Origin of the sequence: Schaalia naturae (assembly GCF_042665795.1) — a bacterium.
In the GTDB taxonomy this organism is placed as follows: Bacteria; Actinomycetota; Actinomycetes; order Actinomycetales; family Actinomycetaceae; genus Pauljensenia; species Pauljensenia naturae.
In genome coordinates this window covers 803,513-1,033,090 of sequence record NZ_JBHTEF010000001.1, presented here as the reverse complement: position 1 = coordinate 1,033,090, position 229,578 = coordinate 803,513, and the positions used below count along the sequence as shown (strand labels likewise).

Genomic DNA, 229,578 nt, shown 5'->3' with positions numbered 1-229,578 from the left:
CGTTCATGGCGTCGTCGCGCAGGAACCCGGAGGCCACCAGGATGCCCTGCTCGTGCAGGCCCCGCAGGAACGTGCGGTGCGCCGGACGGTGGTCGCGGATGAGGGAGATCAGCGTCGGGTCGTAGGTGTACTCGATGACGTAGAGGGCCATGCCTCAATTATGGTCGGTGGACGCCCCGCAGGGGAAGGTTCCCCGTGCGTGGCGGGAGAAGGCGGCGGTCTGAGGGCGCCGGGCGCCCGGACGGCACGTGGGATGGAACACCTGTACGAACCGGGTGTGCGCAACGTAGGATCGACGGGTGAATGACTCGCTGATCATCAGGGGAGCCCGCCAGCACAATCTCAAGGGCGTCGACCTGGAACTGCCGCGCGAGAAGATGATCGTCTTCACGGGCCTGTCGGGGTCGGGCAAGTCCTCACTGGCCTTCGACACGATCTTCGCGGAGGGCCAGCGCCGCTATGTCGAGTCCCTGTCCTCCTACGCGCGCCAGTTCCTCGGGCAGATGGACAAGCCGGACGTCGACTTCATCGAGGGACTGTCCCCGGCGGTGTCGATCGACCAGAAGTCGACCTCCCGAAACCCCCGCTCGACGGTGGGCACGATCACCGAGATCCACGACTACCTGCGCCTGCTCTACGCGCGTGCCGGCATCGCCTACTGCCCGGTGTGCGGGGCCCGCATCCAGTCCCAGACCCCCCAGCAGATCGTCGACCGCGTCCTCGCCCTCCCCGAGGGCACACGTTTCCAGGTGCTCTCGCCCGTGGTGCGCGGACGCAAGGGCGAGTACCAGGACCTCATGGACGATCTGCGCGGCCAGGGCTTCGCCCGCGCGATCGTCGACGGGGAGCAGATCCGGCTGGAGAATCCGCCGACCCTGGAGAAGAAGCTCAAGCACGACATCGAGGTCGTCGTCGACCGCCTGGTCGTGCGCGAGGGCATGCGCCAGCGGCTGACGGACTCGGTGGAGACCGCGCTGGGCCTGTCCGACGGGCTCCTCGTCATCGACCAGGTCGACCGCGATCCGGAGGACCCGGACCGCCGCAGGCGCTTCTCGGAGAAACGATCCTGTCCGAACGACCACCCGTTGACGCTGGAGGAGATCGAGCCGCGCACCTTCAGCTTCAACGCGCCCTACGGGGCCTGCCCGGAGTGCATGGGCCTGGGTTCCCGGCTGGAGGTCGACCCGGACTTGGTGGTCCCCGACCAGGGGCTCAGCCTGGCCAAGGGAGCGGTGGCGCCCTGGAACTCGAACCTCAAGTACCACCTGCAGCTGCTGCGCTCGCTGGGCAAGGAGATGGGCTTCACCGTCGACACCCCGTGGTCCGACCTGCCGCAGGAGGCGCGCGACGCGATCCTCTTCGGGCAGGACTACGAAGTCAAGGTCAAGTTCCGCAACCGGTGGGGGCGGGAGCGCTCCTACACCACCGGGTTCGAGGGCGCGGTCAACTTCATCGAGCGCAAGCGCGAGGAGACCGAGTCCCAGTGGACCCTGGACCGGATGGACGCCTACATGCGCGAGGTGCCCTGCCCCGCCTGCCACGGCGCCCGACTGCGTCCGGAGGTCCTGGCGGTGCGCGTGGGTGCGCTCAACATCGCCGAGCTCTCCGACCTGCCGATCTCCGAGGCGCGCGGCTACCTGGACGAGGTCGAGCTGGAGGACCGGGCGCGCACGATCGCCATGCCGATCCTCCATGAGATCCGGGCCCGCTTGGATTTCCTCGTCGACGTCGGGCTGTCCTACCTCACCCTCTCGCGCGGAGCCGGCACGCTGTCCGGTGGCGAGGCGCAGCGCATCCGCCTGGCCACGCAGATCGGATCCGGCCTGGTCGGCGTGCTCTACGTCCTCGACGAGCCCTCGATCGGCCTGCACCAGCGCGACAACCGCCGCCTCATCGAGACGCTGCAGCGTCTGCGCGACCTGGGCAACACCCTCATCATCGTCGAGCACGACGAGGAGACCATCGAGTCGGCGGACTGGGTCGTCGACATCGGGCCGGGAGCGGGGGAGCAGGGCGGCTGGGTCGTCCACTCGGGGACCGTCGAGGACCTCATGCGCAACCGGCGCTCGCTGACGGGGGACTACCTCTCCGGGCGCCGCCGCATCGAGACGCCCGAGGCTCGGCGCCCGATCGACCCGGGGCGGCGGATCGTCGTGCACGGCGCCCGCGAGCACAATCTCCGCGACATCACGGTCGGATTCCCGCTGGGCTGTCTCGTCGCGGTGACGGGCGTGTCCGGATCCGGCAAGTCCACGCTGGTCAACCAGATCCTCTATCGGTCGCTGGCCTCCCGGCTCAACGGCGCCAGGCTGGTTCCCGGGCGCCACACGTCGGTGACGGGGACGGACGGCCTGGACAAGGTCGTCCACGTCGACCAGTCGCCGATCGGTCGGACGCCGCGCTCGAACCCGGCCACCTACACCGGCGTCTGGGACCTCATCCGCAAGCTCTTCGCCGAGACCACGGAGGCGAAGGTCCGCGGCTACGGTCCGGGGCGCTTCTCCTTCAACGTCAAGGGCGGGCGCTGCGAGGCGTGCAAGGGCGACGGGACGATCCGCATCGAGATGAACTTCCTCCCCGACGTCTACGTCCCCTGCGAGGTCTGCCACGGGGCCCGCTACAACCGTGAGACCCTCGAGGTCCACTACAAGGGCAAGACCGTGGCGGACATCCTGGCCATGCCGATCGTGGAGGCCGCGGAGTTCTTCGGCTCGATCCCCCGCATCGCGCGCCACCTCAACACCCTCGTCGAGGTCGGGCTGGGTTACGTGCGGCTGGGGCAGGCGGCGACCACGCTGTCGGGCGGCGAGGCTCAACGCGTGAAGCTGGCTTCCGAGCTGCAACGCCGCTCTTCCGGGCGCACCGTCTACGTCTTGGACGAGCCGACGACGGGGCTGCACACGGAAGACATCCGCAAGCTCCTCCTCGTGCTGCAGTCCCTGGTCGACAAGGGCAACACCGTCATCGTCATCGAGCACAACCTCGATGTCATCAAGTCCGCGGACTGGGTGATCGACATGGGTCCCGAAGGGGGATCCGGCGGAGGACAGGTCATCGCGGAGGGCACTCCCGAGGAGGTGGCCGAGTCCCCCGAGTCCTTCACCGGCGAATACCTGCGGACGGTGTTCGAACGCGACCGGAGGCGGCGCTCCGCCTGAGACGCGGTCAGCGCAGGGCGAGCACCGGGCGGACGGTGAGCTCCTCCACGGAGGTCGAGGGCGGCAGGTCGACGGCGAGGCGCACGGCCGCGGCGACGTCTCGGGCGTCCATATGCTCGGCGGGATCGTAGGCCCGGCCGTCCGACGCCTGGAGCGCGGCCTGCATGTCGGTGTCGATGCGCCCGGGGTGGATGGAGGTGACGCGCACCCGCCCGCGTTCCTCCTCCCGCAGACACTCGGTGAGGCCCCTCAGCGCGAACTTCGCCGAGCAGTAGGCGGCATCCCCCGGATGGCCCCTCAGGCCGGACCCCGAGTTGATGACGACGACGAGCCCGCCCGCCGCACGCAGGAGGGGCAGCGCCAGCCGGGTGAGGTCGGCGACGGCCACGACATCGACCTCGAGCATGCGCCGCCACTGCTCGCGCGGAGTCGAGGCGACGGTGCCGCGCCCGGCGATGCCGGCGTTGTGGACCAGGACGTCGAGGCGCCCCTGGGGCGCCACCTGCTCGGCGACGGCGCGCTCGAGCGACGCCGGATCGGCGAGGTCGGCGATGAAGGGACGGGCGTCGGGCAGCTTGGCGGCGACGGCCTCCACGGAGGCGGCATCGCGTCCGCCCACGAGAAGGCGGTGGTCGGGCGCCAAGACGTCGGCGATGGCCCGGCCCAGGCCCCGCGTCGCCCCGGTGACGAGCGCCACCGGACGGGACGTCGACGTCACCGTTGCTCCCCGTGACCGTCGGCGGTGAGTCGTCCGGCGGCTTTTTCGGCTTCTCCTTGGGCGTACATGGTGTCGATCTCGGGGGCGAGGTCGCGTAGGACGGCGTTGCGTTTGAGTTTGAGGCTGGGGGTGAGGTAGCCGTTCTCGACGGTGAAGACGGCGTCGACGATGCGGAAGCGTCGGATGGACTCGGCGCGGGAGACCTGTTTGTTGGCGCGGGCGATGGCGCGGTCGAGGGACTCGCGGACCTCGGGCATGTCGGCAGCCTGTGCGGCGTCGACGACGGGGAGGTGGTGGGCGGTGAGCCAGACGGGGAGCATCTCGGTGTCGAGGGTGATGAGGGCGGCGATGTAGGGGCGGGCGTCGCCGACGACGATGACGTGGCTGATGAGGGGGTGGGTCTGGAGGGCGTCCTCGAGGATCTCGGGGGAGACGTTCTTGCCTCCGGCGGTGACGATGAGCTCCTTCTTGCGCCCCGTGATCCGCAGATGACCGGTGTCGTCGATGCTGGCGAGGTCCCCGGTGCGGAACCAGCCGTCGGCGAAGGCGTCCGCTGTGGCCTCGGGCAGGTTGTGGTATCCGGAGGTGACCGAGACGCCCTGAAGCAGCAGCTCGCCGTCCTCGGCGATCCTCATCCGGTTCCCAGGCCAGACGAAACCGACGGAGTCGGGCGGAAAGTCGGAGGGCAGCTCGACGGCGATGGGGCCGGTGGTCTCCGACAGCCCGTAGCCCTGCAGCAGCGTGATCCCGATCCCGCGGTAGAAGTTGGCCAGATCGATGGCCAGGGGAGCGCCTCCGCTGATGATCGTCGTGAGATTGGGCCCCAGGACCTCGCGGACCCTGTGGAGCACCAGGGCGTCGGCGACCTCATGGCGCACGCGCAGCCCGAAAGGCACACCGGGGGCGTCCTCGTCCTCGCCCATGTCCCCGGAGGCGGTGGCCTGGGAGAGGGCGCGCGCCTGGTGGGCCGCCCAGGAGAACATGAGCCGCGACATGCGGCCCGACGCCTTGGAGGACGCCAGGTTGTAGACGGTCTCGAGGACGCGGGGCACGACCAGGAGCATCGTGGGCTTGAACGAGCGGATGTCGGAGACCAGGTTGTGGGTGTTCGGGGAGAAGGCCACGCGCCCCTGGCCGGTGAGCAAGGCGTACATGACGAAGCGGGCCAGGACGTGGGCGACGGGCAGGAACAGCAGGGACCGCGAGGACGGGTCGTCGATGAGCTGAGGGAGGAAGTCGTAAGCCTGGACGAAGCTCTCGATGAAGTTGCCGTGGGTGAGCTCCACGCCCTTGGGCACCCCGGTGGTGCCCGACGTGTAGATGATCGTGGCCGCATCGCGGATGCCCACGGCGTTCGTGCGGGTCTCGACCTCGACGGGGGCGACGGAGCGCGAGGCGCGCAGGATCTCGCGCTCGGCGCCGCGGTCCAGGGAGAAGATGCGGCGCACGGAGCCGGTGCGCACGGACTCGACCAGGTCGGCCTGCTGGGAGGTCGCCGTGACCACCATGACGACACCGGCGTCGGCGAGGATGTGGTGGATCTGGGCGGCGGAGTCCGTCTCGTAGATGGGCACCGTCACGGCGCCGCAGGACAGGGCCGCGGCGTCGAGCAGCGCCCACTCGTAGGAGGTGGGCGCGAGGATCGCGAAGGACTCCCCGGCCTGGAGCCCCAGGCCGATGAGCCCCCGGGCGGTGTCCTCGATCGTGCGCACCATCTCATCGATGGTGACGCGCCGCCAGGCGCCGACGGCGGTACGGCGCTCGACGGCGACCTGACCGGGGTGGTCCGCGGCCCGCTTCGCCAGCATCCGGGGAATGTTCATCGCCGGGTCGACATCGTAGAGGGCCGGGTTCTCCCAGCTCCCGTCGCTCAGCCGGCGCACGGGCATGGCGTTCCGCCTTCCTGCCGCACACGCGCGGCCCCATGATTGGTCCAGACCACTGTACCCGCGCTCACGAGGGGTTCCGGTCCCCGGAGCCTTCGCGGCGCGGGGTGCGGGAGCGGCGCCTGGCGGTGAGTCGTCCGGCGGCTTTTTCGGCTTCTCCTTGGGCGTACATGGTGTCGATCTCGGGGGCGAGGTCGCGTAGGACGGCGTTGCGTTTGAGTTTGAGGCTGGGGGTGAGGTAGCCGTTCTCGACGGTGAAGACGGCGTCGACGATGCGGAAGCGTCGGATGGACTCGGCGCGGGAGACCTGTTTGTTGGCGCGGGCGATGGCGCGGTCGAGGGACTCGCGGACCTCGGGCATGTCGGCAGCCTGTGCGGCGTCGACGACGGGGAGGTGGTGGGCGGTGAGCCAGACGGGGAGCATCTCGGTGTCGAGGGTGATGAGGGCGGCGATGTAGGGGCGGGCGTCGCCGACGACGATGACGTGGCTGATGAGGGGGTGGGTCTGGAGGGCGTCCTCGAGGATCTCGGGGGAGACGTTCTTGCCTCCGGCGGTGACGATGAGCTCCTTCTTGCGCCCCGTGATCCGCAGATGACCGCGACGGTCGACGCCTCCCAGGTCGCCCGTGTGGAACCAGCCGTCCTCCAGGACCTGGGCGGTGGCCTCGGGCAGACGGTGATAGCCGCGCATGACGGACACGCCGGAGAGCAGGATCTCCCCGTCCTCCCCGACCCTCACGGCGTTCCCGGGCAGGATCTGCCCGACCGTGCCCACCGGATTGGCCCCGAGGCGCTGGACGGCGATGGGGCCGGTGGTCTCCGACAGCCCGTAGCCCTGCAGCAGCGTGATCCCGATCCCGGAGAAGAATCCGCCCAGGTCATCCGCCAGCGGCGCGCCGCCGGAGACGACGACCCGCAGGCGGGGCCCCAGGACCTCGCGGACCCTACGGAGCACCAGGCGGTCCGCGATGCGGTGCCGCACGCGCTGGGCCAGCGACGGGCCGAGGAGCGTGTCCCGGGCGGCGGCCTGGCGGCGCGCCTGGCGGGCCGACCAGGAGAAGACCCGTCGCCGGATCCCGGTGCCGGCGCGGGCAGACGCGGCGTTGAGCACCTTCTCCAGGACGCGGGGCACGACGATGAGGACGGTGGGTTGGAAGGCCTGAAGATCCGGGAGGAGTGTGGAGACATCCGAGGAGAAGCCGAGCCGCCCCCGTCCCGAGAGCACCGCGTGCATGACGAAGCGGGCGAGGACATGCGCGAGTGGCAGGAACAGGAGGAGACGGGTGCCGGGGGAGTCGACGACCTCGCCGAGGACCTGGCGGACGGCCTCGGTGGTGCCGACGAAGTTGCGGTGGGTGAGCTCCACGCCCTTGGGCACCCCGGTGGTGCCCGACGTGTAGATGATCGTCGCGAGGTCGTCCGCGCCCGCAGCGGAGAAGCGGGCCTCCAGATCGGCGTCGGAGACCTCCTGCGCGGCGCCGGTGAGGGCCCGCAGCGCCCCGCGGTCCAGGGAGACGATGGTGCGCAGGCGCCGGGCGCGCACCGAGCGGACGAGGTCGGCCTGCTGGGAGGTCGCCGTGACCGCCATGACGACATCGGCGTCGGTGAGGATGTGGCGGATCTGGGCGGCGGAGTCGGACTCGTAGATCGGTACCGTCACAGCGCCGGCGGTGAGGATCGCCAGGTCCAGGACCATCCACTCATAGGACGTCGAGGACAGGACGGCGACCGAGTCGCCGGGCCGCACGCCCAGGGCGATGAGCCCACGCGCGGCGTCGTCGACCTGGGCCCGAAGCTCCGCGGCCGTGACGGGGCGGCTGGCGCCCACACCGCTGCGGCGTTCGGCGACGACGTCTCCGGGACGGGCCTGGGCGCGCCGCCGGAGCATCCCGGGGATCGTCGCGTCGTCGGAGACGGTGTAGCGGGCCTTCTCGGTGTATGACCCGTCGCGGCGCTTCCTCATCTGTCCTCCGTGGCTGGAGCGGAATTCTCAATATTTGTACCACTCTACCGTCCGGGCGGTGCCGCGGCGGCACCCGGGCCGAGCGCGGGGCGCGCGCCGTCCTCCGACGGGACAGACGAGGGCGTCCCCGCGCGGACACGGCTGCCCGGCGGGGACGCCCTCGTGGAAGGACCCGGAAGAGGACTCAGATGTTGTAGTACAGCTGGAACTCGTAGGGGTGCGGGTAGGCGCGCATGGGCGCGACCTCGTTGGTCTCCTTGTAATCCAGCCAGGTGTCGATGAGGTCCTGGGTGAACACGTCGCCCTCGGTGAGGAACTCGTGGTCGCCGCGCAGGGCCTCCAGGGCGGCCTCCAGAGAGCTGGGGAGCTTGGCGATGTCCTCGTACTCGGCGGGCGGCAGCTCGTAGAGGTCCTTGTCGATGGGCGCGGCCGGCTCGATGCGGTTGCGGATGCCGTCGAGGCCCGCCATCAGGCAGGCGGAGAAGGACAGGTACGGGTTGGCCGAGGGGTCGGGGACGCGGTACTCGATGCGCTTGGCCTTCGGCGAGGTGCCGGACACGGGGATGCGGATGCACGCCGAGCGGTTGCGGGCCGAGTAGACCAGGTTGACCGGGGCCTCGAAGCCGGGAACCAGGCGGCGGTAGGAGTTGACCGAGGGGTTCGTGAAGGCCAGCAGCGCCGGAGCGTGGCGCAGGAGGCCGCCGATGTACCACCGGGCCGTGTCCGACAGGGAGCCGTAGCCGCGCTCGTCGTAGAACAGCGGCTCGCCGCCCTTCCACAGGGACTGGTGGGTGTGCATGCCCGATCCGTTGTCTCCGAAGATCGGCTTGGGCATGAAGGTCGCCGTCCTGCCGAACTCCCAGGCCGTGTTCTTCACGATGTACTTGAACTTCATCATGTCGTCCGCGGCCTGCTTGAGCGTGGCGAAGCGGTAGTTGATCTCGTGCTGCCCGGCGGAGCCGACCTCGTGGTGGGCGCGCTCGATGTCCAGGCCGGCGGCGATGAGGTTCGTCACCATCTGGTCCCGCAGGTCGACGAAGTGGTCGTTGGGCGAAACAGGGAAGTAGCCGCCCTTCGTGGCGAGCTTGTACCCGAGGTTGCCGCCCTCCTCCTTGCGTCCCGTGTTCCAGGCGGCCTCCTCGGAGTCCACGGAGTAGAACGTGGATCCCGGGCCGACCTGGTAGCGCACGTCGTCGAAGAGATAGAACTCGGCCTCGGCGCCGATGAAGCACTGGTCCGCGACGCCCGTGGAGGCGAGGTAGGCCTCGGCCTTGGCGGCCACCTGGCGGGGGTCGCGCGAGAAGGGCTCGTCGGTGAAGGGGTCGACGATGGAGAAGTTGACGATGAGGGTCTTCGCGGAGCGGAAGGGGTCGACGAAGGCTGAGGTGGGGTCCGGGATGAGCTTCATGTCGGACTCGTGGATGGCGGTGAATCCGCGCACCGATGAGCCGTCGAACATCAGTCCGTCCTCCAGGGCGGAGCCGGTGAACTGGGCCGCGGGGATCGTGAAGTGCTGCTGGACGCCCGGAAGGTCGCAGAAGCGGACGTCGACGTACTGAACGCCTTCGCGGTCGATGAAGTCCACGACCTCGTCGGAGTTGGTGAACATGAAAGGTCCTTCCCGTGTGGCAGAACGGTGACAGTGAGGATGACGTCCGCACCCCGCAGGAATGCGGACCCGTCAAGATTACGTAAACCACTGACAAAGTCCAGTGTACCGGCCGCGCTGGGCGGGTCCGGACGGCTCGTCCGCATGCTGGTCGCCCTCGCGCGGGGTGTCACCCGTGGCGGCATCCTTGATATCCGCCGACACACCGTTGACGGCGCTTTGAATGGGGGATGACCTTGTTCGTCCGCCCCGCAGCGTGCATCATCCCCTGTCCGCGCGTTCCTTGAGGGGGACCTATGAACGATCCAATTGGTGGTCGCATCCAGCCGGACGGCCGTCTGGGCCTGTACGACCCGGCCAACGAGCACGACGCCTGCGGCATCGCCTTCGTGGCCACGCTGACGGGACCCCCGACGCACACGATCGTGGAGCAGGGCCTGCACGCCCTCGAGAAGCTCGACCACCGGGGGGCCGTGGGCGCGGAGGAGAACTCCGGGGACGGCGCGGGCATCCTCATCCAGATCCCCGACGGCTTCTTCCGGGAGGTCATCCGGCCCGATCTGCCTCGGCCCGGCGCCTACGCGGCGGGGCTCGTGTTCCTGCCCGGTGCCCACGAGGGGCGCGTCGAGCTCTCCCGCGCGGTCGCGGCGGTGGAGAGGATCGTCCGGGAGGAGGGGCTGCGCGTGCTGGCTTGGCGCGACGTCCCGGTCAACGACGCGCCGGTCGGCCCCACGGCGCGCGGCTCGATGCCGACGTTCCGCCAGCTGCTCGTCACCGACCAGCAGGGTGGACGGAGCGGGCGCGCGCTCGACATCGCCGCCTACCGGGTGCGCCGGCGGGCCGAGCACGAGGCCGGCGTCTACATGACGGGTCTGAGCACGAGCACCTTCATCTACAAGGGCATGCTCACCACGATGCAGCTCCCGGCCTTCTTCGAAGACCTGGGCCATCCGGCGCTCACCTCCCACCTGGCGCTGGTCCACTCCCGCTTCTCGACCAACACATTCCCCTCGTGGCGGCTGGCGCAGCCCTTCCGCATGGTCGCCCACAACGGGGAGATCAACACCGTGCGCGGCAACCGCAACTGGATGAGCGCCCGCGAGGGCCAGCTGTCCAGCCCCGTCCTGGGCGACATCGCCCCGCTGCTGCCGGTGACCACCGACGCGGTGTCCGACTCGGCCTCCCTCGACGAGGTCCTCGAGCTCCTGGTGCTCGCGGGGCGCTCGCTGCCGGAGGCCATCGCGATGATGGTCCCCGAGGCGTGGGAGAACGACGCGCGCATGGACCCGTCTCTGCGCGCCTTCTACCAGTACGCCTCCACGATCATGGAGCCGTGGGACGGGCCGGCGGCCGTCACCTTCACGGACGGCACGCTCATCGGCGCGGTCATGGACCGCAACGGCCTGCGTCCGGGGCGGTGGATGGTCACCGAGGACGGCCTAGTCGTCCTCGCCTCCGAGACCGGCGTGCTGGACGTCCCCGAGTCCCAGGTCCGCGCGAAGGGCCGCCTCGAGCCCGGCACGATGTTCCTCGTCGACCTCGGCTCCGGGCGGATCGTCCCGAACGCGGAGATCAAGCAGGGGCTCGCCTCCCTGCGCCCCTGGCAGGAGTGGCTGGACGAGGGCCTGGTGCGACTGACCGACCTCCCGGTTCGCGAGCACACCGACCACTCGCGGTCCTCGGTGCTGCGCAGACTCCAGGAGTTCGGCTACACGCAGGAGGACCTCGACGTCGTCCTCACGCCGATGGCCGTGGGCGGCGCGGAGGCGCTGGGCTCGATGGGGTCGGACACGCCGGCGGCCGTGCTGTCCTCGCGCCCGCGGCTCCTCTTCGACTACTTCACCGAGCTCTTCGCCCAGGTGACGAACCCGCCGCTCGATGCGATCCGAGAGGAGCTGGTGACCGCCCTGGGGACGACGGCCGGCCCGAAGCCCAATCTCCTGGAGGACGGTCCGGAGCACGCCCGTAAGATCGTCATCGACGCGCCGGTCGTCGACTCCGACCAGCTCGCCCAGCTGGTCCACATCGGCTCCGCCCGCGCCGGCAAGGGCTTCACCTCCCGCGTGCTGCGCTGCCTGTACCGCGTCTCCGGCGGGGGAGAGGCGCTCGAGGCCGCCCTCGAGGACCTTTTCGCCCAGGCCGACCAGGCGATCGAGGAGGGCGTGTCATTCCTCGTCCTCTCCGACCGGGAGTCGAACGCCGAGATGGCTCCGATCCCCTCGCTCCTGGCCACCTCGGCCCTGCACCACCACCTGCTGCGCCGCCAGACCCGCACCCGCGTCGGCCTCGCCGTCGAGGCCGGCGACGTCCGCGAGGTCCACCACGTCGCGCTGCTCATCGGGTACGGCGCCTCCGCCGTCAATCCCTACCTCGCGATGGAGGCCGTGGAGTCCCTCGCGCGCCAGGGGATGCTCGACGCCACGACGCCCGCCCAGGCCGTCCAGCACCTGCTCAAGGCGTTCAGCAAGGGCGTCCTGAAGGTCATGTCGAAGATGGGCATCTCCACGGTCTCGTCCTACTGCGGGGCCCAGGTGTTCCAGGCGATCGGCTTGGACCAGGGCCTGGTCGACCGCTACTTCACCGGGACGTCGAGCCCGCTGGGCGGGATCGGCCTCGACGTGATCGCCGCGGAGGTGGCCTCCCGCCATGAGGTCGCCTATCCGCCCTCCGGCATCTCCCCGGCCCACCGCACCCTCGGGGTGGGCGGCGAGTACAAGTGGCGTCGGGAGGGTGAGGCGCACCTGTTCAACCCCGAGACGATCGCCCGCCTCCAGACGGCGACGCGCACCCAGTCCCACCAGGTGTTCCGCGCCTACACGGACGGGGTCGACGACCAGTCGAGGCAGCTCATGACGCTGCGGGGGCTCATGCGGCTGCGCACGGAGGACGTCGAGCCGGTGCCGCTGGAGGAGGTGGAGCCCGTCTCCTCCATCGTCCGCAGGTTCGCGACTGGCGCGATGTCCTTCGGGTCGATCTCGCCGGAGGCGCACGAGACGATGGCGATCGCGATGAACACCCTGGGTGGGCGCTCGAACACGGGCGAAGGCGGGGAGTCCGCCGAACGGCTGCGCGACCCTCTGCGCAATTCCGCGATCAAGCAGGTGGCCTCCGGTCGTTTCGGGGTGACGGCCGACTACCTGACCCATGCCACGGACATCCAGATCAAGATGGCCCAGGGCGCCAAGCCGGGCGAGGGCGGCCAGCTGCCGGCCCGGAAGGTCTACCCGTGGGTGGCGGAGGTGCGTCACTCGACGCCGGGCGTCGGGCTGATCTCGCCGCCGCCCCACCACGACATCTATTCGATCGAGGACCTCAAGCAGCTGATCTCCGATCTCAAGAATGCGAATCCCGAGGCGCGGATCCACGTCAAGCTCGTCTCCGAGGTCGGGGTGGGCACCGTCGCGGCCGGCGTGTCGAAGGCCCGGGCCGACGTCGTCCTCATCTCCGGGGCGGACGGCGGAACGGGGGCGGCCCCCCTGACCTCCCTCAAGCACGCGGGCGCCCCCTGGGAGATCGGCCTGGCCGAGACCCAGCAGACGCTGGTCCTCAACGACCTGCGAGACCGCATCGTCGTCCAGGCCGACGGGCAGCTGAAGACGGGGCGCGACGTCGTCGTCGCCGCGTTGCTGGGGGCGGAGGAGTTCGGCTTCGCCACCGCTCCGCTGGTGACGGCCGGATGCGTGATGATGAGGGTCTGCCAGAAGGACACGTGCCCGGTCGGAGTCGCCACGCAGAACCCGGAGCTGCGCGCCCGGTTCACCGGCAAACCCGAGTACGTCATCAACTTCTTCACCTTCATCGCCGAGCAGGTCCGCGAGCTGCTGGCCTCCCTGGGGCTGCGGTCCGTGGAGGAGGCCGTGGGCCGTTCCGACCTGTTGGACGTCTCCGACGCGATCAGGCACTGGAAGGCGAAGGGCCTGGACCTCACCCCGGTCTTCCAACGCATCGAGCCGCGGCCCGGATCCTCCCTGCACCAGGTGCGCCCCCAGGACCACCAGCTCGACTCCGTCCTCGACCGCCGGCTCATCACGCTGGCGGCTCCGGCGCTAGAGAGGGGCGAGCCCGTGGCCATCGAGTCGGAGATCCACAACACGGACCGCACCATCGGCGCGATGCTCGGCCACGAGATCGCGCGGCGCTACGGCGACCACGGGCTCGCCGCGGACACGATCTCGATCCGCCTGACGGGGTCGGCCGGGCAGTCGCTGGGCGCGTTCCTGCCGCAGGGCGTCTCGATCACGGTCGAGGGCGACGCCAACGACTATGTCGGCAAGTCCCTGTGCGGTGGGACGGTGGCGGTGCGTCCCGCGCGCACCGCGAAGTTCGCCGCGGCGGAGAACACGGTGGCCGGCAACGTCCTGGGCTACGGCGCGACCTCAGGGGAGCTGTTCGTCTCCGGCCGGGTGGGCGAGCGTTTCGGGGTCCGCAACTCCGGGGCGACGCTGGTGGCTGAGGGGACCGGCGACCACGCCCTGGAGTACATGACGGGCGGGGAGGCGCTGATCCTGGGATCCACCGGACGCAACGTCGCCGCCGGCATGTCGGGCGGGATCGCCTATCTGCTGGACTTCGACCGCGACCTGCTCAATCCGCAGGCGGCGGAGGAACTCGACGTCTCAGGCCTGGGCGACGCCGATGGGGAGCACGTCACCGAGCTGCTGCGACGCCACGTCGAGCTCACAGGCTCAGCGGTCGCCCAGGGGCTCCTCGACGACCTGCCCGCCTCGCTCGCCCGCTTCACCCGGCTGGAGCCCCTCCAGTTCGCGAGGGTGACGACCGTCCTCGCCCAGGCCGAAGCCGAGGGCGTCGACGCGGGCGACGCGTCCGTGTGGAACAAGATCCTGGAGGTGTCCCGTGGCTGATCCACAGGGTTTCCTGAAGATCCGGGAGCGCGAGCTGCCGGCACATCGTCCGATCCCGGTTCGCATCCGGGACTTCCACGAGGTGTTCGAGGGCCAGGATATCGGCGTCGTCGAACGCCAGGCCGGACGCTGCATGGACTGCGGGACCCCCTTCTGCCACGCAGCCTGCCCTCTGGGCAATCTGATCCCCGAGTGGAACACGCTGGCCTGGCGCGACGACTGGCGCGACGCCGTCGAGCGGCTCCACGCGACGAACAACTTCCCGGACTTCACCGGCAGGCTGTGCCCCGCCCCCTGTGAGGCAGCCTGCGTGCTGGCGATCAGCCAGCCCGCCGTGACGATCAAGAATGTCGAGCACACGGCCGTCGACCACGCCTGGGACCAGGGCTGGATCACCCCGCAGATCCCGCAGCGCCTCACGGGGCTCACCGTCGCGGTGGTCGGCTCGGGGCCGGCGGGCCTGGCCGCCGCCCAGCAGCTCACCCGAGCGGGCCACACGGTCGCCGTGTTCGAGCGCGCGGACGCCGCCGGAGGGCTCCTGCGCTACGGCATCCCGGAGTTCAAGATGGAGAAGGCGGTGCTCGACCGGCGCCTGGAGCAGATGCGGGCCGAGGGAACGCGCTTCCATGTGGGCGTCGACGTGGGCTCCGAGCTCACGGGGGAAGACCTGCTCGAGCGTTTCGACGCGGTGGTCCTGACGACGGGCTCGACGGTGCCGCGCGACCTGCCGATCCCCGGACGGGATCTGGCGGGGATCGAGCAGGCGGTGGACTACCTCACCCGCTCGACGAAGCACGTGCACGGCGTGGACGCCGCGGGCCCGTCGCAGTGGATCAGCGCGGAGGGCAAGGACGTCGTCATCATCGGCGGCGGCGACACGGGCGCGGACTGCCTGGGCACCGCCATCCGGCAGGGCGCGGCGTCGGTGACCAGCCTGGAGATCATGCCCCAGCCGCCGAACGAGCGCTCCTCCGCGGACCCGTGGCCGACCTATCCGCGTCTGTTCCGCGTGGCGAGCGCCCACGAGGAGGGCGGTGAGCGCCTCTACGCGGTGTCCACCGTCGAGTTCCTCGGCGACGGGGACGGCCACGTCGCCCAGCTCCGGCTGGTGGATGTGGAGATGGAGGGCGGGCGCCCCACACCCGTGGAGGGAACGGAGCGGCTCATCCCCGCGCAGCTTGTGCTCCTGGCGATGGGCTTCACCGGGGTGGAGCGGCAGGGACTGGTCGAGCAGCTGGGGCTGGAGGTCGACGGGCGCGGGCGCATCGTCCGCGACGAGCGTTTCACGACGTCGCATCCGGGCGTCTTCGCGGCCGGGGACGCCGGGCGCGGGCAGTCCCTCATCGTGTGGGCGATCGCCGAAGGCCGCTCCGCAGCGGCCGCCGTGGACGAGTACCTGCGCGGGCGCACGGAGCTTCCCGCTCCGATCCGCCCCGCGGACGCCCCCTACCGTCCCTGAGCCTGGCCTCCCGTCGCCCCGGCCGACAGCCGGATGGCCCAGCGGGCCAGGCCGACGACCTCCTGCTGGGCGGCGGCCAGAGCGTCGACGTCGGTCGACCGGGTGAGGACGGCGACGCGCGCGCCGGCGACCGCCGGTGCCGCCACCGCCCCTGGGGCCAGGGCGGAGAGGGCGGCGCGACGGGTGGGCACGGGGAGCTCCTTCATCGGGGGCGGATCGCGCGGTCACGGTATCAGCGGAGGCGCGCCGTGCGCGGCTACTCTGTCCTGCGTGGCAGACCCCAGCACCTACCGGCCCCGGACGGGCGACATCCCGACAGATCCGGGCGTGTACCGCTTCCGCGACGCGGAGGGGCGGGTCATCTACGTCGGCAAGGCGAAGAACCTGCGCAACCGCCTGACCAACTACTTCCAGGATCCCGCGAACCTCCATCCGCGCACCCAGCAGATGGTCTTCACGGCGGCGAGCGTCCAGTGGACCGTCGTGGCGACGGAGGTCGAGGCCCTGACCCTCGAGTTCACGTGGATCAAGGAGTTCGACCCGCGCTTCAACGTCATGTACCGCGACGACAAGTCGTACCCGTACCTGGCAGTGACGATGGGGGAGCAGCACCCCCGGGTCCACATCACCCGGGAGGCCCGCCGCAAGGACAGTCGATACTTCGGGCCCTACACGCAGGTGTGGGCCATCCGCGAGACCATCGACCTGCTTCTGCGCGTCTTCCCCGTGCGCACCTGCTCGGCGGGCGTCTTCCGCCGGGCGGAGGCACAGGGCCGGCCCTGCCTCCTCGGCTACATCGACAAGTGCTCGGCCCCGTGCGTGGGCCGGATCTCCGAGGCCGACCACCGGAGCCTGGCCGAGGACCTCTGCGAGTTCATGGAGGGACGCACCCGGCCCGTCATGCGCCGGCTCGAGGAGGAGATGAGAGAGGCGTCGGCGGCGCTGGACTTCGAACGGGCGGCGCGCCGCAGGGACGACCTCGCGGCCCTGGAGAAGGTCCTCCAACGTAATGCGATGGTGCTGGACGACGGGACGGACGCCGACGTCTTCGCCCTGGTCACCGACGAGCTGGATGCCGCCGTCCACGTCTTCCACGTGCGTGGGGGGCGCATCCGGGGCACACGCGGATGGGTGGTGGACCGCGCCGACGACACGCCGCCCGACGCTCTGATGGCACGGCTGCTCCAGCAGGTCTACGGAGACATGCCGAAGGCGCCGCGTCCGCTGCGCGGCCGGCCGACCGGCCAGGCGGACGCGACCTCGGTCGACGACGTGGCCCATACGCCGACCCAGGCGATCCCCCGGGACGTCCTCGTCTCCGTCATGCCGGAGGACGGCCCGGTCATCGAGGAATGGCTCTCCGGCCTGCGCGGCGCCCGCGTCCGCCTGCGCGTCCCGCGCCGCGGGCCCAAGGCGCAGCTCATGGGCACGGTGCGCGAGAACGCGGCCCAGGCGCTCCAGCTCCACCGCACGAGGAGGGCGGGCGACCTCACGCAGCGCTCCCGCGCGCTGGAGGAGCTCGCGGAGGACCTCGACCTGCCCGCCGCCCCCCTGCGCATCGAGTGCTACGACATCTCCCACACCCAGGGGCAGGACCAGGTCGGCTCCATGGTGGTCTTCGAGGACGGAGTCCCCCGCAAGGACGCCTACCGCACCTTCAATCTGCGCGGTCCGGACGGGAACGGCGTCCCCGACGACACGGCGGCGATGGACGAGGTCCTCCACCGCCGCTTCGCGCGTCTGCTCGCCGAGGAGTCGGGCCTCGAGGGTGAGGACGAGGACGGCGTGGCTTTCCAGTCGGGCCCGGTCGACGCCGGGACGGGACGGCCCCGACGGTTCTCCTACCGCCCCGACCTCGTGGTCGTCGACGGCGGCCTGCCGCAGGTCAACGCCGCGCGCGCGACTCTGGACGGGATGGGGGTGGACATCGCGGTCATCGGTCTGGCGAAGCGCCTGGAGGAGGTGTGGGTGCCCGGCGACGAGTTCCCACTCATCCTCCCGAGGTCCTCGGCAGCCCTGTACCTCCTGCAGCATCTGCGTGACGAGTCGCACCGATTCGCGATCACGAAGCACCGCAGGCGCCGGGGCGCCCGGCAGACGCGGTCCGTGCTCGACGACATCCCCGGGCTCGGCCCCGCGCGACAGAAGGCGCTGCTGCGCCATTTCGGCTCCGTCAAGCGGGTGCGGGCGGCGACGGAGGAGCAGATCGCCGAGGTGCCCGGGATCGGGCCGCAGCTGGCGGCCTTGATCCGGGCGCGGCTGGGGGACGCCCGCACGTGACGGGCCGATCAATGGCATCCTTGGGGGCATGACGAACGAGGACCCGCAGACCGTGCCGAACGGGATCCCGCTGCTGGACTCACTGCCCGGGGCGGCCACGTCGCCGACGAATGAGGTGCTCATCATCACCGGCCGATCGGGGGCCGGGCGGTCCCAGGCCGCGCGGGCGCTGGAGGACCTCGACTGGTACGTCGTCGACAACCTGCCCCCCTCGATGCTGCCGGCGCTGGTGGGGATGATGTCCCCCGGCGGGGAGGCGGGCGTCCACCGGCTGGCGGTGGTCGTCGACGTGCGCTCCCGCGCCTTCTTCATGGACCTCTCGGCCACGCTGGACGCGCTCCGGGCCCAGGGGGTCCTCTATCGGATCATCTACCTGGAGGCCGACGAGGCGACGCTGGTGCGCCGGTACGAGTCGAACCGGCGCCCCCATCCTCTCCAGGGCGACGGCACGGTCCTGGACGGCATCCACGCCGAGGACGTCCTGCTGGCGCCCCTCCGCCGCCGCGCCGACGAGGTCATCGACACGACGCGGATGTCGGTCCACGACCTGTCCCGCCACATCCGCGACGTCATCGCGGGAGAGGGGGAGCGCCCCCTCCAGCTCACCGTCGAGTCCTTCGGCTTCAAATACGGCCTGCCGCTGGACGCCGACGACGTCCTCGATGTGCGTTTCCTCAAGAACCCCTACTGGATCGACGAGCTGCGACACCTCACCGGACGCGACAAGGCGGTCGCGGACTACGTGCTCGACCAGCCCGGGGCACGCGACTTCGCCTGCGGCTACGCGGACCTGCTGGCGCCCATGCTCGACGGCTACCTCACCGAGCTCAAGCCCTTCGTCACGATCGCGGTCGGCTGCACGGGCGGCAAGCACCGCTCGGTGGCGGTCGCGGAACTCATCGCCGAGCGGTTGCGCGAACGCGGGTTCCCTGTGAGGGTCCTCCATCGCGACCTGGGGAGGGAATGATGTCCTACCTGGACGCGGAGGGATGGGCTCAGCGCGGCGAGACGGGCCAGGAGGTCGTCGCCCTGGGAGGGGGGCACGGGCTCTCGGCGACCCTGCGGGCGCTGCGCCACATCACCCATGTCCTCACCGCCGTCGTCACGGTCGCGGATGACGGCGGGTCCTCCGGCCGCCTCCGTTCCGAGATGGACATCCTGCCCCCGGGTGACCTTCGGATGGCTCTGGCGAGCCTGTGTGAGGAGACCGAGTGGGGGTTGACCTGGCGGGACGTCCTCCAGACTCGCCTGCGCACCTCGGGCGCGCTGGACGGCCACGCCCTGGGGAACCTGCTCATCGCCGGCCTATGGCAGCTGCTCGGCGATCCCGTCGAAGGGCTGGACTGGGTGGCGAGGCTGCTGCGCGCCCAGGGCCGGGTCCTCCCCATGGCCTCCGTGCCGTTGGACATCGAGGCGGAGCTGGAGGACGAGGGGCGCGTCTACACGGTTCGCGGACAGGCCGAGGTGGCGGTCGCCCGCGGGACGGTGCGCCACGTGCGGCTCATCCCCGAGAACCCGCCCGTGCCTGCGGCCGTGCTGGAGGCGATCGGGCGGGCCGACTGGGTGGTGCTCGGGCCGGGCTCCTGGTACACGTCGGTCATCCCCCACCTGCTGGTCGCCGATCTGCACCGCGCGCTGGTCACCACGGACGCCCACCGCGCGCTGGTGCTCAACCTCGCCCGGCAGCGCGGGGAGACGGACGCCATGACGACGGCGGACCACGTCCGCGTCCTGCGCGAGCACGCCCCCGACCTCAAACTCGATGTCGTCGTGGCGGATCCCACGGCCACCGACGACATCGACGACCTCATCGACGCCGCCCAGCAGGTGGGCGCGCGCGTGCTCCTGCGGCAGGTCCGGACGGGGGACGGCCAGCCTCACCACGATCCCCTGCGCCTGGCGGCCGCCCTGCGCGACGCCTTCGACGGGTTCCTCGGCGAGGTCGGCCGTCCCGAGCCCTGGCTGGCCTGACCCGTGCGAGGTGGGAGGATGACGCCATGTCCCTGACGACCGACATGAAGGACGAACTGGCGCGGCAGCGCGCGGGCTCCGCGGGCGTGGTGGCCTCCGAGGTCGCGGCGATGCTGCGGTTCGCGGGCGGGCTCCACCTGGTGTCCGGGCGCGTGATCGTCGAGGCGGAGCTGGACTCCGCGGTCACGGCCGCCCGCCTGCGCGCCTTCATCGCCCACCTGTACGGGGCGGAGTCCTCCGTGGTGGTCGTCACCGGGGGCGCGCTGCGCCGGGGCGACCGCTACGTCGTGCGCGTGGTCAGGGACGCGGACAACCTGGCGCGGATGACCGGTCTCATCGACCAGCTGGGGCGGCCCGTGCGGGGACTGCCCGCGCAGATCGTCGCGTCGGGCCCCGGCGAGGCCGCCGCCGCGTGGCGGGGCGCCTTCCTGGCGCGCGGATCGCTGATGGAGCCGGGGCGGTCGTCCTCCCTGGAGATCACCTGCCCCGGCCCCGAGGCGGCGCTGGCCCTGGTGGGATGCGCCCGGCGCCTCGGCGCGGCGGCGCGGTCCAAGGAGGTCCGCGGCGCGGACCGGGTGACGGTGCGGGACTCCGAGGCCATCGGGGTGCTCATCGCCTCGATGGGGGCCGCGCGCACCCACGAGGTGTGGCAGTCCCGGCGCGAGCGCCGGGAGGCGCGGGGGAGTGCGAACCGCCTGGCGAACTTCGATGACGCGAACCTCAGGCGCTCCGCCCGGGCGGCCGTGGCGGCCGGGGCGCGGGTCGAACGTGCCTTCGAGATCCTCGGCGAGGACATCCCGGCGCATCTGCGCGAGGCGGGCGACCTGCGCCTTCAGTTCCGCCAGGCGTCCCTGGAGGAGCTCGGCAAGCGCACGGACCCGCCCCTGACGAAGGACGCCGTGGCCGGGCGCATCCGGCGGCTGCTGGCGATGGCCGACAAGGCTGCCCACGAGCGCGGCATCCCGGACACGGAGGCCGTGCTCACACTGGACATGCTCGAGGACGACTGAGCCCTTGGGCCCTGCCCGAGGGCGTCCCAGGGTGTAGATTTGAGAAGCTGGAACCGCAGGAACCTGCGGGCCGGGACCGTAATCCTTCGGACCCGGTTGCACTGATGAACGTGCCCCCTGCACGGGGCACAAGCAGGAGGACAATAGTGACCACCCGCGTTGGCATCAACGGCTTCGGCCGCATCGGCCGCAACTTCTACCGCGCCGCCCTCGCCCAGGGCGCCGACCTGGAGATCATCGCCGTCAATGACCTGACCGACACCAAGACCCTCGCCCACCTCCTCAAGTTCGACTCCATCACGGGGCGTCTGAACGCCGAGGTGACCTACGACGACGAGTCCATCACCGTGGACGGCCACCGCATCGCCGTCCTGGCCCAGCGCGATCCGGCCAACCTGCCGTGGGGCAAGCTCGGGGTGGACGTCGTGGTCGAGTCCACCGGCTTCTTCACCGATGGCACCAAGGCGAAGGCCCACATCGACGCCGGCGCCAAGAAGGTCGTCATCTCCGCCCCCGGCAAGAACGTCGACGGCACGTACGTGATCGGCGTGAACGACGCGGAGTACAACCCCGAGACGGACAACATCATCTCGAACGCCTCGTGCACGACGAACTGCCTGGCCCCGCTGGCCAAGGTCCTCGACGAGGCCTTCGGCATCGAGAAGGGCCTCATGGTCACCGTGCACGCCTACACCGGCGACCAGCGCCTGCACGACGCGCCGCACAAGGACCTGCGTCGCGCGCGCGCCGCGGCCCTCAACATCGTCCCGACCTCCACCGGCGCGGCGAAGGCGGTCGCCCTGGTGCTGCCCCAGCTCAAGGGCAAGCTCGACGGTTACGCCATGCGCGTGCCGGTCCCGACGGGCTCCGTCGTCGACCTCACCTTCGAGCCCAAGAAGGCGGGCGTCACCGCCGAGGAGGTCAACGCCGCGTGCAAGGCGGCCTCGACCGGCGATTTCGCCCATGTCTTCAAGTACTCGGAGGACGACCTCGTCTCCACCGACATCGTCGGCGACTCCCACTCCTCGATCTTCGACTCCAAGCTGACGAAGGTCATTGAGAACCAGGTCAAGGTCGTCTCCTGGTACGACAACGAGTGGGGCTACTCGAACCGCCTCGTCGAGCTGACGGCCCTGGTCGGCTCCAAGCTCTGATCCACACGGTCTGGTGAGGATGGGCGCCCGCGCACGCGATCTGCGTGCGCGGGCGCTTCTCGTCCGCCCACCGTTCCACCCCTCGTCGAAGGAAGACTCAATGAGGACCATCGATACCCTGGGCGACCTGCGCGGCAAGCGCGTCCTGGTCCGCTCCGACTTCAACGTGCCGCTCAAGGACGGCGTCATCACCGATGACGGCCGGATCCGCGCGGCTCTGCCCACGCTGGCGAAGCTCGTCGACGCCGGCGCGAAGGTCGTCATCATGGCGCACCTGGGGCGCCCGAAGGGGGCCGCCGACCCGGCGTTCTCCCTGGCGCCCGTCGCCGCCCGGCTGGGCGAGCTGATCTCCGCCCCCGTCGCCCTGGCGGCGGACACCACGGGGCCCTCGGCCCGCGAGACCGTCCGGGGCCTGGAGGACGGCCAGATCGCGCTCCTGGAGAACGTCCGCTTCGATCCGCGGGAGACCTCGAAGGCCGACGCGGAGCGCGAGGCGCTGGCGCGCGAGTACGCGGAGCTGGGGGACGCGTTCGTCTCCGACGGCTTCGGCGTGGTCCACCGCAAGCAGGCCTCCGTCTACGACATCGCGAAGCTGCTGCCCTCGGCGGCCGGCCTGCTGGTGCTCAAGGAGATCGAGTCCCTGCGCCGGGCGACGGAGAACCCGGAGCGGCCCTACGCGGTCGTGCTGGGGGGCTCGAAGGTCTCCGACAAGCTCGGGGTGATCGCGAACCTCCTCGCCAAGGCCGACATCCTGCTGATCGGCGGCGGCATGGCGTTCACGTTCCTGGCCGCGAAGGGCTACGGCGTGGGCACGTCGCTGCTCGAGGAGGACCAGATCGACACCGTCAAGGGCTACATCTCGGAGGCCGCCCGCCGGGGCGTCGACCTGGTGCTGCCCGTGGACGTCGTGGTGGCTCCGGCCTTTGCGGCTGACGCCGCGCCGACGAACGTCGCCGCGGACCAGATCCCCTCCGACCAGATGGGGCTCGACATCGGCGCGGCCTCCCAGAAGCTCTTCGCGGAGAAGCTCTCGCGCGCGAAGACGGTCGCGTGGAACGGCCCGATGGGCGTCTTCGAGTTCCCGGCCTTCGCCGCCGGCACCCGGGCCGTCGCCGAGGCGCTGTCGGAGGGCTCGATGTTCTCCGTGATCGGAGGCGGCGACTCGGCCGCCGCCGTGCGCACCCTGGGCTTCGACGAGTCCACCTTCTCCCACATCTCCACCGGAGGCGGCGCCTCCCTCGAGCTCCTCGAGGGCAAGGAACTGCCCGGTATCGCAGTCTTGGAGGACTGATCACATGACACGCACTCCGCTCATGGCGGGCAACTGGAAGATGAACCTCGACCACCTCGAGGCGATCCACCTCGTGCAGGGACTCGCGATGGCCCTGGACGACGCCGGCTTCGACTACACGTCGGCCGACGTCGTCGTCATCCCGCCGTTCACGGACATCCGCTCCGTGCAGACCGTCGTCGAGGGCGACGCCCTGAAGATCGCCTACGGCGCCCAGGACGTCTCGACCCACGCGTCGGGCGCCTACACGGGCGAGGTCTCCGCCGCGATGCTGCAGAAGCTCGGCGTCTCCTACGTGGTCGTCGGGCACTCCGAGCGTCGCCAGTACCACGGCGAGTCCGACGCCCTGGTGGGGGAGAAGGCCCGGGTGACGCTCGAGGCGGGAATGACCCCGATCATCTGCTGCGGCGAGGGCCTCGACATCCGCAAGGCGGGCAAGCAGGTCAGCCACGTGCTCACGCAGATCGACGGCGCGCTGGAGGGCATGACCGCGGAGCAGGCCGCGAAGGTCGTCATCGCCTACGAGCCCATCTGGGCCATCGGCACCGGCGAGGTGGCCACCCCGGCGGACGCGCAGGAGGTCTGCGGGGCGATCCGCACGCGCCTGGGGGAGCTGTACTCCCCGGAGCTGGCCGGCGGCGTGCGGATCCTCTACGGCGGCTCCGTGAAGTCCTCGAACGTCAAGGACATCATGGCGCAGCCCGATGTCGACGGCGGACTGGTCGGCGGCGCCTCGCTCAAGGCCGAGGAGTTCGCGAAGATCGCGATGTTCCAGGCGCTGTGACACGGTGAGGGGCGGCGGCGGGGCCGGTGAGTTGGCTCCCGCCGCCGCCTCCCCGTTAGACTGGGCGGCATGACATCCCCGTCGGGCGGCGCGCCCGGCATCCCGACTACCCCGAACGGACTCCTCACGTGACCGTGCTCAAGATCGTGCTGTTGGTGCTCATCGTGGTGACGAGCCTCCTGCTCACCCTGACCATCCTCATGCACAAGGGACGCGGCGGCGGTCTGTCCGACATGTTCGGCGGCGGGATCTCCTCCTCGGTCGGGTCCTCGGGCGTGGCCGAACGCAATCTCAACCGCATCACGCTGGGCGTCATGCTGGTGTGGGTCGTGTGCGTGGTGGGCTACGGCCTCATCATGAAGTTCGCGATCGTCTGAGGCGTCGCGAGGCCTCGCGGTCCAGCCACCAGGTGGTGCGCGGTCCGCGCAGGGCCGCAGCCGGGACCTCATGGGGATCCGCCCCGCCGAGGGCGCGCTGGAGCGCCCCCGCCTTGGCGGCTCCTGCCGCGACGACCCAGATGCGCCGCGCCGAGACGAGGACGCCGCGCGACAGCGTGATCCGAAGCGGCGGCGGCTTCGGCGAGTCCTCCTCGGCGAGCACCTCGTCGACGGCGTCGAGCTGCCCATGGCCGGGGAATAGGCTGGCGAAATGGCCGTCGGGTCCCATGCCCAGGATCGCGAGATCCAGGTGGCGGCCCGTCATCTGGGCCCGCCACTGGCCCAGGTAGGCGGCGGCGGCCTCGTGGAGCGGCCGGTCGCCGTCCGAGGAGGGCATGCGGCGCAGGTCGACCCCGTCGGTCCGGGAGAACAGGCGCCGCCAGGCGTCGGCGTCGTTGCGGTCCGGATCGCCGGCCGGCACATAGCGCTCGTCAGCCCACCACACGCGGACGCGTCGCCAGTCGGGAGCGGCGTGCCCGTCCTCGGCGTCGACGAGGGCGAGGACGCCGGAGGACACGAATCCGCCGGCCACGGCGATGTCCACGGGCCCGCTGCCGTCCGGGCGGGCTCGCGTGAGACCGGCGAGCAGGTCGGTCAGCGCGGCGGCGGCCTCGCGGGAGAGCGCCTCCGCGTCCGGCAGGACGCGGATGTCGTCGGGCTGGCCGCAGCGGGCCGTCACGCGGCGCCGCCCTCGCCGGCGATCTGCACCCCGGGCACCTCGGGCTCTGACGGGCCGCAGAAACCGGACTGCCGGCCCAGGCGGGGGATGTCCTCCTGCAGCAGGCGCCCGTAGAACTCGTCGGGGTCGAGGCGGCGGAGCTCCTCCATCAGGCAGTCCTGGACGGAGCGGCGCGCCAGGTTGACCTCGGCGGGTTCCAGCCCGCTGCGCGTCACATGGGCCACAGAGGAGCCGGCGCGCCTGGAGAGGGCGACGTCGGTCCCGTCCTCGAAGGTGAAATGCACGCCCGTGATCGTGATGGCCTCGCGCTCGGTCTCCCGCCGGGTCGGGACGTGGAGGGCCCGCCCGAGCCAGGCCGCGACCAGGAAGGAGGAGGGGTGGGTCGCGTTCCCGGTGACGAGGACGCTTGCGGGGGCCTCGCGGAACTGCTCGATGATCGTGGACAGCACGGCGCGCCACTGAGTGACGGAGGCCCAGGCCAGATCCGTGTCCCCCGGCGCGTAGACGCGGGAGAGGTGGACGAGGGTGCGCACCGGGCAGTCGGTGTTCCGCGAGTCCGTGATGCGGCGCACCGCGATGCGGCCCAGCGGATGCTCGGATGGATTCTCGGGCGGCTGGTTGGGCCAGTAGGTGACGACCGGGGTGTCCGAGAGGAGCAACGGCATCACCAGGGTGTCGAGGTCCGTGCCGGCCTCCCCGCGGGGCTCGAGGATGATGACCTCGGAGGCCCCGGCATCCCCGCCCACGCGGATCTGGGCGTTGAGGCGGGCGGGCGCCGGCACCTGCCCGGACTCGACGACGGCGATGACGCGGCACGGGTGCTCGCGGGAGGCGGCGTCGGAGATCTCGATGGCGCGGTCCACGTCGATCATGTCGGAGACCACGACGATGAGGGTGAGCACGCGGCCGAGGGCCCCGGAGCCGCGCGACTCGCGCAGCTCGTTGAGGCGGGAGGCCACCTGCGAGGCCGTGGTGTCCTTGAGGGTGATGATCACGGGATCCTCCAACTGCGTCCGTCCAGGGCGAGCATCTCGTGGGCCGAGGCGGGGCCCCAGGACCCGGGCCGGTACTGCTCGGGGGCTCCGGAGGCGGCCCAGTGGGCGAGCACCGGATCCAGGATCCGCCAGGACAGCTCGACCTCGCGCTGGTGGGGGAACAGGGGAGCGGAGCCGACCAGGGCGTCGAGGATGAGGCGCTCGTACGCCTCCGGGGAGTCCTCGGTGAAGGCGTGGCCGTATCCGAAGTCCATCGTCACGTCGCGGACCTGCATCTCGGTGCCCGGAACCTTCGCGCCGAAGCGGATCGTCATCCCCTCGTCAGGCTGGACGCGGACGACCAGCACGTTCTGACCGGTCTCGCCCATCTCCGAGTTCTCGAAGGGCACGTGGGCGGCCCGCCTGAAGACGACGGCGATCTCGGTGACCCGCTTGCCCAGCCGCTTCCCGGTGCGCAGGTAGAAGGGGACGCCCGCCCACCTGCGGGTGTCGACGAAGAGCTTGAGGGCCGCGAAGGTCTCGGTGTGGGACTCGGCGGGGATGGAGTCCTCCTCGAGGAATCCCCGCACCTTCGCGCCCCCCTGCCATCCGGCGGCGTACTGGCCGCGCGCCGTGGAGGCGTCGAGGTCCCCGGGGAGGCGGACGGCGGAGAGCACCTTCTCCTTCTCCACGCGCAGAGCCTCCGGGGTGAACCGCACAGGCTCCTCCATGGCGGTGAGCGCGAGGAGCTGGAGCAGGTGGTTCTGGATGACGTCGCGGGCCGCGCCGATGCCGTCGTAGTAGCCGGCTCGGGTGCCGATGCCGATCTCCTCCGACATCGAGATCTGGACGTGGTCGACGTAGTTCGCGTTCCACAGGGGCTCGAACATCGTGTTCGCGAAGCGCATCGCGAGGATGTTCTGCACGGTCTCCTTGCCGAGGTAGTGGTCGATGCGGAACACGTCGCGCTCGTCGAAGACGCGGCTCACCGCCTCGGAGAGGTCTTGGGCGGAGGCCAGGTCGTGCCCGAAGGGCTTCTCGATGATGATCCGGCGCCACTCGTGGTCCGAGCGCACGGAGTTCAGCCCGGTGTCGGCGAGGTGCTGGCAGACGACGGGGAACCATGCGGGCGGGATCGAGAGGTAGAACGCGTGGTTGCCGCCGGTGCCGCGGGTGCGGTCCAGGTCGGCCACGGTCTCGGCGAGCTTGCGGTAGCCGTCCTGGTCGTCGAAGGAGCCGGGGACGAAGCGCAGGCCGTCGGCCAGCTGGCGCCACGTCCGCTCGTTGAAGCCCGTGCGGGCGTGGCGCTCGATGCTCGCCCGCACGAAGTCCTCGAAGTCGCCGCCGCTCCAGTCGCGCCGCGCGAAGCCGGTGAGGGCGAAGGCGGGGTTGAGCAGGCCGCGGTTGGCGAGATCGTAGATGGCCGGCAGCAGCTTGGTGCGCGCGAGGTCGCCGGTGATGCCGAAGATGACCAGTCCGCACGGCGGCGCGATGCGCGGGAGGCGGCGGTCGTCGGGATCGCGCAGGTCGAACAGCGGGGAATCCACGGGATCAGCCTTGCACGTCCCGAAGGGTCTCGCGCGCCGCGGCGACGACATGGGCCGTGTCGATGCCGTACTCGGTGAACAGGGCCGCTCCCGGTCCCGAGGCGCCGAAGCCCTCGATCGACACGGAGCGCCCGGCGTCACCGACCCATCCGCGCCACGGCATCGCGATCCCGGCCTCGACGGACACGCGGGCGCGGATCGCGCGGGGCAGGACGGACTCGCGGTATCCCGCGTCCTGGGCGTCGAACCACTCCATGCAGGGCACGGACACGACGCGGGCGCGGACGCCCTCGGCGGCCAGGGTCCCGCGGGCGTCGAGGGCGAGGGCGATCTCGGATCCGGAGGCCATGAGGATGACATCGGGAACGGCGGGGCGCCCGTCGACGTCGACGGCGTCGGCCAGGACATAGGCGCCGCGGGCGACGCCCCGGGCGGGGGCCAGGCCCGTGTCGCCGCCGCGGGCCGGGTTGGGCAGGCCCTGGCGCGAGAGGACGAGGGCCGCCGGGTGGCGCTGCTCGAGGATCGCGCGCCAGGCCTCAGCGGTCTCGGCGGCGTCGGCGGGGCGCACGACCGCGAGGTTCGGGATGGCGCGGCACGCGGCCAGATGCTCGACGGGCTGATGGGTGGGTCCGTCCTCGCCCACGCCGATCGAATCGTGGGTCCACACGTAGACGACGGGCAGGTCCATCAGCGCGGCGAGCCGGACCGCTCCGCGCATGAAGTCGGAGAAGACGAAGAAGGTCCCCCCGTAGACGCGGCTGAGCCCGTCCGCGGCGATGCCGTTCATGATCGCGCCCATGCCGAACTCGCGAACCCCGAAGTGGAGGTTGCGTCCGAAGGGGTCGCCGGGGAAAGCGGCGGAGGAGCGCTCCACGGGCAGGAACGACGGCCAGCCCTTCATGGCGGTGTTGTTCGACCCGGCGAGATCCGCGGAGCCGCCCCACAGCTCGGGGACGGTGGCGGCGATGGCGCCGAGGACCTGGCCGGAGGCGGCCCGGGTGGCGAGCGGCTTGCCCTCCTCGAAGGCCGGAAGGGACTCCTCCCACCCCTGCGGCATGCGGCCCGCCAGCACGCGGTCGAGCGTGGCGGCGCGGCTCGGGTGGGCGTCGCGCCAGGCCGCATAGCGCGCGTCCCAGTCGGCGTGCGCCTCGCGGGCGCGGTCGGCGGCGCCCGCGCGGGCGTGGTCGACGGCCTCCTGGTCGACGGCGAAGGAGGCGTCCGGATCGGCGCCGAGGGCCTCCTTGAGGCCGCGCAGGGCGTCGGAGCCGAGCTTCGACCCATGGATGCCGCCGGTGTTCTGCTTGCCGGGGGTCGGCCAGCCGATGATCGTGCGAAGCGCGATGATCGAGGGGCGCGCGGCCTCCCGCTCGGCGGCGCCGATCGCCTCGTCGAGGGCGGAGACGTCCTCGACGTAGGAACCGTCGTCGGCCAGCCAGTCCACCCGCTGGACGTGCCACCCGTAGGCCTCGTAGCGGGCCAGGACGTCCTCGGTGAAGGCGATGTTCGTGTCGTCCTCGATCGAGATGTGGTTGTCGTCGTAGAGGACCACGAGGTTGCCGAGCTGCTGGGTCCCGGCCAGCGACGCGGCCTCGGAGGCCACGCCTTCCTGCATGCAGCCGTCGCCCGCGATGACGTAGACGCGGTGGTCGAACACGGACTCGCCCAGCGGGGTCTCCGGGTCGAAGAGGCCGTGGCTGCGCCGGGCGGACATCGCGAAACCGACGGCCGCGGCGAGCCCGGTCCCCAGGGGGCCGGTGGTGAGCTCGATGCCCCTGGTGTGGCGGAACTCGGGGTGCCCCGGGGTGAGGGATCCCAGCGTGCGGAGCCGCTCGATGTCCCCGAGCTCCAGCCCGGCTCCCGCGAGGTAGAGCTGGATGTACTGCAGCAGGGAGGCATGCCCGGCCGACAGGACGAAACGGTCGCGCCCCAGCCAGCGGTCGTCGGAGGGGTCCATGCGCAGATGGCGCTGGTAGAGCAGATAGGCGGCGGGGGCCAGTGAGATCGGGGTGCCGGGATGCCCGTTGCCCGTCTTCTCCACGGCGTCGGCGGCGAGGATCTTCGCGGTGGTGACCGCCCGGTCGTCCAGCTCGTCCCACTTCAGTGTCACGTCGGCCTCCCACGGCTTCGGCCCCGCGCGCGGGGCAAGATGCGTACGTTCACATCCCATGCTAGCCGCCCGGTAGCATGCGTTCGTGGGGGAGGGCGACGGGATGGACGAGGCCGCCCGCGACTGGCTGGACCAGCTGCGGGTGGAGCGCGGGGCGTCCGTCCACACGGTGTCCGGCTACCGGCGCGACATCGAGCGCTACCTCGCCGATCTGCGCGGTCGCGGCGTCACCGATCTCGACGCGGTCACCCCCGCCGACGTCGAACGCCATCTGGAGGATCTGCGCTCGGGGGCCTGCACCGGCCGCCCGCTGGCGCCGAGCTCGGTGACGCGGGCTCTCGCCGCGATCAGGGGCCTGCACCTCTTCGCCGTGCGCGAGGGCGCGGCCCGCGGGGATCCAGCGGCCCGCCTGTCGGCGCCGAGGACCGGGGAGCGCCTGCCGAAGGCGCTCTCGGTCGACGAGGTCACGCGCCTGCTCGACGCCGCGCATGGAGGCGACGATCCGATATCGCTGCGTGACGCCGCGCTGCTGGAGGTCCTCTACGGCACGGGCGCCCGGATCTCCGAGGCCGTGGGTCTCGCCGTGGACGACATCGACCTCGATGAGGAGTACCCGGTCGTGCGCCTCTTCGGAAAGGGGAGGAAGGAGCGGATCGTGCCCCTGGGAGCCTTCGCCCGCGACGCGCTGTCCGCCTACCTGGTGCGGTCCCGCCCGGCCCTGTCGGCGCGGGGGCGGGGCACGCCGGCGCTCTTCCTCAACACGCGGGGGCGCCCGCTGTCGCGCCAGTCCGCCTGGGAGGCGTTGCAGAGGGCGGCTCGGGCCGCCCACCTGGAGGCCCACATCTCGCCCCACACCCTGCGCCATTCCTTCGCCACGCACCTGCTGGAGGGCGGCGCCTCGATCCGCGACGTGCAGGAGCTGCTGGGCCACGCCTCGGTCCAGACCACCCAGATCTACACGAAGCTGTCGGCGACGACCCTGCGCGAGGTCTACCGCGGCGCCCATCCGAGGGCCACGGAACCCGCGGCCCGCCGCGCACGGCCCCCGGGTGGCGCGGGGCCGATGAACTAGGCTGGGGCCGTGAGCCATGACGAACAACCCGCGCTGGTGGCGGACCTGGGCGCGGTCGACGATTTCCCGGTCCCGGCTCCCCTTGCCGGGCACGGGCCCGCCCGGGTCATCGCCATGTGCAACCAGAAAGGCGGAGTCGGCAAGACCACCACGACGATCAACCTCGGAGCGGCGCTGGCCGAGTACGGACGGCGCGTCCTGATCGTCGACTTCGACCCGCAGGGCGCGGCCTCCGTGGGCCTGGGCGTCAACGCCCTGGAGATGGACCAGACGATCTACTCGCTGATCACCAGCCGGCATCCCGATGTGCTCGGAGCGATCGTGCGCACCCGGGTCCCCGACCTCGACATCGTTCCGGCCAACATCGACCTGTCGGCCGCCGAGGTCCAGCTGGTCAGCGAGGTGGGCCGCGAGTCCGTGCTCAAACGGGTCCTGCGCCCCGCGCTGGACGACTACGACGTCGTGCTCATCGACTGTCAGCCGTCGCTCGGCCTGCTCACGGTCAACGCCCTCACGGCGGCTCACGGGGTCATCGTGCCGGTGGAGGCCGAGTTCTTCGCGCTGCGCGGCGTGGCCCTGCTGGTGGAGACCATCGAGACCGTGCGCGACCGCATCAACCCCCAGCTCACGGTCGACGGGATCGTCGCAACGATGGTCGACCCCCGCACGCTGCACGCGCGCGAGGTCCTGGAACGCCTGGACGAGGCCTTCGGGGACCTCGTGTTCTCCACGCGCATCCACCGCACCGTCAAGTTCCCCGATGCCTCCGTCGCGACGGAGCCCATCACGACGTACGCGCCGACCCACCCGGGCGCCCAGGCCTACCGCCGGCTCGCGCGCGAGGTGATCGCACGTGGTGACGTCGCGTGACCAGGTCGTCGACCTCGACCCCGGGCAGGGGCGGATCGACCAGTTCCAGGTCAGCCTGGAGGTCTTCCAGGGGCCGTTCGACCTGCTCCTCCAGCTGATCTCCCGCAAGCGCCTGGACATCACCCAGGTGGCGCTGGCCGAGGTCACGGACGAGTTCATCGCCCACATGGCGGCCTTCCCGGACCTGTCGCGGACCACGGAGTTCCTCGTGGTGGCGGCGACCCTCCTGGACATGAAGGCGGCGCGGCTGCTGCCCCAGGAGGAGACCGACGAGGACGCGGGCCTGGAGGATCTCGAGGCCCGGGACCTCCTGTTCTCCCGGCTGCTGCAGTACCGCGCGTTCAAGGAGGCGGCCGCTGAGATCGCGCGCCGCATGGAGGCCTTCCGGGGGACCTGCCCGCGCGACGTCGAACTCGAACCCCATTTCGCGGCGCTCCTGCCCGAGCTCGTGTGGACGACGACGCCCGAGCAACTCGCGCGCTTGGCCGCTGAGGTCCTGTCCCAGGCGCAGCCGACCGTTCAGACGGCGCACCTGCTGGACCCGGCGGTGCCGGTCGCGGGGCAGGCCCGGCTGCTGGCCGCCCGCCTGCGCCAGCGGGGGAGCGCCACGTTCCACGAGCTGACGGCCGACGCGGGGACGACTGCCGTGGTCGTCTCCCGATTTCTGGCCCTTCTCGAGCTGTTCCGCCGCGGCCTCGTCGAGTTCTCCCAAGAGGAGGCGCTGGGCGAGCTGGCCGTCCAGTGGGTGGGAGGCGACGCGGAGGGGGATATCGAGGTCGACGAGTACGAGGGCGGTCCCGCCGGTGAGGAGTCGCAGGGATGAGCACGGAGGAACTGGAGGGCCTGTTCGCCCCGCTGGAGGCGGTCCTCATGGTCACCGACCGTCCGGTGCCCGCCCGGGAGCTGGCCGAGGCGCTGGGCGTCGACACGGAGCTCGTGGAGGAGGCGCTCGGAGCGCTGACCCGCGAGTACCGGGGGGAGCCCTCCGGCAGGGCCCGCGGCTTCGAGCTGCGTTCGGTGGCCGGCGGATGGCGCCTGTACTCGGCGCCTGCGTGGGCGGACGTCGTGGGGCGCTTCGTCGTCGGGTCCGACTCCTCGCGCCTGTCGCAGGCAGCGCTGGAGACCCTGGCCGTCGTCGCCTACCGCCAGCCCGTGACGAGGTCGCGTATCTCGCATGTGCGCGGGGTGAACGTCGACGCGGTGGTGCGTACCCTAGTCAACAGGGGGCTGATCGAGGAGGTCGGGGAGACCGAATCGGGCGCGCGCCTGTACGGGACCACCGTGGCGTTCCTCGAGCGCATGGGGTTCGACAGCCTGGACGACCTCGTGCCCCTGGCGCCGTACCTGCCCGCGAGCGATCAGCTTGACGACCTGGCCCACGACCTGGAGGAGACACTGTGAGGAACGACCCGTACGTGAGCGGCGGCATCCGGCTGCAGAAGGTGCTGTCGCAGGCGGGCATCGCCTCGCGCCGCGCCGCCGAGCAGATGATCCAGGACGGGCGGGTCGCCGTCGACGGGCAGGTCGTCACCGTTCTGGGGATGAGGGTCGACCCGGAGCGCCAGGCGATCCACGTCGACGGCGAGCGCGTCATCCTCGACGAGACGAAGCACGTGGTCCTGGCCGTCAACAAGCCCGTCGGCGTGGTGTCGACGATGAGCGACCCCGAGGGGCGCGAGTCCCTGACGGACCTCATCGGGGACTACCCCGAGCGCCTGTACCACGTCGGCCGCCTGGATATCGACACCTCGGGCCTGCTGCTGCTGACGAACGACGGGGAGCTGGCCAACCGGCTCACGCATCCGTCGTATGAGATCCCGAAGACCTATGTCGCTCGCGTCCACGGGGAGGTCAAGGGCGGGGTCCGCCGCCAGATGCTCTCCGGACTCGAGCTGGAGGACGGGCCCATCGCGGCGGACGCGTTCCGGGTGGTCGACACCTTCGGAGACATCACGACGGTGGAGATCACGGTCCACGAGGGCCGCAACCGGATCGTGCGCCGCATGATGGACGCCGTGGGCTTCCCGGTCCGGGAGCTCGTGCGCACCCAGTTCGGCCCGATCCACCTCGACCATCTCCAGCCCGGGACCACGCGCCGCGTCAAGGGCAACGCGCTGACGGCCCTGTACGGCGCCGTCGGGCTGTGAGCGCGAGCGTGCCCGCGCAGCCGCCCGGTCCCCGGGGCGGGCGTCCCGTCGCCACATCCGGTCCCGTTCTCATCATCGGCACGGGACTCCTCGGGACCTCCCTGGGGCTGGCCCTGAGCGGCGCGGGCGTCGACGTGTGGCTGTCCGACATCTCTCCGACGAGCCTCCAGCTCGCCGTCGACATGGGGGCCGGGCGGGCGTGCCCGGCGCCTTCCTCCCCCCGACGCGCGAGGGCGTCCCCGGCGGCCGTGAGGGCGCCGGCCCCAGCCTGGTCGTCGTGGCGACGCCGCCGGATGTGGCGGGGACCTGCGCCGCCGAGGCGCTGGCCGCCCACCCGGGGGCGGTGGTCACCGATGTCTCCTCGGTCAAGGAGGCGGTCGCCCGCGACGTCCTCGATGCGGCAGAGCGCTCGCACGATCCGTCGATGGCGGGCCGCTACGTCGGTTCCCACCCGATGGCGGGCCGCGAGCGGTCGGGCGCGGGCTCGGCGGACGCGGACCTGTTCTTCGGGCGACCCTGGGTCGTGGTGGCGCACCGCGGGTCGGACGCGCGCGCCGTCCTCGCCGTGCGCACCCTGGCCACGGACGTCGGCGCCGTCCCCCTGGACCTGGACGCCCGGGCCCACGACCAGTCGGTCGCGCTGGTCAGCCATGTGCCCCAGCTGGTGTCGAGCCTGCTGGCCGCCCGGCTGGCCGAGGCGCCGTCGGCGGCGCTGGCGCTGGCCGGGCAGGGGCTGCGCGACATGACGCGGATCGCCGCCTCGGATCCGCGCCTCTGGACCGCGATCATCGGGGGGAACGCCGGGCCGGTGTCCGACGTGCTCCACGCGCTGCGCGCCGACCTGGACGGGTTGGTCGCCGCCCTCGACCGCGCCCGCGAGCAGGGACCCCTGCTCGGCGGGTCCGCGGGGGCAGTCAACCATGTGATGGCGGAGGGCAACCGCGGGGTGGCGCGGATCCCGGGCAAGCACGGTGGCGCACCGCAGCGCTTCGCCGAGGTCGAGGTCCTGGTGCCCGACCGGGCGGGCGAGCTCGGCCGGCTCTTCGGAGAGCTCGGCGAGATCGGCGTGAACATCGAGGACCTCATCCTGGACCACTCGGCGGGCCAGCGCGTGGGCGTCGCCCGTGTGATGGTGGATCCGCTGCGCGCCCGGGACGCGGAGATCGAGCTGGAACGGCGCGGATGGCGGATCATCGCCCACGCCACCCGGGAGGAGGGGCAGTGATGGGCGGGACGGATCGGCGGACGCGTATCGGCCGGGTCGGCGTGACGATCGCCATCGACGGGCCGGCCGGGTCGGGGAAGTCGACGGTGTCGCGGAGGATCGCCACGGAGCTCGGCATCGGCTATCTGGACACCGGGGCGATGTACCGGGCGCTGACCTGGTACGCCCTGGATCGGGGGATCGACCTCGCGGATCAGGCGGCTGTCGTGGCCGCTGCGGGGCGGATGCCCCTGACGATGGACTCCGATCCGCAGGACCCCCACTACTTCGTCGGGGACACGGAGGTCACGGGCGCCATCCGGGAACCCCGCATCACCGAATCGGTTGCGGCCGTGTCCACGAACCTCGGCGTGCGCCGGTGGATGGCGGGGGAGCAGCGCCGGAGAATGCTGGAGGCCCGGGACCGAGGCTCGGGCATGGTGGCCGAGGGCCGGGACATCACGACCGTCGTGTGTCCCGACGCGGACGTGCGGATTCTGCTGGTCGCGGACTCGGAGGCGCGCCTCGCGCGACGCGCCCTGGAACTGTACGGGGACACGGCTCCCGAGCATCTGGAGGCCACCCGGCGCCAGGTCCAGGGGCGTGACGCCGCGGACTCGACGGTCTCGGAGTTCCTCACGCCCGCTCCCGGCGTGTCGGTGGTGGACTCCTCCGGCCTGTCCGTCGAGCAGGTCGTCGACGCGGTGCTCGCACTGGTCGACGATGATCTGGCGCGCAGGGGCGCCCTCGTCGATGAACGGTGAGCGGGACCCGGGCGACGCCTTCGTCGAGGGGCCGGACGGGCAGCGCTACTGGGGACGTTTCGGCGCCGCCGGGCTGCTCGCATGGGATCCCGCGCGGGGCGTGCTCATGCAGCACCGAGCGGTGTGGAGCCACTTCGGGGGGACCTGGGGCCTGCCCGGGGGCGCGCGCCATGAGGGCGAGTCCGCGGTGGACGCCGCGCTGCGCGAGGCGGGCGAGGAGGCGGGGGTGCCCGAGGGCGCGGTGCGTCCCCGATGGGTGAGCGTCCTGGACCGGGGCGTGTGGACCTACACGACCGTCGTGGCCGATGTCGTCGTCCCCTTCGAACCGGTGATCAGCGACGAGGAGAGCCTGGAGCTGAGGTGGGTCCCGGCGGGGGACGTCGCCGGGCTCCCGCTCCATCCCGGGTTCGCGCAGTCATGGCCGGAACTGCGCGCGCGGCTGTGAGGCTCCCGGACCGGGCGGCTCCCAGGAGGCTCCGCCGGGGCGGGTCCGCGGCCAGAGGGTGTAGCTGAGGGTCCACAGGGTGTCGGCCCCGAGGATGATCGCGAGGACGCGGAAGGAGCCGGTGAGCGTGGCGACCTGGTCGGGGTCGGGCGCGATCGAGATCAGCGCCCACAGCAGACCCGCCGCGATCGCGACGGCGAGGAAGGTCAGAGGGAGCCCCTTCCAACACTCGATCGCGTACTCCCGTCCATAGAGCCGCCTGGGCGCCGGCCCTCCGGCGAAGCGGTGGGCGAAGCGCGCATCGGCCCAGGCGACCATCCGCCGGCCGTAGGCGACGGAGAACCCGAGATAGACGGCGGCCAGGGAGTGCGCCGTGCCGGCCTGGCCGCCCGAGCGCAGGTCGAGGGCCGTGGCGACGAGCAGGACGAGGTCCACCACGGGGGTGAGCGCCAGGAGCGCGGTCCCCAGGCGCCTGCGGCCCAGAGGATAGCGGGCGATCAGGCCTGCCGCGATGAGGATCCAGAACGCCGCCTCGCAGCCGGCAATGAGGGCGTAGACCATGGATGGGTATCCTCCCGATGAGACGGAACGGACTAATACGATCGTATTAGACTGTGGAGGAGACGATCATGCCACACCGTGACGGCGCCGGGCAACGACGTGCGCGGCTCGCGCGCGCCGTGTGGTCCGTGATGTCCGAACGGGGGCTGAGCGCCGTGTCCATGCGCAGCGTCGCCGCCGCGGCGGGCGTCTCCGTCGGGTCCCTCCAGCACACGTTCCCCACCCGTGAGGACCTGCTGGTCTACTCGGCCGATCTCATGGTCCAACGCGTGCGGGCGCGCATCGCGGACGAGAGCCTGGACGGGGAACCGGTCGAGGTCGCGCTTCGGCTTCTGGCGCACCTGCTTCCGTTGACGCCCGACAGCCGGGTGGAGATGGACGTGAACGTGGCCCTCGTCGCGGAGAGCCGGGCGTTGCCGCGCCTGGCCGCCATCCGCGACGAGGCCCATCGCTCGATCGCCCAGGGATGCCGGAGGATCGTCGCCCTGCTCGCGCCGGAGCTCGGGGAGGAGGAGGCCGGTCGGCGGGCGGCGCGCCTTCACGCCCTCGTCGACGGGATCGCGCTGCACCTGCTCCACGCCCCGCCCGAGAGCGATCACGCGTGGGCTCGTGAGATGCTGGGGCAGGAGCTGGCCGACCTGGCGTCCTCCCGGCCGGCGGAGTGAGTGGCCGGCGGCGCGATGTGATCGGCGCGACCAGCGGCGATTCGCGTCGGCAGCCGACCGTGGTCTACCATGGTCAGGTCGCGGTGAGGCGGCATCGGGCTGTGGCGCAGTTTGGTAGCGCACTTGACTGGGGGTCAAGGGGTCGTGGGTTCAAATCCCGCCAGCCCGACCATTGTGATGTCTCAGGACATCCCGGACAGCCGGACCTACGAATTCGTAGGTCCGGCTTTCTGTTTTCCGGGTGTGGGGCCGGGTGGGCGTCCGGTGCCTTGGTAGTCCTTGGTGGGGTCGAGGACGAGTTCGCGCAGGAGTTCGCCGGTGGTAGCGTCGATAATGCGGATGTCGAGGTCCTGGACGAGCAGCAGGACGTAGGTTCCGGCGTAGGTTCTGCCGACTCCGATGTGGTGCAGGCGTCCGTCGTGTCGCAGGGTGACGGTGCCGGCTTTGTCGATGCGGTCTTGGCGTACTCGTTCGTGGCTCGTGGGGCTAGAGCCGGGGGTGACTTTCGGGCGGGCGGTGTAGATCGTGGCCGGGGTCGCCCGGTGTGGCAGGGACCGGTGCGGGCGGCGGTGGTTGTACTCCTCGACGAAGGCGTCGAGCTGCGCTTGCAGCTGGGTGATCGTGGTCGGCTGGACGGGCTGAGCGGTCAGCCACTTCTTCATCGTGGCCTGGAAGCGTTCGACCTTGCCCTGGGTGGTGGGGTGGTGGGGTTTGCCGTTCTTCTGGGTGATGCCGCGGCGGGCGAGCTCCTTCTCCAGGGCGGTCTTGCCGCCTTGGCGGCCGATGCCGGCCAGGCGGACGGTGTAGACCATGCCGTTGTCGGTGAGCGTGGATGCGGGGTATCCGTGCTGGTCGGCGGCCTGTAGGAACGTCTTGTGGACGATGGTGGCGGTGATCCGGTGGTGAGCGCTGATGCGCAGGGCGTAGCGGGAGTGGTCTCGAGCCAGGTGATGATCTCGGTGTCGGGGCCGGGGCGTGCATCGGGGCGGGTCAGGCGGTAGTGGGTGAAGTCGGACTGCCAGCACTCGTTCGGCATGGACGCTTCGAACCGGGTGTAGGAGGACTTGGGTCGTTTCTTCGGCTCGGGGACCACGGCGCCGTGGCGAGACAGGATGCGGTGGATCGTCGCGCGTGACAGGCGGGTCTGGTGGTGGTGTTCCACGTGCCAGGCGATGGTCTCGGCGCCGGCGTCCAGGCCGGCGTCGGACAGCTGTTTGCGCAGGGTCAGGACCTGCTCGACGACCGCGGCCGGAATCGCGGCCGGGCGCCTGTGAGGGGCGCGGGAGCGAGGCTCGAACGCCGCCTGGCCCTCGGTCTTGTAGCGGGCGAGGAGCTCGTAGACCCAGGAGCGGGCCATCCCGTACTCGGCGGCGACCTGAACCACAGGACGATGTTCGACGACGACGGTGATGACCAGGCGGGCCTTGGACGATCGCATGGCCGCACCCCACCACCGCACCCGTTATCCGGGATGACCCAAGACAGCGTGTCCGGGATGTCGTGAGACACCTGTCCGGGATGTGCTGAGACTGGACACCGCCAGCCCGACCAATACCGTCTTATTCAAACCTTTGGACTGAGTAAGACGATTTTGGGAGTGAGAACAGCTCCCCGCACCACCGCGGGGAGCCGTTCTTTTTGTTGGTACATCGCCGGTGCTGGCGAGACGGTGGTGTGTCTGCCACTCGTGGAAGACTTCGTTGATCTCCGTGCGCTCGCTCGTGAGGCGAAGGCCGTCCTCGGTAACGAGGACGTTGAGCTTCTTGAAGAACGCGCCGAGAAGGTTGCGTCGGGTGCTGTCGGGCAGGCAGTTTACGCGGCTTCTCAAGCAGGTCGACTGAGGCGTAGACGCGGTCGACGCCGCGCTGGATGCGGGCGCCGGTGCGTGCGAGTTTCTCGGCTACGGCGCCCTTCTGCAGGGTGACGGCTTCGAGGCGTTCGCGGAGCTTGTTGCTGGGGAGCTTGCCATCGGCGGCGAGATCGGTGGGGTCTGCTGCAGGTTTGGTTGACTCTGAGATTGCATGGCTTTCGGGCCGTGCGGGAGGGTGTTGATCTGGCCTGGAAGGTTCAGTGATGAGTTCAAGGCCGATGCGGTGGGTCTGGTGGAGTCGGGGATCGCTCAGAAGCAGGTGTGCGAGGATTTGGGGATCTCGAAGTCTGCTCTTCAGGCCTGGATCCGCAAGGCCCGTTCTGCCGCTGTGGGTCTGCCGACGTCAGGGGATGCGGAAACGATGAAAGCGTCTGCGCAGGCGTTGAAACGGATCCGTGAGTTGGAGATGGAAAACGAGGTACTGCGTCGCGCGGCAGCGTATCTATCGCAGGCGAATCTGCGTCTCCCAAAATGATGGACCCGCTCGTCCACGAGCTGGCTGAGGCTGGTGCCCGCTTGCGGGTGCCGGTCGCGGTGGAGTGCCGGGTGCTGGGCATCACGAAGCAGGGCTACTACCAGTGGCTGTCCGCGGGTGTCTGCCAGAGGGACTGGGATGACGCTCACTTAGCTAACGCTGCGTTTGATGTGCATGCGGATGATCCGGAGTTCGGGTACCGGCTGATCGCCGACGAACTCGAACACGACGGCTACCGCGCCTCGGAGCGGCGGATCTGGCGAGTCTGCAGTGCCAACGGGATCCGCTCGGTCATCGCCGGCAAAGGCAAGCGAAAGGGATCGTGGGGGCCACCGACCGCCACCGACAAAGTCCGGCGTGATTTCACCGCTGACGAGGCGAACCAGCTCTGGTTGACCGATATTACTGAGCATTGGACCAATTGAGGGCAAGATCTACCTGTGTGCGGTCAAGGACAGGGCCCCTGCGCAACGATTCTTGCGGAGGGCGTCTCCAACCGGATCGTGGGCTACTCCATCGACTCCAGGATGAAAGCCAGACTGGCCGTCCAGGCCCTCGAAGACGCGATCAACCGGCGAGCCCCGCAGCCCGGTCTGGTTGTCCATAGCGACCGGGGCAGTCAGTTCCGAGCACGAAAGTTCCGTCGAGTTCTCGCCGCTCACGGGCTGGTGCAGTCGATGGGAGCGGTCGGCACCTGCGCGGACAACGCCGCCATGGAGTCCTTCTTCAACCTGGTTCACACCAACGTCCTCGACCGCAAGAAATGGGTCACCAGGCAGGAACTGCGCCTCGCGCTCGTCCGCTGGATCAACGGCACCTACAACAGGCGCCGACGGCAAAGAGCCCTCGGCAAGCTCACCCACTCGAATACGCGATAACCTACCAACCAGCAGTACAAGCAGCATTCAGTGTTGCGAGGAATTGAAACTCGACCAGTCAATGGGCAGGGCCGGTGTGTGTTGGGATAATGCGATGATCGAGTCCCAGTGGTCGATCCTGAAAGCCGAGTTCTACGACCGCCACGAGTGGCACACGACGGCGGAGGCGATCCGCGGGGCCGAGGAATGGATCTACGGATTCTCTCCCGCACGCGGGAGGTACCCCCAATGTGAAGCGGTTGAACTCCTCGATCGGCTACCAGACACCCGTCGAGTTCGAAGCCCAACAAGACGCCGCAGCCCTCCAAGCCGCGGCAGCCTGAACAAACCCAACCGTCCGAAACACCTGGGCAACCTCAGCTCGTCGTCGGTCAGCACCAGTTCCGCCTTCGGCCGTCCTGTCTTCGCCACACACAACAGTGTACTTATCCTGCGAATTTACGGCGCGGGACACTAGCCAGGCTTTTAATCGTCGAGTCGCTGGTATTCCTATTCCTGCAAATTGCGGATTATGAGAGAATGGAAGGTAGATCGCAGCGTCCCGGTCGAGCCGTCCGGCTCCCGCCTGCGACAGCCATACCCGCCCGAGCGGCGCGGCACCCTAGCAGTGTCGGAGGCCGCCGGTACCGTAGGACACGGTACTACGAGCACAACTTAAGACGCGCCCTCGGCGCGGAGGAGAACAACCCGATGAAGCGACACAGAGAGCCAACGCACCCGGCACACGACGTGCCATCGAGGACGGTGAGGTGGTAGTGGCCCTCAAGAAGTCAGACCTGTACAGCTCCCTCTGGAGCAGTGCTGACGAGCTTCGCGGCTCGATGGACGCCAGCCAGTACAAGGACTACGTCCTGACGTTGCTCTTCGTGAAGTACGTCTCGGACAAAGCTAAGGCTGACCCCTACGCCCTGATCGAGGTGCCCGAGGATGGCTCCTTCGACTACTTGATCACGCTCAAGGGCAAGCCGGACGTTGGTGAGAAGGTTAACGTCGCCATCCGCAAACTGGCGGAGGCAAACAGCCTGCAAGGCGTCATCAACAACGCCGACTTCGATGACCCGACCAAACTTGGGTCTGGTAAGGATCTCCAGGACCGCGTCTCGAACCTGATTGGTATCTTCCAAGACATCGACTTCACTGGTTCGCGGGCCGAGGGCGATGACCTGCTCGGGGACGCCTACGAGTACCTGATGCGGCACTTCGCCACGCAGTCAGGCAAGAGCAAGGGGCAGTTCTACACGCCTGCCGAGGTTTCTCGCGTGATGGCTCAACTGCTGCAGATCCCGGCTGGCACACCGAAATCGACGACCGTTTACGACCCGACCTGCGGCTCGGGCTCGCTGCTCATCAAGGTAGCCGATGCGGCACCGAACGGCCTGACCATCTACGGACAGGAGAACGATAACGCCACTTGGGCTCTGGCCCGTATGAACATGATCCTTCACGGCAATGAGACCCACGAAATTGTGCAGGGCAACACGCTGGCCGATCCGAAGTTCCGCGAAGGTGACAAGCTTGCCACCTTCGACTATCTGGTCGCTAACCCGCCGTTCTCGCACAAGACGTGGAAGAATGGTTTTGAGAAGGACTATGGTCGCTTCGACGGCTTCGCGACACCACCGGACAAGAATGGTGACTATGCGTTCCTGCTCCACATGGTCAAGTCGCTCAAGTCGACCGGACGTGGCGCGGTCATCATGCCGCACGGTGTGCTTTTCCGTGGAAATTCTGAGGCGCAGATCCGCAAAGAGCTGATCAGGCGCGGCTACATCAAGGCCATCATCGGGCTGCCGGCGAACCTCTTCTATGGCACCGGTATCCCGGCCTGCATCCTGGTTCTCGACAAGAAGGACGCCGCCAACCGCGCGGGCATCTTCATGATCGACGCATCCAAAGGGTTCGAGAAGGATGGCCCGAAGAATCGCCTCCGCCCGCGCGATATGCGAAAGATCATCGATGCCTTCACTCACCAGGCCGACATCGACGGCTTCTCTCGCTTCGTACCGAACAGCGAAATCGAGGACACGAAGAACGACTACAACCTCAACATTCCCCGCTATATCGATTCGTCTGAGCCGGAAGACATCCAGGATCTACGAGCCCACCTGCAGGGCGGCATCACGAACCGAGACCTCGATGACCTGCAGCTCTACTGGGACGCTTTCCCTGGCCTGCGCGAGGAGTTGTTCTCGCCTCTGCGCGATGGATACTCGGAGCTGAAGATCAGCAAGGCTGACATCGAGTCGACAGTGCTCGGCTTCAGCCAGTACGTAGTGATCAGTTCTGAAACAACGGATCTCGTCAAGTCGTGGTGGCAAGCGAATCGCGCGGCACTTGAAGGGATCGAGGGATCGACCCGGCCGAACGACCTGTCATCTGATCTTGGCGAGTCGCTCCTGGAGAGCTTCCGCCCGCATCGGTTACTCGACGAGTACGCCATCTACGAGCAGCTGATGAGTTACTGGAACTCCTCAATGCACGACGATGTCGCCCTGATCGTCGGCGAAGGCTGGGATGCCGCGGCCAAGCCTCGTGCTGCCCGCACCTGGAAAGACAAGAACAACAAGACCAAGTACGAAGACGCTCATCTCACCTTCGGCACCGGAGCCAAGGCCAAGCGCTGGGTCATGGACCTTATTCCGCCGACCTACATCATCGGGCGGTTCTTCGCCGATGAGCAAGCTCAACTTGACCAATTGGCCATCGAACTCGAAGCAGCGACGCAGGCGATCGAGGAGTACACGGAGGAGCACGCTGTCGAGGAGGGGCTGCTCTGGGAGGCTGTCGAGGACGACAAGATCACCGCGACCACGGTCAAGAAGCGGCTCCGTGCCGCGAAGGCCGAGGGGGTCGACCCCGACGAGGCTGAAGCGCTGAATCACATCATGAGTCTGTTCGCGGCAGAAAGTGTTGCGAAGAAAGCGGTCAAGGAAGCGAAAACCCATCTCGAGGAGCAGGTGCTGGCTCAATACGGAAAGCTCACCACCGACGACATCAAGGAGCTCGTCATTGACGACAAGTGGGGCGCCACAATCGAGGCGGGCATCGAGAGCGAACTGGTGACAGCGGTGCAGAAGTTCACTGCGCGCTTGCGTGTGCTCGCCGAACGATACGAAACCACGGTCGGGCAACTCGAAGCCGAGATCGAGGCGTTGAGCGCGAAGGTTGAGGGGCACCTTGCCGCGATGGGGGTTTCGGTATGACCAGCTGGCCAATCGTCACTGTTGCAGACATTGCAGCGCGATCAAAAAACGCAATGGCCACGGGGCCGTTCGGATCCTCGATTGCCTCGCGCTTCTTTCGGCCTTTTGGCGTGCCGATCGTGAGAGGTAGCAACCTCAGCACTGACCCAGAGATTCGCTTTAGAGATGCGGATCTGGTCTTCTTGGATGCAGAGAAAGCTATAGAGTTTTCCCGGTCCATAGCGAAGCAAGGCGATTTAATCTTCAGCTGTTGGGGAACGATTAACCAAGTTGGGCTGCTAGACGGAACTTCGGCGTACCGCGAGTACGTCATATCCAACAAGCAGATGAAGTTGACTCCTGACCGGAACATCGTTCTTCCGGAGTTTTTGTACTACCTGTTCTCAGGCCCAGAAATGCAACGCGAGATTCTCGGAGGCGCGGTCGGGACGGGAGTGCCGGGTTTTAACCTTACGCGTCTGAAGTCTCTAAAGCTCCGTTTGCCGCCTATGGATGAACAGCGTGATATTGCAGACGCTCTCTCATCGGGGGATCGGCTTGTCGCAGGTCTCGTGAATTTGATTTCCAAAAAGCGGAAGATCAAGCAAGGCTTGATGCAGGAATTGCTGACTGGCCGCATGCGGTTGCCTGGCTTCTCCCGACAGTGGCAAACCGCGACGTTTGGTGACGTGGTACGTATCCAGCGTGGTTCTATGCTCACGCGTGCTGAGGCAGGGGTCGGAAGAGTTCCGGTAATTGCAGGCGGAAAAACTCCCGCAGGGTATACAGATCGCCCAAATCGCATTGGACGAACGATCACCATCAGCGCTTCAGGTGCCTCGGCCGGGTACGTAGCTATACATGATGGCCCTATCTTTGCATCCGATTGCTCTACCATTAGCGGCTCGAGGGCGTTTGATCTCGACTTTATCTACTACAGCCTCCTACTTCGGCAGGACGTTATTTACCAAGCTCAGACCGGTGGGGCCCAACCGCATATCCACGCGAGAGACATCTATCCAATTGAAGTTAGGATGCCGGCGACCGTTGATGAACAGAAGGCCATCTCTCGAGTGCTTCGCGACGCCGACGAAGAGATCACCGCCCTGGAGCGTCGCCTTGAGTCTGCTCGGGCTATCAAGCAGGGCATGATGCAGGAGCTGCTGACTGGGCGCACGCGTCTCACCGAGGAGGTCGCAGCATGAGCACGGTAGGTCAGCTTGAACGTAAGACGCAGAACCGTGTCGTGGCTCTCTTCCGTGACCGGCTCGGGTACGACTACGGCGGTAACCGCGAGGACCTTGATAACCGCAATATCGATGAAGCTTTACTGGTCCAGAACCTGAGGGCTCGCGGCTACGACGAGCTGATCCGTCGCACAGTTTCGCAGCTCCTGACCGCCGCCTCTCTGGCGGACGGACAGAAGCTTTACGACTCGAACCGTAAGTTCTATGAGTTGCTTCGCTACGGCGTCAAGGTGAAGCGCGACGTCGGCGAGACCACCGAGACGGTATGGCCGATAAACTGGCAGAATCCGCAGGCGAATCATTTCGTGGTGGCCGAGGAGGTCACCATCAGGGGCGAACACACCAAGCGCCCGGATATCGTGCTCTACGTCAACGGCATTGCGCTGGGCGTGATCGAGCTGAAGCGTTCGTGGGTCAGTGTCAGCGAGGGCATCCGCCAGAACATCGGCAACCAGAAGCAGCACTTTGTGCGGCCGTTCTTTACGACTGTCCAGTTGCTGTTTGCTGGCAATGACGTCGAGGGCTTGCGCTATGGCGTGATCGATACGCCCGAAAAGTACTGGCTCGAGTGGAAGGAGTCCGGCGAGGAGCCGAACCCGCTCGACCGTTCTCTGCTTCAGATGTGCTCCAAAGACCGGTTCCTGGAGATCATCCACGATTTCATCGTCTTCGACTCGGGTGTCAAGAAGACGGCCCGACACAACCAGTTCTTCGGGGTCAAGGCGGCTCAAGAGCGAGTCCGCAGCCGCGAGGGCGGCATCATCTGGCACACGCAGGGCTCAGGCAAGAGCCTGACGATGGTCTGGCTGGCGAAGTGGATTCGTGAACACCAGACCGATGCCCGCGTGCTGATCGTTACCGACCGCACCGAACTCGATGAGCAGATCGAGAAGGTCTTCGGCGGTGTCAACGAGTCGATCTATCGTACGACTTCGGGAGCCGATCTGGTCGGCATACTCAACCAGAGCCAACCGTGGCTGCTCTGTTCACTCGTCCACAAGTTCCGCTCCGGCGACCACGCCGACGACACGGACGACACCGACAGCGACGAGTTCATCAAGGAGCTGGGCTCCCGCATCCCGGCCGGCTTCAAGGCCAAGGGAAATCTGTTCGTCTTCGTCGACGAGGCGCACCGGACCCAGAGCGGCAAACTGCACAAGGCCATGACTGCCCTGCTGCCAGACGCGATGTTCATCGGCTTCACCGGCACGCCGCTGCTCAAGGCAGACAAGTTGACGAGCATCGAGACTTTCGGCTCATTCATCCACACTTACAAGTTCGATGAAGCTGTGCGTGACGGCGTGGTGCTCGACCTGCGCTACACGGCTCGCAACATCGACCAGGCCTTGATCGGCCCGGAGCAGGTTGACAAGTGGTTCGACATCAAGACAAAGGGACTGACTGACCTCAGCAAGGCACGCCTCAAGAAAAAGTGGGGCACCATGCAAAAGGTCGTGTCGGCTCGATCACGCGCCGCCATGATCGTGCAAGACATCCTGATGGACTTCGAGCGTGAGCCTCGCCTGCTGTCCGGACGCGGCAACGCGATGCTGGTGAGCGAGAGCGTCTACCAGGCCTGCAAGTTCTACGAGATGTTCGTCCAGGCGGGCTTCAAGGACAAGGTCGCCATCGTGTCGAGCTACGTCCCGACCGCTACCTCGATCTCGAAAGAGGATGCGGGTGCGGGCGACAATGAAGAGCTGATCAAGTACGACATCTACCGCCAGATGCTGGCGGACTACTTCCACGAGTCGGCAGACCAGGCGGTACAGCGAATCGAGGAGTTCGAGAAGGACGTCAAGCGTCGCTTCATCGAAGAACCCGGCCAGATGCGGCTGCTGATCGTGGTCGACAAGCTTCTGACCGGCTTCGACGCCCCGAGCGCCACCTACCTCTACATCGACAAGAAGATGAGGGATCACGGCCTGTTCCAGGCCATCTGCCGCGTCAACCGTCTCGATGGTGACGACAAGACCTACGGCTACGTCATCGACTACCGCGACTTATTCAAGTCGCTGGATCAAGCCATCTCGGACTACACCTCGGGTGCCCTCGACGGCTACGCCAAGGAAGACATCGAAGGGCTTCTCAAGGATCGCACCGAGCAGGATCGGCAGGATCTGGACGAGGCACTGGAGCGAGTTCGCGCCCTCTGCGAACCCGTGGCCCCACCGAAGGGAACGCTGGAGTACCAGCACTACTTCGTCTCGCCCGAGCCGGGCGATGCGGAGCAGATCAAACTCAACGAACCGAAGCGTGTCGAGCTGTACAAGTCGGTCGCTTCGCTGGTTCGAGCCTACGGCACCCTGGCCAACGACATGGAGTCGGCTGGATACACGGCTACCGAAGCGGCCTCCATCAAGAGCGAGGTCGCCCACTACGTTGCCGTCCGCAATGAGGTCGAGCGTGGCGCTGGCGAGAACATCGACATGAAACAGTTCGAGGCAGGCATGCGTTCGCTGCTCGATACCTACATCCTGGCCGAGCCATCCGAGACGGTAGCAACTCTGGATCAGGGCTTGGTGCAGTTGATCGTCGAACGCGGTGCCGGTGCCATCGACACCCTGCCGGAGGGCATCCGCAAGAATCCCGAGGCGGTGGCTGAAACCATCATCAACAACGTCCGTAAGACCATCGTCGACGAGCGGGCGCTGAACCCGAAGTACTACGACCGGATGTCTTCACTGCTCGACACCATCATCGAGCGTCGTCGTGAGGAAGCCGAGGCCTACGCCGACTTCCTCAACGACCTCCTCTCCCTGACCGCTCAAGTCGGAAAGAAGGAGGCAGATGCTGCCTACCCTGCTTGGGCATCAACTCCAGCTCGTCGGGCACTGGTCGACTTCGTCTGGCCGAGCGACGTCGTCATCGATCTTGAGTACCTGAGCGACGTCATCCAGAACAACAAAGAACACGGGTGGGCAGGTAACCCGATAAAGGAGCGTGCCCTGGCTCGCACGCTTCGCCGCGAACTGCCGGACGGCTTCGACGCGGAACGGTTGGAGGCACTCGTCAAGCTTCTGAAGGAGCACGATGAGTACCGCTAGCGCCTACCTCACCGTCGCCGGCCTCGGGATTGATGTCGTCTACAAGGACATCAAGAACCTGCACATCTCAGTCTATCCGCCCGTCGGACGAGTTCGTGTGGCGGCACCCGCCACGACTGACGAGGACACTATCAGGCTGGCAATCGTGCAGAGATTGCCGTGGATTAAGCGGCAGCGTGAGCAACTGCAGAAGGCAGATCGCCAAACCAAGCGCGAGATGCAATCCGGCGAAACTCACTACGTCTGGGGTCAGCGATATCGGCTCGACGTTTCGCGCACTTCCGGCAACTTCCGTGTGGAGACCAAGGGGCAGACGCTCTGGGTTGTGACACCTGCCGATGCGGACGGTGACGCGAAGCGAGCCGCCCTAGACCGTTGGTACCGCCGAGAGATCAAGGCCGCCTTGCCTCCTCTGCTCGCCAAGTGGCAACCGGTCGTGGGAGTCGAAGCCGACAAGATCGTTGTGAGACGGATGAAGACCAAGTGGGGCACCTGTGTGCCCCACTCTCGCACGATCTGGATCAATCCGGAGTTAGCCAAGAAGAACCCCCGCTGCCTGGAGTACATCGTCGTGCACGAGCTAACGCATCTGCACGAACGCAGCCACAACCGGCGCTTCACCGATCTGATGGATCAGTTCCTGCCGGACTGGCGTGCGCGCCGCGATGAGCTGAACGGGGCTCCGCTTGCTGACGAGGACTGGGGTGCGGAGGATACGGCATGAGCCGCGGCGCCCAACCTTCGGACGCTGGAAGTCCATGGAGCCTCATCCCACTCACCCCTGAGTATCTCGAGGCTGAGCACAGTGGCTACGTCTTGGCGCTTGAGGCTGCGCTTGAAGACGATGAGATCCGTAACATCGCGTTGTCCGGCAACTACGGCGTTGGCAAGAGCAGCATTCTGCGTGAACTCGGGAGGCGACTCGATGGGCGTGTTGTCGAGCTTTCGCTGTCGACTCTCGCCCCGATTGAAGCGTCCAAGCTAGACGAGTCGGTGCCGCTGCAGGCAACGACTCCGACGAACCGTATCCAGCAGGAGATCGTCAAGCAGCTGCTTTACCGGGAGGATCCGAGCAAGACGCCTGCGTCCAGATTTCGTCGAATCGAGCGCTTCCGGTGGCTGAGAGAGTTCGGCACGGCTGCACTGCTCGGTCTGGCCGTTGCCGTCATCTTCTTGCTGACTGGCTGGACTGCGCAGATTGCCGCGACCTTCACGGCGCTGAACGACCTCGGAGTCTGGACGCACCTGATCGTTTGGGTCGTGGCGGCTGCCGCAGTATTGCTGGTGCGGTGGTTGTTCTACGGGAAGATCCGCATCAAGCAGCTGTCCGCCGGCGCAGCGACTGTCACCCTCGATGACAACTCTGTGTCGTACTTCGACCAGTACCTCGACGAGATCGTCTACTTCTTCGACGTGTCGGATCGTGACGTCGTGATATTCGAGGACATCGACCGCTTTAACGACTCACACATCTTCGAGACGCTTCGCGCGCTCAATACACTGCTCAACGCCTCGCCTCAGATCGAGCAACCGATCCGCTTCATCTACGCGATCAAGGACAGCATCTTCGACCGAATCGGGCTGGAGGCGGAAGGCCGCAAGCTCGAGACAGGCGTACTGGCAATCGAGGATCCGGCGCAAGCCGAGGCGGTCCGCGCGAACCGCACCAAGTTCTTTGATCTCGTGATTCCGGTGGTGCCGTTCATCACACACCGCAGTGCACGGAACCTGGCGACTCGTTTGCTGGGCGAGATCAAGCACAAGGTAGAGCTGGAACTGCTCGATCTGGCTGCGCAGTACGTCCCTGATATGCGGCTGCTGAAGAACGTCCGCAACGAGTTCATCGTCTTTCGCGATCGAATCTTCTCAGGCGACGGTGAGCAACTCGACCTGAGCGAGACTGACCTGTTCGCGATGATGCTCTACAAAAGCACGCACCTCACGGACTTCGAGGCGATCCGACTCGGCAAGAGCAATCTGGACACGCTCTACAAGCTCAGTCGCGAGCTGGTAACCGAGAACATCAAGCGGATCGAGGGCGAGCGGCGTGCGCTGCGTCAGCGGCTTGCGCGTAAGAGCGGTGCAGAGTCGCGCAGCTCTCACCTTGGGGGCTTGCTGGCAGCGCACATTGAACGGACGGCAGCCTCGGCAGCAGTGCTAGGAAGCCGACGTCGGAACGGTTTAACGTCCTCGGTTGATGGCTCCGCGAAGTCGGACGCGGATCTCCGAAGTGTGGAGTTCTGGGCCGCTTTCGTTGCGGCGGATGGTGACCCAGAACTCCGTCAGCAGATGTCGTCTGGCAACGTACTAACGTTCTCGCGATCCAGCCTTGTCGGCGCGCTTGGTGATCCATTGGATGCTGACAGCTGGAGCGATGCAGATCGGGATCCGCTGAATGAACAACTCAACGAGAAGTTCGAGGACATCAAGTTCCTGCGCGGTGCGGACATGGGAGATCTGATCAAGCGCCCAGAGTTTCTTGTCATGTTCAAGGAACTCGACACGCCTGCGAGCGAAGGTACGCTCGCGACCTACAAGGAGACGGCGCAGTCGCTTGAGTACGTCGCCAAGGCACTGCTCAAGCCCGGCTTGGCCTACCAGCTCGTTCGGGCCGGACACATCAACCGCAACTTCACGCTGTATACCTCGACGTTCCACGGTGACCGGGTCAGTCCTGCAGCGACGAACTTCATCATCCACCACGTCGAGCGAGACCTGATGGATACGCACTTTGAACTTGGCCCGAAGGACGTCGATGCCGTCGTCCGGGAGCGTGGCAAGAGCGCGCTGAAAGAGCCCGCGCTCTACAACATCGCGATCCTCGACCGTCTCCTTGTAACCGACGTTGATGCAGCCGACATCATGATTCGCTCGCTGGTTGTCCTGGGAGAGAGCCAGACGCAGTTCCTGCAGGCGTACCTGACAGCCGGTGAGCAACGCGCACAACTCGTCCAGCGGTTTGTGACGATGTCGCCGAGAACGCTTATCTACCTCGTGAACCAAGCGGAGCTGGACGAAGCTTCGCAGCTAGAACTAGTGGACGTTGCACTGGGGAGTCTGGCGTCGCCAGCGCAACGCACGGACGCACGGGTCATCGACTATCTGCGAACGCACTACGCGGAGTTTTCCGTCCTCACGAACGACGGGACGTCCGCCCGGGCCGAGCAAGTTGGAGCGCTCTTCGCCGAGGCGAGCATCATATTGCCTAGCCTGACGCCGCTCTCGGCAAGCGCCCGTCCGTCGTTCATCTCGCGCAGTTTGTACGACATCACGCATGAGAACTTGACCCTCGCTATTGGCAATGAGGGGACCGTGGCGCTCGACGTCATTCGAGCCGCGGACAAGACAGTCTATGACTACGTGATCGAACATGTGGGCGCGTATCTGGATGCGGTTGAGGGCTCCTCGGCGACGGTCGACACGCGTAAGCAGTTCGTCGCTGTGCTTGAGGATCTACTCGAGCAAGGAGCGCCTCGTTTGGGCGACGTGGTTGAGCGTGCTGCGCCAGGATGTCAGGTCGTCGATCTTGGTGCCATCTCCGAGGGAGCGTGGCCGGCATTGGCTTTGCATCAGCGATTCCCCGCAACGCTGAACAATGTGAGCCGATACGTTGCCGCTCTTGGGATCGATGCGCAGCTTGCTCCGCTGTTGGCTGAAGCAGGCACGATCACCGAGGTAGCGGCGGCCGAAGAGGACGAGAAGACCACGTTGGCGATCACGATTCTTGCGGCACGGGAGCAACTGCCAGCCGCAACACTGCGCGCGGACCTTGTTGCGAGCTTGGAGCTGAGTAGCTACCTCGATGTTGAGGAGATTGCTGCCGAGACGGGCGACCTGTTCGCGTTGCTGCTCAAGCACGACATCATCTCCGATGCTGCCGAGTCATACGAGCACCTTGCTGCGACTGATTGGCCAACGCGCAGGGCGTTCATCCTCGAGTCAAAAAAGTTCGGAAGCTACATGACGCCGGAGCTGGTGCAGCCGGATCTGGCGGTGCTCCTTGCCGACAATGAGATCGATGACGCGATTAAGCGGGTGGTCGTCGAGCAATCGGCTGCATACGCCGAGGTCGCTGGACAACGAGGGCTGAATGAGCTGGCGCGCCTCGCTGTGCAGTATGGCCACACCATCCCATCTGCTGTCGTGCAGAAGATGGCGCGCGGCGGTGCTTCTGCGCAGTACGTAGTGCCTCTCCTCACACCTCATCTTGACACCCTCCCGCGCGCAGACCTCTTCGCGATCCTGCAGGCTCTAGGTGGCGACTATTCGAAGCTGACCACCGTGGGACGCACCGCCCTACACGTCGCGAACACCCCTGCAGACCGAGCGCTCCTTGAGAGCTTGAAACAGCATGGGACTGTCAGCTCGTATGACATGAGCGTGTCGGCCATAAAGGTGAACAGGAGGCACAAGTGAAGGAAGAGATGCGCTTCGGGAGAGCGGAGACGAGAGTCGCGAACGCCGGGAACATACGCACACTGTGTTTTGCAGTCTTAGCTACCCGACTCGTTCACTTTACGTCTCGATCGGCAAGAACCGAGCTGCATAGGAGGCTGTCAGATGGCGTCAATTGAGCAAGACATCCTCGATTGGGTGAAGAGGCGGCCTATCTGGCAGCGCAACCTTCTCAAGCGGATCGCCCGCGGGGAGGCTATCGATGACGCCTACATCGCCTCGGTCGCGCAGGCGATCGTCGATAAGAAGGTCACGCCGGAGGCGCCGGAGCTCGCCGCTGCCGATCTGCCGACTGGCACTGCGGGAGGTAACACCGTGCAGCTGGAGAGCATCGGCGAACTGAAGTTCGTCAATGCGCTTCTCGACGATCAAACGCTAACGTTCGGAGCAACAGGCGTCACCGTCATCTACGGTGACAACGGCAGTGGAAAGTCGGGCTATGCTCGGCTCGTCAAGAACGTAGTCGGCGCTCGGCATCATGAGGAGATCTTGCCGGATGCCTTCGCATCGTCGACTGGAACGCAATCGGCGCAGATCACCTACTCGCTCGGTGGCACCGCGACGACTGAGGCATGGCCGAGCCTCCTGGAACCCGCACTCAACCAAGCGCACTTCTATGACGAAGCGTGCGGCAACGACTACCTTGACCGCGACACCGAGCTTGCTTACCGGCCTTCCGTCCTGACCTTGCTCGATGAGCTGATCGTCCACGTGGACGCCGTCCGTGCTGCGATCGACGCCATGATTCGGACGAACGAGGCCGAGGCGCTCGTGCCGCCGACTGTTCAGCCCGGAACGCGGGCCGAGGCCTTCCTGAAGTCTCTTTCGGCGACCACGACCAAGCAGGAGATTGACCAGGCGCTTGTCCTTCCCGCCGTCCCCAAGGTAGTGCAGGCAGAGCTGGTGAAGGAGGAAGCTCGCCTCAAGACGACTGATCCTGCGAAGGAGAAGCAACGTTTGCTCTCCGCCGCCACACGGATCGAAGCCTTGGCCGATCACCTCGAGACCCTCGGCACGAAACTGTCGTCGGCCCGTGGTGATGAGATGCTCGCCATGCAGACCGCAGCGACGACGCTTCGTGCCGCTGCGACCGAGGCGTCCAAGACCTCGTTTGCGGACGAGCCACTCGCCGGTGTGGGCAGCGGCACATGGCGTGCGCTTTGGCAGGCCGCGGAGAACTACTCTGTGGCCGAGGCGTACCCAGACCATGACTTCCCGGCGACGGGGGATGGGCATGTCTGCGTGCTCTGCCAGCAACCGCTCCAGACCGATGCAGCGGAGCGCTTGCGACGCTTCCACCAATTCGTCCACAATGACGTAGCGAAGCGTGCCAAGGCTGCGGAGGATGCATTCAAAGGCGCGATCGAAGATCTGAAAGCACTTGAGGTCACCAGCGAGGAGACCACAGAGGCAATCGGCTTCCTTGCGACCGAAGACAAGGTGTTCGCCGATTCGTTGACCGCCGCGCTCGAAACGGCAAAGCGGGCCAAGACTCGCATTGGCGAGCGCCTGCGTGGTGAGTCTGAGGAGGGGTGGATCGAGCTGGTTGCTGTCGATCTCAACGACCTTCGCCTGCGCGCGACCGATCTCAAGACCAAGGCCAGCGCCATTGATGAGGTCGCCTTTGCCCGCACCCTCGCGGACTGCAGAGCGAAACTTGCTGAGTTGGAGAGCCTGATGGCGATTGCAGCGGTGCGGTCTGGAATTGAGAAGGAGGTCGAACGACTCATAGCTCACGCCGCGCTCAAGAAGATCCAGCCCACTATCACGACACAACCGATCTCGGTGGAGAGCGGTAAGCTGGCGCGCGCCTACGTCACTGACCGGGTGAAGGATCACTTCGTCCGAGAATCGGAGCGGCTCAAGCTCGAGCATGTGGTGCTCGGCGATCAAGGTTCACCGAAGGGCAAGCTCCGCCACAAGCCTGCGCTCCTCGGCACCTCGAGCAGTTCCCCGAAGGCAGTTCTCAGCGAAGGAGAGCAGACCGCCGCGGGCCTCGCGGGCTTCTTCACCGAGGTCGAGTTCGATGACACAAAGTCGGCAGTGATATTGGATGACCCGATGTCCTCGCTCGACCACGAGCGACGCGAGAAGGCGGCGCGGCGCATCGTCGAGATCGCGAACGACCGGCAGGTCATCGTCTTCACCCACGACCTGATGTTCCTCGGCGAGATCGTGAAAGCCAGCGATGAACTTGGCGTGACACTCACCGAGCGAGCGATTGAGCGCAACGGTGCGCGCAAGCCGGGGCGAGTCATTGATGGTTACCCGTGGAAGGCGAAGGACGCCAAGCAGCGTATTGGCGATCTTCAGGTAGAGCTGGATCGAGTCAAGAAGAACCAGACTGATATGACTGCCGACGAGTACGAGCGCGCCACCTCGGAATGGGCAGGCAAGCTCTCTGAGACTTGGGAACGCATCGTGCGCAGTGAGGTCGCCTTCAAGCTCGTCGATCGCGGCACGACTAATGTTCGGCCGAAAATGTTCCGCATCGCCGCGAAGATCACGGATGCGGACAACACCGACTTCCAGTCTGGTTACGGGGCAACCTCCAAGTGGGCCCGGCGCCACGACAAGAGCGAAGAGACCAATTACGTGCCTCCGACCGCGGACGAGATGCAGGCCGAGCTGGATCGGATCAAGGCCTGGCGGGAACGCGTCAGCAAGTATGGGTCCGGTGCGTAGTGGAGGTTCTTACCCTCGCTATTGCTGCGCTCGGCCTGCTCATCGCGTGCCTGAGTTTTGGCTGGCAGATCGCGAGTTGGCTTCTCGACGGGCGCCGGGTCAAGCTCGTCCTCAAGCATGGTGCGATGGGCCGTGGGGGCGTCGCGCTTGGGGAAATCAAGCGCGACGGGCGTCCTCGTGATCTATCGCAGGTACGAGGCGAAGGTTCCACCGGAACGGATGTCCTGGCCGTGACGGTTATCAACATCGGCCGTGCCCCAGTCGTCATTGAGCGCTACTCGGTGGTGCTCGAAGGGGCCGGCCTCAGCTTTACGCCGATGGGCGACGCGATCGGCGCTTCCCTCCCTCACGAACTGCAGCCGGGCAGATCCGAGACCTGGTGCGCCGAGATGGAGTCGGTGCGTGCACTGGTCAGCTCGGCGGCGGCGATCGATGTGCACGGGCACGCGATCTCGATGACCGTCGAACTCGGCACCGGCCATACGAAGAAGACGCCTACGAAGCTTCGCGTTCGGTAGACGAGCATCAGGTGCCTAGCAGGCACCGGTCGCTGGACGGATCTCGACCCCTGCTTTCATGATCGCCACCCGCATGGTTTCCTGGTTCACGTCGAGCGTCGTGGCAACCTGTGACAGGGAGAGTCCGGATTCGTACAGGCGGGCGGCCTCGCCCACCTGTTGTACCGTCATCGGCTGGCGACGGATGACGATGTTGTTGGCGCGGAGGATGCCGATGATCGTGGACTTGGCGACGTCGTAGTCTTTCGCCAAGGCTGTCGTCGTCTCACCCGCCGAGTACCGTGCGACCACCTGCGCGCGGGCTTCGTCGTTCAGGCGCTTCCACTTGCGACGAGGAACCGCGACAGCGCGAGAGGTTTGAGCGTCGTCCGGCAAGGTGTCCGCACTTGTCGTTCGAGCGCTGTCGTGAGAACCCCTGATCCGGCGCAGATTCTCGGTCTCTAGCCCTGTTGGATATTTACTGGAACAGAGGTCAATAAGGGCGACCAGATGGTCGTCGTTCAAAGGAGCGACGAATGAAGTGTGAGTTCGTAAGCGTGGCGGCCCCTATGGGCGATGTCGTGGAGCTGGTCGAACTCGCTGATGACCAGTTCGCGCCGTGCGACGGCGGTGGGCTCAGGTACCACGATGGTGCGCAACTGGGCGACGCCGGGCAGGCCGTTGGAGCCGCCTGCGGGAGTGCGGACGGCAGAGCGCGTCCCCAGCCAGGTGCACACCCACGCCCCATGCATGAAGACAGCCCGCCCTCCCAGAAGGAGGACGGGCAGCACGCAAGAAAGAGACGGCGGGGTTGAGCTGGTCGGCGGGCTCGGAACCTGCGGAGCGGTCCTCGATTCGGTTGCCCGAGAAATGCGTGAGCAGTCCGGCGACCGATCTGGGATCGGCCCGCGTTGTGGACGCAGACGAACAGCACGGTCGGGGCGGATGCGGTGGTCATGGGTTGCTCTTGGTGAGGAGGCGGGCTTGGTGGCGCGGATGATCGCGGAGTGCATGCCGTCGGCGGCTTCGTGGATGAACTCCACGGTGGCGTCGGTGAATCCGGCGGCGGCGAGCCCGTCGAGGTATTCGCTCTTGGAGAGGGCTCCGGCGATGCAGCCGACGTAGGAGCCGCGCTCAGCTCGCTGCTCGGGGGTGAGGTGGTCTTCGGCGACGACATCGGAGATGCCGATGCGACCGCCCGGTGACAGGACGCGAAACATCTCGGCCAGGACCGCGGGCTTGTCGGTAGAGAGGTTGATGACGCAGTTAGAGATCACCACGTCCACCGACTCGTCGGGCAGCGGCACGTCCTCGATGATGCCCTTCAAGAACTCCACGTTCGCGGCTTCGACCTTGGCTGCGTTCTCGCGGGCCAGCTCCAGCATCTCGTCGGTCATGTCCACGCCGTAGGCGAACCCGGTGGATCCGACGCGCTTGGCCGAGAGCAGCACGTCGATGCCGCCGCCCGAACCCAGGTCGAGCACCCGTTCGCCCTCGTACAGGTCGGCGACCGCGGTCGGGTTTCCGCAGCCCAGGCTGGCCTCGACTGCCTCGATGGGCAGGTCGGCGGTGGTGGTGGCGTCGTAGAGGCCCGCGCCGAAACTCCGCTCGACTGTGGTGCCGCAACACGAGGACGCGGCCGGACCGCAGCAGGAGTCCTCGACCAGCGGGATCGCGTTGCGGGTGCCGGCCTTGACGGCGGTCGCGGCTCCGGCGTAACGGGCGCGGACCTGCTCGCGCAGCCCGGCGCTCTCAGCGGCGTTCTCGGTGTTCTCGGCCATGGTGTGCTCCGTTCGTGCGCGGATGGATCACGTCATATCGATAATGGTCAATACATCGACAGATGTCAATGCGTTAAGTAGAGTGAAGGACATGACGACCTCGCTTCCGCTGCTGACCACCGATGCTGCCAGGTGTTGTGCGCCGGTGGCCGCGGGCGTGATGAAGGCAGACGACGCGAAGCGGTTGGCGCGGATGTTCAAGGCGCTGGGCGACCCCACGCGCGTGCGGCTGTTGTCGATGATCGCCGCGCAGTCCGGCGCCGAGGCGTGCGTGTGTGATCTGACCGAGCCGGTCGGTCTGTCCCAGCCCACGGTGTCGCATCACATGAAGCAGCTCGTCGGAGCCGGGCTGGTGACCCGCGAACAGCGCGGCAAATGGGCCTACTACGCGATCGTCCCCGAGACCCTGGCGACACTCAGCAACGTGCTCGACCCACAGTCGTTGCGGACCGGAGTCGGCTCGTCCCGCTGACCCGGGTCAGGGCGTTGCCGATGCCAACCCCGATCCGTTCGGCGAACACTTCCGGTGGTGCGGTCGAGCCCAGGTGGAGCATGGCCGTGCCGCGGCTTGGCGACGGGCTGAGCGTCGAGCAGGATCAGGCGGGCCGACCGTTGAGGCCTACGTCGCCGGGCCCTCCGCTGCTGTGCGCGAAGGCGTACAAGATCCACGACCGGCTCGACCCGATCGAGCTGCGCCGCAACGCGGACCGGTTGCGCACTCACCAAGCGACCTGGCATGCCCGTCGACCTCGTTCCTTCGTCTGTTGCCGAGCCCGTCGGTACCTGTGGGACGAACGGACGTCCCGCGCCCCGCAGATTCCTTCCCTGCCACCTCGTGACCTCCGCCACTAAGATGGGAGGCGTCCCGGATCCCGCGCCGCGGGACCGGTTGGAGTGAGGGGGATGGCATGGGCCGTCGCGTGGTGTTCGACCATTTCGGGGACATCGACCAGCTTCATGTGATCGAGGAGGCGCCGCCCGCCGCGAGTGAGGGCGAGATCCGGGTCCGTGTGGCGTTCGCGGGGCTGAACCCCGTCGACTGGAAGATCCTATCGGGGGGATCGGGGCCGATGGCGCCCGACCTGCCCTCCGGCAACGGCAACGACTTCTCCGGCGTCGTCGACCAGGTCGGGCCGGGGGTCCGTGGCTTCAGCGCGGGCGACCTGGTGCTGGGCGGCGCCCGCTTCCTCGCCCAAGCGGACCACCTCGTCGTCGACGCGAGCCAGGTGAGCCACCTGCCTGCGGGGCTGGGGCTGGACACGGCCGGAGGCCTGCAGATCACCGCCCGCACGGCGGTGGCGGGGATCCGGGCGATCCGCCCGGCGCCGACCGACACGGTGTTCGTCAGCGGCGCGGCGGGAGGCGTGGGGATGCTGGCGGCCCAACTGGCCCGGGCGGCCGGAGCCTACGTCATCGGCAGCGCCAGCCGTGAGAACCACGGGTTCCTCCGCGGCCTCGGGATCGTCCCCGTGGACTACGGGGAGGGGATGTGGGACCGTCTGCGGGAGCTCGCGCCGACCGGCGTGTCCGCCGCCCTCTCGACGCGCGACCTCGACGAGGTCCGCGGGCTCGTCCAGTTCGGCGTGCCGGCCGCCAGGATCGATGCGATCGCCGCCGGGCCCGGCGCGCACGACCTCGGCGCCCAGACCGTCGGGGGAGCGGGCGCGCTCCCGGGGGATCTGGGCAGGGTGGCCGAGGCGTTGGCGCGCGGTTCGCTGGTCTACCCGATCGACTCCGTCTTCGATCTGACGGATGTGCGGCGCGCCTACGCCCGCCTGAAGAAGGGCCATCTGCGCGGCAAGATCCTGCTGCGCACGCACGCCGTGACGGAGGCCGCGGACGTGCTCAGGGGTTGACGCGCGCTCCTCAGCGCCGACGGCGCTCCCTCACGCGCACCGAGATCTGGATGGGGGAGCCCTCGAACCCGAACTCCTCGCGCATGCGCCGTTCGATGAAGCGCCGATAGCCGGGGTCGAGGAACCCGGTGGTGAACAGCACGAAGCGCGGAGGGCGCGTCGAGACCTGCGTGCCGAAGAGGATGCGCGGCTGCTTCCCCCTCGCAGGGGATGGGGATGGGCGGCGACCAGTTGGCCGAGGAACGCGTTGAGGCGTCCCGTCGGGATGCGGGTCGTCCACCCCGCGATGGCGGTGTCCAGGGCGCGGGCGATCCGGTTCGTGTGCCACGCCGTCCGAGCCGACAGGTTGATCCGGGGCGCCCACTGAACCTGGACCAGATCGCGCTCCTGCTCGGCGCGCAGACGAGGCTGGCGGTCCTCGTCGACGAGGTCCCACTTGTTGTTGACGATGACCACGGCGCGCCCGGCGTCGACCGCCTGCTGGACGACTCGGACATCCTGCTCGGTGAGCGGCTCGGAGGCGTCGAGGAGCACCATCGCGACCTCGGCCTTCTCCAAGGCCGCCTGCGTGCGGATCGAGGCATAGTAGTCGGCGCCCGTCGTCCGGTGCATCTTGCGGCGGATGCCCGCCGTGTCGACGAACCACCACGGACGCCCATCCAGCTCGATGAGCTCGTCGACTGGGTCGCGCGTGGTCCCCGCCGTCTCATCGACGACGACCCGGTCCGACCCTGCCAGCGCGTTGAGCAGGGACGACTTGCCGACGTTGGGCCGGCCGACCAGCGCGACGCGGCGTGGCCCCCCCTCCGGGGCCGCCGGAGCGACCGCCGACTCCTCCGGGAGTGCGTCGACCAACGCGTCAAGCAGGTCCCCGGTGCCCCGTCCATGGAGGGCGGAGATCGGGTGGGGCTCACCCAGCCCCAGCGACCACAGGGCCGTGGCGTCGGCCTCCTGCAGGGGCGAGTCGACCTTGTTGGCCGCCAGCACGACGGGCCGGCCGGAGGCGCGCAGGACGCGCACGATCCTCTCGTCGGTGGCCGTGACCCCGACCGTGGCGTCGACGACGAGGCAGACGGCGTCTGCCAGGCCGATGGCGGCCTCCGCCTGGTCGGCGACGGAACGGTCGAGGCCCTTGACGTCGACCTCCCACCCGCCCGTGTCGACGACCGTGAAGTCCCGGCCCGCCCACTCGGCCGCATAGGCGACGCGATCGCGGGTGACGCCGGGGGTGTCCTGGACGACAGCCTCGCGTCGGCCGAGGATCCGGTTGACCAGGGTCGACTTGCCGACATTGGGCCTGCCGACGACGGCGAGCACCGGCAGCCCGGCGGCCGGCCTCGACTCGTCCGGCGAGCCGTCGCCGGCCTCGAGCAGCGCGCGGTCCTCCTCGTCGAGCTCGTACTGCTCGAGGGAGGAGAGCATGGATCGGGCGCGCAGGTCGTCCTGGTCCGCGGGGGAGGCCCCGGTCTGGTCGTCGGTCACGGGGCAATCCTAGACGAGGGCGTCCCGGCGGGACGGGGCGGAGTCCTTGCTCACACGCGGGCGCGCGGGTCCTGGCCGAGCACCTCGCGGGAGACTGGCACGTCGTTGTAGGCGTGCTTGATGCCGTCGATGTCCTGGTACCACTCCGCGCCCTTGCCGGTGATGAGCACCGTGTCCCGGGGGCCGGCCGCCAGGATCGCCCGCCGCACGGCGTCGCGCCGGCATGTCGCCACCTCGGTGACGCGGGCCAGGTCCGGCCGGACGGACGCGATCCCGTGGAGCAGCTGGGCGCGGATGGACGCAGCGTCCTCGGTGCGCGGGTTCTCGTCGGTGACCCAGAGGTCGTCGGCGCGGCGGGCGGCGATGGCGGCGAGCGGTTCGCGTTTGGTGGGGTCGCGGTCCCCGTCGGTGCCGAAGACGAGGACGATCCGCCCGCGCGTGAACTCCCGCGTCGACGCCAGCGTCCACTCCAGCCCCTCGGGCGTGTGCGCGTAGTCGACGACGACGAGGGGCTGGCGGGGATCGGGGACAGGGTTGACCTTCTCCATGCGCCCGGGCACCTGCTCGGCGCGCTCCACGGCGGCGATCACCGCGTCCACGTCCAGGCCCAGCCGCACGGCGCTGACGATGGCGAGGGCGGCGTTCTGGACGTTGACGTCGCCAAGGACGGGGGTGGCCACCGCATGGCCCGCGCCATCGGGGGAGACGAGGGTGAACACCGTGCGCGAGGTGTCCGCGTCGACATGCGCGTCCCGGACCGTCCATTGGGCGGGCTCGTCGGTGAGAGCAGAAACGGTGGTGACCGGCACCTCGGCCTCCCGCGCGAGCCGGCGCCCCCACTCGTCGTCCACGCAGATGACGCCCTGGCGCGAATGCGCCGGGGTGAACAGGGAGCGTTTCGCCGCGAAGTAGTGCTCCATGTCGTGGTAGTAGTCGAGATGGTCGTGCTGGAGATTCGTGAAGGCCGCGACGTCGAAGACGATGCCGTCGACGCGGTTGAGGCTCAAGGCGTGCGCGGAGGTCTCGACGACCGCGGCGCCCAGCCCCTTCTGCCCGGCGAGGGCGAGGATGCGCTCGACGACGGGCGCCTCGCCGGTCGTGTGGTCGGACAGGATGCGCAGATCGCCGACTCGGGTCTCGACGGTCCCGCACAGGGCGGCATCCTCGTGGGCCGCGCCCAGGGCCGCGCGCATGAGGTACGAGGTCGTCGTCTTGCCGTTCGTCCCGGTGACCGCCATGGTCCGCAGCCTGCGGGCCGGATGCCCGTAGACCGTGGCCGCGACCGCGGCGGACGCCGCACGCGGATCCCCAACGACGGCCACCGGCAGTCCCAGCCCCTCCTCGGCGGCGTCTCGCGCGCCGACCGGATCCGTGAGGATCGCGGCGGCGCCCTCCTGCGCCGCGCGGTGCGCGAAACGGATCCCGTGCTGGGTGAGGCCGGGGATCGCGACGAACAGCCAGCCGGGGTCCACGTCGAGGGTCGACACCGTCACGCCGCTGACCTTGGCCCCGCGGGCCGGGGCTCCGGGCGCGTCCACCCATTCGAGCACGTCGACGCCGGCGAGCGCCTGGGGCAGGGGGAGCGGTTCCACAAGGGGTCGGATGTCGCGCACGGAGGTCATGGCGGCCACTCTAGATGAGCCGGCCGCCGCCGGCCTTCCCCGGCGGGCAGGTCCTAGACTCGGGGTATGGTCGCCACCCCTGTGCCCCGCAACGCCTCCGCCGCGCCGGGATCCGGGATGAACCGGCAGGCGGCGCCGTCCCCGTCGGAGGACCCCGCGCGCCGGGACGGGGAGCCCCCGCGCGACCCCGCGGCGTCGATGTCGCTGCTCACCCAGCTGCTCAACAACCCCTTGGACGCCGGATACCACGCCTACTCCGCGGAGGAGCGGGCCCGGCGCCAGCCGTTGTGGCGCAGAGCCCTGATCCTGCTGCTCGCCATCGCCCTGGGCGCCGGCTCCGCTATCGCGGTGCGCAACCTGCGGGCGCCGGCGGCCGGCGAGGTCGGGGAGACCCTGCTCGACCAGGCTCGCTCCCAGCTCTCCACCGTCCAGTCCCTGGACGCCGATGTCGCGTCGCTGTCCTCCCAGGTCGGAGCCGCTGCCGGAGCGAGTTCGGGGACCGGAGCCGACATCGGCGACGCGGTGGCCGTGGCGGCGGCGGTCGCCCCCGTGGAAGGGCCCGGCCTCGTCGTCACCCTGGACGACCGGCCCGACTCGGCGCTGGACACCACGGGTGTCGAGGGAGCCGTCACCGACCAGGACCTGCGCGTCGTGGTCAACGCGCTGTGGAGCGGGGGAGCGGAGGCGATCACCGTCAACGGCCTGCGCATCGGGCCCGGCACCTTCGTCCGCCGCGCCGGAGCCGTCATCCTCGTCGACATCACGACCGTCCAGGCGCCCTACGAGGTCGCTGCCATCGGCGATGCAAACGCCTTGGCGGTGGCCCTCGTCAGGGGCGACGCCGGCGATCATCTCTCGGCCGCCCAGTCCGTCCGCGGGATCACGATGGACACGCGCTCGGAGTCCTCTCTGGAGATGGACGCCCTGGACTCGCCCGCCACGACCACCGGCACCGGAACAGGCGCCGACACCGACAGCTCAGGAGACTGATGTGATCGCCGTCCTCGGACTCGCCCTGGGGATCCTCGTCGGGTTCCTCGTGGATCCCACCGTTCCCGTGTGGCTGCAGAGCTTCCTCCCGGTCGCCGTCGTCGCGGGGCTCGACGCCCTGTTCGGTGCGGCGCGGGCCTGGCTGGAGGGGACCTTCTCCGACCGGGTCTTCATCCTGTCGTTCTTCTGGAACGTCGTCGTCGCCTGCCTGCTGGTCTTCCTGGGGGCGCAGCTGGGGGTTGGCTCCGCGATGACGACGGCCGTGGTCGTCGTCCTGGGGATCCGGATCTTCTCCAACACGGCCTCCATCCGTCGGCTGATCTTCAAAGCGTGAACGCCATGGACGACGCCTCTCCCGCTCCGCGCCGGCCCGCGATGTGGCGCCGGGTGCGCCGGGCGCTCTTCGCCCGCCCCCGCCCCCTCCACGTGGTCCTCCTCGTCATCTGCTTCGTCCTGGGAGCGGCGATGGTCACCCAGGTCCGCGCCCAGCAGACGGACCCGCTGGAGACGATGAACCAGCAGGACCTCGTCGCCCTGCTCGACGAGCTCTCCACCCGGGAGGAGACGCTGCGATCGGAGAAGTCAGATCTGCAGTCGCAGCTCGCCGAGCTTCAGAACGCGGCCTCAGAGCAGCAGGCGGCCCGTTCGGCCGCCGAGCGGGCCGCGACGCAGGCCGCCGTCAACGCCGGAACGGTCGCCGTCCACGGCCCAGGGCTCGTGATGACGGTGACCGACGGCGGCGGCGCCCTGGACTCCTCGCAGTTCGTCATGGCGCTGGGCGAGCTGCGCAACGCCGGCGCGGAGGCGGTCGCCCTCAACGGGGTCAGGCTCACCCCGCGGTCCTGGTTCACCAGCGATTCCACGGGTGTCGTGGTGGACGGGACGCGGATCTCCTCGCCGTACACGTGGCAGATCCTCGGGGACGCCACCACCCTGGAGCCGGCGCTGGAGATCCAGGCCGGATCCGCCCAGCAGATGCGGGCTCGCGGGGCCGGTGTGGACATCGCGGCCTCTGACGACCTCCAGATCACGGCCGTCGCTCCGGCTCCGAAGCCTCAGTGGGCGACGGTGAAGTGAGTCCTCGGGGCGCCCAGCACACTACACTGGCGATAACGTGTCGCCGATCGACTCAAGGAGGGAAGAGTGGAGACCAACAAGGATTTCGATCCCACGGCCACCTCGCTGTTCGGACTGCCCTCGGAGGATGAGGCGCTCAGCGGCCCGGTCCCGCTCTCGGCGCGCGATCGCGATGCCGTCGACGCGCTGCCGGCGGGATCCGCCCTGCTCATCGTCCAGCGCGGTCCGAACTCGGGAGCCCGTTTCCTCCTGGACCCGGAGGTGACGAACGCGGGGCGCTCCCCGAAGTCGGACATCTTCCTCGACGACGTCACCGTGTCGCGTCGTCACTGTCAGTTCCTCGCCCGCGACGGCGGCTACTATGTGCGCGACTCTGGCTCGCTCAACGGGACCTATGTCAACCGGGAGCGGGTCGAGGAGGCCGAGCTGCACGCCGGTGACGAGGTGCAGATCGGCAAGTACCGGCTGACCTACCACCCGTCCCCGCGCCAGGCATGAGCGCGGCAGCCCCTGCTCCCGCCCCCGATGCGCGGGACGCCCCCGAGCCGTGGCCGCGAGGCGTCTCGCGGGACCCTGCGCTGTCCATCGGGCAGGTGGTCGGCCTGCTGCGCGCGGAGTTCCCGGCAGTCACGGTCTCGAAGATCCGCTTCCTGGAGGACCAGGGGCTGGTGCGTCCCGTCCGCTCCGGGGCGGGATACCGCAAGTACTCCCGCGCCGACGTCGAGCGTCTGCGGTTCGTGCTCACCCAGCAGCGCGACTCCTACGCGCCGCTTCGCGTCATCGGGGACCGGCTGCGCGCCCTCGACGCGGGTCACGATGTCGAGCCCGCTCCGACGGCGCGGGTCGTGACCTCGGAGGGGCATGTCGTCGTGCCCTCCAACCGGCCGTCCCTCCCCGCGCGGGAGCTCTCCGACCTCACGGGGGCGAGCATCGAGACCCTGGAGCGTTACACCGGGCTCGGGCTCATCACGCCGGACCTCGCCGGGTACTTCCCCTCCCGGTCGATCCAGGTCGTCACGCTGTTGCTCGCTTTGGAGGGCGAGGGCGTCGACGCGCGCGTCCTGAGGTCGGTGCGCACCGGCGCCGAGCGGAGCGCGGACCTCATCGACCAGGCCGTGTCCTCCCAGCGCTCGAGGAGCCGGGCCAGTGATTTGGAGCGGGCGGGATCGCGGTCCATGGAGCTCGGCGAGCTCATGGCCGATCTCCATCGCGAGATGCTGCGTGTCTCACTGTCCCGTCTCAACGGGCTGTCGCAGGCCGGCCGCGGCGAACGCGGACCCTCACGTTGAGGTCGAGGGTGAGGCGCGCCGGGAGGGTCGTTGACCCGGCCCCTCCCACTGCCTAGCGTTGTCCCCATCAACGATCTGTCCCTCGAAGGAGCCGCCGTGAGCGCCCAGCCTCAGGATCCCCGGGTCACCGCCCGGCAGGGGATGCTCTTCGGCGACCCCTTGGAGGGCCTCGATGAGGAACAGACCGGCTACCGCGGCCCCGTCGCCTGCGCCGTCACCGGCATCACCTACCGCCAGCTTGACTACTGGGCCCGCACGGGCCTGCTCGAGCCGTCGGTGCGGGCGGCCCGCGGATCGGGTTCGCAACGGCTCTACTCGTTCAAGGACCTCCTGGTGCTGCGCGTCGTGAAGAAGCTGCTCGACGCCGGCGTGTCCCTGCAGCAGGTGCGCACCGCCGTTCGGCAGCTCCAGGACCGCGGCGTCGACGACCTGGCGTCGATCACGTTGATGAGCGACGGCGCCTCCGTCTACGAGTGCACCTCCACCGATGAGGTCATCGATCTGCTCCAGGGGGGGCAGGGGGTCTTCGGCATCGCGGTGGGGCGCGTGTGGCGCGAGATCGAGGGATCGCTGGCCGAGCTGCCGATCGAGCAGGCCGAGACCGCGCCGATGGTCGACGAGCTGGCCGAGAGGCGCCGCCGCAAGCGCTCCGCGTCCTGAGGCGCCGCGGGAGGTTCAGTCGGCGGCCAGGGACTGCCGGAGGGTGAAACCGGTGTCGCAGTCGCGGATCTGGACCTCGACAATGCCGTTCGGATCCACCGAGTAACGTTCTTCGACAAGTGGTCCGTACTCGGTGCGCACGACCTCCTGGCCCGCAAGATCGACCTCTCCTCGACGGGATCCCTCCTGCAGCAGGGGATCGAAGGGCATGGCGATCCGGCCGCGCGGCATGACGTCGCCGCGCGGGACGCCCTCGTCATCGGCGGAGGCGTACTCGACGAAGCGGAACCATCCGATGTTGTGGGCGGCGCGGTAGGTCCGGGTGACGGCCACGGTGTCCGACGCCGACACCCGGAGATCGGGTTCCAACAGCGGATCGAAGGACACGCGCCGTCCCGACTCGGACTCCCGGAAGACGCCGAGCCCCCGTGAGAGCCGTTCGGAGAGCGTGTATCCGGCGTCCGGGTCGGCGGCGATCGCGAGCCCGATGGCGGTGGAGGCGGCGGCGTGAGGGGAGCGGTGGACGCGCCGTCCGAACCGGGAGCGCAGCAGGCGCGAGACGATGGGCAGCTCCGACCCGCCCCCGACGACGTAGAGGCCGGCCACATCGTCGGGCAGGGCGGGGGAACCGTCCCGGTCGGGGACGGTCAGCGGCTCCATCGTCGCCAGCGCCGAGCGGACGAGGGGAGCGGCGTCCTCGTAGAACTCGCCGACCGGGACGGTAACGGCGCGCCCCGCGACCTCGATCGCGATGAGGCGCGACTGGGAGGACAGGGACTCCTTGGCGGTGCGGGCCTCATCGAGAAGGCCTGCCCACCCGGACTCGCCCAACTCGGCGGAGGAGATCCCGGCGGCCCGCAGCGCGCACCGAGCGAGGACCTCGTCGAAGTCGTCCCCGCCCAGATGGTTGTCGCCGCACGAGCCGAGGACCTCGTGGGCGGTTCCGTGGACCGCGACCAGCGAGGCGTCGAAGGTCCCGCCGCCGAGATCGAAGACGAGGACCCGGCCGCGCCGAGAGTTCACCGTGCCCGCATGGCGGTGCGTGTACTCGAACCCGGCGGCGGAGGGTTCGTTGACCATCGCCCTCACGGTGAACCCGGCCGCCCGGCAGGCCTCGAGCGTGAGGAGGCGCTGGGCCGAATGGGCATGGGCGGGAATGCCGACGACGACGTCGAGCGGAGCGTCCGTCAGGTCCTCGGCGACCGAGGACGAGGTGCGCAGGCAGCCGGCCACCTCGCGGAGGAGCCCTGCGACGAGGTCGAGCACGCGGAGATCGCGCCCGCCCAGGCGCACCGTCGCGGCGGCCGTTACGCGGGGATCCGAGAGAATGCGCTTGACGGAACGCAGATGCGGGGCGCCGGCCCGGGCCGCCTCCTCGGCGCGGAAGCCGAACACGGGACGGCCGTCCTCGAGGGCGATGAGGGAGGGGACGAACTCGCGGGCGTCCCCGCGCGGGTCCTCGAAGGAGACGACCGGGTAGTTGCCCCGGTCCGCGCCCGCGACGATCGTGCGGGTCGTGCCGAAGTCCACGCCGAGTCTCATGCCCCCAGTCTAGGTCGGTGCGCCAGGGGCCCGGCGGGACAGGACTACGATAGATCCCCGCGCGACGGCGCGGAAGCAGGGCCGGCCGGGGGAGAGGGGACATCGTGTCCGTGTACGAGGTCATGGGATGGGCGGGCTCCGTGCTCGTGGTCGTCTCCCTCATGCTCCCGAGCGTGCGCCGCTTCCGGTGGCTGAATCTCACCGGGTCCGCGCTGGCGACGATCTACAACGTGATCTTCGGGATCTGGCCGTTCGCCGCGATGAACCTGGCGATCATGCTCATCGACGCCTGGTGGATCGTGCGGATCGAGCGCGACGCCCGGCGCGGCCGCTCCTACACGCTGCTCCCGATCGGGGCGGGCGAGGCCTACCTGGCCCACATGATCGGCTCCCTCGCCGAGGCGGCGGAGCGGTGGTACCCCCGGTTCCGCGCGATTCCGGAGGGCCCGGATCGGAGGGCGTTCCTGGTGTTGCACGGCGACGAGACGATCGGCGTCATCGTCGCCGAGGTCCACGCGCAGTGGGCGGAGATCGTCCTGGACTTGGTCACGCCGCGGTTCCGCGACCTCAGTCCGGGGCGCTTCGTGTACTCGCAGGCCCGGCTGGCGGACGTGCTGGGCGTATCGTCGCTGCGCGTGGCGGCGGGCACGACGACCGATCCCGGCTACTTCCGGCGGGTGGGCTTCGTGGACGAGGGGGAGGATCTGGTCCTCGCGGTCCGATCGTCAATCTGACATAATGTACATTATCGGATCGTTGGGGAAGGTCGGGATGAGGGTCCGCGAGAGGCGTCCGTCCGACCTCGGAGTCATCGTCGGCTGGGTGTCGAATCCGACCGAGGTCCGGCGTTGGGCCGGCGACTCGCTCACGTTCCCGACCGACGCCGCGCAATTGCGGGCGCACGCCAAGGCCCTCGGCCATTGCGCGTGGGTGATCGAGCGCGACGAACGGACGAGCCGCCCCGTCGGCCGGTTCGAGCTGAGCGGATCGGGCGGACGGGCGCGCCTGATGCGCGTGATCGTCGATCCGGAACAGCGCGGGCAGGGCTTGGGACGCGCCCTTCTGGAGGCGGCCGTTTGACGAGGAGGCGGCGTTCGTCCCCGGACGCGTGTCACCCCGCCGCGTGGTCGGCGAGCGCGCGGATCGCGGGCGCGAGCGCCGAGGCCGACCACCAGGTGGGCCACGCGATCAGGACCAGCATGACGAGATGCCAGATCCACCGGGGCGCACGTGTCAGAGAGGCCAGCGCCCCGGGGTCATCGGCGCGGCCTCCGTGGACGACCACGGACACGAGCTGCCGCCACGCCCCGACCAGCAGCACGACGCCCGCCGCGCAGACCGCGGCCGACGTCAACTCGATGCTCCCCCGCCACCAGGCGGCTCCTGTGGCCGCAAGAAGCGTCGCCAGGGCCAGCGCCGTGTAGAGCGATCTGGCGCGGACCAGTGCGGCGATCATCAGGCCTCCGGCGGTCACGAGGATGAGCGGGGCCCGCCCGCCCATGGCGGCAGCGATCATGACGGCGCCGACGGCCGCCGGCATCGGGTATCCGGCCACCGTCGTGAGCACCAGACCGATCCCGCGCGGCCGGCCCGCCGTGACCGTGTGGCCCGACATGTCGGGATTGACGACGAAACCCGTGAACCGGCGTCCGCACAAGACTCCCACCACCGCGTGGCCGAGCTCGTGGACGACGGTGACCAGCGGGCGGACGACGGCCCACAGGGGCGTCGCCACGCACAGCGCGGCCAGCGCCGCCGCGGCGGCCGTCCATGCGCCGATGGAGACCTCCTGCGCCACGAGACTCGCACCGAGGCGCTCCAGCACAGAGCGCCAGACCTCATGCCATCCCATGGGAGAAGTCTGGCCCATGCGCCTGATCGTTTCCCTTCGTCGATCCGTTGGATGGAATATCCGGTAGAATCTCGTCGTTTGGGACTGCGCAGGCCAACATTTGAGGAGACGACATGGCGGATCGGGCGCTTCGGGGAATGCAGATCGGCGCGAAGTCGATGGAGTCCGAGGAGGGAGTCGTCTTCGCCGAGCGGTTCACCGCGAAGTACCTGTGCCCCAACGGACACGAGTTCGAGGTGACCTTCGCCGCCGAGGCGACCCCGCCGGCGACCTGGGAATGCGCCTGCGGGGCGGTCGCGGAGGTCGTCGGCGACGTCCCCGAGGACGAGGACCAGAAGCCGGCGAAGCCCGTGCGCACCCACTGGGACATGCTGCGCGAGCGCCGTTCCATCGAGGAGCTCGAGAAGGTCCTCGAGGAGCAGCTCACCCTGCTGCGTGAGGGGCGCCTGCGTCCGGAGGGCTCCTACCGCAAGCCGTGACCCGCGGAGCCGAGCAGTCGCCGAATCCCCCATTGAGTCACCATTAATAGTTCTTCAGTAAATATATCTCCTGAGAGTTTCGAGGCGCCGAACCGCCGTTCGTCGAAGGCGATGGGCACCTCGGCGACCGCCGCCCCGCGCCGGGTTGCCGCCCAGGTCATCTCGACCTGGAAACCGTAGCCCCGCGCGCCGGCCTCGTCGAGGGCCCCTGAGCGCTCGAGCCATGCCGCTCGATAGACCCGGAACCCCGCGGTCGCGTCCGCGACGTCCATCCCGAGCATGGCGCGGATGTAGAGGTTCCCGGCGCGCGAGAGCGCGCGGCGCGGCAGCGGCCACCCGTGCACGGATCCGCCGGGCACCCAGCGCGATCCGATGACGAGGTCCGGATCGTCGGGCGCCCGGAACCGCGCGAGGAGGCGGACCAGTTCCTCGGGACGATGGGAGCCGTCGGCGTCCATCTCCGCGAGATATCCGAAGCCATGGTCCAGGCCCCACCGGAACCCTTGGACGTAGGCGCTGCCCAGTCCCGACCTGGGCGGCCGGTGGAGCACATTGACCCGTCGGTCGTGGGCGCCCAGGTCCTCGGCCCACTCCCCCGTTCCGTCCGGGGAGGAGTCGTCGACGACGAGGACACGGACGCCCGGCATCGCCTCGAGAAGGCGTCGGAGCACGCCGGGCAGGGACTCGATCTCGTCGAAGGTCGGGACGACGACCAGGGTCTCGTCCTCGATCGCGGCGCTCACGCGGACCTCCTGCCCAGGGCGATCGACGCCCCTCCCGAACCGACGGCCAGCGCGACGGTCAGGACGATGACCAGCCAGTCCGGGAAGTCCCCCATCCGGGCGGCGGGGGTCAGGGAGGTGCGCAACGGGACCTCGCCGGTGAGGAACGCGGCGACCTGCTTGCCGCTCTCGGCGATCACGGATCCATCGGGCCGCACGATGAGCGAGGTGCCGTTCGTGGACGCCTGGATGGCGGACCGCGAGAATTCCATCGCCCGGAACCGCAGCATCTGGGCCTGTTGATCCGACTCCGCCGAATACTGGAAGTGGTAGTTGTTCGTCGGGATGACGATGATCTGGCCGCCCGCGCGCACCCCCTCGGACAGCAGCGGCTCATAGGCGACCTCGAAGCAGATGCCGACGGTCATCGGGATGCTCCGCCCGTCGGCGGAGGGCACCTCCAGCAGCGAGGGGTTGTCCACCGCCACCATGTCGACGTTGACCCGGGCGGCCTCGGTCGCCAGGTGGGAGACGAAGGAGCGCCACGGGATGTACTCCCCGAAGGGGACGGGGTGCTGTTTGCCGTAGAACCCCTCTCTCAGTCCGCTGCCCGGCTCCCACACGCCGATCCAATTCTCGCGGGTCGTCTGGTGGATCTCCTGCCAGCCCACGATCGTCGGCACGCCCACCGCCTCCACGGCGTCCGCGACCAGTTGGCTCGTCAGCGCGTTCGTGCGGGGATCCTTGTCGACGGAGTCCTCCCCCCACACGACCAGGTCGACCGCCCGCCCGGACTCCGCGAGCTCGCGGGTCACCCGGGCGTTGTTGCCCGTCACCTTCCCCACGGTCTGGTAGGTCTGGTCGCCGGGGATCTCGACATCGCCCTGGACGACGCCGACGCGCAGGGATCCCGCCTCCTGCTGTGTCGGCAGATCGATCGCCAGCGGCGCCGCCAGAAGGGCGAGGGCGACGGCGAGTCCGGCCGGGCGAGCCCACCACTGCGGCGCGTCATGCGCCGGGGACAGGGAGAAGGCCCGTCTCAGCAGCACCGCGCACACCATGACCAGGAAGGACACGAGCGCTTCTCCGCCCCACGGGGCCAGGCGTCCCAGGGGGGCGTCGACCTGCGTGTAAGCGATGTTCGCCCAGGGGAAACCCCCGAAGGGGACACGGGAGCGCAGCTGCTCGAACCCCGTCCACGTCAGGGCGAAGAGGACGGCCTGACCCCAGGCGGGGCGTGTCCAGCGCCACACGCGGGCCACGGACACGGTCCACGACCACGCCGCCACGGGCAGGACCTGCGTGGCGGCCAGGGCGACCCAGGGCAGCCATCCGCCCGTCGCGACGCGCACCCATTCGATGTGCCCCAGCCAGAACCCCGATGCGACCAGAGCCGCGTACCAGCTGGCACGGCCCGCGCCCACGCGGTCGACGAGGGCGACGAGGACCGCCAGGGAGGGAACCGCCAGCCACCACCAGTCGGTCCCGGGGAACGAGGCCCACAGTCCGGCCGCGGCCACGGCGACGCACAAGTAGTCGCGCGACCTCCGCAGGGGCGGTCTTCCGCCCGAGACGACGCCCCCACCGGGATTCATGCCCCTCCTTCTCAGACCACGGACCATGCGACGACCCCGCGCACGAGGAGGTCGCGGGCCGCGCGCGCCCGCGCGGCGAGCCCTGGCCGGTCGATGTGGCGCAGCTGGTCCAGCAGATCCATGATCTGGCGGATCCGTCGGACGAAGTCACCGCCCTGCAGATCGGCGGCATCCAGGGCCGTCGACAGCGACGCGCCCGAGGCCCACGCGTGCACGGCCGCCATGAGGCCCGGCTCCACCTCAGGCGTGGGCGAGGCGCCTGCGCGAGCCTCGGCGTCGCTGACCCGTCCCTGGGCGGCGAGCGTCCCCGCCCATGCCCGGGCCAGGCCCCCCCGGGGGCCTCCGGGCAGCGCCGGCTCCAGGTCCCGGTCGCGGTCGGAGCGCGCCTCGAAGATGACGGTGGACGCGATGGCCGCCAGCTCCGGGCCCGAGAGGCCATCCCAGGCTCCGGAGCGGATCGCCTCGACGACGACCAGGTCCCGTTCCCCGAACACGCGGCGCAGCTGCTGGCCCGCCTCCGTCACCTCCCCGCCGTCGAGGAACCCCAGGAGGTCCAGGACCTCGCAGACCCGGTCGAACTCCTTGGCCACGGAGTTCGTGCGGCCCTCGACCGAGCGGGCGAGCCTCTCGTACTCGTGCCGCGCCCGCATCCAGGCATGGCCCGCGACGGCGTGGGTCTCGCGCTCGGGGCACTGGTGGACCGGATGGGAGCGGATGCGGCGCTCCAGCTCGAGGAGATGGGGGTCCTGCCCTCCCTCGGCCCGACCGGGCGCCTCCTCGAGCGATCCGGAGCGCACGAGCCGGCGCAGCTCATCGGCGAGCTCCGAGCGGTCCCGCGCGCGGCGGACCCGACGCAGGTCGGTGCCCGGAGCCAGGCGGCCGACGACGGCCACTCCCCCGCCCGCGTCCTCGGGCCCCAGCCGGCGCAGGCGGCCGTCGGTGCCGAGGACCTGGACGAGCGGCGCGTCGGACGTGCCCTGGGCCGGGGTCAGCGCCACGGCGTGGTTCCCGTGCCGGCCTCGGCGATACGCCAGGACGTCCCCGGGACGCACCTCCGCGAGGGCGAGGGCGGCGGCCCGGCGGCCTTCGCCGACCCGGCGCCGGGCGCGGGTCTTCTGGGCCGCTGCCAGCTCGTCGCGCAGGGCGAAGTACTCGCGGGCGTCTCCCAGCTCGCATGCCACCTGGGACTCGAGCTCGATCATCTCCCGTTCGCGCTCCCTGGCCTGGCGGGCGAGTCCGACGACGGCCCCGTCGGCCTGGAACTGCGCGAACGAGGTCTCCAGGACATCGCGGGTCGCGGCTCGCGAGGAGTGCGTCAGCAGGTTGACGACCATGTTGTACGTGGGGTGGAAGGCGCTGACCAGCGGGTAGGTGCGTCTGGAGGCGAGGGCCGCCACCTCCTCCGGGGCGACCCGCCCGCGGTGCAGGACGACGGCGTGCCCCTCCGAGTCGATGCCTCTGCGTCCGGCCCGGCCCGAGAGCTGGGTGTACTCCCCGGCGCTCAGCTGGACATGGGCGGCGCCGTTCCACTTCGTCAGCGACTCGATGACCACGGTGCGGGCGGGCATGTTGATGCCCAGTGCCAGGGTCTCCGTGGCGTAGACGACCTTGACCAGCCCGCGGGTGAACAGCTTCTCGACGGTCTCCTTCATGATGGGGAGCAGGCCCGCGTGGTGTGCGGCGATCCCCCGTTCGAGCCCCGCGGCCCACCGCGAGACGCCGAGCACCGCGTGGTCCTCCGGCGGGATCGTCGCGACGGCCTCCTCGACGACGGAGCGGATCCGGTCGGCCTCGCCGCGCGACGTCAGGACGATGCCCGAGGCCAGCACGGCCGAGACGGCGTCGTCGCATCCGGCGCGGGAGAAGATGAAGACGATGGCAGGCAGCAGCCGCGCCCGATCCAGGGTGATGAGCGCCTGGGGCCGCGACTCCCGCCGCCCGCGGGGGCGGGCGGGGGCGCCCTCGTCGGGGGACCAGCGCCCGCCCCCGCGCGGGCGGGGGCGCCGGGGCGCCTGGGTCGCGGCCACCAGCTCGGGGTTGAGCCGTCCGGACCCGTTGGACGAGGGCGCGTAGAGGTCGAAGAGGACGGAGCCCACCATCATGTGCTGGTAGAGCGGGACCGGGCGCCGTTCGGAGACGACGATCCGGCAGGATCCGCGGACCTCGCGCATCCACGCCCCGAACTCCTCCGCATTGGAGACGGTCGCCGACAGGGCGACGACGCGGACGTGGGAGGGCAGGTGGATGATGACTTCCTCCCAGACGGGACCGCGGAAGCGGTCCGCCAGGTAGTGGACCTCGTCGAGGACGACATGGGAGAGGTCGGAGAGGTCCGTGCCCGCGTAGATCATGTTGCGCAGGACCTCGGTGGTCATCACGACCACCGGGGCGCCCGGGTTGACGGAGACGTCGCCGGTGAGCAGGCCGACGTTGGCCTCGCCGAAGCGGGCTTGGAGGTCGACGTACTTCTGATTCGACAGCGCCTTGATCGGCGTCGTGTAGAAGGCCCGCTGGCCGCGCGACACCGCCAGGTCGCAGGCGAACTCGCCGACCACCGTCTTGCCCGCGCCCGTGGGGGCCGCGACCAGCACCGAGTCCCCGTCCTCGACGCCCTCCATCGCGTCGAGCTGGAAGGGATCCAGCTCGAAGCCCAGCGTGGCGGCGTAGTCGTGGCGGTGCGAGGCTTCGAAGGCCTGGTGCCGGCGGAAGACCTCGAAGCGCTCGGCGGCGCTCATGGACTCCCGGATCTGCGCCGGGCCCCGGCTGACGGGCGTCTCCGGCTGGCCGGCGGGCCCTCCGTGACGGCGTCTGACGCGACGGCGAGGGGGTGTCATCGCTCCTCCCAGACGTCGAGGGCGCGACGTGCCCTCTGCGCCATCGTCTGCGCCACGTCCGGCGGATCGACGTCGAGCAGATGCGGGGCCACGTCGATGAGCAGCGCCTCCACCCAGTCCCGGTCCCACACCTCGATCTCCGCGACGAAGCGGCCGGAGCCCTGCTCCGTCACGCGGCACGGGACCTCCTCAGCGACCCACCGGGCCGCGTCCGTGAGCGTGAGGCGGACGCGGGGGGCGTCCGGGCGGTCCTCGGCGGTTTTCCGGGGATGGTCCGCCAGGCTGTCGAGGACCGTCACGGCATCCATCCGCTCCAGCCGGAAGCTCCGCTCGCCGTCGGCCGCGTGGCACCAGCCGCGCAGCGTCCATCCCTCCGCGCTGCGGTGCAGATCCCAGGGGTCGACCTCGCGGCGGCCCCGGCGCCCATCGAGGCTCGTGTACTCGAAACCGACCTGGCGGCCGACCCGCATCGCCTCGTTGAGGATGTCCAGGCGCGCATCGTGACGCGGGGCGCCGGACACGACGACCTCGTCGGACACGCCGTCGGAACCGGGCGAGAGGGCGGCGACCGCCATCGCGGTGCGCGGCAGGCGCGCCCTCAGGTCGTCGTCGAGGACGGGGGCGATCGCGCGCAGGCCGATGAGGACCGCCGACGCCTCCGCCGGGGTGAGGCGGGGCGGCAGATCGACGCCCATCGTCGTGCGGATGCGCAGGCGCTCCTCCCGGGCGAGGAGCTCCCAGTCGACCTCGAACGAGCTGCCGGGTAGCGAGTCGTGGACGTCGCCCAGCAGATTCACGTCGCGGACCATCTGGTCTCGCGACCTCCCGAAGTGGCGGGCCGCGCGGTCCAGCTCGGCGCCCGGATGCTCCCCGATCCAACTCACCAGCGACAGCAGGCGCGCCATCTGGACCTCCGTGCGCTCAGGCATGACGCCCCCTTCGCGTCTGCGGCTCCCATTGGGCCGCGGCCCTCAGCCGGTCGAGGATCTTCCGGCGCAGATCCTCAGGCTCGACGACGACGACGTCCGGCGCCTCTCTCAGGATGCGCGAGACCCAGCTGCCGATCTCGTCGGGAAGGCCCCTGACCGTCTCCCACCCGGCGCCCTCCGCGCTCCGGTCCGCAGGGGCGCCCCCGTCGGAGGTGCCCCCGTCCCCGGAGGCGACCGTGTGGAGCCGGACCCGTGGGGCTCCCCCCGGGCGCACCCGCAGCACGGGGGAGACGGTGAGAGCCTCGAAGGGATCGCCGGGATCCTCCGCGGGGGGCGGGGCGTCGCCCGGCTCGCCCAGGCGCTCGACCTCCCCGCGGATGCGGGACAGGCGGAACATCCTCGGCGCCTCACGGTCCAGGTCCAATCCCTGGAGATACAGGCCGCTGCCGCGCAGCACCAGGCGCCACGGCTCGACCGAGCGCTCGCCGGTGCCCGACGACGCGGCGTAGGTGAACGAGATGGGCTGCCGGGCGCGGATCGCGTCCAGCACGTCGACCAGCCGCTGGGACCCGGCGAGGCCCAGCACGACGGGGACGAGCGCCCCGTCGGGACCGCGTTCCGCGCGCGAGGCCAGCTTCGAGCGGAGCATCTGCGCGCCCGCGGCGGGAACCGAGGACCACGCGGAGACCGCGAGGTCGACCAGGGCCAGATCGACGGCGCTCAGGTGGGCGCCCTCCTCCGGGAACGACTCGGCGGCCACCCTGTAGCGCTCCTGGGCCGGACCGGGGACCAATTCGAGGACGATGCCGGCCTCCCGCAGGGCGTCCTTGTCACGCTGGAAGGCGGACTCGAAGGCGGAGGGGCTGAGATCCTCATACCCCGGAGAGCGCCTCACCTGGTCTTTGGTGCGTCCACGCTCGGACGTCAGCAGGTCGAAGAACAGGCTGAGGACGCGCAGACTCGTCGGGACCTCGGGACTCACGCCCCCAGCGTACGGCCCCGCGGGCCCTTCCCGCTCCTCACAGCCGGGAGGCGGTCAACTGGGTGACGATCACGCCTCGCGCGCCGGCGTCATGCAGCCGGTCCATGACGGGATTGACCTCGTCGGCGTGGACCATCGCGCGCACCGCCACCCACTCGGAGTCGACCAGGGGGCTCAACGTCGGCGAGTCGAATCCCGGCGTGATGCGGATCGCTTCCTCGAGGTCCCGCTGGCGCACGTTGTAGTCCAGGAGGACATAGGACCGCGCGACCCTCACCCCTTCGAGCCGCCGGTCGAGCGTGCCCAGACGCGGATCGTCGCGGAACTCCTCGCGGGTGATGAGAACCGCCTCGGACTCCAGCAGCGGCGGACCGAAGACGCTCAGCCCGGCGCTGGCCAGCGTCGCGCCGGTCTCCACGACGTCCGCGATGAGATCGGCCACGCCCAGCCGGACGGAGGACTCGACGGCGCCCTCCAGGTGGACGACCTCCGCCTCGATCCCCTGCGCGGCCAGGTAGTCGCTGACCAGCCGGTCGTAGGAGGTGGCGACGCGCTTGCCGCGGACCCCCCCGAGATCCGTGATCGTGCCGGTGGGGGCCGCGAAGCGGAAGGTCGACCGGGCGAAGCCCAGCGCGCGGTACTCCACGGCGGCGGTCCCCGAATCCAGCAGCAGGTCGCGTCCGGTGATGCCGACCTGGATCTGCCCGCGCCCGACGTACACGGCGATGTCGCGCGGACGCAGGAAGAAAAGCTCGACCTCGTTGGCGGCGTCCGTGAGGACCAGCTCCCGCCCGCGGCGGGAGCTGCGGTAGCCGGCCTCGGCCAGCAGGGAGACGGCGGGCTCGGACAGGGATCCCTTGTTGGGCACGGCGATGCGCAGCATGGTGGTCCTCACAGGTGGGCGTAGACGTCGTCGAGGGTGAGGCCCTTGGCGATCATCATGACCTGGGCGTGGTACAGCAGCTGCGAGATCTCCATCGCGCAGTCGTCGAGGCTCTCGTACTCGGCGGCCATCCAGACCTCGGCGGCCTCCTCCACGATCTTCTTGCCGATGGCATGGACGCCGCGGTCCAGCTCGGCCACGGTCCCCGAGCCCTCCGGGCGTGTCCGGGACTTCTCAGTGAGCTCGGTGAACAGCGCGTCAAAAGTCGTCACCCCGTCAGGGTACCTGCACGTAGTCGTTCGTGACGGCGGCGTCCATGTCGGGAGCAGAGGACAGCATGCCCGGAATGCCGGTGAGGAAGGAGCCCATCGCCTTCCACCGGTCGAGGTCCTGCTCCCCGGTGACCGCGCCGTCCGCGTCCGTGAACAGGGGGGTCGTCGCCGCCAGGACGGCGCGCGCCCCATTCAGGGCCTCGGCGCCGCTGAGCGTGTCGTCGTAGGCCTCTGTGGCCTCCACGGCGTGGTCCGGATCGTCGACGACCCGCTGGATGCCGGCGACCGTGCCGGCCACGACGGCCCGCGCCTCGTCCGGGTGGGCGTCGAGCCAGGAGCGCGTGGAGATGAGCGAGGCTCCCACCAGCGGGGTCGTGTCGGGGTCCAGGTCGATCGTGCGGACCGCCATGCCGGCCTGCTGGAACTGGACGAGGTCGTTGTTGGTGAAACCGACCACGGCGTCCACCTCTCCCCCTGCCAGGGCCGCCTGCTGGGTGTAACCGATCGAGACGACGGTGACGTCCTGGTCGGTCAGGGACGCCGCGTCGAGGGCGGCGAGCAGCCCCAGCCACGTCGACCCGTACTCGCCGGGCACCCCGATCCGCCGGCCCTCGAGATCTCCCGTCGAGGTGATCGGCGAGTCCTCGGGGACGATGATGGTCACGGGATAGGACTGGTAGTAGGCGCTGATCGAGACCAGGTCCAGTCCCTGGTCCCGGGCCTGGAGGACCTCGTCGCCCGAAGCCAGGACGACATCCTCCTCCCCCGCCGCCAGCGCTGTGAACAGGCCCTCGTCGGTGCCATGGTGGCGGATCGTCGTGTCGATCCCCTCCGAGGCGTAGATCCCGTCCTCCTGCGCGACGTAGACGGGCGAGAACTGGACGTTCGGGATGTAGGTGAGCCCGATCGTCACGTCGTCGGCGCCGCCCCCCGACTGCGCGCCGCCGGACGAGGGTGTTCCCGACTGCTCCGCCGACTGCTGGTCCTGGCCCGCGCATCCGGCCGACCCCAGCGCGAGCGCGAGCGGCACGGCCGTCAGCGCGATCAGATGTCTCCTCATGAGTCCTCCTTCAGGACAGCTCGCCGGCGCGGCGCCGGCCCTTCTCGATGCGGTAGATGGCGCCGTAGGCGCTCATCGCCAGCAGGCACAGGATCCCGATGGTGACGAACATGCCCGCGGTGTCCAGGTTCTGGCGCTGCTGGCCCAGCACGCCGCCCAGGCCACTGCCGCCCATCACCATCTCCCCCACGACCGCGCCCGTGACAGAGAGCGTGAACCCGTTGCGCAGCCCGGCGAGGATCGAGGGCGCTGCCAGGGGCAGCTCGATGAAACGGGCCATGACCCAGCCCGACGCCCCGTCGAGCTCCGCGGCCGCGAGGATGTCGCGGTCCAGGTGGCGCAGGCCCAGAACGCTGGAGACGAGGATCGGGAAGAACACCATGAGGGCGCACAACGCCACGATGGGCGCCAGCCCGTATCCGACCCACAGGACGAGCAACGGGGCCAGGGCGATCGCGGGAATCGCCTGGGTGGCCCCGAGGAAGGGCTCGACGGCCGCCTGGAACAGCCGGAAACGGTAGATGGCGTAGCTCGTCGGCAGCGCCACGACGGCCCCGGCGAGGGACCCCATCAGAGCCTCGAACGCGGTGACGCCCATGCGCCGCCAGGTCGAGGGCTGGGCGAGCAACTCCGCCCCGCGCCGTGCGACGGCGCCGGGCCCGGGCAGGCGCCACGCCTCGATGCCCGTGAGGGCGGTGCCCGCCCACCACAGGAGCAGCAGAGCCGCCAGCAGGACCGCGGGCGCGATCACCGCGACCGCTCCGGAAGGCTGTGACCCGCGTCTCACGACCGCCCTCTCCGCACACCGGGGCGACCATGAGCCAACGCGACGCCACGGGCGTCACGCCGTTGCTCCTCCCATCCGGACTTTCACCGTCGGCGCCGGAATTCCACCGGCTCAGCCGTCCCATCAGGAACGGGTCGCGGACTGTCACCGCCGGTTCGGGTTTTCACCGACCCCGGAGCATGGGGCCATTGTGCCACGTCGCAGCGCTCAGTGGCAGTGCCTGCCGGCTAGCGCCCGGAGCGCGTCGACCTCCGCGGCGGCGTCCTCGGCCCGGAACACCGCGGAACCGGCCACGAAATTGTCGGCCCCGGCCTCGGCGGCGCGTTCGATCGTCTCCCGCGACACACCGCCGTCGACCTGGACGGAGATCTGCAGCCCGGAGGCGCTGATCGCCGCGCGGGTGCGTCGGACCTTCTCGAGCATCGGCTCCAGGAAACGCTGGCCGCCGAATCCCGGTTCGACGGTCATGACGAGGATCATGTCGAACTCTCCGAGCAGGCCCGCATAGGGGGCGATGTCCGTGGCGGGGCGCAGCCCCAGGCCGGCGCGCGCCCCGAGGCGGCGGATCTCGCGGGCCAGGCGGATGGGGGCGGCGGCGGCCTCGGCGTGGAAGGTCACCGAGGCGCATCCGGCCTCCGCATAGGCCGGCGCCCACCGATCGGGATCCTCGATCATCAGATGCGCGTCGACGGGGAGGACGTCGGCCCTCACGCAGGCCTCGACGACGGGCAGGCCCCACGTGAGATTCGGCACGAAATGGTTGTCCATGACGTCGACATGGGCGACGTCCGCGCCGCTGATCAGCCGGAGCTGGCCGCGGAGGTCCCCGATGTCGGAATTCAGGATCGACGGCGAGATCGTGGGTTTCATGCGCCCAGCGTATCGGCTGCCGTACGCCGCATGACCGCGATGAACATCAGGTCGGTCCCGCTGCGGTGCCCCCACAGCTGGAGGGTGCGCCCGGGGACGGCGCGGCCGCGGCGGTCCGCCACCAGGCCCGCGCCGTCCGGGACGCCGAGCGGCCCCGCTGCCAGCCCGTCGGCGACCGCGACCGTGTCGAGCAGCTCCACGCCGCCGCCGGCGAGGAGGCGCTCGACCTGGTCGCGGGTCTCCGCCCGGTGCGGCGAGCAGGTGACGTAGGCCAGGACCCCACCGGGGCGCAGGAGCCGCACCGCCCGATCGAGCAGGGCGGACTGCAGGGCCGTGAGGTCCGCCAGATCGGACTCCTTCCGGCGCCAGCGGGATTCCGGGCGCCGCCGCAGCGACCCCATGCCCGTGCAGGGGGCGTCGACGAGGATCCGGTCGAAGGAGCCGTCCGGCCAGGGAGTGCGGGGACCGCCGAAGGAACGGCCGTCGCTGGAGACGACCTCGACGGTCCCCTCCGGCAGGGCGCGCACCGTGCGCTCCACGAGGCGCGCGCGATGGGGATGGACCTCGTTGGCGACCACGTGGGCCCCCCGGCGGGCGGCGAGGGCGCCGAGCAGCGCGGCCTTTCCGCCGGGTCCGGCGCACAGGTCCAGCCACAGGCCGTCTGGGCCGTCCCCTCCGGACCGCTCGGGAGCGACGGGCGCCGCGGCGGCTGTGAGCGCCGCCAGCTGCGAGCCCTCGTCCTGAGCCCCCGCCCGGCTGCTGCGCACCGACGGCAGGGCCGCGGGATCCCCGGACTCCAGCAGGACGGCGAGGTCGCAGACGTCGCCGGGGGCGACCCGCGTGTCGAGGATCTCCTCGGCCTCGTCGGCGAGCTCCGCCGGGGTGATGAGGCCGGGACGGGCGACCAGCGCGACCACGGGCGCTTCGTTGTCGGCTGCGAGGAGGTCCTCGAGCTCGCTGGCCGGTGCACCGTGGGCGGACAGGGCGTCGCGGAAGGCGCTGACCATCCACTCGGGGTGGGAGTGGAGCACGGCGAGGCGGCGGTCCGGGTCAGCGATGGCCTCGATGTCCGCCCGGATGCCCTCGGCTCCCTCGCGGGTGAGCGACCGCAGGACCGCGTTGACCATGCCGACCGGTCCGGCCGTCGACACCTCGCGGGTCAGGTCGACGGTGGCGGCGACGGCCGCATGGTCTGGCACCCGCATGTCGAGGATCTGATGGGCCCCCAGGCGCAGCAGATCCACGACCTCCGGGTCGAGGGTGTCCAGGGGGCGCGTGAGATGGCGGGCGAGCACCCAGTCCAGACGGCCCCGTGTGCGCAGCGTCCCGTAGACGAGTTCGGAGGCGAAGGCGGCGTCGCGGGAGGTGAAGCGCGGCACGTCGGTGCGGGCCCGGCGCAGGGCGCGCGGCAGCGCGAGGTTCGCGTAGGCGCCGGCGTCGACCTCCCGCAGGACCTCGTAGGCGACGCGGCGGGCGGGGTCGGCTCCCTTCGCCGGGCGATATCCCTCGCGGTACCGGTGGACGCCCATCAGCGGGACCCCGCCCGGTCCGGGGAGCCGGGCCTCGGTTCCTGAGACGGCGTGGCTCCCAGCCGCGCGCCGTCCTCCAGGCGGGCGCCGCGGGACCACGCCGCGGCGTCCATCCACCCGCGTCCGGCGGGGGCGACCTGGCCCAGGCGGACCGCTCCCCGCGCACAGGCCACCTCGACCCGCTGACGCGACAGGACGAGCCGGCCCGCTCCTCGCGCCAGCGTCGGCGAGTGCGGCACGGGCTCAACCGGGCCGAGCGCCAGCCTGCGCCCGTCCGGCAGAGTGGTCCAGGCCCCCGGGTTCGGCGTGACGGCGCGGATGCGGCGGTCGACCTCCTCAGCCGGGGAGGAGAAGTCGACGAAGCCGTCGCCGTGGGTGAGCCTGCGCGCGCGCGTGATCCGCTCGCCGTGATCGCCGATGTTCTGGGGGGCGGGGCGCGCCGTGCCCGCCTCGAGGGCGTCGACGGCCTCGACGACCTGGCGGGACCCGAGGTCGGCCATGCGGGCGAGCAGCTCGCCGGCGGTCTCCCGGCCGATGGCGACGGGGAGGCGGGACAGGACGGCTCCCGTGTCGAGCCCGGCCTCCAGCTGGAAGACCGAGGACGCGGTGCGGGCGTCCCCCGCCAGGAGCGCCCATTGCACGGGCGCGGCCCCCCGCCACCGGGGCAGGTCAGAGAAGTGGAGGTTGATCCAGCCCAGGGGCGGGATGTCGAGGACCTCCTGGGGGATCAGGGCTCCGTAGGCGACGACGACCCCCAGGTCGGCGCGGGCCCCCCGCACGGCTGCGCGAGCGGCGCTGCCCGCGGCCCCGTCCTCTCTGAGCGTCGACGCCTCGACGACCGGGATCCCCCGGTCGTGTGCGACCTCGGCGACCGGGGACGGCCGCAGGGCCCTGCCGCGTCCGGAGCGCGCCGGGGGGCGCGTGAGGACCGCCGCCACCTCATGGGCGGAGGCCAGCAGGGCGAGGAGCGTGGGGACGGCCGCATCCGGCGTCCCGGCGAAGATGATGCGCACCGGCCCAGTCTAGGCGAGGCCCGTCCGCATCCTCACTGGGCGCGGTCTCCGGGAGGGGCTCCCATGAGGCCACGGTGGCGCAGGGCCTGGCGCAGCGCCTCCGATCCGGTGAAGAGGATCGCGTCGATCCCCAGCGCCGCCGCCCCCTCGATATTGTCCGCCGAGTCGTCGACGAAGACCGTGTCCTCCGGACGAGTCCCGAAACGCTCGAGCATCAGGCGGTAGATCCGGGCCTCCGGCTTGCGCATGCCCTCGAACCCGGAGACGACGACGTCCTCGAGTCGCGAGACCACCGGGACCAGGTCCACCGCATGGTGGAAGAGCTCCCCGGGCCAGTTCGACAGTCCGCCGATCCGCACGCCGCCATCGAGCAGGTCGGCGACCAAGCGGTCCATTCCCGCCACGGTCCCCCGGATGGAGGCCGGATAATTCGCCACGTACCGGTCGAGGAAGTCGACGTCCCCGGGGTAACGCTCCGCGAACCACTGCCGGGCGCGGCCCAGGGGGAGGCCTGCGTCGAGCCGCTGGTTGAAGGCCCAGAAGTCGGTGCGCGCGACGAACGCCTTCCACTCTCCCGCGTCGGCCACCGGCTCCTGGGTCGCCTCGGGATGCCAGTCCACGAGGACCTGGCCGAGGTCGAAGACGACGATGCCGGGGGTATGGATGGTCATGGGAGCCCTCTCAGAAGAGTTCGGGTGGGTTGACGGTGATCCGGACCATGGGAAGGCGGTGGGCCGCGCGGTGCTGCTGGATCCGGGCGAGGGCGCCGAGGAGCCCGGGCGCGTCCCCGTGCGCCACGCGGACGAGGGCGCGCACCTCGGGCGTCGCCTCCTCCTTCCCCTCCCCCGTCGCGCCTCCGGGCTGCGGCCCGCTCCTCGGCACGATCCCCATGAGTTCCCCTCCTGAGCCGGCCGCGATCTCCTCGACATCGGGGGCGGGGCCGTCCAGCGCGACGATCGTGGTCGCCGGGAAGAACCCGAGGGCCTCCCGCTCGTCGAGGAGGCGGTCGGCCAGGCCGGCGGGGTCCCATCGCACGAGGGCCTGGGAGAGCACCGGATCGAGGCCCCCCAGGACCAGGGCGGGCGCGCCGGCGCGCACCAGCGAGAGCGCGTTGAGCCAGCGCCGCAGCGCCTCCTCCGGCGCCCAGAGCTCCGGCCTGCCGGCGATGGCCGGCGCGTCGAGGATGAGGGCCGCGGCGTAGCCGTCCTCGGCCCGCGGCTCGGCCCCGGGCGTGGCGACGACGAGACGCGGCTCGGCCCCGATGGACCGGGTGATCTCCCGTGTCGAGGAGGAGACTGTGAGGGGGACGCCGGGGAAGGCGCGGCCGAGCTCCTCGCCGGTGCGCTCCGACCCCACTCTGACGGCCCGGAGCCGCGTGCCCGCGCACTGGGGGCACCGCCATTCCTGGGTGCCGCGCCCGCACCACGCGCAGCGCACCGTCCGGTCGGGCCCCAGCGACAGCGTCCCCCCGCAGTGGGCGCACCGGGCGACCCGCCGGCATCGGTCGCAGGAGACCACGGGCACGTACCCCGCCGAGGGCACCTGGATGAGCACCGGCCCGTGACCGAGTTCGCGGCGCAGCGCCTGCTGGGCGCGCGGAGGCAGCCTGGAGGCGCCGGCGGGCCCCTCGCGCTCGCGGTCCAGCTCGTCGGGGACCGCGACCCGCGGGGTCGAGGCGCGCAGGGCGGGGCGCTCGGGCGCCAGAGAGGCCGCCCAGCCCGAGCGGACCAGGGCCTGGGCCTTCACGGATCGGGAGAAGGCCCCGGCGATGAGCCCCGCCCCCTCGAGGTGCGCGCGGGCGACGGCCACGTCGAGGGCGGAGACCCGCGGGGCGCGCTGCTCCTGGAGGCGGTCGTCGCCGTCGTCCCAGACGACGACCAGGCCGAGGTCGCGCACGGGGGCCCAGACGGCCGACCGGGTGCCCACCACGAGGCGGGCGCGTCCCGACAGGGCCTCCAGGTGGACGCGATAGCGCTGGGCAGCGGGCAGGTCGGCGGCGGTGACGGACACGGCGGACTCGCCCAGCACGCCGGCGAGCATGTCGGCGACGGCCCCGGCCTGGGCGGACGTCGGGGCGGTGACGACGACCGAACGCCCGGACGACAGCGCGGCCGCCACGGCGTCCGCCAGCTGGGCGTCGCGCGTGGGGGCCAGGGCCGTCCAGACGGCGCGGGGCGACTCCCCGGCGGCGAGGCGCCTGAGCAGGGCGCCGCCCCCCGGATGGGAGTCCCAGGATGTGCCCGCCGGGGCTTCGGGCCGCGTCAGGGCGGGGTCGGGCTCGGCCAGGACCTTCCGTTCGGTGGCGGCGTGGCGGTCGGGGACGGCCAGGCTCAACACTTGTGAGGCGGTGGAGACCGTGCGGTCGGCGATGTAGCGGGCCAGGCGCAGCAGCTCGGGCGAGACCACCTCCGTGTCCGAGGCGACGGAGAGGAGGGGCTGCAGGCGGCCCGGGTGCTCGCTCGAGTCGGCGCGCGCCACGATCCATCCGAGATGCTTCGCCCCGCCCAGGCGCACCCGGACGAGGCGGCCGGGTCCGGCCGTGTCGGCCAGCTCCGCGGGCACCGCATAGTCGAGCGGGTGGTCGAGGTGGGGGAGGTCGACGTCGACGAGGACGCGGGCGACGGCCTGCGGGGCCGCTGGGCCCCCCAGGTCGATGAGCGTGCCCTGTGCGTCCTCCATGCCTCCATTGGACCACGACGCGCCCCCGTCTGGGGCCGAGGAGCTCAGCCGAGCAGCGCCGTCCCGTAGCGGAGGGCCACCATGGCCAGGAGGACGACCAGGACCAGTCCGGTCAGCGTCCAGTCGGTGCCGGCCTGGATGAAGCGCCGCCACGAGGCGGGGGCCGGCAGAGCGCTGTCCCTGATGTTGATCCGCGTCAGGCCCGCCCACACCAGCGTCGTCGTCAGCGTGACGAGCAGGCACCACGGGCACAGCACGTGGATGACGAAGTAGGACTGCATGAACAGCCACAGGGCGAATGCCAGGGCGACCGTGTAGAGCGCCTCCACGCAGCGCATGTACCAGCGGGGGAAGCGCACGCCGGCGAGCATCCCGACCGAGACCGCCAGAACGACCGACTCGAAGGCGATGCCGAGGAAGGCGTTGGGAAAGCCGAGGACGCGGGCCTGCGGGGTCATCGCCACGGCGGAGCAGGACAGGACCTCGGAGATGTCGCAGGCGAACGTCGTCTGCGAGTCCGCGGCCAACCGCCAGGCCTCGATCGACAGCGTGAACGAGGCATAGAGGCCCAAGCAGCCGGAGACGATCATCTCGATCGCGGTGCGCGCCCGCCAGGACTGTGGCGCGGGGCGCCGCAACTCCAGATCGACGTCGAGGCCGTCGGGGTCGGTGTCCGCGTCTGCTGCTACCGCCTGCTCCATGCATCCTCCTGAGGGTGTCGGAGACACGATACCCCACGGGGGTACCGGGTGGCGACGTCCGGCCGGCTCCGCTCAGGCGCCGACGGCGCTGCGGAGCGCCTCGACGCGGGAGGTCTCCTCCCAAGAGAAACCCGGCCGGCCGAAGTGCCCGTAGCACGAGGTCCGGGCGTAGATCGGACGCAGCAGGTCGAGGTCCTCGATCATGCCGCGCGGCCTGAGGTCGAAGACCTCACGGACCGCGTCGGCGATCGCCGCGTCGGAGGCCTCCCCCGTGCCGAAGGTGTCGACGTAGAGCCCGACGGGGCGGGCGCGTCCGATGGCGTAGGCCGCCTGGATCTCGCACCGGCGCGCCAAGCCCGCGGCGACGACGTTCTTCGCGACCCAGCGCAGGGCGTAGGCGGCCGAGCGGTCCACCTTCGAGGGGTCCTTCCCGGAGAAGGCGCCGCCCCCGTGGCGCGCCATGCCGCCGTAGGTGTCGACGATGATCTTGCGGCCCGTGAGCCCGGCGTCCCCCGCCGGCCCCCCGATGACGAAGCGGCCCGAAGGGTTGACCAGCACGTCCATGCGGGAGCGATCGAGGTCGAGGCCGGCCTCCTCGAGGACCGGGCCGATGACGTGGACGCGCATCGCGGAGTCCAGCTGGCCGAGGGTGAGGTCGTCGTCGTGCTGGGTCGAGATGACCACGGTCTCCAGGCTGACGGGCCGGTCGCCCTCGTATCCGAGGGTGACCTGCGTCTTGCCGTCGGGGCGCAGGCCCTCGACGATGCCGCGATGGCGGACCTCTGACAGGCGGCGGGCCAGTCGATGCGCCAGCCAGATCGGGGCGGGCATGAGGTCAGGGGTGTCGGTGCAGGCGTAGCCGAACATCAGGCCCTGGTCCCCGGCGCCCTGCCGTTCGCGCTCGTCAACGGCGCGGGAGTCATCGCGCGACTCCAGGGATTTGTCGACCCCCTGGGCGATGTCCGGGCTCTGCTGCCCGATCGAGACGGACACGCCGCAAGACGCCCCGTCGAAGCCGATGCGCGAGGACGTGTACCCGATGCGGGTGATCTCCGACCGGACGATCTGGGGGATCTCCACGTAGGCGTGCTCGGTGGTCACCTCGCCGGCCACGTGGACGAGGCCGGTCGTGACCATCGTCTCGACGGCCACGCGGGCGTCGCGGTCCTGCTCGAGGATCGCGTCGAGGATGGAGTCGGAGATCCTGTCGCAGATCTTGTCGGGGTGCCCCTCCGTGACGGACTCGGAGGTGAAGAGTCGAAGTGCCGAAGTCACCCGGCCATCGTAGCGAGCAGGCGCCCGATATGGTCGAGCAGAGCGCGGGCGACCTCGCGCTTCGTGCCGCTGATCACGTCGAGCTGCTCTCCCCGGCCGTCCACGAGGTGCACCGTGGTGGGCACGTCACCGAAGCCGCGGCCGCCGCCCACGGCGTTGACGGCGAGGAGATCGGCCCCCTTGCGCCGCGCCTTCTCCCGCCCGGCGGCCAGCACGGCCGGCGCGTCCCCCGTCTGCGCGGCGAAGCCGACGACCACGCGCGGCCGGTCGGGTGCGGCTGCGGCCCCCGCCAGGATGTCGGGGGTCCGCTCGAGCTCCAACACCGGCGCGGCGTCGCTGTCGGGGTCCTTGCGGATCTTCTCCTCGGCGACTCTCGCCGGCCGGAAGTCCGCGACGGCGGCGGCCATGATGAGGACATCCGCTCCGGCGAGGCGTTCCGTGACGGCCTCCCCCATGAGGGCCGCCGTCGGGGCCTGGACGACCGCCACGCCGGCGGGCACGAGGGGGGGCTCCACATTGGCGAGGACCAGGGTCACCTGAGCGCCGCGGTCGCGGGCCTCCGCCGCGAGCTCGCACCCTTGGCGCCCCGAGGAGCTGTTTCCGAGGAACCGCACCGGATCCAGCGGCTCCCGTGTCCCTCCTGCTGTGATGAGCACGCGACGGCCTTCGAGGTCACGCGGCGGCGCGCCGAGGGCGTCGAGCGCGGCGCGGACGATGACCTCCGGGTCCGCCAGACGGCCGACGCCGCTGTCCCCGGAACTCAGCGCCCCTGACGCGGGGTCGACGACATGGACCCCGCGCCGGCGCAGCGCCGCGACGTTGTCCCGGGTCGCCGGATTCTCCCACATGGCGGAGTGCATGGCGGGAGCCGCGACCACCGGGCACCGTGCGGCCAGCGCGGTGGCGGTCAGGAGGCTGTCGCCCAGCCCGAGGCGCAGACGGGCCAACAGGTCGGCCGTCGCCGGCGCGATGAGGACCAGGTCCGCCCGGCGCGCGAGCTCCACGTGGTCGGCGCCGCCGGCGTCGAAGACCCCGGTGCGCACGGCCCGGCCCGTCAGGGCCTCCCACGTCGCCGTTCCGACGAATCGCAGAGAATCGGGCGTGGGAGCGACGATGACGTCGATCCCACGCCCGATGAGGTCGCGGACGACCAAGGCCGTCTTGTACGCGGCGATACTGGCGCCGACGCCGACGACGACGGTGGGCGGCATGCTCAGTCCGTGGACTCGAGGGTCAGCAGCCCCTCGTCGATCTCCCGCAGTGCGATGGCCAGCGGCTTCTCATCGGGCTCCGTCTCGACGACGGGACCGACGAATTGCACCATGTTCTGCTCGAGCTGGAGCATGTAGGAGTTGATCTGCCGGGCGCGCTTGGCCGCGAAGATCACCAGGGCGTACTTCGAGTCGACGTGCTCGAGGAGATCGTCGATCGGCGGGTAGGTGATGCCCTCGGGGTGGGCGACCATTCCGGACATGTAGCCTCTTCTCGTGGACTCGGACGCCCATCCGTGAACCGGAGGGCGTGGGCAGTCTACTCCAGGCCCATGCACCGGGCGAGTTCCGTGGCGGCCTCCTCGACATCGGAGTTCGTCACAATGCGATCGAACTCCGCCCGGGCGCCCATCTCCTCACGCGCGATGCGCAACCGTTCCTCGCGCTCCTCGTCGGTCTCGGTGCCACGGCCGGCCAGACGCCGCCTGAGCTCCTCCCACGACGGCGGGACAAGGAAGACCAGGAGGGCGTCGGGTATGGCGTCGCGCACCTGCCGTGCGCCGTTGACGTCGATCTCAAGGACGACCGGCCGGCCCTGGGCGAGCGCCTCCTCGACCGGCTCGCGAGGCGTCCCGTAGCGGTGGTCCCCGTACCGGTTCCACTCGAGCATGCGTCCCTCGCGCACGAGCTCGTCGAAACGGCCCTCGCTCACGTAGAAGTACGTCGTGCCGGGGATCTCTCCCGGACGCGGATCCCGGGTCGTGGCCGAGACGGAGACCACGACCTCGGGATGCCGGCGACGCAAGACGCTGACAACGGTCCCCTTGCCGACAGCGCTGGGACCTGCGAGGACGGTGAGGCGGGCGGCAGTCATGCCCCCGATTCTGCCACGCTCATCCGAAACGGCGGACGAGCTCCTCGCGCTGGACCGGCCCCAGTCCCCGCACCCTGCGGGAGGGGGCGATCCGCACCTCCTCCATGAGGTGCGCGGCCGTGTTGGCCCCCACGCGCGGCAGGGACTCCAGGAGCGCCTGGACCTTCATCTTGGCGATCGCCTCGTCCGTGTCGGCGAGCGCCAGCGCCTCCGACAGAGACATGGACCGCGACTTCAACGCGGCCTTCACCTCGGCGCGCCGCCTGCGCGCCACCGTTGCCTTCTCAAGCGCCGCGGCACGCTGCTCGGGCGTCAGATCGGGAAGAGCCATGGTGAATCACCCCTTGACTGATGTGACTACTGACACAGACAGCATGACATCCCGGCCGCTCCCCCGCGTCCGTCTCGGTCAGTGATTTGTGCCGGTCAGGATGGGTTGGAGCTGGTCACAGGCCTGGCCGGCGGCCCGGCGCAGCCCGGCGACACCAGGCCCTTGGGCCAGGACCGCTCGCGACGACGATGGGAGCACACGGTCCAGCGCTCCCTTGAAAACGGCTCTGACCTGCTCAGATCCAGCGCCCTGAGCGCCGAAGCCGGGGGCGAGGATGGGGCCGTGGAAGTCGGCGAGCGGGACGCCGAAGCGCCGGGCGGCATCTCCCACGGTGGCGCCGACGACGACTCCGCCAGGTGCGATGTGAGAGAAATCACATCCACGGTTCCATTGCTCCACCCCGCCGACGACGCCCGCCGCCACCGTGCTCCCGTCGGGGCCTGCCGCCCCCTGGACCGAGGCCCCCTCCGGATTGGAGGTCAGCGCCAGGACGAACACACCGCGCCCCGACTCCCGCGCCGCGTCGAGGGCCGGCAGGAGCGATCCCAGGCCCAGGTACGGCGAGAGCGTGACGGCATCCCCCGCCAGCGGGGATCCCTCCCCCAGGTAGGCGTCCGCATAGCCGGCCATCGTCGAGCCGATATCCCCGCGTTTGGCGTCGACGACGCACTGCGTCCCGGTGCCACGGCACCCGGCGATGACCTCCTCGAGGACGGCCACGCCCGCGGAGCCGTGGCGTTCGAAGAACGCGGCCTGCGGTTTGAGCGCCGCCACCCGGCCGGCCAGCGCCTCGACCACCGTCAACGAGAACCGGCGCAGGCCCTCGACGTCGTCCTCCAGCCCCCAGGCCCGCAGCAGGGAGGCGTGCGGGTCGACGCCCACGCACAACGGCCCGAACTCGGACATCGCACCGGCGAGCCGGTCCCCGAAGCCGCCCGCCCGGATGGCAGCGCCGCCCTCGTCACCCACGAGCCGCCTCCCCCAAGACGTCCCGGTCCGCATCCCACTCCTGGAGGGAACGCACCCGGTACGGGCCGTGCAGCCGCACGTCGATGGCCTGGACCGCCGCGTTGAAGGCCTGGAGGGTGGTGATGATCGTCCGGTCGTTGGACGTGGCGGCCGTGCGGATCTGGAACCCGTCATGACGGTGGGAGGAACGCTGCGGCGTGTTGACGATGATGTCGACGAACCCCTGGTTGATGAGGTCGACGACCGTCGGCTCCCCGTGGGGGCCCGGACCCTCCGAGGACTTGCGCACCACCTGCGCCTCGATCCCGTTGCGGCGCAGCACCGACGCCGTCCCCGACGTCGCCATGATCTGGAATCCCAGCTCCCGCAGACGCACCACGGGGAAGACGATCGCGCGCTTGTCGGAGTCGGCGATGGACACGAACACGGTCCCCTCCTGGGGCAGATCAGCGAACGCGGCCGTCTGGGACTTCGCGAACGCGGCGGGGAAGGTCCAGTCGATGCCCATGACCTCCCCGGTGGAGCGCATCTCCGGCCCCAGGATCGTGTCGACCACCGAGCCGTCGGCGCGACGGAACCGCTTGAACGGCAGCACGGCCTCCTTCACCGCGATGGGCCCGTCCGCCGGGATCACGGAGGCGTCCGTCTGGGGGAGCACACCCTGGGCGCGCAGGGAGGAGACCGTCTCCCCCACCTGGATGAGCGCCGCCGCCCGGGCCAGCGGCACCCCCGTCGCCTTGGAGGCGAAGGGCACCGTGCGGGAGGCCCGCGGATTCGCCTCGATGACGTAGAGCGTGTCCGACATCAAGGCGAACTGGATGTTGAGGAGGCCCCTGACGCCCACGCCGGAGGCGATCGCGCGTGTCGACTCCGTGATCCGGTGGACCTCCCGCTCCGAGAGCGTCATCGGCGGCAGGACGCACGCCGAGTCCCCGGAGTGGACGCCCGCCTCCTCGATGTGCTCCATCACCGCGCCCATGAACAGGTCCTGTCCGTCGTAGAGGGCGTCGACGTCGATCTCCACGGCGTCGTCCAGGAAATGGTCGACGAGCAGCGGCCCGCGGGCGAAGAGCTGGTCGATGTCGGGACGGTCCAGGTAGTCCGCCAGGCCCGCGGGATCGTTGACGATCTCCATCCCGCGCCCGCCCAGGACGAACGAGGGGCGCACCAGCACGGGGTACCCGGCCTCCTCCGCGACCGCCCCGGCCTGGCCGGGGACGTGGGCGACACCGTGGGCCGGGGCGGGGAGCCCGGCCCGGGCCAGGACCTCGCCGAAGGCCTCCCGGTCCTCCGCCAGCGCGATGGAATGGGGGCTGGTTCCCAGGATCGGCACGCCCGCCTCCTCCAGCCCAGCGGCCAGCGACAGCGGCGTCTGCCCGCCGAGTTGGACGAGGACGCCCGACACCGGGCCCGCCGCGCACTCGGCCTCATAGACCTCGAGGACGTCCTCCAGGGTCAGGGGCTCGAAGTAGAGGCGGTCCGAGATGTCGTAATCGGTGGACACCGTCTCCGGGTTGCAGTTGACCATGACGGTCTCGACCCGCCCATGAAGGGCCATCGAGGCGTGCACGCACGAGTAGTCGAACTCGATGCCCTGCCCGATGCGGTTGGGGCCCGCCCCCAGGATGATGACGGCGGGCCGCTCGCGCGGGGCGATCTCGGTCTCCTGGTCGTAGCTCGAATAGTGGTACGGAGTGCGGGCCTCGAACTCCGCGGCGCAGGTGTCGACCGTCTTGTAGACGGGATGGACGCCGAAGGCTCGGCGCACCTCGCGCACCGTCGCCTCGGAGAGATGGCGCATCCGGGCGATCTGCCGGTCGGAGAATCCGTGGCGTTTGGCCTCCACCAGCGCCTCCCGGGTGAGCGCCGGCGCGCAGCGGAGCCGGGTCGCGACCTCGTCCAGGAGGAACAGTTGGTCGAGGAACCAGGGATCGATGGCGGTGGCGGCGTGGATCTCCTCCAGCGTCGCGCCCCCGCGGATCGCCTGCTGGACCTGGACCAGGCGTCCCTCGGTCGGCGTGGCCGAGGCGGCGACCAGCGCCCGGGTCCGCGCCGCGTCCGGCGGCTCCCCGTCCCAGTGGAACTGGACGCCTTCCTTGTCGATGGACCGCAAGGCCTTCTGGAGCGCCTCGGTGAAGCAGCGGCCGATCGCCATGGCCTCCCCGACGGCCTTCATCGAGGTCGTCAGCCGCGGGTCCGCCTCGGGGAACTTCTCGAAGGTGAATCGCGGGACCTTCACCACGACGTAGTCGAGGGTCGGCTCGAAGGACGCCGGCGTGGACCCCGTGATGTCGTTGGGGATCTCGTCGAGCGTGTACCCAGTGGCCAGGCGCGCCGCGATCTTCGCGATGGGGAACCCGGTCGCCTTCGAGGCCAGGGCCGAGGACCGCGACACGCGCGGATTCATCTCGATGACGATGACGCGACCGGTGCCCGGATGGACGGCGAACTGGATGTTGCATCCGCCGGTGTCCACGCCGACGGCGCGGATGACGGCGATCCCGATGTCGCGCAGCCGCTGGAGTTCGCGGTCGGTGAGGGTGAGCGCCGGGGCGACCGTGATCGAGTCGCCCGTGTGGACGCCGACCGGGTCGAGGTTCTCGATCGAGCAGACGACCACCACATTGTCCGCGCGGTCCCTCATGAGCTCGAGCTCGTACTCCTTCCAGCCGATGATCGACTCCTCGAGGAGCACTTCGGTGGTGATCGAGGCCGCGAGCCCCTGGCCGGCGATGCGGTCCAGGTCCTCACGCGTGTAGGCGATGCCCGACCCGAGCCCGCCCATGGTGAACGAGGGCCGCACCACCAGCGGGTAGCCGAGGTCCGCCGCCGCCTCGTGGCATTCCTCCAATGAGCGGGCGATGTGCGAGCGGGCGACCTCGGCCCCGCAGGCCTCGACGATCTCCTTGAACTCCTCGCGGTCCTCTCCCGCCCGGATCGCGTCGACCGAGGCGCCGATCAGCTCGACGTCGAAACGGTCGAGGACGCCCGCCTCGGACAGGGCGATCGCGGTGTTGAGCGCCGTCTGGCCGCCAAGGGTCGGCAGCAGCGCGTCGGGGCGTTCCTTCTCGATGATCGAGGTGACGACCTCGGGGGTGATCGGCTCGACGTAGGTGGCGTCGGCGACCTCCGGGTCGGTCATGATCGTCGCGGGGTTCGAGTTCACGAGGACGACGCGCAGGCCCTCCTCCCGGAGGACCCGGCACGCCTGGGTGCCCGAGTAGTCGAACTCGCAGGCCTGGCCGATGACGATGGGGCCGGAGCCGATGACCAGGACGGACTTCAGGTCGGCGCGCCGGGGCATCAGCGGTTCTCCTTCATCATCTCGACGAAGCGGTCGAACAGGTGTTCGCCGTCGTGCGGGCCGGCTGCGGCCTCAGGGTGGTATTGGACGGAGAAGGCCGGGATGTCGAGGGCGCGCAGCCCCTCGACCACGCCGTCGTTGAGGTCGACGTGGGAGACCTCGACGCGCCCGTAACGCCCCTCCTCGAAGGGCGCCTCGACGGGGCGCCCGACCGGCGCGTCGACGGCGAAACCGTGGTTGTGCGCCGTGATCTCGACGCGGCCCGTGCGCAGATCGCGCACCGGCTGGTTGACGCCGCGGTGGCCGAACTCCAGCTTGTAGGTGCCGAACCCCAGAGCCCGACCGAACAGCTGGTGGCCGAAGCAGATCCCGAAGAAGGGGATCCCGCTGTCGAGCACCGCCCGGAGCAGGTCGATCTCCTCCTCCGCCGTGGCCGGGTCCCCGGGCCCGTTGGAGAAGAACACGCCGTCGGGTCCCAGGGCCCGGATCTCGGCGAAGGTCGCGTCGGCGGGCACGACGTGGACCTCGGCGCCGCGGGCGGCCAGCTGCTCGGGCGTGCGGGCCTTGATCCCGAGGTCCACGGCCACCACGCGCACGGGGTCCGTGACGTCCTCCGCGGGTGCCACCACGTAGGCGCGGTCCGTGCTCACCTCGGCCGCCAGCGCGGCGCCTGCCATACCGGGCTGTGCGGCGACGACGGCCACCAGCGTGTCTCGGACCTGGGAGGTCAGGTGCTCGGCGCCGGCGGGCAGGGCGTCGCCGGAGAAGATGCCGGCGCGCATCGCGCCGTGTGAGCGGATGTGCCGGGTGACCGCCCGGGTGTCGACGCCGGAGATGCCGACGACGCCCTGGTCGCGCAGGTCGTCCTCGAGCTCGCGCCGGGCCCGCCAGTTCGAGGCGCGCCGCGCGGGATCGCGGACGACGAACCCCGACACCCAGATGCGCGCGGACTCCGGGTCCTCGTCATTGACCCCTGTGTTGCCGATGTGGGGCGCGGTCATCACGACGATCTGTCGGTGGTAGGACGGATCCGTCAGCGTCTCCTGGTAGCCCGTCATCCCCGTCGAGAACACGATCTCGCCGAGCGTGCGCCCCGCCGCCCCCCACTGCCTGCCGCGGAAGACCGATCCGTCCTCGAGGACCAGCAGCGCCAGTCCCCGTCCCTCCTGTGGAATCTGGCCCTCGCTCACCGGCGCTCCTCCCGTGGCACGGGGGCGCCCTCGACGACGGTGCGCTCCCCGCGATGGATCGTGTGCCAGACCCTACCCGGCAGCTCCATCCCCTCGTACGGGGTGTTCGACGACCGGGACCAGCGGGGCGCCTCGCCCGCCGGCGTGCGAGCGGCCGGATCGACCAGCGCGACGTCGGCGGGCGCCCCCGCGGTGAGTCCGCGCCCCAGGCCCTCGACCCTTCCGATGCGCGCCGGAGTGGTGGACATCACCCGCGCGACGTCCGCCCAGGCCAGGAGCCCGGGCTCCACCATCGTGCGGATGACGACCGAGAGGGCGGTCTCGAGCCCGATCATCCCGAACGCCCCGGCCTGCCACTCGCAGTCCTTGTCCTCCAGAGGGTGGGGCGCGTGGTCCGTCGCCACGGCGTCGATCGTCCCGTCGGCGAGCCCCGCCCGCACCGCCTCGACGTCCTCGGCGGTGCGCAACGGCGGGTTGACCTTGTAGATCGGGTCGTAGGTCGAGGCCAGGTCCTCGGTGAGCAGGAGATGGTGGGGAGTGACCTCGGCGGTGACGTCGACCCCCTGCGCCTTGCCCCAGCGGATGAGGTCCACGGAGCCGGCGGTCGAGACGTGGCAGATGTGCAGACGCGAGCCGACGTGCTTGGCCAGCAGGATGTCGCGCGCGATGACAGCCTCCTCGGCGACCGCCGGCCAGCCCGCGAGGCCGAGCTCGCCGGAGAGCGCCGACTCGTTCATCTGCGCGCCGTCGGTGAGCAGAGGGTCCTGGGCGTGTTGGGCGACGACGCCGTCGAAGGCCTTGACGTACTCGAGGGCGCGGCGCATGACGACGGGATCGGACACGCACCGCCCGTCGTCGGAGAAGACGCGGACCCGGGCGCGCGAGCGAGCCATCGCCCCCATCGCCGACAGGTGGCGCCCCTCGAGGCCCTCGGTGACGGCGCCCACCGGGCGGACGTCGACCCAGCCGGCCTCCCGGCCCAGCTCCCAGACCTGGTCGACGACCGAGGCCGTGTCGACCACGGGCGTGGTGTTCGCCATGGCGTGGACGCAGGTGTAGCCGCCGGCCGCGGCGGCCCGCGTGCCGGTGAACACCGTCTCCGCGTCCTCGCGTCCCGGCTCGCGCAGATGGGTGTGCAGATCGACGAGCCCCGGCAGGGCGACGAGGCCGTCGGCGTCGAGGACCTCCGCCCCCGCGCGGGCCTCCTCGGCGGCGTCCGCTCCGACGGCGACCAGGCGGCCGCCGCGCACGAGGAGGTCGCCTCGCCCGGGCCGTCCCGCAGCGGAGAGGTCGGCGGCGCGGATGAGCAGATCGGGGGCGTCAGTCACGGGAGGCTCCTTCGGGGGCGAGCAGCAGGTAAAGGGCGGCCATGCGCACCGACACGCCGTTGGCCACCTGTTCGACGACGACGGAGCGGGGCGAGTCGGCCGCCTCCGCGCAGATCTCGAGCCCGCGGTTCATCGGGCCGGGGTGCATGACGATGGTGTGGCCGGGCAGCCGTGAGAACCGCTGGACGTCGAGGCCGTAGCTCGCGTGGTACTCGCCGGGCGAGGGAAAGAACCCTCCCCCTGCGGCGCTCATGCGCTCGCGCTGGACGCGCAGCATCATGACGGCGTCCGGCTCCTGCGCGGCGAGCGCATGGTCGAGGTCGTAGTCCACTTCGCACGGCCACTTCCCGACCCCCACCGGAAGGAGCGTGGGCGGGGCGACCAGCGTCACCTGGGCGCCGAGGAGCGTGAGCAGGTCGACGTCGGAGCGTGCGACCCTGCTGTGGAGGATATCGCCGACGATGACCACCCGCGCGCCCGCCAGGTCGGTGCCGGGGGCGATGGGGCCGTCCTCTGCCGCGAGGTGACGGCGCAGGGTCATCGCGTCGAGCAGGGCCTGCGTGGGGTGCTGGTGGGTGCCGTCTCCGGCGTTGAGGACCGGAAGGCGGATCCATCCCGCGTGGGCGAGGCGGTGGGCGGCGCCTGAGGACTGGTGGCGGATCACGACGGCATCCGCCCCCATCGCCTGGAGGGTGAGGGCCGTGTCCTTGAGGGACTCGCCCTTGGACACGCTGGAGCCCTTCGCCGTGAAGTTGATGACGTCGGCGGACAGGCGTTTCGCCGCCGCCTCGAAGGACAGGCGCGTGCGGGTGGAGTCCTCGAAGAACAGGTTGATGACGGTCCGCCCGTGCAGGGTGGGCAGCTTCTTGACGCGGCGCGACTGGGTGGCGGCCATCGCCTCCGCCGTGTCGAGGAGCAGGAGCGCCTCGCGCCGGTCGAGGTCGCGGATCGAGATGAGGTGGTCGAGCGACATGTCAGGCCCTCCCGCCCGCGCGCCGGCCGATGAGGACCGCGTCGCGCCCATCGTCCTCCGTCAGCAGGATCCGTACCGTCTCCTCATGCGAGGTGGGGAGGTTCTTGCCGACATAGTCCGGGCGGATCGGCAGCTCGCGGTGTCCGCGGTCGACCAGGACGGCCAGCTGGACGGCGGCGGGCCGACCCAACGTGGACAGCGCGTCGAGCGCCGCCTTGATCGTGCGTCCCGTGTAGAGGACGTCGTCGACCACGACGACGGTGCGCCCCTCGATGCCCCGGTCGGGAATGCGGGTGGGATGCGGGGATCGCAGCGGTTGGGAGGCCAGGTCGTCGCGGAACATCGTGGTGTCGATCGTCGCGAGATCGCAGCGGGGGCCCCCGACCTGTTCGATCCGGGAGACGATCCGTTCGGCGAGCGTGGCGCCGCGGGTCGGGATCCCGGCGATCACCAGGTCGCCGCCGCCATGGTTGCGCTCGAGGATCTCGAAGGCGATGCGGGTGAGGGAGCGGGCGATGTCATCGGCGCCCAGGACCTCGCGGCCGTGCGGGTCGGGGCCTGAGCCCGGCGGGTCGCTCGTGGGGGTCGTGGCCGGGTTCGGGTATGACGGGTCCATGCGGACCTCCTTCTCCGCCTCACGGGACGGGCTTCAAGGGGGTGTGTTCCGCGCGCCAGGCTACACCCTGCCGGGGCTCGGCCGCGGGGTTCAGTCGCGTGCCGGCCGGCGGTCCAGCGAGGCACCCTCGATGTCGAGGTCGGGCAGGATGCGGTCCAGCCATCTCGGCAGCCACCAGGCGGCGTCGCCCATGAGGTGCATGGCGCCGGGGATGATGAGCATGCGCACCAGGAAGGCGTCCAGCAGGACGCCCAGCGACAGGGAGAAGCCGATCGACTTCACCATCAGCGAGTCGTTGAGGATGAAGCCCGCGAACACGGAGATCATGATGACCGCCGAGCAGGTGACCACGGCCCGTCCCATCCGTCTGCCCCGGCGCACCGACACCCGTGCAGGAGATCCCTGCACGTAGGCCTCGCGCATACCCGAGACCAGGAACAGCTGGTAGTCCATCGCCAACCCGAACAGGACGCCCGTCTGGATGATCGGGAGGAAGCTCAGCACGGGAGCCGGATCGTGCACGCCGAACAGGGACGACCCCCAACCCAGCTGGAACACGGCCGTCACGCCGCCGAACGCGGCCAGGATCGACAGCACGAATCCGAGGGTGGCGGTGAGCGGCACCAGGATCGACCGGAACACGACGATCAGGATGAGGAAGGACAGGCCGACGACGACCGCGAGGTAGATGGGCAGGACGTCGGAGAGCTTCTCGGAGATGTCGATGTTGCCGGAGGCCGATCCGGCGACGCCGAGCGTCACGGCGTCGCCGGCGCTGTCGGTGGCGTCCAATGCCCGCAGGTTGTGGACCAGGGCCTCGGTCGACTCGGCGGAAGGGCCCTCCGTCGGAACGACCTGGAAGGCCAGCGTCGTCGCGTCCTGCGACAAGCCGATCGGGACCACGGACTGGACGTCGGCCAGGGCAGACAGCTGTCCGCCGATCGCGGCCTCCTCATGCACCGCGGCCTCCTGGTCGAGCGCGCCCGGCAACGTGGCCGTCACCAGGAGCGGACTGTTCATGCCGGGTCCGAACTCCTCGGCGATCGCCGTGAAGGCCCGATGGGCGCTGGAGTCCACCGGCTCGGAGGACCCGTCGGGCAGGCCCAGGCGCATCTGGAGGGCCGGCAGGGCCATCGCCACCAGCACGGCGATCCCGACCACGACGGAGACGATCGCCTGCCACCAAGGCATCGGCGTCGTCGGCAGCGTGCTCGGGTGGGTCCCCGCCCCCGCGGCAGCGGTCCCCTCCCCTGCGGCCGACGCCAGGCACGCCCGCTCCGCGCGCCGCAGGATCCGCGGTCCCACCAGCGACAGGGCGGCCGGCGTCACCGTCAGCGCGACCAGGACGGCCATGGCGATCGAGACGGCGCCGACGGTGCCCAGCAGTCCCAGGAACGGGATCCCGGTGAGGTTGAGCGCCAACAGCGCGATGAACACGGTGATCCCGGCGAAGAGCACGGCGTTGCCGGAGGTCCCGTTCGCCCGCGCGATCGATTCGCGCAGGTCCATCCCGTGGCGCAACTGGACGCGGTGCCGGTTGATGATGAACAGCGAGTAGTCGATGCCGACGGCCAGGCCCAGCATGACCCCGAGGATCGGGGTGATCGAGAGCATCTCGATGGTCCCCGACAGGGCGAGCATCCCGATGACGGACACGGCGACGCCCAGCAGGGCGTTGAGCAGCGGCAATCCGACGCCTACCAGGGTGCCGAGCATGACGAACAGGGCGATCGCGGCGACGACCAGGCCCAGCATCTCCCCGCCTCCCAGGCTGGGGATGCCCTGGGCGACGTCGTAGCTCGGCAGCACCGTGACGCCCTGGATCGGCGTGGAGGTCAGGTGATCGACGACCGGGTCGATGATCTCTGCGGGCAGCGCCGTGTCGGTGCTCGCGAACTGGATCTGGGCCAGTGCGGTCGAACCGTCCTCGGACACCGTCCGCATGCCGTTCAGCTGGTCGAGCAGTTGCTGCCCGTCCTCCAGTTGGGAGCCCTGGGCGCTCAGCTGATCCAGGCTCGCGTCGAGGGCCTTCTGCTGCTGGTCCAGTTGCGCGGCCCCCTGCTCCAGCTGGGAGCGCTGGGCGTCCAGCTGGGCCTGCTGGTCGGCGACCATGGCCGTCGCGCTCGCCTGGTCCAGGCCCTGGCTCATCGCCTGCTGGACGCCGGCGTCGATCTGCGCCTGGGCGGCGTCGAGTTGGGCCGTCCCCGCGTCGAGTTGCGTGCGGGCGGCGTCCAACTGGGTCTGCCCGTCCTGGAGCTGCGTGCGCGCCGCGTCGATCTGGGTCTGGCCGTCCGCGACCTGGGCCGCCTGCTGATCCAGCTGGGCCTGCGCGTCGAACGGGTTGACGACGTTCTTCACGCCCTCCAGCGCCGCGGTGCCGGCGAGCAGGTCACCGATCTGCTGCTTCTGCTCGTCGGTGAACGCAGAGCCGTCGTCGGTGCGGATCACCGCGGTGCCGGACTTCCCGGCGGCGTCGGGGAACTCGGCGGCCAGGGAGTCGGCGACCTCCTGGGTCGCGGTCCCCGGGATGGACACGGCGGTCGTCAGCTCCCCGTGGCCCACGGCGAATCCGCCGATCGCGGCGGCGAGGACGACCAGCCAGGTGAGCAGCACCGTCCAGGGGCGGCGGGCCGAGAACCGGCCCAATCGGGCGAGAAGCTTCGCCATCACATCTTCCTTGCAGCTGGGGGGACACAGAAGTGGCAGATATCGACGAGGGCGGACCCGCGTGGCCGGGTCAGGCGTACCCGGTGCGGATCTGGTCGATGACGGCGCTGAGAAGCGCATCCCACTGCTCCCGCGCCCCGGGGCCCGCCGGGTCCTGGCTGACCAGGTCCTGTCCCGACAAGGACTGAGCCCACAGGATCGCGGCGGAGGCCAGCCCCTGAACCAGGGAGCCGACCAGCACGCGGATCTCCAGGGGGTCCACCTGGTCGAAGCGTTGGGCCAGCGCGCCGGTGAGGTCCGCCTCGACTCGGAAGAAGATGACGGCCAGCCTGTCGGGACGCGCCTTGGCGTCGTCGAAACCGCCGACCGCCCGCCAGATGTACAGCAGCGGTGTGAGGACATCCGTGCCGGTCAGGACCACGGCCAGCGCCTCGAAGGCGGCGCGCCGGTCGGTTCCCCGGGTCGCTGAGACGACCGCCTCCCGGACCTGGTCGACCGTCCCGGACAGCTCTTCCAGACAGGACTGGACCAGCACGTCCTCCAGTGAGGCGAAATGGTTGAAGACTGTCCGCCGCGCCACGTCGGCGCGCTCCGCCAGCTGGTCGACGTTGAAACCGTCGCCTCCCTGCTCCATGACCAGGTCATGGGCAGCAGCCAGGATCGTCTCGCGGTGGCGGGCCTTGAGCGCAGCGCGACGGTCGATATCCATAACGCCCAGCATATGGCACGGTGTGCAACGATGCACGCCGTGCATCTCTTTCGAGAGAACGCCTCCCAGTCAGGCGTCCCGCATCCGCACGACGGGGATCTCCGCACCGGTCAGGCTGCGTTGCCTCCCGTGCCCCCACACCGACATCCCGAGGCGCTCGTACAGGGCGATGTTCCCCGTCTCCTCGGCGCGGACACTGCAGGCCAGTCCGCGCAGCGTCCGGGCGTGCGCGTCCTCGCGCAGTGCGTGGACCAGCGCCCCGGCGATCCCCCGCCCGCGGTGCCCGGGAGCGACGCCCAGGCGCGAGAAGTACAGCCGGCCGTCCTCCGTCGGGCGGTGCTTGACCACGGCGACGACCCGCCCGCCGAGTCGGGCGACGCCGATCCGTGTCCCCTCCGCCCGCTCGCCGTCCAGGGACTCCACGGTCTCAAGCATCGCCCCGGACGGCTTCCCGGCATCGCCGAACTGCAAGAACGCGGCATGCAGAACCTCGACGACCTCGGCCAGCGTGCCCGAGGGCACGTCCAGGTCGAGCTCGATGTCGGCCATGGCCAGTGGTCGCTCAGTACTCGTCAAGCAGCTCATCCAGACTCGTCAGGTCCATCTCGCCCAGCTCCTCGAGAGTCGGGTGTCTGTCCCCCGGCTCCAGAGCGTCCGACGAGGGCGCCCCCGTGGCGGGCTCGGGCGTCCGGTCCTCGGCGTCCGCCGCTGGTTCGGACGCGACCGACTCGCCCGCAGGGCCGTCCTCGTCAGCGTCCTCCGACGGCGCGGACTCCCTCTCGGCGGCAGGGCGCCGTGACCAGGCGGGTGCGCCGATCTCGCGGCGCACGGCGTCGAGGACAGCGTTGACGAACCCCGGCGACGTGTCGGTCGAGATCGACTTCACGATCATGACGGCCTGGTCGATCACCGTCACATCGGCGACATCGGAGGCCTCGTCGAGCATCTCCCACACCGCGACGCGCATGACCGCCAGGTCCACCGGCGGGATCCGGTCGAGTCCGGGGACCTCGGCATGCGCCTCGATGAGTCCGTCGATGCGCCGAAGGTTCGCGGCGACGCCCTCGATCAGCGTGATCGAGTACTCGGGCAGGGGCGTCTGCGCGGCGGTGAGCACGCGCCGCTCGCGCAGCAAGTCCTCCAGCACCCGCGGGTTGCGTCCCATCCCGCGCTGGTCAGCCTCGAAGACGACATCGGCCGCCCGTTTGCGCGCCTTCGTCCGCGAGGTGAATCCTCGGTGCTCCGCCACGATCAGTCCGCGGCCCGTCCGGAGTAGGAGCCGTCGCGGGTGTCGACCTTGACGCGGGTGCCCTCCTCGAGGAACAGCGGCACCTGGATCTCGTAGCCGGTCTCCAGCGTCGCGGGCTTGGTCCCCGCGGAGGAGCGGTCGCCCTGCAGGCCGGGCTCCGTGTGGGCGATGGTGAGGACCACCGTCGCCGGAAGCTCGACGAAAAGCACCGTGCCGTCGTTCTGGGAGACGATGACGTCCTGGTTCTCGACCAGGAAGTTCCGCGTGTCCCCGACGACCTCCGACGGCACGCTGAGCTGCTCGAAGGTCGTCTGGTCCATGAAGACGTAGTCGCTGCCGTCGTTGTACAGGTACGTCATGTCGCGGCGGTCCACCGTCGCCGTCTCGATCTTCACGCCGGCGTTGAAGGTGCGGTCCACCGTCTTGCCCGAGAGGATGTTCTTGATCTTCGTGCGCACAAAGGCCGGGCCCTTGCCGGGCTTCACGTGCTGGAACTCGACGACCTGCCAGAGCTGTCCGTCGATGACCATGACCAGGCCGTTCTTGAGATCGTTCGTGGTTGCCACGGGGCGCGCCTTCTTCTCGGGGATTTCGGACCGCCCGCCAGTCTACAACGCGGCGAGAACCCGGTCGCGGACCTCCTCCGGCGCGACGCCGCCCGTGTCCACCGACACATCGGCGAACTCCCGATAGACCTCCCGCAGTTCGCGCGCCATCCGGGCGAGCATCGCGCGCGGCGCGCCCAGCGCCACCGAACGGGGGGCGTTGAGCCCCTCGCGCCGGGCGATCTCGCCCGTGTCCGCCACGAGCTCCACGACACGGGCCCCGACGGCGCGCGCCGCCCGCAGGGCGCGACCGGCCTCCGGATCCACCGGCAGCGAGGCGCCCAGCGTCACGACAGCGCCGCTGCCGCGCCCCCCCGGGGCGAGCGCCTCCAGGGCCGCCCGGCGCGAGAGGCCCGGCAGGCGCGGGTCCTGGGAGACCACCAGCTGGGCGACCGACAGCTGCGTGTGCTCGACCAGCAGCTCGTCCGTCTCCACGAGGGAGACTCCCAGACGGTCGGCGAGCAGCCTGCCCACGGTGGTCTTCCCGGCCCCGGACACGCCGATGAGGACGACGGCCGGTCCCCGGGTCGTCGGGTCAGCGGACATCGATGCCGGTCCTCTCTGCCGGGGCGCGGAGGAGCTCCGGCGCCACCGCGCGCACGACGGGATGCTGGAGGCCGTCGAGCAGGACGAAACGCAGATGCCCGCCTCGGACCTTCTTGTCGGAGAGCATGGCTTCGGTCAGGTCCTTCAGACGCGCGCCCCGCGGGTAGGCGGTGGGCAGGCCCACCGAGGCGAATGCCCGGCGGTGGAGGCCGACCTCATCGGCTCCCAGAAGACCGAGCTCCCGGGCCAGCTCGGCGGCGAAGACGCAGCCGACGGCGACCGCGTCCCCGTGCCGCCATGTGAAGCCCTCGCACTTCTCGATGGCGTGGGCCAGGGTGTGCCCGTAGTTGAGGACCTCCCGCAGCCCCGACTCGGCGAGATCCTCGCCCACGATCCGGGCCTTGACCGCGACCGAGCGCTCGACCAGCTCCGCCAGGCGCGGCGAGGCCGGGTCCTGAGCGGCCTGCGGGTCGTCCTCGACGAGGGAGAGGATCCGCGGATCCGCGATGAGCCCGCACTTGATCACCTCGCCGAGCCCGGCCCGCAGGTCGGCAGCGGGCAGGGTGGACAGCAGGTCGAGGTCCTCGACGACGCGCACGGGCGTGTGGAAGGACCCGACCAGGTTCTTGCCGGCCGCCGTGTTGATCCCGGTCTTTCCCCCACCGCGGCGTCGACCATCGCCAGGAGCGTCGTGGGCACCTGGATGACGTCCACGCCGCGCAGCCACGTGGCGGCGATGAAGCCGGCGACGTCCGTCGTCGCCCCCCCGCCGAGGCCGATGACGGCATCGGCGCGGCCCAGGCGCGCCGCGCCGGCGGCCTCCCACCCGGCCCGGGCGACCTCCAGGGTCTTGCCGGCCTCCGCGTCGGGATGGACCAGCGTGTGCACCTCCAGGCCCCGGGCTCGGGCGGCCCCGGCGATGGCGTCGGCCGCGGCTCCCACGGACGCCGGGTGGACGAGGAGGAGCCGGGTCGCCTGCGGCCCGACGCCCTCCACGACGGGGCCGGCGCCCACTCCGCGCCCGATGACCACCGGATAGGGCCGGCTGCCCCCGACCTCGACGACCCTCGTCGCCTCGGGCCGCGCGGGGGCCTCCATCAACGAGAGGACCTGGCCGATGACGCGCGCGGCGGGACGCGCGTCCGATCGCACGCGGGCGGTCGCCACCTCCCGGTACCACGCCTCGCGCTCCTGGCGCAGCCTGCGCAGGGCCGCGTCGGGGTCCGGCCGGAGGAGGGGGCGGTGGGTGCGACCCGAGACGCGGCGCAGGAGTTCCCCGTGGGGCGCGTCCAGCCAGACGACGGAGTGCCCGCGGAGCATCTCCCGCACGGCTCGGGTCGTGATCGCCCCGCCGCCCAGGGAGATGACGGCCCTCTCTCCGAGGGCGAGCCGGACGGCCCGGGCCTCGCGCTCGCGGAACGAGGCCTCGCCCTCGTCGGCGAAGATCTGCCCGATCGGGACGCCGGCCTCGGCCTCGACGAGATCGTCCGTGTCGACATGGGGCACACCGAGCCGCCGGGCCAGCGTCCGGCCGACCTTCGACTTCCCGGAGCCGGGAAGCCCCACCAGGACGACGGGAAGGGCCAGGGCCCCCTGCGGGTCGGGGGCCGCCGCGCTCATGCCCGCTCCCGCACGCGGTCGAGGTAAGCGGAAAGGTTGCGGCGCGCCTCGGCGACGGAATTGCCGCCCGCGTGGTCGCCGAGCGCGTCCGCGAGGACGAGCGCCGCCTCCGCCTGGGCGATGACGGCGCCCGGGACGACCTGGCAGGTGTCGGAACGCTGGTGGAGTGCCGTCGCGTCCCCGCCGGTCGCCAGGTCGACGGTGCGCAGGGCGCGGGGCACGGTCGAGATCGGTTTGAAGGCCGCGCGCACGACGATCGGCTCTCCGTCGGATGTGCCGCCCTCGATGCCGCCCGCGTGGTTCGACGTGCGGGTGAGGCGCCCGTCGGGTCCGCGGACGATCTCGTCGTGGGCGCGGCTGCCGGGAAGGGCTGCCTGGGCGAAGCCGTCGCCGACCTCGACGCCCTTGACCGACTGGATCGACATGAGGGCGCCGGCCAGCCGGGCGTCCAGACGGCGGTCGGCCTGCACATGGGTGCCGAGGCCGACGGGCACGCCCCAGGCGATGACCTCGGCGACGCCCCCGATCGTGTCACCGGCCCGCCGGGCGGCGTCGATCGCCTCCACGAAACGGCGTTCAGCCAGCGGATCCAGCGTGCGCACCGGTGAGGCGTCCAGCGCGGCGGCATCCTCCGGACGGGGAGCGTGGCCCCCGCCGGCCCGCTCGGCGCCGACGGAGACCACGTGGCTCACCAGGCGGATCCCGGCGACCTGCTGGAGATAGGCCTCCGCCACCGCCCCCAGTGCGACACGCGCGGCCGTCTCGCGGGCACTCGCCCGCTCGAGGACAGGACGGGCCTCCGCCAGGTCGTAGGACAGCATGCCCGCGAGGTCCGCATGCCCCGGGCGGGGGCGCGTGAGCGCCCGGTTGCGCGCCACCTCGCGTTCGTCCCCGGTGCCGGCGTCGACCAGGAGGGCCTCCGGGGGCACGGGGTCGGCAGACATCACGACGTCCCACTTCGGCCACTCGGCGTTCGCGATCTCCACGGCGATCGGCGCACCGGTGGTCGCTCCGTGGCGCACCCCGCCCAGAAGGCGGACCTCGTCACGCTCGAAGGACTGCCGGGCGCCCCGCCCGTATCCCAGCCTGCGCCGCGCGAGGGCGTCCCGCACCGTCTCCGTGGTGATCCGCACGCCCGAGGGCACTCCATCCAGCGTGGCCACCAGCGCCGGACCGTGCGACTCCCCTGCGGTCAGCCATCTCATGGCCCCAGTCTCCCACAGGGCGAGGCGGCGGCGGCGTCGCGTTCACCGCCGCCGGAGACCGGCGGAATCCGCTCAGGCGGGGACGGGAAGCGTCCAGAGGGTCCACGCGGCGAGCGCCCCGCCGATCAGCCACGGGCCCATCGCCAGGCGCGTGCGCAGATCCGCCCGGCCGCGGACGACGGCGGCCAGCGCCCGGGCGCCCGCCGCCACGAAGGCGACGACCAGTCCCCCGAACGCCGCGTCCCAACCGGCAAGGCCCAGGAAGGCGCCCAGGACGGGCGCGAGCTTGAGATCGCCCCCGCCGATTCCCGCGCGGGCCAGACGCCCCAGGACCAGGGGGGCCGCCCAGATCGCCGCCCCCACGCCAGCGGACAGGAGAACGGCGCCCGGTCCGCCGGTCCCCGCGGAGGAGGCCGACGCGCATGCCAGACCGGCCAGGACGCCTCCGGCCATCACGAGGGTGAGCACGTCGGGCAGGCGATGGGTCCTCGCATCGACCAGGATCGACATGGTCCCCGTCATCGCGACGACCGTCGCCGCCGGCGCTCCGGGTTCACGATGGCTGACCGCCATCGCCACGGCCCCGGCCAGCAGGACCAGCCACGTCAGCGTCGGACGGGGGAACGGCCGGGAACCCCCGTCGCCCAGGTAGCGGGCCGTCACCTCCGCGCCACGCCACCACGTCCACGCCCCGACTGCGGCCCAGCAGGCCAGGGCGACCCAGACCGCGACCGCGTCCGCGGTCCCCGCGCCGGCCGCACCTCCCCCGCCGAGGAGCATCCTCAGGTCCCGCGCCGCGCCAGTTCGTCCCGCATCGCCCGGCGCATCGCCGTGACGTCGGGGTGGCGTCCGGTCTCCAGGACAACCTGCTGTGCCGCCTGGTGGAGCAGCATCTCCGTCCCCCAGGCGACGCCCGCGCCCGCGCCTTGGAACGCCCGGACCAGGCCGGTCTCCCGGGGGGCGTAGACGACGTCGAGCAGCGTCTGGTCCGGGCGCGGGGCGGCCGCGCCGACCAGTGATCCGGCCAGGTCGTCCGCGGCGCCTGCCGGCACCGTGGAGATCAGGATGTCCGCCGCGGCGATCGCAGCCCGCGTCCGGTCCCCGTGCGACCACAGGACGGGCTCGACCGCGATCCCCAGCCTCGCCGCGGCCACGGATGCGGACCCCGGGCCGGAGAACCGCCGTGCGACGATCGTCACGTCGTCGACGCGCATCTGGGCGAGGGCCGCCAGCGCCGACGACGCCGTGGCCCCCGCCCCCAGGACCACCGCGGACCGCGGCGGAGGCATGGCCGCGCGCGCCTCGGTCACGGCGGTGACGATTCCGTGGACATCCGTGTTGAAACCCGTCAGCAGGCCCCCCGACGGCACCACCGTGTTGACGGCGCCCACGGCCTCGGCCAGGGGCTCCACGGCGTCGAGCAGCGGGATCACCGCCTGCTTGCACGGCATCGTCACCGACAGACCCAGGCAGTCCCCGTCGAGCCCCGCGACGAGCGCCGGAAGGGTCTGCGGCGTCTGCTCGATGCGGTCGAACCGCCAGGGACCGCACTCGTGAGAGCCTCCCAGGCCCAGCGACGCCCACGCCGCCCGGTGCAGCGCCGGCGAGAGCGAGTGGGCGACCGGCGATCCGATGACGGCGGCCCACCGGCTCACGAGGTGCACTTCCCCGGGTGGGACGCGCAGTACTCGTTGAAACGCGTCTTGTTCTGCTCCTGCTCGTCCAGTGTCGTCGCGAAGAGGGTCTCCCCCGTGTCGAGGTCCACCGTGACGAAGTACAGCCAGGATCCGTCGGCCGGGTGGAGCGTGGCCTCCAGGGACTTCTCCGACGGCTGGCTGATCGGGGTGGGCGGAAGCCCCGCATGGAGGTACGTGTTGTACGGGTTGTCGTCCTGGTAGTCCGCGTCGGTGGGCACCCCGCCCGTCTTCCCGACGCCGTAGAGGACCGTGGAGTCCATCTGGAGCAGGCCCTTCGTCTCCCCGCCGGAGTCGTCCAGCCGGTTGTCGATGACGCGGGCGACCTGGGGCAGGTACTCGTCGATGTTCATCTCGCGCTCGAGGATCGACGCCTTGGTGAGGATCGTCTGACGGTCTCCCTCGGCGACGCCCAGCCGGTCTAGCTCGTCCACCCTGGCGGACACCATCTGGGAGAAGAGGCTTTGCGGGGTGTCCGAGGAGGAGACCTCGTAGGTCCCCGGCTCGAGCCATCCCTCGACGTCGCCGCCGGCCTCCTCCGGCAGGCCGATCGCCTGGGCGTCCTTCATGGCGGCGTCGATGTCGTCGGCGGAGAAGTCCGTGACGCTCGCCATCTTCTCCGCGACCTGCGCAGCGGTCTGCCCCTCGATGACGGTGACGGTGTTGTCGGAGCGGTTCGCGTCGTCCAGCAGCGCCGCCACGGCCTCCGAGGCGCTCATCTGCTGCTTGAGCGTGTAGGTCCCGGGCTTGATCGAGGTCGCCGCCCTGTTCGCGTCGAAGGCCCGCGTGAAGGCGGCCAGGGACTTCACGACATCCTGGTCGACGAGCTTCTGCCCGATGTCCGTGCCGACGTCTCCCGACTCGACGGTGACCTGCACGGAGCCCGATCCGGGACCCGGATAGTCATCGGACTGCGGTGACGACCCGCCGCCGCGGACCTTCCCCCACGCGAACCACAGGCCGCCGCCGAGGAGGGCGAGGACGACGACGAGGATGATGCCGGTGCGGATCCGCTGATTGCGCCGCCGGCGGCGCACGCGGGCGCGCTCATGCTCGAGCCGGCGCGATCGGAGCCCGGAGGTCGTCTCGCCGGGCTCCGCGGGCGGGACGGGACCGGAGGTCCCAGGGAACAGGGGGATCGCGGGCGTCTCCGCCTCCTCGGGCAGCCGGTCCTCGTCCGCGAAGACCTTCGGGTCGTGGGCGTGCAATTGCCTGCGCGAGGGGAAGGGCCACTCGGGGGCGTCGCGGTCTGTCATCAGGTGCCCTTCCGGTCCCTGGGCTCGACGGTCTGGCCGGGGATCCCCGTCCCCATGCGTTCGTCGTCGAGCGCCTGCTCGAGGATGATCTGCGCCGCCACCTGGTCCACCATGGCCCGGTGCTCACGTTCCGGGACGCCGGACTCGCGCAGGCGGCGGTGCGCCTGGTTGGAGCTTAGCCGCTCGTCGACCAGGCACACCCGCACATCGGGGAGGGCCCGGGCGATCCGGCGGGCGAAACGCCGTGCGGCGCCCGCCGAGACCCCCTCGCCGCCGCCGAGATGGCGCGGCAGCCCGACGACGACCTCGACGACGTCGAACTGCCGGGCGATCTCCGCCAGGCGCCTCAGGTCAGATCCGTCGTCGGAGCGGTGGATCGTCTCCACCGGGATCGTGAGGATCGCTTCGGGATCCGTGCGCGCCACGCCGACGCGCACGGATCCGACATCGACTCCCAGCCGGGCCCCGGGCCTCAGCGACCCCGTGCTCACAGCGCCTCGATCTCGCGGGTCACCGCCCCCAGGGCGTCGTCGACGGCGGACGCATCCGTCCCGCCGCCCTGGGCGACATCGGCGCGCCCCCCTCCGCCGCCGCCCAGCCGCCTGGCGGCCGTGCGCACGAGCGCCCCGGCGTTGGCGCCGGCGCCTCGCGCCGCCTCATCGGTCGCCGCGACGACGCAGGGCCGTCCGGACGCCACGCCCACCAGGACGACGACGACTCCCCGCGCACCGCCCTGCGTTCCGAGGCGGTCGCGGACATCCAAGGTCAGGGCGCGCAGCGCGTCGGCCGACGCCACGGGGCCCGCCGAGGCCGCGACGACCGACAGGTCCCCGACCCGTCCGGCCGAGGCCGCCAGCTCTCCGGCGCGGGCGAGCGCCTGCTCGCGGCTCAGGCGCTCCAGGGAGCGCTCCGCGTCGCGCAGCCGCGTCATCAGAGACTCCACGCGCCCCGGCAGATCCTCCGCGCGCCCGCCCACGAGAGCGGACAGCTGGGAGACCAGCGCGTGCTCCTTGGCCTGGAACCCGAAGGCCGCGTCCCCGACCAGCGCGTCGATGCGGCGCACGCCGGAGCCGATCGAGGATTCGCCCAGCACGGCGACTCGGCCGATGCGCCCCGTGCTCGGGACATGCGTGCCCGCGCAGAACTCCTTCGACCAGTCCCCGCCGATGGAGACGACGCGGACCTCCTTGCCGTACTTCTCGCCGAAGAGCGCCATCGCGCCCGTCTTGCGGGCCTCCTCGATCGGCATGACGGTGTCCGTGACCGCCAGGTCCTCGGAGAGCTTCTCGTTGACGAGCTCCTCGATGTCGTCGACCTGGTCGGGGGACAACGCCGAGCCGTGCCGGAAGTCGAAGCGGAGCCGGGAGGGGGCGTTCTCGGACCCGGCCTGCGTGGCCGACTCGGAGACCACCTCGTGGAGTGCCCTGTGGACCATGTGGGTGGAGGTGTGCGCCCGCGCGATCGCGAGGCGACGCACAGGGTCGATCCGGGCCACCGCCTCCTCGCCCAGAGCCAGCGTGCCCTCCACCAGGGTCCCGCGATGGACGGAGAGGCCCTTGATGGGGGCCTGGACGTCGCCGACCCGGACCAGCGCCCCGTCGGCGGTGCGGATCGTCCCGTGGTCGGCCAGCTGGCCGCCCATCTCCGCGTAGAACGGCGTCTGGTTGAGGATGACCTCGACCTCGGCCGGGGCGCTGACGGCCGGCTGGGCGACGCCGTCGACCAGGATCCCCTCGATGCGGGCGTCGGAGGCGTCCTCGGTGTAGCCGAGGAAGCGGGAGCCGCCGCCGAGCCGCGTCGCGAAGTCGTGGAAGATGCGGACGTCGGCGTGACCGGTCTTCTTCGCGCGGGCATCCGCCCGGGCGCGCTCCCTCTGCTCGCCCATGAGGGCGCGGAAACGGGTCTCGTCGACGGACACGCCCTGCTCGGCAGCCATCTCCAGGGTGAGGTCGATGGGGAACCCGTAGGTGTCGTGGAGGGTGAAGGCGTCCTCGCCGGTGATGACGGCCGGCCCGTCGGACTCCTTCGCGTGGGTCACCGCCGTGTCCAGGATGGTCGTCCCCGCGCTCAGCGTGCGCCGGAACGCCTCTTCCTCGCCGTAGGCGACGTCGGAGATGGTGTCCCAGCCCGTCACCAGCTCCGGGTAGGAGGGGGACATCGCGTCGCGCGAGACCGGCAGGAGCACGGGCAGCGCCGGGTCCTCGACGCCCAGCAGGCGCATCGAGCGGATGGCGCGCCTCACGAGCCGGCGCAGCACGTAGCCGCGTCCGTCATTGCCTGGGCGCACGCCGTCGCCGATGAGCATCAGCGCGGAGCGCACGTGGTCGGCGACGACCCGCATGCGTACGTCGTCCTCCGCATCGGCGTGGTAGCGGCGCCCCGACATCTCCTGGACCGCCTCGATGACCGGGAAGACCTCGTCGATCTCGTACATGTTCGCCTTGTCCTGCAGGACGAAGGCGAGCCGCTCGAGTCCGGCTCCGGTGTCGATGCACTTCTTGTCCAGCTCGCCGAGCAGCGGGTAGTCCTTGCCCTCTCCCTCGCCGCGCATGTACTGGTCGAAGACGAGGTTCCACAGTTCCAGGTAGCGGTCCCCGCCCGGGTCGACCGTGCCTCCCTCGGCCTCGGGTCCGAAGGCAGGGCCGCGGTCGTAGTGCCATTCGCAGCACGGGCCCGCAGGCCCCGGCTGGCCCGTGTCCCAGAAGTTCTCCTCACGCGGGAGGCGCACGATGTGACGCGGGTCCATCCCGATCGCGCGGGTCAACATGTCGTAGGACTCGTCGTCGCGCTCCCACAGGGTGACCCACAGCCGGTCTCCGTCCAGGCCGTAGCGTCCCTGGTCGAGCGGCCCTGTCAGGAGATCCCAGGCGAACTCGATCGCGCCCTCCTTGAAGTAGTCGCCGAAGGAGAAGTTGCCGTTCATCTGGAAGAAGGTGCCATGGCGCGTCGTGCGGCCCACGTTGTCGATGTCGTTGGTGCGGATGCACTTCTGGACCGAGGCCGCGCGCGGCCACGGCGCGGGCTCCTCTCCGGTGATGTAGGGGATGAAGGGCACCATCCCCGCGATCGTGAACAGGATCGACGGGTCGTTGGAGATCAGCGGGACGGACGGCCGGATCTCGTGGCCCTTCGACGCGAAGTAGTCGAGCCAGCGTGTGCGGATCTCAGAGGTGCGCATGTGTCCTCGTCAGGGTGGGTCTTCGTCAGGGGTGCGGTTCATGACGCGCGGACCCCGAGAGCAGGGGCTCCCGGGGTCCGCGTCGTCGCGCGATCAGCGCGAGTAGTGCTCGACGACCATCTGGACGTCGCAGGTCACGGGGACCTCCGCGCGCTTCGGGCGGCGCACGAGTGTCGCCTTGAGGTGCTCGAGGTTGACGTCGAGGTAATCGGGGACGGCCGGCAGGACGTCGCGGTGGATGCCCTGGGCGGCGATCTCGAAGGGCACCGTCGTCTGCGACTTCGGCTTGACCTGGAGCGTCTGCCCTGGGCTCACGCGAGCCGAGGGGCGATCCACGATCCTGCCGTCGACCATGATGTGGCGGTGCACGACGAACTGGCGGGCCTGCTGGATCGTGCGGGCGAAGCCCGAGCGCAGCACGAGGGCGTCCAGGCGCATCTCGAGCAGCTCGACCAGGTTCTCGCCGGTCAGCCCCTCCTTGCGGCGCGCCTCCTCGAAGGTCCGGCGCAGCTGCGCCTCGCGGATGCCGTACTGGGCACGCAGACGCTGCTTCTCCTTGAGGCGGACCGCGTAGTCGGAGTCCTGGCGGCGGCGTGAGCGCCCGTGCTCGCCGGGCCCGTAGGGGCGCTTCTCGAAGTAGCGGACTGCCTTGGGGGTGAGCGCGATGCCGAGTGCGCGCGATTGGCGCACCTGCTTGCGCGAACGGTTCTGTGCCATATGCGATGGCCCTTTCCTGTCTCTGCTGTCATGCCGACGGCGGGTCGCCGCCGACACGGGGTCCACTCCCGGATGCGAGATCCTTCGGCCAAGACCCCAGGTGGGTCGGCCCGCGCGCCCAGATCGTCTGGGCGGGCGGACAGCCTTTGCAGCTTAGCGCATCCCCAGGAGTTCCCTGAGCCGCGCCAGCCGCTTCGTGAGCATCGCCTCATTGCCGTTCTCGGTGGGCAGGTAGTACCGCGTGCCCACGAGGTCGTCGGGCAGGTACTGCTGGGCCGCCACCGAATGGGGCGCGTCATGGGCGTAGACGTAGCCCTCGCCGTGGCCCAGGGCGCCGGCCCCCGCGTAGTGGGCGTCCCGCAGATGCGCGGGGACGGGCCCGCCCTTCCCGGAACGCAGATCCGACAACGCCTGGTCGATGGCGAGGTAAGAGGCGTTCGACTTCGGGGCCGTCGCGACCGCGACGACGGCCTCGGCCAGGAGGATCCGGGCCTCCGGCATGCCGATCATCGCGACGGCCTGGGCCGCCGCGACCGTGGTCGGTAGGACCTCGGGCGCCGCCATCCCGACGTCCTCCGCGGCGCAGATCATCACCCGCCGGGCGATGAAACGGGGGTCCTCCCCCGCCTCGATCATCCGGGCGAGATAGTGGATCGCGGCATCGACGTCCGAGCCGCGCATCGACTTGATGAACGCGGAGGCCACGTCGTAATGCTGATCGCGGTCCCAGCGCACCAGCGCCTGGTTGGCGGCGGTCTGGACCTCGTCCACGCCGATGGTGCCCGCCCCCCGCTCGGCGGCCGCGCCCGCCGCGGCCTCCAGCAGGGTGAGCGACTTGCGCGCGTCGGACCCCGCCAGCCGGACGAGGGCGTCCCTGGCGTCCTCGGCCAGGGCGAAGGCCCCCGCCAGCCCGCGCTCGTCGGCGAGCGCCCGGTCGAGGAGGGCCCTGATCGAGTCCTCGTCCAGCGGACGCAGGGTGACCAGCAGCGAGCGCGACAGCAGCGGCGAGATGACGGAGAACGACGGGTTCTCCGTGGTCGCCCCGATGAGGGTCACCCACCGGTTCTCGACCGCGGGAAGCAGGGCGTCCTGCTGTGACTTGGAGAAGCGGTGGATCTCGTCGACGAAGAGGACGGAGTCCTCGCCCGAGGCGGCCCGCCTCCGCCGGGCCGCCGCCACGACGTCGCGGATGTCCTTGACTCCCGAGGACACGGCAGACAGCTCGTCGAAGTGACGGCCCGAGGCCCGCGCGACCAGGTAGGCCAACGTCGTCTTGCCCGTTCCCGGCGGACCCCACAGGATGACGGAGGACACGGCCGGCCCGGCCGCCCCTGCGGGCTCCAGCAGCCGGCGCAGCGGGGAGCCCTCGCCCAGCAGGTGGTCCTGTCCGACCACCTCGTCGAGCCCGGTCGGCCGCATGCGCACCGCCAGCGGGGCTGAGGTCTGGAATGCGGGCACGCCGGAGTCCTCCGTCGCCTGCGCGTCGAAGAGGTCCATGTCCCCAGCCTATCGAGCCCCGCCCCCGGCGTCCCGGTCGGCCGCCGGTCCGGTCCCCGCGCGCGGGGGGAGGCGCTGGAGGCGGGCTGTCATTCGAAGAGCGACGTGTCACCCGCGCCCCGGCGGGCGATGACCGGCGCGCCCGACGTGTAGTCGATGACGGTCGTGGGCTCCGCGTCGCCGACGGGACCGACGATGACGAGGTCGACGCGGGAGCCGATCCGCTCGTCCACCTCATGGCCGTCGGTGAGCGGCTCGGCCTCCCCCGGGAGGATCAGGGTCGAGCACAACAGCGGCTCGCCGAGCGCCCCGACGACGGCCTGCGTGATGACATGGTCCGGGATGCGCACCCCCACCGTGTGCTTGCGCTTGTTGAGCGTCATGCGCGGCACCTCCTTGGTGCCCCGCAGGATGAAGGTGTACGGCCCGGGCGTCAGCGCCTTGATCGTGCGGAACTGATGGTTGTCGACGATGACGAGTTCGCCGAGCTGGCCGAAGGAGTGGCACAGGAGCGAGAAGTTGTGGTGCTCGTCGAGGCGGCGGATCTCACGGATGACGTCCATGCCCTCTTTGTTGCCCAACCGGCAGGCGACGGCGTACCCGGAGTCGGTGGGAAGGGCGATGGTGCCCCCCGCCCTGAGGAGTTCGACGGTCTTGTTGACGAAGCGGACCTGCGGGTTCACGGGGTGCATCTCGACGTACGACATGCCCCCAGTGTGCCGCAGCCCACCTCCGCGCGCACCGCGTTCGGAGGTGGGCCGGCACCCGGTCAGACCGGTCCTCAGGCGGTCGTCGCCGTCGCCGAGTCCGCGGCTCCGCCCTCGTCACCGGCCGATGCGGCCTCGCCGCGCTTGCGGGGGACGGCGTCGACACCGGCCTCCTTGCGCTGGGCGGCCGTGATGGGGGCCGGCGCGTCGGTGAGCGGGTCGTAGCCGCCTCCGGACTTCGGGAAGGCGATGACGTCGCGGATCGACTCCGACTTCGTGAGCAGCGCGACGATCCGGTCCCAGCCGAACGCGATCCCGCCGTGCGGCGGCGCCCCGAACTTGAAGGCGGTGAGCAGGAAGCCGAACTGCTTCTCGGCCTCCTCTTCGGAGATGCCCATCACCTTGAAGACGCGCTCCTGGACGTCGCGGCGATGGATACGGATCGACCCGCCGCCGATCTCGTTGCCGTTGCACACGATGTCGTAGGCGTAGGCGAGCGCGTGTCCGGGATCCTGGTCGAAGGTGTCCAGCCACTCCGGCTTCGGCGAGGTGAAGGCGTGGTGGACGGCCGTCCACGCGGAGTGGCCCAGCGCGACGTCGCCCTCGGCGATGGCCTCTCCGGAGGGCTTGAACAGCGGGGCGTCGACGACCCAGGTGAACGCCCAGGCGTCTGGGTCGATGAGGCCGCAGCGCTGCCCGATCTCCAGACGGGCCGCGCCCAGCAGCTCCCTCGCGCGATCGGGATCGCCCGCCCCGAAGAAGATGCAGTCCCCCGGCTCGGCGCCGGTGGCCGCCGCGAGCCCGCCGCGCTCGGCCTCGGTGATGTTCTTCGCGACGGGCCCGCCCAGCGTCCCGTCCTCGCCGACCGTGACGTAGGCGAGGCCCTTCGCGCCGCGCGCCTTCGCCCACTCCTGCCACTTGTCGAAGGTGCGGCGCGGCTGGGAGCCGCCCCCGGGCATGACGACGGCGCCGACGTAGGGCGCCTGGAAGACCCGGAAGGGCGTGCCGGCGAAGTACTCCGTGAGGTCCGTCAGCTCGTACCCGAAGCGAAGGTCCGGCTTGTCGGAGCCGAAGCGCTCCATGGCCTCCTTGAAGGTCATGCGCGGGATCGGGGTCGGCAGGTCGTAGCCGATGAGAGCCCACACGCTGCGCAGGACGTCCTCGGCGACGGCGATCACGTCGTCCTGCTCGACGAAGCTCATCTCGATGTCCAGCTGGGTGAACTCCGGCTGGCGGTCGGCGCGGAAGTCCTCGTCCCGGTAGCAGCGGGCGATCTGGAAGTACCGCTCCATGCCCGCGACCATGAGCATCTGCTTGAACAGCTGAGGGGACTGGGGCAGGGCGTACCACGATCCCGGGGACAGGCGGGCCGGCACGATGAAGTCGCGGGCGCCCTCCGGCGTCGAGCGGGTGAGCGTCGGGGTCTCGATCTCGATGAAGTCGCGGTCGTAGAGGGTGTCGCGGGCGACCCGGGAGACCTGGGAGCGCAGGCGGATCGCCTTCTGCTCGGGCTCGCGGCGCAGGTCCAGGTAGCGGTAGCGCAGGCGGGTCTCCTCGCCGACCTTGCCGGCGTCCTCGGCGTTGGAGGAGACCTGGAAGGGAAGCGGCGCGCTGGGATTGAGGATCGTGATGTCGTCGCCCAGGATCTCGATCGCCCCGGTCGCCAGGTTCGGGTTCTGGTTGCCCTCCGGACGGGCCAAGACCTCGCCCGTCACCTGGAGGACGTACTCGGACCGCAGCTCGTGGGCCACCGACTCGTCGCGGACCACGACCTGGACGACGCCCGAGGCATCGCGCAGATCCACGAACACCACCCCTCCGTGGTCGCGACGCCGGTCGACCCATCCCGCCAGGGTGACGGTGTGGCCGACGAGGTCGGTGGACAGGCTGGCGATCGCATGGGTGCGCAGCACGGGCTATTCCTTTCATCGATGCCGTCCCGCGAGACGAGCGGGGGCGCGCACAGTCTAGCGCGGCCGTCCCGCCGGCCCCTCAGGCCGGCGCCCGCCCGCGGGGCACGAGCGCGGGGCTGCCGGGTGGGGATTCGTGGGGCAAGGGCGGGGGGAGACTCGTGTACTGGTGGCCGGTGGGCGCGCTCAGGGTGACGGCGCCGTCGGGTCCGGGCCTGGCGCGCCATCCGGGTGCCTCTTTGGCTTGATTGCAGTGGCGGCACAGGCCCTGGCCGTTGGCGGCCGTGGTAGGGCCGCCGTGCTGGGCGGGGATGACGTGGTCGGCGTGCGAGATAGGCGCCCCGCACCAGGGGGTGCGGCAGATGCCGCCGTCACGCGCCGCGATGTAGCGGCGAAGCCCTGGGGGGAAGAGCCGGCGGGTTGACTCCATGGCGAGGAGCCGCCCGTCGGCCGGCCGCACGTACAGGCGACGGATCCAGCGGCGCGTGTCCTCCTCTGCGCCCGGACGGGAGAGGATCGCGCGGGCCACGCCCGCCGGTACCGGGCCGAATCCGCCGACGTGGGCGGGAGTGTCTGCCTCGCCGAGCAGCGCGTCGTCGGTGATGACAAGCTGGACCTCCACGGGGACCGCGTCCGCACCGGTCTGCCCGGTGAGGCGCATGACGAGCGTGTCCGCCATGATCTGGGCGCGCCCTCGCGCGTCCCCGGCGCTGCGGGCCGCGTCGGCCTCGCGGGTGAGCGCCGCGTGCACCGCCACGCCCTGGGCGACCGGCAGGAGGGCGGACACCACCGTCATGCACGCCGGAGCAGGCCGGATGGTGACCCTACGGTCGGCCTCCGCCCGGGCGGCGTGCTCCACGACGCCACCGGGGTCCGCGGCGTAGGACGCGTCCCGCGCCCGGGCCACGACTTCCCGGTCGGACCATCCCGCAAGCCCCGCAGCGAGCTGGCAGTCCACCGCCAGGCGGTCCTCCCTGTCGAGACACGCCGTCTCCCGAGCGACGAGCATCGCCCTCCACTCGCTGATGCGCCCCGTGTTGAGGGCCGACATGGTCTCCGGCAGCTCGCTCATCAACGCCTGGGCGAGTCCGATGAGCGTGCGGGCCCGATGCGGGGACTCGCGGCGCGCCAGCGCAACCTCGCTGACGACGCTGCGATGAGCGGCCTCGCGTCCGGCAGCGGTCGTGGCAGCGCCTTCGCGCGCCTCCCGCAACGCGACGGCGGCCCGGGCCTGTGCCGCGCAGCATGCGTTCTTCAGGTCCTCCAGTGCCCCCATGAGATCCACCAGGTCCCGATCCGACCCCCGGGCCACCACGTCGTCCACGCACTCCATGAGGGCGGACACAGCTCCCGAGCCGGCCACGGCACCTGTGTGCTCGGCGGCGGGTCGACAGTTCGTCCTCGTGATCATGCCTCCATCCTAGTCGAACACATGTTCGACTTCGAACGTCGCACGTCCCCTGTGGATCACCGCGGCTCTCGCCACCTCGGGTGCCGGAAAAGGCGGAATCAGCCGCCCTGCGCGTCCTGATGGCGCGCGTGGGACGATGGTCGCCATGGCGTCCCCCTCCCCTTCCTCCTCCCCCCTCGACGAGGGCGGCGCCGCAGGGCGCACCCGTCGGGCATGGTCCCCCCCGGAGATCGCCCTGATGGCCGGTTCCGTCCTGCTCATCACCCTGAGCGCCTTCGAGTCTCTGGCGACCACCACGATCATGCCGAGCGTCGTCGCCGAGCTCGGGGCGGAGTCCTGGTTCTCGGTGGCCTCCGGAGCGGCGATGGCCGCTCAGCTGCTGTCGACCGTCATCGCCGGCATGCTCTCCGACCGAAGGGGGCCGGCCGGCGTGCTCGTCGCCGGCAGCGTCCTGTTCGTCCTGGGTCTGGCCCTGTGCGCGGCTGCCCCCCACGTCGGGGTGTTCGTCGCCGGCCGCCTGGTCATGGGGCTGGGTGGCGGCATGGTGATCGTCCCTCTCTACGTGCTGGTCGGCGCCGTGGCCACGGACGCCCACCGGCCGACGTTCTTCGCCGGGTTCTCCCTGGCGTGGGTGCTGCCCTCGCTGATCGGACCGGCCATCGCCGGCCTCGTGACCGCGCACTGGGGGTGGCGCTGGGTTTTCGGGAGCGTGCCCGTCGCCGCCGCGGTCGCCCTCGTCCCGTTGGTGCCGCTGCTCCGGCGGTTCGACCTCCCCGCCGGGGGCGAGGCCCGGCCCCGGCGCGAGATGGGCGTCCTCGCGCTATCCGGCCTGGGAGCCGGCGGGGGCATCCTCCTCCTGCAGCTCGCCGGGGCCGGCGGCGGATGGGCCGCCTGGGCGCTGGGCCTGGCGGGGGCGGCCCTCACCGTGTGGACGCTGCCCCGCCTCGTGCCCGCCGGGGCCTTCCGCCTGCGGCGCGGGACGCCCTCGGCGATCGCCACCCGCCTTCTCGCCATGGGATCGCTCACGGGGGCGACAGCCTTCCTCCCCCTCGTCCTCCAACGGGTCCACGGCTGGAGCGTCGAGCACGCCGCGATGGCGGTGACAGTCGGCTCCCTGGCCTGGGCCCTCGGCGCGACGCTCCAGGCGCGCATCGTCCGCCCGGAGGCCCGCGCGCGGCTCCCGTTGCTCGGGACGACGCTCATGATGATCGGCCTGGTCCCCGTCGCCCTTCTGGCGTGGCCGGGCATGCCGGTGTGGCCGGGGGTCCTCGGAATGTTCCTCGCGGAGATGGGGATCGGCTTCGTCCATTCGACGCTGTCCGACCTCACGCTGGGGATGACCCCCCGGTCGCAGCACGGGGCCGTGAGCTCGTGGCTGCAGGTCGCCGACAACGGGGGATCGGCGCTGGAGCTCGCCCTCGTCTCGCTCGCGCTGGCCGTGTGGGCGCGGACCACGCTGCTCCCCTACGCCCCGGCCGGCGCCATCGCGCTCGTCCTGGCGGCGCTTGCCGTGTGGGCGGCCTCGCGGATCCCCGCGCGTCCCTGAGCGGCGGCCGCGTCGCCCCCGTCGGCCCGCCCATGCGGATCGAGATCGTCCGGTGAGCGATCTCACCCGCGCCGCCTGCTGTACCTGGCCGCCTCCCCCGCCTAGGGTGGAGCCGCGATGAGGCGCAGCCCCATGTTGATGGTGACCGGCCCGTGGCCGGTGAGTGTTGGTGTGCGAGAGGGCCGCGCCGAAGGCCCCCTGAGGCCCGGCCAGGCGTTCAACCCCGGCTTCGAGACGCATTCGAGACACCTTGAGGATCACTGTGCCCACGCTTGAAGACGCCGACTCGGCGCTGCCTGCCGACGGCGGCGCCGCCGCTGCTGCGACCGGGGACGAGGAGCTCGCCGCGCTCCTCCATGAGGAGCCCGCCGGCCCCGCCGAGCAGGAGGCGTCCTCGTCCCCGGTTGACGAGCCCGATGCGGACGGCGAGCCCGATGCGGACGACGCCGCTGACCCGGATGACGAGGGCGGCGCCGACGACGCGGAGGACGACGCGATCACCTTCGCGGACCTCGGCCTGCCGCCCGAGCTGCTCGACGCCGTCACCCGGATGGGTTTCGTCACGCCGACCCCCATCCAGGCCGAGGCGATCCCCGCCCTCCTCTCCCGACGAGACGTCGTCGGCATCGCGCAGACCGGAACCGGCAAGACCGCGGCCTTCGGACTGCCGCTCCTGGCCGGCATCGACACCGCCGAACGCGACGTCCAAGCCCTGGTGCTCGCCCCGACCCGAGAGCTCGCCATGCAGTCCGCGCAGGCCATGGAGGACTTCGCCCAGCGCTCGCGCGACGTCGACATCGTGGCCGTCTACGGCGGCGCCCCCTACGGCCCCCAGCTCGGCGCGCTGCGCCGCGGCGCGCAGGTGGTCGTCGGCACACCCGGCCGCATCATCGATCTCATCGAACGCGGCGCCCTCGACCTGTCCCGGGTCCGCATGCTCGTCCTCGACGAGGCGGACGAGATGCTGCGCATGGGATTCGCGGAGGATGTGGAGACCATCGCCTCCTCCGCGCCGAAGGAACGGCTGACCGCGCTGTTCTCCGCGACGATGCCCGCCCAGATCGAGAGGGTCGCCAACACGCACCTCCACGACCCGCTGAAGATCGCGGTGTCGGAGGAGTCCTCGACCGTCGACACGATCCACCAGACCTACGCGGTCGTCCCCTTCAAGCACAAGTCCTCCGCGCTCGCCCGCGTCCTGTCCACCCGCGACGCCGACGCCGTCCTCGTCTTCGTGCGCACCCGCTCCGACGTTGAGGACATCGCCCTGGACATGGCCAATCGCGGGTTCCGCGCCGCCGGGATCTCCGGCGACGTCGCTCAGAAGGAACGCGAGCGCATGGTCGAGCGCCTGCGCGACGGCTCCCTGGACGTCCTGGTCGCCACCGATGTCGCCGCGCGCGGCCTGGACGTCGAGCGCATCGGCCTGGTCGTCAACTACGACGTGCCGCGCGAGGCCGAGGCCTACGTCCACCGCATCGGGCGGACCGGCCGGGCGGGGCGCGAGGGACGCTCCCTCACCTTCTTCACCCCGCGAGAGAAGTACCGTCTGCGCCGCATCGAGAGCCTCACGGGCACGCCGATGGAGGAGGTCCGCATCCCCTCCCCCGCCCAGGTCGCCGAGTTCCGGGCGCGCCGGGTCCTCGACCGCGTGCCCGCCCGGGCATCGGCCGGCGGGCTCGACCTGTACCACACGCTCCTCGCCGAACTGCACGAGGCCTCCGACCTCGGCATCGCGGACATCGCCGCCGCCCTGCTCGCCCAAGCCGTCGGCGACGTGGGCGGGGACGCCGCGACCCGTCGGGCGAACGACCGACGCGGAGAGGGCAGGATCCGTCACGAGGAGGAGGTCGACGAGAACGGCGAGTTCCTGTACGCCGCCTTCGAGGGCCACCGCGACGCTGAGCGCGGGCGCGGACGCGACCGTGGAGGCCGGGACCGCTTCGACCGCGAGGACCGCGACGGCCGCGTCCGCCGTGGAGGGGCCCGCCCCGTCGGCTCCGGCACCGGGCGCCGCTACCGCGTCGAGGTCGGCCGCAAGGACGGGGTGCGTCCCGGCGCGATCGTCGGCGCCATCACCGGAGAGGGCGGCGTCAACGGCAAGGACCTGGGGCGTATCGATATCTTCCCGACCTTCTCCCTCGTGGAGATCTCCGGCGGGCTCTCCGAGGATGCCACCGCCCGGATCTCGAAAGCCCGGGTCTCCGGACGCGCCCTGCGCATCCACGAGGACCGCGGGCCGGGAGCGGGGCGCGACCATGGCCACGACCGCGGGCACCACGAGGACGAGCGGGCGGCGCGGGCGGATGCCTCAGGCCGGCCCGGTCGGCACGACCGTTTCGACCGCGGCGAGCGCTTCGATCGGGGGGACCGGCGTTTCGGCGGCTCACGCGGCGAACGCAGGCCACGCCGGCACTGACCACCCCACGGCGGGACCCGACGCCGAACTCGCCGGTGGGGCCGGGCGCGCTCGAGGCTAACGGAGCCGGGCCGCGCGGGAGAGGGCGTCGAGGACCGCGTGCTGACGGCGGTCCTCCTCGACCAGGGGGACGACCAGACGCGCTCCCACGACCTCCTCGACGGCGTCGTCCAGCGCGGTCCGCGCCCGGCGCGCGCGCCGCCGCCACCCGATGGCGGCGCCCACCGCGCCGATCCCCACGACCAGCAGGGTGACGGCCACTCCGCCCAGGACCAGCCACGTCGGAACCGGCAGCCCGCGCCACGCGGGCGGCGTCCAGGTCACGAGCAGGAACCGATCGGCGGCCCCCGCACCCAGGATCCACACGAGGCCGGCGAGCGCCGCCGCCCAGCCCAGCCACTGCGCGGCGTTCATCCACCCCCACCACCTCGGGTCGCGGGACAGGCCCAGATCGGCGTCCGAGATCGCGCGGTCGAGTTCGGGGGCCAGGCCCTCGGCCGCCGTGCGGGCGACGCGGTGGAGGCGCCGGTCCCACGCGGGCGGGCGTCCCCGCCCCAGCCGGTCGGCGACCCGCCTCACCCCGGTGGACAGCTCCGCCGCCGCCGTCGTGCCAGCCGATCCCGTCTCCGCGGGCACCGACGTCACGGATCCGCCCGCGCTTCCCCGTCCCAGGTGCAGTCGCACCAGGGGATCCGCGCGGAACCGCCCGACCCAGCGCACGGGCAGCCACCCGCACTCGCGCAGGGCCCGATGCCGGTAGGCGCCGCCGACCGCCCGGGCCACCCGGGGCGTGCCGGCCGCCCGCCCGGCCGCGTCGGCGACCGCCCGGGCCAGGCCGTCGGGGTCGAGGTCCGGCAGGTCCGCGCGCCCGGGCCCGAGCGCCTCCGCCACCCGCTCCACGGCCTCGTCCAGGGCGCCCTGCACCCGGAGCCCATCGCGCCGGACGTGCTCCGCCGTGGATGTGAGGATCTCGCGCAGCTCCTCGATGCCCTCGCCCGTCAACACCGATGTCGAGACGACCCGGGGAGCGGGGACGCCGTCCTCGGCCAGCAGACGGGCGAGATCGGCCTCGACGGCGGCCCTGCCCGGCCCGTCCAACAGGTCGGCCTGGGCGAGCGCCACGACCGTCGCCCCGGCATGCCGCGCCAGGGGCGCGACCCAGTCCGAGTGGACGACGTGATCGGCGTACTTCTGCGGGTCGAACACCCACACCAGCAGGTCGACGCGGCGGGAGAGCCGGCCTGCGACCTCTCTGTTCGCCTCCGACACCGAATCGATGTCCGGCAGGTCGATCAGCACCAGGCCCTCAGGCAGTCCGGCTCCGCCGGGCACCAGGACGCGACGCGAGACCCCGATCCAGTCGACGAGCTCCGCGACGTCGTGGCCGGGCCGGACCGCCGCCAGCGGCTGCGTGGTCGTCGGGCGGAGCACCCCGACCTCCGCCAGGTCGGCTCCCGTCAGGGCGTTGAACAGCGAGGACTTCCCCGAGCCCGTCGCCCCGACCAGCGCCGCCACCGTCGTCGACGGGTCCAGGCCCCAGCGGCCGTCGGCGCGCTCCAGGGCCGCGGCGACCTCGTCGACGACCTCCGCGGGCACGTCGCCGTCCAGCAGGTCCATCGCCTGGGCGAGCGCGTCGATGCGCTCCGCCGGATCCGCCGACCGCGAGGCGCGCCCCGTCCACGGCGCTCTCATCGCAACCCCCAGTCGTCCTGGACCTCGCCGCGGCGCCCAGCGAGGTCCGCGACCGCGGAGGGCTCCGGCAGACGGTCCCGCAAGGGCCGCACCGACTCCTCCAGGACGCCCCGGACCCGGTCCAGCAGGAGGGCCCGCGCGCGGCCCGCCATCGTGCGGACCGCCTGGTCGCCGAACACCGCTTCCAGGAGCCTCTGTGCCACTGCGGCGGTGGCGCCCGCGACCCCGACCTCCGCGCCCGTGATCCCTCCCGTCGAGGCGAAGATCACAATCATCAGCGCCACGCCGACGACGTTGACGCCCACGGCCATCAGGCGCGCCCCCGCGCGCCGCGACGCCCCCTGCTCGCGGACCAGGGCGAGCAGGTCCCGCTGCCATTCCCGCGTGAGGCCCAGGGCGCGCTCGTCCAGGGAGGCCCGGTCCTCCTCCGCCGCATCGACGAGGCCGGCCACGGCCGGCATGGACTCCCAGGCGGACTCCGCGTCCTCGCGGACCCGTGAGAGCTCCTCACGCACGAGAGACGCCAGCCCGGCCTCGATCGCGTCCTCGACCGGGCGGACCGGGGCGGGGCGCCCCCGCAGCGCGGCGCTCACCCTGTCCCTCAGCCAGGAGACCCCGGAGCCGAGCCTGCGCGTGAAGTCCGCGGCCCCCACGACCTCCTGCCAGCGCGCCAGCACCTCCCCGCGCAGCAGCGTCCCGTCTGCGGTCGCCTGGGACACCCGTTCCGCGGCCCGGTCGACCTGCGTGTCCAGAGCATCGGCAGCCGCGGCCAGCGCGGCATCGTGCTCGGCCAGCGCCTCCTCGACGTCCCCCACCGAGGCGGCGACCTCGCGTACGGCGCCGGTGAGGGACTGATGCGCGATCTCGGCGCGCCTGCGGGCGTCGGCGCCGATCCCCTCCAGCCACCGGCGCAGCCCCGCGACGGCCGCGCCCGGGAGCAGTCCCGATGCCAGGGGCTGCTCGTCCACGGTGAACAACGGCGCCTCCCCCAGCCCGGCGCCCGCCATGAGGCGTCGGAGGTCCGCCGCGACGTCGGTCGCCGCCCCCGGGGGGAGCCGGTTGAGGACCACGCCCACCGTGAGGTCGCGCCCGGGGGCCTGGGAGAGCACCTCCCAGGGGACGGCGTCGGCGTACCGAGCCGCCGTGGTGACGAAGACCCACAGGTCCGCCGCGTCGAAGAGCCCGCGCGCCAGCATCCGGTTCGAGTCGACGACGGAGTCGAGGTCGGGGGCGTCGAGGAGGCTCACGCCCTCCGGCAGCGCCTCGCTCTCACGCATCTCGAGCTCGGCGCTGGCGGCGGCTCCGGTCGTCGCGGGCGCACCCGGCGCCGCGCGCAGCCGCGCCAGCTCCGGCAGGAGCCGCGCCCGCTCGAACCACGGTCCGTCCGCGGCGTGGTGGAGGAGCAGTGGGCGGCGGGTGGTGGGGCGCAGGGCTGAGGAGGCGGACACCTGCGCGCCGACCAGCGAGTTGACGATCGTCGACTTACCGGCGCCCGTCGAGCCGCCGACGACGGCCAGCAACGGGCCTCCCACGGACTCCAGACGGGGGATGACGTGGTCCGCCAGACGGCGTGACGCGCGCGCCCGGATCTGCTCAGCGAAGCCCGCCCGGGGCGTCGGCAGATCCAGGGAGGCGCCGTTCAGCGCCTCCTCCAGGGCCCGCAGGTGCTCCAGGCGATCCATCGGTCACTTCGCCGCCTCGACTCGGGGCCAGAGGTCCTCGGCCGGCGGACGCCATGCCGCGGCGTCGGCCTCCGCCTGCTCCCCGCTGCGGATGTCCTTGACGCTGTCCGCCTGCCCGTCGGCCCCGGGGAACCAGACGAAGGGGATGCCCCGACGGTCGGCGTGGCGGATCTGCCGGCCGAACTTCACGGCGCTCGGTGCCACGTCCGCCGGGATGCCGCGCGCCCGCAGCGCCGACGCGGCCCGCTCCGAGCGTGCGCGGTCGGCCTCGTCGACGACCGCGACCAGGACGGCGGAGGGGACCGAACGGGTCGCGCGAACCAGGGGGACGGACAGCATCCGGGACACGAGACGCGACACGCCGATCGACAGCCCGACCCCGGGGTAGGTCCGTGAGCCCTCGTGGGCCAGGGAGTCGTAGCGCCCGCCCGAGCAGATCGAGCCGAGGTCCTCGTGGCCCTCGATCTCGGACTCGTAGACCGATCCCGTGTAATAGTCCAGGCCGCGCGCGATCTTGAGGTCGGCGACGACCGCTCCGGGCATCCGCTCGCCCGCCGTCTCGAGCAGCGCGCACAGCTCGTCCAGGCCGGTGGCGAGCAGATCCGTGGGGCCATCGAGGTCCAACGCCTCCACGCGCGCGCGGACCTCCCGGGGGTCGCCCGTGCGGATCCCCGCCATCGCCAGGAGCACGCCGGCCTGCGCGGCCGAGATCGAGGCCTCCGCCAGCTCCTCGCGCACGCCCTCGGCGCCGATCTTGTCGAGCTTGTCCAGTCCCCGCAGGGCGGCCTCCACGTCGCTCACCCCGATCGACTCGCACACGCCCTGGACGACCTTGCGGTTGTTGACGAGGACGCGCACCGGCGGCAGCGGCAGGGCGTTCAGGGCCTCGGCCATGACGAGGGGCAGGTCGACCTCGTAGTGGAACGGCAGCGTCCCCGCCCCCACGACGTCGATGTCGGCCTGGGTGAACTCGCGGAACCTGCCCTCCTGAGGCCGTTCCCCGCGCCAGACCTTCTGGATCTGGTACCGCTTGAAGGGGAAGTCGAGGTCGTTCGCGTGCTCCACCACGTAGCGCGCGAAGGGGACCGTGAGGTCGAAGTGGAGGCCCAGCCGGTGCTCCGACGGGCGTCCGCGCCCCGCTTCGGCCTCCTTGAGAGCCTGGAGGCGGTCGAGGACGTAGATCTCCTTGGAGGTCTCCCCCTTCTTCTCCAGCTCTTCCAGCGTCTCCACCGCCCGCGTCTCGATGCCCGCGAATCCATGGAGTTCGAAGGTGCGGCGCAGGTGGTCGAGGACGAACTGCTCGACGATGCGTCCGTCGGGCAGCCATTCGGGGAATCCAGAGAGGGAGGTGCGTGCCATGTGGGCCATCATCCCACGCGCGGGGCGGCACAGGCCAGGCAGCTCACCCCAGGCGGCGGGCCCGCCGCAGGTAGGGGTTGACGGCGAGCTCGCGCCGCATCGTGGTGAGGGGCCCGTGCCCGGGAACCAGGACCGTGGCGGGGTCCAGGGCGTTCGCCAGCGTGCGCAGGGTGTGGCGCATCTGGGTCTCGTCGCCGCCGGGCAGGTCGGTGCGCCCCACCGAGTCGCGGAAGATCACGTCACCGCTCAACGCCCACGGACCGGGCTCAGGATGGTTTTCCAGCACCTCGCCGGAGGCGCCGTCGACCACCACGAGATCCGAGTCGAGGAGGAACACGGCCGAGCCCTCGGTGTGGCCCGGCGCCGGGACCATGCGCAGGCGCACCGCGGGCACGAGCTCGACGGCGCCCGCCGGCATCTCGCGGAGGTCCGCCGGCGCCTCCCACACGAGGTCCATGTCCTGCGGCGCCATCGTGCCGACACCGGCCAGCGGGTCCTCGAAGCGGGGAAGATCCGGGCCCGGCGCCCACACGGGGACCTGCTCGACGGCGTCCGCACGGAGCCCCCAGCGGGCGGCCTCCGCCGCGTCCCAGACGTGGTCGGGGTGCCCGTGGGTGCACAGGACGGCCCCGACGGCGGCGGCGAGGCCGTCGAGGATCCCCCGCAGGCGGTCGAGCACGCCGTGCGAGGGGTCGACCACCACGACCTCGCGGGCCCCGTCCGGGGCGATGATCAGGCAGTTCGCGCCGAAGAACGGCGTCGGCAGGACGAAGAGGCGCATGGGCCCGTCACGCCATCGAGGAACGGATCTGGTCGAGCCAGGCCTGTTTCGTCGTCAGAGCGTCGCGCAGGTCGGCGGCCTGCGCGGTGTCACCGGCGGCCTCCGCCGCCTCGACTTCGGCGCGCAGCTGGGCGACCTGCTCCTCGAGCTGGCCGAGCATGCCCTCTGCGCGGGCCTTCGTCTCGGGGTTCGACCGGTTCCACTCGCGCTCCTCGGCGGCCCTGACGGCGTCCTCGACGGCGCGCATCCGCCCCTCGATCCGCGACACGTCCGCGCTCGGAACCCGTCCGGCCTCGTCCCAGCGGTCCTGGACGGACCGCAGCCGCCGCTTGGCGTCCTCGAGATCGTGCAGCGGCAGGAGCGCCTCGGCCTCCGCGAGGAGCGCCTCTTTGGCCGTGAGGTTCTCCTGGTACTCGGAGTCGACCGCCTCGTCCTTGGCTCGCCGCGCGTCGAAGAACACCTGCTGGGCGGCGCGGAAACGCGCCCACAGGGCGTCGTCCTCCTTGCGCGAGGCGCGCGGGGCCGCCTTCCACCGGTCCATGAGGTCGCGGTAGGCCGCAGAGGTCCGCCCCCAGTCTGTGGAGTTCTGGAGCGACTCCGCCTCGGCGATGAGCCCTTCCTTGAGGCGCTTGGCCTCCCCCTGCTTCTGGTCGAGGGCGGAGAAGTACTGGCGGCGATGCCGGTCGAACACGGAACGGGCACCGGAGAAGCGCTTCCACAGCTCGTCCTCCGTCGACTTGTCGAGGCGGGGTCCGCGGCGCTGGAGCGTCTTCCACTCCTCGAGCAGGTCGCGCAGCGTCTGCCCGGACTGCTTCCAGTGGGTCCGATCCGGGTCCTGGGCGACGACGGCCTCGGCCTGCTCGACCAACGCGGTGCGCTCGGCCAGCGCGTGCTCCTTGGCGGCCCGACGCTCCGCGCGGGCCTCGGCCTTGCGTTGCTCGGCGCGCCCGGCGAGTTCCTCGACCCGGACCCGAAGCGCCGGGAGGTCGCCGATCGCCGCGGGTTCCGCCACCGCCTGGCGCAGCGTCTGGAGCGTCTGGTCGATGTCCTTGGGGGACAGTTGCGCCAGTCGTTCCTCGAACAGGCTCACCGTCGCCTCAAGATCGGCGAACCGGCGGGTGTACAGCGCGAAGGGGTCCTCGGGGACGCCGTCCGGATACCCGCCGATGAGCCGTTCGGCCTCCCCGTCCGCGACGAAGACGTCGCCCTGGGCGTCGATGCGTCCGAACTCGGTGGACAACGGCTCCGTGACAACCGGACGCTCACCGCCCGGAGCGGGCGCCGGCGGGACCGGTGCCTCGCCGCCCGGAGCGGGCGCGGGCTCGACATCGGCGGGGCCGACCGGCGCGCCGGGGTGGCGGGGGCCGGGCGTCGGCGCCGGGTTCGGGGCGGCGCCGTCGACGGGAGCGGCCTGGGTCCCGGCGCTCCCAGCGGCGTCGGGGGTTTCCTGCGGGAGGGACGTGGTGCTCACGATGTTCCTTTGGGGACGAGGGCGGCGCTGCCGTCCTGGCGCGTTGCCGCCCATCCGGGGACGGGCGGACCTGGTGCGCCACCGTGTGGCGGTGTGGCGCGCCTCTTATCCTACGTGCCCCGCCGCTCCCCCTGCGACCACCGGCCGTTCAGGGCCTGCGTTCCGACCCGGTCAGGCGCACCGCCTCGAAGACGCCGTCGACCCTGCGCAGGGCGGCCAGCACGGCGTTGAGATGGCTCATGTCGGCCAGCTCGAAGGAGAATCGGGCGGAGGCGATCTGGTCGGCGCTGGTGGACATCGACCCGGTGATGATGTTGACCCGGTAGTCGGACAGCACCTTCGTGAGGTCGGAGAGCAGCCCCGCCCGGTCCAGGGCCCGCGTCTCGATCTGGACCAGGAATTGCCCGCCGGGATGGTCCTGGTCCCAGGAGACCTCGATGAAGCGCTCAGGGTGGAGCTCCTGGAGGCGCAGCGCGTTCTGGCAGTCTGACCGGTGGACGGACACGCCTTGCCCGCGGGTGATGAAGCCGACGATGTCGTCGCCGGGCACCGGCGTGCAGCACCGCGCCAGTTTGACCCAGATGTCACCGGCGTCCATCCCGGACACCGTCACCCCGGATCCCTGAACCGCGGGTCTCGGCCGGGACAGCGTCGAGGACACCCCTGGGGTGATGCCCTCGGAGAGCGTCTCCTCGGTGCCGTCGCCCCCGCCCAGGTTCTCCACGAGCTTCGTCACGACGTTCTGCGCGGAGATGTGGTTCTCCCCCACCGCGGCGTACAGCGTCGAGATGTCCGGATACCCCAGCGACGTCGCCACGGCGAGGAGCGTCTCGTGGTTGAGCAGGCGCTGCAACGGGAGGTTCTGCTTGCGCATCGCGCGCGCGATGTGCTCCTTGCCCTCCTCCACCGCCTCGTCGCGGCGTTCCTTGGAGAACCACGCCTTGATCTTCGAACGCGCGCGCGGCGAGGCCACGAAGGCCAGCCAGTCGCGGGACGGCCCGGCCTTCGCCGACTTCGAGGTCACCACCTCGACCGTCTCCCCGGACTCGAGCTCGGTGTCCAGGGGCACGAGCCGGCCGTTGACGCGGGCTCCCACCGTGTGGTGGCCGACCTCCGTGTGCACCGCGTAGGCGAAGTCCACGGGCGTGGCGTGGGCCGGCAGGACGACGACCTCCCCGCGGGGGGTGAACACGTAGACCTCGTCGTCGGCGATCTCGTAGCGCAGGGAGTCGAGGAACTCCTCCGGGTCCCCGGTCTCCCGCTCCATCTCGACGAGGGCCCGCAGCCAGTTCATCTGCTCGTCGCCCGTCATCCTGTCGCCGTCGGCCGAGGTGGCGTTCGGGTTCTCCTTGTACTTCCAGTGGGCGGCGACCCCGTGCTCGGCGCGCTCATGCATCTCGAAGGTGCGGATCTGGATCTCCACCGGGCGCCCCGCCGGCCCCACCACCGTCGTGTGCAGCGACTGGTAGAGGTTGAATTTGGGCATCGCGATGTAGTCCTTGAACCGCCCGGGGATCGGATTCCACCGCCCGTGCACCGCGCCCAGCACGGCATAGCAGTCCTTCACCGACTCCACGAGGACGCGGACGGCCACCAGGTCGAAGATCTCGTCGAAGGCCTTCCCCCGCACGATCATCTTCTGGTAGATCGAGTAGTGGTTCTTCGGCCGCCCGCCCACGGTGCCCTTGATGTGCGAGCGGCGCAGGTCCTCCTCGATCTGGCCGATGACCTCGCGCAGGTACGTGTCGCGCTGCGGCGCCCGCTCCGCCACCAGATGGTCGATCTCGTCGTAGATCTCGGGCAGCAGCGTCTTGAAGGAGAGCTCCTCAAGCTCCCATTTGATCGTGTTCATCCCCAGCCTATGGGCCAGGGGGGCGTAGATCTCCAGGGTCTCCTGGGCCTTGCGCTGGGCGGACTCCCGCGGCACGAAACGCCAGGTGCGCGCGTTGTGCAGGCGGTCCGCGAGCTTGATGAGGAGGACCCGGATGTCCTTGCTCATCGCCACGATCATCTTCCGCAGCGTCTCCGACTGCGCCGCCGCCCCGTAGTGGACCTTGTCCAGCTTGGTCACGCCGTCGACCAGTTGGGCGATCGACTCCCCGAAGTCGGCGGTGAGTTGCTCCGCCGTGTAGTCCGTGTCCTCGACCGTGTCGTGGAGCAGGGCCGCCACCAGCGTCGGCGTCGTCATCCCCATCTCGGCCAGGATTGTCGCCACGGCGACGGGGTGGGTGATGTAGGGCTCCCCCGACCGGCGCATCTGCCCGCGGTGGTGACGCTCCGCCGTCTCATAGGCGCGCTCGATGACCGAGATGTCGGCCCTCGGGTGGTTGGCGCGCAGCGCCCGGACCAGCGGCTCGATCTCGGGGGCCGTGGAACGCCCTCGCCCCCCGAACCACACCAATCCGGAGCGCACCAGCGACCCCGCGGCCGGGGACTTGCGGGCGGCGGAGTTGCTGGTGGGATCGGTCATCTGCCCATGATATGCGTGCGGGGGCCGACGCGGTTCTCAGAAGCTGACGGCGGACTCGACCGTCAGGCCCTCCAGGCGCGCGCGGCCCCCCAGGGCCTCCAGCTCCAGCAGCACCGACACCGCGACGACCTCCGCCCCGCACTCGCGCAGGAGCCTCACCGAGGCGCCCGCCGTGCCGCCCGTCGCCAAGACGTCGTCGATGACGAGCACCCGGTCCCCCGCCGCCACGGAGTCGGGACGCAGCTCCATGCGGGCCGTGCCGTACTCCAGGGCGTAGTCGACCCCGATGACCGGGCCGGGCAGCTTGCCGGCCTTGCGGATCGTCAACATGCCTACGCCGAGCGTGGTCGCCAGCGGGGCCGCGAGGATGAACCCCCGCGACTCCAGGCCTGCGACCGCGTCGACCCGGCCGTCGTAGCGCCGGGCGAGGAGATCAATGAGCTCCCTGAACGCGGGACCGTTCGCCAGCAGCGGCGTGATGTCGCGGAACAGCACGCCGGGCTCCGGGAAGTCCGGGATCTCTCGCAGGTTGGACGTGACGAGCTCCGCGATGCGGGAGCCCAGTTCGTGGCTCATCGGTTCCTCCGGTTCTTGCGGACGGGCTGGGCCGCCTGTCCCAGATGGTGCCCCGGGACGACGGGCGCGACGCGGACCGCGGCTGGCGTCGTCCCCTCGGCCGACTCTGTGCCCCGTGCCCGCGCGGCCTCCACGGCCGCCGTGTGCTCCCGGGTGCGCGCCCGCCGCTCCTCCAGGATCACGAGGAAGGGCGAGGCCACGAAGATCGAGGAGTAGGCCCCGGCGATCATCCCGACGAACAGCGCCAGAGAGATGTCCGTCAGCGTGCCGCTGCCCAGCAGCCACGTGCCGATGAAGAGGATCGCGGCCACCGGCAGCACCGCGACGATCGAGGTGTTGATCGACCGCACCATCGTCTGGTTGACGGCGAGGTTGACGAGCTCGCCGAAGGTGAAGCGCTTCTGGTCCCAGACGCCCCGGGTCAGCTCGCGGACCTTGTCGAAGACCACGACCGTGTCGTAGAGCGAGTACGCGAGGATCGTGAGGAAGCCGATGACCGTGGCCGGGGAGACCTCCACCCGGGTGAGGGCGAACACGGCGACCGTCACGAGCATGTCGTGGGCCAGCGCGATCATCGCCGCGCACGACATCGTCCAGGAGCGGAAGTAGACCGTCATGATGACCGTGACGAGGGCGACGAAGATCACCAGCGACTGCAGGGCCTTCTTCGTGACGTCCGCGCCCCAGGCCGGTCCGATCGAGTTCGACTGGACGTCCGCCGAGTCCACCCCGTACGCCTGTGCCAGGGCATCGCGCACCGCGGCCGACGTCGCCGTGTCGAGGGAGGCCGTCTGCACGCGGATCGAGTCCGCGCCCAGCGCCGAGACGCGCACGTCGGAGGTGATCCCCTCACCGGCCAACGCGTCGTAGGCGGCCTGCTGGTCGGTCTGCGCCGAACCCGCCACCGTGAACTGGGAGCCGCCGGTGAACTCGATGGACTGGTTGAATCCCAGCGTCGCCATGAGGATGATCGACACCGCCATCAGGGCGCAGGCGATCCCGGCGAACGTCCTCTTGCGGGGGATGACCCCGTAGGACTTCTTCCCGAAGTAGAGGGCGTTGCCCCACTGCGCGAAGCTCATCATCGCGGATCCTCCTCGGCCTGGTCGGGGCGCTCGTCCACGGCGCCGTCCTCCGGCGCCTCGCCGGGCGGGATCGCCGTCGCCTGCTCGGCGTGCGCCGCCTCGAAACGGCGCTCCGCCAGGGATTTGCCCCCGCCGGCCGCCGCCGGCGCTCCCGCGGGCGTCCGCGCGTCATCGTGACGGGCGATGCGTCCGCGTCCGGCGTAGATCGCCCCTGACTTCGCACCCAGGTGCTCGGGGTCGAACCCGGAGAACCGGCGGCCCTCCCCGAAGAACCGCGTGCGCACCAGCAGCTCCATGATCGGATGGGTGAAGAAGAAGATGATGACGAGGTCGACCGCCGTCGTCACGCCCAGCGTGAAGGCGAAGCCCTGCACACCGCCGACGGCCAGGAGGTACAGCACGATGGCCGCCACGAGGTTCACCATGTCGGAGATGACGATCGTCCGCTTGGCCCGGTCCCAGCCCTCGTCGACCGCCGCCGACAGCGGGCGTCCCTCGCGGACCTCGTCGCGGATCCGCTCGAAGTACACGATGAACGAGTCCGCCGTGATGCCCACGGCGACGATCAGGCCCGCGACGCCAGGCAGGGACAGCCGGTATCCGATCAGCCACGACAGCAGGGTGATGACGAGGTAGGTGATGCCTGCGGAGGCCAGCAGCGAGCCGGCGGAGAGCGCGGCCAGCGCGTGGTACTGCCACACCATGTACAGGACCACCAGGATCAGGCCGATGACGCCCGCCCACAGTCCCTTCTCCAGATGGTCGGACCCGAGGGTCGCCGAGATCTGCTGCTCGGACTGGACGGTGAAGTTCAGCGGCAGCGATCCGAAGCTGAGCTGGTTCGCCAGCGCCTTCGCCGAGGCCGCTGTGAAGCTGCCGGTGATCTGCGCCTTGCCGTCGGTGATCGGCGCGTTCATGGACGGCGCCGTGATGACGTTGCCGTCGAGGACGACGGCGAACCGGTTGCGCGTGGTATCGCTCGACTTCAGGTCGTAGAGCCGCTGGGAGGCCTCCGCGAACTCGCTCGTCCCCTCCGCGTCGAACTCCAGGTTGACGCCCCACTCGCCTGTGGACTGGCCCTGCGAGTTGTAGACCAGGGAGGCGGTCGCCGAGGACAGGTTCGCGCCCGTGACGTCGACCGGGCCGAGGATGTACTTCGTCGCGCCGTCGGCGTCGCATGCCACGAAGGCCTTGTCGGGATCGGAGGCGGAGCCCTGGGCCCGCGATTCCGGATTCGTGCAGTCCAGCGTGTAGAAGTCGAGGAGCGCCTGCTCGGTGATCCAGCCGGTGTCGGAGTTGTCCGTCGGCGTGCTCGCGGGCGCGTCCGAGATCGTGCCGTCCCCGTCCGTGTCCGCGTACTGCTTCGCCTGCTCCTCCGGGACTGCGGTGGAGACGAGGCCGGACTGGGCCTCCTCCCCGGACTGCGAGGCCTCGTCGCTCTGGGCGGCCTCACCCGACTGCGAGCTCTCCCCGGACTGGGCGGATCCCGCGCTGGCGGAGGCCTGCGTCTGGGCGGCGGCGACCTGCAGCACGGGCCGGAAGTCCATCTGGGAGGACGAGCGGATGAGATCCAGCGTCTCCTCGCTGGGGTGACCCGGAAGCGACACGGAGATGTTGTCGGAGCCCATCGACGTGATCTCGGCTTCGGAGACGCCCGAGGCGTCCACGCGGTTGCGGATGATCTCGATCGCCTGCGCGATGTCGGCCTCGGAGACGTCCTTGTCGGTCCCGTCGGCCGCCACCGGCGTGAGGATCAGCTGAGTGCCGCCCTCCAGGTCGAGCGCGAGCTTCGGGAGGAAGGTCGCGCCCTGCGTCTGGTGGCCGACGACCAGGGCCGCCGCCGCGATGACGGCCACGATGAGCAGGGCGAGCAGTGAGCGCACGGGATGGCGCTGTTGGGATGCCACGATGGGTGTCTTTCAGAAAGGGAGACGGTCGCGGGAGCCGCGAGGCGCTCAGTCAGTTCTTCGTGTCGGAATCGTCGTCGGGCTCGGCCGCGGACGAGGGCGGCTCGAACGACGTGCCGGGATCCGGCGCATCGGAGACGTCGGACGACGACGGGGGCTCGGGGGTCTGAGCGAACGACGGGCCGCCCGGCTCAAGACCCAGCACCGGCTTCTCCGGCTCCTCCTCGACGGGGGCCTCCGGCTCGTCCGCCGCGAAGGGCGGCTCGCCGATGTCGCGGACCGCGGCGACGTCCCAGTAGGTCTCGGTCCCCCCGGGGGTCTCGAGGATGACGACGTCGCCGTCGCGGTCGGCGAAACGTCCCCAGAAGCCGACGGACGTCTTCACCCACGCGCCGGGAACCAGGCCCTCGTCCATGCGGCGGCGGTGCTCCTCCTGCTGGTTCTGCATCTTCTTCCGGCTGCGGTTGCCGGACCACATCATGAAGACCAGCAGCACCAGCATGATGAGCAGGAAACCCATTGATCCCACGAAGAACCTCTTTCATCGGAGCGTGCGCGTGGTGGGCAGACCTCGCCCGTAGCAGTCTAGTGCCCCGAGCGGCGCCCGGCGAACCACGCCGCTCAGCCGAACAGCGCGCCCTCGCCACCCGGCGGCGTCAGGCCCAGGTGGGCCCACGCGGCGGGAGTCGCCGCCCGGCCCCGCGGGGTGCGGACCATGAAACCCTCGCGCACCAGATAGGGCTCGACCACGGTCTCCACGGTCTCCGCCTCCTCCCCCACGGTGACGGCCAGCGTCGTCAGCCCGACCGGTCCGCCGCCGAAACGTCGGCATAGGGCGTCCAGCACGGCCCGGTCCAGCCGGTCCAGGCCCAGCGCATCGACCTCGAAGAGCGTGAGGGCCCCGCGCGCCGACCTCAGGGACACAGTCCCGTCGCCGTTGACCTGGGCGAAGTCGACGACCCTGCGGAGCAGGCGGTTCGCGATCCTCGGCGTGCCGCGCGACCGCGAGGCGATCTCGTGGGCGGCGGCCGCGTCGATGGGGACGCCCAGCAGGCCCGCGGAGCGATGGACCACCCGCTCGAGGTCCTCCACCTCGTAGAACTCGAGGTGCGCCGTGAAGCCGAAGCGGTCCCTCAGCGGGGCGGGGAGCAGTCCCGAGCGGGTGGTCGCCCCCACGACGGTGAAGGGGGGAAGCGTGAGCGGGATCGAGGTGGCGCCCGGCCCCTTCCCGACGACCACGTCGACGCGGAAGTCCTCCATCGCCAGATAGAGCATCTCCTCGGCGGTGCGGGCCAGGCGGTGGATCTCGTCGATGAAGAGGATGTCACCCTCCTGCAGGCCCGACAGGATCGCCGCGAGGTCGCCGGCGTGCTGGATGGCGGGGCCCGAGGTCAGTCGCAGGGACGTGCCCATCTCCGCGGCGACGATCATCGCCAGCGTCGTCTTGCCGAGCCCGGGGGGGCCGGCGAGCAGCACGTGGTCGGGGGTGACCCCGCGTCCGCGCGCCGCGTCGAGGAGCAGCTGGAGCTGGGAGCGCACCGTGGGCTGTCCGACGAAGTCCGCCAGCCGTTTCGGGCGCAGAGCCGCCTCCGCGGCGCGTTCCAGGTCGCTCGCGTCCGGGGCGACGACACGCGCCCCCTGGTCGTCGACCTCAGCCACGGCGTCCCCCCAGTTTCAGCAGGGCCGCGCGCAGCAGGTCCGAGGCCCCCAGGCCGTTGCCCGCCAGATCGTCCACGGCCCGTTGCGCGACGGCCTCGGTCCATCCCAGCTGGACGAGGGCGGCGCGGACCTCCGTCTCGGCCTCCCCCTCGGGAGCCCCGGCGGCCGGCCCGCCCTCGACGGCTGCGGCGGACCCGAGCTTGTCTCCGATCTCCAGGGCGAGGCGCTGCGCTGACTTCCGTCCCACCCCCGGGATGCGCTGGAGGGCGGCCAGGTCACCGGTGGACACGGCACGGCGCAGGTCGTCGGGGCCGAGGACGGACAGGGCGGCCAGCGCGATGCGGGGCCCCACTCCTGAGACGGTCTGAAGGCGTTCGAAGACGTCGCGCTCGTCGCCCGTGCGGAATCCGAAGAGCGTGAGGGAGTCCTCCCTCACGACCAACGACGTGTGGAGCGTGGCCTCCGCGCCCCCCTCGAGCGCCTGCGCGGTCGCCGGGGACACCATGACGCGCCAGCCCAGTCCTCCGGTCATCAGGACCACGGCGTCGAGGCCCACGTGCTGGACCGTGCCGGTGAGCTGCGCGATCATCCTCTTCCTCCCCTCAGGCGAACACGTGTACGATCCTAGCGCCCGCCGCGGCGGAGCCGGGGATCCACCGCGCCGGTGCGCCGCTGGGCCGCCTGGGCGGCCAGCCAGGTCCGTTGAGCCGGGGTGACCGCGCCCCTGGCATGGACTTTGCCCGACAGGGACACCGACACCCGGGAGTCGTCGCCGGCGCCGAGCAGCCCGGTCCCCCTCCAGGCGTGACAGATCGCGATGGCCAGGGCGTCCGCGGCGTCGGCGGGCCGGGGGGCCTCCGCGAGCCTGAGGACCCGCGCGACCATGTGCTCGACCTGCGCCTTGGAGGCGTTGCCGTTTCCCGAGATCGCGGCCTTGACCTCCGAGGGCGTGTAGACGGCCATCGGCAGTCCCGCGCGGCCCGCGCACACCATGGCCGCCCCCATCACTTGCATCGTGGTGGTGACCGACTGGAGGTTCTCCTGGGCGAAGACCCGCTCGATGGCGATGACCTCGGGGGCGTGGGCGGCGATCACCTCGTCGATCTCATCGGCGATGGAACGCAGCCGGAAGTGGGTGGCCACCTGCGGCGAGGACCGGGCGACCCGCACGTGGACCAGCGTCGCTCGGCGGGAGGCATCGACGTCGACCACGCCGACGCCGCACCGGGTGATCCCCGGATCGATCCCCATCACACGCATGTCCCCTCCGTCCCGAGCTCAGGCCGCCTCGTCGACCATGTCGACGAACAGGCGGTGGAGGCGGTGGTCGCCCCCGACCTCAGGATGGAACGAGGTCACCAGGACCCGGGAGGAGCGGGCCGCGACGATCGGCCCGTCGGGCGCGGAGCCCGAGCGTGCGAGCACCTCGACGCCCTCGCCGACGCGTTCGACCCGGGGGGCGCGGATGAAGACCGCGTGGAAGGCCCCTCCCGCCACCCCGGTGATCCGGAGGTCCTCCTCCCAGGAGTCGATCTGGCGTCCGAAGGCGTTGCGGCGCACGGTGATGTCCAGGGCGGCCAGGGCGCGCTGGTCGGCCCGCCCGTCGAGGATCTGCGAGGCCAGAAGGACCATGCCGGCGCAGGTGCCCCAGGCTGGCATGCCTGAGGAGAGCCGCTCCGCGAGGGGCCCGGCCAGGTCGAGGGCCTCCAGCAGGCGGGACATCGCGGTCGACTCCCCTCCCGGGATCACCAGCGCGTCGACGCCGTCGAGCTCGGCGCGGCGCCTCACCGCGACGGCGCGGGCGCCGCCCGCCTCGAGGGCCGACAGGTGCTCGGCGACGTCGCCCTGAAGCGCGAGGACGCCGACCGTCACCATCCCCGGTCCGCCAGGTGGTGGCCCGCCGGCAGGTCCTCGACGTTGATGCCGACCATGGCCTCGCCCAGCCCGCGCGACACCTTCGCGATGACATCCGGGTCGTCGTAGAAGGTCGTCGCCTGGACGATCGCGGCGGCCCGCTTGACGGGGTCGCCGGACTTGAAGATGCCCGAGCCCACGAAGACGCCCTCGGCGCCCAGCTGCCTCATCATCGCCGCGTCCGCGGGCGTCGCGATGCCGCCGGCCGTGAACAGGACGACCGGCAGGCGCCCGGAGCGCGCAACCTCGGCGACCAGCCCGTAGGGGGCCTGGAGGTCCTTCGCCGCCGCGTAGAGCTCCTCCTCCGGCAGGGAGGAGAGCCGGGCGACGTCGTCGCGGATCCGGCGCATGTGGGTCGTCGCGTTCGACACGTCGCCCGTGCCGGCCTCGCCCTTCGAGCGGATCATGGCGGCGCCCTCGTCGATGCGGCGCAGAGCCTCCCCGAGATTCGTGGCCCCGCACACGAAGGGCACGGTGAACTGCCATTTGTCGATGTGGTGCTCGTGGTCGGCGGGGGTGAGGACCTCGGATTCGTCGATGTAGTCGACGCCGAGGGCCTGGAGGACCTGCGCCTCGACGAAGTGCCCGATGCGCGCCTTCGCCATCACCGGGATGGACACCGCGTCGATGATCCCGTCGATGAGGTCCGGATCGGACATCCGCGCGACCCCGCCCTGGGCGCGGATGTCGGCGGGGACCCGTTCCAGCGCCATGACGGCGACGGCACCCGCGTCCTCGGCGATCCTCGCCTGCTCCGCGGTGACGACGTCCATGATGACGCCGCCCTTGAGCATCTGCGCCATTCCCCGCTTGACGCGGGCCGTGCCGACCTCGCGGCCGGGCTGGGCGGACTCGTCCTCAGCCATGTCGGGTGTCACTCCTCGGAATCGAACGCGGCGCGGACCTCGTCCGACATCGTCATGTTCTGGTAGATGTTCTGCACGTCATCGGAGTCCTCGAGGGCGTCGACGAGGCGCGTAGCCTTCTGGACGCCCTCCAGGTCGAGCTCGACCTCCGTGGAGGGCACGAACTGCGCCTCCGCCGAGTCGTAGTCGATGCCGGCCTTCTGCAGTGCGGTGCGCACCTGGACCAGGTCGCCCGGATCGCACGAGATGACGAACTCGTCCCCCGCCGGCTCCACATCCTCCGCGCCCGCGTCCAGCACGGCCTCCATGATCGTGTCCTCGTCGACGCCCGAGGAGGCCGGCACCTCGATGATGCCGCGCCGTGTGAAGAGGTAGGACACGGATCCCGGGTCGGCGAGGTTGCCGCCGGAGCGGGTGAAGGCCAGCCGCACGTCGGAGGCCGCGCGGTTGCGGTTGTCGGTGAGGCACTCGACGAGGAAGGCGACGCCGCCGGGCCCGTAGCCCTCATACATGATCGTCTCGTACTGGGCGCCTCCGCCCTCGGCGCCGGATCCGCGCTTGACGGCGCGGTCGATGTTGTCGGCGGGGACCGAGTTCTTCTTCGCCTTCTGGATGGCGTCGTAGAGCGTCGGGTTGCCGGCGGGATCACCGCCCCCGGTGCGGGCGGCCACCTCGATGTTCTTGATGAGGCGTGCGAACAGCTTGCCGCGCTTGGCGTCGATCGCCGCCTTCTTGTGCTTCGTGGTGGCCCACTTGGAGTGTCCCGACATCAGTGCTCCCTCAGGCAATGGACATGTACCGATATATTCTACCGTCGCGGGAGCAGGGGCGCGCTCATGACGTCGAGCGAGCAGGAGCACGGCGGGAGCTGCGCCCAGTCCCCCTCGAACCGCAGGACCGCGGCCGTCGCCGTGGGCGCCCCGCCCGACAGAGGCGCCCGGTCCTCCCCGCGGCGCGCGAGCATGAGCGCCGTCTGGGAGATCGTCGGCTCATGCCCGACGAGGACCACGGTGCGGGGATCACCCTCGAGGGAGCGCACCAGGTCGAGGATCGTGTCGGGATCGCACATGTCAAGCTCGTCGAGGATCCCGCGCCGGGCCAGGCGGATGCTGCGGGCCAGGCCCTCCAGGGTCTCTCGCGCGCGACGGGCGTGCGAGGCCATCGCCAGGTCCGCTCCGGGCACCACCGGGAGGAGGAGACGGCCCAGGCGGAGGGCCTGGTCGGCTCCCTGCCGCGTCAGGGCGCGGTCCCCGTCCCCCGAGGAGCTCCGTGGGTCGGCCTGGGCGTGGCGGACCAGGACGAGGGTGCGCGCAGTCATGTCCTCTAGGCTAAGGGGGCAGTCGAGGAGGAGTCATGGCTTTGGCGCACGGTCCCCGCGATGGGGTGTGCTCGGCGCGCGGGTGCGAGAACCCGGCGACCCTCGCGATCGTCTGGCGCAACCCCGCCCTCCACCACGGTCGCCACAAGACATGGCTGACCTGCGAAGACCACCGGGACTTCCTGCTGTCCTACATGAGGGCGCGGAGCTTCCCGGCGCGGGTCGTCCCCATCGCCGACGTCGGCGGCGCCGAGGTCTGAACCGATGCCCGCCGTCCTGGTGGCCGCCGGGGACGAGGACGCGGCCGGCGTCTCGGCCGGGGGGGTCAGAGTCCCCGCACGCGCGCCGCGACGAGCGCGGGGGCGACGTCGCGGTCGGCGAAGAACCATCGCACGCACGACTCCCCGCCGGGGACCCGCGGGCGCCACGCGCGCACGCGCAGCGCCTCCCCGCTCAGGCCGCTCCACCGCAGGGACAGCCCCAGATGGCCGCACACGGCCGCCGACGCCGGATTGGTGGACAACACGCAGGCCGTCAGCGCCAGGGACGGCCATATCTCATGGGCGCGCGCCGCCACCGCCCCCGCCGCCTCGCTCGCCAGTCCCCGGCCCCACGCCTCCGGAGCCATCCGCCAGCCGATGTTGAGCAGCGCGTGAGGCGGGATCGCCGGCTCGCCCTCGCCGGGAGGGTCTCGCACCACGCCCATCGCCCCGTCCTCGGGACCCGCCATCGCGAACACGCCGACCCCACCGGCGAGGGGCCCCTCGCCGCGCAGGCGCACCGCGTACTCCCCCAGGCCCGTGCGGGCGAAGGAGCCCCGCGACATGCGCACGAAGGCCTCGCCCTGACGGGGATCCGTCCAACGCCCCATCGGGAAGTGCCGCCACGTCCGCGCATCGTTGTGGAGGCGGAACACCGCGGGGGCGTCCTCCTCGATCAGCGGCGAGAGCGCGAGCCTCTCGGTGAGGAGGTCAGGCACCGCCGGCCTGCGCTCCCGCGAGGTCCTCCACCGCGACCTCGTCCCAGGTCAGCGCCTGCCATGCTCCGACCCAGCCCCACGGGTCCCTGGGCCACTCCCGCGGCCCGCCCTCCCACCGGAGCATCGCGGTGTGCGCGTTGCCCAGCAGACGACCCCCGATCACCGCGCCCGCCACGTCTCCCGCCAGCGCTGCCGCCGTCGCCCGGAGGACGGAGCCGTGGGCGACGAGGACGGCGACGGCCCGCTCCCCGTGGCGCTCCCACGCCCGGCGCGCCACCTCGTCCACGACGGGCAGCGTCCTCCGGAGCACATCGCGGCCGTCCTCTCCGCCCGGCATGCGCAGGCCGAGGTCGCCGTCCGCCCACGCGCGCACCGTCCGCCCGTAGCGCAGGTCCGACACCAGATCCCCGTTCATCTCAAGGTCGCCGGCACGCACCTCCCGGATGCCGGGGCGCACCAGCGGCGCCAACCCGAACCGCCGGAGGAGGGGGGCCGCCGTCTCACGGGTTCGCGCCAGAGGCGACACGGCGACGACCGAGGGGCCGCTCCCGACCAGGTCCGACCACCGCTCGGCGAGCTCCCGAGCCTGAGCACGGCCCCGCCGGGTCAGCGGCGCCCCCGGGCGCAACGTGTCCAGCGTCGCGTGGACGTTCGAGGAGGTCTGCCCGTGCCGCACCAGTACCAGTCTCATCCCTGCCGATCCCCTTCCGATCCCCGACGGCGCCCGGATCCGTCCGGGACACGTCGCTCACTCCCAGAACAGGCGGTCCATCACCTTGCGAGACCGGCGCGCCGCCCTCCGCCAGTCCTCATCCAGCTGCCCCTCCCCGCCCGAGGCGTAGCCCAGCAGGCGGGCCAGCGCCGCGTGCTCGCGGTCGGCCAGCGGCAGCACATCCAGTTTCGCGCCCGACATCCGCCCGCTCGTCAGGACGTTGCCGGCCCTGATACGCGAGGCCAGCGACCACGCCTCGCGCAACGTCGCGGCATCCTCCCCGTCGACCAGCCCGGCCGCCTCCGCGGCGTCGAGCGCGCCCATCGTCGAGGTCGCCCGCAGCGCCTCGACGTCGTGGGCGTGGCGCAGCTGCAGCAGCTGGACGACCCACTCGACGTCCGTCAGCCCGCCGGGGCCGAGCTTGACATGGCGGGCCGGGTCCGCCCCCCGCGGCAGCCGCTCGTTCTCCATGCGCGCCTTGAGCAGCCGAATCGCGCGCAGGTCCTGCGGCGAGGGCGTCCACTGGTAGCGGATCGGGTCGACGACCTCCAGGAACGCCGAGACCAGGTCCTCCGGGCCCGCCGCCCCCCGGGCGCGCAGAAGCGCCTGATGCTCCCAGGGCGAGGCCCAGTCCTGGTAGTACTCCCGATACGACTCGACCGTGCGCGACACCGGCCCGGAGCGCCCCTCCGGGCGCAGATCCGTGTCCATCGCGAGGCCCATCTGCGACGTCGTGCGCCCCAACAGCTCTCGCACGCGGGATGCGATGCGGGCCGCGGCGGCCGCGCCCCGCGCGTCGTCGACCCCGGGCGCGCAGCGGTGGACGACCATCACATCGGCGTCCGAAGCGTAGGACGACTCCCTCCCGCCGTAGCGGCCCATGGCGATCAGGGCCACGTCGGCCTGGCGGCCGCCGTGAACGGCCTCGTCCTCGCGCTGGGCGATGGCGAGCGCCCCCTCGAGCGCGACGTCGGCCGCGTCCGAGATCTCCGCGCGCACCGGCCGGACGCCGGACAGGCCGTCCGCCATGCCGGCGCGCGTGAGCTCCCGCGCGCGCACCGACCGCACCCGCTCGGCCGCGGTGGCGGCGTCGGGGTGGCGTCCCACCAGAGCGCGGATCTCGGTGCGCAGGCGCTGCGACGGCAGCGCCTGCAGGTCCGATTGGTGGTCCAGCCAGGCGATGGCCTCGGGGCGGTGGGACAGGGCGTCCGCGATCCACCGGGAACCCGACAGCAGACGGCACAGCCGCGTGGCAGCCACGCCCGAGTCCCGCAGGAGCGACAGGTACCAGTGGGAGTCCCCGATCTGCTCCGACAGAGACCGGAAGCTGAGGAGGCCCAGGTCAGGGTCGGCGCCGTCCGCCAGCCACGAGATGAAGACCGGCAGCAGGTGCCGCTGGATCGCCGCCCGCCGCGACGCCCCCGCCGTCAGCGCCGTGATGTGGGCGAGGGCGCCCGCGGGGTCGATGTAGCCCACGGCGGCGAGGCGGGCCATCGCCGCGTCGCGGTCGAGCGCCGCCTCGTCGGGGCTCAGGCTGGCCGTGGCCGCCACGATCGGGCGGTAGAAGACCTCCTCGTGCAGGGCGCGCACGCGCGTGCGGACCCGCGTGAGCTCCGCCTCGAGGTCCTCCGCGGACGGCAGGGCGACGGGGTCGATGGAGCGGGCCATCGCCCGCAGCTCCGCATGGTCGCTGGGGACGAGGTGGGTGCGGCGCATCCGCCACAGCTGGGCGCGATGCTCGACGGTGCGCAGGAAGCAGTAGGCGCGGGTCAGCTCGGCGGCGCGGGAACGCCCCACATAGCCGCCGGTGCTCAGCGCCGCCAGAGCCCCGACCGTGTCGCGGACCCTGAGGTCTGGGTCTGTGCGCCCGTGGACCAGCTGCAGCAGCTGAACCGTGAACTCCACGTCGCGCAGCCCGCCGGGGCCCAGCTTGAGCTCGCGATCCACCTCCGAGCGGGGGATGTTCTCCTCGACCCGCGTGCGCATGGCCCGCGCGTTGTCGACGAACCCGGGGCGGCCCGCCGCGCTCCACACGAACGACGCCGCCACCGCCTCGAAACGCGCGCCCAGGTCCCGGTCGCCGGCGGCGGCCCGCGCCTTGAGCAGGGCCTGATACTCCCATGTCTGCGCCCATCGGGCGTAGTAGGCCTGGTAGGAGTCCAAGGTGCGCACCAGCGCGCCGTCGCGTCCCTCGGGCCGCAGCGCCGTGTCCACCGCCCACAGCGGGGGCTCCGCCCCGGGGCCCGAGCAGGCTTGGGCGGACAGCGCCGCCAGGCGCGTGCCGATCTCGATGACCTCGCGCTCCTCGACGTCGGCGCTCCCGGCCTCCGCGACGTACATGACGTCGACGTCGGAGACGTAGTTGAGTTCGCGCGCGCCGGTCTTCCCCATCGCGACGACCGTCAGGCGCACCCTCACGCCGGGGTCCACGTCGCGGCGCGCCAGGGCCAGGGCCGCCTCGAGCGCCGCGTCGGCCAGATCCGCCAGGGCCCGTCCGACCGCAGGCATGCGCCGCACCGGCTCCGGATCCGTGAGATCGTCGCCGACGATGTCGAGCAGGACGCGACGGTAGGCCCGGCGAAGGTCGTCCGCCGTGGCGCCGGGCGCGGCGACGGGGGCGTCCGCCCCCTCCTCGCCCAGCGGGATCGCGGGCGCGCCGACCGCTCCCAGCATCGTCGCGCGTGCGCTCACCGGCGTCTCCCAGAGGGCGCGGGCGCGATCCGGGTGGCTGACCAGGAGGTCCCCGAGCGCCCGGGAGCCCCCCAGCACGCCGAGCACCCGCCCGAGCGGGCGGCCGCCCTCGTCGATGAGGGAGCGCACCAGGGAGGGGTCGGCCTCGGCCAGGCGGACGGCCTGGAGCAGCGCCTCGTCCGGGCGCGCCGTCACGGAGCAGGCCCGCACCCAGCGTTCGCCGGATCCCGGCAGGGAGGCGAGCAGCCCCCCGACGCGGTCCACCTCCACGAAGCCCGCCGCGCGCAGCTCCGCCGCGCCCGGACCGGGCTCTCCCGCTCCCTGGTCCCCCGCCATTCAGTTCACCTTGAGGAAGCGGCGAATCTCCTGCGGCGTGATCTGCTCCTGGTACTCGCGCCACTCCTTCTCATGGTCGCGCAGCACGAAGTCGAAGACCTCCTCGCCCAGCGTCTCCGCGACGAGGTCGGACTCGCGCATGGCCTCCACGGCCTCCTCCAGGGACCCGGGCAGCGGCTCGATCCCCAGCACCCGGCGCTCGCGCTCCGAGAGGTCCCAGACGTTGTCCTCCGCCTCCGGTTCCAGGTCGAGACGCCGTTCGATGCCGTCCAGCCCCGCAGCGATCAGCACGGAGAACGCCAGATACGGGTTGGCCGCCGGGTCCAGGGCCCGGTACTCGATGCGCGCGGACTGCCGCTTCGTCGGCTTGTACAGGGGGACCCGGACCAGGGCGGACCGGTTGTTGTGCCCCCAGCACACGAACGAGGGGGCCTCGCCCCCGCCCCACAGGCGCTTGTAGGAGTTCACGTTCTGATTCGTGATCGCGCAGATCGCACGGGCGTGCTCCAGCAGGCCCGCGATGAAGTGCCGTCCCGTCGCGGAGAGCTGGTACTGCCCGGAGGCGTCGTAGAAGGCGTTCTCCCCGCCCTCGAACAGCGAGAGGTGGGTGTGCATGCCCGACCCCGGCTGGTCGATGAAGGGCTTCGGCATGAAGGAGGCGACGATGTCCTCGCGCAGCGCGACCTCCTCGATGACGGTGCGAGCCGTCATGATGTTGTCCGCCGCCGTCACCACGTCCACGGCCCGCAGATCGATCTCGTTCTGCCCAGGGCCAGCCTCGTGGTGGGAGAACTCCACCGCGATGTCCATGTCCTCCAGCATCCGCACGGCGCGGCGCCGGAAGTCGTTGGAGTCCCCACGAGCCGTGTGGTCGAAGTAGCCGGCGTTGTCGATGGGCGCCACGTGGTCGGGGGTGACGGGGCGGTCGAACAGGTAGAACTCGATCTCCGGGTGGACGACGACGGTGAACCCCATGTCGGCGGCGCGCCCGACCGTGCGTTCGAGGACGCCCCGCGGGTCCGAGAGGGCCTGGTGCCCGTCGGGGGTGAGGACGTCGCAGAACATGCGCGCGACCGGATCGTCGGGGCCGCGCCACGGCAGCACCTGGAAGGTCCGGGCGTCGGGGCGCAGCAGCATGTCGGACTCCTGGACGCGGGTGAGCCCCTCGATCGACGAGCCGTCGAAGCCGATGCCCTCCGTGAAGGCGTCCTCAAGCTCGCCGGGGTCCACCGCCACGGACTTCAGCATGCCCGCGACGTCCGTGAACCACAGGCGGACGAAGCGGATGCCGCGGTCGGCGATCTCCTGGAGCGCGTGCTCCTGCTGGTGGTCCATCACTTCTCCGACAGGCCGGCGGCGCTCGGGGACGCCTCTCCGCCGAAGCCCTTCGCGATCGCATTGAGCGCGGCCGTCAGCTCCGTCGGGACGACCCACACCTTCGAGGCGTTGCCCTGGGCGATCTGCGGCAGCGTCTTGAGGTACTGGTAGCTCAGGAGGTCGGGAGTGGGATTGCCCTCATGGATGGCGTCGAAGACGGTCTGGATGGCCTTCGCGTCGCCGTCGGCGCGCGTGACCGCCGCCTGCGCCTGGCCCTCCGCCTTGAGGATGGCGGACTGCTTCTCGCCCTCGGCCTGGAGGATCTGGGACTGGCGGACGCCCTCGGCCGTGAGGATCGCGGCGCGCTTGTCGCGCTCGGCGCGCAGCTGCTGCTCCATCGCCTGTTGGATCGAGGGCGGCGGGTCGATCGCCTTGAGCTCGACCCGGTTGACTCGGATGCCCCACCGCCCGGTCGCCTCGTCGAGGACGCCGCGCAGCTGCTGGTTGATCTGGTCGCGGCTGGTGAGCGTCTGCTCGAGGTCCAGCGAGCCGATGACGTTGCGCAGGGTCGTGACGGTCAGCTGCTCGATGGCCTGGATGTAGTTCGCGATCTCGTAGGTCGCGTGCATCGGGTCGTTGACCTGGTAATAGATCACCGAGTCGATGGACACCACGACGTTGTCCGCCGTGATCACGGGCTGGGGCGGGAAGCTGGTCACCTGTTCGCGCAGGTCGACGCGGCTGGCGATCCGGTCGATGAAGGGGACCACCAGATGGAGGCCGGCGAACATCACCGAGTGGAACTTGCCGAGGCGCTCCACCACGAGAGCCCGGGATTGGGGCACGACCTGCACGGCGCGGGCGACCGTGACGACGATGAAGATGATCAGGAGGATGAGGACGACGAGGGGGATGACGTCTCCCAGCATGGGGCGGTCCTTTCGTGAGGAGGTTCCGGTGCGGTGGGTGGATGGGGGTCGGGGCGGCCCGCAACGGCGTCAGACCTGGTCCGCCGGCGGATCGACGACACTGGAAAGGGGTCCGACGACCGCGGTCGCGCCGTCGATGCTGAGGACCCGGACATGCGTGCCGGCGGGGACCTCCGCCCGGTCGACCGTGCGGGCCGACCAGGTCTCGCCGACCAGCCTCACCCGCCCGTCCGTGCCCGTCAGCCGGGACAGGGCGACAGCCTCCTGGCCGACCAGGCCCTGGGCGTTGGTCCGCACGTCGGGCGTCGACCGGGCGAGGTGCCGCCTGGCCCAGGGGCGGACGAGGAACAGGAGGACCACGGCGGCGGCCGCGAAGACGACGACCTGTCCGACCAGGCCCAGCCCCAGTCCCGAGGCGAGCGCCGCGAGGAGCGCGGCGATCGCCAGCATGAGGAAGATGAGGTCGACGGTCGCGACCTCGATGATGCCGAGGACCAGTGCGGCGACGAGCCACCAGATGACGTGCATCAGGGTCTCCTTCCAGGTGTCGGGTCCATGTCAGGCGCCGTGGCGCGAGCCGGAGCCCGAACCCGGAGCGCCGACGCCGTGGGCCCACCAGCGCCCGTCGGTGACGCCGGCCGTGAGCGGCAGGTCGAAGGCCCGGGAGAGGGCGACGCCGGTGATCGTCTCCTCGAGGGGGCCCGCCGCCACGATCCGGCCCCCGCTCATGACGGCGGCATGGGTGAAACCGGGGGCGATCTCCTCGATCTGATGGGTAACGAGGATGAGCTGCGGCGAGCCCGGGTGCCCGGCGATCTCCGCGAGGGCCCCGACCAGCAGTTCGCGCGCCCCGAGGTCGAGTCCGGCGGTGGGCTCGTCGAGGATGAGGATCTCCGGGTCCGCCATGAGCGCGCGGGCCAGGAGCACCCGCTGGCGCTCGCCCTCGGACAGGGTGGAGAAGCGGCGCGCGGCCAGCGCTGACACGCCGAAGACGGCCATGAGATCCTCGGCCCGCCCGGTGTCCTGGGTCTCGTAGTCCTCGCGGTAGCTCACCGACTGGCCCCAGGCGGCCGTCAGCACGACGGAGCGCACGCGCTCGGAGCCGGGGATGCGCGACGCGACGCTCTGGGAGGAGAATCCGACGCGGGACGCGAGCTCGGCGGGGTCGGCCGCGGCGACGTCGGTTCCCAGGACGCGGGCCGTGCCCGACGTCGGAGCCTCCCGGCCCGCGACGACGCGGACGAGCGTCGTCTTCCCGGCGCCGTTGGGCCCGACGACCACCCAGTGCTCGCCGACGTGGGTCCTCAGCGACACGGCGTTCAGCAGGCGGGCCCCCCCGCGCTCCACGGTGACATCCCTGAGTTCGACGACGCTCTCCATGTCTGCACCCTATCTGGCGAGGAGGCCCGCGACGAGGCGACGGACCGGGGTCGCGCGCATCCGTTCACGCCGCGGCGCCGCGGGCTCCCGCGCCGCCCGCTCGGGGACGGGACTCATTCCCCCAGCAGTTTCCGATAGAGCCCGACCGTCGCCTCGGCGATGGCCGTCCACGAGAACCGTTCGCGGGCGCGTTCCATTCCGGCCCGTCCCATGGCCCGGGCGCGTTCCGGATCGGCGAGGACGGCGATGAGCCGCTCCGCCATGGCGGCCTCGAAGTCCCGGGGGCGGATCGGCGTGCCCGTGCCGTCCTGCTTCTGCTCGAGGGGCACCAGGTAGCCGGTGACGCCGTCGACGACGCAGTCCGGGATGCCACCGGTGTCGGTGCCGACCACCGGCAGGCCCAGCGCCATCGCCTCGAGGTTGACGATGCCCTGGGGCTCGTAGACAGAGGGCGTCACGAAGACGTCGGCCGCGTCGAGGATCGCGGCCACCTCGGGCTGGGGGAGCATCTCGGGGATGAGGACGACGCCCGTGCGCTCCTCGCGCAGGCGCGCCACCAGGGTGCCGACCTCCGCCGCGATCTCCGGGGTGTCCGGGGCTCCGGCGCACAGCACGATCTGGACGTCCGCCGGCAGGCGGCGCGCGGCCCGCAGGAAGTAGGGCAGTCCCTTCTGCCGGGTGATCCGTCCGACGAAGGCGACCGTGGGGCGCGTGCGGTCGATCCCGTGGGCCGCGAGGACTCGGTCCTGGAGGGCGCGGTCCTCCCCGGTGCGCGGGGGACGCCACCGTGCGAGGTCGATGCCGTTGGGGATGACGTGGACGCGGTCCGGGTCGACCGCCGGGTAGGCCCGCAGGACGTCCTCGCGCATGCCGCGGGACACCGCGACGACGGCCGTGGCGCCCTCGTAGGCGGTGCGTTCGACGAAGGAGGAGATCCGGTAGCCCCCTCCCAGCTGCTCGGCCTTCCACGGGCGCAGCGGTTCGAGGGAGTGGGCGGTGACGACGTGGGGGACGTCCCCCATGAGGGAGGCCAGGTGCCCGGCCATGTTCGCGTACCAGGTGTGGGAGTGGACCAGGTCCGCGCCCTCGGTGCCGCCGACCATCTCCAGGTCGACGCCGAGCGTGCGCAGCGCCGCGTTGGCCCCCGACAGCTCCACGACCTCGGGGTAGCCGCTCACGCCCGGCTCTCCCCCCGGCCCGCCCGCCTCGCGCGGCCCATCGAAGGCATGGACCCGCAGGTCGCCGACGAGGGGGCGGAGGACCCGCGCGAGCTCGGTGACGTGGACGCCGGCGCCCCCGTAGACGTGGGGCGGGTACTCCCGCGTGAGGATGTCGACGCGCATGGGAACCTCCTGGGCCTCGAGGGCCGGGACACTGGTGGATCCCCTCGAGCCTAGCCGGGGACGCCGCCCCGCCGTGCCCGCTCCCGTTCCTTGTTCCGGTGTCCCACGTGCGGCGGAACGTCCCCGCGACGGGCCCGCCTCCCCCTACGCTGGAGCCATGGCACACACACACGTCCTGGCCATCGTCCTGGCGGGCGGCGAGGGCAAGCGGCTCATGCCGCTGACGGCGGACCGGGCGAAACCCGCGGTCCCCTTCGGAGGCCATTACCGTCTCATCGACTTCGCGCTGTCGAACATCGTGAACTCGGGCTACATGCGGGTCGTCGTGCTCACCCAGTACAAGTCGCACTCTTTGGACCGGCATGTCACCCGGACGTGGTACATGTCCCCCTTGACGGGCAACTTCGTCGCCCCCATGCCGGCCCAGCAGCGTCGCGGGCCCCACTGGTACCTCGGGAGCGCCGACGCCATCTACCAGTCGCTCAACATCGTCGACGACGAGCGCCCCGACTACATCCTCATCGTGGGGGCGGACAACATCTACCGGATGGACTTCTCCCAGATGGTGGACCACCACATCGCCTCGGGCCTGCCGGCCACGGTCGCCGGCATCCGCCAGCCCGTCGAGCTGGCCCCGGCGCTGGGCGTCATCGACGCGAGGGACGGGGTGATCAGGGACTTCTTGGAGAAGCCGACGGACGTCGAGCCTCTGCCGGACGATCCCTCGAAGGTGCTGGCGTCGATGGGGAATTACGTTTTCACGACGACGGACCTGGTGGCGGCGCTTCGGACGGATGCCGCCGACCCCGCCTCCGGCCACGACATGGGCGGCTCGATCATCCCTTCCTTCGTGGCCCGCGGGGAGTGCGGGGTCTACGACTTCCAGGACAACGACGTGCCGGGCTCCACGACGCGCGACCGGGACTATTGGAGGGACGTCGGCACGCTCGACGCGTACTACGAGGCCAACATGGACCTCATCAGCGTCCACCCGATCTTCAACCTGTACAACCGCGAGTGGCCGACCATGACGATGATCGACGGGTCGCTGCCCCCCGCGAAGTTCGTCTACGGCGACGAGCACTCGCGCATGGGTCACGCCGTCGACTCCTTCGTGTCGCCGGGAACCATCATCTCCGGAGGCGAGGTCTACCACTCGATCATCTCCCCCGGCGTCTACGTGCACTCCTGGGCCCAGGTGACGGACTCGGTGGTCATGGACGGGACGCGGGTCGGGCGCCACGCGATCGTCTCCAAGGCGATCCTGGACAAGAACGTGCGCGTCGAGGAGGGCGCGGTCGTGGGCGTTGACCTGGACCGCGACCGCGAGCGGGGATTCACCGTCACAGATTCGGGCATCACCGTGGTGCCCAAGGGCATGGTCGTCACGAAGTGAGGCGCGCGTGAGCCCGGCGCCCCCGCTGTCGCCTCCCGCCCCGGTCGTCGTGTGCGCGATCAGTCCCAGGCCACTCGGCGCGCCCCACGATCTGCCCGGCCGCCTGGGTCTGTCGGGCGGCCGCGTCTCGCTGGTCTCCTCCCCGCCCGACGAGGACGGCCCCGCGTGGTCCGTCCTGCGGGTCGCGGGCCCCGCGTCCGGGGAGGGCGCGGTCGGCGACGCGCAGGCGCTGCGCGCGCGGATGCGGGAGGCGATCCCCGGCGCGGACGTCATCGTCGTGCCCGCCGAGCTCGTCGCGGCGCCTCCGGGCCTGGTGGTCACCGACGTCGACGCGACCCTCGTCACCTCGGAGGTCATCGAGGAGCTCGCGGCCCTGGCCGGCACGCTGGAGGAGGTGGCCCGCATCACCGCCGAGGCGATGGACGGGCGGATGGACTTCGCGGAGTCGCTGCGCCGCCGCGTGGCGACCCTGGCGGGGCTGCCCGTCGCCGTGTTCGCCCGGGTGCTGGACTCCCTCGCCCCGACGCCTGGGGCCACCGCTCTGGTGGCCTCGGTCCGCCGCGCGGGTGGCGTCGTCGGAGCGGTCTCCGGGGGCTTCGAGGAGGTCGTGGGTCCTCTGGCGGCGCGTCTGGGGATCGACCACGAGACCGCCAACCGCCTCGAGGTCAGCGGCGGGGCGCTGACGGGCCGCGTCGCCGGAGAGGTGGTGACGGCCGAGGTCAAGGTCCGTGAGCTGCGGCGGTGGGCGGCGCTCCATGACGTTCCGCTGGAGCGGGCGGTGTCGATCGGCGATGGCGCGAACGACGTCCCGATGCTGCGCGCCGCCGGTCTGGGCATCGCGTTCTGCGCGAAGCCGAGCGTGCGGGCCCGGATCGCCGACGCGGTCTCGCTGCGGAGCCTCGCCCCCTTGGTCGAGGTCCTCGGCCTGGGGCGCCCCGCATTCACCCCTTGACCGCGCCCGCCACCAACCCGGAGGTCATCCGGTTCTGGACGATCATGAAGAAGATGATGACCGGCACCGCGATGAGGCTCGACGCCGCCATCACCTGCGCCCAGTCGACGCCGCGGTTCACCGAGGCGTTGAGGAACCCGCGCAACCACAGTGGCAGCGTCTGGGCGGAGGCGTCCGGCAGGGCGACCAGGGCGACCGTGAACTCGTTCCAGGCCTGGAGGAAGGCGTAGACCCCCGAGGCGACGAGCCCGGGCGCCAGCAGGGGGAAGGTGATGCGCAGGAAGGCCCGGGGCCGCGACAGCCCGTCCACCATGGCGGCCTCCTCGAGCTCGACGGGGACGCCCGCCACGAAGCCGCGCAGCATCCACACCGTGAAGGGGATGATGGCCGCGGAGTACAGGACCGTCAGGCCCAGGACGGAGTTCAGCCCGAGCACCGGGACGGCCGCGCCGACGGAGGAGAGCATCTTGTACTGGGCGATGAACAGCCCCTCGGCGGGCAGCATCTGGATGAACAGGATGGCCAGGATGAAGGTCCGGCGCCCACGGAAGCGGTAGCGGCTGACGGCCAGGGCGGCCAGGAATGCGAGGAACAGGACGATCGCGACGGTCGCGGCCGTGACCTCCAGGCTCATCCGCAGCGCGGAGGCGAACCCCGGGTCGAGGAGCACCCGCCGGAAGTTCGCCCACGTGGCGTGTGAGGGCAGGAACGAGGGCGGGATCTGGCGGATGAGCGCGTTCGGCGTGAGAGCCGACAGCAGCATCCAGTACACGGGGAACACCCAGGCGAGGGCCACGGCCAGGCCGAGGACGTCGAGGAGGGCCCGGCCGGGCCGGAGGCGGCGGGTGCGACTGAGCCCGGCCGCACGGGCCGTCCTCGACGATGCGGGAGCGGTGGTCACTGGTCGTCCTCCTTCAGCAGGGAGCGGACGTAGGGGGAGCTGAGGACGACGGTGAGCACGAGGACGAACAGGGACACGGCCGCGGCTGCCCCGAAGTCCTGGCGGCCGACACCGAGCTCGTAGATGAAGTTGCCCAGCAGGTTCGTCTCCGACACCGGGGCGCCCGCGTCCTGGAGGAGGCGGATCTGCGCGAAGACGCGCAGATCCCAGATGATCTGGAGGAGCAGGACGATGGAGAGCACCGGGCGGACCATCGGCAGGAGGATGTGGCGCAGCACCTGCGAGGACGAGGCGCCGTCGATCTCGGCGGCCTCCAGGACCTCGCCGGGGACCTGAGTGAGCCCCGCGTAGAGGGACATCGCGACGAATGGCACGGACATCCACACGATGATGCAGGTCGCGACGAGGAAGAACGTCAGGGGCTGGGACAGCCAGGAGAAGCCCTGGAACCGGTGGAGCCCCAGCGAGGCAAGCGCCCAGTTGACGACGCCGCTGCGGTAGTCGAAGAGCCACCGGAACACGGTGACGGCCGCGACCATCGGCATCGCCCAGGCCAGGAGCAGGCAGATCTGGATGGTGATGCGCACCGCGGCGGAGACCGCGCGCATCAGCAGCGCGCACGCCAGCCCCAGCGCCACCGTGAGCAGCGCGTTGACCAGGCAGAACACGATCGAACGAGCGACCACTGACCACAGGCTGGGGTCGGAGAAGATCCGCGCGTAGTTGTCCAGGCCGGCGAAGGCCGGGGGCTGGCCGAACTGCTGTGCCAGGCCGTAGGTCTGCAACGAGGTGACGATCTGCCAGAACACCGGGTAGCCGAGCCCGGCCAGCAGGACGACCGAGGCGCCGAGGATCAGCGCGTAGGGAGCGGGCTCGGGGCGCCGGCGGCGCGTTGGAGCGGGTGCGCTTGAGGGGGAGGTCATGGGTTCTCCGCAGAGGGGTTGTGGATGCGGGGAGGCCCGGCCCGACGCGGCGGATCGGGCCTCCCCGGCGGTGGACGGGCCGATCAGCTCTGCCCGTTGAGCATGGGCGTCAGCTTCTCGTCGTACTCCTTCGCGAGGGCGGCGACGTCCCCGCCGTCGGCGATCTTCTGGAAGAGCTCCTCGTAGACGAAGGCGCCCTCGATGGCGGCCCACCCCGGGGCGGCCGGAGTGAGCTTGGAGCTCTCGGCCGTCTCGATCATGGTCTGGGCGAACTTGTCGTCGCCCAGCGAGGACATGAAGTCCGAGTTGGCCGGTCCCAGCCCGTTCTCCCCGAGCATCTGCTGGTACTCGGAGGAGAAGATGATCCGCAGGAGGCCCTTCGCGAGCTCCGGGTGCTGGGAGGTCGCGGAGATCCCGATGTTCGACCCGCCGGCGAAGACCGGGGCGATGCCGCCGTCGACGCCGGGCAGGGCGAAGATGTCGAACTTCGACTCGTCGGCCATGCCGTCGCGAACCTCCTCGCCGGCGTCGTTGGTCGTCATATCGCCGATCGACCAGCGTGCCCACCCCGGCGCCATGATCGTCGCCGCCGCCGGAGCCGCCCCGTCCGTGCCGTCGTTGAGGAAGTCCCAGTAGGACACGTCGCGCTCGGTGGATGGCAGCTTCGAGGCGTTGCGGTAGACGTCCTGCCACATCGTCAGGCCCTTGATCGTGTTCGGATCGGACAGGGTCGACGTCCACGTCGTCCCCTCCACCGTGGCGAGCTCCCCGCCGTTGGCGAAGACCCAGGAGATCCCGTTGCGCCAGTCCTGTCCGCCGATCGCGAATCCGGACTGGGTGTCGGTCGTGAGCTTCTTGACGTCCTCGCTGAACTCCGACAGCGTCTTCGGCGGCTCCGTGAGACCCGCCGCCGTCCAGAGGTCCTTGCGGTAGAACATGTAGCGCGAGCCGAAGTAGTAGGGCAGCGTGTAGTTCTTCCCGTCCACGGCGCCCACGTCGACGAAGGACTGGAGGAGCTTGTCCCCGCCCAGCTCGTCGTACATGTCCGAGATGTCGAGGAAGGCCCCGACCGTCGTGAAGGTCGGGGACTGCGTGTTGCCGACCTCGACGACGTCCGGGGTGTTGGCGGCGTCGGGCAGCGAGGTCGTCAGCTTGGTGACGAGGTCCGACCAGGCCTGCTCCTCGATGGTGAGGGTCGAGCCCGGGTTCTGCTCCTCGAAGGTCGTCTTCAGGTAGTCGCGCAGCTCGTCGGGGGTGTCCGAGCCGGCCAGCCACAGCGTGATCTCGCCCGCCTGGGTCGAGGAGGCGTCCGACTCGCCGCCTGAGGCGCCGGCCGACTGGGAATCGCCGGTCCCGCCGGTACACGCCGTCAGGCTGAGCATGGACAGCGCCGCCACCGCGGCCGCCGCCTTCGTCGTGGTTCTCATGGATGTTCCTTTCGCAGTTCGGCGCTCGCAGCGCCCTGATGGGGGATGTTGAGGGGAATGGATGGTCATGCGATGCCGAGCCGATCGGAGAGGACCAGCACGGCGGCTCCGCGCAGCGCCCCGTCCTCGCCGAGGCGGGACAGGCCGACGCGGAGGGTGCGGTGGGAGCGCGGGAGCGTGCGCTCGCGGATCGTGGCGGCGGCCGCGTCGAGGAGCGTGCCCCCGAGCAGTTCATCGGGCCCGGACGCCACGACATCGGTGATGTTGAGGACGGCGACGATGGGGGCCAGGACCCGGCCCAGACGCTGGCCGACGGCCCGCTGGTGGCGCTCCAGGTCATCGGGGCCCAGCCGTTCGGCGGCGCGACGCAGCGCCGGTTCGGAAACCAGGGTCTCCAGGCAGCCGGCGCGGCCGCAGGCGCAGGTCGCGGGCGCGCCGAGCACCTCGTCGTCGCGTTCGTCGACGACCGTGACGTGCCCGATCTCCCCCGCCGCGTCCAGGGGCCCGTGGACCAGGGCCCCGCCGACCACGAGGCCGGCGCCGACGCCGTGCCCGATGAGCAGGCGCAGCAGTCCCCCGCCGTCGGCCCCGCCGAAGGTGAACTCGCCCAGGGCCGCGCAGTTCGCGTCGTTGGCCACGAGCGCCGGCGCCCCGAGCGCCTCCCGGAGCCTCCCGGCGAGGTCGAGTTCCCGCCAGCCGAGGTTCGGCGCCTCCTCGATGACGCCGCGGGCGCTGATGATGCCGGGCGAGGACACGCCGACGCCCAGGATCCGGCCATCGGCGTCCGCCACGACGCGCCGGCAGAAGTCGACGAGGTCGCGGACGCCCGCCTCGCCGCGCGGGAGCCGCTCCCGTTCGACGCGGCGACGGAGGATCCGCCCGCCCAGGGTGAGGATGGCCCCGCTGAGCGTGCCGTCATTGGTCAGGGAGACGGAGGCGATCCTCCAGGTCGACTCCGACAGGCCCACCAGCGTCGCCCGCTTGCCGACCTTGCCCGAGGGCGCGTCCTCCGGGCCGAGCTCCTCGACCACCCGGTCGGCCAGCAGCTCCTCGACGACCGCGGAGACGGTCACCCGCGTCAGTCCCGTCGAGCGCGTCAGCTGGGCGCGCGATGCCGGTCCCGCCGCGAAGAGCCTCTGGAGCACCACCGACCGGTTGTGGGTGCGCGCCGAGGCCGGCTGGGCCGGTCCGGAGCTCCGAAGTGTTTGACTTGTCACATCTGTTAGTTAACACCACTTACAATCAGGTCATCCGCCGTTCGCGTTACTGTGATCACACTGTGACCGGGATCCGGCGCAGGCCGCCCCGGGGAGAGGAACCGCATTCATGAGCCTCGACGCCCCCCGATCCGCGCGTCAGGGCGCTCCCCCCGACCCCGCCCTCGCCTGGCGCGGGCTCAGCCTCGACGTCGCCCGCCACTTCTTCGCCGTCGCCGACGTCGAGTTCGTCCTCGACCTCATGGAGCCCCTGAGGCTCAACGTCCTCCACCTCCATCTCACCGACGACCAGGGGTGGCGCCTGGAGATCCCCGGGTGGCCACGGCTCACCTCCGTGTCCGGGCCCACCGCGGTGGACGGGGACGCGGGCGGCTTCTACACCCGCTCCGACTGGGAACGCCTGGTCGGCCACGCCACGGCCCGCGGCATCGCCCTGGTCCCCGAGATCGATGTGCCCGGGCACGTCAATGCCGCTCTGCACGCCCTCCCCCGCCTCTCGCCCGACGGGCGGGCCCCCGCCGCCTACACGGGCCGCGATGTCGGGTTCTCCACGCTGTCCATCGACGCCCCCGACACCGGTCGTTTCCTCGAGGAGGTCCTCACCCACGCGGCCCGTCTGTCCTCCGGATGGGTCCACATCGGGGGCGACGAGCCCGCCGCCACTCCGCACGACGCCTACCTCCAGCTCGCGCGCGCCGCCGTCCGCGCCGTCCACCGGGCGGGTGCTCGGGCCGTCGCCTGGCAGGAGGCCGCCCCCGTCCTCGAGGCAGGCGATGTCGTCCAGGTGTGGGACGAGCGTCTCGACGCCGCTCCCGTGCGGGAGGCCGCCCGGCGCGGGGTCCGCGTGCTGCTCTCCCCCGCGACCCGGGTCTACCTCGACATGGCCCACAGCCCGGGCGACGCCCTCGGGGCCAGCTGGGCCGGCTCCATCGAGCTGCGAGACGCGCTGGAGTGGGATCCTGCCGCCGTCGTCCCCGGGCTGCCCGCGGCGGCCGTGATCGGCGTCGAGGCCGCCATGTGGACCGAGGGGGTGCGCACCCGCGACGAGCTGACGACCCTCCTGCTCCCGCGACTGGCGGCCGTCGCCGACGTGGCGGCGCGCGGGTCCGGCGCCGGACGGTGGGAGGAGTTCCTCCCCCGCGTCATCCGCCTCGCTCGCGAGTGGGAGTCGCGGGGCCTCGCATGGCACCGATCCCCGGGGGTGGACTGGGCGTCCTGACGAGGGCGTGCGGGCTCCCTCAGAACTCCGAGATCTCCACCAGGCGGCCGTCCCACCCGGCGCGCCAGCCCCGCGCCAGGCTGGGCAGCTCGCGGGGGAAGACCTCGGTGCGCTCCGCCTCGGAGGCCAGCTCCGCGAGGTCCCACCAGCGTTGGCCGTCGACGACGTCGCGTTCATCGGCCGTCCACCCGGAGCGGTCCAGGACGGTGGACCGGGTGCGCGCCAGGAAGAACCACTCCTCCTGACGGGCGGTCACCTCCGAGAAGTCGAAGACCGCGCGCCGGTGGAGGACCGGCCCCTCCAGCGCGTCGAGGGCGATCCGGATGCCGGTCTCCTCGCGCAGCTCCCGGCAGGCGGCCTCGCGCGGGGCCTCCCCCGCCTCGACGCCTCCGCCGATCGTGAACCACCAGTGGCGCCCCGGACGATGGCGGTCATGGCCGAGGGCCAGGAGGACGCGCCCCGACGGATCGAAGAGCACGACGCGGGCCGCCCGGCGGCGCGGGATCCCCCGGGCATCCGGCACCCAGTCCGCTCCGAGCCCGGTCATGGCCGCCCCATCCCCGCCTGGGCGGCCGCCAGGCGCGTGTCGCGCAGGAAGGCGCCGCGCGCCTCGCCCAGCTCGGCGAGCAGCGCTCGGTCGTGGTCGATGCGGTCGGCCTGGGGTCCCGCCGCCGTCATGATCATCTGGTCCAGTCCCAGGCAGGCCGCGTCGCGCTGGAACGTCCTCATCGCCCGCGCGCTGTCTCGTCCGCCCGTCGACGCCCACCGGCGCGCGGCGCGGCGTCCCCCGCGATCCACCACCATGGGGACCTCGGCGGGCAGCATCCATCCCGTGCGGACGTAGGGGGCCAGGCCCCGGGCGATCCGCCGCGCCTCGCGCCGCGAGGCGACCAGCAGCGCGGTCACCCACACCGCGAACAACGGGACCTCGACGACCAGGTACCAGCCGAACCAGCTCAGCCCCGCCTGGGTGCCCAGGAAGTTCCAGAGGCCGTGGACGCCCATCGCCGCCGCCCAGCCCAGGGGGCCGATCCAGGTCCACGACCACCTCGACCTGGTCCCGACCACCGCCCAAGCCAGCGCCATGCCCGTGAACGATGTCGCCATCGGGTGGACGAACGGACTGAGGACCCCGCGCAGGAACACCGTCGCGCCCAGCACCCCCGACCCCGAGCCGGAGGCCTGGAGGAAATAGCCGATGTTCTCCACGAACGCGAAACCGGCGCCCACGTACCCGGCGTAGATGACGCCGTCCAGCACGGAGTTCACCGAAGACCGCCGCCAGAGGACGAGGGCGAGGACGCCCGCCCCCTTGAGGGTCTCCTCGACGACGGGCGCCACCAGGACCGACACCGAGGCCATCGCCCCCTGGTAGTCGCCCGTCACCTGCGCGACATTCATCAGCATCGCCGTGTTGACGATCGACGCCGCCAGGGCCGCGACCCCCGCCCCCCAGGCCAGCGCCACCAGCCGCGGCCACAGCGGCTCCGGCTCCCACCGGTCGATGTGGCCGAGAACCGCCAGGACCAGGGCCAGGGGAACCAGCGCCACCGTCGTCATCTGCGCCGTGGTGGCGACGCCGCCCGTGAGGACGTACTGGGCCAGCAGGACGGCGACCCCCAGCACTCCCGCGGTGATGAGGACGACCTCGAACCACGGGACGGATCGCCGCCGGGCGGGCGGCTGCCACACCGGCGCCACGCTGTCGAGACGCGGACGGCCCGCCGCCGGCGCCGCTCCCGACGCGGAGGCGTCCTCCGCGGCGCCCTCCCGACGCGCGATTCTGCGCAGCCGGTAGTCCTCGCCCGGTCCGCCCCAGGGTTCCTGGCCGTCCACGGCTCACCGCCCCGGGCCCAGCGCCGAGGCGCCGTCGTCGAAGTCGATCGTGTCGGGCGGGGTGGCCCGCCCGTAGAGGTGCAGCGCCCGCACCCAGGCGTTCTCACGCAGGTGCCTCACCTGGGTGACGTCCAGATTGTGCATCGACCTCGCGAGCTGGACGCGGTAGCAGGCCATGTCCAGGGACTCCAGGAGGCGCGATCCCTCCGGATCGGCCGAGACGCGGTCACGGGCCTGCGGTGTCAGGCAGGCGCGCAGTGCCCGCGAGAGCGCGGACTCGCGCTCGTTGCGCTCGGCGACCGAGCGCTCGTCGTAGGCGACGCCCCCCAGTCCGTCGCGGCGCCGGTCCAGGTCGTCGTTGACGAACACCGCCTCGTCCGCCATCAGGCACGTCGTGGCCGCGTCCGTGAGAGCCCGGGCCGGTTCGGCGTCGAGCAGCCCCGACGCCGCCAGAAGGCGCGCGTCCGCCGCCCGGCGCACCGTCAGGCGGTCCAGGGCGTCTCGTGTCGACAAGAGTCGCCAGTGCAGCCGGTCCAGCCGGCGGGCCAGCTGGACCGCGTACCATCCGGCGGCGAGGACCACCAGGACCACAGCAGTCAGGGCCGCCCACCCCGCCGGGCTCACTGGCCCTCACCCCGCAGCCGCCCCCGCAGGAGGTCCAGCGCCGAGCCCCCGTGATCCCCTGGCCTCGCGGTGCCCTCCGCGGCCTGGTAGACCGCGAGGATCCTGTCGGTGACGACGCCCCAGTCGTATTGGGCCGCTTCCCGCTGGCCGATCCGGGCGATCTCCGCCAGGCGGGCCCGGTCGTCCAGCGCCCCGATGAGCGTGTCCGACAGCGCCCGGGCGTCCCCGGTGGGAAAGAGCAGCCCCGCCCGGCCGTCCGCCAGGACGGCCCGGAAGGCGGCGAGCTCCGAAGCGACGACCGCGCATCCCGCCGACATCGCCTCCACCAGCACGATTCCGAAGGATTCGCCGCCCGTCTGGGGCGCCACGTACACCGTGGCGCCGCGCAGCAGGGACTGCTTGTCGGCGTCGGTGACCTCGCCCAGGAAGCGCACGGAGTCACCGTGGACGGACAGCCGCTGGCGGATCTCCTCCGCCCCTCCGCGCCCTGCGATCAGGAAGCGGGCACCCGGATGGGCGTCGAGGACGGCGGGGAGCGCCTCGGCGAACACCGACAGCCCCTTGCGGGGCTCGTCGAGGCGCCCGAGGAAGGCGATGACAGGGCGCTCTGCGGTCTGCTCCCATTCGGACCTGGGCGCGGCCTCGCGGAACGCCCGCGTCTCCACCCCGTTCGGGATGATCACCGCGTCCCCGCCGTGGTGTTCGATCAGGGTGCGGCGCGCCTCCGCCGACACCGCGATCCGCACCGAGACGCGCTCCATGAGGGGGCGCAGCACGCCGGCTGTCATCTCCCGCGCATAGGAGCGGTCCATCGAGGAGTGGAACGTGGCGACCACCGGCACGTCGGCGTTCATCACCGCCAGCATCGAGATCGAGGGCGTCGTCGGCTCGTGGACATGGAGCACGTCGAAGCCGCCCTCGTCGAGCCAGCGCCGAGTCCGCGCGGAGACCAGGGGCCCGAAGGACAGCCGTGCCACGGAGCCGTTGAAGGGGATGGGGACCGCGGCGCCCACCGAGGTCGCGAAGTCGGGCAGATCCGCGTGCTCGGAGGGTGTGAGCACCGACACCTCGTGACCGCGCCGGAGCAGCTCCCCCGCGAGGTCCCGGATGTGGAACTGCACGCCCCCGGGCACATCCCAGGAGTAGGGGCACACGATGCCGATCCTCATGCTCCGTCCTCCTCCGATCGGTGGCGCTCCCTGGCGCGGGCCAGGCGCTCCGGATCCAGGTCGTCGACGAACAGCCGCTGCATCATGTGCCAGTCGCGCACGTGGACGCGCAACAGCGGGGCGATGGCGTCCACCCAGGCCTGTGTGTGCGCCTCGACGCCCGTGTGCTCCGCGTCCGGGCCGGGCGGGGGGACGGGTCCGAGGATGTCCACGACCACGCCCCAGCCGCGTCCCCGTTCCCGGGGCAGGCGCTCATAATGGATGACGCCGGCGACGAGCGGGCGCCCCAGCCGCTCCGCCAGAGCCGCGGGACCGGCGGCCACGAGCGCCCGGTGGCCGCACAGATCCACTTCGATCCCGGACCCCGTGATGTCGCGGTCGGCCAGCAAGGGGACCAGGGCGTGGCTGCGCGCCGCGCGCTCCACCAGTTCGCCGAAGATGTGCTGCCCCTTCTCCGCCGCGAGGATCTCCATGCCCAGGCTCTCGCGGAAGTCGACGAACGCCTGGAAGAGCTCCGGCGGGTCCAGCCTCTCCGCGACCGTGAGGACCGGCAGGTCGCGTCGGCCCGCGTAGGCGGCGGCCAGGTCGTAGTTCCCCGAGTGCGTGAGCGCGAGCACCACCGGGCCCTCCTGGGCGAGCGCGCGCAACTCGCCCAGACGATCGAAACGGACGCGGGCGTCGATCTGCTCCGGCCTCATCCCCGAGCAGGCGAGCTGTTCGGCGTAGGCGCGGAAGTGGGAGCGCACGCCCGCGCGGGACTCGGCGCGTGTGAGGGGGCGCCCGAGGATCCGCGCGTGGTTGCGCTCCATGAGGCGCACGGAGCGGCCCCGAAGGGCCCATGTCGCATCCGCCGCGAGGTCGGTGAGTCCCAGGACGAGGCCCAGCGGCAGGCGCGGGACGACCCGGAAGGCGACGACCAGCGGAGAGGGCCCGCTCATGCGGCCTCCAGCGCGCGCTTGGTGAAGACGATCCGCTGGATGACGGTGACCAGGGAGGCGGCGGCCACCCAGGACAGGCCGACCGCGTAGAACGCCTGAGGCAGCCCCCACTCCGTGACGGCGGCCCCGGCCAGGGCGACGACCAGGCGGTCCGTGCGTTCGGCGAGGCCCACCTTGGCCACCACCCCGACCGACTCCGCCCGGGCGCGGGCATAGGGGACCGTGCCCACCCCGACCATGGCGATGGTCCCGGCGATGACGCTGACGGTGCGCACCCCGCCCGGCTCCATCCCCAGGGCCGCCCACGCCAGGAGGGCCCCGAAGACGGCTCCGTCACCCAGACGGTCCAGAGTCGAGTCCAGGAAGGCGCCGAACTCCGACTCCTGACCGGTCAGCCGCGCCAGGACGCCGTCGACCGAGTCGCAGAAGAGCACGACGCCCAGCGCGATGGCGCCCACGGCGAGGTGGCCGCGGGCCAGGACGCCCGCGGAGATACCGATCGTCGCCACCGTGCCCGCCACGGTGACCATGTTCGGGGTGACCCGCATCGCGGCCAGCGCCCTGGCCAGCGGGGTGAAGATCGTCCGGGTGATCGAGCGCCCGTGGTTGCCGAGCATCAGTCCTCCTGGGTGCGTGGGGTCGTCGGTCCGGTGCGGGGCTCCGCCCCGTCCTCGCCGGCGCGGGGCCATGCCGCGGCGAGCCGGGAGCGGGCGTCCTCGAGGAGCTCCGGGATCGCCTTGGTCCGGGCGACGATCGGGAAGAAGTTCGCGTCCCCCGCCCATCGCGGCACGATGTGCTGGTGGAGGTGGGCGGCGATCCCCGCCCCCGCCACCGCCCCCTGGTTCATGCCCAGGTTGAATCCCTGGGGTCGGGCGGTCGCGCGCTCGACCCGCATCGCCATGGCCGCGAGCTCCCCGAACTCGGCGCGCTCCCCGGCGCTCAGGTCGGTGTAGTCGCTGACGTGGCGGTAGGGGCACACCAGCATGTGACCGGCGTTGTAGGGGAAGAGGTTCATCAGGACGAAGCAGGTCGCGCCGCGGTGGACGATGAGGGCGTCCTCGTCGCTCCGCCCGGGTGCGGCGCAGAACGGGCACTCGCCCGAGCTGGAGTCCGCGGGCTTGTGGTCGCCGTTGATGTAGGCCATCCGATAAGGCGTCCACAGGCGGCCGAACCCGTCGTCGTCGCCGGCGAAGGCGGCGGCGTCGCGGGTCTGCGCCCCCGCGGCCTCGGCCAGGCGGGCGGCCCCTCCGTGCCCCGTGTCCTCTCGCGGCATGGGCGCCTCACCACTCGTCCGTGTTGACCCGGTCGCGGATGTGCGCGGCGATCCGGGCGATCGCCTCGTCGACGGGCACGCCGTTCTCCTGGTGCCCGTCGCGGAAACGGAACGAGACGGCGTGGGCCTCCGCATCCTCGCCGCCGGCGATGAGCGTCCACGGGACCTTCTGGGTCGCGGCGTTGCGGATCTTCTTGCCGAAGCGGTCGTCGGAGTGGTCGACCTCCACGCGCACGCCCTCGGCCCTCAGGCGCCGGGCGACCTCGTCGACGTACCCGTCGAAGGCCTCGGCCACGGGCACCAGCTCCACCTGCACGGGAGCGAGCCACGCCGGGAAAGCGCCCGCATAGTGCTCGGTGAGCACGCCGATGAAGCGCTCCACCGAACCGAGCTTCGCCGAGTGGATCATGACGGGGCGCCTGCGCGAGCCGTCGCGCGCCGTGTACTCGAGCCCGAAACGCTCGGGCTGATTGAAATCGTACTGGACGGTCGACATCTGCCAGGTGCGGCCCAGCGCGTCCTTGGCCTGCACCGAGACCTTGGGCCCGTAGAAGGCAGCGCCTCCCGGGTCCGCGACCAGATCCAGACCGGTGGAGACGCAGACGTCCTGAAGGACCTGAGTCGCCTGCGCCCAGTCCTCGTCCGAGCCGATGAACTTGTCCTGGTTGTTCCCCTCCGGGTCTCGGGTGGACAACTCGAGGTGGAAGTCCGACAGGCCGAAGGCGGAGAGGACCTCGTCGAAGAAGCCGAGCAGTTCGCGGATGACCTCGGGAGCCTGTTCCGGCGTGCAGTAGATGTGCGAATCGTCCTGGGTGAAGCCCCGCATGCGTGTGAGGCCCTGGACGACGCCCGACTTCTCATAGCGGTAGTCGTGACCCATCTCGAACAGCCGCAACGGCAGATCACGGTAGGAGCGTCCGCGTGAGCGGTAGATGAGGTTGTGCATCGGGCAGTTCATGGCCTTGAGGTAGTACGCCTGGCCGGCCCGAGTGACGGCGCCGTCCTCATCGTGCTCCTCGTCGACGGTCATGGGGGGGAACATCGTGTCCGCGTAATGCGGGAGATGTCCAGAGGTGTGGAAGAGCCCTCCCTTGGAGATCTCCGGCGTGTAGACGATCTCGAACCCGCGCTTGAGGTGCTCGGTGACGATGAAGTCCTCGATGGCGTGGCGCAGGATCCCGCCCTTCGGGTGGAAGACCGCAAGCCCCGGGCCGATCTCCTCGGGGAAGCTGAACAGGTCGAGCTCCGCGCCGAGCCTGCGGTGGTCGCGGCGCTCGGCCTCCTTGAGACGCTCTTGGTAGGCGACGAGGTCGTCCTTGCTGGCCCACGCCGTGCCGTAGATGCGCTGGAGCTGGTCGTTCGCCTGGTCGCCCTTCCAGTAGGCCGCGGAGGACTTCGTCAGAGCGAACCCGTTGCCGATGAGCCGGGTGCTGGGCAGATGCGGACCGCGGCACAGGTCCTTCCAGACGACCGTGCCGTCCGGGGCGACGTTGTCGTAGATCGTGAGTTCGGCGCCTCCGACCTCCACGCCCGCTCCCTCGGCCGTGTGCCCGCCCTTCGAGGCGATGAGCTCCAGCTTGTAGGGCTGGTCGGCGAGCTCCCGGCGCGCCTCCTCCTCGGAGACGACGCGGCGCACGAAGCGCTGGCCCTGCTTGACGATGCGCTTCATGCGCTTCTCCAGGTCGCGCAGCAGCTCAGGGGTGACGGCGTCGATGTTGCCGAAGTCGTAGTAGAAACCGTCCGTGATGAAGGGCCCCACCCCGAGGTTGGCCTCGGGGAACACCTGTTGGACCGCCTGGGCGAGGACATGGGTGGCCGAGTGGCGCAGGATCTCGAGCCCCGCGGGCGAGTCCAGGATGATCGCCTCGATCCGGGCTCCGTCGGGGATCGGCGCGCTGAGGTCCTTCGCTGTCCCGTCCACAGACATGGCGACGACCTCACGCCGGCCGGCGAACCATGTCGTGCCCGTCGTGCCCGCCTCGAGCTGGTGGGTCTCACCGTCGATGGTCACGTCGATCAATGGCACAGTCGTGCTCCTCACATCCCGGTGCCTGCGCACCGCCCGATCCCGCGTGCGCGCATGTACTGGGTGCGCGCCGGGCCTCGCCCTTCCGCGGGAATGCTGACCCGCCCATGCTACCTGCCGAAGCCGGGCGGCCAGTTCACCGCCGGCGCGGGAGGATCCGCCCGCCCGCGCGGGTGAGGCCGTGTTTGGCGCGCATCGCCGCCAGGAGCGCCCGGTAGAGGCCCGCGTGGACGGTCATGTCCCACGCCCCGTCGATGTCCGTGTAGCGCTGCGCGAAGCGCCTCTTGTACCGACCCACCGAGTACAGCTCGGGGATGCGAGGGGAATGGGCTCCCATGAGATCGAAGCCCGCGATCCCCTCCCCCGCCAGCGTCACCGCGATCGCCGAGTCCAGCGCGTCGGGACCCAGCACGTCCCGCGAGGCGAGGGATGAGGCGCCGTAGTAGGCCAGGGCGCGGCGGTCGTTGACAAGCACCAGGTCCCAGCACACCAGCCTCCCTTCCTCCCCCACGCGCACGCCGAACAGACGCGCGTGGTCGGGCCCCAGGGTCTCCAGCAGATCCCAGTAGACGCATTCGGGGTGGGGGCGGAAGCCGTCGCGCTCGGCGGTCTCGATGAGCACGGCGTAGTACTCGTGGAACCGCTCGCGCCCCAGGCCCGTCTCCTCGACGACGCGGCCCCCGCGCTCCTCCATCCGCCGTCGGGCGCGGCGCACCGCCCGGCGCCCCTCCGCCGTCATGGATCCGAGGACGGAGTCCTCCGTCCCCCCCGAGGTGTCGACGACCACCGTGCGGTCGTAGGTGATGGTCTGGAGCGGCTCGGCGAGGTCGGGCGCCGCGTAGGCGGCGTGCAGGCGGACGAAGACGATCCCGCGGTCCCGCTGCCGCACGAGTGCGCGCAAGTCCTCGCGCAGACGGGACGCTCTCTCCGGCGACTGCTCCTTGAGCCAGACGGGGCCGTGGCGTGCCCACAGGTAGCGGGCGCCGTGGAGCGAGTACTCGTACAGGGCGATCAGCGCGACCGGCCGGCCCTCGTCCATCCACTGGAACCGTCCCCACAGCCGACGTCCCTGGGAGCATTCGAAACGCTCCCAGCAGCCCGACTGCTCGATGGGCAGCGCCACGACGCCGGCGGCTGCGACCCTCATCTGGTCGTCCGTCAGCGGCTCGAAGCGCGATTCGCCCATGGGGTCATGTCCTCCATTATGTCATCCGGGTCCACGTCCGAGTTTCGATCTGCGGTCAGAACGACCGGTCCGTGGCCCTCGGATAGTACCGTCGAAACTTACGATACTGATTAATCTTCTGGAGAGCAATCACCGTCGAGCGGCGCCGGTCGGTCTCGGCCTCGTAGACCAGTGGGTCGAAGCGGCGGCCCGACCGGATCAGGCCCGCCACCCGCGCGCGGAGGGCGTCGTCGCGGACGTAGCGCAGCAGGAGGCGGTCGGGGACCAGCGAGTATAGGATCTCCTCCCCCGCCTCGCGCACCGGCGCGTCGGGCCCGTCCGGCCCCTCCACGAGGTCGGCGACCATGGGCGTCATCGGGTTCGCCCCCGCAGCCGTCATGTACCAGTTGTTCCGTCCGATGCGGGGGTTGACCTCGAAGAACACGGCGCGTCCGTCCCTCGGGTCGATCTTGACGTCGAAGTTGGCGAAACCCCGGTAGCCGGTCGAGGCGAGGATCCGCCGCGCGTCCTCCCACAGCTGCGGGAAGGGCTCGGTGATCATCGCGACCGGATTGCCGATCATCGTGGGCGCGTGATCCTCGAGCAGCACGCGCGCCGATCCGATCAGCGTGGCGCGCCCCCGGGAGTCCACGTAGGCCGTGATGGACCGCATCTGCGTGTTGTCGCCCGGGATGAGCTCCTGGACGAGGAACGTGTCGCGGAAGCCCGCCCGGCGCAAGGCCCCCCACAGCGCCTCGAGCTCCGACGGCTCCTCGAGGAACCAGATCTTCCGCTTGCCCTCGAACGTCACGGCGTCATAAGCGTCGCCGCGCGCCGCCTTCGCCACCAGGGGGAAGGGCAGGTCCACCTCGGGTGGGCGCCACGCCGGGTCCTCCGCCTCGGACATGTCGACGACCACCGTCCGCGGGGTCGGCACTCCGAGCCGCCCGCACACGCGGGCGAAGTGCGCCTTGTCCGTCACGCGGTCGATCGTGGCGAGGTCCGGGAACGGCAAGGCGTAGTGCTCCCCCAGTTGCTGCGCGTGCCGCGCGACGAAGGCCGAGTGCACGTCGTGGTTCGCCATCAGCACCAGGTCCCGACCGGGGTGGGAGGCGGCGACGCCTTCCAGCACGGCCAGCGTCTCCGCGTCCCCGGCCCGCGAGGGCAGGTGCTCGACCTCGAAGATGCGCGAGCGGGAGATCGCCTCGGTGGGGGCGGAGGCCACGCAGACCGAGCGCACGCCGAATGCCTCGTGGAAAGAGCGCCCGATCGCGTAGACCCCGATATCGCCTCCGAGGATCACCGGAACAAGCGACTGCATCGCGGGGATTCCCACTGGCACCTCCTGGTTCGCGGCGTGACGAGGATCGTCCGCCCCGCACACTCTAGATGACAGGCTCCGGCGACCGCGGACGAGAGCGGCGCTGCTCCCCGTGCGGTGGGCGATACTGGGATCGAACCAGTGACCTCTTCCGTGTGAAGGAAGCGCGCTACCCCTGCGCCAATCGCCCGAGGTGGGTACGGGATTCGAACCCGTGTGTACGGCTTTGCAGGCCGCTGCCTCGCCTCTCGGCCAACCCACCATATTCTCAGCGGCCCGGCTGGGAGAACCGAGCGGATGACGGGACTCGAACCCGCGACCCTCACCTTGGCAAGGTGATGCTCTACCAACTGAGCCACATCCGCAAGCGTGACCGCATGCCTGCGACCGTGGGCGATACTGGGATCGAACCAGTGACCTCTTCCGTGTCAGGGAAGCGCGCTCCCGCTGCGCCAATCGCCCGAGCGGATGACGGGACTCGAACCCGCGACCCTCACCTTGGCAAGGTGATGCTCTACCAACTGAGCCACATCCGCGTCGCCCCGGAGCCGCGTGGCCCGTCGGGGAACGAGGAAGACTTTAACAGGTCAGGGGCCGACCGGGGAAATCGACCCTTGCGATCCCCCTCACAAGCGCCGGCCGTGGGAAGCTGGTCGCATGCAGACCTGGCCTGGATCCCCCTCCCCGCTCGGCTCGACCTTCGACGGATCGGGGACGAACTTCGCGGTGTTCTCCTCCGTCGCCGAACGCGTCGAGCTGTGCCTGCTCGACGACGGGCGCGCTGAGCAACGAGTCGAGATGACCGAGGTCGACGCCCACGTGTGGCACGTCTACCTCCCGGGCGTCGGACCGGGACAGCGGTACGGCTACCGCGTCCACGGGCCCTTCGACCCCGGCGCGGGGGCGCGGTGCGATCCGTCGAAGTTCCTGCTCGATCCCTACGCCAAGGCCTTCGACGGGGCGGTGACGACCTCGAACTCGCTGTACACCTACGATTTCGACGCCCCGGACTCCCCCAACCACGAGGACTCCGTCCACGACACCCTCGTGTCGGTGGTCATCAGCCCGTACTTCGACTGGGGCGCAGAGCGCCGCCCCCATTACGACTACTCGGAGTCGATCATCTACGAGGCCCACGTCAAGGGCATGACGATGCTCCACCCGGAGGTCCCCGAGGAGATGCGCGGCACCTACGCCGGCATGGGCCATCCGGCGGTCGTCCGCTACCTCAGGGACCTGGGGATCACGACCGTCGAGTTCATGCCCGTCCACCAGTTCGTCCATGACGCGGTGCTCCAGGAACGGGGCCTGTCCAACTACTGGGGCTACAACACGATCGGCTTCTTCGCCCCGCACAACGCCTATGCGGCCGGCGGCACCCGCGGACAGCAGGTCGCTGAGTTCAAGTCCATGGTCAAATCCCTGCACTCCGCGGGCATCGAGGTGATCCTCGACGTCGTGTACAACCACACCGCCGAGGGCAACCATATGGGCCCGACCCTCTCCTTCAAGGGGATCGACAACGCGGCGTACTACCGGCTGGTCGACGGGGACGCCGCCCACTACTTCGACACGACGGGCACCGGGAATTCCCTGCTGATGAGCAGTCCCCACGTGCTCCAGCTCATCATGGACTCCCTGCGCTACTGGGTCACCGACATGCACGTCGACGGCTTCCGCTTCGACCTCGCCTCCACCCTGGCGCGCCAGTTCGCGGAGGTCGACCGTCTCTCCGCGTTCTTCGACCTTATCCACCAGGACCCGGTCATCAGCCGGGTCAAGCTCATCGCGGAACCGTGGGACCTCGGCGAGGGCGGCTACCAGGTGGGAGGCTTCCCCCCTCTGTGGTCGGAGTGGAACGGTCGGTACCGGGACACGGTGCGCGACTTCTGGCGCGGCGAGTTCTCCTCCCTGCCGCAGTTCGCGTCCCGGCTGGCGGGCTCGGCCGACCTCTACGAGGCCACGGGCCGCCTCCCGGTCGCCTCGATCAACTTCGTCACCGCCCACGACGGGTTCACGATGCGCGACCTCGTGTCCTACAACGAGAAGCACAACGAGGCCAACGGCGAGGGCAACGCGGACGGCGAGTCGAACAACCGGTCGTGGAACTGCGGGGCGGAGGGTCCCACCGACGACCCAGCGGTCCTCAGCCTGCGCGCTCGCCAGCACCGCAATTTCCTCACCACGCTGATGTTCAGTCAGGGCGTGCCGATGATCGCCCACGGCGACGAGCTCGGGCGCACCCAACGGGGCAACAACAACGCCTACTGCCAGGACAATGAGATCACGTGGATGGACTGGGACCTCGACGAGGACCGGCGCGGGCTCCTCGCCTTCTCGCGCCATCTCATCCACCTGCGCCGCGACCACCCCGTCATGCGCCGCCGGCGTTTCTTCAAGGGCGCCGCCTCACGCGGCGGCGAGTCCGACCTCGGCGAGGTCGAGTGGTTCACCCCGGGGGGCGACCACATGACGGAGGAGGAATGGAACCAGCCCTGGGCCCGCGCCACGATGGTCTTCTACAACGGCTCCGCCATCGGGGAGCCCGACCGGTTCGGACGCCGGATCGTCGACGACGACTTCCTCCTGCTGCTCAACGCCGCGCCCGAGCCCGTCGACTTCCACCTGCCGGCCCCCGTGTACGGGCAGGTGTGGAGGACGGTGGTGAACACCGGGGACGACACCGACCAGACCGAGCTGGCCTCCGGTCAGACGATCCGCGTTCCCGACCGCACCTCCCTGATCCTCATCAACCCCCTGGGGGAGTGACCGTGGGCGACGACGTCGGCGGGCCAGGCCCGGAGAGCATCCCCTCGCTCGCGGCCTCCCGCGCCTGGCGCGACGGCAGGCTGGTGGACGCCGAGGTGACGCCCGGCGAGATCGGGGCGACCGTGGCCGATCCCGACATGCTGGTGTGGATCGACCTGCTCGAGCCGACCGTCGAGGATCTCCACGCCGTCGTCGGCTCGCTCGGTCTTCCTCCCACGGCCGTCGAGGACGTCCTCGGGCGTTTCGAGCGCCCGAAGGCGGTCCAGCATGCCGGTTGGCTCTACGTGACGACCTCGGCCCTCATGCGCGACGCGACCGCGGCCCTCCCCCAGTCGGCCTCCGATGGGGACGGGGCCGGGACGGATCGCCAGACCGCGGGCCCCTCCCGCCTCATCCGCTCCCGCGTGTCGGCCATCGCGACGTCCACGGCGCTGGTCACGATCCGCCTCGACGCCCGCTGGGACATGACGGAGGTCGTGCGCCGCTGGGACGAGGACCCCGATCTCGTCGGGCGCGGGGTCGGCGCCCTGCTCCACGGCCTGCTCGACGTCATCGTCGACGGCCATTTCGACGTCATCCAGTCCCTCGACGACGATGCTGAGGACCTGGAAGACCAGCTCCTCAGCGAGGGCACCGCCGACGACGCCTTCATCCTGCGCCTGTACGGGCTGCGCAAGGAGCTCGTCGGGATCCGGCGCGTCGTCGTCCCCATGCGCGATGTCGTCACCGGCATCGAACGCCACGTCCATGCCTCGCCCACGGCCATGGCGCCCTGGTGGGGGGACCTCTACGACCACGTGCTGCGCGCTGCGGAATGGACGGACTCCCTGCGCGACATGATCGCCTTCATGGTGGAGACCCAGATGTCCCTGATGGACTGGCGGCTCAACATCGTCATGAAGAAGCTCGCCGGGTGGGCCGCGATCATCGCCGTCCCCACGGCCATCACCGGATGGTTCGGACAGAACCTCCCCTTCTGGGGGTATGGCTCCGGGATGGGCCTCTGGGTGTCGTTGGGGCTCGTCATCGCCTCGACCTTGTTGCTCTACTGGTCCTTCAGGAGGCGCGACTGGCTGTGACCGGTGCCCCTCACCGGTCCTCGCCGCCGCCGCGCACGGACCTCAGGCGGCGCACCACCGTGCGCGCACCCGACATCGCCTGGTAGACCGCGGGGCGCAGCGGCAGCTCCCGAGCGGCGGCGACGTCCACCACGGATCGGGAGAACTTCGTCTTGAACTCGTTGAGGCCCATGAGCTCGGGCGCCAGGTCCGAGCCGATCCCCATGAGGTCGAAACGGCGGACCCCGCGCCGGGCCAGGTCCTGGCACTCGAAGAGGACCAGCCGGTCCGTGGCGTGGCGGCGCATCATCGACGTCTCGGAGGCGGCGTAGTAGCGGGCCGCCAGCGAACCTGAGATCGTGACGATGGACCAGCAGGCGAGCCTCCCGTCGATGCGCCCGGCGTAGACGCGGCAGTGATCGGGCCCCAGGCCGCGGATCATCTGCCGATACATGTCGGCATCCCAGGGGACGAAGCCGTCGCGGCCGGCGGTCTCGGCCATCACGGCGTGGTACTCCGAGAAATCGCGGGCGGCCTGTCCGGTCTCATCGGCGCACTCCAGGCCGGACTCGCGCACGGCTTTGCGGACGTCGCGCCGCCCGCGCGGCTTGAAGGTCGCCAGGATCGCCTCTCCGGCCGCCCCGGCGTCGTCGATGCCGACGCCGGCGCCCGTGTCCACGACGACGGTCCGGTCGTAGGCGATGAGGCCCTGCGGAGCCAGGGTGCCCTCCGCCGGGGTGCGCATGTCCAGGCGCACGGCGATCGCCTTGGGGTCCAGAGTGCGCGCCTCATCGGCCACGAGTGCCAGCACCGCGGCCTCGGCCTCCGCATCGGGCTCGCCGAACCAGACGGGCCCATGGCGGACCCAGAAGAAGGGGAGCCGGTGGGCCACCAGCCGCGTGAGGATGAAGGCGCCGGCGGTCTCGCCGTCCCGGCGGATCAGGTAGTGGCCGGCGGTCTCGCGATCCGGGTCGCCCTCGTCGACGGCCTCCCAGGACGGGGTCTGCTCGATCGGCGGGTCGACGTGGGCCCGCGCCAGCTCCGACACGAACGTCTCGGAGTCCGCGCCTTCCACGCTCCAGCCATCGGCCGCGCCCCTCACGATTCCCCGTCCCTCCTCCGAGCTGCGCCCGGCGCCCCTGAGCTGTGCCCCACCGACGGTAGGGGCGGTCCGAGCGCCAGGCAAGCCAGGAGGCGCGCTCCGCGGATTTCACAGGATTCTCACAGTTCCAGTCCGCGCCTCCCGGCGTGGCCCCAGGTCCGGCGGCGTCCTCGAACGTACCCTGGGCAGGTGACGCAGCCACCGGTGCCTGAGGACTTCCTCACGGCTCTTCTCAGTCTGCGCGAGCAGGCGCGGAACTCGGAGGTGGAACTCGAGGAGGTCCCCCCGCCCCGCCGCCTCGCGCCATGGACGGCCGCGATCGCCTTGCGCACCGTGCGCGAGGAGCATGGCCAACCCCTGGCGTCAGGCCGTTTCGTGGTGCTCCACGACCCCGCTGAGCAGATCGGGTGGAACGGCACGTTCCGCCTCGTCGCCCAGCTGCGCACCCAGATCGACTCCGAGATGGGCTCCGATCCCCTGCTCGGCGAGGCCCTGTGGGCGTTCGCCGGGGAGTCCCTCGATGAGGCCGGGGCGGGCTACCATGACCTCACCGGGACGGTCACGCGCGAGTTCTCGGAGTCCTTCGGCGGCCTGGAGCTGCGCGGAGCGGTGCTCCACGCGGAATTGCGCGCGTCGTGGACCCCGGTGACCCCGTGGCTGGGAGAGCATCTGCGGGCGTGGTCCGACCTCATGTGCCGGGCCTCCGGCATCACTCCCCGGCATTACCTCGAAGAGGCCTGAATACAGTGAGAATCGACAATCGCCTCGGCCTGCCCCGGGGCGACACGGAGGATCCCGTCCTCATCGCCGAGCCGCGCGGCGGCGTACCGGGGGTGGTGGACCGCCCCGAGGACCTCCGCGAAGCGGCCGGCGCCCTGGCCCGCAGCTCCCAGCCCGTGGCCCTCGACGTCGAGCGGGCCCAGGGATTCCGCTACGGCGCAGACCCCTATCTGGTCCAGATCCGGCGCGAAGACGTCGGCACGTTCCTCATCGACACCCAGGCGCTGCCCGACCTCTCCTGCCTTCGCCCCATCAGCGACGCCGTGTGGATCCTCCATGACGCCGCACAGGACCTCCCTAACTTGGCCCAGACGGGCTTGCACCCCCGTGAGCTCTTCGACACGGAGGTCGCCGCACGTCTGCTGGGCCTCGAGCGCTTCGGCTTGGCCGCCGTCAGCCAGCAGATCCTCGGGCTGGACCTCGCCAAGGACCATCAGGCCTCGGACTGGTCGGTGCGTCCGCTGCCCCCCGACTGGCTGCGGTACGCGGCCCTTGACGTCGAGCTCCTCACCGAGCTCTACCACCGGATGTCGCGGCGCCTGGAGGGCTTGGGCCGCTGGGAGTGGGCCCTGGAGGAGTTCGCCCACGTCGCCTCCCGTCCCACGCCCCCTCCACGGCCGGATCGCTGGCGCAGCGTCCCCGGCGCCGGCAAGATCCGCACCAGACGCGGCCTGGCGGTCCTGCGCGAGCTGTGGGAGGCACGCGAGGCGATCGCCCGCGACATCGACCTGTCCCCGGGACGCCTGGTCCGCAACGCGGCGCTGGTGCGCGCCGCCCAGCAGCCGCCCAGCAACCGACGCGAGCTCCTGTCCATCTCCGAGTTCCGATCCCCCCGGACGCGGCCCTACACGGACGCATGGCTGCGGGCGATCCGCCGGGCGACGCTGCTCAACGACACGGACCTCCCCCCGCGCCACGCCGACCACCAGCCCGGGTCGATCCCCGACGCCCGGCACTGGGCGAGGCTCGACCCCGACGCCCACGACAGGCTCCAGGCCGTGCGCGCCGCCACGGCGCAGGTCGCCGGATCCCTCGGGATCTCCCCCGATGTGGTGCTCGAACCGCGCGACCAGCGTTTCCTGGCGTGGGCGCCCCTGGATCCCGCGCTCCCCGCCTCAGAAGCCGTGGCCGAGCGCCTCGGGGAGTGCGGGGCACGGCCCTGGCAGGCGGCCCTGATGTCCCTGCCCCTCGCCGAGGCTCTGTCCGACTGAGGCGGGGACGGCATCACTCCGCCAGGTCGGCCGCCGACGGCACCGGGGCGACCCGCCCCATCCTCGCCAGGCGCGAGCCCACCGAGGCCGCGATCCCGACCGCGTCCAGCCCGAGCTCCGCCTGCAGTGCGGAGCGCCGTCCCTGTTCGAGGTACCTGCGGGGGATGCCCAGGGTCTGCACGGGGATGCCCGACTCGCTCAGGGCGTCGCGCACGGCCCACCCGAATCCGCCCTCGAGGACGCCGTCCTCGACGGTGACCACCAGGTCCGCCCCCTTGCGGGCGAGGTCGACGACGTCCCGGGGCACCGGGACGATCCAGCGGGGATCGACCACCGTGACGGCGACCCGCTCCGCCGCCAGGGCGTCCGCCGCCTCCAGCGCCTCCGGCACCAGGGATCCGGCGGCGACGAGGAGCACCCGGGCGGACGGGGCGGCCGCCCCGTCCGGCTCCCCGCCGGGCTCCGCCAGCACGTCGACCGCGCCCACCCGGCGCAGGGCGGGCAGGGGCCGGGGCAGAGGCCCCTTGGGATAGCGCACCGCTGTGGGAGCGTCTGGCACCTCGACCGCCTCGTTGAGCTCCTCGCGCAGCGTCGCCTCGTCGCGCGGGGCCGCCAGGCGCAGCCCGGGGACGACCTGCAGCATCGAGATGTCCCACATACCGTTGTGGGAGGGGCCGTCGTCCCCGGTGATCCCGGCCCGATCCAGGGCGAAAGTGACGCCCGCCCGATGCAGGCCGACGTCCATGAGGACCTGGTCGAAGGCGCGGTTGAGGAAGGTCGCGTAGACGGCGACCACCGGGTGGGCGCCCTTGAAGGCCATCCCGGCCGCAGACGTGACCGCCAGCTGCTCGGCGATGCCCACGTCGATGACCCGGTCCGGGAACTCCGCCGCCATCGGCCCCAGGCCCACGGGCTGCATCATCGCCGCGGTGAGGCCCACGACGTCGTCGCGGCGCCGGGCGATCCTCACGATCTCGTCGGCGAAGACGCTGGTCCACCCGAAGCGCTGGGGCTCGACGGGCAGGCCCGTCTCCGGGTGGATGCGGCCCACCGCGTGGAACCGGTCCGCCAGGTCCTCCTCGGCCGGCGTGTAGCCCCGTCCCTTCTCCGTGATGGCGTGGACCAGCACGGGGCCCCTGACCGCTCGGGCCCGGCCCAGCGCGGTCTCCAGGGCGACCTCGTCATGGCCGTCCACCGGCCCGAGGTACTTCAGGCCGAGGTCCTCGAACATCGCCTGAGGGGCGAGGACGTCCTTGAGGCCGGTCTTCAGCCCGTGCAGGGCGTCGTAGGCGGCCCGGCCCGGATCCCCCAGGGACAGCAGCGTCCTCTTCCCCCACGCCAGGGTCCGCTCGTACTGCTGAGAGGTCCGCAGGGCGTCCAGGTGGTGGGCGAGCCCCCCGACGGTCGGCGCATAGGAACGCCCGTTGTCGTTGACGACGACCACGAGGCGGCGGTCCTCCTCCGCGGCGATGGAGTTCAGCGCCTCCCAGGCCATGCCGCCGGTCAGCGCCCCGTCGCCGATGACGGCCACCGTCCACGACGGGTCGCCGCGGCGGCGCTTCTCCCGCGAGATGCCGTCCGCCCACGCCAGCGACGCCGAGGCGTGGGAATTCTCGACGACGTCGTGCGGGGACTCGGCCCGTGAGGCGTATCCCGACAGTCCTCCGCGCTGGCGCAGCCGAGAGAAGTCCTGACGTCCGGTGAGCAGCTTGTGGACGTAGGTCTGGTGACCGGTGTCGAAGACCAGGGAGTCCCGGGGAGAGTCGAAGACGCGGTGCAGGGCGATCGTCAGCTCCACGACCCCCAGGTTCGGGCCCAGGTGCCCGCCGGTGCGCGACACGGAGGCGATGAGGTACCTGCGGATCTCCTGGGCCAGGTCGACCAGCTCGGCCGGCGTGAACCGCTGAAGGTCGCTGGGACGATGCACCCGCGAGAGCAGGGGAAGCTCATCAGCATTGTCTGGGAGGACCATGGGGCCGATTCTAGATGAGCCGGGTCGGATGGCCTGCGGGTGGATATGATCGGAGCCACTGGCGCCGTCGGCGCCGGGCCCGCGCTCACGGAAACGAAGAGGTGCTCGATGTCTCCTGCTGTCGCTCCCTACGGCGGGTGGAAGTCCCCCATCACCGGGGAATCCTTCACCGCCCGCAGTGTCTCCCTGTCCCAGGTCAGGGTCGATGGGCCTGACACCTACTGGGTGGAGGGCCACCCTAAGGAGGCTGGGCGCAACGTCCTCCTGCGACGCACCTCACTGGGCCAGACCTCCGAGGTCTTGCCGATGATCGACGGGGTGCGCCTGCCCGACGTGCGTACGCGGGTCCACGAGTACGGGGGGCGCGCCTATGCGGTGCGCGACGGCGTCATCGTCTTCTCCGACGGCTTCGACGGCCGCGTCTACCGTTACGACGTCCGCACGCCGACCCGCGGGCTCATCCCCCTCACCCCGTTGTCCAAGGTCCGCTACGGCGACTTCGAGTTCGATGAGGCGCGCGGCCTCGTCTACGCCGTGGCCGAGGACCATTCGGGATCCGGCGAGCCCGTGAACACCCTGGTCGCCATCCCGCTGGACGGGCTGGCCGGACGCGACGCCTCCCTGGTGCAGACCGTGTTCTCCGGCACGGACTTCGTCGAGTCGCCCTCCGTGTCCCCCGATGGCACGAAGATCGCCTGGCTGACGTGGAACCACCCGGAGATGCCGTGGACGCGTTCCGCCCTCCACGTCGCGGCACTGGGTTTCGCCGGGGAGCTCCGCACCTCCGTCACCCTGGTCGACCGCCCGGACGTGTGCGTCTACGAGCCCCGGTGGACGCCCGATGGGGACCTCATCCACGTCGACGACTCGACGGGATGGGCGAACCTCTACCGCACGGAGGGCTTCGTCTGGCGCGACGGCGAGGAGGCCGACGCCTGGACCACCCGCCTGCGCACCCGGCCCCTGCATCCGGGGCGTCAGGCCTTCTCCCACCCCCACTGGCAGCTGGGCCTGCACTCCTACGACGTCTTCGACAACAACCGCCTCATCTGCTCGTGGGCCGAGGACATGACGTGGCACATCGGAACGGTCCAGCTGGACAACGGCCTGGAGGAGGAGTGGTCCGCCGGATGGTGGCCCATCGGCAACGTCGCCTCCGAGGACGGACGCGTGGTGCTCCTGGCCGACTCCGCGACCCACGCCCCGGCGATCGTCGAGATCCGCGACGGGGTGACGCACGTGATCCGCCCCTCCACCGAGGCAGAGATCGATCCGGGCATGGTGTCCTGCGCGCAGATCCTCTCCTGGCCGACCTCCGACGGCGAGCAGGCCCACGGCTTCTACTACCCGCCCGTCAACCCCGGGTTCGTCGCGCCGGAGGGGACCCTCCCTCCGCTCATCGTCAACGTCCACGGGGGCCCCACCTCCTCCGCGCGCCCGGGCCTGTCGATCGCGCGGCAGTACTGGACGTCGCGGGGCTTCGCCGTCCTCGACGTCAACTACCGGGGCTCCACGGGCGCGGGACGCGAGTACCGGGAGCGGCTCACCGGCAACTGGGGGATCATGGACGTCGCCGACTGCGCGGACGGCGCCCGCTACCTCATCCGGCAGGGCCTCGTCGATCCCTCCCGCGTCGCTGTCCGCGGTGCCTCCGCCGGCGGGTTCACGGCGCTGGCCGCCCTGGCGTCGACGGATGTCTTCACGGCGGGCACGTCCTTGTACGGCGTGTCGGACCTGGGGGCGCTGGCTCGCGACACCCACAAGTTCGAGTCGCGCTACGCCTTCCGCCTGGTGGGGTCCTCCGACCCCTCGGATCCCGTGTGGCGGGAGCGCTCCCCGCTCTTCCACATCGACAAGATCGCGGCCCCGCTGCTCCTCCTCCAGGGCAGCGAGGACGCCGTCGTCCCGCCGGCCCAGGCCCGCTCGATGCACGACGCGCTGGTGGCCGCCGGCCGGCGCACGGCTCTGGTCGTCTTCGACGGCGAGGGGCACGGGTTCCGCCGAGCCGAGACCATCAGGCAGGCATGGGCTGTCGAGCTCGGCTTCTACGGGGAAGTCTGGGGATTCGGGCCCGACGGGGGCGCCGAGGTCGAGGTCGCGAACCTCTGAGCGGCGCGACGGTCGTCTCCCCGCCGCTCAGGAGGCCGACGGGTCCCCGATCCATGCCAGGATCAGCGGCGTGTTCGTCGTCCGATCGGCGAGGACCACGAGGTACGGGTGGTCGAAGGCGATCGTCGTCGCGCCGGTCTCGGCTGACGTGACTCCCACCTGCGCCTCGTGGACCGCTGCCGCGACCGTTCCCGCCTCGTCCATCATGAGGACCGTCTGGGACGCCATCTGGGAGAGGGCCAGCGGCCGGCCTTCCGACTGCCCGATTCCCGAGAGGTCCGGCGCGCTGAAGAGCGCGGACAGCCCCAGCCGGTCCAGGGTCGAATAGAGGTCCTGCCGACCCGACGCGTCCACCGTGGGCACGCCGAGCGCCACCTGGACAGGGGTCGCCTCGTCGAGGGCCTCCAGACGGTCGAGCACGCCCTCCGGCGTCACCGCGTCCGGATCGTCCGGCATGAGAAGGTGGGCGACCAGCTCCGGATCCTGGTAGGGCAGCGTGGCCGCCGTCCACCCGGCGTCCCGGATGGCCGCCGCCCGCATGCCCTGGTGCATCATGTCCACGGGGACGGTCGAGCCGTCCGACCGCGTGAACGGCTGCGACTCCGTGTCCGCCGGGTCGAACGGCGACTGCCAGGCTGCGCCGAACACGAGCGCATTCTGGAGGACGATGCGCGAGGAGTCATCCAGGCCGATACCTGAGCGCTCCACCAGTCCCCCGGTGGCCTCCCGCACCCACTGGTCGAGATCCTCCTTCGCGCTCGGCGCCTGCAGGTCCCGGGAGTCCACCGGCGTCCCCCATCTCGCAGCCAGTTCGCGTCTCCATGACGGCTCCAGCTGCGTCTGGTCGTCGGCGACCACGCGGGCGTCCAGGGCGACGACGGGCGCGTCCGGCACTTCCGTCCCGGCAACGGCCTCCGGGTCTCCCGTCCAGGGCGCCCACAGGCCCCAAACCTGCCGGTACTGATCGACGAGCTCGTCGCCCTCCCCTCCCAGGGCGGCCTCCAACGCCTCCGCCGCCGGACCGGCCGCCCCTTGCGCGATCTGGGTGAGCATCGCGGACAGGCCGACCGGGCTGGACACCGCGTTGGCCGTCTCCGGGCTCCCCTCCACGGCCTCGCCCACCGCCGCCAGGCCCATTCCGTACAGCGCCCGGGTCGTGGCGGCGCCGCGCGGTCAGGGACGGGCGGCCAGCTGGCGCAGGACGTACTGGAGGATGCCGCCGTTGCGGTAGTAGTCGGCCTCGCCGGGGGTGTCGATGCGCACGACGGCCTCGAACTCGATCGTCCTGCGCAGCCCCCGGGGGTCCGCGGCGCGCACGTGGACGGTCGGCGGCGTCTTCCCCGCGTTGAGCGCCTCGATGCCGGTGATGTCGAACGCCTCCTCGCCGGTCAGCCCCAGCGAGTCGCGCGACTCCCCGGACGGGAACTGCAGCGGCAGCACGCCCATGCCGATGAGGTTGGAGCGGTGGATCCGCTCGAAGCTCTCCGTGATGACCGCGCGCACGCCCAGCAGCGACGTGCCCTTGGCCGCCCAGTCGCGCGACGACCCGGAGCCGTACTCCTTGCCGCCCAGCACCACCAGCGGCGTCCCGGCCGCGAGATAGTGCTGTGCCGCCTCGTAGACGGACTCGATGGGCGCCGCATCGCCGTCTCCGGCGGTGAAGTCGCGGGTGAAACCCCCTTCGACGCCGGGCACGAGCTCGTTGCGGATGCGGATGTTGGCGAAGGTGCCTCGGATCATCACCTCGTGGTTGCCGCGCCGGGACCCGTAGGAGTTGAAATCGCGCCGCCCGACGCCGCGCTCCACCAGGTACCGACCCGCCGGGGTCTCCGGCCGGAAGGCCCCCGCCGGTGAGATGTGGTCGGTGGTGACCGAGTCGCCGAGCTTGAGCAGGACCCGAGCCCCGCGGATGTCGCGGACGGGTTCCGGATTGAGCGGCATCCCCTCAAAATAGGGGGGGCGCCGGACATAGGTGGACTCGGGATCCCAGGCGAAGGTGTTCCCCTCAGGCGTCTCGAGCCCCTGCCAGCGGTGGTCGCCGGCGAAGACGTCCGCGTAGTCCTTCTCGAACATCGAGCGGTCGACGGTGGCGTCGATCGTCGCCTGGACCTCGGCGGGATCCGGCCAGATGTCGGCCAGGAAGACGTCACGGCCCTGCGGGTCCCGGCCCAGGGGCTGGCGGCTGAAGTCGAAGTCCATGGTGCCCGCCAGGGCATAGGCGATGACCAGGGGCGGGGACGCCAGGTAGTTCATCTTGACGTCGGGGTTGATGCGTCCCTCGAAGTTGCGGTTGCCGGAGAGGACGGACACGACGGCGAGGTCGTTGTCGGTGACCGCCTGGGAGACGGGCGCAGGCAGGGGCCCGGAGTTGCCGATGCATGTCGTGCACCCGTAGCCCACCAGGTTGAAACCCAGCGCGTTGAGGTCGTCCCAGAGCCCCGCCTTGTCGTAGTAGTCGGTGACGACCTTCGATCCGGGCGCCAGCGACGTCTTGACCCAGGGCTTCGAGCGCAGGCCCCGTGCCACCGCGTTGCGGGCGAGCAGGCCGGCGGCCAGCATGACCGACGGGTTCGAGGTGTTCGTGCACGAGGTGATCGAGGCGATGGCCACGTCGCCGTGGTCCAGCCGGGTGAGCGTGCCATCCTCCAGCGTGACGGGGACCTCGTGGTGGGGGCGGGCGTCGTCCGTCCCGGGCCCCGCGTCGTAGGGGTCGGAGGCGGGGAAGGTTCCCTCCAGGGCGTCGTCCAGCTCCGTCAGCTCCGTGTCGGCGACGTAGTTGCCGATCGTGTCGCGGAAGGACTCCTTCGCCCGGGACAGCTCGATGCGGTCCTGGGGACGCTTGGGTCCAGCGATCGAGGGGACCACCGTCGAGAGGTCGAGCTCCAGGTACTCCGAGTACACGGCCTCGTGGGCCGGGTCGTGCCACAGGCCCTGCGCGCGCGCATAGGCCTCGACGAGGGCGACCTGGTCCTCCGATCGGCCCGTGAGCCGCAGGTAGTCGAGGGTGATGCCGTCGATCGGGAAGATCGCGGCGGTCGAGCCGAACTCGGGCGACATGTTCCCGATGGTCGCCCGGTTGGCTAGGGGCACCTGCCCCACGCCCTCGCCGTAGAACTCGACGAACTTGCCCACGACCCCGTGCTGGCGCAGCATCTGGGTGATGGTGAGGACGACGTCCGTGGCCGTCGCCCCGGACGGGATCGACCCGGACAGTTTGAAGCCGACCACGCGGGGGATCAGCATCGACACCGGCTGGCCGAGCATCGCGGCCTCGGCCTCGATGCCCCCCACGCCCCATCCGAGGACGCCCAGGCCGTTGACCATGGTCGTGTGGGAGTCAGTGCCGACGCAGGTGTCCGGGTAGGCGGCGACGGTGCCGTCCGGCTCCTCACGGGTGAAGACCGTGCGCGCCAGGTACTCGATGTTGACCTGGTGGACGATGCCGGTCCCCGGGGGCACCACGCGGAAGTTCTCGAACGCCCCCTGTCCCCAGCGCAGGAACTGGTAGCGCTCGCGGTTGCGCTCATACTCCCGGTCGACGTTGCGCTCGAAGGCGTCGGGGGTGCCGAAGACGTCGATCTGGACCGAGTGGTCGATGACCATCTCGGCCGGCGCCAGGGGGTTGATCCGGGCGGGGTCCCCTCCCAGGTCGGCGACGGCCTCGCGCATCGTGGCCAGATCGACGATGCAGGGGACGCCCGTGAAGTCCTGCATGACGACGCGGGCGGGGGTGAACTGGATCTCCGTGGAGGGCTCGGCCTGCGGGTCCCATCCGGCCAGGGCGCGGATCTGGTCGGCGGTGACGTTGGCTCCGTCCTCGGTGCGCAGGAGGTTCTCCGCGAGGATCTTGAGGGAGTACGGAAGCCGGTCCAGTCCCGGCACCGCGTCGAGGCGGTGGATGGTGAACGCCCTCCCGCCCACGGTCAGGGTGGAGCGGGAATCGAAGGTGTTGACGGATGACATCGGCTCTCCAATCGGCAAGCACGGGTGACCGGCGGCTGCGCCAGATATCTCGATATCAAGATATCTTCCTGACGGCACGTGCGCAACTCGGCGCACCGCCCGGCCGTCGACCACCGGCGGGGTCGCTCGACGCGACGCCGCCAGAGGTGCGCTCGTCGAGCAGATCGCCGCGACCACGACGGACCACGCCCGGCGCGTCGCCCCACCACGCGGGTGGACCTCGAATGAGGTGCTCAGCCCCGGGTCAGGCCCGCCACGAACTCCACGTGGTGCGTGTGGGGGAACAGATCCCATGCCTCGAAGGACTCGAGGGCGTACCCGCCCTCGACCAGAGCGCGCAGGTCGCGCGCGCCGGCAGCCGGGTCGCAGGACACCAAGACGACGCGCGGCGCCCCGAGCGAGCACAGTGCCCGGCACACTTCGCGTCCGGCGCCCGCACGCGGCGGATCCAGCACGACGACGTCGGCCGCCGCCTCGGAGCCGCGCCCCTCGGACGCTCCTCCGGCGCCCAGCTCGCCGGCGAGCTCCAGGACGCCCGCGGCGTCGACCGTGCCGACGAAGGTCTCCGCCTGTGGCCAGCCCTCGAGGTTCGCGGTCGCGTCGGCCACGGCGCCCTCGTCCCCCTCCAGGGAGGCGACCCGCCCAGCCGGCCCCGCCGCCTGGGCGAGGAAACGGGTGAACAACCCGGCTCCGGAGTAGAGCTCCATCACGCGGTCCCCCTCGGCGACCTGGGAGGCGCGCATGACGGCCTCGGCCAACGTCTCCGCGCCGCGCACATGCGACTGCCAGAAGCCGCGGGCGCGCACCGAGAACGTCTCCTGCGCGTCCGGTGCGCCCCCCGGGCGGCGCACCGTCCATGTCAGCGGCTCGTCCTCCACGCGGGTCGGACGCCCCTCGCGCAGGGCCCACGCGCCCGACGGGGCCACGAGCACGGCCTTCCCCCCGTTCGGCGCGACGGCGCGCACCCGGTCCCCCGCCCGCCATACCCCGCCCCACGGCGAGTCCGAGCCGAAGAGCCCGAGCTCCTGGATGGCGGGGACGGCCAGCGGCATCTCCTCCACGCCGACCACCTCGCGCGTGCGGTAGCGGTGCATGCCGGCCCGCCCGTCCGGCGTGACGACCAGTTCGATCCGCGTGCGTCGCCCGAGCAGCGGGTCGGCCTCGTCCCCGTCCCCCGGGGTCGGGTCGACGCGCACGCCACCGAGCGCGGTGACGGCGTCGAGGAGCGCCTCGCCCCCCACCCGCCGCAGCTGCCCGCGGAGCACCGTCTCCTTCCACCGGCGCTGGGCCGAGGGCCGCACATGCGCCAGCTCCCCGCCGCCCACGCCGCCGGGCCCGGCCTCCGGCCACACCGAGGGGACGCGGTCCGGGGAGGGGTCGAGGACCTCCGCCACCTCCGCCCACGCCAGGGTGTTGCGCGTGGACGTCACGCGTGCGCGCACCCGCTCCCCCGGCAGACCGTGGCGGACGAAGACCACGCGTCCGGACTCCTCGCGGGCCACGCACGCGCCGCCGTGGGCCGGCTCGCCCAGCGTGAGCTCCAGGACCTCCTCCTCCCCGGGTTCCGCTCGGTTGGCGGCTCGGCGCATGCGCACGCCTCTGGGCGGTCGGTGTCTCATCGGTTCTCCCCGGTTCCTCTCGCGTCCCTCTTGAAGGGGTCGTTGACCAGTTGGCGTCCCTCGACGGCGGCGTCCTCCCCCAGCTTCCACGGCACCGTCGTGATGACGACGCCGGGAATGGCGAGCAGGGCCTGACGCACCCGGATCGCGGTCTGGTTGTGCATGATGTTCTCCCACCAGTGGGAGACGAGGAACTGCGGGATGTAGACGACGATCATCTCGCCGGGCGAGCGCCGCCGCTGATGGCGGATGTAGCTGACCAGCACGTGCTCGATGTCTCGGTAGGGCGAGGACAGCAGGGTGAGGGGCACGGGCAGACCCGACTCCTCCCATTCTCGCAGAACGCGCCGCTCCTCCTCGTCGTCGGTGACGACGCTGACCAGCTCCAGCGACGAGGGCGAGGAGGCGCGCGCCGTCGCGACGGCGCGCATCGCGGGCCGCGCGAGGTTCGAGACGAGGACCAGGGCGTGGACGCGGGACGGCAGGGCGCGCCCCGCTGAGTAGTCCCGGACCCGCAGCTGCTCGCGGACGAAGTCGTAGTGGTGGCGGATGCCCCGCTGGATGAGGAAGAGGATCCCCATGAGCAGCAGCGTGATCCATGCGCCGCGGGTGAACTTCGTGATGAGGACGATGACCAGCACCGTGCCTGTCATCGCGAAGCCGAACATGTTGACCGCGCGGGAGCGCAGGACCGAGCGGCGCTCGCGCCCCGTCTGGGGGCGGCGCAGCTGGCGGTTCCAGTGGCGGATCATCCCCAGCTGCGAGAGCGTGAAGGAGACGAACACCCCGACGATGTACAGCTGGATGAGGCGGGTCACCTGGGCGTCGAAGACGACGATGAGCAGGACCGCCCCGACGGTGAGCACCCCGATCCCGTTGGAGTAGGACAGCCGGTCCCCCCGCTTGTAGAGCTGGCGGGGAAGGAACGAGTCGCGCGACAGCACGGATGCCAGGGTCGGGAACCCGTTGAACGCGGTATTGGCCGCCAGCACCAGGATCAGGCCAGTGACGACGGTGACCAGGAGGAACAGGGGCGTCCCGCGCCCGAAGACGGCGACGGCGAGCTGGCCGATGACCGGATCGATGGTCACGTCCGCGCCGACGGGGGCGCCGTTCAGCAGCAGCTGCGTCTGCGGGTCCTCGACCATGAGCACCCCGGTGCGCCGAGCCAGGAACAGGATCGACAGCATCATCGCGGCCGCGATGCCGCCCAGCAGCGCCAGCGTCGTGGCCGCGTTCTTCGACTTCGGCCGGCGGAAGTTCGGGACGCCGTTGGAGATCGCCTCGACCCCGGTCAGCGCGGCGCACCCGGAGGAGAAGGCCCGCATGAGCAGGAAGGCTCCGCCCAGGCCGACCAGGCCGTCAGCGTGGGAGGGATCGGCGACCACCTCGTAGGCCGCGGTCGGGGCGTCCGGCAGGTCGCCCGCCGCCATCTTGACCAGTCCCACGGCGATGAGCAGCCCGATCGAGCCCATGTAGAGGTACGTCGGGGCCGCGAAGGCGCTGCCCGCGTCGCGCAGGCCCCGCAGGTTGAGGACCGAGAGCAGCAGGACCAGCAGGACGGCGATCGGCACCTCCTGTCCCGCCAGCTGCGGCACCGCGGTCGTGACGTAGTGCGCGCCCGAGGAGATCGACACGGCCACCGTCAGGACATAGTCGACCAGCAGAGCCGAGGCCACGACCAGGCCCCATGTCGGGCCCAGGTTCGTGGAGACCACCTCGTAGTCCCCGCCGCCCGACGGGTAGGCGTGGACGGTCTGGCGATAGGAGAGGACGACGGTGGCCAGGACGACCACGACGGCGACCCCGATCCACAGCGACCGGGTGACGGCCACGCCCCCGGCCAGCGCGAGCGTGAGCAGCACCTCGTCCGGGGCGTAGGCCACCGAGGAGAGGGCGTCCGAGGCGAAGACGGGAAGCGCGATGCGCTTGGGCAGCAGCTGGCCGCTCATGGTCTCCGACCTCATGGGTCGCCCGATGAACAGCCGCTTGACGCGGTCGACGGCATCCTGCACGGTGGCTCAGCCTACTCGTCGCGGGAGCCCCGCAGGAAGGACGCGCGCCACATCCGCCGCGTCGCGCGCGAGCGGGTACCGTGATCCCCGTGCATTTCGTGATCATGGGATGTGGCCGCGTCGGGTCGACCCTCGCGTCGACCCTCGACGCGCAGGGCCATTCGGTGGCCGTCATCGACTCCGACGCGCAGGCGTTCCGGCGCTTGTCCCCGGACTTCTCGGGACGGCGCGTGACCGGGCTGGGCATGGACCGCGACGCCCTGCGCCAGGCCGGCATCAAGGACGCTTACGCCTTCGCCGCGGTGTCCAACGGCGACAACTCCAACATCATCGCGGCGCGCGTGGCGCGCGAGACCTTCAACGTCCAGCGCGTCGTCGCCCGCATCTACGATCCCGCCCGGGCCGTCGTCTACGAGCGCCTGGGCATCCCCACGGTGGCCACCGTCCGACGCACCACGGAGGCCGTCATGCGCTGGCTGATGCCCCCGGACGCGGCCGTTCTGTGGGCCCACCCCACGGGGCTGGTCTCCCTCGTCTCGGCCATGCCCGTGGCCTCGTGGTACGGCGTGCCCTTCCCGGTCGTCGAGGAACTCACGGGGGCGCGCCTGGCCTTCGTCTCGCGCTTGGGCGGGCTGGAGCCCGCCCGACCGGACCTGGTCGTCCAGGAGCACGACGAGCTGGTCTTCGCGGTGTCCGGGCGGGATCCGGTCCCGCTGCGCAACATCATGACCGAGCCGCCCCGGAAGGAGGACTGACCATGAGGATCGTCATCGCGGGGGCGGGGTCCGTCGGGCGTTTCGTCGCCTTGCGCCTGCTGGCGCACGGGCATGAGGTCACGCTCATCGACAACCAGCCGGACCAGCTCCGCGTCGCCTCCGTCGCGGATGCCGACTGGGTCTTGGCCGACGCCTGCTCCCCCGACGTCCTGTCCGACGCCGGAGTGCGCGAGGCCGACGCCCTGGTCGCCGCCACCGGCGACGACAAGGCGAACCTGGTGATCTCGCTGCTGGCCAAGGGCGAGTTCGGCGTCCCCCGCGTCGTCGCCCGGCTGAACAACCCGAAGAACGAGTGGCTCTTCAACGGCTCCTGGGGCGTCGACGTGCCCGTGTCCACCCCGCGTCTGATGACCGCCCTGGTCGAGGAGGCCGTCTCGGTGGGTCTGCCCGTCCAGCTGTTCTCCTTCAACCAGGCCGACGTGTCGATGTACGCCTTCGTCTTGCCCGATGACTCCCGCGTCGTCTCCCGCCGCCTGGAGGACGTCACCCTGCCCGGGCGCACCGTGCTGTCCTCGATCCTGCGCGACGGCCGGCCGATCACGCCGACGCCCGACGACGTCCTCGAGGCCGGAGACGAGCTCCTGCTCTTGGTCCCCGACGGGGACACGGAGGCGCTGGGACGGCTCACCCGCGCCCTCGGACACCCCCAGCCGGAGGCGGAACCCGAGGAGGAGCCCGCGGACCGTCCATGAGGGCGAGCAGCCCGCTCAGGACCCGGTCGGCCGCGTCCCGGGGATCCGTCCCCGCGAGCCGGGGCCGGCCTCGTCCCCGCGATCATCGGTCCGGTCCCCCGCATGTGCCAGGGAGGCGAAGGGCCGCAGCCCCGCCCAGGTGAGCCAACACACGACCGCGAACAGCGGCAGCCCCAGGACGAGTTTCGCGACGCCGAGCTGCGCGACCGCCCCCGCATGCCACAGCGGCCACTGGACGCCCAGCCGGATCAGGAACATCCCTGCCCATACCCATGTCAGCGCCAGACACCGGCGCCGCAGCGGGGCCAGCGCCACATCGGTGCGCCACGAGGCCGGCAGCCCCCACGCGAAGCCGACCGCCAGCGCCACGGCGGGGCGCCGCGCCGCCACGGTCGCCAGGAGCCCGGCGGCGAATGCGGAGGCCGTCACGAGCCCCCACGCGAAGTAGTTCTCTCCGCGCCCGGACAACGCCGCCCACACCACGCCGATCGCGACGCCGGCCAGTCCCGACGCCGCCTGCGTCAGGCTTTGGCGCTGGGCCAGCCGCGCCAGGCAGAACACCACCGCTGTGCCAGCCGACGCCGCCAGGCACACGCGCAGGTCACGGGTGAGGACGAACAGGACGACGAACACCGCCCCGGGCAGGACCGACTCCACAGCGCCGCGCCAGCCGCCCACCGCCTGGGCCCAGGAGAACCCCTCCCCCGACGGGTCGGCCGCCCAGGACGGAAACCGGGATCCCGTTCCCGGTCCCGCGCTCACGCCGCCCCCGGCGGCAGGATCCGGTAGGTCGGGTCGATGAGCGCCAGATGGTCGCGGACGAGCACCGCCGTGCCCTGGGCCTCGATGTGCCCTCCGACCTTGATGCCGGGGACCGAGCGCCGCCCGAGCCAGCGGATCTCGATCGTCCCCGTCCCGTCGTAGAGCATGACGACCAGGCGCCTGGGCCCATCGACCGGCGAATAGGTCACGGACTGGATGAGCCCGGAGACCACCACCCGCTGCCGTTCGCGCACCTCGGACAGCGGCACCGTCCCGCGGGAGCGACGCGAGCGCTGCTCCTCGTCGGCCTCCTGGGCCTCGCGGGTCGCGTTCATCCACCGTCGCAGGAGGCGCTGCCACACCCCGGGACGAGGGCGGCCCCGCATGTCCGTGTCAGACATCCGGAACCTCGACGGCCCCCTCGGGGACGTGCAGCGGCAGGAGGTCGAGGCGCGCGCGGGGAGCGTCGTCGCGGGCCACGACCAGGCGGTCGATGACCTTCTCAAGGGCGCCACCGGCCTCCAGCGACTGGGCGGCCGGCCCCAGGATGTCGAGCCGGGCGAACCAGCGCGGCCCCTCGCGGCCGATGACGCGCATGCGGGAGGTGGCCCGCGAACCGTCGGGCAGGGTGACCAGCAGGTCGGCCAGCAGCTCGTCGCCGTAGCGGGTATGCACGTCCTCGACGTGCGCGCCGTCCGACTCCATGCCGGAGCGGATCTGGGCGCGCAGCTCGTCCCACACGCCGCCCGACTTCGGCGCCGCCGCCAGGCTCACCTGGATGCCGGAGGCCCCCAGGACCAGAAGCGCCCGCAGCACGGTGCGGCCGTCCTTCGCCAGCTGCGTGCGCAGCTGCATCCCGGGGATCGCCGGAATGAGCAGCGAGCCCATGTCGACATAGCCGGAGGTCGTGTCGATTTCCGCGATGTCGCGGGGGCCGGGCTCGGACCAGACGGGGTCCCCGTCGGAGGGGCGGGACGGGCGCTCAGGGACGGCCTCCGGCTCCTGGAGCCCCGGCCCGAGGGGCGTCTCCGGTTCTGCGGGCCGGCGCCGTTTCCTGCCGAACATCCGATCATCCCCTCCGGCGGCGCCAGGCGCCGCGGATTGATCTCATGAGGCGCAGTCCGTGCACACGGGCAACCCGTCCTCATCCATGTACGCCAACTGCGAGGAATGGTGCACCAGGAAGCACCGCGAGCATGTGAACTCGTCGTCCTGGCGGGGCACGACGTGGACCGTCAGCTCCTCCTTCGACAGATCCGCCCCGGGCAGCTCGTAACCCTCCGCAGCCTCGTTCTCGTCCTCGTCGATGTCATTCGAGCCCGCGTCGTTGCGACGGGCCTTGAGCTCCTCGATGGAGTCCTCCGCGACATCGTCCTCGTTCTTTCGCGGAGCGTCGTAATCTGTGGCCACCCTGTCTCCTCCTCGTCACCATCCGGCATGGCGCCGTCCACACGCCGGCATCGTCGGCGCAGGGATGGTAACACTTGACCACCCGAGATTCCATTGCGTTCTCGGACACGCTGGGACCAGCACGTGAGCCGGAGCCAGGACTCTGACACCATGCCGGTGGTGAGGGAACGGGAGGTGCCATGATCGAGCTCGACCTGCTCGGAATCGGCGCGGACGGTGAGAGCCTCGTGCTGACGGACGCCGACGGCGAGCGCTACGTCGTGCCCATCACCGATGAGCTGCGTGGCGCGGTCCGGCGCGACCGCCCCCGGTCCCGCCCCCAGGACGCGCCGGAGCGGGCCCTGCGCCCCCGCGACATCCAGGCGCTGCTGCGCTCCGGCCTCGACCCCGACGACATCGCGGGCCAGTACGACGTCGATGTCGAGCACGTGCGCCGTTTCGAGGCGCCCATCGTCGCCGAGCGCGAGTGGGTGCTCTCCCGCGCCCGCGGCTCCCACGTCGGTGGCGACCCGGACGCCCCGGAGATGGGCGACCTGGTCGTGGACCGGCTCGCGGCCCGCGGCGTCGACCCGGGCTCCCTGGCCTGGTCCGCCCGCCGCGGCGAGGACGGCCCCTGGGAGATCGCCCTCACCTTCGTCCAGGGGGCGGCTGAGCACGCCGCGCACTGGACCTTCTCGCCGTCTGGCACGCTTGTCGAGGCTCTCGACCAAGAGGCCCGATGGCTGACCGAGACGGTCACCCAGGCCCCGACCTCATCGATCTTCACTCCCCTGCCCACCCGGGACGTGCCGGACGCGATCGATCTGAGCGCGGAGGAGGCCGATCTCCGCGTGCGCGAGGCCCTGCTCGACCAGCTCAACGCCGCCCGCGGCCACCGCCAGGAGATCGACGCCGATCTGGCCGGCTCCGAGGAGGAGCCCGACGAGACCTCGGACGACGCCCCGGCGGACGCCCCGGACGTCGGGGCGCGCCGCGGGACGGAGCATCCGGCCCCCGCCCCCCTCGGGCGCGGGAACGGGCAGGGCGAGTCCATCTCGGCGCGCATCTACTCCCTGGCGCATGCGCGCGCACGCGGGACGGACGAGCCTGCCGCCGCCCCCGGCCCGTCTGGCGAGCCCCGCCGCGCCGACGCGGAGACCCGGTCCTCCCGGCCGGCGCCGAAGGAGCCCGCCGACCCCTCCCATGAGGCCGCCGAGACACTCCCCGGCTTGGAGGCCCCCGCCGAGGACGTGGACACGGAGCGCGGCGACGCCCCCGGGCGTCGCGAGAAGCGACGCACGCGCCGACGCTCGGTGCCCAGCTGGGACGAGATCGTCTTCGGATCCCGGTCGAACTGACCACCACCCCGGACCGCCCCGCGGGTACCATGGGGCCTGTCACGGCGGTGGGGCTCGCCTTCAACCGCGGGACGAGCCCGGACGCTGTCCGGGCCGGTCCGCCAACGGTCCCTGAGGTCCAGCCGACCGTGCCGTGACGATGCCACGACCCTCTCTGCCGGGCCCGAACGGTTCGGCGCCCCGAACGGGGCGCCCGCAGAGGAGAGCACGACATGGCACACGCACCCATCCGCTTCACCGACGTCTCCGCCCTGGAGATCCTGGACTCCCGCGGCAATCCGACCGTCGAGGTGACTCTGACCACCGAGGACGGCCGTCCGTTCACAGCCGGCGTGCCCTCCGGCGCCTCCACCGGCACACGCGAGGCCGTCGAGCTGCGGGACGGCGATCCCGAGCGCTACGAGGGCAAAGGCGTCACCCGCGCGGTCGGGAACGTCGTCGGTGAAATCTCGGAACTCCTCCGCTCCCGCTCCTGGGAGTCCCTCGAGTGGCTCGATGACGCCCTCATCGAGCTTGACGGCACGGACGGCAAGTCCCGCCTGGGGGCCAACGCGATCCTCGGCGTCTCGATGGCGGCGGCCCGGGCCTTCGCCGGGGACAGGCCCCTGTGGCAGTACCTCGCGCCCCGCGAGGTCGAGGTCCGTCTGCCCGTCCCCCACTTCAACGTTCTCAATGGCGGCGTCCATGCCCCCAACGACCTCGACTTCCAGGAGTTCATGCTCGCGCCCCTCGGCGCCCCGTCGTTCGCCGAGGCCGTCCGTGCCGGAGCCACGATCTACCACCGTCTGAAGAAGGATCTGACAGCCCGCGGCGAGTCCACGGGGCTGGGGGACGAGGGTGGATTCGCTCCGGACATCTCCTCCCCGGAGGAGGTCCTCCGCCTGCTGGTCGCCGCGATCGAGGACGCCGGTTACACGCCGGGCCGAGAAGGGGTCGCCATCGCGATGGACCCGGCCTCCTCCGAGTTCCACCGCGGCGGGGTCTACCGGATCGCGGGCGAGGACCTCTCCTCCGAGGACCTCATCGATCGTTATGAGGACATCATCGCCGAGTTTCCCGTGTGGTCGCTGGAGGACGGGCTGGCCGAGGATGACTGGGACGGGTGGAGGCGTCTCACCGACCGGCTCGGCGACCGGGTCCAGTTGGTCGGCGACGACATCTTCGTCACGAATCCCGCGATCATCTCCCGCGCCATCGAACGCGGCATCGCGAACTCCGCGCTCATCAAGCTCAATCAGATCGGCACCGTCACCGAGACGCTGCGCGCCCAGGCCCTCTGCCGTGAGGCGGGATACGCGCAGATGATCTCGCATCGCTCCGGCGAGACCGCGGACGCCTTCATCGCGGACCTCGCGGTCGCGACGGGTGCCGGCCAGATCAAGTCCGGGGCCCCGGCGCGCGGGGAGCGGGTCGCCAAGTACGACCGTCTCCTGAGCATCGCGCGGTCCGCCCCGACCCTCCCCTACGGCCTGGCCCGCTGAGTTCCCGAGGGTCGCGGCGGCCCACCGGCCGATGGGCCGAGGACGCGGAGGAGCGGCACGAGCGACGTCTCCTCGCCGATCGGCGAGGGCGCGCACGCAGGCGCCGACATCCCGATCCGGTTGTGCCACCACACGCGCATCCCGACAGCACTCGGTCCGCCGGCACCCCGAGCTCCTCGAGCGCGAGCCGGTAGGCTGCCGGGCGCGGCTTATAGGCCCCGGCGCGCTCCGCGGTGACCACCGTCGCGAACCCGACGGGGACCGCGCCCGCCGCTCGGCGTCCCAGGCGCTCCGAGCAGTTGGTCACCACCCCGATCGGCAGATCGCGGGCGATCCTCCCCAGCACCTCGGGGGCCTCGGGCCATGGGCGCAGCTCCGCCCACCGATCGACGAGGTCGGAGGCGAGCCTCCCGCTCAGCCCTGCCTCCACCGCGGCACGGGCGACGAGGTCCTCATACGGCGCATACTCGCCCTGTCCGTAGGTGAGCTCCAGATACGCCCGCCGCCAGGTCAGGCCGGCCTCCTCGTCGCCGGCGACCGCGTTCCACAGCGTCCACGAGTCGAGGACCGCCGTGAGGAGGTCGAAGAGGACGGCCTCATAGGTCGTGTCATCCGTCGTCTGAGGCATGCCGGTCAATCCTCCGGCCGTGAGCCGCGGTCGGGTCGATGCCGCTCAGACATCGTCGAGCGCCTCGAGCAGCGAGCTCGTCCGCCCGATGTGGCGGCGCATCGCCGCCTCCGCCTCGACGCGATCCTGGACCTCGATGGCGGCCGCGACGTCGAGGAGCTCACCGTGACCACGGGAGCGGTGCGCGGGGATGTCCGCCACCCGGACCAACGCGATGCGCATCCGGTCGCGCAGCCGTTCGATGAGCGTCCGGAGTTCGGCGTTGCCGCAATGCTCGGCGATCAGGGAGTGGAAGCGGCCGTCGGTGCGCGAACAGCCGGCCCCGTCGTCCCTCGTGATCGCCTGTTCCTGCTCGTCGAGGACGTCGCGCAGCCGCGGAAGCAGGCCGGGGTCGCCGACCTGGGCGCACAGTCGCGCCGCGTATCCCTCGAGGGCCTCCCGCGCTTGGTGGATCCCCTGCGCTTCGGCCCGACCGATCGCCGCCACGACGACACCGCGTCGCGGATGCTCCTGCGCGAGCCCCTCCCCGACGAGCTGGAGCACGGCTTCCCGAGCGGAGCCTCGCGAGACCCCGAGCTCCCGCGCGATCCGGGGGACCGCCAGCTGGTCCCCCGGCCGCAGACGCCCTTCCAGCACGTCCAGCCGGAGGTGGTCGTGGACGAGGCCGACCACGCGGGATCGCAGTCGGGGGCCGCCGACAGCGAGCCGGACCGGCGTCTAGGCTGACCGAGGGAGGGACTCCCTCCGCCCGTCACGACGATCCGTTGGCTTCGAGGAGCCCCGCCCCGTCCACCACTCCTCCCCAGGAATGTGCGGCGCGGGACTCCTCGAGATCAACGGGTCCCCCACGCCGCGGCGTCCTCGGCCATGGACCGATCGATGGGCGGGAGGGTCGCGGAGACCTGGCTCTGGCAGAGCCTCGGGGATCCGCCGAACCGGGCGGGAGGAGGGATCGCCTGCTCCGGCGCCCCCGCGACGACGCGCTGGCGTCGTCCGCCAGCACCGGAGCCGGGGCGGAGCATCCTTCGCGAGGCCATTGGCGGGTTCCCCTCTGCGGGCGCGCTCCTGCCCGCGGTCGTCGACCGGGCAGGGACCATCAGCCGTCGCGGCAGTTCGGGCAGCGCCCAGGCGGGATCCATCGCCATGCCCATACTATCGGACGCCACGTGCCGGGTCGGACGGGCGATCCCTTACGGGAACCGACGTCAGGCGAGTCGGACGACGGGGATGAGCATCTCGTCCGGCGTCAGCGATCCATGGACGCCGACCTGCGCGATCGACGCGGGCGTCTGCCACCGCGAGTCGACGATGCCCGCGCGGCCGCTCGGGAACACCAGCGCGTCCCCGATCAACGCCGACCCCGGCCCCTCGCCCAGGACGCCCGGCATCTCCTCTGGGCCCAGGATCCACGCCCCATCGCCCAGGATCTCCCGCCACCGGGCCAGGACCTCCGGGCCACGCCCGGGCCGGGCGTGCACGTGGACGCTGCGGGCCTCCCCGGCGATGGCGTCCACGCCCTCGTCCAGGTCCGGGCGCCGTGCCAGGTCGATGAGGAGATCGGGGCCCGTGTCGACCATGCCGTGATCGGCTGTGAGCATCACGGCGACCTGCTCGGGCAGGCGGCGCAGCAGGGCGCCCAACCCGGCGTCGAAGTCCTCCAGGGCGGCCGTCCACTGCTCGGACCCGCACCCGTGGTGATGGCCCACATGGTCGATGTCGGACCAATACAGATAGACGAGCGGGGTCCCGGCCTGGAGCTCGCGCAGGGCCGCGCGCATGCGCTGGGACCAGGAGACCGCGCCGACGTGACGCGCTCCGCGCAGGGCTGCGCGCGTCAGCCCCGAGTTCGCGAAGGTCGGGGGCGAGACCACGCAGGAGCCGACGCCGGCGCGCGACAGACGTTCGAAGATCGTGTCGCAGGGCTGCCACTGGACCGGGTCCACCCCCTCCGCGAAGGCCAGCAGGTTCATCACCTCGGGCGCAGAACCATCCGCCCGCGGAGCATCCCCGCGCAGCACGGAGTAACCGACCATGCGGGTCGCCCCGGGGCGGCGCCCCGTCGCGAACGCCGTGATCGCCGCGGCCGTCGTCGAGGGCGCGATCGTGTGCGCGACCGCGGTGTCGCCGCGATGGGCCCGCAGCACGGGCGCGTGCCCGATCCGGGCCTCCAGGGGAACCCGTCCCAGCCCGTCGGCGAGGACGACGAGGACCTGCCGATGGCCGCCGGCCTCGAGTCCCACCCGGGACGCGGCCCCCGAGTCCCCTCCGGGCAGCGCCGGGTCGAGGGCGGCGACGCAGGCGCCGAGGACATCGGTGAGGAGGAGGTCGCCGGCGGCCGGGAGCTCCGCCCCGTCCAGCGCGCTCCCCGCGCCGCTCGCCGGATCAGCCACGCGCGGCCCCCAGGAGCGAGGTGAGGACGTCGACGAAGCGCTCGGCGCGCCCCAGCGCGCCCGTCCCGTCGGCCGCGGCGGCGAAGCGGACGGTGAGGTCGTCGGGGACGGAGGTCATCGAGTACCCGTGGTCGATCACGCAGTTCGGGTCCTCGCACTGCAGGGGCTCGACCTCACCGCGGCGCTGGCCGCCGACGTTGAGGCTGAGGGAGACCTCGGCGGGGGATCCTCCCCCGGGCACAGTGGGGTCGGCGATCACCTCGACCACCGACACGCCTTGGATCCGCCCCACGGGGACCAGCGTCGTGGCCACCATCGCGCCCCCGTCCTCCATCTCATCGACGTGGATCTGGACGAGGTGCGTCCCGGTCAGGGCGGAGACCGTGAGGTGGCGGAACATCGAGGTCGAGTCGAAGGCGGCGTCGAGCTGGCACACCGAGGCCAGCGGCTCCCCTCCCCCCAGGGCGCGCCGCAACGAGCGCGCGACCAGCGCCGGGTAGAAGCCCAGGGAGTCGATCTCCTGCCATGTGTCCATCCCCCGATTGTGCCCCGGGGCGGCGTGTGAGTCGATCCGCCGCCCGGCCGCGGGGGACAATGGCCTCCATGCGCAAGAAGGAGTCGACCCTGCCGCCCGAGCCCGTCCACGAGACGATCTCGGAGATCGACGTCTCGGAGGAGATGCGCGGCTCATACCTCGAGTACGCATACTCGGTGATCTACGCTCGTGCGCTTCCCGACGCCAGGGACGGCCTCAAGCCGGTCCAGCGGCGCATCCTCTACCAGATGGACCAGATGGGGCTGCGCCCCGACCGCGGGCACGTGAAGTCCCAGCGCGTCGTCGGAGAGGTCATGGGCAAGCTGCATCCCCATGGGGATTCCGCCATCTACGATGCTCTCGTCCGCCTGGCCCAGCCCTTCAACCTGCGCGTCCCCCTGGTCGACGGGCATGGGAATTTCGGCTCCCTCGATGACGGCCCGGCGGCCCCCCGCTACACCGAGGCGCGTCTGGGCCCCGCCGCGATGGACATGGTCGCCGACCTCGACCAGGACGTCGTCGATTTCGTCCCGAATTACGACAACCAGTTCACCCAGCCGGACGTGCTGCCCGCCGGCTTCCCGAACCTCCTGGTCAACGGCGCCTCCGGGATCGCGGTGGGGATGGCCACGAACATCCCCCCGCACAACCTCGCCGAGACGGCCGCCGCCGCCATCCACCTGCTCGACCATCCCGAAGCGACGACCGCCGACCTCATGCGCTACGTGCCCGGCCCTGACCTGCCCGAAGGCGGGGTGATCATCGGCCTCGACGGCATCCGCGAGGCCTACGAGACCGGGCGCGGCGCCTTCCGCACGCGGGCCAAGGTCTCCATCGAGAGGGTGACCGCCCGCAAGCAGGGCATCGTCGTCACCGAGCTGCCCTACATGGTGGGCCCCGAACGCGTCATCGAGAAGATCAAGGAGAACGTGCAGGCCGGGCGCCTCAAAGGCATCTCCGCCGTCCAGAACCTCACCGACCGCCATCATGGGCTGCGTCTGGTCATCGAGGTGAAGAACGGCTTCAACCCCGAGGCCGTCCTCCAGCAGCTCTACCGCCGCACTCCGCTGGAGGACTCCTTCTCCGTCAACGCCGTGGCGCTGGTCCACGGGCGGCCCCAGACGATGGGGCTGCGCGACATGCTCCGGGTCTTCGTCGACCATCGGCTGGACGTGACCACCCGGCGCTCCCGCTTTCGCCTGGGCCAGGCCGCCGACCGGCTCCACCTCGTCGAGGGCCTGCTCACCGCCATCCTCGACATCGATGACGTCATCGCCATCATCCGCTCCTCCGACGACGCCGACGAGGCCCGCAGCCGCCTCATGCTGGCCTTCGACCTCGACGAGACGCAGGCCACCTACATCCTCGAGCTGCGCCTGCGCCGCCTCACCCGGCTCTCGCGCCTCGAACTCGAGTCCGAACGCGACGATCTGCGCAGCAGGATCGACGAACTCGAGCAGATCCTCGCCGACGAGGCGCGGCTGCGCGACCTCGTCAAGGCCGAGCTGCGCGACGTGGCCGCGCGACTCGGCACTCCCCGGCGCACGCTCCTGCTGGCCGCCACCGGTTCCGCTCCCGAGGGCGCGGCCCTGGACTCCGGCCCCCACCCCCTGCTCTCCCTGCCGGCGGCGTCCGGGGCGGCGAAGGGCCTGGACCTCGAGATCGCGGACGACCCCTGCGTCGTCGTGCTCTCTGCCTCCGGGGGTCTGGCCCGCGTCCAGGGCGGGGAGCCCCTGGAGCCGGGTCCGCGCGCCGCGTCGGACGGTTGGCGGATGCAGCTGGCGACGACGGCCCGTTCGCAAGTGGCGGTCGTCACGGCCGACGGCCTCGCGCACCGCCTGGAGGTCGTCGACCTCCCGGCCCTGCCCCGTTTCGAGACGGGGCTGTCGCTGGAGGCAGCGACCCCCGCGCCCCTCCTGCTCCACACCGACGAGCCACCTGTCGGGCTGCTCGATCCCGCCGGCGATGCGGTGATCGCGATGGGCACCGCCCGCGGCGTCGTCAAGCGCCTGCGCCCGGAGACGCTGCGCAGGGACGCGTGGGAGATCATCTCCCTGGAGGACGGGGACCGCCTGGTCGGACTGGGCGACTGCCCCGATGACGCGGAGCTCGTGTTCGTCACCTCGGACGCGCATCTGCTGCGGATGCCTGCCTCCGCGGTCCGCCCCCAGGGCCGCACGGCCGGCGGGATGGCGGGCATCAGGACGGCGGACGGGGTCGACGCGATCGGGTTCTGGGTCGTCGCCGACCCCGGCGAGTCGGTGGTCGCGACCGTCGCCGCCGTCGCGGGCGCGTTGCCCGGGACGGGCCAGACCTCCGTCAAGGTGACCCCCCTGGCCGAGTACCCCGTCAAGGGCCGCGCCGGCCAGGGCGTGCGCGTCCAGCGCTTCCTGCGCGGGGAGGACCGCCTCGACATCGCGTGGGTGGGGCCGCGCCCCGTGCGCGCCGCCTCCGCCGACGGCGCGCCCGTCGAGCCTCCCGCCGAGGACGACCGCCGAGACGGGTCCGGGCAGCCGATCGCGGCCCCGATCGCCTCCTTCGGCTGAGGCCCCGAGCGGCGCTCGGGGCCGCGCGCCGCGGAGCTGCGCGCTCAGATGTTGATGGCGTAGAGGCGCGACTGCCCGACCGTGCGGAAGCCGAGCTGGTCGTAGACGTAGAGCGCGCCGGAGTGGTTGGCGGACCCCAGGCCCGCCGCTGTCCGATCCATGCCGTCGCCGACCTGGGCGTTCATCGAGGCCACGATGAGGGCGTCCGCCACGCGCGTGTGGCGCCACGGCTCCAGGACGCCCATCTGGTCGATGTAGCCCTCCTTCCACCCCAGGGCCGGCCAGTCCTGCTCGTACCGGGAGGCCCGGAGGAAGCCCGCGACCCGGGGCCGGTCCCCCGTGCGGTCCAGGGCGATGAACGACCAGCCGGGGACGAATGCCGTGCGCCCGAGCAGCCACTGCTCCATCGTCTGGGGCGGGCGTCCCCACTCCTGCTCGGACAGGCGGTTCGAGGCCTGTCGGGCGGGATCCTCCAAATCGTCGGACCACGGGACGACGGACAGATAGGAGCCGAGATCCGGCGTCCTGGGCAGCGAGGACAGGTCCGCCCGCAGCTCGTAGTAGGTGCGGGCCCAGTGGTAGCCGAGGTCCTCCAGATGGTCGACCAGCTCCACGTTGCCGGACTCGACGTGCATGACGATCTGGGCGGGTTCGCCCGGGGGCCTGCGCGCCAGGACCTCTCGGGCCGTGGCCGTCTGCCACTCGATGACGGCATGCCCCAGCCCCAGGCGGCGGAAACGGGGGTCCACGCCCCCTTGGCACACGCATTCCAGGTGTCCGGCCCGCCGGAGGGACGCCAGTCCGAAGGCGACCATCTGGCCGCTGCGGATGCCGCGCGTGGCGAGACCCGCGAGGCCGTGCCACGGCACGCCCTCCGACAGGATCTCCGCGACCTCGTCGGGGGAGGTGCGGTACGGCGGGTTGTCGGCCGCCTCGATCCGCGCGATGAGGTGCGCCAGAGGAGCCGCGTCCTGGGCGGTCAGGGCGCGCCACAGGATCCCGTGGTCGCCCTCGGGCATGGGGACATTGGTCATGACGTCGCCTCCCTCCCGGAGTGGATCGCTCGCCGCGGCCGCAGGCGCGGTCAGTGGTCGATCGTGTAATAGACCTGCGAGGACTGATCGACGAATCCCCAATGCTCGTAGATCGCGTGGGCGTTGCTGGAGCTGTCCATGTCGACGTCCAGGCCGACGCGCGAGACCCCGGACCCCGCCGCCGCGGCCAGCGTCGCCGACATCAGCGCCGTGGACAGGCCGTGACGGCGATGTTCCTCGGACACTCCCAGCAGCGAGACGTAGGCCTCCGTGCGCCCCTCGGCCACCCATCGCTCCGCCGGACGCCCCACCGCCAGGTATCCGGCGACCTCGTCCCGGGGGGACAACGCGACGAAGGACCAGCGCCGGTCGAGCTCGACCATCGCCTCGTCCCACCAGCGGCCCCGGACCTCCGGCCAGAAGTGCGTCGTGAAGACGTCCATGTGGACCGCGCGCACGACGCGCTCGTCGACGGAGTCCCAGGGCACGATCCTGTAGCCGTCGCGGGCGGGGACGGCCTCCTCGGCGCCCTCGATCTCCCGGTACATGATGCGGAACGTCCGCCGCGCGTAGAACCCCGCCGCGATGTAGAGCCGGCGCCGCTCGGTGACGTGGGCGTCGACGATGTTCGTGACGAGCGCCGGCACCTCGGAGTCCGCGCCGAAGACCCGCAGCAGGAGCTGCCGCGCCCGTCCGTCCTGCCAGAAGAGCAGCGCCCGGCCCACGCCACGTTCACGCCAGTGCGGCGCGATGAAGGCGTTGACCACGGCGATGGCCATGTCCTCGACGTCGCGCAGCACGCGCACACTCGCCACCGCGCACACCTGGTCCTCGGAGTCCAGGCCCACGATGGTATCCATGAGGTCGGCCCCGCCGCCCTCCATCATGTCGGCGATCTCCTGGGAGCTCGTGCGGTCAATCGCCCGGTCGAAGTCCTCGGCGTCGCGGATCAGCGCCGCGACGGCCGGCCCGTCGGAGGGGATGAGAGGCCTCCATCGGAGTCCCAGGTGCGCTCCCGGGTAGGGAACCGCGTCGGGCGCCTCCAGCCGCTCAGCCAATCCCGTCATGGGACCCATTCTACCGGCGCCCGAGAAGCGCCTCGACGCCGCCTGCCGCGCCCGCTCACGCCGGTCCTCAGGCATCGATGCGCTCACGGTCGATCCTCTCGGCGCCCTCGACGATGAACTCCCGGCGGGGTCCCACGACGGACCCCATGAGAAGCTCGAAGACGTCCTCCGCCCGACGCAGGCTGGCCTCGTCCTCGAGCGTGATGCGCCTGAGCGAGCGGTGCGCCGGGTCCATGGTGGTCTCCGCGAGCTGGTCGGCGTCCATCTCCCCCAGGCCCTTGTACCGCTGGATCGGCTCCTTCCAGTGTCGCCCCGACTTCTCCAGGGCACGCAGCCGGCGGTGGAGCTCGTCCTCCGAATAGGTGTAGACGTACTCACGAGGGCGGCGCCCCTGGGCGGAGACCTCGATCCGGTGCAACGGGGGGACAGCGGCGTAGACGCGGCCCGCCTCGACCATGGGCCGCATGTACCGGAAGAACAGGGTGAGCAGCAGCGTGCGGATGTGCGCGCCGTCCACATCGGCGTCCGTCATGAGGATGACCTTGCCGTAGCGGGCCTGCGTGAGGTCGAAGGTGCGCCCCGATCCCGCGCCGACGACCTGGATGATGTTCGCGCACTCGGCGTTCGCCAACATGTCGGCCGTCGAAGCCTTCTGGACGTTGAGGATCTTCCCGCGGATCGGGAAGAGGGCCTGGAACTCCGAGTTCCTCGCAGCCTTCGCGGTGCCCAGGGCGGAGTCGCCCTCGACGATGAACAGCTCGGTGCGCCCGACGTCGGAGGTGCGGCAGTCGGCGAGCTTCGCCGGCAGCGAGGAGGTCTCCAGGGCGTTCTTGCGCCGCGAGATCTCCTTGTGGATACGCGCCGAGACGCGGGCCTTCATCTCGCCGACGACCTTGTCGAGCAGCGCCTGCGTCTGCTGCTTGTCGTCGCGGCGGGTGGAGCGGAACTTCGCCTCGAGCCATTCCCCGACGACGCGGGCGACCACGCCGCGCACCTGGGAGGTGCCGAGGATTTCCTTCGTCTGTCCCTCGAACTGCGGTTCGGGCAGTCGCACGGTGACGATCGCGACCATGCCCGCCAGAATGTCGTCCTTCTCAAGGCGGCCGTCCTTGGGGCCGACCTTCAGCCTGCGGGCGTTGCGTTCCACCTGGGCGCGGAGCACCTTGACGAGGGCCTGCTCGAAACCCGCCACATGCGTGCCCCCGTTGGGAGTGGCGATGATGTTGGCGAAGGAGCGCTCCTGCGTGTCGTACCCGACCCCCCAGCGCAGCGCGCAGTCGACCGTGCAGGTGCGTTCGACGTCGGTGGGGCGCAGGTGCCCGGTGTCGGGGTCGAGCTGCTGCACGGTCTCCTGGTAGGTGCCCTCCCCCGTGACGTGCCACGTGTCGGTGACCGCGCCGTCCGAGGCGAGCCAGTCGGCGAAGTCGACGACGCCGCCATCGAAGCGGAACGTCTCCGCGCGGACCTCCTCGCCGCGCTCGTCGGTGCAATTGAGGGTGAGCCCGGGGACCAGGAAGGCCGTCTGGCGGGCGCGGGCCAGCAGATCCTCCCAGGAGAACCCCTCGGTGGAGGGGAAGATCTGGAAGTCCGCCCAGAACCTCACGCGCGTGCCCGTCACCCCCTTGCGCACGCGCCCCACCTGCTGGAGTCGGGAGGAGCTCGTGAACGGCGTGAACGGCGCGTTGGGCGTGCGCTCGTGCGAGTCGTCGTCGAACTCGCCAGGCTCCCCGCGCCTGAAGCACATCTGCCAGGTCTTCCCCGACCGGTCCACCTGGACGTCCATCCGAGCCGACAGGGCGTTGACCACGGAGGCCCCGACGCCGTGCAGGCCGCCCGAGGCTGCGTACGAGCCGCCCCCGAACTTCCCGCCGGCGTGCAGCTTCGTGTAGACCACCTCGACACCCGACAGGCCCACGCCGGGCACCTCGTCCACGGGCACGCCGCGCCCGTTGTCGCGCACCGAGACCGAGTGATCGGGATGCAGCACGACGTCGATCGTGTCGCAGTAGCCTTCCAGTGCCTCGTCCACCGAGTTGTCGATGATCTCCCACAGGCAGTGCATGAGCCCGCGGTGGTCGGTCGACCCGATGTACATGCCCGGGCGCTTGCGCACCGCCTCGAGTCCCTCCAGCACGGAGAGATGGCGGGCGTTGTAGTCGGAGCCTGCGTCTGTCGTCACCTGACCATCCTAGGAAGTGTCCGAATGCCGGTCATCTCACCCCGCCGTGGACCGCCCGAAATCGGCCTGATCGCGCGCCGAGGGGCGCGCCCGGAATTGTGCCCGCGGCGAAAGGCGCCTCCCCGGACTGTCATCTGGCGCCCATCGGTGGTCTGATGGGGCCATGAACGCACCGACCACGCTTGAACGTCCTGAGTCGATCGACTCACCGGCCCTCACGGCTGCCGATCGCTGCGACTACTGCGGGGCCCGCGCGTGGGTCCGTGTCACCTTGGCCAGCGGCCAGCTGCTCTTCTGCGCGCATCACGCACGTGAGAACATGGATGCGCTGCGCGCCGTCGCGGTCTCGATCCAGGATGACACCCATCTCCTGGTCGCCGACGAGGCGGGCACCGCCCGCTGAACCGAGACGATCCGGCGGGCCGTGTCCGGTGGGCGCGGCCCGCCTGCGCCGAGCGCCGCGATCCGGTGGATGCCGGGCAGGCGACGATGAGGAAGGAGAGGTCGGGCATGGGGTTCTTCTCCGGTTCCAGCGGCGGAGCCGTGGCGCCTCCGCCGATCACCCGCGACCGGCTGGTGTCGATCTTCGAGGACAACGGCTGGAAGTACTACATCGATAACGAGGGCGACCTGGGCGGGAACTGGGACGACAACCAGTTCTACTTCCTGCTGCGCGGCGAGGACGGCGAGATCCTCCACATCCAGTCGATGTGGCACATGACGCCGAACATCGACCGGCTGGAGGAGGTCCGTTCCTTCATCGAGCAGTGGCATCGGGAGCACCTGTGGCCCAAGTGCTACCACCGGATCTCGGATGAGGGCCGTATCCGCGTGTTCTGCGAGAACACGGTCGATCACGAGTTGGGCGCCACTGACGCCCAACTGCTCCAGCAGATCCACTGCGCGCTGGGGACGGCCACCAGCTTCTACGACGAATTGTCGGCGGCCATGGGCGTGTGAGACGCGGGACCGCCGCCGCCTCCACCCGGCCTCGCAGCCCATCCCCGACCCCCGACCCCCGACCAGACACGACCCGAGGAGACACGCACCGTGGGGTTCTTCAGTTCCGCCAGGACGCCCGCCGATGAGATCCGTCCCATCACCCAGGAACGGCTCATCCGCCTGCTCGACCTCCAGGGCTGGCACCACCAGATCGACGACGAGGGCGATCTGGGCGGTGTGTGGAACGGCAACTCCTTCTACTTCCTCCTCATCGGGCAGGACCATGAGCTGCTGCAGGTCCTCGGCTACCTCCGCCCGCGCGTCCCCGCCGAGGACCGCGACGCGCTGCGGGTCTTCATCGAGGACTGGCACCGCGACCACTTCTGGCCGAAATGCTACTTCGTGGAGGACCCCGACGAGGGCTCCCTGCGTCTGGCGGCCTCGGTCACCGTCGACTACGAGCAGGGGGCGACCGACGCCCAGCTCATGCAGCACATCATGTGCGGTCTGGGCACGGCCGGACAGGTCTTCGACGCGGCCTGCGAGACCCTCGGGCTTGAGAACCCGGACCCGGACCCGGACGCCTGACTCGGGCGGCCGACATCGCACAGAATGCTGAGGCCCAGATCCGGGCAACCCGCTGGCGACCCGTGTCGCCGCAGGTCACAGATGCGGGTTCATGACAGGGCCGGCGAGTATGTCTCGCATTCTGTGCTGTGGACTGTCGGGGCGGCCGGCCCGCGTGGCCGTCGGGACCCTTCGGCGACGGCTGCGGTGATCACGAGCGTTCTCAGCGCCCAGCGCGGGGTTCAGCGCCCGAATCGCAGATGGACGTCCCCGAATCTGTGCTGAACCCCGCACTCGTCGTCTGACGACCCGGCGAACACCGCTCCCGGCGCCGCGGGACATTCAGCCTGGAGACCCCAGGTCGGAGGACGGGCACCGAGGCTGCCGGAGAGGCCCGCCAGAGGTTCCCCACCGAGCCTTCGCAATGTCTCTTCCCTCGAGCCCAGCACGAGGTTGACGACTGCCGGGCCGAAGAGGCAGGCGGAGGAGGCCCAGAGGACCCGCCCGTTCCAGCCCGTGAGAAGGCCCGCCGCGAGCGTCGCGGCGACGATCACGACAAGCAGCCCCATGAGATCAGTTCTCTCATGTCGCGACTTTCCACGTCGCCCTCTGAAAAGCTCGCGATCCCGCAACCGCCAGCGGACGGACAGATCCCCGTTCAGTCCAGGTAGTCGCGGAGCACTTGCGAGCGCGAGGGGTGGCGCAGCTTCGACATGGTCTTCGACTCGATCTGGCGGATGCGCTCGCGCGTGACCCCATAGACCTTGCCGATCTCGTCGAGGGTCTTGGGCTGGCCGTCCCCCAGTCCGAAACGCATCGACACCACTCCGGCCTCGCGCTCCGACAGCGTGTCGAGCACCCGGTGGAGCTGCTCCTGGAGCAGCGTGAACGACACCGCGTCCGCCGGGACGATGGCCTCGGAGTCCTCGATGAGGTCACCGAACTCGGAGTCCCCGTCCTCGCCCAGCGGCGTGGCCAGAGAGATCGGCTCGCGTCCGTACTTCTGGACCTCGACGACCTTCTCCGGCGTCATGTCGAGTTCCTTCGCCAGCTCCTCCGGCGTGGGCTCCCGCCCGAGGTCCTGCAGCATCTGGCGCTGGACGCGCGCCAGCTTGTTGATGACCTCGACCATGTGCACGGGAATGCGGATGGTGCGCGCCTGGTCGGCCATGGCCCGCGTGATCGCCTGGCGGATCCACCATGTCGCGTACGTCGAGAACTTGTAGCCCTTCGTGTAGTCGAATTTCTCGACCGCACGGATCAGGCCCAGGTTGCCCTCCTGGATGAGATCGAGGAACTGCATGCCGCGACCGGTGTAGCGCTTCGCGAGGGAGACGACCAGGCGCAGGTTGGCCTCCAGCAGATGGTTCTTCGCATTGTGGCCGTCCTGGGCGATGAAGTGCAGCTCGCGCCGTTCCTTCGATGTCAATGAGTCCGTCTCGTTCTTGAGCTTGTACTCCGCATACAGGCCCGCCTCGATGCGCCGGGCGAGATCGACCTCCTGCTCGGCGTTCAGGAGGGGGACCTTGCCGATCTGCTTGAGGTAGTCCTTGACCGGATCGGCGGTCGCCCCCGCCACCGTCACCTGCTGGACCGGCTCATCGGTCTCATCGGAGTCGGAGACGACGAACCCGCCGCTGACCTTGATGCCCTCGGAGGTGCGCGCGCGCAGGGCGGCGGCCTTGCGCTCGGTGACGTCGACGGAGTCCGTGCCCTCCGCGTCCTTCGCCTCCTCCTCGCCGGAGCCGTCTGCGGCCTCGGCATCGTCCTCCGGGGCGTCGTCTTCTGTGGTGTCGTCCTCCGGGGCGTCCTCGGCGGCGTCGTCCGCGTCGAGATCCTCGAGTGACACCTCGAGGTCCTCGTCCTCGTGCGTCTCGTCCTCCGCCGGCGCAGCGGTCTGAGGCGCCTCTTTCTTCTTCTTCGCAGAGGCCGATGCCTTCTTCTCAGAGGCCTTGTGCGCGCCCGACCGCCCGGCGGCGGACTTCGCCCCCGCGCCCCGGGAGGCGGACGGCTTCTTCTTCGTGGTCTTCGTGGTGGAGGCGGATGCGCGACGGGATGCGGTCACACTGATCCCTTTCTCGGAAGCTCGGGGGGCTGGCGTCAACGGACTGACATCAATTATAATCCGGCACGGCCCGGATTCCCCGCCAGAGCTCAGCTCTGAGCGTGAGGTGTGGTGGTCACCACCGGGCATGGCGCATCCAGGAGGATGCGCGTGGCAGTGGGGCCGATGACAGCCCGCGCCGATCCGCCCGGGCGCAGTCCCAGGACGATGCAATCGGCGGCGGTCCGCCTCGCGGTCTCCAGCACGGTGCCGGCGACATCCTCCCGGGCGCTCGCGTGGCGCACCTCGAAAGCCACATCCGCCTCCCCCAGGTGGCGCCAAAGGCGGTCCTCGGCGTCTTCCGTCGTGCGGGGGTCCTCCTCGTCTGATTTCGAGGCGAGCACCACGACCAGGGTCGAGCCCCTGGCCTCCGCGATCCGCAACGCCCGGTCAAGCGCCGCCTCCGACTCGCGGTTCCCGTGGTAGCTCAGCACGACCGCCATGCGCTCCTCCGGTTCTCGACGACTCCCCATGCCCTGACTGCGCTCCATGATACGAGGGCGCGCGCCGCAGCGGTCCGAGGGGTCGGATAGCCTGAGCCCATGACACGGCGCGCCACTCCCTCCGCCAGCCTCGCTCCCTCCACCGCTCTCGCGCCGACGCCGGAGGCGCTCGCCCCCCGCATCTCGGCCGCCACCGCCCGTCACCTTGAGGGACTCGGCTTTCTTCCGGGACAGGACGGGCCCGGGGCCGAGCTCACCCGCGCCGCCTCCGCGGCCGTGCGCGGCGGCAAGCGCGTCCGGGGCTACCTCGTGTTCCTCGGCTGGACGCTGGCACGCGGGATCGCTGCCCTTCCCCCCGGCGACGAGGACGCCGCCGACTCCCCCGTCGACTCCCTGGCCGCAGCGTTGGAGCTGTACCAGGCCTCGGCGCTGGTCCATGACGACATCATCGACCATGCCGACATGCGTCGGGGGCGCCCGACCACGCGGGTCGCCTTGACCGCGCACCACCGCCGCTCCGGCTGGGCCGGATCGTCCGCGGTCTTCGGCGACTCCGGGGCGATCCTCACCGGCGACCTCCTGCTCTCAGCGGCCGACCACGCCGTGGCCGAGGCCGGCGGCGGGCTCCCCCCGGAGGCGGCCGTCGCCGTCCTGCGCCGCTTCACTGCGATGCATGCCGAGGTCGCCGTCGGCCAGTACCTGGATCTGCGCGCCGAGCAGCAGCCCCTGGATCCCGCGGATCCGGCGTCCCCGACGGTCGAGGGGGCGTTGGAGGTCGCGCGGTTGAAGTCCGCTCGCTACTCCGTGGTCCACCCCGCAGTGCTCGGGATCCTGGCCGGGCAGGGCGGCTCGGGGCTCGTCGAGGCGGCGGAGGCCGTCCTCGGGCCGTGGGGCCTGGCCTTCCAGCTGCGCGACGACGATCTCGGCGTCTTCGGCGATCCCCGGGTGACGGGCAAGCCCGCCGGGGACGATCTGCGGGAGGGCAAGCGAACGGCGCTCCTGGCGCTGGCATGGTCGCGAGCGACCGAGGCTGAGCGCCGGTTGCTGGCCGAGGACCTGGGGCGGCGCGACACCGGAGACGCCGGCATCGCCCGCATGGCGGAGATCCTCGCCGTCAGGGGGCGCGGCGCCCATGAAGCGCTCATCGCCGATCTGGTCGAGGAGGGCCGACGCTGTCTGGACGCCGCGGACCCGGACCCCGAGCAGCGGTCCCTCCTCGAGGGGCTCGGCGACTTGCTGGCGCTTAGGCGCCTGTAGGCGAGGGACTCCGAGGATGACGCGGCCTCAGAGTGCGAGCATCGCCGCCACGGCGTTCACGCGGTGATGGCGCCCCCTGAGCAGGGCCTCCAGCGGGGTCTCGCCCAGCTCCTCCTCGGGCGTGTACAGCCAGGCGATGGCCTCCTCCGGACTGAAGCCACCGTCGGCCAGCAGGGTGAGCGTGCCCGGGAGGTTCCACAGCGGCTCCCAGCCCGACTCGCCCTTGGTGAGGATCTCCTCGGGGATGCCGGCCTTCCCGTCCGCTGCGCGCACGGTGAACAGCTGACGATCGCGCACCATCTGCTTGATCTTCCTCGGCTCGACCCCGAGCTTGCGCGCGGCCTCGGCGATGGACAGGACGGATGTCGGTTCGCTCATGGGACGATTCTAGGCGAGGCCGCGGCCTTGCCTTCCCGTGGGATCGCGGGCCTTCCCGTAGAATCCGAGTCGTGCCAGTGACCGGATCCGACAACACCGCAGGCGGGGACCACGCCTCGCCCCGGTCCGGCGCCGCCACGGGACCCTCGGATCCCCTGATCGGACTGCTGGTCGACGACCGCTATCGCATCCGCTCGCGGCTCGCGCGCGGAGGCATGGCCACCGTTTACGTCGCCCATGACGAGCGCCTGGACCGCCCGGTGGCGCTCAAGGTCATGCACCCCCACCTCGCGGAGTCCGCCGGGTTCGTCGCCCGGTTCCGCAGGGAGGCACGGGCCGCGGCGAGGATCGTGCATCCCGGCGTCGTCTCCGTCTTCGACCAGGGCGTCGTCCACGGCCAGGGGTTCCTGGTGATGGAGCTGGTCGACGGGCCGAACCTGCGCACCCTCCTCCAGGCCCAGGGCGCCTTCACCGTCGAGCAGGCGCTGCGCTACGCCGAGGAGATCCTCGACGCCCTGCGCGCGGCCCACCGAGTCGGCGTCATCCACCGCGACGTCAAGCCGGAGAACGTCCTCGTCCCCACGGAGGGCCCCGTCCGCGTCACCGACTTCGGCCTGGCCCGCGCGGCCTCCGACGTGTCGATGTCGACCACCGGGTCGATGCTGGGCACCGTCGCCTACATGCCGCCGGAGATCGCGACGACCGGACGGACCGACCCACGCACCGACATCTACTCCGTCGGCATCATGCTGGAGGAGATGCTGGTCGGCCACATCCCCTGGGAGGGGGACTCCCCCATGCAGATGGCGTACGCGCATGTCAACGATGACGTGCCCGTGCCCTCGGACGAGCAGCCCTGGATCCCCCGGGAAGTCGACGACCTGGTGGCCTCCCTGGCGGCCCGCGATCCCGATGAGCGTCCCGCGGACGCCGGGCAGGCCCAGGCCCTCGTCGCCCGTGTCCGTTCCGCGCTGCCCCCGGAGATCCTCTCCAGACGCGCCCCCGTGTCGCGCCTGGAGGCGCCGGAGGGCGACACGGCCCGCATCCCCGCCGCGGGGCGCACCTCTCCCCTGCCCTCGCCCCTCACTCCGACCTCGCAGGCCGTCGTCCACGCCTCCGGCGTGACGCCCTCGGGCGGAACTTCCTCCCGCCGGTCGCCCAGCTCGCGCGTCCGCACCCTCGTCGCGCTCCTCGTCGTCCTGCTCCTGGCGGGAGGGGCGGGCGGCTGGTGGTGGTGGACCCAGTACGGGCCCGGCTCCTATGTCGAGCTCCCCGCCACCGCCGGCCGCTCCGCCGCGGCCGTCGAATCCGACCTCAAGGCGCTCGGGCTGGACTACGCCCTCACCCAGGCCTTCAGCGACGACGTCGAGGAGGGGACCGTGATCTCCTCCGAGCCCGACGGCGGCATGCCGGTCCACAAGGACTCCGAGGTGCGGCTCACCGTGTCGAAGGGCGTCGACATGCGCGCCGTCCCCGACCTCGTCGGACGCGGCGAGGACGAGGCGCGCACGGCCCTCACGGACGCCGGGCTCGCCGCCGGGGCCCTCGATCGGGAGTGGTCGGAGACCGTCCCCGAGGGGCAGGTCGTCAGCCAGGCCACGAAGGCCGGTACGTCCGTGCCCCACGGAACGGAGGTGGACCTCGTGGTCTCCAAGGGGCGCGAACCCCTCGCCGTCCCCGACCTCACCGGGCTCGGCGGCGACGAGGCCCGTGAGAAGATCGAGGCCCTGGGGCTGACGGCCTCCCCGAGCGAAGCCTATTCCGACACCGTTGACGCCGGTGTCGTCATCTCGCAGTCCACCGGCGCGGGGACGACCCTGCACCGGGGGGACCCGGTCTCCTACGTCGTCTCCAAGGGCCCGGAGATGGTGACCGTCCCCGACCTCACCGGCAAGCAGCTGGAGGAGGCCCAGCAGGACCTCGAGGCCCTCGGACTGTCCACCGACGTCCGCCGTCTCGCAGGGGGATGGTTCAACACCGTGCGCTCGACGGACCCCGCGGCCGGCACGGCCGTCCCGAAGGGGACGACCGTGACGATCACGATCGTCTGAGCCCGCCCCCTCACACCTGGCGGAGGAGCTCCGCCACCTGGAACGCCATCTCCAGGGACTGCTGGTGGTTGAGCCGCGGATCGACCAGGGTCTCGTAGCGTCTGGCCAGCGAGCCCTCGTCGATCTGCTCGGATCCGCCGATGATCTCCGTGACGTCGTCGCCGGTGAGCTCCACATGGATGCCGCCGGGCACCGTGCCGGTGTCGTCGCAGGCCTCGAAGAAGCCTCGGACCTCGTCCATGATCGTCTCGAACTCCCGGGTCTTGTAGCCCGTCGAGGAGGTGATCGTGTTCCCGTGCATCGGGTCGGCCGTCCACGTCACCGGGCGCCCGTCCCGCTGGGCCGCCTGCAGCAGGGGCGGCAGGGCCTCGCGGATGCGTCCGGCGCCCATCCGCGTGATGAACGTGAGGCGACCCTCCTCGCCCCGGGGATTGAGCCGCTCCATGAGCGCCCGGACCTCCTCCGGGCCGGCCGTGGGGCCCAGCTTGACGCCGATCGGGTTGCGCACCCGGCTGAGCAGCTCGACGTGGGCCCCCTCGAGGTCCCGGGTGCGCTCGCCGATCCACAGGAAATGCCCCGAGGTGTCATAGGGCAGGTCCGAGCGCGAGTCGATCCGGGTCATGGCCGACTCGTACTCCAGGAGCAGCGCCTCGTGGGCGCTATAGAGGTCCACCTCGCGCAGCGAGTCGAAGTCGGCGCCCGCCGCCTCCATGAACTTCACCGCCCGGTGGATCTCCTCCGCCAGGGACTCGTACTTCGCGTAGGCCGGGTTCTTCGTGAAACCGCGGTTCCAGTGGTGGACCAGCCGCAGGTCCGCGTATCCGCCCTTCGTGAACGCCCGGATGAGGTTGAGCGAGGACGCGGCATGCTGGTAGGCCTCCAGCAGTCGGGCCGGATCCGGGGTGCGCGCCTCGGCGGTGAACTCGTAGGAGTTCACGGCGTCCCCCCGGTAGGAGGGCAGCGTCACCCCGTCGCGGGTCTCCAGATCGGCCGACCGCGGCTTCGCGTACTGGCCGGCGATCCGCCCGATCTTGACGACCGGCAGCGAGGCGCCGTACGTGAGGACCACCGCCATCTGCAGGAGCGTCTGGATCTTCAGACGCAGATGATCGGCCGTGGACTCCTCGAACGTCTCCGCGCAGTCGCCGCCGACCAGCACGAACGCCTCGCCTCGGCCGGCCGCTCCGAGGTCCGCGCGCAGGTCGTCGACCTCTCCCGCGAACACCAAGGGGGGCTGTCGGCGCAGATCCGCCGTCGTCTCCGCCACGGCCCGGGCCGAGGGGTAGTTCGGCTGCTGGGAGGCCGGATGGGTCCGCCACGTGTCCCATGCCGCCGTCCCCTGCCCGGGCGGGGCCCACAGCTCCGGAGAACGGGCCAGCCGCGATCCGCCGAGGCCGCGGTCCTCCCGCCAGGGCAGCCGGGCCGTCATCGCGCCGCTGGGGACACCGTCTGGCCGATGCCCTCCATCAGCTCGGTGAACCAGGCCTGGGAGATGTCGAACGGCTTGCCGCCGCGGATGCGCGGGAAGGCGATCGCCTTGAGGCGGTCCCCATCCTCCTCGTCGTGGCCGATGACGCCGGACTCCCCGCGGAAGGCGCACTCCACCGCCAGGTCCGTCATCGACTGGATGAGACGCAGGTCCTCGCCGTTGGCGTGGGCCGACCGCGAGAAGTACCCGGACTTCTGCACCATGACCTTCTCGGCGCCGATCCGCGCCGCGAACTGCTTGGCGAACCACTGGCCGGGGTTGATGGTGTCGAGCTTGACATGGCCGAAGGGGTCGCGCTGGACCTCCTGCCCGGCGGCCTCCATCTGCGCGATGATCTCGGGCACGCCCGCGCCCTCGGACAGGAAGATGTTGACATTGCCCACCCGGTCCATGACCCCGCGCAGGCGCTGCGCCTCCCCGTCGATGTCCAGGGCCATCTCCGGCAGGAACACGGCGTGGATCGCCCAGCGCTCCTTGGACAGCCCGATGGAGGGCACCCACTCCTGGGTGTCGAGCCACTGCGTGTACTTCCTCGAGGCCGCGGCCGTCAGCCATCCGCAGTTGCGGCCCATGACCTCGTGGACGATGAGCATCCGCGGGTTCGACCGATGCTCTCCGATGACGTTCTGCGCGAAGCGCGACGCCTCCTCCGCGGCCGTCCAGGCGCCCAGCGACTGGCGGATGGGGACGATGTCGTTGTCGATCGTCTTGGGCAGGCCCACGACAGTGAGGTCGTACCCGTTGTCGTGGAGGTAGGCGGCGAGATCCGCGGCCGTCGTGTTCGTGTCGTCGCCGCCGATCGTGTGCAGGACGTCGACGCCGTCGGCGCGCAGCTGCTCGGCTGCGACCTCCAGCGGGTTCTGCCCCTCGCGGACCAGCCCGCGGTCGACCAGGTCCCGCGCGTTCGTCAGCTTGACGCGCGAGTTCCCGATCGGCGATCCGCCGAAACGGTGGAGGACCTGCGCGTGGGCGCGGGCCTCGGCGTCCACGCGAACGAAGCTGCCCGTCAGCAGTCCGTGGTAGCCGTGCTGGTAGGCGATGATGTCAACACTCGGATCGATCTCCGTGTAGCGCTGGATCAGGCCGCCGACAGCGGAGGAGAGGCACGGAGCGAATCCACCGGCGGTGAGCAGGGCGACGCGACGGACCGACATGGGAGGGCACCTTTCGAGAGACCGGCTGGGCACGTCCGTGCCCGTGAGTTGACCGATCCCAGCATAGTCGGTGCCGCCCTCACGCTCCGGGCCCGTCCGCCTCCTGCGCCGATCCGGTCCCAGGGGCCTCAGCGCCCTGTTGCCCCGGCTCCGCGGCGCCGCCCTCGTCGGCCTCCTGCGGAGGGCCCGGCACCTCGACGACGGGCGCGACCCGCCCTCCAGGGGCGGAACGCCCGTTGGAGGGGACCGGCCCCTCGAACTGCCCCTCCTGGGCGAGCTTGGCCTTGACGTCGGCGGCGTAGAGGTCGACGTACTCCTGGCCGGACAGCATCATGAGGTTGTACATGATCTCGTCGGTGATGGCCCGCAGCGTGTAGCGGTCCTTCGACAGCCCCCGGTACCGGGAGAAGTCCAGCGGCTCGCCCACGACGACGCCGATGTTGCCGCGGGAGGGCATGAGCTGGCCGATCGGCTGGGCGTCATGCGTGCCGATCATCGCGATGGGGATGACCGGAGCGCCCGAGATCAGGGCGAGGCGCGCCACACCCGTCTTCCCGCGGTACAGCCGGCCGTCGGGGCTGCGGGTGCCCTCCGGGTAGATGCCGAAGAGCTCCCCCTCCGCCAGACGGTCGAGTCCCGCCTTGAGCGCCGCCTCCGAGGCCCTCCCACCCGAGCGGTCCACGGGGATGACGCCGACGGAGCGCATGAAGGTCTTCGTGGCCCAGCCCTTGAAGCCCGTGTCGGTGAAGTAGTCGGATTTGCCCATGAAGACGACCTCGCGGTCGACGAGCAGGGGAAGGAACACCGAGTCGAAGACCGCCTGGTGGTTCGACGCGAGGATCGCGGGGCCCGTGGCCGGGATGTTCTCCCTGCCGCGGATCCACGGGTGGTACACCGCCTTCGCGAACGGTCCCAGCGTGGTCTTCATCGCCGAATAGACACCCAACAGATCCTCCAGACGTTGCCACGGCCCCGATGAACTAGCATCCACTCTATGACGTCCGGGACCGCTTCGGCGCCGCTCGGCGCACGCCGGGCCCCGGGCGCAGCGTCGGCGGTCAGGGCCCGGCTGGCCGAGGCCGTTCCCGTCGGCGTCCAGGTGGGACTGGACACGTTGGGCACCCCCGTAGGCGACATCCAATGGATCGTCGTCGATCTTGAGACCACGGGCCTCGGCGCGGATGCGGCCATCACCGAGATCGGCGCGGTCCGGGTGCGCGGCGGCCGCAACGTCGACGAGTTCCAGAGCCTCGTCGACCCCGGGCAGCCCATCCCGCCACGCATCACAGCGCTCACCGGGATCACCCCCTCGATGGTGGCAGACGCCCCCAGGATCGAGCAGGTCTACCCGCGTTTCGCCCGCTGGGCCGGTCTGGAGGGCGAGGACGGCCGCCGACCCGGCGGGCCGGATGCCGTCCTGGTCGCCCACAACGCGAGCTTCGACATGGGCTTTCTGCGCCGGGCGGCCCGACGATGCGGCCGCGACTGGCCCGCTCCGCGCGTCGTCGACACGCTGGCGCTGGCGCGCGTCGCCGTCCCCCGACCGGTCGTGGCGAACCACCGGCTGGGGACCCTCGCCGCCCATTTCGGCGCCTCCGCCCAGCAGTCCCACCGCGCTCTGGACGACGCCCGGGCCACCGTGGGCGTCCTGATGGGGCTCCTGAGGCTCCTCGCGCCGCTGGGGGCGACGACACTCGAGGACATCGGGACCGTGGGCGCGCCCGTGCCCGCCCGGCGCCGCCGCCGGGTGGCGATGGCCGATTCCCTGCCCCGCACGCCCGGCGCCTACCGTTTCGTCGACGTCTCGGGCGCGCCCCTCTACGTCGGATCGGCCACGAATCTGCGCTCCCGGGTCCGCTCGTACTTCACCGCCTCCGAGACCAGGAGGGGCGTGCGCCGCATGCTCGACCTGGCCGCGGACGTCGTGGTCCAGCCGACCTCGACGACGTTGGAGGCCCGGGTCGCCGAGCTGCGCGACATCCGCGCGCTCCGCCCGATGTTCAACTCGGCCTCGACCCGGCAGGACACCACGCACTGGGTCGTGTGCAGCGGCGGCGCCGTGGACGTCGTCCCCGTCCTCGCCCAGGACCGCTCGGGCCCGGCGCTCGGGCCGTTCGGCGGACGGGGCCGCGCCTCCCGCGCGCGCGAGGCCATCCTCGAGGCTCTCGCCCCGCCGGGCTCCGGCCCGGCCTCGGCACTCGGGGAGGATGCGCTCCGGGAAGCCGACGAGGCGCTGCGCGCGCGCAGCGTCCGCGTCGCCGACGCCCTCTCGGCCCACATGTCGGAGGCCTCCGACGCCGAGGACTTCGAAGCCGCGGCGCGGTGGCGCGAACTGCTGGCCTCCTACCTGGATGGGGTCCGGCGCCGAGAGTCCGTCCTCCCCGTCGCGAGCGCCCGCAGGGCGGTGTGGGCCCGCCGTCTGCGCGACGGCGGATGGGCGCTCCACGCCTCCTCCTGGGGGCGTCTCACGCGCACGGTCGTGACGCCCCCGGGGACGTCCCCCGCGCCGTGGGCGGAGGCGATCCTCGCCGACCCCCCGCTCCCCCGCCCCGAGGTCTTCCTCGCCCGCACCACCTGGGAGGAGGCGAGACTGCTCTCCGAGGACCTCCTGCGGGAGGGGTCCCGGCTGGTCCACTGGGACGGCGAGGTCGCCCTGGCGGATCCCGTCGGCTCCCCCCTGTCGCGCACACGTCTGCTCGGTGCCCTCGGACTGGGGCCCCGGCGTTGAGCCACGGGTCCCCCGTCCGGCCCGGGGCGTGGGATGATCGGAGGGCACGCGCACTGCGATCTCTGGAAGGACTGCCCATGCTCACCGCCATCGTCCTCATCAACGCCGACGTCGACCGCATCCCGGAGGTGGCCGAGGCCATCGCCGATCTGGACGGCGTCTCCGAGGTCTACTCCGTCACCGGCGACATCGACCTCGTCGCGCTGGTGCGCGTGCGGGAGTACGACGATCTGGCGGAGGTCGTCTCCGACAGGCTGGGCAAGGTGCAGGGGGTGCGCCAGATGCGCACCCACATTGCGTTCCGCTCCTTCTCCCACATCGACCTCGAGGAGGCCTTCCACATCGGTCTCGAGTGAGAGCGGGGTCCGGCGGCGCCCCCTTCGGCGCCCCGGGCCCGCCGCCTGTCAGCGGTTCGACTCCTCGATCCACCGGTCCAGGACGTCCTTCGCGGCTCCCGAGTCGATGGAGCGGGCCGCGAGATCCAGCCCGACCCGCATGCGGTCGGCCAGGGATCCGTCGCCGGCTCGCACGCCCTCGACAGTCCCGAAGGCGCTGAGCCCCGCGGCCGTGTTGAGGAGCACCGCGTCGCGGACCGGCCCGGTCCGGCCGTCGAGGATCTCGCGGGCGACCGCCGCGTTCTCCCGAGCCTCCCCGCCGCGCAGGTCCTCCACTGTCGCGCGCGCCATCCCGTACAGGCCCGCCGCGTCCAGCTCCGTCTCCTCGACGCCGCCGTCCGCCACGGACCAGATCTGGGTGGGCTCGACGGTGGTGATCTCGTCCAGGCCGCGGTCGCGGCCGCGGAAGACCACGGCCGACAGGCCACGCTCGGCGAAGACCCCCGCCATGAGCGGCGCGTTGCGCTCCTGGGCGCATCCGATCGCCGCCGCCCTGGGGCGCGCCGGATTGGTCAGGGGGCCCAAGATGTTGAACACCGTGGGGAACCCCAGCTGCCGGCGCGTGCCGGCTGCGTAGCGCATCGAGGGGTGGAACCTGTTCGCGAACAGGAACGTGATGCCCACGCGCTCGAAGACCTCGGCGACCCGCTCGGGGTCCAGCTCCAGGTTGATGCCGAGCGCCTCGATGACGTCGGCCGATCCCGAGGCCGAGGTCGACGCCCGGTTCCCGTGCTTGACCACCGGCACGCCGGCCCCGGCGAGCACGATCGCCGACATCGTCGAGATGTTGACCGTGCGCGCGCGGTCCCCGCCGGTGCCGACGATGTCCAGGGCGTCCCGGGGCACCTCGATCGGCTCGGCGTGGTCCTGCATCGCGTCGGCCAGTCCGCGGATCTCGGTGACGGAGGCCCCCTTCGCGGCCAATCCCGTGAGGACGGCGGACAGCCGCACATCGCCGAGCTCGCCGTCCATGACCTGGTCCATCACCCAGTACGCCTGCTCATAGGACAGCTCGGCGCCCTCGAGCAGCCGAGCGGCGACCTCCGCCCACTCCATCAGCGGTCCCCCGCGAGGACGGAGGCGACGGTCTCCTGCAGGACGATCGGATCCAGGGGTTCCGGAACGGTGGCCGCGGCCCCCGACCAGGTGGCGAGCCAGTCGTCCTGCTGGCGCGCCGTCAGGATGATCACGGGGGGCACCGAGTCCAGGATGCCGCTGAGCTCACGCGCGATCGACATGCCCCCCTCCTTCGTGGCCTCGCCGTCGAGGATGAGGAGCGCGAAGTCCCCCCCGCGCACTTTCTCGACGACGCCCGGCTTCGTCGCGGCCTCGACCCAGTTGATCGTGGGCAGGCCCTTCCCGGGACGCAGCCCGACGCCGCCGATGACCGCCTTGCGCGTGTCGACGTCGTCGCTGAACACCAGGACGTCCACGGTCTGGTCGCTCACTTGCCCACCTCCGGAGTCTGGGCCTCGGGGCCCGATTGCCACTGGTCTCCCATTGTATGCGCCGGCGGGCGGGTCCCCGACTGGGGCCCGCCCGCCGGTCGCGCGCCGACCGATCAGCTCTGCGGCGAGAGCGTCGCGAGGACGTCGACCACCATCACGGTCGTGGAGGTCTCGGCCTCCGTCGCACCGGATTCGGAGGCGTCCGCGGTCGGGGGGAAGACGAAGAGCAGGCGCGAGCCCACCGTCTGGCCGACCAGTTCCCCGATGCCGGGCTGGAACAGCTGGGCGCCCACCGAGGACCAGGTCGAGCTCATCGACGACGGGTCCTCGAAGTAGGAGCCGACCGCCTGGTACAGGACGTAGTCGGAGTCGGCGATCGCCTCCCCCGTCCCCGTGGCGAGCGTCGTCGTGGACTCTCCGGGGGCCGTGTCCCCGCTGAAGGCCACCGTCGGCTCGGAGCCGAGGTCGCCGTCGACGGAGATGCCGGCCGGCAGGGCGTCGCCCGTGGCCGTCGCGGCGGTGAGCGCGGAGGTGTCGGTGCCGTCGACGGCGTCCTCGATGTCGACGACGAACACCAGGGTCGATCCCGCGGGAATCGTGCCCTGGTCAGTTCCGCCGTATCCCCATTCGCAGGGGATGACGATCTCGACGCGGTCGCCGACGTGCTGGTCGGCCAGACCGTACTTCCAGCCGGACACGACCTGGTCGAGGCCGAAGGCGACGGCCTGCCCGTTGGAGTAGGAGGAGTCGAAGACCGTGCCGTCCCACAGGGTGCCGGTGTAGTTGGCGAGGATGAAGTCGGACGAGCCGACCGTGTCGCCGTCCCCCTCGGACAGGGTCTTGACCAGGACTTGGTCGGGCTCGTCGCCCGTCCCGGCGGAGATCGTGGGATCCTCCCCGAAGCCTCCGGTGGCATCCGGGAAGTTGCCCTCCCCCGAGCGGTCCACGTCGGGGGCGTCATCGGACAAGGTGCATGACGTGCCGGACTGGGAGCCTGAGGCGGACGCGTCGCCAGACTGGCCGGACTGACCCGACTGGGAGCTCGAGGAACAGGCCGAGAGCAGCAGTGCTGAGCCCAGCGCGCAGGCGGTGGCCAGGCGCGTGAATCGATACGGGGTCATCGGATCAGTGGAACGATTCCCCGCAGGCGCACGTGCTCTGCGCATTCGGGTTGTCGATCGTGAACCCCTGCCTCTCGATCGAGTCCGCGAAGTCGATGGTCGCGCCGCTGAGGTAGGGCACGCTCATGCGGTCGACGACCACTTCCACGCCGTCGAAGTCGCGCACCGCGTCCCCGTCCAGCAGGCGGTCGTCGAAGTAAAGCTGGTAGATGAGCCCCGAGCATCCTCCCGGCTGCACGGCGATGCGCAGCCGCAGGTCGTCACGACCCTCCTGCTCCAGCAGGCTCGCGACCTTGGCGGCAGCGACATCGGTGAGCAGGACCTCGTGGGTGGGCAGCTCGGTGGTGGTCTCGGACATGGCACTCCTCATTCGTCTGTTCTGCGCGATCACCCTACGTCCGGGCCCACGTGCGCGCCACCCTTCGCCCTCCCTCGACGAGGGCGTCCCTGCTGTCCCGGACGACGAGGATCCCGTGGATCCCCCATTCCGCAGCCTCGTGGGCGGACAGCGAGGACTCCGACCCGAGCGCCACGACGGGCAGCGCCCGGCTCGCCGCGGCCCGTGTCACCGTGTCCAGCGTCGCGTCCGCCAGGTGCGGCGAGTGCAGCAACGGCTCGGCGACCACCACCAGATCCGCCAGATCCAGTCGGGAGCCCAGGTCGGTGACATCGGCCAGGAGATCGCCGGTGGGGACCAGCCGTCCGCCCAGTGCGAGGATCATGGCGGCCGCGCCCCCTGCGGCGCCGGATCCCGGCAGCCGCGAGGGATCGCGGCCGGGAGCGGGGTCCCCCGCCAGCGGCAGAGCCGTCCGCGCGGGGCCCGCGGAGCGGAACACGCGCGACAGGGCGGAGGTGATGTCCCGGTCCTGCAGGGGCCGGGGCTCCAGGTCGACACCCAGCGCCATGACCGACGCCATGCCCAGCAGCGGGCGCGCGGTGGAGGCCGCAGCCACCAGGTCCCTGCCGGACAGGCGCCGCCGCGCGGCGTCCAGGGCCGAGGGGACGTCGCGTTCGATCGAGGCGGCGTCCCCGGCGAGCTCGGCGCCCGAGAGGGCGGAGAGCATGCCGAGCCCCGCATCGGAGTCGATGGAGTGCCCGCCCTCGACGACGGGGACCAGGCCTGCCTCCAGGGCACCGAGCACCTGTTCGCCGGCGCGGCGTGTCGAGGCCTCCTCGATGCCGACCGGGATGGGAGCGAGTCCTCGGGCGGGCGCCCGGGAGACGGCCTCGGCGAAGGCGGCGCCGGGGCCGAAGGGAATGGCCTCCGCCTCCCATCCGGGGGCGGCCTCGCGGAATCCGCGGGCGAAGAGCGCCAGCGCCGCCGAGGCGGGGAGGCCGCCGCGGCCCCCCGGCCCCGACCAGTGCCCGGCGATGAGCGCCCTCATCCCCCGATGGCCAGGCGCGCCAGCAGCAGGGCTTCCGCCAGGATCGCGTGCTCCAGGTCGGGCAGCGACTGCGACTCGTCCTCGGAGTGGGCGTTCGTCAGAGGATCCTCCACGCCCGTGACGACGACCTGGGCCTGGGGGAAGAGGCGTTGGAAGTCCGAGATGAAGGGGATCGACCCTCCCACTCCGATGTCGACGCTGGGCGCGCCCCAGGACTCGGTGAGCGCCCAGCGCAGGTCGGCTGTCACCGGAGAGTCCAAGTCGGCGCGGTAGCCGGGGCCGTACTCGTCGGGCGTGATCCTCACCCGCGCGCCGAAGGGGATGTGGGCGCGCAGATGATCGGCCACGGCCTCCATCGCCTCGCGCGGATCCCGGCCGGGTACGGTGCGGATCGACAGGCGGAAGCGGGCGTCGGGGGCGATGGTGTTCGAGGACTGGGCGACGGGGCGCGCGTCCAGCCCGATCACGTTGATCGCGGGTTTCGTCCACACCCTGGCCGCGAGGTCCCCGGTGCCGGCCAGCTGGTAGCCGTCGACGACGCCTGCGGCCGCGCGGAACTCCTCCTCGGGCCAGTCGACGTCCGCGTCGCCCCGGCCGCCGAGCCCCGCCACGGCCACGTCTCCCGCCTCGTCATGCAGGCTCGCGATCATCCGGGCGGCCACCGTCACGGCGTCGAGGATGGGACCGCCGAATGCGCCGGAGTGGACGGCGTGCTCCAGGACGGTGACGTCGACGGTGAGGATGGAGTTGCCGCGCAGCGTCGTCGTGATCGCCGGCTCGCCCGGCCTCCAGTTGTGCGAGTCGGCGACGACGATGACGTCGGCGCGCAGCAGCTCCGCGTGCGTCTGGAGGAAGTCGACGAACGAGGGGGATCCGATCTCCTCCTCGCCCTCGATGAAGACGACGGCGTTGACGCCGAGGTCGCCGGCCAGGGCGCGCAGGGCGCCGAGGTGGACGATGATCCCGGCGCCGTCATCGGATGCTCCGCGCCCGTAGACGCGACTGCCTCGGACCTCGGCCGTGAAGGGGTCCGACGACCAGCGCTTGCGCGCGCCGGTCGGCTGGACATCGTGGTGGGCGTACAGGAGCACCGTCGGGGCGCCCTCGATCCTCCGCGTGCGGGCGACGACGCCCGGGCGCCCGGGCGTTCCGTCGGGGTTCGCACCCCTGAGGACCTCGCCGGTCAGTCCGGCCGCCTCGAAGCGCTGCCGGACGTGCTCGGCTGAGGCCCGCACATCGGCCTCATGCTCCGGATCGGAGGAGATGGAAGGGATCGCGACCAGCTGGATGAGTTCGTCGACGAGGTCCGGGAACGCCTCGTGCACGCGGGCACGCAGGACGTCGACGCTAGGAGCCAGGTCAGGAGTGAGTGTCGCCATGGGTCCAGCCTATGCGTCCTCACGCACCGATCGCACCGGACCGCCCCGCGCACGCACCTGCGGGGCCGGCGCCCGAGCGGGCGCGATCCTGTCCCCCGGGCGCATCCACTACCCTTGAGTCGTGTTCAACCGCAAGAAGTCCGAGCCGGCCTCCGCCGTCGAGCCCGACGCCGGGGGGTCCCCTCAGAAGAAGGGGCGTCCCACTCCCTCGCGTCGCCAGGCCGAGTCCCGCCACAACCAGCCGCTCGTCCCCGCCGACCGGAAGGAGGCGAAGCGCAAGTCCAAGGAGCTGCGCGACGCCGCCTACCGGCGTCAGCAGGTTGCGTTGGAGACCGGCGACGAACGGTATCTGCCGGTGCGGGACAAGGGGCGCGTCCGCCGTTTCACCCGCGACTGGCTGGATGCCAGATGGTCGTTGTCGGAGTTCGTGGTCCCCGCCATGTTGGTCTTCCTGGCGGTGATGCTCGCGGCGTCGTTCCTGCGGACCGACACGGAGCTGGTCGCCCGCGTCATCTTCGTCCTGACGGCGGCCTTCTACGTCCTGCTCCTCGCCTCCATCGTCGAGGGCGTCGTGGTGTGGCAGCGCCTGCGGCGGCGCATCGCCCAGCGCTACCCGGATGACACGATCCCGCGGGGAACGTGGTTCTACTGCTACTCGCGCATGGTGATGGCACGCCGGTGGCGCACTCCCAAGCCCCAGGTCGCCCGCGGGGAGTTCCCGGCCGTCTCGCGCTGAGCGGCGACGCCCGACCGCGTGGCCGGCCTCGCCGAGCGCGCCTCCAGGGGGCCTCAGTAGTCGGCGAGCGCCTTGTTCATCCGCCCGGGCCAGCTCGGACCCTCGTAGATGAAGGCGGTGAACGCCTCCAGGAGGTCGGCGCCCGCGTCGAGCATCTGCCGCGCCTGGTCGGGCGTGCCGATGCCGCCCGTGGCGATGAGGGTCTGGTCGTCCTCGAGGCGGGAGCCCACCAGGCGGACGACCTCCAGAGCGCGTGGGAACAGCGGCTGCCCGGACACGCCGCCCCCGCCTAGATCGTGATCGGTCGTCGTGTTCGTCGCGACGACGCCCTCCAGCCCGAGCTCGCCGGTGAGGGCGGTGATGTCGAGGATCTCCCGGTCGGACAGGTCCGGGGCGATCTTGACGAAGAGGGGCACGCGCCGACGCGGATCCCCCTGCTCGCATCCCAGGCGCGCGGCCTCGAGGACCGCTCGGAGCCGGTCGACCGTCTGGAGGCCGCGCAGACCCGGCGTGTTCGGCGAGGAGACGTTGACGACGATGAAGTCCGCCCAGGGGGCCAGCAGACAGGCGCAGGCCCGGTAGTCGTCGGCGGCGCGATCCTCCGGCGTGGACTTGTTCCGCCCGATGTTCGCCCCGACGATGGCCGCGCGCCCCGACCGGGTGGCGCGCAGGCGTCTGAGGGCCTCCGCGGCGGCCGGGGCCCCCAGGTTGTTGAAGCCCATCCTGTTGCGCACGCCGCGCTCGTCTAGGAGGCGCCACATGCGGGGCGCCTCGTTTCCGGGCTGCGGCCGGGGAGTGACGGTGCCGATCTCGACGAAGGCGAAACCCAGGGCGCACATGCCGAGCACCGCCGCCGCGTCCTTGTCCATGCCCGCCGCCAGGCCCAGCCGCCCGGGAACGGTGCGCGCCCCGATGCGCGCCGGCCGGCGCCGCGTGTCCCGCCCGGCGAGCATGCGTCCCCCGGGGGTGCCCGTCGCCGTCGTCGGCGCCGGCTCGGCCTCGAGGTGCCCCAGGGTGGAGCGCAGCAGGGCCCGCACCGGGGGGATCCTCCCGGCCAGGGAGACGGCGCCGAGCCCGAGCTCATGGGCCCGCTCGGCGTCGATATGGCGGATCACGGTGTCGAACGCGCAGGTGTAGACCGACATGCTCATATCCTACCGGACCGTAGGTTGCGTCTCCGGAGGAGATCGCCCCGATTCTCAGTCCCACCACATCCACCACCCGATCCGCCCGTCCGCGTCCCCGGGAAGGGGCATCCGCATGAGCTCGTCCGGCTCGCCGGTGTCGGCTCCGAGACCCAGCCGCCTTCGCGCATCCCGCCAGATCCGGATGGGGCCAGCCGAGGAGTCCCGGGCGGGCGGCGCGGCTCCTCCCGCGACGAGCATCCCGTCGATCGTCAGCCTCTCGTCCCAGCGCGGTGGGGAGACCAGGTAGCCGAACAGCAGAACGTCCCCCGGATGCACGACAGCGGCGCGCAACGCCTCCCGGCACCGCGGGCCCAGGTTCTGGCGGTCCCCGAGGTTCTCCTCCGGCAGGCGGCCGAGCAGGTCCCGCGCCGCCTGCTCCCCCAGTGCGGAGAACCGGGAGAAGTCGCGGAAGCGGGCGCTCCCGCCCTCCAGAAAGGGGGCCACCACCTCCTCCACCCCCGCCTCGCGCGTCCATCCTGGCGCCCCGTAGAGCCACGCCTCCTCCTCCACCGATGCCGCTCGTGCCATCGCGCCGCCTCCCTCCTGGGCCGGGGACGGTTCCCCCGCGCCGATGGCCCCAGTCAACGGGGCGCGCCCTCGTGCCGCCACAGTCGTTCCTCCCAGATGTGGATACCCGGGCGCGGCGGCCAGCGACTGTGGACGACCGGCGGTCGGCCCACCCGCTCCCGCCCCGCGATAATGGACCCCGTGCTCGTCCCCCTCGATGACTCCTGCGTCCCCTCCCCCTCCGACCCGCAGGCCCCGGTCGACCCGCGGCTCGCCGACTACGTGTCGATGACCGACGTGCGCCTGCGTTCCGCGATGGAGCCGGAACGGGGGCTGTACATGGCGGAATCGCGCAACGTCATCATGCGGGCCGTCGAGGCGGGGCACCGGCCCCGGTCCTTCCTCATGAGCCCGCGCTGGCTCGAGCAGATGGCCCCTCTCATCCGGCGTTCCACGGGCGCCGACGACGGCGGGGACGTCCCCGTGTTCCTCGCCCCGGAGCAGACCCTGCGGCGCCTCACGGGATTCACCCTGCACCGCGGCGCCCTCGCGGCGATGCGGCGGCCCGCCCTGCCTGCGGTCGCCGACCTCCTGTCCACCGCCCGCGGCGGAGGTCCCGCGCGACGCATCGCCGTCCTCGAGAACCTCGTCGACCACACGAACGTCGGCGCCGCGTTCCGCTCCGCGGCCGCGCTGGGCGTCGACGCCGTCCTGGTGAGCCCGCGGTGCGCGGACCCGCTCTACCGGCGCTCGGTACGCGTCTCGATGGGCACCGTCTTCCAGGTCCCCTGGACCCGGATCCCCCGGTGGCCCACCGTCGACGTCCTCCATGACGCCGGATTCACCGTGGCGGCGCTCGCCCTGAGCCCCGATGCCGTCAGCCTGGACGATTTCGTCGCGTCCCCGGCCTGCGTCGCCCCCGACGCGCGTCTCGCTCTCGCCTTCGGAACCGAGGGGGACGGGCTCACCCGAGAAGCCCTTGAGCATGCCGACGTCGTGGTGCGCATCCCGATGTCAGGGGACGTGGACTCCCTCAACGTCGCGGCGGCCTCCGCCGTGGTCTTCTGGGCGACCCGGGGCGTCGGCGCCGTCGCCTGACCTCGCCGGACTCAGGCGGGGAACGCCTCCGTGATGAGCCGCGCGATCTGTTCCGCGCAGTCCTCCCATCCCGTCACCGCGACCGTCTGGAAGCCCGCGGCCCGCACCGGGTAGTCATTGCCGTCGGGGTCCAGCCGGTCGCCGATGAACAGCAGGTCCCCGGCGTCGATCCCCGTCTGCTCGAGCAGCTTCCGGATGCCGTAGGCCTTGTCGATGCCCTGGAGGGTGACATCCACCGATGTCGATCCGCCGCTGCGCACCTCGAGGTCGGGCACGTCGGGGGCGACGGCCGCGGCGAGCCGCGCCTTCCTCTCCCCCGTGGGGTCCCACGCCCGCTTCGCGTCGAGCGGCGCCTCCTGGCCCAGGGCCGAGAACGTGACCTGGGAACCGCGGTCCTCAATGATGTCGCCCCAGGGGTGCTCCTCCCACAGCCCGAGCTCGCGGGCATGGCGCTCCAGGGAGGAGATGGCCCGG

General features: G+C 71.1%; 195 protein-coding genes, 6 tRNA genes, 5 pseudogenes and 2 riboswitches (2 of these 208 only partly in view). Of the genes and pseudogenes, 66 read left to right on the top strand and 140 right to left on the bottom strand.

Translation table 11 applies throughout. The features are described from left to right. A protein-coding gene (locus ACFQWG_RS04510) for a YciI family protein (protein ID WP_380972531.1) crosses the window boundary here: on the bottom strand, nt 1-151 show its beginning. It extends 170 nt beyond the left edge of the window; the window shows 151 of its 321 coding nt (coding positions 1-151); the start codon lies at nt 149-151; its stop codon lies beyond the left edge, outside the window. A 148-nt stretch (nt 152-299) separates the two neighbouring features. Here ACFQWG_RS04510 and uvrA point away from each other — a divergent pair, with 148 nt between their 5' ends. Then, nucleotides 300-3,158: an excinuclease ABC subunit UvrA gene (uvrA, locus tag ACFQWG_RS04505; protein ID WP_380972528.1), complete on the top strand. Its 2,859-nt coding sequence runs from the start codon at nt 300-302 to the stop codon at nt 3,156-3,158. Nucleotides 3,159-3,165: 7 nt separating this feature from the next. Here uvrA and ACFQWG_RS04500 read toward each other — a convergent pair whose 3' ends face one another. The 4 genes from ACFQWG_RS04500 to glnA form a co-directional block, all read right to left on the bottom strand. After that, nucleotides 3,166-3,876 carry an SDR family oxidoreductase gene (locus ACFQWG_RS04500; RefSeq protein ID WP_380972525.1) on the bottom strand — a complete coding sequence of 237 codons (711 nt, stop codon included), beginning with the start codon at nt 3,874-3,876 and terminating at the stop codon, nt 3,166-3,168. Continuing rightward, complete coding sequence (locus tag ACFQWG_RS04495; protein ID WP_380972522.1) at nt 3,873-5,765, bottom strand: AMP-dependent synthetase/ligase; 1,893 nt, start codon at nt 5,763-5,765, stop codon at nt 3,873-3,875. Before ACFQWG_RS04495 ends, ACFQWG_RS04500 begins: the two co-directional genes overlap by 4 nt. Before the next feature lie 64 nt (nt 5,766-5,829). Further along, nucleotides 5,830-7,725, bottom strand: a complete 1,896-nt coding sequence (locus ACFQWG_RS04490) for an AMP-dependent synthetase/ligase (RefSeq protein WP_380972520.1) — start codon at nt 7,723-7,725, stop codon at nt 5,830-5,832. Between the two features lie 184 nt (nt 7,726-7,909). Then, the gene (glnA, locus tag ACFQWG_RS04485; RefSeq protein WP_380972517.1) at nt 7,910-9,334 is read right to left on the bottom strand and encodes a type I glutamate--ammonia ligase; all 1,425 of its coding nucleotides are present in this window, start codon (nt 9,332-9,334) and stop codon (nt 7,910-7,912) included. 296 nt (nt 9,335-9,630) lie between these two features. On the opposite strand from glnA, the gene gltB reads away from it, so the two are divergent. Both gltB and ACFQWG_RS04475 read left to right on the top strand, forming a co-directional pair. Next, nucleotides 9,631-14,196 carry a glutamate synthase large subunit gene (gene gltB, locus ACFQWG_RS04480; protein WP_380972515.1) on the top strand — a complete coding sequence of 1,522 codons (4,566 nt, stop codon included), beginning with the start codon at nt 9,631-9,633 and terminating at the stop codon, nt 14,194-14,196. Continuing rightward, entirely contained in the window at nt 14,189-15,655 is a 1,467-nt protein-coding gene (locus ACFQWG_RS04475) for a glutamate synthase subunit beta (protein ID WP_380972513.1), read from the top strand. Before gltB ends, ACFQWG_RS04475 begins: the two co-directional genes overlap by 8 nt. Here the strand turns inward: ACFQWG_RS04475 and ACFQWG_RS04470 are convergent. Continuing rightward, nucleotides 15,643-15,846 carry a hypothetical protein gene (locus ACFQWG_RS04470; protein WP_380972511.1) on the bottom strand — a complete coding sequence of 68 codons (204 nt, stop codon included), beginning with the start codon at nt 15,844-15,846 and terminating at the stop codon, nt 15,643-15,645. The genes ACFQWG_RS04475 and ACFQWG_RS04470 overlap by 13 nt on opposite strands. A gap of 79 nt (nt 15,847-15,925) precedes the next feature. On the opposite strand from ACFQWG_RS04470, the gene uvrC reads away from it, so the two are divergent. The 8 genes from uvrC to secG all read left to right on the top strand — a co-directional run bounded on the left by uvrC (nt 15,926) and on the right by secG (nt 24,522). Then, nucleotides 15,926-17,935 carry an excinuclease ABC subunit UvrC gene (gene uvrC, locus ACFQWG_RS04465; RefSeq protein WP_380972508.1) on the top strand — a complete coding sequence of 670 codons (2,010 nt, stop codon included), beginning with the start codon at nt 15,926-15,928 and terminating at the stop codon, nt 17,933-17,935. Between the two features lie 28 nt (nt 17,936-17,963). Beyond that, a complete protein-coding gene (gene rapZ, locus ACFQWG_RS04460) occupies nt 17,964-18,902 on the top strand; it encodes an RNase adapter RapZ (protein WP_380972506.1) in 939 nt (312 codons plus the stop codon). Then, entirely contained in the window at nt 18,902-19,906 is a 1,005-nt protein-coding gene (locus ACFQWG_RS04455) for a gluconeogenesis factor YvcK family protein (RefSeq protein WP_380976222.1), read from the top strand. The genes rapZ and ACFQWG_RS04455 overlap by 1 nt, the downstream gene beginning before the upstream one ends. A 26-nt stretch (nt 19,907-19,932) precedes the next feature. Beyond that, nucleotides 19,933-20,916 (top strand): DNA-binding protein WhiA, encoded by a 984-nt coding sequence (gene whiA, locus ACFQWG_RS04450; RefSeq protein WP_380972504.1) that lies wholly within the window; start codon nt 19,933-19,935, stop codon nt 20,914-20,916. 146 nt (nt 20,917-21,062) lie between these two features. Then, nucleotides 21,063-22,070 carry a type I glyceraldehyde-3-phosphate dehydrogenase gene (gap, locus tag ACFQWG_RS04445; RefSeq protein ID WP_380972501.1) on the top strand — a complete coding sequence of 336 codons (1,008 nt, stop codon included), beginning with the start codon at nt 21,063-21,065 and terminating at the stop codon, nt 22,068-22,070. A gap of 100 nt (nt 22,071-22,170) precedes the next feature. Beyond that, nucleotides 22,171-23,361, top strand: a complete 1,191-nt coding sequence (locus ACFQWG_RS04440; RefSeq protein WP_380972499.1) for a phosphoglycerate kinase — start codon at nt 22,171-22,173, stop codon at nt 23,359-23,361. A 4-nt stretch (nt 23,362-23,365) separates the two neighbouring features. Next, the gene (tpiA, locus tag ACFQWG_RS04435) at nt 23,366-24,145 is read left to right on the top strand and encodes a triose-phosphate isomerase (RefSeq protein ID WP_380972496.1); all 780 of its coding nucleotides are present in this window, start codon (nt 23,366-23,368) and stop codon (nt 24,143-24,145) included. 128 nt (nt 24,146-24,273) lie between these two features. After that, a complete protein-coding gene (gene secG, locus ACFQWG_RS04430; RefSeq protein ID WP_291498430.1) occupies nt 24,274-24,522 on the top strand; it encodes a preprotein translocase subunit SecG in 249 nt (82 codons plus the stop codon). Here secG and pgl read toward each other — a convergent pair. Genes pgl through tkt form a run of 4 tightly spaced genes read right to left on the bottom strand, consistent with a single transcriptional unit; the run spans nt 24,500 to nt 29,889 of the window. Next, nucleotides 24,500-25,261 carry a 6-phosphogluconolactonase gene (gene pgl, locus ACFQWG_RS04425; RefSeq protein WP_380972492.1) on the bottom strand — a complete coding sequence of 254 codons (762 nt, stop codon included), beginning with the start codon at nt 25,259-25,261 and terminating at the stop codon, nt 24,500-24,502. The two genes, secG and pgl, sit on opposite strands and share 23 nt — an antisense overlap. Then, nucleotides 25,258-26,256 carry a glucose-6-phosphate dehydrogenase assembly protein OpcA gene (locus ACFQWG_RS04420; protein ID WP_380972490.1) on the bottom strand — a complete coding sequence of 333 codons (999 nt, stop codon included), beginning with the start codon at nt 26,254-26,256 and terminating at the stop codon, nt 25,258-25,260. The genes pgl and ACFQWG_RS04420 overlap by 4 nt, the downstream gene beginning before the upstream one ends. Beyond that, complete coding sequence (gene zwf / locus ACFQWG_RS04415; protein ID WP_380972486.1) at nt 26,253-27,833, bottom strand: glucose-6-phosphate dehydrogenase; 1,581 nt, start codon at nt 27,831-27,833, stop codon at nt 26,253-26,255. Before zwf ends, ACFQWG_RS04420 begins: the two co-directional genes overlap by 4 nt. Further along, the gene (gene tkt / locus ACFQWG_RS04410) at nt 27,787-29,889 is read right to left on the bottom strand and encodes a transketolase (RefSeq protein WP_380972484.1); all 2,103 of its coding nucleotides are present in this window, start codon (nt 29,887-29,889) and stop codon (nt 27,787-27,789) included. Before tkt ends, zwf begins: the two co-directional genes overlap by 47 nt. A 103-nt stretch (nt 29,890-29,992) precedes the next feature. Between tkt and ACFQWG_RS04405 the strand changes: the two genes are divergently transcribed. From ACFQWG_RS04405 to ACFQWG_RS04370, 8 genes are all read left to right on the top strand, one after another. Then, entirely contained in the window at nt 29,993-30,961 is a 969-nt protein-coding gene (locus tag ACFQWG_RS04405) for a site-specific tyrosine recombinase XerD (protein ID WP_380976220.1), read from the top strand. A gap of 9 nt (nt 30,962-30,970) precedes the next feature. Continuing rightward, nucleotides 30,971-31,831 carry a ParA family protein gene (locus tag ACFQWG_RS04400; protein ID WP_380972481.1) on the top strand — a complete coding sequence of 287 codons (861 nt, stop codon included), beginning with the start codon at nt 30,971-30,973 and terminating at the stop codon, nt 31,829-31,831. Next, nucleotides 31,815-32,654 (top strand): segregation and condensation protein A, encoded by an 840-nt coding sequence (locus ACFQWG_RS04395; RefSeq protein ID WP_380972479.1) that lies wholly within the window; start codon nt 31,815-31,817, stop codon nt 32,652-32,654. The genes ACFQWG_RS04400 and ACFQWG_RS04395 overlap by 17 nt, the downstream gene beginning before the upstream one ends. Further along, nucleotides 32,651-33,232, top strand: a complete 582-nt coding sequence (scpB, locus tag ACFQWG_RS04390; protein WP_380972476.1) for an SMC-Scp complex subunit ScpB — start codon at nt 32,651-32,653, stop codon at nt 33,230-33,232. The genes ACFQWG_RS04395 and scpB overlap by 4 nt, the downstream gene beginning before the upstream one ends. Further along, a complete protein-coding gene (locus tag ACFQWG_RS04385; protein ID WP_291500853.1) occupies nt 33,229-33,978 on the top strand; it encodes a pseudouridine synthase in 750 nt (249 codons plus the stop codon). Before scpB ends, ACFQWG_RS04385 begins: the two co-directional genes overlap by 4 nt. Nucleotides 33,979-34,177: 199 nt before the next feature. Further along, entirely contained in the window at nt 34,178-35,203 is a 1,026-nt protein-coding gene (locus tag ACFQWG_RS04380; protein ID WP_380972473.1) for a prephenate dehydrogenase, read from the top strand. Continuing rightward, nucleotides 35,203-35,946, top strand: coding sequence for a (d)CMP kinase (gene cmk / locus ACFQWG_RS04375; protein WP_380972470.1), 744 nt, complete (start codon nt 35,203-35,205; stop codon nt 35,944-35,946). The genes ACFQWG_RS04380 and cmk overlap by 1 nt, the downstream gene beginning before the upstream one ends. Beyond that, the gene (locus tag ACFQWG_RS04370) at nt 35,936-36,391 is read left to right on the top strand and encodes an NUDIX domain-containing protein (RefSeq protein WP_380972467.1); all 456 of its coding nucleotides are present in this window, start codon (nt 35,936-35,938) and stop codon (nt 36,389-36,391) included. The genes cmk and ACFQWG_RS04370 overlap by 11 nt, the downstream gene beginning before the upstream one ends. On the opposite strand, the gene ACFQWG_RS04365 is transcribed toward ACFQWG_RS04370, so the two are convergent. Continuing rightward, complete coding sequence (locus tag ACFQWG_RS04365; protein ID WP_380972465.1) at nt 36,362-36,952, bottom strand: hypothetical protein; 591 nt, start codon at nt 36,950-36,952, stop codon at nt 36,362-36,364. The two genes, ACFQWG_RS04370 and ACFQWG_RS04365, sit on opposite strands and share 30 nt — an antisense overlap. Before the next feature lie 68 nt (nt 36,953-37,020). Here ACFQWG_RS04365 and ACFQWG_RS04360 point away from each other — a divergent pair, with 68 nt between their 5' ends. Next, entirely contained in the window at nt 37,021-37,617 is a 597-nt protein-coding gene (locus ACFQWG_RS04360; protein ID WP_380972463.1) for a TetR/AcrR family transcriptional regulator, read from the top strand. Between the two features lie 95 nt (nt 37,618-37,712). Beyond that, nucleotides 37,713-37,789: transfer RNA gene (locus ACFQWG_RS04355), tRNA-Pro, on the top strand. Nucleotides 37,790-37,823: 34 nt separating this feature from the next. Here ACFQWG_RS04355 and ACFQWG_RS04350 read toward each other — a convergent pair. Further along, on the bottom strand, nt 37,824-38,429 hold the full coding sequence (locus tag ACFQWG_RS04350) for an integrase core domain-containing protein (protein WP_380972461.1): 606 nt from the start codon (nt 38,427-38,429) through the stop codon (nt 37,824-37,826). A 308-nt stretch (nt 38,430-38,737) separates the two neighbouring features. Further along, nucleotides 38,738-39,055: pseudogene (locus tag ACFQWG_RS04345) on the bottom strand (helix-turn-helix domain-containing protein); the annotation flags it as partial. 583 nt (nt 39,056-39,638) lie between these two features. Here ACFQWG_RS04345 and ACFQWG_RS04340 point away from each other — a divergent pair. The 9 genes and pseudogenes from ACFQWG_RS04340 (at nt 39,639) to ACFQWG_RS04300 (ending at nt 55,974) form a co-directional block, all read left to right on the top strand. Continuing rightward, nucleotides 39,639-40,840 (top strand): annotated as a pseudogene (locus ACFQWG_RS04340) (IS3 family transposase). Further along, nucleotides 40,806-41,163: pseudogene (locus ACFQWG_RS04335) on the top strand (integrase core domain-containing protein); the annotation flags it as partial. The pseudogenes ACFQWG_RS04340 and ACFQWG_RS04335, both read left to right, overlap by 35 nt. A gap of 432 nt (nt 41,164-41,595) precedes the next feature. Beyond that, nucleotides 41,596-44,043 carry an N-6 DNA methylase gene (locus ACFQWG_RS04330; RefSeq protein WP_380972458.1) on the top strand — a complete coding sequence of 816 codons (2,448 nt, stop codon included), beginning with the start codon at nt 41,596-41,598 and terminating at the stop codon, nt 44,041-44,043. Continuing rightward, complete coding sequence (locus ACFQWG_RS04325) at nt 44,040-45,227, top strand: restriction endonuclease subunit S (protein ID WP_380972456.1); 1,188 nt, start codon at nt 44,040-44,042, stop codon at nt 45,225-45,227. Before ACFQWG_RS04330 ends, ACFQWG_RS04325 begins: the two co-directional genes overlap by 4 nt. Further along, nucleotides 45,224-48,316 carry a type I restriction endonuclease subunit R gene (locus ACFQWG_RS04320; protein WP_380972454.1) on the top strand — a complete coding sequence of 1,031 codons (3,093 nt, stop codon included), beginning with the start codon at nt 45,224-45,226 and terminating at the stop codon, nt 48,314-48,316. The genes ACFQWG_RS04325 and ACFQWG_RS04320 overlap by 4 nt, the downstream gene beginning before the upstream one ends. After that, a complete protein-coding gene (locus ACFQWG_RS04315) occupies nt 48,303-49,040 on the top strand; it encodes a M48 family metallopeptidase (protein ID WP_380972452.1) in 738 nt (245 codons plus the stop codon). The genes ACFQWG_RS04320 and ACFQWG_RS04315 overlap by 14 nt, the downstream gene beginning before the upstream one ends. Continuing rightward, nucleotides 49,037-52,732 carry a YobI family P-loop NTPase gene (locus ACFQWG_RS04310; RefSeq protein WP_380972450.1) on the top strand — a complete coding sequence of 1,232 codons (3,696 nt, stop codon included), beginning with the start codon at nt 49,037-49,039 and terminating at the stop codon, nt 52,730-52,732. Before ACFQWG_RS04315 ends, ACFQWG_RS04310 begins: the two co-directional genes overlap by 4 nt. A gap of 144 nt (nt 52,733-52,876) precedes the next feature. Then, nucleotides 52,877-55,456 (top strand): AAA family ATPase, encoded by a 2,580-nt coding sequence (locus tag ACFQWG_RS04305; RefSeq protein WP_380972448.1) that lies wholly within the window; start codon nt 52,877-52,879, stop codon nt 55,454-55,456. Continuing rightward, complete coding sequence (locus ACFQWG_RS04300; RefSeq protein ID WP_380972446.1) at nt 55,456-55,974, top strand: hypothetical protein; 519 nt, start codon at nt 55,456-55,458, stop codon at nt 55,972-55,974. Before ACFQWG_RS04305 ends, ACFQWG_RS04300 begins: the two co-directional genes overlap by 1 nt. A gap of 15 nt (nt 55,975-55,989) precedes the next feature. On the opposite strand, the gene ACFQWG_RS04295 is transcribed toward ACFQWG_RS04300, so the two are convergent. Continuing rightward, nucleotides 55,990-56,478: a hypothetical protein gene (locus ACFQWG_RS04295; protein ID WP_380972444.1), complete on the bottom strand. Its 489-nt coding sequence runs from the start codon at nt 56,476-56,478 to the stop codon at nt 55,990-55,992. After that, a complete protein-coding gene (gene arsM, locus ACFQWG_RS04290; protein WP_380972442.1) occupies nt 56,475-57,734 on the bottom strand; it encodes an arsenite methyltransferase in 1,260 nt (419 codons plus the stop codon). The genes ACFQWG_RS04295 and arsM overlap by 4 nt, the downstream gene beginning before the upstream one ends. Nucleotides 57,735-57,825: 91 nt before the next feature. Here arsM and ACFQWG_RS04285 point away from each other — a divergent pair, with 91 nt between their 5' ends. Both ACFQWG_RS04285 and ACFQWG_RS04280 read left to right on the top strand, forming a co-directional pair. Continuing rightward, on the top strand, nt 57,826-58,206 hold the full coding sequence (locus ACFQWG_RS04285) for an ArsR/SmtB family transcription factor (RefSeq protein WP_380976218.1): 381 nt from the start codon (nt 57,826-57,828) through the stop codon (nt 58,204-58,206). Between the two features lie 436 nt (nt 58,207-58,642). Continuing rightward, the gene (locus ACFQWG_RS04280; RefSeq protein WP_380972440.1) at nt 58,643-59,590 is read left to right on the top strand and encodes an NADP-dependent oxidoreductase; all 948 of its coding nucleotides are present in this window, start codon (nt 58,643-58,645) and stop codon (nt 59,588-59,590) included. Nucleotides 59,591-59,600: 10 nt separating this feature from the next. Here ACFQWG_RS04280 and der read toward each other — a convergent pair. Together der and ACFQWG_RS04270 are read right to left on the bottom strand one after the other, a co-directional pair. After that, nucleotides 59,601-61,072, bottom strand: a pseudogene (gene der, locus ACFQWG_RS04275) (ribosome biogenesis GTPase Der). A gap of 50 nt (nt 61,073-61,122) precedes the next feature. After that, nucleotides 61,123-62,694 (bottom strand): Mur ligase family protein, encoded by a 1,572-nt coding sequence (locus ACFQWG_RS04270; protein ID WP_380972437.1) that lies wholly within the window; start codon nt 62,692-62,694, stop codon nt 61,123-61,125. Between the two features lie 66 nt (nt 62,695-62,760). Here ACFQWG_RS04270 and ACFQWG_RS04265 point away from each other — a divergent pair, with 66 nt between their 5' ends. From ACFQWG_RS04265 to ACFQWG_RS04240, 6 genes are all read left to right on the top strand, one after another. Continuing rightward, nucleotides 62,761-63,684 carry a DUF881 domain-containing protein gene (locus ACFQWG_RS04265; RefSeq protein WP_380972436.1) on the top strand — a complete coding sequence of 308 codons (924 nt, stop codon included), beginning with the start codon at nt 62,761-62,763 and terminating at the stop codon, nt 63,682-63,684. Between the two features lies 1 nt (nt 63,685). Beyond that, nucleotides 63,686-64,018 carry a small basic family protein gene (locus ACFQWG_RS04260; RefSeq protein WP_291496614.1) on the top strand — a complete coding sequence of 111 codons (333 nt, stop codon included), beginning with the start codon at nt 63,686-63,688 and terminating at the stop codon, nt 64,016-64,018. A gap of 5 nt (nt 64,019-64,023) precedes the next feature. Next, the gene (locus ACFQWG_RS04255; protein ID WP_380976216.1) at nt 64,024-64,761 is read left to right on the top strand and encodes a DUF881 domain-containing protein; all 738 of its coding nucleotides are present in this window, start codon (nt 64,024-64,026) and stop codon (nt 64,759-64,761) included. A 66-nt stretch (nt 64,762-64,827) separates the two neighbouring features. After that, the gene (locus ACFQWG_RS04250) at nt 64,828-65,259 is read left to right on the top strand and encodes an FHA domain-containing protein (RefSeq protein ID WP_291496616.1); all 432 of its coding nucleotides are present in this window, start codon (nt 64,828-64,830) and stop codon (nt 65,257-65,259) included. Further along, nucleotides 65,256-66,050 (top strand): transcriptional regulator FtsR, encoded by a 795-nt coding sequence (gene ftsR / locus ACFQWG_RS04245; RefSeq protein WP_380972434.1) that lies wholly within the window; start codon nt 65,256-65,258, stop codon nt 66,048-66,050. Before ACFQWG_RS04250 ends, ftsR begins: the two co-directional genes overlap by 4 nt. Before the next feature lie 141 nt (nt 66,051-66,191). Further along, nucleotides 66,192-66,710, top strand: a complete 519-nt coding sequence (locus tag ACFQWG_RS04240; RefSeq protein WP_380976214.1) for a MerR family transcriptional regulator — start codon at nt 66,192-66,194, stop codon at nt 66,708-66,710. A 15-nt stretch (nt 66,711-66,725) separates the two neighbouring features. Here the strand turns inward: ACFQWG_RS04240 and ACFQWG_RS04235 are convergent, their stop codons facing one another. Continuing rightward, nucleotides 66,726-68,252 (bottom strand): Hsp70 family protein, encoded by a 1,527-nt coding sequence (locus tag ACFQWG_RS04235; RefSeq protein ID WP_380972431.1) that lies wholly within the window; start codon nt 68,250-68,252, stop codon nt 66,726-66,728. A 104-nt stretch (nt 68,253-68,356) separates the two neighbouring features. Here ACFQWG_RS04235 and ACFQWG_RS04230 point away from each other — a divergent pair, with 104 nt between their 5' ends. Together ACFQWG_RS04230 and ACFQWG_RS04225 are read left to right on the top strand one after the other, a co-directional pair. Further along, complete coding sequence (locus ACFQWG_RS04230; protein WP_380972428.1) at nt 68,357-68,986, top strand: hypothetical protein; 630 nt, start codon at nt 68,357-68,359, stop codon at nt 68,984-68,986. Between the two features lie 37 nt (nt 68,987-69,023). Next, nucleotides 69,024-69,332: a GNAT family N-acetyltransferase gene (locus ACFQWG_RS04225; RefSeq protein WP_380972425.1), complete on the top strand. Its 309-nt coding sequence runs from the start codon at nt 69,024-69,026 to the stop codon at nt 69,330-69,332. A gap of 31 nt (nt 69,333-69,363) precedes the next feature. On the opposite strand, the gene ACFQWG_RS04220 is transcribed toward ACFQWG_RS04225, so the two are convergent. Next, the gene (locus ACFQWG_RS04220; protein ID WP_380972422.1) at nt 69,364-70,104 is read right to left on the bottom strand and encodes a M50 family metallopeptidase; all 741 of its coding nucleotides are present in this window, start codon (nt 70,102-70,104) and stop codon (nt 69,364-69,366) included. Between the two features lie 113 nt (nt 70,105-70,217). On the opposite strand from ACFQWG_RS04220, the gene ACFQWG_RS04215 reads away from it, so the two are divergent. Further along, on the top strand, nt 70,218-70,583 hold the full coding sequence (locus ACFQWG_RS04215) for an RNA polymerase-binding protein RbpA (protein WP_380972419.1): 366 nt from the start codon (nt 70,218-70,220) through the stop codon (nt 70,581-70,583). On the opposite strand, the gene ACFQWG_RS04210 is transcribed toward ACFQWG_RS04215, so the two are convergent. From ACFQWG_RS04210 to ACFQWG_RS03995, 45 genes and pseudogenes are all read right to left on the bottom strand, one after another. Beyond that, nucleotides 70,568-71,326: a polyprenol monophosphomannose synthase gene (locus ACFQWG_RS04210; protein ID WP_380972417.1), complete on the bottom strand. Its 759-nt coding sequence runs from the start codon at nt 71,324-71,326 to the stop codon at nt 70,568-70,570. The genes ACFQWG_RS04215 and ACFQWG_RS04210 overlap by 16 nt on opposite strands. Further along, nucleotides 71,323-72,900, bottom strand: a complete 1,578-nt coding sequence (gene lnt / locus ACFQWG_RS04205; protein WP_380972415.1) for an apolipoprotein N-acyltransferase — start codon at nt 72,898-72,900, stop codon at nt 71,323-71,325. Before lnt ends, ACFQWG_RS04210 begins: the two co-directional genes overlap by 4 nt. A gap of 11 nt (nt 72,901-72,911) precedes the next feature. Next, complete coding sequence (locus ACFQWG_RS04200) at nt 72,912-75,734, bottom strand: DEAD/DEAH box helicase (protein ID WP_380972413.1); 2,823 nt, start codon at nt 75,732-75,734, stop codon at nt 72,912-72,914. Beyond that, a complete protein-coding gene (locus ACFQWG_RS04195; protein WP_380972410.1) occupies nt 75,731-76,663 on the bottom strand; it encodes a helix-turn-helix transcriptional regulator in 933 nt (310 codons plus the stop codon). Before ACFQWG_RS04195 ends, ACFQWG_RS04200 begins: the two co-directional genes overlap by 4 nt. Then, nucleotides 76,656-77,645 (bottom strand): helix-turn-helix transcriptional regulator, encoded by a 990-nt coding sequence (locus ACFQWG_RS04190; RefSeq protein ID WP_380972408.1) that lies wholly within the window; start codon nt 77,643-77,645, stop codon nt 76,656-76,658. The genes ACFQWG_RS04195 and ACFQWG_RS04190 overlap by 8 nt, the downstream gene beginning before the upstream one ends. Nucleotides 77,646-77,682: 37 nt before the next feature. After that, nucleotides 77,683-78,528 carry an ATP phosphoribosyltransferase gene (gene hisG / locus ACFQWG_RS04185; protein ID WP_380972407.1) on the bottom strand — a complete coding sequence of 282 codons (846 nt, stop codon included), beginning with the start codon at nt 78,526-78,528 and terminating at the stop codon, nt 77,683-77,685. 8 nt (nt 78,529-78,536) lie between these two features. Next, entirely contained in the window at nt 78,537-78,800 is a 264-nt protein-coding gene (locus ACFQWG_RS04180; protein WP_380972404.1) for a phosphoribosyl-ATP diphosphatase, read from the bottom strand. 4 nt (nt 78,801-78,804) lie between these two features. After that, entirely contained in the window at nt 78,805-79,860 is a 1,056-nt protein-coding gene (locus ACFQWG_RS04175; protein WP_380972403.1) for an ABC transporter substrate-binding protein, read from the bottom strand. Nucleotides 79,861-79,870: 10 nt separating this feature from the next. Continuing rightward, a complete protein-coding gene (locus ACFQWG_RS04170) occupies nt 79,871-80,647 on the bottom strand; it encodes an ABC transporter permease (RefSeq protein WP_380972401.1) in 777 nt (258 codons plus the stop codon). A 59-nt stretch (nt 80,648-80,706) separates the two neighbouring features. Beyond that, nucleotides 80,707-80,831, bottom strand: a riboswitch (FMN riboswitch). 23 nt (nt 80,832-80,854) lie between these two features. After that, nucleotides 80,855-81,517 carry a ribulose-phosphate 3-epimerase gene (gene rpe, locus ACFQWG_RS04165; protein ID WP_380972398.1) on the bottom strand — a complete coding sequence of 221 codons (663 nt, stop codon included), beginning with the start codon at nt 81,515-81,517 and terminating at the stop codon, nt 80,855-80,857. Further along, nucleotides 81,514-83,046 (bottom strand): RsmB/NOP family class I SAM-dependent RNA methyltransferase, encoded by a 1,533-nt coding sequence (locus ACFQWG_RS04160; protein WP_380972396.1) that lies wholly within the window; start codon nt 83,044-83,046, stop codon nt 81,514-81,516. The genes rpe and ACFQWG_RS04160 overlap by 4 nt, the downstream gene beginning before the upstream one ends. Beyond that, nucleotides 83,046-84,059 carry a methionyl-tRNA formyltransferase gene (locus ACFQWG_RS04155; RefSeq protein ID WP_380972394.1) on the bottom strand — a complete coding sequence of 338 codons (1,014 nt, stop codon included), beginning with the start codon at nt 84,057-84,059 and terminating at the stop codon, nt 83,046-83,048. The genes ACFQWG_RS04160 and ACFQWG_RS04155 overlap by 1 nt, the downstream gene beginning before the upstream one ends. 32 nt (nt 84,060-84,091) lie before the next feature. Next, a complete protein-coding gene (locus tag ACFQWG_RS04150) occupies nt 84,092-84,730 on the bottom strand; it encodes an HAD family hydrolase (protein WP_380972392.1) in 639 nt (212 codons plus the stop codon). 10 nt (nt 84,731-84,740) lie between these two features. Then, nucleotides 84,741-86,738, bottom strand: a complete 1,998-nt coding sequence (locus tag ACFQWG_RS04145; RefSeq protein WP_380972390.1) for a primosomal protein N' family DNA-binding protein — start codon at nt 86,736-86,738, stop codon at nt 84,741-84,743. A gap of 44 nt (nt 86,739-86,782) precedes the next feature. Then, nucleotides 86,783-87,328 carry a vitamin K epoxide reductase family protein gene (locus ACFQWG_RS04140; RefSeq protein WP_380976212.1) on the bottom strand — a complete coding sequence of 182 codons (546 nt, stop codon included), beginning with the start codon at nt 87,326-87,328 and terminating at the stop codon, nt 86,783-86,785. A gap of 183 nt (nt 87,329-87,511) precedes the next feature. Beyond that, nucleotides 87,512-88,714 carry a methionine adenosyltransferase gene (gene metK, locus ACFQWG_RS04135; protein WP_380972387.1) on the bottom strand — a complete coding sequence of 401 codons (1,203 nt, stop codon included), beginning with the start codon at nt 88,712-88,714 and terminating at the stop codon, nt 87,512-87,514. Continuing rightward, the gene (gene coaBC, locus ACFQWG_RS04130; RefSeq protein WP_380972385.1) at nt 88,711-89,925 is read right to left on the bottom strand and encodes a bifunctional phosphopantothenoylcysteine decarboxylase/phosphopantothenate--cysteine ligase CoaBC; all 1,215 of its coding nucleotides are present in this window, start codon (nt 89,923-89,925) and stop codon (nt 88,711-88,713) included. The genes metK and coaBC overlap by 4 nt, the downstream gene beginning before the upstream one ends. Before the next feature lie 2 nt (nt 89,926-89,927). Next, complete coding sequence (rpoZ, locus tag ACFQWG_RS04125; protein ID WP_291496656.1) at nt 89,928-90,188, bottom strand: DNA-directed RNA polymerase subunit omega; 261 nt, start codon at nt 90,186-90,188, stop codon at nt 89,928-89,930. Between the two features lie 56 nt (nt 90,189-90,244). Beyond that, nucleotides 90,245-90,799 (bottom strand): guanylate kinase, encoded by a 555-nt coding sequence (gene gmk / locus ACFQWG_RS04120; protein WP_380972383.1) that lies wholly within the window; start codon nt 90,797-90,799, stop codon nt 90,245-90,247. A gap of 19 nt (nt 90,800-90,818) precedes the next feature. After that, nucleotides 90,819-91,130, bottom strand: a complete 312-nt coding sequence (gene mihF / locus ACFQWG_RS04115; protein WP_291496658.1) for an integration host factor, actinobacterial type — start codon at nt 91,128-91,130, stop codon at nt 90,819-90,821. A gap of 78 nt (nt 91,131-91,208) precedes the next feature. Next, the gene (pyrF, locus tag ACFQWG_RS04110; protein WP_380972380.1) at nt 91,209-92,099 is read right to left on the bottom strand and encodes an orotidine-5'-phosphate decarboxylase; all 891 of its coding nucleotides are present in this window, start codon (nt 92,097-92,099) and stop codon (nt 91,209-91,211) included. After that, on the bottom strand, nt 92,092-95,403 hold the full coding sequence (gene carB / locus ACFQWG_RS04105) for a carbamoyl-phosphate synthase large subunit (RefSeq protein ID WP_380972377.1): 3,312 nt from the start codon (nt 95,401-95,403) through the stop codon (nt 92,092-92,094). The genes pyrF and carB overlap by 8 nt, the downstream gene beginning before the upstream one ends. Next, nucleotides 95,403-96,593, bottom strand: a complete 1,191-nt coding sequence (gene carA, locus ACFQWG_RS04100) for a glutamine-hydrolyzing carbamoyl-phosphate synthase small subunit (protein ID WP_380972374.1) — start codon at nt 96,591-96,593, stop codon at nt 95,403-95,405. Before carA ends, carB begins: the two co-directional genes overlap by 1 nt. Continuing rightward, the gene (locus ACFQWG_RS04095) at nt 96,590-97,921 is read right to left on the bottom strand and encodes a dihydroorotase (RefSeq protein ID WP_380972372.1); all 1,332 of its coding nucleotides are present in this window, start codon (nt 97,919-97,921) and stop codon (nt 96,590-96,592) included. Before ACFQWG_RS04095 ends, carA begins: the two co-directional genes overlap by 4 nt. Continuing rightward, nucleotides 97,914-98,894 carry an aspartate carbamoyltransferase catalytic subunit gene (locus ACFQWG_RS04090; protein WP_380972370.1) on the bottom strand — a complete coding sequence of 327 codons (981 nt, stop codon included), beginning with the start codon at nt 98,892-98,894 and terminating at the stop codon, nt 97,914-97,916. Before ACFQWG_RS04090 ends, ACFQWG_RS04095 begins: the two co-directional genes overlap by 8 nt. A 1-nt stretch (nt 98,895) precedes the next feature. After that, nucleotides 98,896-99,510 (bottom strand): bifunctional pyr operon transcriptional regulator/uracil phosphoribosyltransferase PyrR, encoded by a 615-nt coding sequence (gene pyrR, locus ACFQWG_RS04085; protein WP_380972368.1) that lies wholly within the window; start codon nt 99,508-99,510, stop codon nt 98,896-98,898. A 90-nt stretch (nt 99,511-99,600) separates the two neighbouring features. Further along, nucleotides 99,601-102,177 (bottom strand): MMPL family transporter, encoded by a 2,577-nt coding sequence (locus ACFQWG_RS04080; RefSeq protein ID WP_380972366.1) that lies wholly within the window; start codon nt 102,175-102,177, stop codon nt 99,601-99,603. 70 nt (nt 102,178-102,247) lie between these two features. Then, nucleotides 102,248-102,886: a TetR/AcrR family transcriptional regulator gene (locus ACFQWG_RS04075; protein WP_380972364.1), complete on the bottom strand. Its 639-nt coding sequence runs from the start codon at nt 102,884-102,886 to the stop codon at nt 102,248-102,250. A 69-nt stretch (nt 102,887-102,955) separates the two neighbouring features. Continuing rightward, entirely contained in the window at nt 102,956-103,435 is a 480-nt protein-coding gene (locus ACFQWG_RS04070) for a GNAT family N-acetyltransferase (protein WP_380972362.1), read from the bottom strand. A gap of 13 nt (nt 103,436-103,448) precedes the next feature. Next, a complete protein-coding gene (nusB, locus tag ACFQWG_RS04065; RefSeq protein ID WP_380972360.1) occupies nt 103,449-104,135 on the bottom strand; it encodes a transcription antitermination factor NusB in 687 nt (228 codons plus the stop codon). 2 nt (nt 104,136-104,137) lie between these two features. After that, a complete protein-coding gene (gene efp / locus ACFQWG_RS04060; RefSeq protein WP_380972358.1) occupies nt 104,138-104,701 on the bottom strand; it encodes an elongation factor P in 564 nt (187 codons plus the stop codon). Between the two features lie 42 nt (nt 104,702-104,743). Continuing rightward, nucleotides 104,744-105,286 carry a shikimate kinase gene (locus tag ACFQWG_RS04055; RefSeq protein ID WP_380972355.1) on the bottom strand — a complete coding sequence of 181 codons (543 nt, stop codon included), beginning with the start codon at nt 105,284-105,286 and terminating at the stop codon, nt 104,744-104,746. Next, complete coding sequence (locus ACFQWG_RS14285; RefSeq protein ID WP_449329135.1) at nt 105,276-105,884, bottom strand: 3-dehydroquinate synthase family protein; 609 nt, start codon at nt 105,882-105,884, stop codon at nt 105,276-105,278. The genes ACFQWG_RS04055 and ACFQWG_RS14285 overlap by 11 nt, the downstream gene beginning before the upstream one ends. A gap of 3 nt (nt 105,885-105,887) precedes the next feature. After that, nucleotides 105,888-106,906, bottom strand: a pseudogene (locus ACFQWG_RS14280) (shikimate kinase); the annotation flags it as partial. Beyond that, the gene (gene aroC, locus ACFQWG_RS04045; protein WP_380972353.1) at nt 106,903-108,111 is read right to left on the bottom strand and encodes a chorismate synthase; all 1,209 of its coding nucleotides are present in this window, start codon (nt 108,109-108,111) and stop codon (nt 106,903-106,905) included. The pseudogene ACFQWG_RS14280 and the gene aroC, both read right to left, overlap by 4 nt. Nucleotides 108,112-108,183: 72 nt before the next feature. Beyond that, nucleotides 108,184-108,891 (bottom strand): prepilin peptidase, encoded by a 708-nt coding sequence (locus tag ACFQWG_RS04040; RefSeq protein ID WP_380972351.1) that lies wholly within the window; start codon nt 108,889-108,891, stop codon nt 108,184-108,186. Between the two features lie 2 nt (nt 108,892-108,893). Next, nucleotides 108,894-109,766 carry a shikimate dehydrogenase gene (locus ACFQWG_RS04035; protein ID WP_380972348.1) on the bottom strand — a complete coding sequence of 291 codons (873 nt, stop codon included), beginning with the start codon at nt 109,764-109,766 and terminating at the stop codon, nt 108,894-108,896. After that, nucleotides 109,763-111,061, bottom strand: coding sequence for an endolytic transglycosylase MltG (gene mltG, locus ACFQWG_RS04030; protein ID WP_380972346.1), 1,299 nt, complete (start codon nt 111,059-111,061; stop codon nt 109,763-109,765). The genes ACFQWG_RS04035 and mltG overlap by 4 nt, the downstream gene beginning before the upstream one ends. After that, entirely contained in the window at nt 111,061-111,552 is a 492-nt protein-coding gene (gene ruvX, locus ACFQWG_RS04025) for a Holliday junction resolvase RuvX (RefSeq protein WP_380972343.1), read from the bottom strand. The genes mltG and ruvX overlap by 1 nt, the downstream gene beginning before the upstream one ends. Further along, the gene (alaS, locus tag ACFQWG_RS04020; protein ID WP_380972341.1) at nt 111,549-114,239 is read right to left on the bottom strand and encodes an alanine--tRNA ligase; all 2,691 of its coding nucleotides are present in this window, start codon (nt 114,237-114,239) and stop codon (nt 111,549-111,551) included. Before alaS ends, ruvX begins: the two co-directional genes overlap by 4 nt. Nucleotides 114,240-114,332: 93 nt before the next feature. Beyond that, nucleotides 114,333-114,956, bottom strand: a complete 624-nt coding sequence (rpsD, locus tag ACFQWG_RS04015; protein WP_291496695.1) for a 30S ribosomal protein S4 — start codon at nt 114,954-114,956, stop codon at nt 114,333-114,335. 153 nt (nt 114,957-115,109) lie between these two features. Continuing rightward, entirely contained in the window at nt 115,110-116,453 is a 1,344-nt protein-coding gene (locus ACFQWG_RS04010) for a replication-associated recombination protein A (RefSeq protein WP_380972338.1), read from the bottom strand. A gap of 89 nt (nt 116,454-116,542) precedes the next feature. Continuing rightward, nucleotides 116,543-117,160, bottom strand: coding sequence for an L-threonylcarbamoyladenylate synthase (locus ACFQWG_RS04005; protein ID WP_380972336.1), 618 nt, complete (start codon nt 117,158-117,160; stop codon nt 116,543-116,545). Between the two features lie 74 nt (nt 117,161-117,234). Continuing rightward, a complete protein-coding gene (gene aspS, locus ACFQWG_RS04000) occupies nt 117,235-119,073 on the bottom strand; it encodes an aspartate--tRNA ligase (RefSeq protein ID WP_380972334.1) in 1,839 nt (612 codons plus the stop codon). Between the two features lie 79 nt (nt 119,074-119,152). Beyond that, on the bottom strand, nt 119,153-120,481 hold the full coding sequence (locus ACFQWG_RS03995) for an HNH endonuclease (RefSeq protein ID WP_380972332.1): 1,329 nt from the start codon (nt 120,479-120,481) through the stop codon (nt 119,153-119,155). Nucleotides 120,482-120,626: 145 nt separating this feature from the next. On the opposite strand from ACFQWG_RS03995, the gene ACFQWG_RS03990 reads away from it, so the two are divergent. Together ACFQWG_RS03990 and ACFQWG_RS03985 are read left to right on the top strand one after the other, a co-directional pair. Then, nucleotides 120,627-122,027 (top strand): MFS transporter, encoded by a 1,401-nt coding sequence (locus ACFQWG_RS03990; RefSeq protein ID WP_380972330.1) that lies wholly within the window; start codon nt 120,627-120,629, stop codon nt 122,025-122,027. Between the two features lie 262 nt (nt 122,028-122,289). Next, nucleotides 122,290-124,446 carry a DEAD/DEAH box helicase gene (locus ACFQWG_RS03985; RefSeq protein WP_380972328.1) on the top strand — a complete coding sequence of 719 codons (2,157 nt, stop codon included), beginning with the start codon at nt 122,290-122,292 and terminating at the stop codon, nt 124,444-124,446. A gap of 57 nt (nt 124,447-124,503) precedes the next feature. Here ACFQWG_RS03985 and ACFQWG_RS03980 read toward each other — a convergent pair whose 3' ends face one another. From ACFQWG_RS03980 to ACFQWG_RS03900, 17 genes are all read right to left on the bottom strand, one after another. After that, a complete protein-coding gene (locus ACFQWG_RS03980; RefSeq protein WP_380972326.1) occupies nt 124,504-126,138 on the bottom strand; it encodes a GTPase family protein in 1,635 nt (544 codons plus the stop codon). Continuing rightward, a complete protein-coding gene (locus ACFQWG_RS03975) occupies nt 126,135-127,820 on the bottom strand; it encodes a dynamin family protein (protein ID WP_380972324.1) in 1,686 nt (561 codons plus the stop codon). The genes ACFQWG_RS03980 and ACFQWG_RS03975 overlap by 4 nt, the downstream gene beginning before the upstream one ends. A 3-nt stretch (nt 127,821-127,823) precedes the next feature. Then, nucleotides 127,824-129,179, bottom strand: coding sequence for a histidine--tRNA ligase (gene hisS, locus ACFQWG_RS03970; protein ID WP_380972322.1), 1,356 nt, complete (start codon nt 129,177-129,179; stop codon nt 127,824-127,826). A gap of 43 nt (nt 129,180-129,222) precedes the next feature. Next, a complete protein-coding gene (locus tag ACFQWG_RS03965) occupies nt 129,223-129,960 on the bottom strand; it encodes an MBL fold metallo-hydrolase (protein WP_380972320.1) in 738 nt (245 codons plus the stop codon). A gap of 7 nt (nt 129,961-129,967) precedes the next feature. Continuing rightward, a complete protein-coding gene (locus ACFQWG_RS03960) occupies nt 129,968-131,485 on the bottom strand; it encodes a DUF349 domain-containing protein (protein ID WP_380972318.1) in 1,518 nt (505 codons plus the stop codon). A gap of 94 nt (nt 131,486-131,579) precedes the next feature. Beyond that, a complete protein-coding gene (locus tag ACFQWG_RS03955) occupies nt 131,580-133,901 on the bottom strand; it encodes a RelA/SpoT family protein (protein ID WP_380972316.1) in 2,322 nt (773 codons plus the stop codon). A gap of 36 nt (nt 133,902-133,937) precedes the next feature. Beyond that, a complete protein-coding gene (locus ACFQWG_RS03950) occupies nt 133,938-134,477 on the bottom strand; it encodes an adenine phosphoribosyltransferase (RefSeq protein ID WP_380972314.1) in 540 nt (179 codons plus the stop codon). Further along, nucleotides 134,474-135,562 carry a protein translocase subunit SecF gene (gene secF / locus ACFQWG_RS03945; RefSeq protein WP_380972312.1) on the bottom strand — a complete coding sequence of 363 codons (1,089 nt, stop codon included), beginning with the start codon at nt 135,560-135,562 and terminating at the stop codon, nt 134,474-134,476. Before secF ends, ACFQWG_RS03950 begins: the two co-directional genes overlap by 4 nt. Next, entirely contained in the window at nt 135,559-137,469 is a 1,911-nt protein-coding gene (gene secD, locus ACFQWG_RS03940; RefSeq protein ID WP_380972310.1) for a protein translocase subunit SecD, read from the bottom strand. The genes secF and secD overlap by 4 nt, the downstream gene beginning before the upstream one ends. Before the next feature lie 52 nt (nt 137,470-137,521). Further along, nucleotides 137,522-137,989 (bottom strand): preprotein translocase subunit YajC, encoded by a 468-nt coding sequence (locus ACFQWG_RS03935; protein WP_380976210.1) that lies wholly within the window; start codon nt 137,987-137,989, stop codon nt 137,522-137,524. Between the two features lie 101 nt (nt 137,990-138,090). Then, complete coding sequence (gene ruvB / locus ACFQWG_RS03930) at nt 138,091-139,128, bottom strand: Holliday junction branch migration DNA helicase RuvB (protein ID WP_380972308.1); 1,038 nt, start codon at nt 139,126-139,128, stop codon at nt 138,091-138,093. Further along, nucleotides 139,121-139,717: a Holliday junction branch migration protein RuvA gene (gene ruvA / locus ACFQWG_RS03925; protein ID WP_380972306.1), complete on the bottom strand. Its 597-nt coding sequence runs from the start codon at nt 139,715-139,717 to the stop codon at nt 139,121-139,123. Before ruvA ends, ruvB begins: the two co-directional genes overlap by 8 nt. A 35-nt stretch (nt 139,718-139,752) precedes the next feature. Next, nucleotides 139,753-140,388 (bottom strand): crossover junction endodeoxyribonuclease RuvC, encoded by a 636-nt coding sequence (ruvC, locus tag ACFQWG_RS03920; protein WP_380972304.1) that lies wholly within the window; start codon nt 140,386-140,388, stop codon nt 139,753-139,755. Nucleotides 140,389-140,406: 18 nt separating this feature from the next. Continuing rightward, complete coding sequence (pdxT, locus tag ACFQWG_RS03915; protein WP_380972302.1) at nt 140,407-141,003, bottom strand: pyridoxal 5'-phosphate synthase glutaminase subunit PdxT; 597 nt, start codon at nt 141,001-141,003, stop codon at nt 140,407-140,409. Further along, nucleotides 140,997-141,908: a pyridoxal 5'-phosphate synthase lyase subunit PdxS gene (pdxS, locus tag ACFQWG_RS03910; RefSeq protein ID WP_380972300.1), complete on the bottom strand. Its 912-nt coding sequence runs from the start codon at nt 141,906-141,908 to the stop codon at nt 140,997-140,999. The genes pdxT and pdxS overlap by 7 nt, the downstream gene beginning before the upstream one ends. Nucleotides 141,909-141,916: 8 nt before the next feature. Then, nucleotides 141,917-142,678 (bottom strand): YebC/PmpR family DNA-binding transcriptional regulator, encoded by a 762-nt coding sequence (locus ACFQWG_RS03905; protein ID WP_380972298.1) that lies wholly within the window; start codon nt 142,676-142,678, stop codon nt 141,917-141,919. Between the two features lie 38 nt (nt 142,679-142,716). Next, a complete protein-coding gene (locus ACFQWG_RS03900) occupies nt 142,717-143,226 on the bottom strand; it encodes a SixA phosphatase family protein (RefSeq protein ID WP_380972296.1) in 510 nt (169 codons plus the stop codon). Between the two features lie 35 nt (nt 143,227-143,261). Here ACFQWG_RS03900 and ACFQWG_RS03895 point away from each other — a divergent pair, with 35 nt between their 5' ends. Continuing rightward, a complete protein-coding gene (locus ACFQWG_RS03895) occupies nt 143,262-143,486 on the top strand; it encodes a hypothetical protein (protein ID WP_380972294.1) in 225 nt (74 codons plus the stop codon). Nucleotides 143,487-143,551: 65 nt separating this feature from the next. Here the strand turns inward: ACFQWG_RS03895 and ACFQWG_RS03890 are convergent, their stop codons facing one another. The 8 genes from ACFQWG_RS03890 to glgA all read right to left on the bottom strand — a co-directional run bounded on the left by ACFQWG_RS03890 (nt 143,552) and on the right by glgA (nt 152,913). Continuing rightward, nucleotides 143,552-144,205 (bottom strand): GNAT family N-acetyltransferase, encoded by a 654-nt coding sequence (locus ACFQWG_RS03890; protein ID WP_380972292.1) that lies wholly within the window; start codon nt 144,203-144,205, stop codon nt 143,552-143,554. Then, nucleotides 144,198-144,896 carry a histidine phosphatase family protein gene (locus ACFQWG_RS03885; protein ID WP_380972289.1) on the bottom strand — a complete coding sequence of 233 codons (699 nt, stop codon included), beginning with the start codon at nt 144,894-144,896 and terminating at the stop codon, nt 144,198-144,200. Before ACFQWG_RS03885 ends, ACFQWG_RS03890 begins: the two co-directional genes overlap by 8 nt. A gap of 57 nt (nt 144,897-144,953) precedes the next feature. Next, a complete protein-coding gene (locus tag ACFQWG_RS03880; protein ID WP_380972287.1) occupies nt 144,954-147,944 on the bottom strand; it encodes a bifunctional [glutamine synthetase] adenylyltransferase/[glutamine synthetase]-adenylyl-L-tyrosine phosphorylase in 2,991 nt (996 codons plus the stop codon). Further along, a complete protein-coding gene (locus ACFQWG_RS03875; protein WP_380972285.1) occupies nt 147,945-149,279 on the bottom strand; it encodes a glutamine synthetase family protein in 1,335 nt (444 codons plus the stop codon). Then, the gene (locus ACFQWG_RS03870; protein WP_291494939.1) at nt 149,279-150,190 is read right to left on the bottom strand and encodes an SPFH domain-containing protein; all 912 of its coding nucleotides are present in this window, start codon (nt 150,188-150,190) and stop codon (nt 149,279-149,281) included. The genes ACFQWG_RS03875 and ACFQWG_RS03870 overlap by 1 nt, the downstream gene beginning before the upstream one ends. Before the next feature lie 69 nt (nt 150,191-150,259). Continuing rightward, nucleotides 150,260-150,718 (bottom strand): NfeD family protein, encoded by a 459-nt coding sequence (locus ACFQWG_RS03865; RefSeq protein WP_380972283.1) that lies wholly within the window; start codon nt 150,716-150,718, stop codon nt 150,260-150,262. Nucleotides 150,719-150,748: 30 nt separating this feature from the next. Next, nucleotides 150,749-151,570, bottom strand: coding sequence for an ABC transporter ATP-binding protein (locus tag ACFQWG_RS03860; protein ID WP_380972281.1), 822 nt, complete (start codon nt 151,568-151,570; stop codon nt 150,749-150,751). 113 nt (nt 151,571-151,683) lie between these two features. Next, entirely contained in the window at nt 151,684-152,913 is a 1,230-nt protein-coding gene (gene glgA / locus ACFQWG_RS03855) for a glycogen synthase (protein ID WP_380972278.1), read from the bottom strand. Nucleotides 152,914-153,070: 157 nt separating this feature from the next. On the opposite strand from glgA, the gene ACFQWG_RS03850 reads away from it, so the two are divergent. Together ACFQWG_RS03850 and serB are read left to right on the top strand one after the other, a co-directional pair. Beyond that, on the top strand, nt 153,071-154,309 hold the full coding sequence (locus ACFQWG_RS03850) for a glucose-1-phosphate adenylyltransferase (protein WP_380972276.1): 1,239 nt from the start codon (nt 153,071-153,073) through the stop codon (nt 154,307-154,309). A gap of 241 nt (nt 154,310-154,550) precedes the next feature. Beyond that, entirely contained in the window at nt 154,551-155,261 is a 711-nt protein-coding gene (gene serB, locus ACFQWG_RS03845; RefSeq protein WP_380976208.1) for a phosphoserine phosphatase SerB, read from the top strand. Here serB and ACFQWG_RS03840 read toward each other — a convergent pair. The 4 genes from ACFQWG_RS03840 to ACFQWG_RS03825 form a co-directional block, all read right to left on the bottom strand. Then, a complete protein-coding gene (locus ACFQWG_RS03840; RefSeq protein WP_380972273.1) occupies nt 155,251-156,162 on the bottom strand; it encodes a carbohydrate ABC transporter permease in 912 nt (303 codons plus the stop codon). The genes serB and ACFQWG_RS03840 overlap by 11 nt on opposite strands. Next, on the bottom strand, nt 156,159-157,085 hold the full coding sequence (locus ACFQWG_RS03835) for a carbohydrate ABC transporter permease (protein ID WP_380972270.1): 927 nt from the start codon (nt 157,083-157,085) through the stop codon (nt 156,159-156,161). Before ACFQWG_RS03835 ends, ACFQWG_RS03840 begins: the two co-directional genes overlap by 4 nt. Nucleotides 157,086-157,168: 83 nt before the next feature. Continuing rightward, the gene (locus tag ACFQWG_RS03830; RefSeq protein WP_380972268.1) at nt 157,169-158,512 is read right to left on the bottom strand and encodes an extracellular solute-binding protein; all 1,344 of its coding nucleotides are present in this window, start codon (nt 158,510-158,512) and stop codon (nt 157,169-157,171) included. A gap of 65 nt (nt 158,513-158,577) precedes the next feature. After that, nucleotides 158,578-159,660, bottom strand: a complete 1,083-nt coding sequence (locus ACFQWG_RS03825) for an ROK family protein (RefSeq protein ID WP_380972265.1) — start codon at nt 159,658-159,660, stop codon at nt 158,578-158,580. Between the two features lie 178 nt (nt 159,661-159,838). Here ACFQWG_RS03825 and ACFQWG_RS03820 point away from each other — a divergent pair, with 178 nt between their 5' ends. Continuing rightward, nucleotides 159,839-160,948, top strand: a complete 1,110-nt coding sequence (locus tag ACFQWG_RS03820) for a family 20 glycosylhydrolase (protein WP_380972263.1) — start codon at nt 159,839-159,841, stop codon at nt 160,946-160,948. Nucleotides 160,949-160,967: 19 nt separating this feature from the next. Here the strand turns inward: ACFQWG_RS03820 and ACFQWG_RS03815 are convergent, their stop codons facing one another. From ACFQWG_RS03815 to ACFQWG_RS03745, 15 genes are all read right to left on the bottom strand, one after another. Further along, nucleotides 160,968-161,495: an NUDIX hydrolase gene (locus tag ACFQWG_RS03815; protein ID WP_380972261.1), complete on the bottom strand. Its 528-nt coding sequence runs from the start codon at nt 161,493-161,495 to the stop codon at nt 160,968-160,970. Beyond that, nucleotides 161,492-162,784, bottom strand: coding sequence for a PrsW family glutamic-type intramembrane protease (locus ACFQWG_RS03810; RefSeq protein ID WP_380972259.1), 1,293 nt, complete (start codon nt 162,782-162,784; stop codon nt 161,492-161,494). Before ACFQWG_RS03810 ends, ACFQWG_RS03815 begins: the two co-directional genes overlap by 4 nt. Nucleotides 162,785-162,787: 3 nt before the next feature. Next, a complete protein-coding gene (locus ACFQWG_RS03805) occupies nt 162,788-163,408 on the bottom strand; it encodes a hypothetical protein (RefSeq protein ID WP_380972257.1) in 621 nt (206 codons plus the stop codon). Continuing rightward, nucleotides 163,405-164,577 carry a glycosyltransferase family 4 protein gene (locus ACFQWG_RS03800; RefSeq protein ID WP_380972255.1) on the bottom strand — a complete coding sequence of 391 codons (1,173 nt, stop codon included), beginning with the start codon at nt 164,575-164,577 and terminating at the stop codon, nt 163,405-163,407. The genes ACFQWG_RS03805 and ACFQWG_RS03800 overlap by 4 nt, the downstream gene beginning before the upstream one ends. Further along, on the bottom strand, nt 164,574-165,515 hold the full coding sequence (locus ACFQWG_RS03795) for a phosphatidylinositol mannoside acyltransferase (protein ID WP_380972253.1): 942 nt from the start codon (nt 165,513-165,515) through the stop codon (nt 164,574-164,576). Before ACFQWG_RS03795 ends, ACFQWG_RS03800 begins: the two co-directional genes overlap by 4 nt. Further along, nucleotides 165,512-166,132 (bottom strand): phosphatidylinositol phosphate synthase, encoded by a 621-nt coding sequence (gene pgsA, locus ACFQWG_RS03790; protein ID WP_380972251.1) that lies wholly within the window; start codon nt 166,130-166,132, stop codon nt 165,512-165,514. The genes ACFQWG_RS03795 and pgsA overlap by 4 nt, the downstream gene beginning before the upstream one ends. Then, entirely contained in the window at nt 166,132-166,788 is a 657-nt protein-coding gene (locus ACFQWG_RS03785) for an HIT family protein (protein ID WP_380972249.1), read from the bottom strand. Before ACFQWG_RS03785 ends, pgsA begins: the two co-directional genes overlap by 1 nt. Nucleotides 166,789-166,795: 7 nt before the next feature. Further along, entirely contained in the window at nt 166,796-168,814 is a 2,019-nt protein-coding gene (gene thrS / locus ACFQWG_RS03780; protein WP_380972248.1) for a threonine--tRNA ligase, read from the bottom strand. Nucleotides 168,815-168,950: 136 nt separating this feature from the next. After that, entirely contained in the window at nt 168,951-170,000 is a 1,050-nt protein-coding gene (locus ACFQWG_RS03775) for a lipid II:glycine glycyltransferase FemX (RefSeq protein WP_380972246.1), read from the bottom strand. Nucleotides 170,001-170,055: 55 nt separating this feature from the next. Continuing rightward, nucleotides 170,056-171,315, bottom strand: coding sequence for a carboxylate--amine ligase (locus tag ACFQWG_RS03770; RefSeq protein ID WP_380972243.1), 1,260 nt, complete (start codon nt 171,313-171,315; stop codon nt 170,056-170,058). Between the two features lie 103 nt (nt 171,316-171,418). Continuing rightward, nucleotides 171,419-171,490, bottom strand: a tRNA-Val gene (locus tag ACFQWG_RS03765). 1 nt (nt 171,491) lies between these two features. After that, nucleotides 171,492-171,562, bottom strand: a tRNA-Cys gene (locus tag ACFQWG_RS03760). Between the two features lie 30 nt (nt 171,563-171,592). Continuing rightward, nucleotides 171,593-171,665 (bottom strand) — tRNA-Gly (locus ACFQWG_RS03755). Nucleotides 171,666-171,690: 25 nt separating this feature from the next. Further along, a tRNA-Val gene (locus ACFQWG_RS03750) sits at nt 171,691-171,762 on the bottom strand. 1 nt (nt 171,763) lies between these two features. After that, nucleotides 171,764-171,836, bottom strand: a tRNA-Gly gene (locus ACFQWG_RS03745). A 121-nt stretch (nt 171,837-171,957) separates the two neighbouring features. On the opposite strand from ACFQWG_RS03745, the gene glgX reads away from it, so the two are divergent. Continuing rightward, entirely contained in the window at nt 171,958-174,069 is a 2,112-nt protein-coding gene (glgX, locus tag ACFQWG_RS03740; RefSeq protein WP_380972241.1) for a glycogen debranching protein GlgX, read from the top strand. Between the two features lie 2 nt (nt 174,070-174,071). After that, entirely contained in the window at nt 174,072-175,148 is a 1,077-nt protein-coding gene (locus ACFQWG_RS03735) for a magnesium transporter CorA family protein (RefSeq protein WP_380972238.1), read from the top strand. A 10-nt stretch (nt 175,149-175,158) separates the two neighbouring features. Here ACFQWG_RS03735 and ACFQWG_RS03730 read toward each other — a convergent pair whose 3' ends face one another. After that, entirely contained in the window at nt 175,159-176,229 is a 1,071-nt protein-coding gene (locus ACFQWG_RS03730) for a lipid II:glycine glycyltransferase FemX (RefSeq protein ID WP_380972236.1), read from the bottom strand. Nucleotides 176,230-176,418: 189 nt separating this feature from the next. Here ACFQWG_RS03730 and ACFQWG_RS03725 point away from each other — a divergent pair, with 189 nt between their 5' ends. Together ACFQWG_RS03725 and ACFQWG_RS03720 are read left to right on the top strand one after the other, a co-directional pair. Then, nucleotides 176,419-176,970 carry a DUF3000 domain-containing protein gene (locus ACFQWG_RS03725; RefSeq protein WP_380972234.1) on the top strand — a complete coding sequence of 184 codons (552 nt, stop codon included), beginning with the start codon at nt 176,419-176,421 and terminating at the stop codon, nt 176,968-176,970. A gap of 5 nt (nt 176,971-176,975) precedes the next feature. Then, nucleotides 176,976-178,220 (top strand): HRDC domain-containing protein, encoded by a 1,245-nt coding sequence (locus ACFQWG_RS03720; protein ID WP_380972232.1) that lies wholly within the window; start codon nt 176,976-176,978, stop codon nt 178,218-178,220. A gap of 13 nt (nt 178,221-178,233) precedes the next feature. On the opposite strand, the gene dxs is transcribed toward ACFQWG_RS03720, so the two are convergent. After that, entirely contained in the window at nt 178,234-180,192 is a 1,959-nt protein-coding gene (gene dxs / locus ACFQWG_RS03715; RefSeq protein WP_380972230.1) for a 1-deoxy-D-xylulose-5-phosphate synthase, read from the bottom strand. Nucleotides 180,193-180,300: 108 nt separating this feature from the next. Here dxs and ACFQWG_RS03710 point away from each other — a divergent pair, with 108 nt between their 5' ends. Further along, nucleotides 180,301-182,301, top strand: coding sequence for an alpha/beta hydrolase family protein (locus tag ACFQWG_RS03710; RefSeq protein ID WP_380972228.1), 2,001 nt, complete (start codon nt 180,301-180,303; stop codon nt 182,299-182,301). Between the two features lie 27 nt (nt 182,302-182,328). On the opposite strand, the gene ACFQWG_RS03705 is transcribed toward ACFQWG_RS03710, so the two are convergent. From ACFQWG_RS03705 to ACFQWG_RS03690, 4 genes are all read right to left on the bottom strand, one after another. Beyond that, nucleotides 182,329-183,438 carry a serpin family protein gene (locus ACFQWG_RS03705; protein ID WP_380972226.1) on the bottom strand — a complete coding sequence of 370 codons (1,110 nt, stop codon included), beginning with the start codon at nt 183,436-183,438 and terminating at the stop codon, nt 182,329-182,331. 36 nt (nt 183,439-183,474) lie between these two features. Further along, nucleotides 183,475-186,264, bottom strand: a complete 2,790-nt coding sequence (gene acnA / locus ACFQWG_RS03700) for an aconitate hydratase AcnA (RefSeq protein ID WP_380972224.1) — start codon at nt 186,262-186,264, stop codon at nt 183,475-183,477. A 233-nt stretch (nt 186,265-186,497) separates the two neighbouring features. Continuing rightward, complete coding sequence (locus ACFQWG_RS03695) at nt 186,498-187,883, bottom strand: class I SAM-dependent RNA methyltransferase (protein WP_380972222.1); 1,386 nt, start codon at nt 187,881-187,883, stop codon at nt 186,498-186,500. Beyond that, entirely contained in the window at nt 187,880-189,850 is a 1,971-nt protein-coding gene (locus tag ACFQWG_RS03690) for an APC family permease (protein WP_380976206.1), read from the bottom strand. Before ACFQWG_RS03690 ends, ACFQWG_RS03695 begins: the two co-directional genes overlap by 4 nt. Nucleotides 189,851-190,002: 152 nt before the next feature. Here ACFQWG_RS03690 and ACFQWG_RS03685 point away from each other — a divergent pair, with 152 nt between their 5' ends. Next, nucleotides 190,003-190,653 (top strand): potassium channel family protein, encoded by a 651-nt coding sequence (locus ACFQWG_RS03685; protein ID WP_380976204.1) that lies wholly within the window; start codon nt 190,003-190,005, stop codon nt 190,651-190,653. Nucleotides 190,654-190,655: 2 nt separating this feature from the next. After that, entirely contained in the window at nt 190,656-191,366 is a 711-nt protein-coding gene (locus tag ACFQWG_RS03680) for a potassium channel family protein (RefSeq protein WP_380972220.1), read from the top strand. A gap of 15 nt (nt 191,367-191,381) precedes the next feature. On the opposite strand, the gene ACFQWG_RS03675 is transcribed toward ACFQWG_RS03680, so the two are convergent. Genes ACFQWG_RS03675 through ACFQWG_RS03660 form a run of 4 tightly spaced genes read right to left on the bottom strand, consistent with a single transcriptional unit; the run spans nt 191,382 to nt 193,538 of the window. Continuing rightward, nucleotides 191,382-192,128 (bottom strand): DUF3159 domain-containing protein, encoded by a 747-nt coding sequence (locus ACFQWG_RS03675; RefSeq protein WP_380972218.1) that lies wholly within the window; start codon nt 192,126-192,128, stop codon nt 191,382-191,384. After that, complete coding sequence (locus ACFQWG_RS03670) at nt 192,125-192,529, bottom strand: DNA-binding protein (RefSeq protein WP_380972216.1); 405 nt, start codon at nt 192,527-192,529, stop codon at nt 192,125-192,127. Before ACFQWG_RS03670 ends, ACFQWG_RS03675 begins: the two co-directional genes overlap by 4 nt. Next, nucleotides 192,522-193,193, bottom strand: coding sequence for a DUF3710 domain-containing protein (locus tag ACFQWG_RS03665; protein ID WP_380972214.1), 672 nt, complete (start codon nt 193,191-193,193; stop codon nt 192,522-192,524). Before ACFQWG_RS03665 ends, ACFQWG_RS03670 begins: the two co-directional genes overlap by 8 nt. Before the next feature lie 42 nt (nt 193,194-193,235). Further along, nucleotides 193,236-193,538: a DUF4193 domain-containing protein gene (locus tag ACFQWG_RS03660; protein WP_291494905.1), complete on the bottom strand. Its 303-nt coding sequence runs from the start codon at nt 193,536-193,538 to the stop codon at nt 193,236-193,238. 179 nt (nt 193,539-193,717) lie between these two features. Between ACFQWG_RS03660 and sepH the strand changes: the two genes are divergently transcribed. Beyond that, nucleotides 193,718-194,875, top strand: a complete 1,158-nt coding sequence (sepH, locus tag ACFQWG_RS03655) for a septation protein SepH (protein WP_380972212.1) — start codon at nt 193,718-193,720, stop codon at nt 194,873-194,875. Nucleotides 194,876-195,087: 212 nt separating this feature from the next. Then, nucleotides 195,088-196,356 (top strand): phosphopyruvate hydratase, encoded by a 1,269-nt coding sequence (gene eno, locus ACFQWG_RS03650; RefSeq protein WP_380972210.1) that lies wholly within the window; start codon nt 195,088-195,090, stop codon nt 196,354-196,356. Here eno and ACFQWG_RS03645 read toward each other — a convergent pair. From ACFQWG_RS03645 to ACFQWG_RS03630, 4 genes are all read right to left on the bottom strand, one after another. After that, nucleotides 196,253-196,984, bottom strand: coding sequence for an HAD family hydrolase (locus tag ACFQWG_RS03645; RefSeq protein ID WP_380972208.1), 732 nt, complete (start codon nt 196,982-196,984; stop codon nt 196,253-196,255). The two genes, eno and ACFQWG_RS03645, sit on opposite strands and share 104 nt — an antisense overlap. 45 nt (nt 196,985-197,029) lie before the next feature. Continuing rightward, nucleotides 197,030-197,656, bottom strand: a complete 627-nt coding sequence (locus tag ACFQWG_RS03640; RefSeq protein WP_380972206.1) for a GntR family transcriptional regulator — start codon at nt 197,654-197,656, stop codon at nt 197,030-197,032. Between the two features lie 408 nt (nt 197,657-198,064). Continuing rightward, a riboswitch (Fluoride riboswitch) is annotated at nt 198,065-198,136 on the bottom strand. A 53-nt stretch (nt 198,137-198,189) separates the two neighbouring features. Beyond that, on the bottom strand, nt 198,190-199,374 hold the full coding sequence (locus ACFQWG_RS03635; protein WP_380972204.1) for an alkaline phosphatase family protein: 1,185 nt from the start codon (nt 199,372-199,374) through the stop codon (nt 198,190-198,192). Further along, nucleotides 199,367-199,909, bottom strand: coding sequence for a DUF5998 family protein (locus ACFQWG_RS03630; protein WP_380972202.1), 543 nt, complete (start codon nt 199,907-199,909; stop codon nt 199,367-199,369). The genes ACFQWG_RS03635 and ACFQWG_RS03630 overlap by 8 nt, the downstream gene beginning before the upstream one ends. Nucleotides 199,910-199,977: 68 nt before the next feature. Between ACFQWG_RS03630 and ACFQWG_RS03625 the strand changes: the two genes are divergently transcribed. Beyond that, nucleotides 199,978-202,455 (top strand): DNA gyrase/topoisomerase IV subunit A, encoded by a 2,478-nt coding sequence (locus ACFQWG_RS03625; protein WP_380972200.1) that lies wholly within the window; start codon nt 199,978-199,980, stop codon nt 202,453-202,455. A 44-nt stretch (nt 202,456-202,499) separates the two neighbouring features. Here ACFQWG_RS03625 and ACFQWG_RS03620 read toward each other — a convergent pair whose 3' ends face one another. The 3 genes from ACFQWG_RS03620 to ACFQWG_RS03610 form a co-directional block, all read right to left on the bottom strand. Then, complete coding sequence (locus ACFQWG_RS03620) at nt 202,500-203,489, bottom strand: GNAT family N-acetyltransferase (protein WP_380972198.1); 990 nt, start codon at nt 203,487-203,489, stop codon at nt 202,500-202,502. A gap of 50 nt (nt 203,490-203,539) precedes the next feature. Then, nucleotides 203,540-204,556: a GNAT family N-acetyltransferase gene (locus ACFQWG_RS03615; RefSeq protein ID WP_380972196.1), complete on the bottom strand. Its 1,017-nt coding sequence runs from the start codon at nt 204,554-204,556 to the stop codon at nt 203,540-203,542. 67 nt (nt 204,557-204,623) lie between these two features. Then, on the bottom strand, nt 204,624-206,735 hold the full coding sequence (locus tag ACFQWG_RS03610) for a DNA gyrase/topoisomerase IV subunit B (protein ID WP_380972194.1): 2,112 nt from the start codon (nt 206,733-206,735) through the stop codon (nt 204,624-204,626). 163 nt (nt 206,736-206,898) lie between these two features. On the opposite strand from ACFQWG_RS03610, the gene ACFQWG_RS03605 reads away from it, so the two are divergent. From ACFQWG_RS03605 to ACFQWG_RS03595, 3 genes are all read left to right on the top strand, one after another. Further along, nucleotides 206,899-207,138, top strand: a complete 240-nt coding sequence (locus ACFQWG_RS03605; protein WP_291494897.1) for a DUF7455 domain-containing protein — start codon at nt 206,899-206,901, stop codon at nt 207,136-207,138. Between the two features lie 107 nt (nt 207,139-207,245). Beyond that, on the top strand, nt 207,246-207,695 hold the full coding sequence (locus ACFQWG_RS03600) for a type III secretion system chaperone family protein (protein ID WP_291494896.1): 450 nt from the start codon (nt 207,246-207,248) through the stop codon (nt 207,693-207,695). Between the two features lie 90 nt (nt 207,696-207,785). Continuing rightward, nucleotides 207,786-208,265 (top strand): type III secretion system chaperone family protein, encoded by a 480-nt coding sequence (locus tag ACFQWG_RS03595; protein ID WP_380972191.1) that lies wholly within the window; start codon nt 207,786-207,788, stop codon nt 208,263-208,265. Between the two features lie 637 nt (nt 208,266-208,902). Here ACFQWG_RS03595 and ACFQWG_RS03590 read toward each other — a convergent pair. Further along, nucleotides 208,903-210,348, bottom strand: coding sequence for an RNA polymerase sigma factor (locus tag ACFQWG_RS03590; RefSeq protein WP_380972189.1), 1,446 nt, complete (start codon nt 210,346-210,348; stop codon nt 208,903-208,905). 50 nt (nt 210,349-210,398) lie between these two features. After that, the gene (locus tag ACFQWG_RS03585) at nt 210,399-210,791 is read right to left on the bottom strand and encodes a universal stress protein (RefSeq protein WP_291494893.1); all 393 of its coding nucleotides are present in this window, start codon (nt 210,789-210,791) and stop codon (nt 210,399-210,401) included. A gap of 99 nt (nt 210,792-210,890) precedes the next feature. On the opposite strand from ACFQWG_RS03585, the gene ACFQWG_RS03580 reads away from it, so the two are divergent. Then, complete coding sequence (locus ACFQWG_RS03580) at nt 210,891-212,048, top strand: polyprenyl synthetase family protein (protein WP_380972187.1); 1,158 nt, start codon at nt 210,891-210,893, stop codon at nt 212,046-212,048. 27 nt (nt 212,049-212,075) lie between these two features. On the opposite strand, the gene ACFQWG_RS03575 is transcribed toward ACFQWG_RS03580, so the two are convergent. After that, complete coding sequence (locus ACFQWG_RS03575) at nt 212,076-212,426, bottom strand: Rv2175c family DNA-binding protein (protein WP_380972185.1); 351 nt, start codon at nt 212,424-212,426, stop codon at nt 212,076-212,078. 71 nt (nt 212,427-212,497) lie between these two features. On the opposite strand from ACFQWG_RS03575, the gene pknB reads away from it, so the two are divergent. Then, nucleotides 212,498-214,477 (top strand): Stk1 family PASTA domain-containing Ser/Thr kinase, encoded by a 1,980-nt coding sequence (gene pknB / locus ACFQWG_RS03570; protein WP_380972183.1) that lies wholly within the window; start codon nt 212,498-212,500, stop codon nt 214,475-214,477. A 10-nt stretch (nt 214,478-214,487) separates the two neighbouring features. Here pknB and ACFQWG_RS03565 read toward each other — a convergent pair whose 3' ends face one another. From ACFQWG_RS03565 to ACFQWG_RS03555, 3 genes are all read right to left on the bottom strand, one after another. Further along, complete coding sequence (locus ACFQWG_RS03565; RefSeq protein WP_380972182.1) at nt 214,488-215,906, bottom strand: class II 3-deoxy-7-phosphoheptulonate synthase; 1,419 nt, start codon at nt 215,904-215,906, stop codon at nt 214,488-214,490. Continuing rightward, nucleotides 215,903-217,120: a pyrophosphate--fructose-6-phosphate 1-phosphotransferase gene (locus tag ACFQWG_RS03560; protein WP_380972180.1), complete on the bottom strand. Its 1,218-nt coding sequence runs from the start codon at nt 217,118-217,120 to the stop codon at nt 215,903-215,905. The genes ACFQWG_RS03565 and ACFQWG_RS03560 overlap by 4 nt, the downstream gene beginning before the upstream one ends. A gap of 79 nt (nt 217,121-217,199) precedes the next feature. Next, complete coding sequence (locus ACFQWG_RS03555) at nt 217,200-218,048, bottom strand: lysophospholipid acyltransferase family protein (protein ID WP_380972178.1); 849 nt, start codon at nt 218,046-218,048, stop codon at nt 217,200-217,202. A gap of 66 nt (nt 218,049-218,114) precedes the next feature. On the opposite strand from ACFQWG_RS03555, the gene ACFQWG_RS03550 reads away from it, so the two are divergent. After that, nucleotides 218,115-219,848, top strand: a complete 1,734-nt coding sequence (locus ACFQWG_RS03550) for an exonuclease domain-containing protein (protein WP_380972176.1) — start codon at nt 218,115-218,117, stop codon at nt 219,846-219,848. 77 nt (nt 219,849-219,925) lie between these two features. Beyond that, nucleotides 219,926-220,204 carry an Lrp/AsnC family transcriptional regulator gene (locus tag ACFQWG_RS03545; protein WP_291494886.1) on the top strand — a complete coding sequence of 93 codons (279 nt, stop codon included), beginning with the start codon at nt 219,926-219,928 and terminating at the stop codon, nt 220,202-220,204. 48 nt (nt 220,205-220,252) lie between these two features. Here ACFQWG_RS03545 and trpD read toward each other — a convergent pair whose 3' ends face one another. The 6 genes from trpD to ACFQWG_RS03515 form a co-directional block, all read right to left on the bottom strand. Next, on the bottom strand, nt 220,253-221,299 hold the full coding sequence (gene trpD, locus ACFQWG_RS03540) for an anthranilate phosphoribosyltransferase (protein ID WP_380972174.1): 1,047 nt from the start codon (nt 221,297-221,299) through the stop codon (nt 220,253-220,255). Continuing rightward, nucleotides 221,299-221,691, bottom strand: coding sequence for a hypothetical protein (locus ACFQWG_RS03535; RefSeq protein ID WP_380972172.1), 393 nt, complete (start codon nt 221,689-221,691; stop codon nt 221,299-221,301). The genes trpD and ACFQWG_RS03535 overlap by 1 nt, the downstream gene beginning before the upstream one ends. Before the next feature lie 113 nt (nt 221,692-221,804). After that, on the bottom strand, nt 221,805-222,812 hold the full coding sequence (locus ACFQWG_RS03530) for an FKBP-type peptidyl-prolyl cis-trans isomerase (RefSeq protein WP_380972170.1): 1,008 nt from the start codon (nt 222,810-222,812) through the stop codon (nt 221,805-221,807). Nucleotides 222,813-222,816: 4 nt separating this feature from the next. Continuing rightward, nucleotides 222,817-223,170 (bottom strand): iron-sulfur cluster insertion protein ErpA, encoded by a 354-nt coding sequence (erpA, locus tag ACFQWG_RS03525; RefSeq protein WP_380972167.1) that lies wholly within the window; start codon nt 223,168-223,170, stop codon nt 222,817-222,819. A gap of 34 nt (nt 223,171-223,204) precedes the next feature. After that, nucleotides 223,205-224,197: a glycerate kinase gene (locus ACFQWG_RS03520; protein WP_380972165.1), complete on the bottom strand. Its 993-nt coding sequence runs from the start codon at nt 224,195-224,197 to the stop codon at nt 223,205-223,207. Next, entirely contained in the window at nt 224,194-225,576 is a 1,383-nt protein-coding gene (locus tag ACFQWG_RS03515) for a M20/M25/M40 family metallo-hydrolase (RefSeq protein WP_380972162.1), read from the bottom strand. Before ACFQWG_RS03515 ends, ACFQWG_RS03520 begins: the two co-directional genes overlap by 4 nt. Nucleotides 225,577-225,697: 121 nt before the next feature. On the opposite strand from ACFQWG_RS03515, the gene ACFQWG_RS03510 reads away from it, so the two are divergent. Continuing rightward, a complete protein-coding gene (locus tag ACFQWG_RS03510) occupies nt 225,698-226,312 on the top strand; it encodes a DUF3043 domain-containing protein (protein WP_380972160.1) in 615 nt (204 codons plus the stop codon). Between the two features lie 53 nt (nt 226,313-226,365). Here the strand turns inward: ACFQWG_RS03510 and ACFQWG_RS03505 are convergent, their stop codons facing one another. Both ACFQWG_RS03505 and ACFQWG_RS03500 read right to left on the bottom strand, forming a co-directional pair. Then, the gene (locus ACFQWG_RS03505) at nt 226,366-227,463 is read right to left on the bottom strand and encodes a quinone-dependent dihydroorotate dehydrogenase (RefSeq protein WP_380972158.1); all 1,098 of its coding nucleotides are present in this window, start codon (nt 227,461-227,463) and stop codon (nt 226,366-226,368) included. 48 nt (nt 227,464-227,511) lie between these two features. Further along, nucleotides 227,512-228,027: a hypothetical protein gene (locus ACFQWG_RS03500; RefSeq protein WP_380972156.1), complete on the bottom strand. Its 516-nt coding sequence runs from the start codon at nt 228,025-228,027 to the stop codon at nt 227,512-227,514. Between the two features lie 267 nt (nt 228,028-228,294). Between ACFQWG_RS03500 and ACFQWG_RS03495 the strand changes: the two genes are divergently transcribed. After that, the gene (locus ACFQWG_RS03495; protein WP_380976202.1) at nt 228,295-229,104 is read left to right on the top strand and encodes a TrmH family RNA methyltransferase; all 810 of its coding nucleotides are present in this window, start codon (nt 228,295-228,297) and stop codon (nt 229,102-229,104) included. Nucleotides 229,105-229,115: 11 nt separating this feature from the next. Here ACFQWG_RS03495 and ACFQWG_RS03490 read toward each other — a convergent pair whose 3' ends face one another. Further along, nucleotides 229,116-229,578: the 3' portion of an HAD-IIB family hydrolase gene (locus ACFQWG_RS03490; protein WP_380976200.1), read on the bottom strand. 290 nt of this gene lie beyond the right edge of the window; 463 of the gene's 753 nt are visible here — the last part of the coding sequence; the start codon falls outside the window, past its right edge; the stop codon is at nt 229,116-229,118.

Excerpts from the sequence above, each read along its gene's own strand:
- ACFQWG_RS04495 (WP_380972522.1), bottom strand. The coding sequence starts at position 5,765 with ATGCCCGTGCGCCGGCTGAGCGACGGGAGCTGGGAGAACCCGGCCCTC.
- ACFQWG_RS04490 (WP_380972520.1), bottom strand. The coding sequence starts at position 7,725 with ATGAGGAAGCGCCGCGACGGGTCATACACCGAGAAGGCCCGCTACACC.
- glnA (WP_380972517.1), bottom strand. The coding sequence starts at position 9,334 with ATGTTCACCAACTCCGACGAGGTCGTGGACTTCATCGACCGCGAAGGC.
- gltB (WP_380972515.1), top strand. The coding sequence starts at position 9,631 with ATGAACGATCCAATTGGTGGTCGCATCCAGCCGGACGGCCGTCTGGGC.
- rapZ (WP_380972506.1), top strand. The coding sequence starts at position 17,964 with ATGACGAACGAGGACCCGCAGACCGTGCCGAACGGGATCCCGCTGCTG.
- ACFQWG_RS04455 (WP_380976222.1), top strand. The coding sequence starts at position 18,902 with ATGTCCTACCTGGACGCGGAGGGATGGGCTCAGCGCGGCGAGACGGGC.
- whiA (WP_380972504.1), top strand. The coding sequence starts at position 19,933 with ATGTCCCTGACGACCGACATGAAGGACGAACTGGCGCGGCAGCGCGCG.
- ACFQWG_RS04440 (WP_380972499.1), top strand. The coding sequence starts at position 22,171 with ATGAGGACCATCGATACCCTGGGCGACCTGCGCGGCAAGCGCGTCCTG.
- tpiA (WP_380972496.1), top strand. The coding sequence starts at position 23,366 with ATGACACGCACTCCGCTCATGGCGGGCAACTGGAAGATGAACCTCGAC.
- zwf (WP_380972486.1), bottom strand. The coding sequence starts at position 27,833 with ATGTCGTCGCCGCGGCGCGCGAGACCCTTCGGGACGTGCAAGGCTGAT.
- ACFQWG_RS04405 (WP_380976220.1), top strand. The coding sequence starts at position 29,993 with ATGGACGAGGCCGCCCGCGACTGGCTGGACCAGCTGCGGGTGGAGCGC.
- scpB (WP_380972476.1), top strand. The coding sequence starts at position 32,651 with ATGAGCACGGAGGAACTGGAGGGCCTGTTCGCCCCGCTGGAGGCGGTC.
- cmk (WP_380972470.1), top strand. The coding sequence starts at position 35,203 with ATGGGCGGGACGGATCGGCGGACGCGTATCGGCCGGGTCGGCGTGACG.
- ACFQWG_RS04370 (WP_380972467.1), top strand. The coding sequence starts at position 35,936 with ATGAACGGTGAGCGGGACCCGGGCGACGCCTTCGTCGAGGGGCCGGAC.
- ACFQWG_RS04365 (WP_380972465.1), bottom strand. The coding sequence starts at position 36,952 with ATGGTCTACGCCCTCATTGCCGGCTGCGAGGCGGCGTTCTGGATCCTC.
- ACFQWG_RS04360 (WP_380972463.1), top strand. The coding sequence starts at position 37,021 with ATGCCACACCGTGACGGCGCCGGGCAACGACGTGCGCGGCTCGCGCGC.
- ACFQWG_RS04350 (WP_380972461.1), bottom strand. The coding sequence starts at position 38,429 with ATGGTCTACACCGTCCGCCTGGCCGGCATCGGCCGCCAAGGCGGCAAG.
- ACFQWG_RS04325 (WP_380972456.1), top strand. The coding sequence starts at position 44,040 with ATGACCAGCTGGCCAATCGTCACTGTTGCAGACATTGCAGCGCGATCA.
- ACFQWG_RS04320 (WP_380972454.1), top strand. The coding sequence starts at position 45,224 with ATGAGCACGGTAGGTCAGCTTGAACGTAAGACGCAGAACCGTGTCGTG.
- ACFQWG_RS04315 (WP_380972452.1), top strand. The coding sequence starts at position 48,303 with ATGAGTACCGCTAGCGCCTACCTCACCGTCGCCGGCCTCGGGATTGAT.
- ACFQWG_RS04310 (WP_380972450.1), top strand. The coding sequence starts at position 49,037 with ATGAGCCGCGGCGCCCAACCTTCGGACGCTGGAAGTCCATGGAGCCTC.
- ACFQWG_RS04305 (WP_380972448.1), top strand. The coding sequence starts at position 52,877 with ATGGCGTCAATTGAGCAAGACATCCTCGATTGGGTGAAGAGGCGGCCT.
- arsM (WP_380972442.1), bottom strand. The coding sequence starts at position 57,734 with ATGGCCGAGAACACCGAGAACGCCGCTGAGAGCGCCGGGCTGCGCGAG.
- ACFQWG_RS04285 (WP_380976218.1), top strand. The coding sequence starts at position 57,826 with ATGACGACCTCGCTTCCGCTGCTGACCACCGATGCTGCCAGGTGTTGT.
- ACFQWG_RS04280 (WP_380972440.1), top strand. The coding sequence starts at position 58,643 with ATGGGCCGTCGCGTGGTGTTCGACCATTTCGGGGACATCGACCAGCTT.
- ACFQWG_RS04270 (WP_380972437.1), bottom strand. The coding sequence starts at position 62,694 with ATGACCTCCGTGCGCGACATCCGACCCCTTGTGGAACCGCTCCCCCTG.
- ACFQWG_RS04265 (WP_380972436.1), top strand. The coding sequence starts at position 62,761 with ATGGTCGCCACCCCTGTGCCCCGCAACGCCTCCGCCGCGCCGGGATCC.
- ACFQWG_RS04255 (WP_380976216.1), top strand. The coding sequence starts at position 64,024 with ATGGACGACGCCTCTCCCGCTCCGCGCCGGCCCGCGATGTGGCGCCGG.
- ftsR (WP_380972434.1), top strand. The coding sequence starts at position 65,256 with ATGAGCGCGGCAGCCCCTGCTCCCGCCCCCGATGCGCGGGACGCCCCC.
- ACFQWG_RS04240 (WP_380976214.1), top strand. The coding sequence starts at position 66,192 with ATGCTCTTCGGCGACCCCTTGGAGGGCCTCGATGAGGAACAGACCGGC.
- ACFQWG_RS04235 (WP_380972431.1), bottom strand. The coding sequence starts at position 68,252 with ATGAGACTCGGCGTGGACTTCGGCACGACCCGCACGATCGTCGCGGGC.
- ACFQWG_RS04225 (WP_380972425.1), top strand. The coding sequence starts at position 69,024 with ATGAGGGTCCGCGAGAGGCGTCCGTCCGACCTCGGAGTCATCGTCGGC.
- ACFQWG_RS04220 (WP_380972422.1), bottom strand. The coding sequence starts at position 70,104 with ATGGGATGGCATGAGGTCTGGCGCTCTGTGCTGGAGCGCCTCGGTGCG.
- ACFQWG_RS04215 (WP_380972419.1), top strand. The coding sequence starts at position 70,218 with ATGGCGGATCGGGCGCTTCGGGGAATGCAGATCGGCGCGAAGTCGATG.
- lnt (WP_380972415.1), bottom strand. The coding sequence starts at position 72,900 with ATGAATCCCGGTGGGGGCGTCGTCTCGGGCGGAAGACCGCCCCTGCGG.
- ACFQWG_RS04200 (WP_380972413.1), bottom strand. The coding sequence starts at position 75,734 with ATGACACCCCCTCGCCGTCGCGTCAGACGCCGTCACGGAGGGCCCGCC.
- ACFQWG_RS04195 (WP_380972410.1), bottom strand. The coding sequence starts at position 76,663 with ATGCCTGAGCGCACGGAGGTCCAGATGGCGCGCCTGCTGTCGCTGGTG.
- hisG (WP_380972407.1), bottom strand. The coding sequence starts at position 78,528 with ATGCTGCGCATCGCCGTGCCCAACAAGGGATCCCTGTCCGAGCCCGCC.
- ACFQWG_RS04175 (WP_380972403.1), bottom strand. The coding sequence starts at position 79,860 with ATGAGGAGACATCTGATCGCGCTGACGGCCGTGCCGCTCGCGCTCGCG.
- rpe (WP_380972398.1), bottom strand. The coding sequence starts at position 81,517 with ATGAAACCCACGATCTCGCCGTCGATCCTGAATTCCGACATCGGGGAC.
- ACFQWG_RS04160 (WP_380972396.1), bottom strand. The coding sequence starts at position 83,046 with ATGGGCGTCCACCGGTACCGCGAGGGATATCGCCCGGCGAAGGGAGCC.
- ACFQWG_RS04150 (WP_380972392.1), bottom strand. The coding sequence starts at position 84,730 with ATGACCATCCATACCCCCGGCATCGTCGTCTTCGACCTCGGCCAGGTC.
- ACFQWG_RS04145 (WP_380972390.1), bottom strand. The coding sequence starts at position 86,738 with ATGGAGGACGCACAGGGCACGCTCATCGACCTGGGGGGCCCAGCGGCC.
- ACFQWG_RS04140 (WP_380976212.1), bottom strand. The coding sequence starts at position 87,328 with ATGATCGTCTCCGGCTGCTTGGGCCTCTATGCCTCGTTCACGCTGTCG.
- coaBC (WP_380972385.1), bottom strand. The coding sequence starts at position 89,925 with ATGCCGCCCACCGTCGTCGTCGGCGTCGGCGCCAGTATCGCCGCGTAC.
- rpoZ (WP_291496656.1), bottom strand. The coding sequence starts at position 90,188 with ATGTCCGGAATGGTCGCCCACCCCGAGGGCATCACCTACCCGCCGATC.
- gmk (WP_380972383.1), bottom strand. The coding sequence starts at position 90,799 with ATGACTGCCGCCCGCCTCACCGTCCTCGCAGGTCCCAGCGCTGTCGGC.
- mihF (WP_291496658.1), bottom strand. The coding sequence starts at position 91,130 with ATGGCTCTTCCCGATCTGACGCCCGAGCAGCGTGCCGCGGCGCTTGAG.
- carB (WP_380972377.1), bottom strand. The coding sequence starts at position 95,403 with ATGCCCCGGCGCGCCGACCTGAAGTCCGTCCTGGTCATCGGCTCCGGC.
- ACFQWG_RS04090 (WP_380972370.1), bottom strand. The coding sequence starts at position 98,894 with ATGTCGCTCGACCACCTCATCTCGATCCGCGACCTCGACCGGCGCGAG.
- pyrR (WP_380972368.1), bottom strand. The coding sequence starts at position 99,510 with ATGGACCCGTCATACCCGAACCCGGCCACGACCCCCACGAGCGACCCG.
- ACFQWG_RS04080 (WP_380972366.1), bottom strand. The coding sequence starts at position 102,177 with ATGGCGAAGCTTCTCGCCCGATTGGGCCGGTTCTCGGCCCGCCGCCCC.
- ACFQWG_RS04075 (WP_380972364.1), bottom strand. The coding sequence starts at position 102,886 with ATGGATATCGACCGTCGCGCTGCGCTCAAGGCCCGCCACCGCGAGACG.
- ACFQWG_RS04070 (WP_380972362.1), bottom strand. The coding sequence starts at position 103,435 with ATGGCCGACATCGAGCTCGACCTGGACGTGCCCTCGGGCACGCTGGCC.
- ACFQWG_RS04055 (WP_380972355.1), bottom strand. The coding sequence starts at position 105,286 with ATGTCCGCTGACCCGACGACCCGGGGACCGGCCGTCGTCCTCATCGGC.
- aroC (WP_380972353.1), bottom strand. The coding sequence starts at position 108,111 with ATGAGATGGCTGACCGCAGGGGAGTCGCACGGTCCGGCGCTGGTGGCC.
- ACFQWG_RS04040 (WP_380972351.1), bottom strand. The coding sequence starts at position 108,891 with ATGCTCCTCGGCGGGGGAGGTGCGGCCGGCGCGGGGACCGCGGACGCG.
- mltG (WP_380972346.1), bottom strand. The coding sequence starts at position 111,061 with ATGACAGACCGCGACGCCCCCGAGTGGCCCTTCCCCTCGCGCAGGCAA.
- alaS (WP_380972341.1), bottom strand. The coding sequence starts at position 114,239 with ATGCGCACCTCTGAGATCCGCACACGCTGGCTCGACTACTTCGCGTCG.
- rpsD (WP_291496695.1), bottom strand. The coding sequence starts at position 114,956 with ATGGCACAGAACCGTTCGCGCAAGCAGGTGCGCCAATCGCGCGCACTC.
- ACFQWG_RS04010 (WP_380972338.1), bottom strand. The coding sequence starts at position 116,453 with ATGGACCTCTTCGACGCGCAGGCGACGGAGGACTCCGGCGTGCCCGCA.
- ACFQWG_RS04005 (WP_380972336.1), bottom strand. The coding sequence starts at position 117,160 with ATGTCGTACGTCGAGATGCACCCCGTGAACCCGCAGGTCCGCTTCGTC.
- ACFQWG_RS03995 (WP_380972332.1), bottom strand. The coding sequence starts at position 120,481 with ATGATCACGAGGACGAACTGTCGACCCGCCGCCGAGCACACAGGTGCC.
- ACFQWG_RS03990 (WP_380972330.1), top strand. The coding sequence starts at position 120,627 with ATGGCGTCCCCCTCCCCTTCCTCCTCCCCCCTCGACGAGGGCGGCGCC.
- ACFQWG_RS03980 (WP_380972326.1), bottom strand. The coding sequence starts at position 126,138 with ATGAGAGCGCCGTGGACGGGGCGCGCCTCGCGGTCGGCGGATCCGGCG.
- ACFQWG_RS03975 (WP_380972324.1), bottom strand. The coding sequence starts at position 127,820 with ATGGATCGCCTGGAGCACCTGCGGGCCCTGGAGGAGGCGCTGAACGGC.
- hisS (WP_380972322.1), bottom strand. The coding sequence starts at position 129,179 with ATGGCACGCACCTCCCTCTCTGGATTCCCCGAATGGCTGCCCGACGGA.
- ACFQWG_RS03965 (WP_380972320.1), bottom strand. The coding sequence starts at position 129,960 with ATGCGCCTCTTCGTCCTGCCGACGCCGTTCTTCGGCGCGAACTGCCTG.
- ACFQWG_RS03960 (WP_380972318.1), bottom strand. The coding sequence starts at position 131,485 with ATGGGCGGCAACGCGCCAGGACGGCAGCGCCGCCCTCGTCCCCAAAGG.
- ACFQWG_RS03955 (WP_380972316.1), bottom strand. The coding sequence starts at position 133,901 with ATGACCGATCCCACCAGCAACTCCGCCGCCCGCAAGTCCCCGGCCGCG.
- ACFQWG_RS03950 (WP_380972314.1), bottom strand. The coding sequence starts at position 134,477 with ATGAGCCACGAACTGGGCTCCCGCATCGCGGAGCTCGTCACGTCCAAC.
- secF (WP_380972312.1), bottom strand. The coding sequence starts at position 135,562 with ATGATGAGCTTCGCGCAGTGGGGCAACGCCCTCTACTTCGGGAAGAAG.
- ACFQWG_RS03935 (WP_380976210.1), bottom strand. The coding sequence starts at position 137,989 with ATGGGTTTCCTGCTCATCATGCTGGTGCTGCTGGTCTTCATGATGTGG.
- ruvA (WP_380972306.1), bottom strand. The coding sequence starts at position 139,717 with ATGATCGCGCAGCTCACCGGCACGGTCCAGCACGTGGGCCTCGACGCC.
- ruvC (WP_380972304.1), bottom strand. The coding sequence starts at position 140,388 with ATGCGTGTGATGGGGATCGATCCGGGGATCACCCGGTGCGGCGTCGGC.
- pdxT (WP_380972302.1), bottom strand. The coding sequence starts at position 141,003 with ATGGTGACGGTCGGCGTCCTCGCGCTTCAGGGCGACGTCGCCGAGCAC.
- pdxS (WP_380972300.1), bottom strand. The coding sequence starts at position 141,908 with ATGGCTGAGGACGAGTCCGCCCAGCCCGGCCGCGAGGTCGGCACGGCC.
- ACFQWG_RS03905 (WP_380972298.1), bottom strand. The coding sequence starts at position 142,678 with ATGTCGGGACACTCCAAGTGGGCCACCACGAAGCACAAGAAGGCGGCG.
- ACFQWG_RS03900 (WP_380972296.1), bottom strand. The coding sequence starts at position 143,226 with ATGACTGCGCGCACCCTCGTCCTGGTCCGCCACGCCCAGGCCGACCCA.
- ACFQWG_RS03895 (WP_380972294.1), top strand. The coding sequence starts at position 143,262 with ATGGCTTTGGCGCACGGTCCCCGCGATGGGGTGTGCTCGGCGCGCGGG.
- ACFQWG_RS03885 (WP_380972289.1), bottom strand. The coding sequence starts at position 144,896 with ATGAGACTGGTACTGGTGCGGCACGGGCAGACCTCCTCGAACGTCCAC.
- ACFQWG_RS03880 (WP_380972287.1), bottom strand. The coding sequence starts at position 147,944 with ATGGCGGGGGACCAGGGAGCGGGAGAGCCCGGTCCGGGCGCGGCGGAG.
- ACFQWG_RS03875 (WP_380972285.1), bottom strand. The coding sequence starts at position 149,279 with ATGGACCACCAGCAGGAGCACGCGCTCCAGGAGATCGCCGACCGCGGC.
- ACFQWG_RS03870 (WP_291494939.1), bottom strand. The coding sequence starts at position 150,190 with ATGCTGGGAGACGTCATCCCCCTCGTCGTCCTCATCCTCCTGATCATC.
- ACFQWG_RS03865 (WP_380972283.1), bottom strand. The coding sequence starts at position 150,718 with ATGCACGTCATCTGGTGGCTCGTCGCCGCACTGGTCCTCGGCATCATC.
- ACFQWG_RS03860 (WP_380972281.1), bottom strand. The coding sequence starts at position 151,570 with ATGGAGAGCGTCGTCGAACTCAGGGATGTCACCGTGGAGCGCGGGGGG.
- glgA (WP_380972278.1), bottom strand. The coding sequence starts at position 152,913 with ATGCGCGTCGACATCCTCACGCGGGAGTACCCGCCCCACGTCTACGGG.
- ACFQWG_RS03850 (WP_380972276.1), top strand. The coding sequence starts at position 153,071 with ATGGCACACACACACGTCCTGGCCATCGTCCTGGCGGGCGGCGAGGGC.
- serB (WP_380976208.1), top strand. The coding sequence starts at position 154,551 with ATGCGGGAGGCGATCCCCGGCGCGGACGTCATCGTCGTGCCCGCCGAG.
- ACFQWG_RS03835 (WP_380972270.1), bottom strand. The coding sequence starts at position 157,085 with ATGACCTCCCCCTCAAGCGCACCCGCTCCAACGCGCCGCCGGCGCCCC.
- ACFQWG_RS03830 (WP_380972268.1), bottom strand. The coding sequence starts at position 158,512 with ATGAGAACCACGACGAAGGCGGCGGCCGCGGTGGCGGCGCTGTCCATG.
- ACFQWG_RS03820 (WP_380972263.1), top strand. The coding sequence starts at position 159,839 with ATGAGCCTCGACGCCCCCCGATCCGCGCGTCAGGGCGCTCCCCCCGAC.
- ACFQWG_RS03815 (WP_380972261.1), bottom strand. The coding sequence starts at position 161,495 with ATGACCGGGCTCGGAGCGGACTGGGTGCCGGATGCCCGGGGGATCCCG.
- ACFQWG_RS03800 (WP_380972255.1), bottom strand. The coding sequence starts at position 164,577 with ATGAGGATCGGCATCGTGTGCCCCTACTCCTGGGATGTGCCCGGGGGC.
- ACFQWG_RS03795 (WP_380972253.1), bottom strand. The coding sequence starts at position 165,515 with ATGAGCGGGCCCTCTCCGCTGGTCGTCGCCTTCCGGGTCGTCCCGCGC.
- pgsA (WP_380972251.1), bottom strand. The coding sequence starts at position 166,132 with ATGCTCGGCAACCACGGGCGCTCGATCACCCGGACGATCTTCACCCCG.
- ACFQWG_RS03785 (WP_380972249.1), bottom strand. The coding sequence starts at position 166,788 with ATGCCGCGAGAGGACACGGGGCACGGAGGGGCCGCCCGCCTGGCCGAG.
- ACFQWG_RS03775 (WP_380972246.1), bottom strand. The coding sequence starts at position 170,000 with ATGGGCGAATCGCGCTTCGAGCCGCTGACGGACGACCAGATGAGGGTC.
- glgX (WP_380972241.1), top strand. The coding sequence starts at position 171,958 with ATGCAGACCTGGCCTGGATCCCCCTCCCCGCTCGGCTCGACCTTCGAC.
- dxs (WP_380972230.1), bottom strand. The coding sequence starts at position 180,192 with ATGGTCCTCCCAGACAATGCTGATGAGCTTCCCCTGCTCTCGCGGGTG.
- ACFQWG_RS03710 (WP_380972228.1), top strand. The coding sequence starts at position 180,301 with ATGTCTCCTGCTGTCGCTCCCTACGGCGGGTGGAAGTCCCCCATCACC.
- ACFQWG_RS03705 (WP_380972226.1), bottom strand. The coding sequence starts at position 183,438 with ATGGGCCTGGCGGCGGTGGGCGAGGCCGTGGAGGGGAGCCCGGAGACG.
- acnA (WP_380972224.1), bottom strand. The coding sequence starts at position 186,264 with ATGTCATCCGTCAACACCTTCGATTCCCGCTCCACCCTGACCGTGGGC.
- ACFQWG_RS03695 (WP_380972222.1), bottom strand. The coding sequence starts at position 187,883 with ATGAGACACCGACCGCCCAGAGGCGTGCGCATGCGCCGAGCCGCCAAC.
- ACFQWG_RS03690 (WP_380976206.1), bottom strand. The coding sequence starts at position 189,850 with ATGAGGTCGGAGACCATGAGCGGCCAGCTGCTGCCCAAGCGCATCGCG.
- ACFQWG_RS03685 (WP_380976204.1), top strand. The coding sequence starts at position 190,003 with ATGGGATGTGGCCGCGTCGGGTCGACCCTCGCGTCGACCCTCGACGCG.
- ACFQWG_RS03680 (WP_380972220.1), top strand. The coding sequence starts at position 190,656 with ATGAGGATCGTCATCGCGGGGGCGGGGTCCGTCGGGCGTTTCGTCGCC.
- ACFQWG_RS03670 (WP_380972216.1), bottom strand. The coding sequence starts at position 192,529 with ATGTCTGACACGGACATGCGGGGCCGCCCTCGTCCCGGGGTGTGGCAG.
- ACFQWG_RS03665 (WP_380972214.1), bottom strand. The coding sequence starts at position 193,193 with ATGTTCGGCAGGAAACGGCGCCGGCCCGCAGAACCGGAGACGCCCCTC.
- sepH (WP_380972212.1), top strand. The coding sequence starts at position 193,718 with ATGATCGAGCTCGACCTGCTCGGAATCGGCGCGGACGGTGAGAGCCTC.
- eno (WP_380972210.1), top strand. The coding sequence starts at position 195,088 with ATGGCACACGCACCCATCCGCTTCACCGACGTCTCCGCCCTGGAGATC.
- ACFQWG_RS03645 (WP_380972208.1), bottom strand. The coding sequence starts at position 196,984 with ATGCCTCAGACGACGGATGACACGACCTATGAGGCCGTCCTCTTCGAC.
- ACFQWG_RS03630 (WP_380972202.1), bottom strand. The coding sequence starts at position 199,909 with ATGGACACATGGCAGGAGATCGACTCCCTGGGCTTCTACCCGGCGCTG.
- ACFQWG_RS03625 (WP_380972200.1), top strand. The coding sequence starts at position 199,978 with ATGCGCAAGAAGGAGTCGACCCTGCCGCCCGAGCCCGTCCACGAGACG.
- ACFQWG_RS03620 (WP_380972198.1), bottom strand. The coding sequence starts at position 203,489 with ATGACCAATGTCCCCATGCCCGAGGGCGACCACGGGATCCTGTGGCGC.
- ACFQWG_RS03615 (WP_380972196.1), bottom strand. The coding sequence starts at position 204,556 with ATGACGGGATTGGCTGAGCGGCTGGAGGCGCCCGACGCGGTTCCCTAC.
- ACFQWG_RS03605 (WP_291494897.1), top strand. The coding sequence starts at position 206,899 with ATGAACGCACCGACCACGCTTGAACGTCCTGAGTCGATCGACTCACCG.
- ACFQWG_RS03600 (WP_291494896.1), top strand. The coding sequence starts at position 207,246 with ATGGGGTTCTTCTCCGGTTCCAGCGGCGGAGCCGTGGCGCCTCCGCCG.
- ACFQWG_RS03585 (WP_291494893.1), bottom strand. The coding sequence starts at position 210,791 with ATGGCGGTCGTGCTGAGCTACCACGGGAACCGCGAGTCGGAGGCGGCG.
- ACFQWG_RS03580 (WP_380972187.1), top strand. The coding sequence starts at position 210,891 with ATGACACGGCGCGCCACTCCCTCCGCCAGCCTCGCTCCCTCCACCGCT.
- ACFQWG_RS03575 (WP_380972185.1), bottom strand. The coding sequence starts at position 212,426 with ATGAGCGAACCGACATCCGTCCTGTCCATCGCCGAGGCCGCGCGCAAG.
- ACFQWG_RS03565 (WP_380972182.1), bottom strand. The coding sequence starts at position 215,906 with ATGACGGCCCGGCTGCCCTGGCGGGAGGACCGCGGCCTCGGCGGATCG.
- ACFQWG_RS03560 (WP_380972180.1), bottom strand. The coding sequence starts at position 217,120 with ATGTCGGTCCGTCGCGTCGCCCTGCTCACCGCCGGTGGATTCGCTCCG.
- ACFQWG_RS03555 (WP_380972178.1), bottom strand. The coding sequence starts at position 218,048 with ATGAAGACCACGCTGGGACCGTTCGCGAAGGCGGTGTACCACCCGTGG.
- ACFQWG_RS03550 (WP_380972176.1), top strand. The coding sequence starts at position 218,115 with ATGACGTCCGGGACCGCTTCGGCGCCGCTCGGCGCACGCCGGGCCCCG.
- ACFQWG_RS03545 (WP_291494886.1), top strand. The coding sequence starts at position 219,926 with ATGCTCACCGCCATCGTCCTCATCAACGCCGACGTCGACCGCATCCCG.
- trpD (WP_380972174.1), bottom strand. The coding sequence starts at position 221,299 with ATGGAGTGGGCGGAGGTCGCCGCTCGGCTGCTCGAGGGCGCCGAGCTG.
- ACFQWG_RS03530 (WP_380972170.1), bottom strand. The coding sequence starts at position 222,812 with ATGACCCCGTATCGATTCACGCGCCTGGCCACCGCCTGCGCGCTGGGC.
- erpA (WP_380972167.1), bottom strand. The coding sequence starts at position 223,170 with ATGTCCGAGACCACCACCGAGCTGCCCACCCACGAGGTCCTGCTCACC.
- ACFQWG_RS03520 (WP_380972165.1), bottom strand. The coding sequence starts at position 224,197 with ATGAGGGCGCTCATCGCCGGGCACTGGTCGGGGCCGGGGGGCCGCGGC.
- ACFQWG_RS03515 (WP_380972162.1), bottom strand. The coding sequence starts at position 225,576 with ATGGCGACACTCACTCCTGACCTGGCTCCTAGCGTCGACGTCCTGCGT.
- ACFQWG_RS03505 (WP_380972158.1), bottom strand. The coding sequence starts at position 227,463 with ATGAGCATGTCGGTCTACACCTGCGCGTTCGACACCGTGATCCGCCAT.
- ACFQWG_RS03500 (WP_380972156.1), bottom strand. The coding sequence starts at position 228,027 with ATGGCACGAGCGGCATCGGTGGAGGAGGAGGCGTGGCTCTACGGGGCG.
- ACFQWG_RS03495 (WP_380976202.1), top strand. The coding sequence starts at position 228,295 with ATGACCGACGTGCGCCTGCGTTCCGCGATGGAGCCGGAACGGGGGCTG.